Here is a 230686-nt window from a genome sequence, read left to right on the forward strand (position 1 = left end):
CGCCCAACGCGGTAGGGCAGACCTATCCACACATCCCCGGCATCCACAGCCCTGCGCAGATCGCCGGCTGGCGCCGGGTCACCGATGCGGTGCGCGCAGCTGCCGGCGGCGGGATGTTCCTTCAGCTGCAGCACGGCGGTCGGGTCGGCCATCCCGACACGAGTGGTCACATCCCACTCGCCCCGTCCGCCGTGCAGTTCCCGGAGACGCTGCACACCCCGCGCGGGTTCCAGGACGGCGTCGCACCCCGGGAGATGACTGTCCAGGACATCCGGTCCACCATCACGGACTTCGCCGACGCCGCCCGCAACGCCGTCGAGGCCGGCTTCGACGGTGTGGAGGTGCACTCCGCCAACGGTCACCTGCTCAGCCAGTTCCTGGCGAAGAACACCAACCGCCGGACCGATGACTGGGGCGGGCCGGTGGAGGGGCGGATCCGGTTCACCGTCGAAGTGGTCAGGGCGGTCGTCGAAGCCGTCGGCCGGGAGCGGGTCGGGGTACGGATCTCGCCCGGACAGGGCATCAACAGCGTCGAGGAGGGCGACACCGAGGACATCTACCAGGCGCTCCTGCCGGCGCTCGCACGCATCGACCCGGTCTATCTGCACCTGATCTACGCCGACCCGGAGCAACCGCTCTTCGCGCAGATCCGCAAGAACTGGCCGGGCACCCTGATCGCCAATCCCGTGCTCTCGCGCGAGGACCTCCAGGCCGACGGCGGCAAGCGGCTGGGCGAACGGCTGCTGGAGGAAGGCGCCGACCTGATCGCGCTCGGCCGCGGATTCCTCGCCAACCCGGACTTCGTGGCGAGGCTGCGCACGGGCGCGCCGCTCAACGCGGTCCGCCCGGAGTTCCTGATGCATGTGCACGGGGCGCAGGGATACAACGACTACCCGACGCTCGAAGGGTCATGAACCACTCTGGCCGGTCGAACCGACCTGCAGGGAAGGCAGGTCGGCCGGACCCGGCACCACGCATCGGGGCGGGGCGGGCCGCACGCGGGGGAGCCACCGGCAGCGTCCCGTTCCCCTCGGGTCATCACTGTTCCTCGCCCGTGGGAGCGAGGGCCCGCGGCTCCGGGCCGCGGAAGGTGTTGCGGTAGGCCCGCGGCGGGACACCCAGCGCGGTCTGGAAGTGCTGACGCAAGGAAGCACCCGTACCGAAACCGGCCTCGACGGCGATCCGGTCGACTGCGAGGTCCGTCTCCTCCAACAACTGCATCGCCCGCTGAAGGCGCTGCCGGGCGAGCCACTGACCGGGTGTGGTCCCGCATTCCTGACGGAACCGCCGGTTGAAGGACCGCACACTCATCGAAGCCGTATCCGCCAGCTCACGCAGCGACAGGGGGCGCTTGAGGTGCTCGAGCGCGTACGTCCGGGCGGCAGCGGTCGAGGAGTCGCCTGGCCCCGCGACGGGGAGCTGGACGTACTGGGCCTGACCACCTTCGCGGTGCGGAGGTACGACGGTGGAGCGGGCGACCGCGTTGGCCACCGACGCGCCGTGATCGGTACGGATCATGTGCAGGCAGAGGTCGACGCCGGATGCCACTCCGGCCGAGGTGAGGACCCTGTAGTCATCGGTGTAGAGCACGTCCGGATCCAGGTCGACCTCCGGATAGAGCTCACGGAACTGGTCGCAGGACTTCCAGTGCGTGGTCGCGCGTCGCCCGGCGAGCAGTCCCGCAGCCGCCAGCACGAAGGACCCGGTGCAGATGGACGCGATCCGCGCGCCCGGAGGAATGCGGTCCAACGCCTCCCGCAGCCGCGGATCCAGGCCACCGCGGGTCTGCGGGCCGTAGTCCTCGTGCGCAGCGGGCACGACGACGGTGTCCGCCCGGTCCAGTGCGTCGGGGCCATGGGCCACGTTGATGCTGAAGTCCGTGTCGGTGGACACCTCGCCCGGCACCGGTGTGCACGTCACCACGTCGTACAGCGGCGCACCCGAACCCGACCTCGCCTGGCCGAACAGCCGGTGCACGATCCCGAGCTCCATCGGCAACAGACCCGGCCGCACGAGAACCACCACCCGATGGCGCCTCTCCTCATCACCCGTCATGGCCAGATCCTTGCACAGTGGGGCCAGATGGCCAGTGGTTCTGGCGCACCTCCCGATGCAGGATTTTCCGCATGAACCGATGTGACGCGGCTCCCCGAACCACCGCGACCCCCGCCGGCCTGCGGGCATGGTCCGTCGCTGCCGTCGCCTGTCTCGCCATTGTCGTGGCCGGTGCGTTCTCCACCATGCCGGGACTGCTGATCGACCCCCTGCGCGACGAATTCGCCTGGTCGCGGGGGTCCATCGGCTTCGCGACCTCGGTCAACATGGTCCTCTACGGTCTGACCGCGCCCTTCGCGGCCGCCCTCATGGACCGCTTCGGAATCCGCCGGGTCGTGGTGGCCGCTCTCGCCACCATTGCCTGCGGCGCACTGCTCACCACATTCATGACCGCTGCCTGGCAACTCACCCTGTACTGGGGCCTGCTCGTCGGGCTCGGAACCGGCTCGATGGCCATGGCCTTCGCCGCCACCGTCACCGACCGGTGGTTCGCCCGGCGAAAGGGGCTGGTCACCGGCGTCCTCGCGGCCGGCAGTGTCTTCGGCCAGATGGTGTTCCTCCCCGTCCTCTCCCGGATCATCGAGCGCTACCAGTGGCGCCCCTCACTCGTCACCTTGGCCCTCGCCGCCGTGGCAACCGCGCCTCTGATCTGGTGCGTCCTGCGTGACCACCCCGCAGACATCGGCCGCAGGCCGTACGGATCCGACACCTTCGTCCCCAAGCCCCGGCCGGTCCAGGGCGCCGCGGCCCGAAGCGTCCGCGTCCTCGGCGACAGTGCGAGAACCGGGCCGTTCTGGCTGCTCGCCGCCACGTTCGCCATCTGCGGAGCCTCTACCAACGGCATCATGTGGACCCACTTCACGCCCGCCGCCCACGACCACGGCATGCCCGTCACCACGGCATCCGGCCTGCTCGCCGTCATCGGCATCTTCAACGTCGCGGGCACCATCGCCTCGGGGTGGCTCACCGACCGCTGGGACGCGCGCCGGCTCCTCGCGGGCTACTTCGCCCTGCGCGGCGTCCTCCTGTTGTTCCTCCCCATGATGATGGCCTCGACCGTCCGGCCCTCGATGGTCGTCTTCGTCGTCGTCTTCGGGCTGCTCGACCTGGCGACCATCCCTCCGGTGCTCGCCCTGTGCCGTGAGTTCTACGGCGACGAGAGCGCCATCGTCTTCGGCTGGGTCAGCGCCGCCCACCAGGTCGGCGCGGCACTCATCGCGTTCCTCGGCGGCGTCGCCAGGGACGCCCTCGGCACCTACGACACGGTGTGGGTCGCCCTCGGAGCCCTCTGCGGGACGGCGGCCCTGCTCGCCCTCGTCATCCGCCGGAGGATTCCGGCGCCCCGTACGGGTTCGGACCGGGCCGACCGAGGACCGAGCGCGGTTGGCCAGGGGCGGCCGGGCAGATAGCGCCGGCCGTCCCGGGGTACGCCTCGATCGCCGCCGCGCAGGCCATCGACGCGGAACGGGCGGCAGGGCCGTCGTGCATCACCCCCGTAACAAGATGATCCATTTCCTTGTGCGGGCCGTGTCCACGCCCGTGAAGTGGGCTGATGCACTTTCCGACAGCAGGCGGTCCCCTCTTCCGCCACCTGCGCATGTGGCACGCCGTACCGGCCTCCCTCGTAGTGGCGGCGGTGGTGGCTTTCCTTGTCCTCCTCCCGTCCGACGGCGCGCGCTCTGTGCCCAACAGCCCCTGCCGGCCGGTCGATTCGGCACGCCGGCCCACGCCCGTCACCCCCGACCTCGACGGGGACGGCTTCGCCGATCTGGTGCACGAGATCTCCGGGACGGACGACTTCGACGTGATCGTGGTACCCGGCTCCGAGCACGGTCCGGCCCACGACCGCACGACCGTCCTCACCCACGAGGACCTCGGTGTGCCGGACGACGTCCAGACGGGCGACGACCCGTGGCAGCCCACGGTCGCCGACCTGGATGAGGACGGCCACGCCGACCTCGTCGTCAGCGGCGCCGCCCAGGTCCTGTGGGGTGGCCCCAACGGCCCGCAGGCGGGCGGAGCGCACGGGCGCGTCCCACTGCCGGGCAGCGGATACAGCACCGCGCCGGTCGCCGGCGACTTCGACGGGGACGGCCACACCGACCTCGCGGTCGTCAGGAACTCGAACGAGGATCCGGAACTGGTCGTCCTCCAAGGACCGTTCAAGCGCTCCGGCGCCCCCGCCCGGACCGTGGAGATCCCCAGCCCGGTCCACGAGGGCGCGTCACCCGCGCTGGTCGCCGGGGACGCGAACGACGACCGCGCCACGGATCTCGCGCTCTACGACTCTCCGTGGGATCCGCCCCTGCTGTTCACCGGCGGTGCCCGTACCGCCGGCGGCCTGAGCAAGGAGCCCGAGCGGCTCCCGGAGGGCGAGAACGTCGTCTTCGGCGACTTCGACGGAGACGGGCGCCAGGATGTCGCCGTCGGGCGGAGCTTCGTCGACAGCTACGACGAGGTCGACACACCCCACCGGCGCGGCCAGGTCGGCGTCCGTTACGGGAAGGAGCCGGGGAAGTGGGTCACCATGGATGGCGGCGACTTCAAGGAGGGCTTCGGCGCCAGGCTCGCCGCAGGCGACTTCAACGGCGACGGCTGCGACGACCTGGCCGTACAACTCACCAAGAAGAAGGAGGCGGGGGACGCGCGGATCGAGGTACTGCGAGGCGGCTCCGAGCACGGGCTCGGCTCGAAACCCTGGCGCGCCACCAAGCGCTTCGCGCCGGACGGGGACAACTCCGTGGGCGGCATGCTCTTCGCCGTCCACGACTGGGACGGCGACGGCCGCGCAGAGCTGGCCCTCCTCGGAGAGGACACCTGGTGGATCACCGACGGCACGGACCGCGACGAGGCATCCTTCCCGGTCGCCCCCAGCAAGGACCAAGGCGCGTAGACACATGCTTGTCGCCCCGGGCTCCGGCGGCGCTCGTCGACTTGCCGGGCAGCCGCCGGAGCCCGGCAGATCAACGGGAAGTCGCCGCCCGCCATTCGGCGGCGAACTCACCCACCGAACCGAACCGTTGGTCGGGGTTCGGTCGCGTGGCCCGTGTCACGACTGCCAGCTGCGCCGCACTGCCCCGCCACGCTTCTTCGGAGTCGCCTGCGTCCAGGAGGAGCCGCGCGGCGCGACCGAGTGTGAACACCGTCGTCCGCGCATCGACAACGGCCCCGGAGGTGAACTCCTCGGGCGCCATGAACCGCCTCGACCCCGGTAGCCGGTCAGCCTCGACCACGAAGGGGCCGGGGCGGTACTCGTCGAGATCGATCAGGCACAGCGAGCCGAGGGCGAAGTCGTACAGCATCGCGCCGTCGTAGAAGTCGACTGCGACATGGCCGACTGCCTCGACCGCCAGATGTGCGCTCACGACCTGCGCGATACAGGTCACCACGTCAGCCACCGGCAGTGCGCGGAAGCGCGCCATCGCGCTGGCCGGGCCGGTGCGATCTCGCGGCCCGTGGGCGGTGGGGTGGTACAGCACCTCGCCCTCCCGCCAGGGCAGTACCACCGCCGTGCTGTCACCCACCCGGAAACGGTGGACCTGCGGGACGATCACCGGATGCCTGACGGCCCGGTGGAATGCCCAGCCACGCTCAAGGGACTGCCGGGCCGCAGCCGTCACTGCCTCTTTGACGAACCACCGCTCCCCACCGGCCAGCCGCACGCCGTAGGACACGCAGCCCGAGTCCTGATCCCGAAAGGCGGTGAACAGCTGACCGATCCCACCGAGGTACGGCTCCAGTTCGGCCAACTCGGCAATTCCGAGCAGAGGATGGTGGTCCATGCGCCCCATCGTGCCATCGCCGCCGTCCGGACCGGGGTGCCGATGCCGTGGCCGGCACGTCCAGTGGTGCGTCATGTGCCTGCGCGACAGTCCGGAGGAGCGACGAGGAGTGCGGCAGATTTCGGAGTGGATATGTTCCGGACCATGAGCGTGGAGACCGAGGTCGTTCGCGAGGCGACCGATGAACTGGTGAACTGGTGGAGGCGGCGAACCGACTGTACGAGCGGGCGGGCTTCCGGCAGCGGGAGTCGAACGTCTATCGGTTCACCTTTCGCCCCCGGCACTCGCCGGGCTCCGGGGAGGAGCATCACCTCAGTGGCTTGAAGGGGTGAGCGACACGCAGGCGGAGCGGCGCCGTCCATGACCGTCGGTGCTTCGACCCGCCCTACCCGGGAGAGCCGAACCGGGCCCGTCGCAGGTCGCGGAGCAACGCGATCTCGGCCATGTGGTGGATGAATTCGAGATTGTTCCCCGCCAGCACGGCGATGTACGGGTCGTCGGGATCGGAGCCGTACGGGTACTGGGAGAAGCCGACCGTGTCGAGCTGTTCCTCCGTGACGGCGGCGACACTGTCGCGGCAGCGGTCGATCAGCGTCCAGAACCGCTTGAGCGCCAAGGAGGCGGAGGGGGTGAAGTCCACGAGCAGCTTCGGCTCCTGGCGCCGTTGCCCAAAGGTCCACTCCCATCGGCCCGCGAAGTTCGAGTGCAGATGGCCCAGCCGCCACGCGATGGTGGTGACCGGCGTGCTGTCGGGCTCCGGCGCGCCGGTGTGAGCGAGGACCTGCTCGACCCGCTCGACGCTCACGCTCCAGTCCTCGGCGATCTTGGTGACCGTCATGCCGCCTGCGGCCTGCCGGGCGATCTCGGCGTACTCGTTCGCCGGGATGTCCGGGGCGCCCTTGTCGAGCACCCACTCACCGGGTCCGTACGCCTTGGGCGTCACCGCCTCGCCCCGGCGCCGGATGGACCAGCAGTCGGCGACCGGCTCCCACAGGTACTCCTCGTCGCTCAGCCCCGTCAGCCGCACCTCGGCCATCTCCCTGGCCTGGTCGAACTGGTCGAGCAGCAAGCTCAATCGGCCGGTCCGCGCACCCTCGGTGTCCATGTCCGGCTCCCTTGTCGTCGCGTTCCGTACTCCATTGCGCTCAGACGGAAGTTAACGGTCCCCTTCACGGCGCGCGACCCATTTCCTCGGACGCGGAGAGGCGCGGTGGCACTCGCGGCACCGCACTCCTTCAGGCCGTTCTCCCCGTCACTCACCAGTCCCTTCCGTGGCCGGCGGGTTGGCGGCTCCCGGTGAAGCGCGACGGCGGCACACCGAACGTACGCGTGAAGGCGGCGGTGAACGCGGCGGGGGAGGCGTAGCCCAGACGGCCACCGACCGCGCTGACCGACGCCGTGCGCAGCAGCGGAACGGCCGCGAGGAGCCGGGCGCGGCCGCGCCACACGGCGGGGCTCTCGCCTGTCTCGGAGCGGAAACGCCGGGTGAAGGCCCGTTCGCTCATGGCCGTCCGTGCGGCCCATGCGGCGTTGGTGACGCCTGCGTCCGGCGAGGCCAGGTACTCGCGGCAGAGCTTCGCGAGGTCGGCCGACGCGGGAATCCCGACGTGGAACGGGAGCGGGGCGCGCTCGGCGATCTCGTGCAACAGGAGCTCGGCGATGATTCCCTCCCGACCGGACAGGCGATAGTCGATGTCGAAATCGACGGCGGCCAGGAGCAGTTCGCGCAACAGCGGGGAGACGTCCACGACTGTGCAGGTGGCGGGCCACCAGGGGACGGCGGCCGGCTCGATGTACAGGCTGAGGGTGCTCACCCCCAGCATGCGTACCCGGTGGCTGGTGGCGGCCGGAATCAGTACGGCGCGCTCGGTGGGAACGGTCCAGGTGCCGTCGGCGGTGTCGACGATCATGACCCCGGTGGCGCCGTAGAGGAACTGCGCACGCCGGTGCTCGTGCCAGTCCAGCACGTGGCCGAGCGGGTAGTCGGTGCCGATCGGCAGGACCGCGCGGTCGACGAGGTCGACCTCGGCCAGGGGGACGTTCTTCACGCCTCCACGCTACTGGCTGAGACGCGAAGGAATGCTGCTGACCTTCGGATGCGGGCCGCGCGGCCGGGCTGGTGGAGTGGAGCCCATGGACGTTGTGGCGTTGGTCGGGATCGGTCTCCTCACCGGGATGACGACGGTGTTGTTCGGGTTCGGAGGCGGGTTCGTCGCGGTACCGGTCGTGGTGTGGGCGGACGCCGCACTCGGCGGGGACGCGATGCGCGTGGCGACGGCCACGTCAGCCCTGGTGATGGTGGTGAACGCGGGATTCGCGACGGCCGTCACACCGCGGCGGGTCCTCCTCGCGCTCCGCGGCAGGGGCGCGCTCCTCCTCCTGCTGGCCGCCGGCGCCGTGGCCGGGGCGCTCGCCACGCGGCTCGCCCCGGCCGGTCCGGCCCGCTGGGCGTTCATCTCGTACGTCGCTCTCACCATCGCCGACCTGCTCCTGCGCCCCGGCTTCCTGCGCTCGACCAGGGGGTCGGGGTGCGGTGCCGGGCCACGCGAGCCCGGCATGATTCAAACGAGGGGCGCTAGCCGGGCCGAGGCGCCCTCCGACGCCCCGGGCCCGCTGCCGGCCGTCCTCGGTGCCCCGATCGGTGCGGTCGCCGCGTTCCTCGGTGTGGGAGGCAGCGTCATGACCGTCCCCGCGATGCGGCGGGCCGGGCACACGATGCGCGTGGCGACCACACTGGCCAACCCTCTCACCCTCGCCATCGCCCTCCCGGCCACCGCGGTGTCCCTGGGCGGCGCCACGGTCCCCGCCGCCGCGCACGCGCATGTGCAGCTGGCCGGTCTCATAGACGTCCGCGCCGCAGCCGCGTTGCTCCTCGGAGCCCTGCCGGTGATCGCGGTGCTGCGGCGGCGACCGCCGCGGATCCCCGACCGCGTCCACGCCTGGGCGTACATCGGGCTGCTCGCCACGGTCACGGTGGCGATGCTGTGCTCGGCCTAGGGTCTTTCGTTCCGATGATGCCGGGCTCAGCGCCTCCGATGGGGGCGGCGCCCGGCCGACGTAGCATGCCGAAATGCACACGGAACGCTCCCGGGACGCGCGCGCCCTCCTGGTCAACGGCACCGTCGGCGTGGGAAAGACCACCGTGGCCGGGGCGGTGGGCGATCGGCTCGCCGATGCCGGGGTCTCTCATGCCGTGCTCGATCTTGACTGGCTGAGGCAGTTGTGGCCGGCCCCGGTCGGTGACCGGTTCCACTTCGCCATGCTGCTGCGGAATCTGCGGAGCATCGCCGCCAACTACCTCGATGCGGGAGCGACGCGTCTGGTGCTCGCCGGCGTGATCGAGACGGATGAGCAGCGGAAGCAACTCGCGGATGCCGTGGGTGTCGGTCTCACGGTGGGCCGGCTACGGGCCGATCCCGCCGTCATCCAAAGGCGCCTGACCAGCCGTCACGAAGGCGAACCCGAAGCGCTGCGGTGGCATGTGGACCGGTGTGCTGAACTGGACGCGATCCTCGTCCGGGCCGGAGTCGACGACTTCACCGTTGATACGAGCACGGACTGCGTCACAGACGTCGCCGCGTCGGTGATCAGGGGTGCGGGCTGGCAGTGACCGCCGGAGTCCAGGCGGATCTCCGGCGGGGCCTACGCCACTGGCCGGGGGCAAGTACGTGACTCGTCCGCCCTGTTGGCGTACTGCGACCGGTCGTTCGCTGCTCAGCGCGGGGGACCGGGGTTCAGTCGGCGTCGCGGTGAGCCGCCTGCTGGGTGTCGGCGGCGGACAGCACGGCGTGGAGCAGTCCGGGGAAGCGTGCGTCGAGGTCCTCGCGGCGCAGGGAGAGCAGGTTCTCGCGGCCGTAGGGGCGCTGCCGGATGATTCCGCTGTCGCGGAGGACCTGCCAGTGCCGGGTCAGGGTCGACTTTGACACTCCGTCCAGGACGGTCCCGCAGGCGTGTTCACCCCCCGCGGAAAGGACTCGGACGATCTTGAGCCTGAGCGGATTGCTGAGGGCCGCCAGGACGTTCTCCAGCTGGATCTGACGGCGATCAGGGTGCTGAGCGAGCATGCCGCGATTGTACGCGTGGTGCGCAACAGGGGCCTGAGCACTAGTAATTGTTCACAGGTACGCGTACATTTACATCGTTGTCATGTCCACCCTGGTGTGCAAGGGGGAGGGAGTCATGCCACTACTCACCGTGCGGCCGGAAGGAACCTCGGCCGCCTCGCACCCCCCGCCGGGGTGGGCCCTGGCCTTGCCGGCCCTGACACAACTGACCTTCTCGCTCGACCTCGACATCGCGTGGACAGCACTGCATGGCCACGTTCGGGATCCTGCCGTACTTCCCGCACGACCACTGCCTTTCGCAGCGCCGCGGACACGGCAGTCCGGATGTCTCCACCTCACCCCGACCGAAAGGGCAGAGGCGCAATGAGGCCGTTGAACTCTTCACCAGCCCATCCGATCTTCAAGGGCGTCTTCGAGGGATGGCTGTCGAAGGCGGCCGTGCTGTCGGCGCAGCCCGACGCCCCGGTCGTCCCCGATCAGCCCGGACAGCGTTCGAGAGCCCACCGGCCGGCGAGGAGACCGGGCAGCCGGCAGCCGTCGCTCGCAACCTCCTCCGAGGAGCTATGACCAGAGTCTCCGAGAGCATCCAGACAGCGCCCGCCGTCGAATCCGCCTGTTTCCAGCCTCCGGCGCAGCTCCGCTCCGCGGGATCGAACGCTGCCACGGTGGAGATCGTGGTCCCGGTGTACAACGAGGAACGGGCCTTACCCGGCTGCCTCCGCACCCTGCACGCCCACTTGACCGACGGATTTCCGTTTCCCTGGCGGATCACCGTCGCCGACAACGCCAGTACGGACAGCACGTGGGAGACGGCACATGCGCTGTCGGAGGAGCTTTCGGGCGTCGGCGTCGTCCATCTCGACCGCAAGGGGCGAGGGTTGGCGCTGCGGACCGTGTGGGGTGCCAGCGGCGCCGACATCGTTGTCTACATGGATGTGGATCTCTCCACCGGCCTGGCCGGGCTGCTGCCGCTGGTCGCGCCCCTCGCCAGCGGCCACTCCGACCTGGCGATCGGCTCGCGGCTGGCACCCGGTGCGCGTGCCGTGCGCGGTCCCAGACGTGAGTTGATCTCGCGCTGCTACAACGCGTTGATCCGGCTGACCCACGGCGCCCGGTTCACCGACGCCCAGTGCGGCTTCAAAGCCGCCCGGAGCGAGGCTCTGCGGCCGCTGCTGGAAGCGACCCGCGACGACGCGTGGTTCTTCGACACCGAGCTGCTCCTGCTCGCGGAGCACAACAGGCTCCGCATCCACGAGGTCCCGGTGGACTGGGTGGAGGACGTGGACACCAGAGTGGACGTGGTCGGTACCGCATGGGACGACCTGCGCGGGCTGTGGCGCCTGGCCCGGCTGAAGGTCTCCGGGGCCGCGACGCTCCAAGTGCCCCGTCGGCCGGAGCCGAGAGCGGAACATCCGGCTGCGGTGCTGGCACCGGAGTCCGGCCGCTCGGTGTTCGTCTTCGAGCTGTGCTGCTTCCTGGCGATCGGTGTTGCGTCCACGGCGGGCCAGGCGCTGCTCTACCTGCTCCTGCGCGGATGGTGGACGCCAGCGGTGGCCAACCTGGTCTCGCTGGTGATTCTCACACTGCTCAACACCGAGGCCAATCGTCGGCTGACCTTCGGTCACACTGCCGCCGGCGTCCGCCGGGCCCATCTGGGCGCGGGGGGCCTGTTCGTCCTCGGCTACCTGGTCACCTCCGCAGCGGTGCTGCTGTTCCGGCGCACCGATCCGGGCGCGTCGGCGGGCGCCGAGGCGCTGGTGCTGTGCGCGGCCTCCGCACTGGTGACCGTGGTGCGGTTCCTCGTCCTGCGCCAGGCCGTGTTCCGCCGCCGCACCCGTTGAGCCCTTAGGAACCTTCATGACGAACGTCAAGCGCCCAGGAAGAAGCATCGGATCCCGCTAAGGAAGCACTCATGACGACGACCGTCCCCGACACCGCGGCAGGCGAACGGGCCATTGCCGACCGGCCTCACCGCCCACGGACTGCCCGGCCCGCATGGCTCCGACGTCTCGTACGCGGCCACGCGGAGGACCCGGCCTGGGCCCGCCCCGCCCTGCTCGCCCTGCTGGCTGCCACCACCGCGCTCTACCTCGTCGGCCTGGGCGCATCCGGCTGGGGGAACCAGTTCTACGCGGCGGCAGTGCAGGCCGGGACGGAGAACTGGGAGGCGTTCCTCTTCGGATCCTCCGACTCCGCGAACTTCATCACCGTGGACAAGCCCCGGCCGCGCTCTGGGTGATGGGCGCCGCCGCACGGATCTTCGGGGTCGACGCGTGGTCCGTCCTGGCCCCCAGGCACTGGTGGGCGTGGCAACCGTGGCAGCTCTGTATGCCACGGTCAGGCGCCGGTTCTCGGCCGGCGCCGGGCTGATCGCCGGCGCCGTCCTGGCGCTGACCCCGGTCGCGGCACTGGCGTTCCGCTTCAACAACCCGGATGCCCTGCTCGCGCTCCTGCTCACCCTCGCCGGGTACGCCGTGCTGCGAGCCCAGGAGGACGCCCGGACTCGTTGGCTGATACTGGCCGGCGCCTGCATGGGCTTCGCCTTCCTCACCAAGTCGCTGCAGGCCTTCCTCATCCTTCCCGCCCTGGGCGTCACCTACCTGGCGTTCGCACCCACCGGTGTCTGGCGGCGGATCAGGCAGTTGCTCCTTGCCCTGCTCACGATGGTGATCTGTGGTGGGTGGTGGGTGGCCCTGGTGGAACTGACGCCCGCGCGACACCGGCCGTACATCGGCGGCTCGCAGCACAACAGCTTCGTGGAGCTGGCCTTTGCCTACAACGGCGTCGGACGGCTCAACGGCTCGGAGCCCGGCAGCGTCGGCCAACCCGGTCTGGACTCCTGGGGCGGCGCCGCGGGGCTTCCGCGGTTGTTCCGGCCGGAGTTCGGCGGGGGAGTAGCCTGGCTGCTCCCTGCGGCGCTGTTGCTGCTGGTCGCCGGGGTGTGGCTGACGATCCGGGCCCCGCGGGTGGACCCGGCCCGTGCGGCGTTCGCGCTGTGGGGACTGGGCCTGCTCACCACGTTCCTGACCTTCAGTGAGATGAAGGGAATCTTCCACCCCTACTACGACGTGGCACTCGCGCCCTACATCGCCGCCGTGGTCGGCATGGGCACCGCACTGCTGTGGAACCGGCTGCGGAGCCGGGAGCGGGCTGCCGGCATCGCGCCGGCAGTGACCCTGCTGGCCACCGCCGTGTGCTCGTACGTGCTGCTGAACAGGACACCCGACTGGCTTCCATGGCTCCGGTACGCCGTGGCCGTGACGGGTGCGGTGGCGGCCCTGAGCCTGCTGGTCGGCGCGCGCATCCCGGCTCGGGCCACGCTTGCCTTCGGTGCGCTGGGCCTCGTATCGGCGCTGGCGGGGCCGACCGCGTACACGCTGGCGACGGCAGGGCAGCCACACACGGGCTCGCTGCCCGGCGCGGGACCCGCCGTCACGAGCACGTTGGGCGGTGGCATGGCCGGCGCCGACAGCAGCCTGATCACTCTGCTGAACGGCAGCGACCCCGGCCCCCGGATCACCGCACTGCTGGAACAGGACGCCTCGGACTACACCTGGGTCGCCGCCGCCATCGGCTCACAGAACTCGGCGGGATACCAACTCGCCACCGGCGAACCGGTGATGACGATCGGCGGCTTCAACCGCACCGACCGGGTCCCGACGCCGGCACAGTTCGAGCAGTACGCCGGTTCCGGGAAGATCCACTACTACATCGGCGGCCACACCGGAGCCGGCGACCTCCCGAGCACACGGATCGACGCCTGGGTCGCCGAGCACTACCCGGCGCACACCGTGGACGGGGTCGTCATCTACGACCTGACCGGAGCGAAGAAGTGACAGCGCCGCCCACTCACTTCCACCCTCGTTCCCCGGGCCTCGTCGGACCGGGCGGTGCTGTTGCTCAGGAACTCCCGGCGTCGACGCCCTTGCCGATCGGCAGGCCCGATCCCCTCACCCGCGCCCTGATCCCGTCCCGCTCCACCGTGATGTCCTCCAGCCGCAACTCGCGCAGCGAATTCGGCAGTTCGAACGAGAGCGACAGCTGCTCCGAAAGTTCCGGGGGCTTGAGCGCGAGCAGCGCGTCCAGGGCCGCCGGATTGATGCCGGCCTTGCGCAACAGCTCCGGATGGTCCAGGACCACATCGACGAGGTTCACCTTCATCAGGCGATCGGCGAACTTCGGAGCATGCGTCAGCCGGTGCAGCTCGTCCTCGCTGCGCAGCGCGCGTTGCACCTGTCCGTGGGACACGCCGAGCCGGTCCACCACCGCCGGAACCGACAGCATCGCCTTGATGCGCGCCGTTTCGCTGCTGATCCGACGCGCGGCCTCGGGCTGCAGCCGCAAGCCCGAGTGGGCGGGATCCTTGCCCGGCCGGTAGGTGGCCACGCCGGGGATGTCGAGCCGCATGTCGTCGAGCGTGGTCGTCAGCGCCCGGCCGTTGTCGCGCCGCACATGCGCTTTGGCGTGCACTCGCAGGTGCTGTCCAGCGACGGCCAGTTCACCGTTGACCCGGACCGCGTCGGCGCTGCTGCCGGTGAAGCGGAGCTGGGACGCCCCCAGCTCGCGGTTGAGGTCGTCGAAGGACAGAAGAACGTCACCGTCCAGTTCGCCGATCACCGCACCCTTGATCGACGTGGGGGCGTCGCCGATGACGCGTACGTCCTCCGCGGTGGCGTGCACCTCCGCCAGCGAGACCCGGTCGGCGGAAACGTCCGGCACCGTGACGTCGACCCGGTCGACCCGTTTGTCGGCGAGCTGGGTGAGGAAGGGGAAGCCGTGGATGTCGACGTCGGGCTTGGTGGCGAGATGGAGGGACTGCTGGATCTTGCCCGCCGCCTTGTCCTGGGCGTAGTACTCCGCCAACCGGTCGGCCAGCACCAGGCAGCCGACGCAGACGAGGCCGGCGAAGGTCACCTTCACGAGCGCAGGCAGCGCCCCGAAGCGGCTTCTGCCACGGTGATCGGGTGGAGTCCAGTCGTCGTCCTCCGGATCGGAGGTCAGGCCCAGCTCCAGGGCGTCACGCGGATGGTGCTGGGAATAATCAGGCTCCGGGTCGGCCAGTTGGGCCAGTTCGTCATACGGATTTCGGGAATGGGGGGATATGCGTAGTGGGGGTCGCATCGCCTCATCCCACCATGCCGCCCACCCTCGAACGCAAATTTCTCCATGGCTACATCATGATTTGGTCCGTATGTCGGATGCCTGTCGCAATTCCTGGAGAACGTGCGGACGGCCGGTGCCTCGCTGGTCACGCGGCGAGCCGTACCGGCTGGTGTTCCGGCGGGTTGTCCCCCTGCTGCCCCGCAGTCCGAATCGAGGCTCCGGGCCGCAAGCGCGTAGGGAACGGATCGAACTCGGCCGGCCGGCGCGGTTGGGGCGTGGGGGCCCGCGCGCCGGCCCGGCGGGCGGCAGGTGCCTCGGCACCCCCGCTCGGCGTGGGTGGCGCAGGCCGGTCAGGCTCCCTCGGACGCCGCACCATCGCCTGCGGCGCCGAGTCGCGACACCGTCTCCCACGTGAATCCGTCCGGGTCGGTGAAGGGCGCGCTGTCGCTGCCGATCGTGAGCCCGTGCGTTCCGCTGCCGTCGGGAGCGACGCCTGCGTCCTTGGCGAGGGCGCGGCGCCCGTACAGCGCAAGCTTGACAGGGCTGGACGGCGTCGCGAACTCGACGTACTTGCGGCCGAAACTCCTGCCCACGGTGAGGCCGTGGTCGACGTAGAACTTCTTGGTCGCCAGCACGTCGTCCACTCCCAGCAGGAGGACGAACTGGTCGATCTGCCGAGTGGCCGGACCCTTGTCCTTCTTTGCGGAGGTCGCGATCTTCCAGAGCGCTCCGTCGGGGGCCCGTACGACGCCGCCGTAGCCCCAGAACGACTTGGTGGCCGGTTTCACGGCCGTGGCGCCGGCGTCGAGGGCGGCGTCGATGAGGGCGTTGACGTTGCCCGGCTGGGAGACCGTGAGCGACAGCGTGAACCCGCGGAAGCCGGTCGTCGGCGCCTGTGACGCTCGCACGCGCAGCTCGGAGCCCAGGCCGAAGGCGTCGGTGTAGAAGCGGTTGGCGGCGGTGGGGTCGGCCGCGTCAAGGGTGAGGAATTCGATGGAGGTCATGTCAACGAAGGTATGGCGACGCCGTCGTGCGTGCTTCTCGATTCCTGACCGGTCCGGTCGCCGCTCCGGACTCTCTGGAACATCGGTCCGCCGCCGGTCCCGGGACGACAGCACTCGCACAAGATGATGTTCAAACGAACATTGCTGTGTTAGAAATGGGTCATGGGTGTCGCTAATCGTCTGGACCTGACCCTGCGACTGGTGCAGGGCTCCGACCGGGTTTCCGTGTCGGAGCTCTCCCAGCGTCTGGGAGTCTCCGAAATGACCGTGCGCAGGGACCTCGACGCATTGGAGCGTCAGGGGCTGGTGCGCAGGGTGCACGGAGGCGCCGTCGCCACACGCTCCCGCGAGGAGGAGGCGGGATTCTCGGCCCGCGAGCCGTGGCAGGCCGCCACCAAGGACCGGCTCGGGGCAGCCGTGGCCGCGATGGTGGAACCGGGGTCGAGGGTGTTGCTGGACGCGGGTACCACCACCGTGCACGTGGCGGAGCACCTGGCGGGACGCGCCCCGCTGACGGTGGCGGTCCTCAGCCTCCAGGCTGCGGTGTGCCTCGCGGACCGGCCCGGCATCGATCTGCTGGTCGTCGGCGGCCGGTCCCGCTCCGGCGAGCGGTCCCTCGTCGGCCCGTTGGCCCTGCGCACACTGGAGGCCCTGGCCTTCGACAGCTTCGTGCTGTCCATCGGCGGGGTGCACGCGCAGCACGGGTGGTCGGAGTTCTCGCTCGACGACGCGGCCGTCAAGCAGGCCGCGCTGGCCGGTGCCGCCCGGACGATCGCGGTGGCGGACGCGACCAAGCTCGGGGTGCGCGCGTTCAGCCAGGTCGCCCCTTTGGGCGCGGTGGACGACTTCGTCACCGACGCCGCGGCCGAGGACGCCGCCACCCATCCCAACGGTCCCCTGACCCTGACCGCCCTGCGCGAAGCGGGCGTCCACACAGTCCTGGCCTGAACCGGGCCGACCACGAGGAGCACATGTCATGACCACCCTCCAGCAGCCCCTGATGATTCTGGTCGCCGGCCCCTACCGGTCGGGGACCGGCGACGACCCGGCCAGACTCGGCGCCCATGTGCGGGCGATGAACCGGACGGCCCTGGCGCTCTTCCGCGCAGGCCACCTGCCGGTCACCGGCGAGGCCCTGGCCCTTCCCCTGATAGAGACCGCGGGAGGCGCTGCCCCTGGCGACCCCGTCTTCCAGGAGATCTTCCACCCCGTCGCCGAACGGCTGCTGGCGCGTTGTGACGCGGTGCTGCGCATCGGCGGCCCCTCGGAGGGCGCGGACCGGATGGTCGCGGTCGCCCGGGCCCAGGGACTGGACGTCTACACCGGCATCGACGACATCCCGGCCGCCCGGTGACCGCCGGCCCGGACACCCCGGACCGGAGCGGACGTCCCGGCATCGATCTCCCGGACCGGCGCGGACGTACCGGCCTGGACCAGCACGGCAGGGACCTGACCGGCAATCCGCGCGTGCACATCAAGGACGTGGAGGTGCTCTCCTGCGACTGGTACGTCCTGCGCAGGACCACCTTCGACTACCAGCACAGCGACGGGCACCGGAGCCAGGAGCAGCGCGAGACCTACGACCGGGGTGACGGCGCCACGATCCTGCTCCACCACACCGAACGTCGTACCGTGCTGCTGACCCGTCAGTTCCGTCTCCCCGCCTACGTCAACGGGCATCGCGACGGGATGCTGATCGAGACCGCCGCCGGGCTGCTCGACGGCGACGCCCCGGAGGAAGCCATCCGGAGGGAGGCGGCCGAGGAGACCGGGCACACCATCGGCACTCCCGAGCCCGTCTTCGCCGTCTACATGAGCCCGGGGTCGGTCACCGAACGGCTGTACTTCTTCGCCGCTCCCTACGACTCCGCCACTCCCACGGCCGACGGGTACGGCGTCGCGGCCGAGGGGGAGGACATCACCACCGTGGAACTTCCCTTCGACGAGGCGCTCGCGATGATCCGCAGCGGGGAGATCGCCGACGCCAAGACCATCATGCTGCTCCAGTGGGCGGCACTGGACGGGCCTTTCCGGCCGGCCCGCTCCTCGCCCCGGTCCCGCTGAGCCGCCGCTGTGGGTGCCGGCTCGTCGAGGGGCCGGTGTGCGTCCTGGGTGGACGGCCCACGCGCGATACGTAGCGAGTGCCCGTCGGGTGCCACGCCACGCCGCGCTCGCGGCCGTACGGCCCACGGGCTACGCCTTTCCGGTCGGTGAGCCCCGGCGCACGTCGTAGGCCCCTGGACCGGACGGTTTCACCGGTCCGTCGTCGGGCGCAGCGCGTCGATGACGAGGTCGAGCAGCCGGCCGGTCTGCTCGGGTGTGCCGCTTCCCGCCGTGGCGAGGAACACCCCGAGGAGCATGGTGGTGACGTCGTCGGGGTCGACGTCCGCACGAAGTGACCCGGCCTCCGCTCCGCCGGCCAGGATCATCCCGATCGCGGCAGTGATGCGTTCCCGCGTGGCCGGCGTGGCGATCCTTCCCGAGGTCCAGCCGGTGCGGAGCGTGTTGGCCATCCCGCGCTTCTTCGCGACGAAGCCCGCATAGCCGTCCATCCACCTCCGCAGGGCGACATCGGGCGGGAACTCGTCGAGGAGGGTGGGCGCGCTCGTGGTGATGTCGTCGAGCTCGGCGCCGTACACGGCCTCGACGAGTGCCTCCCGGGTGGGGAAGTGACGGTAGAGGGTGCCGATGCCGACTCCGGCATCGCGAGCGATGCCCTCCAGCGGAACGGTGTCGTCGGCAGCCGCGAAGGCCGCTCGGGCGACAGTGATCAGCTTCTCGCGGTTGCGGCGCGCGTGGGCGCGGACCGGGCGGTCGGTGCCGGTGTTCCGGTCGGCGGGGACGCCTGCGGGCGTCGACTCGGACGGACTCAAAGCGGAGGGACCTCCGTTAGTGTTATGGTCGATTAGCGGAGGCTCCTCCGCTTTCTCTATCATCGCACGAGGACGGGATTGCCATGACATCCAGCAGTAGTACTCCGCGCCCCGAGGTAACGGCCTCCGGTGCCGCTCGTCCGGGGGCCCTGGCCTGCTCGCCGGCCGCACGGTATCCCGCGTCGGGTACGGGCCATGCAACTCGAGCGTCTGCGTCAGGACCGCGGCGCCGCTCTTGCGCTCCTGCGTCGCGCGGTCGAACTCGGTGTAGACCACATCGACACCGCCCAGTTCTACGGCGACGGCTTCGTGAACGGGCTCATCCGGGAGGCGATCCACCCCGAGGACGGCGTCCTGGTCGCCAGCAAGGTCGGCGCCGACGCCGACCCCGGCGGCCCCATCCCGCTCCGGCTCGCCCAGCGTCCCGAACAGCTCCGGGCGAGCGTCGAGGACAATCTCGTCAGCCTCGGCGTCGACCGCATTCCCCTGGTGAACCTGCGCCGCACGGACGCCGGCCCCGGGCTCCGGGCCGAGGGCGACCAGGTGGTCGGTATCGATGACCAGCTCGCGGTGATGGTCGCGATGCGCGACGAGGGCAAGATCGGTGCGATCGGGCTGAGCAGCGTCACCTTTGACGTGTTGCGGCATGCCATCCCGGCGGGCATCGCCTGCGTCCAGAACGCCTACAGCCTGGTGGCCCGTGGCGACGAGGACATGCTTGAGCTCTGCGTGGCGGAGGGGGTCGCCTGGGTTCCGTACTTCCCGCTCGGCGGTGCGTTCCCCGGCCTTACCAAGGTGACCGACGAGCCGGCCGTCACCGCCGGGGCGCGAGCTCTGGGGATCACTCCGTCGCAGCTGGGCCTCGCCTGGCTCCTGCGCCACGCTCCGAACGTGCACCTCATCCCGGGCACCGCCGACGCCGCTCACCTCGAGGCGAACGTTGCTGCGGGCACGCTTGCACTCGACGACGCCACGATCGCCGCGCTCGACGCCGTCCCCTCGCGCTCCGTCGACATTCCGCTCAGCTGACCCGCGCCCCGGCGCCCCGGCTGCCGGATCAAGGACTTGAACAGCAGCCCCGTACGAATCAGTCCCTGCGGAGCGGGGCGGACAGGAAGGCTCCGATGTCGCTGAACACCGCCGAACGGCTTCGAACGAGTGCGGAACTCAAGAACAACCTCGCACTCTCGGGGCTGACCCTCCATGAAGTGGCGGAAGACCTGCGATTCACCCCGGAGCGGCTGCAGTCCACGCTTGAGGCCGGCACCACGGCCGATCCGGTCGACGTGTGGCAGCTGCGCGACTATTTGGACCAAGCCTTGCGGGATGCCGGCGGACAGCCCGCCTCGTGCTCGGCGCTGACCGGGCGCGCCCGCCTCAAGGCGCGGATGTGGTTCTCGCTGCGAGATGCTCCACGCCACGTGTCACGGCCTCCTGACCTTTGAGTGGCCCTGCCGCTGTCCTTGCCTGGGGCCTCTCGTTCGGATCAGGTGGGGCTTGAGTGCCCTGCCGCCGCACCGCACCGCACCACGCGGCATGGCCGTCGGTGGCCGTCGCTCCGCTTCGCCCCCTCCTGCGCCGGGCGAGGCGCGGAACCGGGCCCTGCTCGCTGACCGACCTGACCCGACCTGACCGGCCTGACGACCTGAACCGATCGAAAGACCCTGGACGACCAGCCGCCCCGACGGGCGGCTGGTCGTCCCTCGTATGCGCGCGTTTTCGTTCCCGCCCGTAGGTGGTGGCGGGGCGGGGGCGTTAAGGGCATAGCGCGCGCACGCCTATAGGGCGCGCTTGCATATTGCCCGCGTGTGCAAGTAATGTTTCGGAGGTAAGCGACCGCCACGCACTTTTTCGCAGGGCCTGCCTGCGTCCGGCCGGTCGCGCCGCATGAAGCGTGTTCCGCCTCGCTCCACGCGGCACAACCCCCCATCAGCACCTGATTGAGGTCACCACCATGAGCATCCGCTCCCTGCTGCCCGGCCGCATCGGCTTCGGCACCGCCCCCTGGGCAACATGTTCCGCGCCATCCCCGAGGACGAAGCCGCCGCCACCGTGCAGGCCGCGTGGGACCAGGGCATCCGCTACTTCGACACCGCGCCGCTGTACGGTGCGGGGCTCGCCGAGATCCGGCTGGGTGACGTCCTCGCTCAGCAGCCCCGCGACGAGTTCGTCCTGTCGACGAAGGTGGGACGGGTCATACTCGACGAGGCCGAGGACCCCGCGAGCCGTGAACTCGGCGAGAAGGGGGCGCTGTTCGAGCACGGACGTCCCAACCGGATCGTGAACGACTACAGCGCCGACGCCACCCTGCGCTCCATCGAGGACAGCCTCAAGCGCCTGAGGACGGACCGGCTCGACATCGTCTGGGTCCACGACGTCGCACAGGACTTCTACGGCGATGAATGGGTCAACGTCTACGAGAGCGCCCGCACCGGCGCCTTCCGGGCGCTGACCCGGCTGAGGGAGGAGGGCGTGATCAAGGCCTGGGGCCTCGGCGTCAACAAGGTCGAGCCGCTGGAAATGACGCTCGACCTGGACGAGCCGCACCCCGACGCGTTCCTGCTTGCCGGGCGCTACACGCTGCTCGACCACGGACGAGCCCTGCAGCGCCTGCTGCCCGCCGCGGCCGCGCAGGACGTCGACATCGTCGTGGGCGGCCCGTACAGCTCAGGCATCCTCGCGGGCGGCAACCACTTCGAGTACGCCGAGGCGCCCGCCGACATCATCGAGAAGGTCGGCCTCATCAAGGCGCTGGCGCAGCAGAACGGCATCGGCATCAAGGCCGCCGCCCTCCAGTTCGTACTGGCCCACCCCGCCGTCGCCGCGGTCATCCCCGGTGCCACCCGCCCCAGCCGGATCGCCGAGGACCTGGGCGCCCTCGCGCAGGACGTCCCCGACACCTTCTGGGCCGCGCTGCGCGAGCAGGCAGTCATCTCGCGCGACGCGCCCGTCCCCACCATCTGATCCCGCCCGCACCCGCCCTGAGGACGCACCATGAGTTCCGTCACCGTCACCCGCACCATGCCGCACCCCGCCGGACAGATCTGGGAGCTCGTCGGCGGCTTCGGCTCCCTGCCCGACTGGTTGCCCTACATCCGACAGTCCGAGCTCAGCCACGGTGGCCGGCTGCGCACGCTGACGAACGCCGATGGTGGCGTGATCGTCGAACGGCTCGAAGCCTTCGACGAGGCGGACCGCAGCTACCGCTACTCCATCGCACAGGCGCCGTTCCCCGTCACCGGCTACCTCTCCACCCTGCGGGTCATCGACCTGGGGCGGGAGGGCGCCCGGGTGGAATGGTCGGGCACGTTCACTCCGGAGGGCGTGAGCGAGAGTGAGGCGAAGGACCTCTTCGAAGGCATCTACCGCGATGGCCTCGCAGCCCTTGCGGAGACGCTCGACGCCTGACGGGCAGCCTTCTGGGCGCCTGGCGGGTCGGGGTCAACGCCGACGGTCGAGCGCCGCGCGTTGTCACGGGCGCCGCCGGAGCCCGACCGTACGATCGGCCCATGCAACCGTCCGTGTACGCAAGGTGCTCACTAGTGGCGTGCGTGGCTACGGCCGCCTTCATCGCGGGCCCAGGCACTCGTGCGGCCGCCACCCCGTCACCGGCCGCGCCGGCAGCGGGGGCGAGCCTGGGCGGGTACGCCCGACTCCACTCGCTCGCCGCTCTCTCGGCCCGGCGGCTCGACACGGCCCGTCCGGTCGCCGCCGCGAAGTGGGGGACGGGCGATCCCGTCGAGGACCCGTCACGTGAGCGGCAGGTGCTCGACACTGCGGCGCTGCAGGCGCGCGAAGCGGGAGCTGACCCCGGCGCGACGGTGCGGATCTTCCGGGACCAGATCGAGGCGAACAAGCAGGTGCAGCGCGCGTTGCACCGACGCTGGGATGCGGACCCCTCCGTCGCGCCCAAGCTCCGGCCGGACCTCACAGAGGTGCGCGAGGCGATCAATCGCGTCAACGTCGACCTGGTCCGTGCGATCGCAGACTCCGCCGCGGCACGCGCGGCTCCTTCCTGCGCCGGCACCCTGTCCGCCGCCGAGTCGCACGTACGACGCATCGGGCACCTCGATCGCCCCCGCACGGCAGCGCTGACCCGCGCACTGCGTTCCGTCTGCACGGCGGGGGCCCCTCGGCCCGGTGGGCCGCATTCCTGGTCCAGCGGATTGTCGGCGTGGGCAGCGCCGTTGACGATGTTCATCGTTCAGCAGCAGCAGGTGGGCGTCGGCGCCCTCTAGGTAGCGGTAGGGGGCTGACGGTGGGCCGCCGCGGCGGCCGTGGTGGTGGCGAGGTGGACGCCGAGGATCGCGTGGGCGCCGAGCGGGAGTTGGTGGCGGTGCCGTCGAGGGCGACCGGAGCGGCGCCGGGCGCACCCCACGGACGGCCCAAACGATCGTATAAAGTCCGGTGATTGACATCGGGCGTCTGGTGTCCGGTCACGCCGGGTGGTCGGTCGGGGCGGGCGCGGGGGGCGATTCACATGGGTGGGACACGCGGACGAAAGAGTGCTCCGGCGGGCGGGCGCTCGCGTAGGCGCGCGGGCGGGAAACCGGGCGGGCTGACGCGTCGGGGCCGGATCGTTGCCTGGACCGCCGGTATCGGCGCCGTGTGCGTCCTCGGCGCCGGCGGTGCCGGTGCGTGGATCTACAACGACCTCGACAGCAACATCCATGGCGCCCACCTCGACGGCAAGCTCGGCGAGGACCGCCCGGAGAACATCAGTCCCGGGTCGCGGAACATCCTGGTCGTGGGCTCCGACAGCAGGTCCGGGGCCAACGCCCGGTACGGCGGCATGGAGGGGGCACCATGCACTCCGACACGCTGATGGTCCTGCACATCCCCGCGAACCGGAAGTGGGCCGCGGTCGTCTCCTTACCCCGCGACTCCTGGGTGCGAATACCGGCCTGCGACAAGGGCAACGGTACGACCTCCGAGGTCCATCACTTCAAGATCAACGAGGCGTTCTCGCTCGGCGGCACAAGCGGCGAGGTGGCCGACGCCGCCGCTTGTACCATCAAGACCATCGAAGCCAACACCGGTCTGCGCATCGACAACTTCATGTCGGTCGAATTCCAGGGGTTCAAGGGCATGGTCAACGCCCTGGGCGGCATAGAGGTCTGTCCTGAGCAGGCCATCCACGACAAGAAGGCCCACCTCGATCTGGAGGCCGGCTGCCAGACGATCAGGGACGAGAAGGCGCTCGGCTACGTGCGTGCCCGCTACAGCGTGGGCGACGGCTCCGACACCGGACGCATCGGCCGCCAGCAGGAGTTCATGTCGGCGCTGGCCGAGAAGGCCAAGTCGAAGATCACCGACGCCGGTGCCCTCTACAAGTTGCTGCAGTCCCTCACCAAGTCCCTGACCACGGACGACGACCTGGCCGGGGTGAAGCCGCTCACCGGCCTCGCGTCCGAGCTGAAGGGCGTCCCGGAGGACCGGCTGACGTTCCTCACCGTTCCCAGCTATCCGCGCGAAGCCGACGTCCCGACGGACAAGGCCAACGTGGTGTGGCAGTACCCGCAGGCCGCCACCGTGTTCACTGCCCTGGCCAAGGACAGGGAGATCGACAAGAAGAGCCTGGAGGCGGACGCGAAGGATCCGCTGTACGCGTCCTCCGTGCACGTGCGTGTCCTCAACGGATCGGACACCGGGGGAAGGCCGCCGCGGTCGCCGAGAGACTGCGCGAGGCCGGGTTCACCGTTACGGGCACCGGCAACGCGCCGCACACCGGCCGCACCACGGTCACCTACCCCCGGGCCTCGCCGACCGGGCCGCGGTCCTCGCGTCCCAGGTACCCGGCGCGCACGCTGTCGAGGACGCCGCCGCCCCGGCCGGCGAGGTCACCCTGGTGGCCGGCACCGAACTGGACGTCGACGACCTGCGATAGGGCACCACATCAAGAGACCGAGCGAGCCGTGCTTCCGCGTCTGCGACAGGACGCGGGAGTACGGACTCCGCGTCCGTACCGGATGCCGTCGTGCTGCGGCGGAACCAACGGTGCTGCCGGCCGCGGATTCGCCCGCTGACGTCGACGCCGACAATCGAGCGCACGATCTCGTGGCTGTCCGGCTACCGCAGACTCAGCCCCCGCTACGAACGCAACCCCCGCAACTCCCTGGCTTTTCTCGGCCTTGCCGCTGCCCTGTGCTGCGACAGGCGACTCCTCAGACCCACCACACTGGACACCGTCAAGTGACCAGGTCACTCAAACTTCGATGACACCCGCTCGAACTTCGATGGCACAGGACAGTCGCGAGCGCACCGCCTGTCAGTCGCGCCATGACCCTTCATTCGGTGCTCGCCGAAGTCACCACCTTCACCTGACCACTCGTCCGGCAGGTGGTGACGTTTCCTCAGCAGGCGTTGGAATGCTTTCCGGGAAGCGGGCACCTGGACATCGCCAGCGAGACCCGATCCGCCGGGCGGCTCGGGAAGATGTACCTATTCGACGAGGAGTTGGCCTTGCTGCTTCCCACACCGGGTGACTTGCGTGCCGCGTTGTCCCGCTACGCCGACGCGGTGATCGAGGACGAGCGCCGTTCCACCCCGGACACTCTCCGGCGGCGTGAGGACACGGCGTACACCCTGTGCATCATGACGGGTGTCACCGACGTAAAGCAGGCCCTGGCCGCTGCCGACGCACTGCTACGGCCGACCGCGCCCGAGGCACGGGCCGCGGCAGCAACAGACGCGCCGGACAATGCGAGCCGTCCCGGCGGCGCTCAGCGCACTTGTTCCGTCACTCTTGCCGTGTGAGGCGGCGGGCCTGCGTCGTCGGGTGCCTGTTTCCAGTTCCTGACGACGTGTTCTGTCGGGGTGGCAAACTGAACAGGTGATCGACGATCTTCCTGTTGGGCTGCGGGCCCGGCACCCTGCCGAAGAGGACCACCCTCGCGTGCTCGCTGTACTGGACACGTGGTGGGCGGCCTGAAGGGGAAGGCGGGGGCGACGGAGCGTGCGTTGCTTCTGCCCCGGCTCTATTTCCAGCACTTCACCTCCACCAGTTTTCTGGTCGAACGCGGAGGCGGCGACGTTGCCGCTTTCCTGGTCGGCTTCCCGTCGCAGACCGAGCCCGAAACCGCCTATGTCCACTTCGTCGGCGTCGACCCTGTGCTGCATGGGCAGGGCCTCGGGCGTGTCCTCTACCGCACGTTCTTCGAGCTCGCCCGGTCACACGGGCGTCGCTATGTGCACTGCATCACGAGCCCGGAGAACGCGGCGTCACAGGCATTCCACACGCGGCTCGGCTTCGCCGCCTCACCCGTGAAGCCGGACTACGACGGTCCCGGGTTCGACCGGGTGGCGTTCACCATCGACCTTTCCGCGCAGTGATGCGGGTCCGATACGGGCAGCCGACTGGTATGACGTTGGCCGTTTCGTTTGGATCTAGACTCTGCAGCGCGCTGCCGTCACCGGCTCTGAAGGCGCTGGATGTCCTGGATCACTGGAGGGAGGATGGCGGTGCACATCGTGCCCTGGATACACGTCGTTCCGGAGCAAGGCGCCTTGCCAGTCGATCTACTGCTTCCCACGACCGGCAGGACGTACGTAGCCCGGCTCGACGGCCGGGAGATGCACGACACGGACTCCGTCTTCCAGCAGTTCTACGACAGACTGCAGCTGCCGGATTACTTCGGGTGGAACTGGGATGCCCTCTCCGACTGTCTGCGCGACCTGAAGTGGCTGCCCGCGGACCACTACGTACTCATCGTCGAGGCCGCGGACGAGGCACTGCCGGGCGATGCCGCCGGACGGCGGCTGCTCTTCAGGACGCTTCTACGGGCAGGACAGAGATGGTCCTCCGCACAGGGGCCCGAGGGCACTGACCTCAGCAGGCTCGTAGTCGTCATGTCCTGCGACGCGGCATCCGTTTCGGGACTGCAGGTGCAACTGCGCTTGTGCTGGGAAGAGACGACTTCGTCATAGAAACGGCTTCATCTCGCGGACCAGAGGAAGATGTCTGCGACATGTAGTCCGGCCGGCAGATGGTGGCGGTCCTCTCGTAGCGGGTGGCGATGCCGCGCCACTGCTTCAGGCGGTTGATGCTCTGCTCGACGGTGTTGCGCTGATGCTGGTCGTGGGCGGCTGTCTGTGTCGTAGATCGTCCGGTGGGGTGGTCGGCCGATGAGTTCGCCGCCCTTGAACGGTCTACCCATCGACAAGACCGTTCTCGACAGGAGTGCCATGTCCACCATCCAGCCAGTGATCGTGACTGCCGACCAGGACGTTCTGCTCGGCTTCTATACAGAATTGTTCGGCGCTGAGGAGATCTTCCGGGTGCCGGCGGAAGGCCCGGCCTTCTACCTCGGCTTGCGCATCGGCGACACGGACCTCGGGCTGGTGGCCAAGGAGGATCCCGGCACCGGGGCCGGGGCGCGGATCCTGCTCAGCATCGGTGTCGACGACGTCGACGAGACGCTCGGCCGGGTGGAGGCGCTGGGCGGCTCGGTCCGCCGAGGCCCCAAAGACATGCCGTGGGGACAGCGCGTCGCCCACATCCAGGACCCCGACGGCAACCCGGTGAACCTCACTCAGCCGATTCCGGGCCGGTGACACTGTTCCCGCATGCGCTGATCGGGGGCTGCCTGCGGGAGAGGTCAACTGCCGCTAGCGGCCCCGATGTTCGTCACCACGAGTACTGCGCGAAACAGGTGGGTGGCCTGGGCCGGGTCAGGACGGAGTCTGATGTCCTTCGACGTGGGTCTCTTCGCTCTGCAGCTTCATCCTTCGTCCGGCCTTTCGCCCTGCAGAGTGGCCTTTCGTCGAGGGCCCGGGGTAGTGGGTCGTGGCCGGTTGATCACGCGTTCAATCGGAGGGCGTGACCGGGGACCGCAGGCCGAGCCACTGCTCGGCGTCCCAGGCATGGAACACCTCTATCCCGGTGAACCCCAGCTTCTCCGCGAGACGCATCGAGCCAGCGTTGGCGGTCTGGGTGGCGAGCACCACCGGCTCCCCGGGCAGGACAGCGTCGAACCAGTCGAGTGCTGCCGCGCACGCCTCGGCGGCGTACCCGAATCCCCATGCTCGCGGCAGAAACAGGTAGCCGAGATCGACCTTCCCCACGGCAGCCGGGCGATGGTGCTCCGTCGCCCGGCTGAGCAGGATCTCACCGATCATCGCCCCGTCGAGATCGACGACGAAACACCCGGGCCGCTGCCCAGGAACCTCGGGCACCTCGCGCTCGAGCTCGTCACGCGGGCGGGGTCCGCCGAGGTAGGTGTGCACCTCGGGCGACGCCAGCAATTCGATGAAAGCCGCACGGTCCCGAGCCTCGGGCTCACGGAGCACGAGCCTTTCGGTCCTGATCGGGGCAGGTGGCCAGGCGACGGCTCCGAGATCAGTCATGCCGGCCACCTAATCAGCCGGCTCGGCAGCGATCAAGCCTCGCAGATCGATCGAGCTACCGGGTTCGTCACCAGGGTTGGCGTTGGGTAACCAGCTCAGCGGGCCATGAAGCGGTCCATCTCCCTTGCCCGTGCGGCCAGGGCGGTGACGACGTCGGCTGATGCGGTGCAGGAATTGCCGGAGGTCTGCACATCGTGAGGGACGCCATCAGGTACCGGTCCGGTTTCAGGTTCGGACCTCATCGCGGTCTCTCCGGCTCAGACACCTCGAAGCGGAGTGGAAGGGCTCCCTGAGATCCGGCCCGATCCAAAAGAATGACCTAGCGGCGCGCCAGGAGCACGCCACCGAGTCTGCGCGCGGCTGACGTGAGCGTGGGGTGGGTCTCGAGAGTGAAGCCGGCCTCGTCGAGCCAGGCAGCCACTTGACTCGGAGGGCGACGACGGACATAGGACTCCGGCCAACTCTCGCCGTCCTCCCGCGGTTTGGTCGGTGTGGGGTCGCCGACGTGGAAACCCAGCAGCAGCAGGCCGCCGGGCCGCAGCACCCGACGGAAGCCCGCAAGAACCGTGCCGATTGCTTCATCGGGGACGTGAATGATCGAGTACCAGGCGACAAGGGCAGCCAACGCGCCGTCAGTCAGGTCGAGTTGAGTCATCGACCCCACCTCGAAGCGCAGACCGGGATGTTCACTCCGCGCCACCTCGATCATCCGCGGTGACAGATCGATGCCGAAGGCGTCCACCCCGAGGTCCCTCAGGTGGGCGGTGATCCTCCCAGGCCCGCAACCCACGTCCGCGACGGTTCCGCCGCCGTGTGCCCTTACCAACTCGGCGAACAGCGCCATGACGTCCCGCTCGGGCGGTAGTTCGGCCAGGAGGTTTCGTACCTCGTCCGCGTAGCTGATGGCGTCGGCGTCGTAGGACGCCCGGGTGTCCGCCAGCCACTTCTCGGCCTCTGGGCCCTCCCGTCCGGTGCTCACACCCGCAGGTTAGCCCACAAACCGGTCGCAGCGACCAGCATCCGGGGCCGCCGCCCCTCCCCGCGCACAGAGACAGATCGGAAAGGGCCCAGGAGCGCGACTTCGGCCATGTACGCGACTGGCTTCACCGCCGCCGGATCGTGCCTTGTGTTGCGTCCGGGGCATCGCACCCTCCGCCCGCCCGTGCCCGGATCAACTGCCCAGGACGACAGGTCCTGCGAGCACGCCCACGATGTGAGGCCATGCCTTCGCACCGAGGTCGGCGTCGGCTTCGGCAGTGCCGCCGTAGCGGAACCGGTGGGAAGGGGCGGCCGGTCCCTCCCCTGGCAACCGCGGGCGATGTCCGGCGTCGGACGCACTGATGACTTTGGCAGTGCGGCCCGCCGACGCCCTGCGTGACGCCAACTCCTGCGCGAACACCAACGATGGCCACATCTCGTCGTCACCACCCGCCACGAGCAGAATCTCAGCGGCGGACTGCTCGATCGGGATCACGGCCTGCCTCGCCGCCTCGTCAAAGGTCTGCCGACTGTGCTCGTAGTGCGTTCGGCAGGCGGTGGGCTCCCCTTGTGCTTCCGCGGGAGCCCAACTGTCGTCGTAGGGAACGAACGGGACAGACTCCTCCTGCCAGGTCCACGACGAGCGATAGGGGTAGATCTTCCCGTCCGAACCGGGGCCGACGTTCGCCCAGACCACGGACGTGGGCGACAACGCGACCACCGCGTCAACACGCGGATCGTGGACGGCGAGGAGCAAGGCGGCTTCGGCACCCTTGGACAGCCCGAGCACACCTATCCTCTCCGCCCCCTTGGCCCGCAGCAGGTCGATCGCGGTACCGAAGTCTTCCAGTGGAATCTCGCAGATTCCCGCAGGCTGCCCGTCGCCGCCGAACCACCGGATCGACAGGGCTGTCATTCCGGTACGCGCGAACAGGCGGCAGCGGTCAGCTTCGATGCGGCCGCTCGAACCAGCCAGTACCAGCACGCCCACCTTGCTGCCGCCGACGGGCTCCACCATCACACCCTCGCACTGGGCATTGATCGTGTGCTCGATGATCTCCACTGGACCCCCTTGTGGTGGACTCGTATCGGAGATCTTTCCAGGGGTGACCAGTCCGGCCCTACATGGGCATCCCGGGGCTGCTGGTGACCCCGGCGGACGGGACGAAGTCGGTCACCCTCGGCGGCCGGGCGTCGACACACTGCCCGTCAGGAACGGGACCGGCTCCCCGGTGAGAGTTGGCCCGGTCGGGAATGCCGGTCAGGGCGACTGTCCGGCTGGCTGACCCGCACATCCCGAGCCCTGCCCGTCGGATCATGGGCACAGATGCATGTCTCACGACTGCTGTCTTCGCGGTGACGCGACGGCTGCCGTGTCGGGCGGGGCGCGGGTGCCGCTCGCGGCCTATTTCTCCGGTGCCAGGGTGCGTAGGACGTCGAACTCGTTGCCCTCGGGGTCGGCCATGACCACCCAGTTCCGGTCCGGGCCCTGGCCTACATCCGTCGTGGTGGCGCCGAGACCGAGCAGTCTGGTCACCTCGTCCTCGGTGCTGCAGTCGATCGGGCTGACGTCGAGGTGCAGTCGGTTCTTGACGGTCTTGCCCTCGGGCACCTGGATGAACTGCAGGGTGGGCGGCATCTGGCGGGCCCGAACGTCCTCTACGGTCGGTACCCAGGAGGCGATCTCGACCTTGCTCTCGCTCCGGTCGATCACCTTGAAGTCCAGGGCTGCGCACCAGAACGCCGCGAGCCTCTCCGGGTCTTGGCAGTCAACGGTCAACTCGGTGAACCTACTTGTCACGGCGCTCCCAGGTAGTGCGGACGGCGCTCAGAATAGGCCGTCCTTCCGAAGGATTCGAGATCCTTCTGACCGATACGTACCTGACCTGGCATCAGGTAGGCGTAAAGCCCCTGATAGGAGCAGGTCTGCAAGCAGATTCCGGGCACCAGGGGCGTTTCGCGCGTTGGCCCGAACCACCTTTACCGGGTATGGCCGATGTCGGCCGAGTCGCCGGTTGTTGAGGCTCGGCCCGGTGGGTTCGCTGTCATTGAGCTTCTTCGAGTTGGCCACCGATCGGGTGATTGTGACTGGGCGCTTCACTTGGCGAGTGAGCGCTTGAGTGGGTGGCTGCAGCGTCCGGTGCCGGCAGCTGGGTGAGCCGCGGGCAAGGCCGATGAGCGACGATCAAGCTGTTGTCAGTGGCTGACTCTAGGGTCGGCCCTATGACAGCAGACCTGGTCCATGCCTCATGGACTCGCATCGACGCGTGGCTGCGCGAGCACGTGCCCCGTACTTTCGCCACGCTTCGGCCGCCCGCCAGGAACGAGGAGATCGCGGCAGCGCAAGAGGAACTGGGAGTCACCTTTCCTCCGGACCTGGTCGCTTCACTCCTCCGACACAACGGGGCGCTGGAGGGAGCTGAGGCTTTCCGGTTCAGCACGGGCGACCGGCTGCTCGGAGTGAGCGGGATCCTCGGGGATACCGAGTTCATGCGTGGCTTTGACCAAGGCATCGACGGGGAGGTCGAGGGCCACTGGCTTCGCAGCTACGTAAAGTTCGGTTCCTATGACGTGACGTCGGACGGTCTCCTGGTGGATTGCCGTACTGGGCGGGAATCCTTCGGTGCGATCGGGCGGTTCTTCGACGAGACCGGCACCAGTTTCGGACAGGCCGACTCGTTGGGTGGGTATCTGGCCGAATTGGCCGGCAAGCTTGAGCGCGGCAAGGACGGTGGTGTCGTCACGTTCAACGGCCGGCTGTTCTGGGAGGGGCCTCTGGCTCCCAGGCAGGAGTGCAGTGCCGACGATTCCCTTCCCGCGCCGGATGAGAAGCTGCCGGAGCTGGACCTGTCCCACAGTCCCACCGACCTCTTGCACGCGAGCTACTTGGACGGGCTTGAGGAACTCGGTGCACTGATCGCGATCCTGCCGTGTGAGCAGGTGGTTGAGGCCGCGCGGAAGCAGTTGCGCAGACTGGCGGTCGAATCGGGTCTGAACAAGTACCCGGAGGTCAAGTCAGCCCTGGACGTGTGGGAGTGCGGTGTGGCTCCACCGCGGCCGGACCAGACCGGGCCGCTCGCTTTGCGACTCCGCGCGGTGCTCGTGCAGGCCGACACCGGCCGAGACGTCACTCTCAGGTGGGCCGCGGAGAAGATAGCCCTCGGGATCTGGGGGTCCCCCTACAGGTCCGTGTACGAGAGCGCGGAAATCCGCAGTCATTTCACTGTCGACTGGCGTGCGGATCTGCATGCGGACCTGGGCAAGCCTCCGCTGCCGCCGATACCTGACGAGCGCTTCTGGGGGCTCTGCGCAACCCCGCCATCGACTCCAGTTGGTACGCAGCTGAGTACACCCAAGATCAGGACTGACCCCGGGGATTTCGGCTCCGTGTGAGCAACGCGGTCGTCGATCTGCTCGCCGGTCAGGCGCCGGGCCTGCTGAAGGCGCTGCGCGAGCACGAACCGGACTTCGGAAGCTCATTGAGTCCTTGGAACTTCCAACAGAAGGCCTCGTCTGTAGCGCCGTTGGCCTTCGCTGCCCGATGTCGCGGTGCCATAGGGTCGCCGCATGCGACGAAGGACAGGACTGGCCATAGCTGGGGCTGCGGCCCTGGCCTGGGGCGAGTGGTTGAACTGGCGTTGGTCTCGAGCCCTCGTGGGGCGCAGCGGGGGTGCATCCGTAGCTGTGGTCGTGTTGGGCTTCCGGAATCCCCAACCGACGGCGAACTTCATCAACCGCTGGCGAGTCCGTGCCGGAGTCCGCTCCGTTGCCGCTGACAACGCGCCAGACACTCGCGTCATCTTCAGTGGTGGTGAGACCAGCAGCTGCGCTGCGGAAGCCCAGTTGATGGCTGACTACGCGAGGTCGGTATGGGAGTTCGACGGCGTCGTTCTCCTCGAAGACCGAAGTGCGACGACATGGGAGAACATCACGAACGTGATCCCCTTGCTTGAGGACGTCGATCGCATCAAGATCGCCTCCCAGCCGGCTCACGCGCTCAAGGCCCGCGCGTACTTGCGGCGGCAGCGCCCTGATCTGGCTGAGAAGCTCGTGCGCGCGGATGACTACCGGCCGGGCGAGTGGATGGTCGCCAAACCTCTGCTGGCTTTGTACGGTCTCTGGACGCTCCGCGGGCTCAAGGCCGACGAGCGGAAGATTTCGCAGTGAACAGCTGCTGTCGAGTCGGCCTCACACAAGGTAGTTCTTGAGTCGGCGCCAGCAGATGGCGCGCATTCGAGGGTGCGGGCGGCTTGGCGGATGTCGTCGCGGATCTCCCAGCGGATCCGCAGGCGGCGGACGGCGGAACGGTGCAGGTGGCCAGACGTACTCTCCACGATCCAGCGTTGAGTGCCGAGCCCCGGAGCCGTGTTCGGTGCCGCGGCGGGCGATCAGCCGCTGCACACCGAGAGTCCGGGCCGGGCGGCGGTATTTAGGAGCGTTGCTGGTTCGGGTCCGTAGCCTTGCCGTATGGAGAACGGGATCGACCGCGTGGAGGACGGCTGGGACGTCCGCTCCATGCGCGGAGTGGGCGTCGGCGAGGTGATGGTCGGCAACACGATGAGGCTGCACATCGGTTCGAACAAGATCGAGGTGTGGGGTCCTGCCGAGCTGACCGCAGCAGGTGAGACGGCTCCCGTGCACGCCGGCACTCGGATCAATCTGGGTCGGGTACCGAAGCTGCTTGATCAGGTGGTCGCTGAGGTTCACGCCGGAGATTCAGGCGTTCTGCGGGTGCGCTTTGCCAGTGGGTGGCGGTTGGACGTTCCGGTGGCCCGTAGCGGCCCTGGCTGGATCGTCGGTCTAGGTGGCCGCTGCTTCCTCAGCTCCGCAGTGGGCGGCGGTGTGAGGATCTCCACTCCGGGAAAGGCCTGAGCGTCATGTCTGGTGCATTGCACCCCTGTATTGCACCCCCGTGTATTGCTCCCTTGAACCGCCCTCGCGGCGTTACGAGCTCCTATAGCCCGGCGGGGGAGTCGGGCCCGGGCGTTCCGGTAGGGGCCCGTGGTCATTTCGCAGCCGAGATCCTGGAGTCGTTCCGGCGTCGACGAAATGGGTGGTCGGAGGTGCTGTGCTGGAGGTCATGGTTTCCGGCGCGGCGACACTGCCGGCCACATAGTGCTGCTACCCCGAATTCACGCACTCAGAGTCACGACAGTTTCCCTGTGGAAACTGTGTGGTTTGGGCGGGCGATGAGCGGTGAGTCGGGGGATGACACTGTTTTCGAGAACGACAGGGTGTGAGTGGTTGTGGCTGCGGACGAGAAGGCTCAGGCCAAGGGCGAGCAGGCCGAGGGCAAGGTCAAGAAGGTCGTCGGGGGCGCGGTGGGTAACGAGTCCCTGAAGGCGGAAGGGCGTGCCGAGGAGTCCAAGGGTGACCTGCGGCAGGCCAAGGAGAAGGCCAAGGACGCCGTCAAGCCCAAGTAGCACCGCACCCCACTGATCCCGGCAGCCGCTTCCCCTGGCTGCCGGGATCGGGGCTGTTTGCCGACGCTGTCTGCGGCAGGGCGTCGGGCCTTGGCTGTGGAGCTGTCGGTCGCGTCGACGGGCAGTCCCGGTCGGACCTGCACCGTCTCTTCGAACAGAGGTCCGGCCGCAGGTAGGGTGAGGCGGCGCAGCGGTCCGGCCCGGTCGTGTGTAGCGAATTCTCTAGGTGCAGAGGTATGGCGAGCGCATGAAGAGACCTGGACGGCTGTGGAAGATACCGGGGCCCGGAAACCGGCTGGCCGCATCGCTCGCCCTGGCGCGCCCCGCGCGCGGCGACTCCGCGACGCACCTGCTGCGCAGGGCTGCCGGGCACGACGCCGTGTGGCTGGCTGCGGCGACCGTGCTCGGGGCGTCGGGTGGCAGGAATGCCCGACGGGCCGCGTTGCGCGGCATCGGCTCCGTGGCGATCGTCGCGGTGATCAATCACACGCTGGCCAAACCGGCCGCCCGCAGTGCTCGTCCCGTCCTTGACGCGTTCCCCGCGCTGTTTCCCCGTCCGAACACCGCCTCCTTGCCCGCCAGCCCCATGGCATCTGCCGCCGCCTTTGCGACGGGAGTCGTCCTGGAGTCGCCCCGGTACGGGCTCGCCGTGGTGCCGTTCGCCGCAGGCCTCGCCTACGTCCGCGGCCGCGGGGGCCTCGACCACCGGGGGCGTGCGACGGCCGGGGTGATCGTGGGTGTCGGTGCGGCACTCCTCACCTGCCGCTGGTGGCCGGTGAAACCTGAGGCCGCCGCGGCCGCCGCCCCACCACGCAGGCCGGCCCCCGCGCTGCCCGACGGCAAAGGCCTCTACCTGGTGGTCAATCCGTCTTCCGGTATCTCCTGGACCAAGGACACCGCCGAGGCACTGCGCATCCTCCTTCCCGAGGCGACGATCACCGTCTTCGAGCCGGGCGACGATCTCGTGGCACTCCTCGACGAGGCAGCGCTGCGTGCAGTTGCCGACGGCGGGGCGCTGGGAGTGTGCGGTGGCGACGGAACCGTCAACGCGGGCAGTGCGACGGCTGCCCGCCACCGTGTCCCCCTTGCCGTCTTCCCCGGCGGTACCTTCAACCACTTCGCCGTGGACCTCGGCAATCAGACTCTGGAGGACGTCGCCCGAGCGATCCGGGCGGGCGACGCCGTCACAGCGGACGTGGGCCGGGCATCGTCGTTCGAAAGCCCCGGGATCCGCCCCGCTCAGGAGGCCCCCGGCCGCCTGGCCGACGCCTCCCCGGACGGCGGCAGGCAGCAGGTATTCCTCAACACGTTCAGCATCGGCGTCTACTCCGAACTCGTGCACGCCAGGGAGCGGCTGGAGAAGCGGATCGGCAAATGGCCCGCGCTGGCCGTGGGCCTGGCCAAGGTCCTGGCCACCGGCAGCCCCCTCTCGGTGATGATCAACGGCCGTCCCCGCACCATCTGGCTGCTCTTCGCGGGTAACGGCATCTACCACCCGGCCGGCTTCGCCCCGACCTACCGCACACAGCTCGACGACGGCCTGCTCGACGTCCGGGCCGTGGAGGCCGGCACCCCGCTGGCACGCACCCGGCTGCTCCTCGCCGTCCTGACCGGAACCCTGCACAACTCCAGGGTGCTGACGACCGCTCAGGTGCGCAGGCTGGAGCTGGAGGTCCTGCGGGGCGAACCGCACTTCGCCTACGACGGCGAGGTGACCGACGCCACGTACCAGCGCCTGGTGCTCGACAAGATTCCCAAGGCCGTCACGCTGTACCGCCCCGCCGACCAGGACCAGTGGCTGCGCTGACACCGAGTGGCGCACCGGGACCGTACGTGAGGACCGCAGGTCCCGGACGTCAGGTCTGGGTGTTCTCGATTGCCGGGATCAGGAGCCGGAGCAACTTCGTACCGATATCGCCCGGCTCGTAGCTTGGGTAGTCGCCGTCGCGCGCCGGAACCACGTGCAGGTAGTAGTAGGACCGGCTACCCGTGGTGAAGGCGAACCTCATGGGCTGGCTCTTGTCGGCCGGGTAGACGGCGAAGGAGTCTCCTGTGCCGATGTTCTGGGGCACCAGGCGCACTCCGGGAGCTTCGATCCCCGCTCGGTAGTCCTCGCGGCTCACCTGTTCGACGCTCGCGTAGGAGGTCTGGCTGCCCCACGTGCACCCCCAGGGACGCTTGCCGTCAACGGGATCGGGCCGCGTTCCGGCGAAGGTCTCCGGTGAATCGAAGGCCTGCCGGACATCGTCGGCATTCAGTAACGCGCACGTGCTCACCTTCTTGGGAGCAGCCCCCGCTCCCTCTTCGCTGTCGGTCGGCGGCCGGCTTGCCGAGCAGCCCCCCATGGCGAGAGCCCCTGCGAGGACCAGCACGCGAACGAAGCCGTGTCTGAGCCGTCGTATCGGCATGACCGTATCCACCGCATCCTCCTAGGCTTTTCGTTTGGATCATCTGATGGTTGAACGGTGCTGCCGATACTGGAGCGGCGAGCACGGTAGCGATTCCCTGCGTCATCGCTGACAGACCGGACCAACGTCCCACTGATCCAAGCGAACTGCCAAGGGTACCGCGCCAGTTAGGGGTGGCCTCGTGGGTGGGAAGACGGCCCATGAGGCCAATGGTGGCCAGCTGGGTCGTGGCGTCCGGTCAAGATCGGCGAGCAACGGCCCGCTGTGCCCGTGCGCCGAAACGGCCGCCCACGCGCTCGTGGTTGCCGGCTTCGGGCGACGGTCCGAGGCATGCTGGTCGCTGTGGCCGCGGTACCGGACAGGGTGGTACCGGACGCCGTGATTCGGACACGGTGGTACCGGACGCCGAGATACCGGACACAGTGGGTGCACGGCCGAGGGGCGCCGCCCGCGTCCAGTGACAGGTGAGGGGGAGCAGGTGGCGTACGACCGGCGAGCGGAGCTGCCGCCCGGCGTGGAGGCCGGTGTACTGGCGGACCGCCTGAAAGAGCGCATCTACGCGACCATCACGATGATCGCCGTGGTGGTGGGCCTGTCCTTCGGCGAAGTGGATTCCCTCGGTGCCTTCGCCACGGTCCTGACAACAGCTCTGGGCCTGTGGCTTGCGGCGTTCGTCGCCGACCAGCAGGCGCACCGCACCGTGCACGGCCACGTCGCCACCGGCCACGAGCTGCGGCGCATGCTGTACGTCAGCAGCCCGCTGTTGTCCTGCGCCGTGGGCCCGGCCGTGCTGATCGGCCTGGCGGCCCTGGACGTCCTGTCCCTGGATGCCGCGTTGCTGGCCGCGGCGGGCGTGGCCGTCGTCTCCCTCTTTCTGTGGGGCTGCCTGGGCGGGCTGCGCATGGGAGGCGGTGTCCTGGCGGGGGTGGTCGCGGGCCTCGCGGACGCGGTGATCGGTGTGGCTGTGGCCCTGGTGAAGGCGGCTGCCGGGCACTGACACGGCGCCGTTGCCCAAGCCTTCCGTGTTCGTGATGGCCCGGCAGGTGACCGCGTACCACCGGATCGCGTGCCGCCATACGCCCCGCACGCTCCGCCGAACGGTTGATGTCGCGTCAATTGTCTTGGTAGGGGTATCACTCCGATGGGTTAATGCAGGTGTCTGCATCGATGGGCGCTGATCCATCGAGCCGCCGCGGGCGAGCCTCCCTCCCGGGACTGAACTCATCCCGTCCGGACGGGCCTCCGTACACCCCCATCTGCCGGCGGCCGGACGTGTTGGCCTGGGCCTGTCCGGAACACCCGTGGATCGGACACCCAGTCGCTGCTCGGAGAAGGCTTCCGAGTGAGGAGGAACCCCTCATGCCCATCAGTCCCAACCAAGGCTCCACCAGCGGCGGAACAACCGTCACCATCACCGGCGTGAACCTGGCCGGTGCCACCGCCGTCCACTTCGGGTCCCGGACGGCCACGATCACCGCGAACACCCCGACCTCGATCACCGTCATCGACCCCGCGGGCTGCGGTGTCGTCGACGTCAGCGTGACGACCGCAGGAGGGACGAGCAACTCGCTCTCCTTCTTCTACATCAGCCCGCCGATCGCGGTGTCACTCGGCTCGGACTCCGGCCCGACCGCGGGCGGCAACACGGTCACCGTCAACGGTTACGGTCTCTCCACAGCCACCGCCGTGTCCTTCGGCTCCAACAGCGCGACCCCGACGGTCGTCTCGGACAGCCAGCTGTCGGTGGTCGTTCCGGCCGGCAGCTCCAGCGGCTCCGTCGACGTCACCGTCACCACCACCGGGGGCACGACCGCTCCGCTCACCTACGCCTACGTCGACGCGCCGACACTGGTCTCGCTCACACCCAGCTCGGGGCCGTCGTCCGGCGGCACGTCGGTGACCGTCAGCGGCACCGGCCTGGCGTCCACCACGGCCGTCACCTTCGGTGGCGCCGCCGCCTCCTTCGCAGTGCTGAACAGCAGCACGCTGGTGGCCATCACACCGCCCGGCACCACAGGTCCCGTCAACGTCGTCGTGACCACCGAGGGCGGCAGCGCCACCGCCGTTGACGGCTTCACCTACCTGTCCGGTCCCGGCATCTGACGGTGTCTCGGACACTTGGCCGTGCACGGCTCCGGTGAGCTCCGGTCAACCGGCCCGTGCCCAGCGGAAGCGGTGCGGGCGCGCATACGTCCGCCCGCACCGCTTTCGTGATCCCCTCGCGGCCCTGCCAGGCCGACCACACCCTTGGAGTCACCGTGGCCCCTCCCGTCCTCACCTCGGTCGTACCCAACACGGGCCCGGCGGCGGGCACCAATCCCGTGACCCTGACCGGAAGCCAGTTCACCGGGGCCACCGCCGTCACGTTCGGATCTGCGGCCGCCCTGTCGTACACGGTCAACACCCCGTCCACGATCACGGCGACCGTCCCGCCCGGAACCGGCACGGTCAACGTCACGGTGCGCACACCCGCTGGGCTCAGCAACACGATCGCCTACAGCTACGCGCCCACGCCGGCCCTCAGCGCGATCTCGCCGAACCAGGGCCCGACGTCCGGCGGGACCAGCGTGGTGCTCACCGGTGCCGGCCTCACCGGGGCCACCGCCGTCAGCTTCGGCGGCACCCCCGCGACCTCCTACACCGTCAACTCCGCAACCCAGGTCACCGCGGTCGCCCCGCCGGGCACCGGCTCCGTCGCGTGCACCGTCACCGGTCCCGGCGGCACCAGCAACTCCGTCATCTACACCTACCTGGCGGCGCCGGCGCTCACCGCGCTCTCGCCCGCGCAGGGGCCCACGGGCGCGGGCGCCGCCGTGACCCTGACGGGCACCGGGCTGACCACGACATTCGCTGTCCACTTCGGCGCCGCGCCGGCGGCCTTCACCGTGGTGTCGGACACGACCGCGATCGCGATCGCCCCGGCGGGCCCGGCAGGTTCGGTGCCGGTGAACGTCACGACGTCGGGTGGCAGCAGCAACTCGCTCACCTACCAGCGCGTCGCGCCTCCGGCGATCTAGTGCCGGACCAGGCAACGTTGCCCTGTTGCCCTCACACGGCAATAGCTGCAGCCCTGGACCGGCTGTTGCCCTGACACGGCAAGCGCTGCACCCCGGACCGGCTATGGGCGCCCGCGACTACGGCACGTTCCACCCGAGCACGACCGGCAGCTCGTGTTCGTAGCCCAGCGTGTTGATCGTCCCCGGATGCGGGTGCCCGAACTGTCGTCCGGCCGACGCGTCGAGCCCGAGCCAGCGCGCGGCCAGGACGCGTGACAGGTGGCCGTGCGCAACGACGGCCACGTCGCCCTGGTCCAGCAGCGGCCGGACCCGGCCGAGGAAGGCGTCGACCCGTACCGTCACCTGCGCGAGGGCCTCGCCGGCGTCGACGCCGTCGCGCCACAGTTCCCAGCCGGGCTTGAGCTCCTGGATCTGCTCGGCGGTCAGCCCCTCGTAGCGGCCGTAGTCCCACTCGATCAGGTCGGCTTCGGGCTCCGCGCCGCTCAGCCCCGCCAGTTCGGCGGTCCGTACGGCGCGAGTCAGCGGGCTGCTGTAGACGGCGGCGAACTCCCGTTCGGCCAGCCGAGGCGCGAGCGCACGCGCCGCGTCCTCTCCCACCTCGGTCAGCGGCAGGTCGGTGCGGCCGGCGTGCCGGCCGGTCCGGCTCCATGCGGTCTCGCCGTGCCTGATCAACACCATTCGGCCCATGGCTGGGGACCGTATCTCACATCGAACACAGTGCGAACGTTGCCTGATACGCACAGGCCAGTGGCACGGCATCGGCACTACCGGCCTGCTCCAGTCCATTCGAGCGAGCCGATGACTCAGGTGGGTCCGCCGGGACCCGCGCCTCCCGCACATGCCGGCAAAAGCGGCCTAGGGTCACGCTCCGAACCGTCACGGCGGATCCCCGCCTGACGATCAGTCCGAGGAGGCCCTTCAGTGAAAGTGTGTCGTGCAAGCAAAGCCGGACTCCTGGTCGCCGTAGCGGCGGCAGCCACTGTGCTGTCCCTCGCTCCGTCGGCGGCCGCCGCCGATCCGTCCTCGACCACGGTCCAGGCCACTCCCTCCTCGGCGACGACCGGGCAACTGGTGACCCTCGATGCGACGGTGACCTGCAGCTCGGACCCGAGCGGCGGCCTCGGCGTGTCCTTCTTCGACGGCCCGGACCTCCTCGCGACCGCACCCGTCTCCGCCGACGGACACTCCTCACTGACCACCGGTTTCACGGCCACCGGAACCCACACGATCACCGCCGCCTACAACGGCGACGACGGTTGCGGCGCTTCGAGCGACACCACCACCGTCACCGTGTCCCAAGCCCCGGCCCCTCCGGCCGACAATCCGGGCTGCCTGCTGTGCGGGCTGATCGACTTTCACGTCGGGGACATCAAGAACCAGGTCATCGTCAACAGCCACAATGTGACGAACATCGACAGGTAAGGCCGGCCTGCCGGCCGCTGGACGCGCGCGAGGGGTGCCACGGGCCCGTGGCACCCCTCGCGCGCGTCCAGCGAGAGGTCCTGGGGTCCGCCTTCGAGCGAAACCTGCCCAGATCAGGAATGACGCGAGACTGCCCGCTGCGCGAGCGGCCGTCTTCAGGAGCGGTAGCTGTGCAGCTCGGACGGGCGCTCCGGTTCATCACACACCAGCAACAAGGTATGAGAGTTGACTCTCACGCATTATGAGAGAACACTCTCACGCTATGGAGCGTGGGAATCGCCTGGGCGATATCGAGATCACTGAACCGAAGGCCATGCGAGCGCTGGCGCACCCGGTGCGGCTGGCGATCCTCGAACGCCTGCAACGGCACGGGGCCGCGACGGCGACGCAGTTGTCACCCGATGTCGGAGCCACCCCGTCCGTGACCAGTTGGCACCTGCGCCACCTGGCGGGCTTCGGGCTGGTCCGCGACGCCGAAGCCGGAGGGGATCGCCGGGAGCGGCGGTGGGAGGCGGTGGCGCGGGGTTTCCGGTTCGCGATGCCGGAGGACGATGAGGGCCGGTCCGCCGCGCGGGTGCTGTCCAGGGAGATGTTCGACCGTGCCGCCGGCCTGCCGCATCGGTGGGTTGCCGAGACCGAACCTGACCTCGATCAGGTGTGGCGCGGGCTCGCGGGGCTGGCGAACACCCGCGTAGTGGTGTCGCCCGAAGAACTCGCGGCCATCGAGGACGCGATCGAAGGCGTCCTCGCGCCCTACGTGACGCGCGACCCGGCGCAGCGGCCGAGCGGCAGCCGTGACGTCAGGCTGCTGCGCTACGTCCTGCCGGAGGCCGCCGAGGAGCAGAAGAGCGACGGGATATGAGGAGTCATCAGGAACGCGCATCCGACGCGTCCTTGTGGCGGAATCGTCGGTTCGTTCGCTTCTGGGCGGGGATGTCGGTCTCGCAGTTCGGCGACCGGATATCCGAACTGGCCTTACCCCTGATCGCCGTGGCGTCGCTGCACGCCTCGGCCGGTCAAGTCGCATGCCTGACCGCGCTTGCCTGGGCCCCGAATCTCCTCGCCGTCGTGCTGGGAGCCTGGGTCGACCACCACACGCACAAGCGCCGCCTGATGGTCCTCGCCGATCTGATACGTGCGGGCGCCCTGCTCATCCTGCCGGCCGCATACCTGTTGGGCGGCGTGACGCTTCTCGGGTTGTACGCCGTGGCACTGGTGACCGGCGCCGCGGCCGTGCTGTTCAACACCGCCTATCCGCCCTTCTTCGCCCACCTCGTGCCACGCTCGTCCTACGTCGACGCGAACAGCAAGCTCAGCGCCGGCCGGTCTGCCTCCCAGGTCGTCGGCCCCGCCGTCGGCGGTGCCCTCGTCCAGGCTCTGACAGCGCCCGTCGCCGTGATCGCCGACGCGCTGTCCTTCCTCGCCTCCGCCGCCCTGATCGGGCCGATCCGGGTCGACGAACCAGCCGTCGCCGCCGATGAGGCGGCAGGGCCTTCGCTGCTGCGGCGGGCCGGAGAGGGGCTGGTCTTCGTGGTACGTCACCCCGTACTGCGGGCGAGCCTCGGCTGCGCGACGACCCTCAACTTCTTCACCTTCATGTCGAGCACCGGTTTGACCGTCCTGTTCGCCGACCGGGTGCTCGGCCTTTCCGCAGGGGCCATCGGGCTGGCATTCGGAATCGGGTCAACCGGCGCTGTCGTGGGCGCGGTACTGGCCCCGAAGATCTCGCGACGGATCGGCGTGGGACGCAGCATCGCGGCAGGCGCCGTACTGTTCCCGACCCCCTCGCGATAGCCGCCACCGCGAGCGGCCCCACATGGGCCTGCGCAGGAGCTCTGGGCGCGGCGGAGTTCCTCGCCGGAATCGGCGTGATGCTGTTCGACGTCAACCTCAACTCCCTGCAAGCCGCGGTGATACCGGATGGCATGCGCAGTCGAGTGGCCGGTGCCTACAGCACGGTGAACTACGGCATACGCCCGGTCGGTGCGCTCGTGGGTGGCGCGCTCGCCGACCTCATCGGGCTCAGGACCACCCTGATCACGACCGCCGTCGGAGGAGCGCTGTCGCTGCTCTGGCTGCTCCCTTCACCCATACCGCGCATCCGCTCCCTGGCTCCGGACAATCCACCGCCCGCCGCCGAAGGCGCCGGGCAGGGAGCCGACAGGTACCTCAACGACACATAGGTGGGTCTCTCGGCCGCGAGTACCCCCAGGGCCTCAAGGGCCGCCGGCCGGGAGCGGTGCATGGGCCGGCCCCGGCCGGATGAGTCGCGGGCAGCCCGGCCCGGGGGTGGAACCAGTACGCCATCCCTCTTCACCCTGTCCTTGAACCCGGGCAGGCTCCAAGGGCTGTCCGGGCGACCAACTCCCGAGCGCCTCGATGGTAATTTGACCGGAATAGCGGGAGGGAGGGGGAACAGGTGGACGCTGCCCTGCGGTGTGCAGCTGTCGTGGCGCTGGGCGCGCTCGGGCGAAGCCAGGACTACCGTGACCGGGCGGCCGCCGGTCACAGCCTGGCGGGGTTCGCCGAGATGCCGGAGGCCGGCGGGCCGTTGCGGGAACTCGTACTCGACCGCGGCGACACCCTCGTCACCCGGCGGACCGCGGAGGCCTTGCTCCGGCGCAATGACAGGGCCGGGCTGACGATCGTCGCGTCCGCGCTGGCAGGCGCCGACGCGAATCACAGCGACTGGATCCACACCGCGGTCGATGACGTGTTCAGCGTCTTCTCCGAGGACCGGGACGTGGCGCTACGGCTCTGCGAGGAGATGTCGCGGGACACCGACGGCCGCGTGGCTCTGGGCGCACGTCAGCTGCACGAGGCCCTGGCGGAGATCGACCCTGTTCTTCGCCCCGCATAGCGCGGCCTCGACCGGGCTTTCCTGGCATACGGGCGTCATGGCGTCCTCAGGAGACGCCGGAGACCTCAGGTGACCGCTACCTCGTCCCCGCCCGGTACGGATGGCGTCGTGCCGGCCGCACGCACAGAGGAAACAGCTACCGCGCCGCCAGGTCCCTCCGTCGTGGGTGCGGTGAGCGATTCGACGTTCCGCATGTCGGGCACGGGCGTCTCGGCGGGCGTCAGCGGGGCGCGGCCCAGGCCGCGTATCGCCGGGATCGAGAGCATCACGGCGATGCACACGAGGCCCATGCCCGACGAGAAGAGCAGTACGTGGTCGGCGCCGACGATTTCCGCCGCCGGGCCGGACAGGGCCCGGCCCAGTGGGATGACCATGATCGACCCGGCGACGTCGTACGCGGAGACACGGCTGAGGACGGCCAGCGGGATGTGGGTCTGCACGCTGGTCGCCCACATCACGCCCCAGAAGGCGAAACCGCAGCCCGCGATCATCCCGGTGACCGCCGCTACGGGGAAGGACCAACCCAGTGCGGGGGCAAGCGGGTTGAGGGAGAAGAAGAACATCGCGCAGGCCCCCGCCACCAGTGGCCGCCGGGGCCGGACCCGCATACCGAGGAGGCCGCCGACGATGGTGCCGGCGCCGTCGGCGGACGCGATCCAGCCGAAGCCGCCCGCCCCGTGCTGCTCGGTCAGGAGCGCTGCGCCCAGGGGCAGGGACGGGCCGAAGACGAACAGGCCGTACACCGCCCACACCGCGATGACCCCCACAGCCAGGATCGGGAACGGAACTCCTGCCATCCGGTGGCCAGGCGCTGCCAGATCGGGTCGTTTCCCTCGTCCCGGGCCGTGCTGAGCTTCCGCAGGGGCAGGAGGCCCAGTGCGCTGAGGGCGTACGCGGCCGCGATCGCGAGGTAGGAGCCCGCCACGTCCCAGTAGGCGACCAGCAGTCCGGCGAGGCCGGGGCCGATCAATGTGCTGATCGCCTCGGAGACACGCAGCAGCGCGTTGGCGCGCTGGATGTCCTCGGCGACCTGGGGGATCATGCTCGCCAGTCCCGGCTGGAACATGGCGGTCGCCGCCCCACTCAGGGCCATCAGTGCCATGATCTGCCAGAGGCGAACGTCGGTGGTCACCAGGAGTGCGGCCAGGGCGAGCATCGCCACCATGCGTACGGCGTCGGCCCCGACCATCATCACCTGCGGGCTGAACTTGTCGGCGAGCACGCCGCCGAACAGGACCAGCAGGGCGATCGGCGCCATCCACGCGGCGAGCGCGTAACCCACGCCTCCGGCGCCGTAGCCGGCGCCGAGCACGGCGGTGGTGAGGGAGACCATCAGCATGCCGTCGGCCAGCAACGAGGTGCTGCGTGCCGTGAAGAAGAGCCGGAAGCGGTGGGAGCTCCACGGGCTCGGGAGGGCGTCCGGCTTCGGCTGTTCGGTGGAGTCGTCTTGGGTCATGTCACATCGTCCGGTCGCGACCGGTCCCTTCCATGAGAATGTTCCGGCTGAGCCACGCCGAGGTGAGGTCGGTCCGGGCCGGCGGGTCCTGGACGATCACGTACCGCTGCGGGGCCAGCCGCCCGGGGTTGCCGGAGAGCGTCCGCATCAGCGCGGAGTGGGCCTGCGCGGGTGTCAGCGGTGCGTCGCCGGATGCGATGAACGCCGTGAGTGTCCGGGAGTCCGGGTCGTGGGCGCTCGTATCGGTGCTGTCCGCAGCTTGCGCGGCTACGTGCACGGGCAGGCCGCCGAGCGCCGCCGCCAGGCCGTCCGCCACAGCTGACGGTGAGACCCAGCAGCCGTCCACCCGGTGCCAGCCGGCGGGACGGGTGGCAGGCCGCACGCCCGTGATCCCGGTGAGTGCGTCGAGCGGTACGTCCGCCTCGGCGGACGCCTCCAGGAGCTGTACGAGACCGGTCAGGAAGCCCTCGGCCTCCGCGCTCGGGAAGAGCTGTGCGTCCGTCCACAGGCTGAGGTGGAGCAGGGGAGCGATGGTGTGGACGAAGCTGAGGAGGCGGGTCGGCAGGACCTGCTCCGGTCCCCAGTCCAGTTCGAGATCGGGTGCCTGGGTCCTTTGGGCGACGACGGGCGCGAAGGTCGCGGACAGCGAGCTGATGTCGTTGAACACGACATCGCGCGCGAAGTGGCTGCCGCGCTCGGACGTGACGGACCCGATCATCTCCCACAGTGCCAGGGAGTCGAACTGGCTGTGCCGGTAGGCGTTCAGACCCGCGCCCCACGCCTTGCGGAGCAGCGCGTCGAACGAGGGGACCTGGACGTCGAGGAAGAGCAGGGCGTCCTGCGAGAGGGTGGTGACCGACCGGGCGAGACGGGTGGCGAACCGGTTCGATGTCGGTACGGCGGCCACACACGAGGTCTGGCCCGCCCGGTGGGCGACGAGCACGCACCACGCCGACAGCAGCACGGTGGACGGCAGCGCGCCGGTGCGCTCCGCAGTCCGGGCCAGCGCCCGGCCGCCTCTGAGCGAGCGGAGTGTGAGTCGGCGCTGCACGCTCTCGGATCCCACCGCACGCGGTTCGGCGAACATCGCCTGGGGTCCCGTGCGCAGGACCCGTTCCCAGTACCGCAGGGACTCCTCGGACTTGCGCCTGCCGGTCGGGGTGGCCTCCTCGGCGGCGAGACCCAGCGGGGTGAACGCCGAGACGGGAGGCAGGGGATCGCCCGCCAGCAGTGCCAGCCACTCCTCGCGCAGCACGGCGAGGGCGCTGCCGTCGGTCGCCGCATGACTGGCCGCCAGGGCGACGAAGCGCAGGGCGCCGTCGAAGCCGAGGAGGGTGATCCGCAGCGGGAAGTCGCGGTCGAGGTGGAACCGTTCGGCACGGGCGTCCTGCGCCACCTGCTCGGCGTACTGCGCCGGTTCGCCGGTGAAGTCCGTGTGGTCGGTGACGGTGACGGTGAACGAGCCTTCGGCGGCTACCTCCTGTTCCCGGTGCGTGGTGCCGGGGGAGCGGGGGAACGTCGTACGGAGAGCATCGTGGCGCACCGCCAGGCAGCGCAGTGCGTCGATTGCCGCGTCGACAGTGGTGCCGGGGGGCGCGGGCCACACGTCGTGGATGTTGATCTGCACCGGCTCGTCCCGCAGGATGCAGCGGATCATGTTGGCCTGGCCCATGGTGAGCGGACCGTGGCCCCTCTCGCCGCCCGCGTAGGCGACGGTCAGGGTGCGGGTGCTCGACGACGGCCGTACGGAGGAGGCGACCGCCGTCACCGGCGTGCCGTCCGAGCGGCCCGGCGCGTCCTGGGGGCGGTGGCCGGTGGGTGGTTCATGTGATGCCTTTCGCTCGCGGGGGCGGGTCAGAGGGACGCGGCCGGTGAGGCCGCTGTCGGCCCGGTGCGGCGGGCGGTGCGGGTCAGCGGCTCCCACGCGTCGATCAGCAGCGCGAAGTCGTCCATGTCCGCGCGGGCGCGGTCGATGAGGCTGCCGCGACGGGTCGCGAACAGGTCGGCTGCGGCGGTGTAGCGGCCGCCCAGCGAGCGGTAGCAGCGGTCCAGCACGTCCAGGCGCTCGGAGTTCACCGCCGGGTCCAGCGCGGTGGCCTCCCGGACGTGGTCGGCGACGGCCGGGGCGCGGACGTGTCCGTCGGCGTCGAGGAGCGTGTCACCTGCTGCGCGCATCCGGGTGTACACGGCGTCCAGGTAGGGCGTGGACAGCAGGAACTTCGCCAGCCGCAACTGGTAGGCGAGGAAGCCGCTCTCCGAACGCCGTTCTCCCGTGTGGTAGTTGATGATGTGCCGGTTGTGCAGGACACCGGGAAGCCTGGCGTTCTGCGCCAGGTGGATGAGGAAGTAGTCGCTGCCGATGGTGTCGAGGGCGGGCGGCAGCGGCACCCGGCGGTACACCTCGCGGTCGAAGGCGATGTTGCACATGTCCACCTGCGTCGCGGCGACGAGCGTCAGGGTGGTGAGGTCGGCGGTGTACGGGGTGGTCCCGGCGCCCCGGAACGAGCTCTCGACGAGGCTGCGGCGCCAGATCTCCGGCTGGCCGGAGGGTATCGAGAGGCCGATGACCTCGTGGTAGACGGCTGGATCGAGCCGGCGGATCTCCTCGACGTCCACGGACATCTCGCCGACGAACGAGCCGCCGACCAGGGACACCGGCCGGTGCGCGTACGCCGGGTCCAGCCGGCGCTTCGACACCAGGCCCGCCGCTTCGGACGCGGGCAGGCCCAGCGACTCCAGTTCGTGGTGCAGCGGGAAGACCGGGGCGCCGTCCGCCGACTGGTAGCGGCTGTCGGAGTCCCGCCGGTGGGTGGAGGAGCAGCCCAGGGCCTCCGCGATCAGGAACGCGCGGTTGGTGCAGGCTCCGTAGGACACGCCCTGCGGCAGCAGCAGGGCGAGCACCTTCTCCGGCCGGGCGACTCCGGAGCGGCTGATGACCTCCCGCAGCAGGGAACGCTGGGCGTCCTCGTCCATGTGGTGGACGCTCACGCCGGGCTCGGGGGTCAGCGCCTCGACCGCCTTGCGGTGCACGGCGCGCGCCGGGGCGTCGGCGGAGTCCAGGATCAGCAGCCGGACTTCGGCCCCGAAGGCACGGGCGCCGTGCGCCGCCTCTTCGGCGACGGCGGCGATCGTCGCCTCGCAGGCGCGGTCGGTGGGAAGGGTCAGGCAGATGCGGCGCACGAGGACGCTTCGCTCCGTTCACCGTCGGCCGCGGAGGAGTCCGCCGTGGTGCTGGCGCCGTCCACCGCGGTGCGGTCGTCCTCGGCGTCCTGCCACGAGGCCAGCCCGAGAAGACGGCTGCCCAGCGGGGTGAGTTCGGCGGTGGGGTACCGCTTGGACTCGTGCAGCACGGGATCGCCGACGAGGGTGCGGTTCCAGCGCGGGGTGCGCAGGTGCCGCCAGGACTCGACCCGGGACTGCCGCAGCCGGGAGTGCTCCTCCAGGGCGGGCATCATCGACAGGTACTGGACGGCCCGCACCCCGTCCGAGGAGATGTTGCGCGCCACGCCGTGGGCGAGGAGGCCGTTCCAGATGAGCAGGTCGCCGGGGTGCAGCTCGGGCCGGACGACCGGCAGTTCGGTCCGGTCGATGGCAGGGCGCAGCGGGTCGCGGTCGGCGCTCTGGCCGATCCGCCACTCCTCGAACTGCCTGAACAGTTCTGGACAGCACTGGAATCCGCCCGTCTCCGGCCGGGTGTCGTTCAGCGCGATGATGCCCTGCACGCGCTGCGGCGGGACGCCGAGCGTGGTGTCGATGTCCCAGTGCAGCTCGATGTCGAAGCCGCGGTCCGTGGGTTCGATCAGGGCACGGTCGCGGTTGCGGACGTTGGGCGGATTGAGGTTCAGCCGGTCCAGCGTCACCCACAGCTCCTCGCAGTCCCACACGTCGACGAAGGCGTCGTACACGCGCTGGGCCTGGCGGTTGTCCCAGAGCAGTTGGTGGTGGTACGCCTCGACGAAGCCGTAGACGTGCAGTTGCTGGTCGAGTTCGGAGCGGAAGGGCCGGTCCTCGTACCAGCTTTCGGGGCGGTCGGGGTCGAGCCCCTGGAACTCCCAGGTGAAGTCCATCAGTTGACGCGCTGTCGCCGGTGGGACCGCCTCGCGGACGATGACGTACCCGTACGTCTGCCAGTGTGCGAAGTCCTCCTCGGACAGCACCCGGAGCGGGCGGCTCTTCTTCAGCTCCCGCAGGGTGCTCTGCGCGAGGTAGGCCTCGCCGTCCGCGCTGAAGTACGGGACGTCCGTCGCCGCCCGGTGCAGACGGGGGCGTCGCCGAGGGCGGGGAACGGGGGGCGTCATGGGGTCCCTTCCAGCGGAAGTCGGTGGGCGCCACGGGAGGTGCGGCAGGTGTGCGGCCCGGCCGCGGGTGCGGACGACGGGCAGCACGGGGTGGCCCTCGGCGGAGCGACGGCGGCAGGCTGCGTGGACGGACGACGGCTGCGGGGCGGAGGAGGACGTCCACGTCGCTGAGCAGAATTGGTCCAGACCTGCCCCGCTGTCAAGTCGCGGCCTCGGTATGGGGGCAGATGCCGCACCGGGCTGCCAGGTGTACCTCGAAGCGCCGTAGGGGCAAGCGCCGTTGACGAACTTCTTTGGTCTAGACAACTCCTCGGCTGCTGGCCTAAGGTCCCACTGCGTGGCTGCGGCCCCCATCTGTTCGATCACCCCAGAGGGAGCGGTTTCCCATGAGCACAACCGGCATCACGGCCCTGCCGGACAGCGGCCTCAAGAGCCCGGGGCCCGGTCTGATCCCGCTGGATCCGGTGCACACGGCCCTCCTGAACGGTCTGGACGCACTCCTCACACGGCTCGCCGGACGCCTCGGCGCCCCCGAGGTGGTGGGTCCACCCCTGCTGCCCGCCGACGGTCTGGCCAAGCTCGACTACTTCCGCAACTTCCCCCAACTCGGCGTCTCGGCAGGGGGATTCGCCCCGGAGGCGCTGGAAACCCTCGCCGCGGGCGGACCGCCCGACGGCCTGCCGCTGCGGCCCACGGGCTACCTGCTGCCGTCGGCCACCTGCTACGGACTGCTGCTCTCCCTGGAAGGAAGCGATGTCGGGGACGAGGGCCTGCGCCTTTCCGCCTCCGGCCGGTGCTTCCGCAACGAGACCCACTACGACGCTCTGCGCCGGCTCTGGGGTTTCCACATGCGAGAGGTCCTCTACCTCGGCACCAAGGACGGCGCCGTCGAACACCTGGAGCGCGGGGCGGAGTTCGTCCAGGAGACGGCGGGACTGCTGGGCCTGGAGCTCACCCGCGCCGCTGCCGACGACCCGTTCTACGACAAGGGCGGCTCGCGGGCCCGGCTGATGGCGCTCGACCCGGTCAAGCACGAGTTCAGCGCCCCCGACGGGACGGCCATCGCGTCTGTCAACCGGCACCGCAACTTCTTCGGCGAGCGGCTGGACATCCGCGCCGGCTCCCACGGATCGGCGTACAGCGCGTGCGTCGCCTTCGGCGTCGAACGCTGGGTCCACGCCATGATCCTCGCCCACGGCAGCCCCGTGCGGGCGCTCGAAGTGCTGCGCGCCGCCGGCATCTGAACCGTTGGAGCCCGGGCCGTCGAACGGGACCGGCAACCAGCAGAACCCCGAAGAGCAAGGAGCAACCGCGCCCCATGGAACGTGTCATCGCATGGCTGCACGAGAAGAACCCCGGACTCGACGAGGTGATCGCCCCGGGCGAGGACCTCATCGAAGCGCGCCTCATCGACTCGATGGACTTCCTGGAGTTCATCGACCTCCTGGAGGAGATCTCCGGCAGGAGTATCGATCTCCAGGAAGTCACCATCGACGACTTCCGTACGCTCGACCGGGTGGGCGAGCGCTTCCTGGCCCCTTCCGTGCCGGCCGCAGGGTGAGCACCCGACCGTGACCGACGCCGTGGCGCCCGCGCCACAGGCGGCCGTGGTGGCGGTCGCGGCGACCCGGGAGGTCCTGGACCACCCGGAGCTGGACGAGAGCCTGCTCCGGCCGTGGGAGCTGCGGCGGCTGACCGCAATCCGTGTGCCGAGCCGTCGCGACGACGTCGTGGCGGCCCGGCTGCTGGTGCGGCTGTGCGCCGCGCGCTTCACCGGACGGGCGCCGTGCGACACCGTGCTGGACCAGCACTGCCCGGACTGCGGCGGGTTCGGGCACGGCCGGCCCTCGCTGCGTACGCATCCCGGCGTCGGCCTCTCCTACAGCCACGCCGACGGGCGCGTCGCGGCCGCCGCCGGACCGGGGCCGATCGGCGTCGACGTCGAACCCGCGGACCGCCGCCCCGGCCCGGTGCCGGTGCTGGCGCGGCTCCTCCCGGAGGCGGAGGTCCGTGCCGCCGCCGGCCTGGCCGACCCGGGCCCCGCGCTGCTGCGGCTGTGGGTCCGTCACGAGGCACTCCTCAAGGCCGGCGACGGCACGCTCCCGGTACGGGACTGGACGGACCCGCCATGCCGGGCCGTGGTGGCGGTGGCGGCCGCAGGACCGCTGCGGACCCTCACGACCGGGCCCGCCCGCCCCGCCGGAGAGCGGATCGGCGGAGGCGGACCAGGTCCGACAGCGGTCAGCGACCCGTGGTGACTTCACGCCACGAAGACGGCTGCCCGCTCACACCGGCGGATGGCTCACCAGCACATCGTCGAAGGTCGCCGCGAGCAGCCGCCCCGCGTACGAGGCCAGAGCCCTGACCGCCGGGAAAGGGCCGCCCAGGGCGAAGGGGACGTCGGCGGTGACGGGCGGACGCGTCAGCAGCCCGTCCGGACCGACGGCGTACAGACGGGCGTTGAGGACGGTCAGCGCGGCCGCCTTGCCCGCCGGCCCCAGCACGGCCCACGGCGCCTCGGGGTGCAGCGCCGGTCGATGGTGCAGGGTGTCGTCGTGCGGGGTCACGGCGAAGAGCGTGTTGTCGCACATCGCCAGAGCACTCGTCCCGGCGGGTACCCTTCCCGCCGGGGTCCAGGGAGCCGGCCCGGGCACCGGTGCGCGCGTGAGCAGTTGGTCGTCCGCTCCGACGGCGAGCAGGGCCAGCGGCACGGGGTTGCACGCCTCGCGCGGGGCGGCCAGGCACCGGATCTCCGGCGCCGGTCCGGGCGCAGGCGGACAGGCGGCCCACGGCATGTTCTGGTCGGACGGCTCGCGGTGGAGCAGGGTCCTGCCGTCCTCGGCGACGGCGAAGAGGAGCCCCTCGCAGGCGGCGAGCGCCCGCAGCCGTGGCGCCGGCCCGACGGTGTGCCAGGAGGGCCGGGGAGACGTACCGCCGAGACGGTCGAGGACGTTGCGGGTGATCCGGTCCACGACCGGATCGGGCAGTGCCCGGCCCCAGTTGATGGTGGCCGCGTTGAAGACGGTGCCGGCGCCCATGCGGAAGACGCCCATGGTGGCCCAGCCGCCCTGCCCGTACGCACGCCAGTGCCGCAGGTCCGCGGTGGCGAGGACGGCGAAGGAGCGCGGGGTGCCGTCACGGCCGGTGGCCCGGGGCACCCCGGCCGACCAGTCGAGTTCGGCGGCGTCCGTCTCGTAGCCGAGGGCGCCCCGGGCGAACCCGTCCCCGTCGCGGAGTCCGGTGCCTTCGAAGACCCAGTGGCCGGCGAACCGGACCGTGTAGGAATCGCGGCCGATCACGGCCATGCCCTCGCCCCACGCGCCGGCGCCGTTGCGGAAGCTGACCCCGGTCATGGAGTTCTCGGGGCGGTCGACGGGCGAGCTGGACCACTCGACGGTGGTGCGGCGCGGATCCACGGCGGAGACGGGGTCGGTGGAGGCGTCGCGGTGGCAGACCATCGTCCGGCCCCCGTCCTCCAGGCGGATCTGCCACCAGGCGGTGTTACCCGCGAAGACGGCGAGGTTGCCGCCCTTGCGGACGAAGGTCTCGACACTGTCACGCATCTCCGCGGACCAGTACTCGTCGTGCCCGTTGATCACCAGCAGCCGGTAGGAGGACAGGAGTTCGTCGCCGTCGTGCAGGTCGAGGCCGGAGCAGAACTCGACCGGGTACCCGGCCTCCGGGAGCCAGCGCAGCAGCGGCTCCTCCCAGCGCTCGGGCGGCGGACCGCCCCCGGGATCGGAGAGGGACACGCGTGCGGCGCGGCCCGGCTCCTCCGCGTAGTAGATGCTGCGGCCCGGCTGCCCCGCACGGTGATAGGCGCGCCAGGTGGTGAAGGGGATGGAGACGAGCACGGAGGAGGTGGCCGCGGGCCGGGCCGCGCGGACGACGAACCACACCTCGTGTTCGGCGTCCCGCTCCGGAGCCGGTGTCTCGGGGCGGTCGTCATGGAAACTGGCCACGTACAGGGAACTGGGCCAGTGGGGCGGCACGTCGAGGGTCCAGCCCGTCCCGTGAACGGGTACGCGGGTCATCGGGCGCTCGGTCACCACGTCGGTGACGACGACGTGACCGGTCAGCGGGCCGCCGTCGCCGGCGCTCACGCCGAATCGCATGCTCCCGCCCTGGACGCAGGACGTCGTCTCCGCACGGGCCAGCGGCCGCGCGACGCGGCTCGCGCTCATCGGCCGGAACCTTCCGTCGCGAGGAGTCCGGGCAGCGCCGCCAGCCGGGGCGGGGCTCCGGCCGACGAGGACACGATGACCTCCTCGATGGCACGGAGGTGGGCGTGGATGGCGGCAGGCGGCAGGAACGCGGTGTCGGCGGTGAGGGTGACGGTGAGCGCGCTGTCGTCTCCGCTCACGTGCAGGCAGTACCGGCAGGCGACGCGCTCCTGCGTCGCCGGGAAGTCGAGCACGCTCCGGCGGCGGAGCGCGGTGAGCTCGTCCGCGCGCGGCGGCGTACGGGAGGCGGTGGGGCGTTCCGCCAGCCGCATGTCGTTGAAGCAGCAGTACGGGTGCACCTCGCTGCCGCGCTCGTGCGCCGCCCGCTCCAACAGGGCGTCCCAGCCGGCGGGATCGTAGGCGGCGGCGCGGTACCCGGCCAGCGCGGCCGGCCAGGCACCCGCCAGCAGGTCGGTGAAGTCGGCTTCCGGACCCGGGACATCGTCCATGCGCAGCACGAACAGCGCGTCCTGGGACAGTGTGCTGACCAGGTTGCGGTGGCCCTGCGCCGCGCGATTGCCCGCGATCGGCATGACCGCCGCCACGGAGTGCCCCTGGTCGGCGGCGACCAGCGCGGCCGATGCGGTGAGGAGCACGGTCGAGCCGCTGACCCGGTGGGCGGCGGCCAGCGCCTCGACGGCCGGGGGGAGGGCGACGGAGAGCAGCCGGCCCGTCCAGAAGCGGGGGCTGCGTGGCGGCCCGGCCGGAGCGGGGAACATCGTCGCCGGGGCCTGCCGCAGACCGTTCTCCCAGTGGGCGAGCGCGGCCTCGCCGGAGCGGCGGCCCGCCGGGGAGGCCTGCCGGCGTGCGAGATCCAGCGGCGTCTCGGCGCAGGCGGGACCGGCCGACCCCCGCCGCACCAGCAGTCGCAGATCGCGGACCAGGATCTCGGCGCCGTGCCCGTCGGTGGCCAGATGGCACAGCGCCAGCACGACGTGCGTGACCCGGCCCTCGTGGCGGACCACGCCGATCCGTACCGGCCACTCGCGTGCGTAGTCGAAACGGCGGGCGGCCAGGGACGACAACAGGCTCTCGGCAGCGACCCCGGTGCCGGCCGGGTCGGGCTCGTCGTGGACGCGTACCTCCACCAGCCCCTCGGCGTGCAGGAGTTGGCGGGGCTCTTTGTCGGCACCGGCCACGATCATGGTGCGCAGCGCCTCGTGGCGGACGAGCAGCGCGGCGAGCGCGCCCGCCAGCCGGGGCAGGTCGACAGGCGCGCCCCGGTCGGCGAGGGGCAGGACGCGGCCGATGTTGAAGTAGTGGTCGTTGGGAGCGGTGCGGCCGATCGCGTGCCAGATCGCGCGCTGGCCCCAGGTGAGCGGGGCGTCGCCGGACCGTCCGCCCGTGAACCGGACCGTCGTCGTCGCTTCCACCGGGGCCCGGTCGGCGTCCGGTGCCTCCCGGTCCGCGCCCACCGTGCCGGCGACCGCGTCCGTCGCCGCCGCCGTCACGGGGTGCCCTCCGCGGCCAGACTCCGCACGCGGGCGGTGAGCCCGGCGAGACCTTCGGTGTACAGCGCCCGGTCACCCAGGTCGATGAGGACGCCGTACTCGGACTCCAGGCCGTCGGCCAGCCGCAGCAGGGAGAGCGAGCTGACGCCGAGTGCGGCGAGCGGCTCGGCGGAGTCGACGATCTCGGCGGCGGCGACCTGGCCGTCCGTGGCCCGTTCGACGAGCTGGGCAAGGCGCTGACGGGTCGGGGCGGGCGTGCTCACCGGGCACCACCGGACTGCCGGGCGGCCTCGTCGGCCAGCCGGCGGCGCAGGCTGAGCGGCCGGATGTCCGGCCACACCTGGTCGACGTGCGCGACGCACTCCTCCTCGGTGCCGCTGAAGCCCTCCGCCCGCCAGCCTGCGGGCAGCGGTGTGCCGTCCTGCCAGAGGGCGTGCTGCTCCTCGTCGTTGACGGCCACGAGATAGCGGGTCGGATCGCTCATGGGGTTACTCCTTGCGCAGTGCGGCGACGGCGGCGGTGACGCCGTGCACGGTAGGGGTGTCGAAGAAGACGTCCAGGGGCACGTCCACGCCGAGGTGGTGGTGGATGCGGGCGGCGATGGCGGTGATGGTCAGTGAATGGCCGCCGAGGTCGAAGAGGTCCTCGTCGGGCCCGAGGTCGTCCAGCTCCAGGACCTCGCGCCAGATGGTGAGCACCGCGTCGGTGGTGGGGTCGAGCCCGGCGTCCGCACCGGCGGCAGCGGGCCTGCTCCGGTCCGGGGCCGGCTCCGGCAGCGCTGCCCGGTCCAGCTTGCCGTTCGGCGTGAGCGGGAAGGAGTTCAGCACGGTGTACGTGCCGGGCACGGCGAAGGCGGGGAGCGTGGTGGACAGGTGGGCGTGCAGCTCCTGCGCGGTGGGCGCCGGGCCGGCCGGGACGACATAGGCGCTCAGCCTGCGGTCGCCGTCCGTGCCGTGCACCGTCGCGGCGGCCTGGGCCACCGAGGGGTGGGACGCCAGCCGCGTCTCGATCTCGCCCAGTTCGATCCGGTGACCGCGCAGTTTGACCTGGGTGTCGGAGCGGCCGAGGTAGACGAGACCGCCGCCGGGCAGCCGCCGGACCAGGTCGCCGGTGCGGTACATGCGTGATCCCGGCGGGCCGTACGGGTCGGGGAGGAAACGCGCGGCCGTCAGTCCCGGCCGGTGCCGGTAGCCGTGGGCCAGGCCCGCGCCGCCGAGGCAGAGCTCACCCGCCAGTCCGTACGGGACGGGGCGCAGCCGTTCGTCGAGGACGTAGGCGCGGGTGTTGGCGAGCGGTTCGCCGATGAGGACGTGTCCGTCGTCGGTCACTGCGGGTTCCGCCAGGGTGGACCAGATGGTCGTCTCGGTCGGACCGTAGACGTTGACGAGCCGCTTGCTCACGGCGATCAGGTCCGTGGCCAGGGACGGGGGGAGCGCCTCGCCGCCCGTGAGCGCGGTGAGCCCCGCCGCCTCGCCGGTGAGACCGGCGTCGAGGAGCAGTCGCCACCCGCTGGGAGTCGCCTGGACGTGGGTGACGCCCGCGCCGCGGATGAGGCCGAGGAGCGCGGGACCGTCGCGGTGGCCGCCCTCCGGTACGAGGACGACGCGCCCTCCGCTGATCAGGGGCAGGAGCAGTTCCACCGCGGAGATGTCGAAGGACAGCGAGGTGAGCCCCAGCCAGCGGTCCTCGGGGCCGGAGTCCAGATGGTCGCGCAGCGCGCCCAGGACGTTGGCGAGCGCCGCGTGGGGTACCTCCACCCCCTTGGGGCGCCCGGTGGAACCGGAGGTGTAGAGGACATACGCGGGATGGGCGGGCGTCGGGCCCGTGGGCAGCGCCGGGGCGTCCGTGCCGTCGGGCGCGAGATCGGCCGGTACGAGGTCGCCGGGGCCGTCGGGGTGCGCGGTGACACGGAGTGCGAGACGGGAGTCGGACCGGATGAAGGCCAGCCGCTCCGCCGGGTAGTCGGGATCGAGGGGCAGATAGGCGGCCCCGCAGGCCAGGGTGGCGAGGACGGCGACCAGCTGGTCGCGCCCGCGGGGCAGCCCGATGCCGATGAGGGTGCCCGGGCCCGCACCGCGGCGGCGCAGCGCGGCGGCCGCGTGTGCGACGAGCGCGGAGAGTTCGCGGTAGGTGAGGGCAGCCTCGCCGCGGACGACGGCGACCGCGTCGGGGTGGGCCGCCACCGCTCGGGCGAAGAGCGCGGGCACGGTGCACCGGGCGAGGTCGGGCCGTGGGTCCGGCGCGGCGAGCTGCTGCGACCGCTCCAGGGGCGCGAGCAGGGGCAGGTCGCCGACCGGTGTGCCGGGATCGGCGAGTACGCCGTCCAGGAGGGTCGTCCAGTGTCCGGTGATGCGCTGTACCGACTCGGCGCCGATGGCGTCGGCCCGGTACTGCAGGCTCACGTCGATCTCGGATCCGGAGTCGACGACCTGGAGGTGGAGGAGGTTGCGCGCGGTGCCGCAGAAGCCGGTCCAGCGCACGTCGGCGCGCACTCCGGCGCCGAAGTCGGGCAGCTCCGCGGCCGGGCGGCGCCGGTAGCTGAGGGAGAGGGGGGTGAGCGCGGTGCGTGGGGTCAGGCCGCGCACGGAGCGGCCGAGCGGGACGGCCCGGTGCCGGTAGAGGGCGCGCAGTTCGGCGCGGACGGTCTGGGCCCAGGCCGCGAACGGCGCGTCGGGGTCCGCCGCGCTGAAGAGGGGGAGCTCGTTGACGGCCAGCCCCAGGCCGACCGCCTCGCCTCGCGGGCGCAGCGACAGCTCGACGGCCGTGACCGGGGCCGGGTCGCCGTAACGGCCGAGCAGCGCGTGCCAGGAAGCGGTGAGGAGTTCGAAGCGGGTGAGGCCGAGCCGGTGCGCCGTCGTGTCCAGGAGAGCGGTCCGCCCGGCGCCGAGGCCCCACGACATCTCGGCGCCCGGTGCCGGAGAGGTGCCGGGGGTGGGGGAGGGGGCGAGCCCCGGCAGCGTGGGCGTGGCCGGCTCGCGCCAACGAGCGGCCCAGTAGGCCTGCGCGTCCGTCAGGGCATCCGGGGATGGCTCGGCCGCCGGTCGCGGGGTGACAGGAGTGAGCGGACCTCCGCGGTAGGCGGTGGCCAGGTCACCGACCAGCCGGTCCTTGGACTCGCCGTCGAAGACGAGGTGATGGGCGGTCAGGAGCAGGACGTGCCGCTCCGGCGTCAGCCGGAAGAGGACGAAGCGGTGCAGCGGCCCCCGGGTGAGGTCGAAGGGAAGTGCCCGCTCCCGGCCGAGGAGTGTGCCCAGTTCACCGGCGGTGCAGTCGACGACGCGCGGACGGGACGGCTCGGTGCCCGGCCGGGGTGTGCCGTCGGGGGTGAACACCGTGGTGAGGGCGGGGTGATGGGCGGCGACGGCGGAGCAGGCCCGGACCACGCCGTCGGCGTCGACGGGTCCGTCGAGGTCCACGGTCACCGTCAGGTGGTAGGCGGCAGCGGTGTCCAGAGTGCGCTCGGTGAGCCAGACGCCGTGCTGGGCGGGGCTGAGGGTCGCGTTCACAGGGTGGCCTCGGGGTGGTCGTGGGCGAGGAGCCGGCGCAGGTCGCGTTTGAGGACCTTGCCGCCCTCGTTGCGGGGCAGTGCGTCGCGGAACAGCACGGTGGCGGGCAGTTCGTGGACGGCCAGGTGATCGAGCAGGAAGATCCGCAGGGCGGCGGCGGTCAGACCGGCGTCGGCTACGACCACGGCGGTGACGACGCTCCCGAGCACGGGATGCGGGACTCCGACGACGGCGGCGTCGCGTACCTGCGGATGGGAGTGCAGCGCGTTCTCGACCTGGAGGGTGGAGACCTTGTGGGCACCCGACTTGACGACGTCGCGCTCCCGGTCGAGCAGGTGCAGGAAGCCTTCCTCGTCGACACGGCCGAGGTCGCCCATGCGTACCCAGCTTCCTTGGAACACCTCGCTGTCCGCCTCGCCCAGATACGCGCGCGGAGCCGCAGGAGCGCGCAGCCACAGCTCGCCCGCCCGGCCTGCCGGGACGGGGAGGCCTTCGGCGGTGGTCACGCGCAGATCGGCCAGGGAAGCGGGCCGGCCCAGGGAGGCGGGACGGGCCGGATCGAAGAGCAGGGTGATCTGTGCGGGCGCGGCCTCGGTGGACGTGTAGTAGTTGACGATCTGGGCCTTCGGGAAGGCCCGGCCGAGGGCGAGCGCGACCGGCTGGGGCAGGGCGGCGGCGGTGGAACCCACCAGGCGCACGGAGTCGCGCGCGCCCGAGGTCGTGGCGTCGGCGAGGGCAGGTGACGCCAGCAGTTCGATCGCCATGGCGGGGACGAGGAAGACGCTCCCGATGCCGTGTTCGGACAGGAGACGGAGGAACCGGGCCGGGGTGAACTGCGGAGCGGTGACACAAGTGGCGTGCGCGTTGAGCGCGTTGACCAGCATGGTCTGTCCGGCGTTCGTGCCGACCGGGAAGGCGTGCAGGAAGGCGGCGGAGTGGCGCAGCGGCCGGCGGCGCTCGTCCAGCGTGCAGCCGTGAGCCAGGTTGGCGTGGCGGGCGCCGACGGCCTTGGGCGTTCCGGTGGTGCCGGAGGTGTAGAGGATCTGGGCGAGATCACCTGGTGCGGGGTCGGGCAGGTCCGGCCGCGCGGGATGGCCGTCGGCGTCGGATTCGGTCAGCACGCTCGTCCCGGACGGGACCGCGGCCGGGAGGTCCGGTCCGCCGTGCAGCAGGAAGCGGGCCCCTGAGTCGGCGAAGACGTACTCGGTGGCGGCGGGCGCGGACCGGTCGGACAGCGGGACCGCCACCCCGCCGGCACGCAGCACCGCGAGGAACGCCACGGCGAACTCCGTCCACCGGCTCGTGCCGTGGTGCAGCACGACGCGGTCCCCGGCCGCAGTCCGGCGGAGCGCAGCGCGCAGGCGTAGGCACCCGAACGGGCCTGCCAGGAAGCGAAGTCGAGCCGTTCCCGGCCCGTGACGAGGGCCGTGCGGTCACCGTGCGCGGCGGCACGGTGGGCGAGCAGGGCGGGCAGGGTGGCGGCCGCGTGTGTCATGTCCGGCTCGCCTTCGCGCGGCGGGCGGCGGCGATCCGGGCACGCTCGCGCAGGCCGACCAGATCGTCGGGCTCGGCTTCGGGGACATCCCGGTCGAAGCGGGCCAGTACGGGAAGGCGCAGGCCGAGCGCGACCATGCCGAGCATGGCGCATCCGAACAGGACGTACATCAGGGCGATGCCGCGCCCCGGTCCGGTGCCGATCAGGGGGCCGAAGACGGGGGCGAGTGCCCCACCGGGCTCCATCAGCGGTCCCAGCAGTGCGGAGCCCAGCGGCGCGATGACCCCGTGGCCCAGCGGGAGAGTGGACCAGGCGACCAGGGTGTTCAGGGCGAAGACACGGCCGTGGAAGCGCTGGGGCACCTTGACCTGGACGATCGTGGAGTAGACGCCGTTGACGAGCGAGAGCGCGAACGACATGCCGAACGCTCCGGCGGCGATCACCCAGAGACTGGCGTGCAGCCCGGTGACGGCCCGGCCAGGGCCAGGAGCGCCGCGATGCCGAGCATGCCGCGCAGCCGGTGCCGGCGCGGGCCGCCCCAGAACCCCATGACGACCCCTCCCAGGATCGCTCCGGCGCCGCCCGCGACGGCGACCCGCGCCGCGCCCTGGAGGTCGTCGAAGGCGAGGACCAGCGGGGTGATGAGCAGGAAGAGGGGCGAGAGGAAGAGGTTGAGGCCCGCGAACCACAGGAGCATGGCCCGAAAACCCCGGTTGCGCCATGAATGGGTGAAGCCGTGCCGGATCTCGGAGACGAGGGACTCGCGCCGCGTCCACGGCAGGGTCCGGGGGAACTTCACCGCGAGCAGGATGCCGATGGCCAGGGCGTAACTGACCACGTCGATGACGAGGATGCCGCCGAGACCGATCGCCGCCATGAGCGCCACGGCGACCAGCGGGACGACGAACTGCGCTGTACCGAAGGCGAGTTGCACGATGCCGTTGGCGTGGCCCAGGTACTGCTTGGGCACGAGCTGCGGGACCGCCGAGGCGTAGGCGAGCCGTTGGAACGTCAGGGCGAGGGAGAGCACACCGAGCAGGACGTACACCTCCCAGGAGTGCAGGTTCCCGGTGAGGAGCAGGGCGAGGAGCCCGGCCTGCGTGGTGCAGGCGGCGAGGTCGCCTGCGAGCAGCACCGTACGCCGGTTCCACCGGTCGACGAGGGCTCCCGCGAGCGGGCCGACGAGGATGCCGGGGACCATCGCCACGACCGCGTACAGCGCGTACCGGGTGAGGGAGCCGGTGTTGAGGAGGATCCAGAGGGGGAGGGCGAACTCGGTCAGTGCCGAACCGGTGATGGAGACGAGCTGTCCGCCCGCGACCAGCAGAAACCGGCGCATGCTGGGTTCGGGCCCGGACTCCGCGCCCTCGCGCGGCTGTTCCGTGGCGGGCGGCCCGTCCGCCGGTTTACCGGTGGTCACCGGGAGGGGGCCGGTGTCCCCGTGGAACCACCACGAATGCAGCGGATCGGCGGCGGGGAGCTCGTCGGTCAGGCCGTCGCGGACGGCGAGGTGCACCGTGGTCACCGCCTCGGCGACCTCGGAGGCCCGGTACTTGAGGAAGAAGTGACCGCCCTGGTCGATGACGGCGACGGCGGAGCGTTCGGCCAGCAGGAGCCACTCGCGGTAGCGCTCCTGGTAGAAGTCGGCGGCCGGGTCCTGGTCGCCGATCAGAGAGATCAGCGGAGCGCGCAGCCGCGGCGCGCCGGCCGCGACCTCCGCCATGGCGCGCGTGAAGTAGTCCTCGGCGGCCTGGGAGTCACGGCGCATGTTGCCGATGATGAAGGCCGCCTGCTCCTTGTCCAGGTCGGAGGTGTTCACGCCGAGCCCGGTCAGCCAGTTCGCGTACACCCGGTCACCCAGCAGGGGTTCGAGGGAGGCGACGCGGCTGAGCGCGCTGAGCACCCGGCTGCGCGGCCGGGCGAAGGGGAACTGGGCGCCGGCGTAGACGGCCTCCAGCGGATGGCCGGTCGCCTCCAGCAGCCGGGACACGGCGATCGCCAGCGCTGTCCCGACGCCGCAGTGGCCGTAGACGACGACGGGTCCCTCCGTCCGCTCCCGCACCTCGCCCGCGATGCGCTCGGCGAGTTCGTCGAACGGCACGGACTCCTCGATGACGCCGACGTCGTGGCCCGGCACGGCGACGGCCCACAGCTCGACGTCGGAGGGCAGCGCGTCGGCGACGGGCTGGTAGACGACGGGGCTGCCGCCGCCGTAGGGGACGCAGACGAACGTACGGGTCCGGTGGGCGGCGGACACGGGCGGGGTGAGCCGGTGCAGCAGGGGCCTGGGGGAGTCGTCGCGCTCGTCCCTGGCGGCGACGGCGGCCAGGTCGCGGATGGTGCGGTGGGTGAAGAGGTCCATGACGCTGACGGGCTGCGCGCCCGCCTCGATGAGCCGGCCGCGGGCCCTGGCGACGACCTGGGTGGCGAGCAGTGAGTGGCCGCCGATGTCGAAGAAGTCCTCGTCCGTGCCGACCTCCGTCAGCCCCAGCACCTCGCTCCAGATATCGGCGAGCAGCCGCTCGGCCGTGGTCGTGGGCCGGGTGGCACCGGCTGCGCGGCGCAGCTGGGGCGCGGGCAGGGCACGGCGGTCGAGCTTCCCGTTGGGGGTCAGCGGCAGCGACGGGACGACGGCCACCACGGCGGGGACCTGGTGGTCGGGCAGCACCCTCTTGAGCGCCGTACGGAGCCGTGCGGGTTCGGGCTCGTCCGAACCCGCCGTAGCCACCACGTACCCGACGAGGCGCTTGTCGCCCGGCCGGTCCTCGCGCAGGACGACGGCGGCGTCGGCGACACCGGGCTGGGCGCGCAGCGCGGCCTCGGTCTCGCCGGGCTCGATCCGCAGTCCGCGCAGCTTGATCTGCTGGTCGACGCGGCCGAGGTGCTGGAGCGTGCCGTCCGGGCGGCGGCGGGCCAGGTCGCCCGTGCGGTAAAGGCGGGAGCCGGGCGGGCCGTACGGGTCGGGCACGAAACGGGTCGCGGTCAGGCCCGGCCGGCGGTGGTAGCCGAGGGCGACGGCGGTGCCGCCGATGTGGAGTTCGCCGGGGGCGCCGGGCGGCACCGGGCGCAGGGCCGCGTCCAGCACGTACAGCCTCGTGTTGTCGATCGGCAGCCCGATCGGCACCGTCTCCAACGGGCCGGTGCACTCCCATGAGGAGACATCGACGGCGGCCTCCGTGGGCCCGTACAGATTGGCGAGGGAGCAGTGCGGCAGCCGGCCGGTCAGCTCGCGGGCGGCGTCGGGCGGGAGTGCCTCTCCGCTGCTGACCACGCGGCGCAGCGTCGTACACCGCTCGATGCCCTCCTCGGCGAGGAAGACCGTCAGCATGGCGGGCACGAAATGGGCGACGGTGACGCCGGCGGAGGCGATGAGGTCGCGCAGGTAGCCGCTGTCCTTCTGGCCGCCCGGCTTGGCGAGGACGAGGCGCGCACCGGTGGCCAGCGGCCAGAAGAACTCCCACACCGACACGTCGAAGCCGACCGGGGTCTTCTGCAGGACGGCGTCGTCCGCTCCCAGGCGGTAGGCGTCCTGCATCCACTGGATGCGGTTGGCGATCGCCCTGTGGGTGTTGGGAACGCCCTTCGGCCGGCCGGTGGAGCCGGAGGTGTAGATGAGGTACGCGGTGTCGTCGGGGCTGGGTCCCACCGGCCCGCGGCGCGATCTGGGCGGCTCCACGGGATCGTCCAGCAGCATGACCTGTGCGGTGCAGCCGTGCGGAGTGGGCAGTCCGCGCTGGGTGAGCAGCACGGGCGCATCGCTGTCGGCGAGCAGGAAGGCGAGCCGTTCGGCCGGATAGCCCGGCTCCAGGGGGGCGTAGCCCGCGCCGGTGCGCAGGATGCCGAGCAGTCCGGCGACGAGTTCGGGCGAGCGCTCGGAGCAGATGGCCACCAGGCTGCCCGGGCCGACCCCCTCGGCCGCCAGGCGTGCGGCGATCCGGTCGGCCTGCGCGTCGAGCTGCCGGTAGGTGAGGGCAGCCCGGCCTTCGACGGCTACGGCGACCGCGTCGGGGGTGCGGGCGATCTGCTCGGCCACCAGCGCCGTGAGGGTGGTGGGCGCACGGTCCAGCGCGGTGTCGTTGAACCGGACCGTCTCGAAGTCGTGTTCGTCCGGGTGCGTCCGGCGAGGCCGGAAAGCGGGGTCTCGGGGGCGGCCGCCACGGCTTTCAGGAGTCTGCCGAGGTGGTCGGCGAGGCGCGCGATGTCGGACGCGTCGAAGAGATCGGTGTTGAAGTTGAAAGAGCCGTGCAGCCCGTCGGGCCACTCCTGGAGGAAGAGTTCGAGATCGAAACGGGTCCCGCTGGCCCGCACCCCGAAGGGTTCGGCCGTCAGGGCGGCGTCCGATCCGGCGTCCCGCTGGGTGGCGTAGTTCTGTACGGCCAGGACGGCCTGGAAGACGGGCGGCCGCGCCACGTCGCGGGGCACCTTCAGCTCGCTGACCAGCTGCGCGAACGGCAGCTCCTGGTGGGCGTAGGCGTCGAGGCAGGTCTCACGGGTGCGGCGCAGCAACTCGGCGAACGAGGGATCGCCCTCCAGCCGGGCCGGAAGGGGGAGGACGTTCACGAACATCCCGACCAGCGGCTCGAGTTCCGGCTCGGGCCGCCCGGCCACCGGGGAGCCCACGGCGAAGTCGCGCTGACCGCTGTAGCGGGCCAGGAGGATCTGGAACGCGGCCAGGAGAACCATGTGGACGGTCGCGTCGTGCCGGCGCCCCAGTGCCGCGAGCCGGTCGAGGAGGGTGCGGTCGACGGAGAACGCGTGCCCGGCGCCTTCGAAGGTCTGACGGGGCGGGCGGGGGTGGGAGAAGGCGAGCTCAAGCGGCTCGATCCCGGCGAGTTCGCGGGTCCAGTGCGCGACCTCGGCAGCGAGCCGCTCCCCGCTGAGCTGCTCGCGCTGCCACAGGGCGAAGTCGCCGTACTGCACGGCCAGTTCGGGAAGCGGGTCGGGATCGCGTGCGACGCGCGCGGCGTAGCCGCGCAGCACCTCACCGAGCAGGACCTCGCTGGACCAGCCGTCGCTGACGCTGTGATGGACCACCAGGAGCAGCACGTGGTCGTCGTCCGCGAGCCGGATCAGGAGCGCTCGCAGCAGCGGCCCTTCCTCCAGGTCGAAGGGCACGGCCGACGCCTCGTCGACGAGGCGTTCGGCCTCGGACAGGCCGCCGGCCTCGGCCTCGGTGAGGTCGGCCGGCCCGGGCGGGTCGATGACCAGCACAGGGCGCCCGTCGTCGGTGGCCGGGTACCGCGAGCGCAGCGTCTCGTGCCGGGCCACACTCGCGTCCAGAGCGGCGCGGAGAGCGCCGGCGTCCAGCGGGCCGCTCAGCCGGCGGACCACCGGGATGTTGTACGCGGCGGTGCCCGGCGCGAACTGCTCCATGAACCAGAGGCGTTCCTGGGCGAACGACAGCGGGACAGGGGTGCCGGGGTCCCGGCGGGGCACGGTGGTGCGGGCGGCGGCGCGTGAGGCCAGCCGACGGCGCAGCAGTTCCTTCTTGGCGGCCGAGAGGCGGGCTGCGGCGGGTTCGGCCGGGTTGGCGGTGGCGGCGCTCATGAGGCGGGCCGGCTTCCTTCCAGTGCGTCCTGCGCGGCGAGGAGTTCCTCGGCCGCCGTGTCCGACAGGGCGTCGATCTCGGCGGTCAGGGCGGCTTCCACGGCCTCGGCGAAGGCGGCGACGGTGCGGTGGGTGAACAGGGTGCGCAGGGGGACGGCGAGGTCGACGGCGGCGCGGATACGGGCGACGACCCGGGTGGCGAGGAGCGAGTGGCCGCCCAGGTCGAAGAAGTCGTCGTCGGCGCCGACGGGTCCGGTGCCGAGCACCTCCCGCCAGACGTCGGCCACGAGCTCCTCCGCCTCGGTCCGGGGCGGTACGTGCACGGGACGGACGGGCGAGGCGGCCCCGGGGTCGGCAGGGCCGCCCGCTCCACCTTGCCGTTGGGAGTGAGGGGCAGCCGGTCGAGCACGACCCAGGTGCTGGGGACGAGATGCGGCGGCAGTACGCCGGACAGGTCCGCGCGCAGCCGCGCCGGGTCCGGGGCGGGCGTTGCCGGCGCCGGAACCACGTGGGCGATCAGCCGGTCCTCGCGGGCGGACACCACGGCCTCGGCCACACCGGGAAGGGCGGTGAGGGCGGCCTCGACCTCACCGGGCTCGATCCGGAATCCGCGCACCTTCACCTGGCCGTCCAGACGGCCGAGGAACTCCAGCTGTCCGTCGGCGCGACGGCGTACCCGGTCGCCCGTGCGGTAGCGGCGGGCTCCGGGCGGCCCGTCCGGGTCGGGTACGAAGGCACGGGCGGTCGCGCCGGGACGCCCCAGATATCCGTCGCCGACACCGGCCCCGCCTGTCACCAGCTCCCCGGGCGTGCCGGGCGGCACGGGCGTGCCGTGGCGGTCCAGCACGGCGACGGTCGTCGCGCCGATGGGGCGGCCGATGGGCGGCCTGCGCAGCTCGTCGGCCGCGCCGAGGTCCGCGGTGGTGGCGATGACGGTGGTCTCCGTGGGGCCGTAGGAGTTCACCAGTCGCACGGTGTCGCCGAAACGGCCCCGCCAGCGGGCGACCGCCTCGGCGCGCGCCTGGTCGGCGCCCAGGATCAGCAGGCGCAGCGAGTCCGGCCACGGAGTCTCGTCCAGATCGGCGACGAGGTGGTGCCAGTACGGGGTCGGCAGGTCCAGGACGGTGACACCGGCGGCGTACGGTTCGGCGAGCTGGTCGGGGAGGGCGGCGCCGGGCCGGGCCGTGACGAGGACCGCGCCCGACGCGAGTGCCGGGAAGATCTCCTCGGCGCTGGTGTCGAAGGAGAGCGAGGCGCCGTGCAGGACGCGGTCCGCCTCGCCCAGGCCGTAGCCCTGGCGCATCCAGGCGACACGTGCCGCCAGCGCCCGGTGCGGTATGAGGACGCCCTTGGGCGTGCCGGTCGAGCCCGAGGTGTAGATGACGTACGCGGGGTCGTCCGGGCCCGCCTCGTGGTCGGGTCCAGGGAAAGGCCCGGTCGGATCCCCGGAGCCGGGCCGCGGCGCGACGGACAGGACGGGGAGGTCGACGCTGACGCCTGCGACGGGCCCGCCGTCCGCCGTCAGCAGGAGCGCGGCTCCGCTGTCCCGCAGCATGAAGTCGAGGCGTGCGGAGGGGTATTGCGGGTCCAGAGGGAGGTATCCGGCACCGATTCGCCAGGCGGCGAGCATCGCCACGACCGGCTGCGGACCACGGGGCAGGCAGAGCGCGACGAGGTCCCCGCGGCGGACGCCACGGGCCAGCAGCCTGGAGGCCAGGGCGCGGGAGGCGTCGGCGAGTTCACCGCGCGTGAGGCTCTCGTCGGGTCCGACGACGGCCAAGGCACCGGGGGCCGGCGCCGCCGCCCGGTCGATCGCGGCGAGGACCGTCGGGGGGTGTGCCGCAAGGGCCGGCCCCGAGGTCTCCTCGCGCTGCAGCGCAAGCTCGTCCTCGTCGAGCAGCGGCAGCAGGTGCACGGGTGTGTCGGGGGCTTCCAGGGCGGCGCCCAGGAGCACCTCGAAGCGGGCGGCGATCCGGGCGGTCCGCGTCGCGTCGAGGAGATCGGTGCGGTAGCCGAAGACGGCGTGCAGATCGTCTCCTTCCGGGCGCACGTCCAGGGTCAGTTCGAACTTGGCGGCGGTGTGGCCGCCGTCGCCCTCGGCGCACACGAGATCCGCGAAGCGGTGCTCGCCGAGAGCACCGCCGCTCTGCGTGTGCACGGTGAGGAGGGTCTGGAAGACAGGCGTGCGGCCGGTGTCGCGGTCCTGTCGCAGCTCCTCGGTGAGCCGTTCGAACGGCACGCGGCCGTGCGTCAGGGCACGGAGCCAGTCGCCGCGGATCCGCCGCAGGACGGCGTCGAAGGTCGGGGTTCCGGCGAAGTCCGCGCGCAGGACCAGGGTGGAGGAGAAGTAGCCCACGGTCCGCTCGCTGTCGACCGTGGTCCGTGCCGCGGTGGGCACCCCCACACAGAAGTCGTCCTGGCCGGTGCAGCGGTGCAGCAGAGCCTGATAGGCGGCGGCGATCACCATGAACGGGGTGAGGCGCCGCGCGCGGGCGAAGGACTCCACCGCGGCGCCCAGGCCGCGCAGCACCTGGGTGTGGTAGGCGCCGCCGCTGCCGGCCACGTCGGGGCGGGGGTCTTCGAGGGGCAGCGCCAACGGCGAGGAACCGCTGAGCAGTTCACGCCAGTGGTCGAGGGCCGCCGAGGCCTCGGGGCTGTCCAGCCATGCGCGCTCCGCGACCGCGTGAGCGAGATAGGACGGTGGCTCCGGCAGATCCACCGCCCCGCCCTCGCGGTGGGCACGGTAGTGCGCGGCGAGCTCGGAGCGCAGGAGACCGAGCGACCAGCCGTCGGCGACGATGTGGTGCACCACGAGACAGAACGTGTACGCGCTCTCCCCGGTACGCAGCAGTGCGGCGCGCAGCAACGGACCTTCGGCCAGATCGAAGGGGCGATTGGTGAACTCGCTGATGCACGAGGCGATGCCGGCGTCGGAACTGCCCCGCAGATCGCGGGTGTCGAGCGGAAGGGGGACGGCGGATCGACGACGACGTAGGGGCGTCCGTCAACGGCGGGGAATCGGCTGCGCAACGCCTCGTGCCGACCGGCCACCGCATCCAGGGCGGCGCCCAGTGCCTCCGGCGAGAGCGGCCCCGTGAACCGGAGAACCAGCGGAATGTTGTAGGCGGCGTCGCCCGGTTCGAACTGGTCCAGGAACCACAGACGCTCCTGCCCCACGGAGAGCGCGGCCGCGGCGTGAATCCCGGCCGGCCCCGTATCGCACGCCGGCGCGGAGTGAGGCTGCTGGTCGGATACGGGCATGACGCTCCTGGGGACCGGGCCATGGACGGTCGGCCCGAACTGGCTGAAAACGCATGCGTGTTCCGCATGCGAAGGGTGAAGCGCGGAGGGGGGACAGCTGCCCTGATGGGCTGTCTTGATGCCGCAGATGCTAGAGAGGGACCGAACGGCGGGTCAATGGTCTGGACCAAATTGTTAGCACCGGGTGGCGGCGGGGGCGCACATCGGCCCAGGACGATGGCCATGGCCGGACGCGGCCGCGGTGGGTCGTTGCGCAGGGCTGGCGGCCCCGCGCGTCTCGCTTTGCCGGGGGCGGTGAACGGTGGGGTGGTGGAGCGGAGCCGTCGCCGCGGCGGGTGTGTGGGAGTCCCGCTCCGGACGCGCCATGGTGCCGTACGCGGGGCAATCGGCCGAAACCCGTTCCCGGCCGCCAGGAGGCTGCGTGGGCGGCGCGGGCGGCTGCCAGGCGCCGACTGGGCCGGCTCGTCGTCTCGTGCAGCCAGATGTGCGCGGCGTTGTGTGCCCCGCCGGCAGGTGGAAGAGGTAACCGTCGGCAAGGTCCGGGTCCGGTCACGCTTGGGCGCCGTCGTTTGTCCCGCGCGAAGGCGCGCCACCTCCCTGCCCAGGGGGTGGCTCAGCGGGCTGCTGCCGCCGCCGGAGGTCCGGTGGCGGCAGCGGCGTCAGGCTCCGGGCCCGCCCGGCCGGTTGTGGGCCCGGGGTGCTGGTGTCCCGACGGGTGCGAGGCGACCGTCAGACGCGGACGAGAGCGTCGTACCGCATCCAGCCCACGCCGTCGGCCGCCGCATCGGTGCTGACACGCGCGTAGGTGTAGTTGTACGTCGCGTCGTTCCACCCGGCGTACTCGCAGCCGGGGCCGGGCGCACCGACGATGTCACCTGCCTGCTTGGTCTTCACGATGACGCTGTAGGGGCTCGGGTTCTCGTACACGCCGGCTGTCGGCCATACGACCTTGTAGTCGCAGCTGGACTGCGGCGCCGCGACGGCGCTCTGCGCGGTCGCGAGCACACCTGCGGCGGAGAGTGCGGTGGCAAGAGCCGCTGCGGTGAGAGTTCTTGAGCGCATGGGTGTTTGTTCTCCCAAGTTGATGGCGAGTCAGGGCGGGCACAGAATGACAGGTCCCTCGGCGCGGCTGCCCACCGGCCTCCCTCTCTCCGTCGCGGCGAGGCGATCCCCGCAAGAGCAACCCGGCCCTGTTGCGGTCGGGTGGGGTGCGGCGGTGCGGCGGTGCGGCTGTACGGGTGCGGGGTGGAGGCAGGGAGCGTGTCCCACCTATGATTTTCATCCTGTTTTCATACTTTCCTCGGTATGAGTCTGAGAGATTTCCGCGCCACGAGCACCAGAGCCAGGCGTACCGCGACCGGACGGTGGGCCGCGACCGGTCTCGGCGTCCTCGGGATGGTGGCCGCAGGCCTGGGCCTGCCGGGCCAGGCGGCCTCCGCACAGCCCGTGGGCGTGCCTCTTGTCGACGAGACGTTCACAGGGGCCGACGCGCAGGCGCAGTTCGAGGCGTTCGGGCCCGCATGTCTGACCGGCGCGCCGCAGGCACCGGCCCCCGGCCCGGGAACGCACCCCCTCACCGGGTGTCCGGCCGGTGCGACCGGGCCCGTTCCCCCGAACAACGGGGCGCCGAACGGATACCTGCGGCTGACCGACGCATCGAACGACCAGTCCGCCGCGGTCCTCTACAACCACGCACTGCCGGCTAACCAGGGCCTGGTCACCACGTTCGACCAGTGGCAGTACGGAGGAGCGACCAACCCGCCCGCCGACGGCATCTCGTTCTTCCTCATCGACGGTGCGGCCTCACTCACCTCACCGGGAGCCTTCGGCGGCAGCCTCGGCTACGCACAGAAGCTCCCCAACGACGACCCCGGCCAGACGTTCGTGCCAGGCGTCAACCGGGGCTACCTCGGCGTCGGCCTGGACGTCCTCGGCAACTACTTCGGCGACTGGGAGCACCGCGGCAACGGCTGCGCCAACCGCTCCCCGGCCGGTACGTCCTTCCGGATTCCCGCACCGGGCGCGAACATGGTGACCCTACGTGGCCCGGGCGACGGCATCGAGGGCTACTGCTTCCTCGACGCCACCACCAGCAACCTCTCGACGACCGGCCCCTGGCCCTCCACCCTGCCCGGCCAGCTGCACGGGCCCACGAACTCGATCCCGGTCGGCTCCACCCCGGCGGAGGCCGAGGCGCTGCTCGAGCCCTCGCGCCGCACCGTGACGGTGGAGATCTCGCCCTCTCCCGATCCGGTGGTCACGGTCGCGATCGACTTCCACGACGGCAACGGCACCCAGGAGGTGCTCTCGACGCCGGCGCCGCAGCCCGTGCCGGACACCTACAAGTTCGGCTTCGCCGCGTCGACCGGTCTGTTCACCGACGTCCATCTGATCCGGAACGTCACGGTCCACCCGGCTGCTGCGCTGCCCCAGCTCAACCTCGTCAAGCAGGCCTCCCAGGAGCACCCGCTGCCCTCACCGCTGGCACCGGGAATGCAGGTTCCGTTCGAGTACGTGGCGACCAACAGTGGCAACGTCCCGCTGACCGGCGTGACGGTGACCGACGACCGCGTCACCGGGGTCACCTGCCCGAAGACCGCACTCGCCGTGGGCGAGACGATGACCTGCACCGGTACGTACACGGTCACCGACGCCGACGGCACGGCCGGTTCGGTCACCAACACCGCCACGGCTCAGGGCCAGGCCGGTGACGCGCCCGTCGTGTCGCCGCCGGACACGGTCACCCTGCCCGTCCAGTCCGGACCGGGAGTGCGGCTGGAGAAGTCGGCCGACGACACCCAGGTGTACCGGGCCGGTGACGAAGTGACGTACACCTACACCGTCACCAACACCGGGCCCCTGGAACTGACCGGGGTCGGTGTCACCGACGACCACGTCACCGGTGTGGCCTGCGGTACGACCACGCTCGCGCCGGCCGGTCAGACCGGCGACAGCACCACCTGCACCGGCACCTACACGGTCACGGACCAGGACGCCGACCAGGGCTCCGTCACCAACGTCGCCACCGCGCGGGGACAGGCAGGCAGCACGTCCGTCGTCTCGCCACCCGACGACGTCACCCTGGTGGTCGGCTCCGAACTGAGCCTGCACCTGGTGAAGTCGGCCGACGACACCCGGGTCTACCGGGCCGGTGACGAGGTGACGTACACCTACACCGCCACCAACACCGGCGAGACACAGCTGACGGACGTCGCGGTCACCGATGACCTCGTCCCCGACGTCACCTGCCAGGCCACCACGCTCGCACCGGGAGCAACCACCACCTGCACCGGCACCTATACCGTCACTGAGGCGGACGCCGCCCGGGGCTCCGTCATCAACGTGGCAGCCGCCCGCGGCGAGGCCCGCGGAACCGAGGTCGTCTCGCCCCCCGCAGACGTCACCCTCCAGGTCGAAGCCAAGCGCCCCTGCCACGGCAAGCACTGTCACAAGCCGGAGCCGTGCCACGGCAAGCACTGCCACAAGCCGACTCCCAGCCCCACACCGACTCCCAGCCCCACGCACACTCCCCGCCCCACCCCGACGCATACGCCAAGTCCGGTGCCCAGCACGCAGCCGAGCCACTCCGGCCACCACGGTGGTGGTCACCTGGCGGACACGGGTTCAGGGACGACACTCCTGGCGACCGGCGCAGGCATGGCCGCTGCGGGAGTTCTGCTGAAGGCGGTGTTCGTCGTACGCTCCCGGCGCACCCGTACCCGCGGATGAGAAAGCTCCTGACGACACGCACACAGTCGTAGGAACGCGCACGGCAAGGGACAACGCATGAGTGTGGGCGGGCCATCGAGAGGGCCCGCCCACACTCATGAGCACCAAGAAGGGCGCCTGGCAGGTGAGATATCTGCTCCGGCGCCCTTCGGTGCTGTCCGGAAGGACCGAGCGCCTTCGCCGAGCAGTCGTCCTTCCTGCGGCCGCTGTGATGTACGGGGCTGCCGTCGTCACGCCACGAGAGCGGCCAGCATGTCCTTCAGCAGAAGTGCCGCGAGGGCGGCGAAGGTGACCCCGGCCACCAGGTTCACCGCCACGGCCGTACGGCGACCGGCCACCAGCCTCTGTCCCAGCCGGCCGGCGCACAGGAGATCGTGCTGTCCCAGGCGAGCCCAGGGACCAGGAGGATCATCCCGAGGGTGAGGAACTGGAGCCAGAGCGGCCCGTGTTCCGGACTGGTGAAGCGCGGCAGGAACGCGGTGAAGAACAGCACCATCTTGGGATTGAGCAGACTGGTGAGGACGGCCCGTCGCAGGACCTGACGCCGGGCCGGCTTGCCGGTGGCCGCGGCCGGCGCCTTCCTGGCGGAGCGGATCGTGGTCACCGCAAGCCACCCGGGGTAGAGCCCGCCGACCAGCTCCACGACCATGAGTGCCACAGGTGCGGAGCGCAGCAGAACGGCGAGACCGAGGGCGGCGGTATCTCGCCGACCACGGTTTCGCGCGCATCGGCACCTGTGCGGGGGAGCGTTGCGTCGACGTCTACATCGACCAGTCACCCGGCGGCCGGCGCCGCTTCTGCTCGGTGACCTGCCAGAACCGTACGCGCGTGGCCGCGTTCCGCAGCCGCAGGGCGGCTGCCTCGAGCTGACTGCCCGGCGGTGTGGGTCGGGGGTGGGTGCCATGGCGGCGGGGGCGTGGCAGGGATGGGCATACTTTTACCCATTTCTGATGGCATGGCCCGGTCAACTCTGCCAGGCTTCCGGCAGCCGTCGTCCTGACCCCAGGCCGACGGAGCGGAAATCTCACCAGCGACAGCGCAACCGATGCGCGCCCCATGGCTGTTCACCGGCGCACCCATGCCGGCCGGGCGGCCACCGAGCAGGCCGGAATCCCGGCCGCCTCAAAGGAGTTTCGTGTGAGACCGACCTCCCACAAGACCTTCGCCGCGTTTGTCGTCGCCGCGTTGGCCGCAGTACTCCTCCCCGTCGTTCCGGCGGCGGCGCAGTCCGCCGCCCCCTCGGCGGCCGCAGCCTGCACGCCGGCCCAGGTGGTCGCCAACGGCGGCTTCGAGAACGGCACTTCGCCCTGGACCCAGTCGTCCTCCGGTGTGATCACCAGCCGCACCGGCCAGACCGCCCACAGCGGCACCAGCTTCGCCTGGCTGGACGGCGTCGGCAGCACTCACACCGACACCCTCTCGCAGAGCGTCACCGTCCCGGCCGGGTGCAGCAGCGCCACCCTGACGTTCTGGCTGCACATCGACAGCGCCGAGACGACCTCGTCCACCGCGTACGACAAGCTGACGGCGAAGATCGGCAGCACGACGCCGGCGACCTACTCGAACCTCAACAAGGCCAACGGCTACGCGCAGAAGTCGTTCGACGTGTCGGCGTTCGCGGGCCAGACCGTCGTTGTCGCCTTCACCGGCACCGAGGACTCCAGCCTCCAGACGAGCTTCGTCGTCGACGACCTCGCCCTCAACGCCTCGGGCGACACCACTCCGCCGGCCGACTCCACCCGCACGCCGGCCGCGCCCTCGTACACCGTCAGTCTGAGCAGCAACGCCGCCGGCACCGTCTGGACCGGCCACGAGAGCACGACCTTCACCAATGCCGCGGCCACCCCGCTCACCGAGGTGTACCTGCGCCTGTGGGACAACTACCACGGCACCTGCTCGGCGATGCCGATCACGGTCAGCAACGTCACCGGCGGCACCGCGGGCGCCCTCTCGGTGGGCTGCACGGCGCTCCGGATCGCCCTGCCGACTCCGCTGGCACTGGGCCAGTCGACCACCATCGGCTTCGATCTCGGCATCACCGTGCCCAGCGGCGCCGACAGGTTCGGCCACGACGGAGCCTTCAGTATGATCGGCAACGCGTTGCCGGTCCTCGCGGTCAAGGACGGGACGGGCTGGCACCTGGACCCGTACACCAACAACGGCGAGGCGTTCTACTCGCTGGCCGCCGACTTCAAGGTGACCCTCGATCACCCGGCCGCCCTGCTCGTCCCGGCCACCGGCGCCTCGGTCGACACCGCTGGTTCCAGCGGGCGCACCATCACCACAGCCACCGCCTCCAAGGTCCGTGACTTCGCCTGGGCGGCGGGCCCGTTCGCCAAGATCTCCGGCACGTCCGCCGCCGGGACCCCGATCAACATCTACTCGGTCTCGGGCATCAGCTCCGCCAACGCCCAGTCGATGCTCACCACCGCCAAGTCCGCGGTGGACGCCCACGCGGGCCGCTTCGGCGCCTACCCCTACGGCGAGCTGGACGCGGTGATCGACAACAGCTTCTGGTTCGGCGGCATGGAGTATCCCGGGTTCGTCCTGGACCTGGTCAGCACCACGGCGCTCACCCATGAGATCGGCCACCAGTGGTTCTACGGGATCGTCGGCGACGACGAGTACAACAGCCCCTGGCTGGACGAGGCGTTCACCGACTACGCCACCGACCTCGCGCAGGGGCTGTCGGGCACCAACTGCTGGAACAGCGTCTCCTGGGCCTCGACGGCGGAGAAGATCACCAACTCGATGGCGTACTGGGACACCCACTCGTCCCGCTACTCCACCGTCGTCTACGGATACGGCAAATGCGCCCTGCACGACCTGCGGCGTCTGCTCGGTGACGCCGTGATGACCAAACTGCTGAAGGACTACGCGACGTCGCACTGGTACGGCGTCTCGACCACCGCCGAGTTCAAGGCGGCAGCCCAGGCAGCCACGACCACGAACCTCACCTCCTTCTGGACCACGCACCGCATCGACGGCTGACGTGTCACCGGTCCGCCGCGGTGAAAGCCGCGCGGCGCCCGCCGCGGCGGACCGGTTGCCGGCCTGGCCCGATACGTGCGGGAATGCGGGGCCTCCGGTCGCTGTTACACCACGCAGATGACATGCGCGAGTCAATGCGTGTGGTGCGGCGGAAGGAGACTTCATGGCAGGCAACCAGCAGCGTCTCGTCGTGATGCAGTCGTCGACGCCACGTACCGCCGTCATCTTGTGACCCGCAACCGGGCGCACAGCCGTAAGGAAGGAATCCCCATGAGGGCCCGTATCCACCCGGAATCCAGGCCGGTCGTCTTCCGTGACCGTTCGGCGGACGTGGCGTTCCTGACCCGTTCCACCGCGCGGTCGGCAAGGACGATCGAGTGGGAGGACGTCACCTATCCCGTGATCGACGTCGAGGTCTCGCCGGCGAGCCACCCCTTCTACACCGGAGCCTCACGTGTCGTGGACACCGCCGGCCGGGTGGAGCGCTTCGAGCGCCGTTACGGCCGCGGGCGGCAGTAGCTCGAGGCTGAACCGCGATCCCGCGAGCAGGAGGAGGAGAGCAGAGTCATGAAGGTACGCAATTCCTTGCGGTCGATGAAGTCCAAGCCCGGCGCCCAGGTGGTCCGCAGGCGCGGAGTGCTCTTCGTCGTGAACAAGAAGAACCCACGCTTCAAGGCGCGTCAGGGCTGAGCGCACACCAGCAGGCAGCACCCGGACGGCCCGGTCTCCGCACGGCTGGGGGACCGGGAGAAGCTTCGAACTCGTCGTTCGGTACTTCGCTGTACGGCGCTGTCCGCCCAGGCGCTATGCGTGTTTCAGCGTTGAGACGGCGGTCACGATCGCAGCGATCGTGTCCTCCAGGTCGGCCCGCCACTCCTGTTCCGGAACGTCGAAGGACAGGGGCAGCGGCCCCCACCAGTACTCGTCCTGCCGACCGTGGGGCGGGAAGGTGAGTCCGGCGAAGTCGATGGCGAGCCGCTTGTTCACCAGGTCCATGATCTTGAGGTAGGCCCGGTGGGCGTCGTCGAGCTGGTTCGCAGCCAGGCCCTTTTTGGAGACCACGAACTGAAGCGGCGTGGGGCAGGAGGGGCCCCAGTCGGCCGGCGAGAACCCGATCCGAAGAGTGACCTGACCCACTCGGGCAGCCAGGCTGTAGAAGGAGTTGCCCACCATCCGCCAGCCCAAGGACCCGGCGCCGTGCACCTCTTCATGGTTCTTGAGGGCATCCGCCGCTTCCTGAGCGGAGCGGTATCCCCTCTCGAAGGCCGCTCCGAACCCGTCCAGCCCCGGGTTTGCCAGCTGCGTCCGCGTCCAGTCCATGAGCTCCTCCTCGAATCTGACCGCCAACCCTCGCACCTGCCCAAGATCGCTGCGTGCGCCGGTGTCCTCCGAGGGGAGTTGTCCGGCGAGCCAGTCGAGCAGCGTGGCCCATCCCACGACCGCGAGCGCCCGGTCGGGGACCAACTGCTGCCAGCGAATGCCCCGTTCGTCGGTGGTGGGCAGTCCCACCGGCGCGAAGCCGCCCTTCTGTGCTCGACGGGTCAGTTCGTGAAGCAGGGTGCGTACCCGTCGGGCCGGACAGACGAAAAGCAGTGTTCCGCCGTCCGCCAGCCGCTCCAGGTAACTGACCGGCTGGTGGCCGGTCAGACCCGCGTCGAACTTGCCCTCGATCAGGACGAGCGTCACGTCGCCCGCCGCCCCCTCGATGTCCGGTCGCCCGTCTGCGAGTGCGGACACCGATTCCGCCTGGAATCTGACGCTGTCCAGCAGCTCAGGCGCGTGGGCGCCGTGTGCGGCCAGTGCTGCAAGGCTGCGCCGGATTCGCTCGTGCGACTGCGCCAGGTAGCACAGCGCCTGGGTCGTCAGCGGCTCCTTGCCCACCTTGAACCGGTGGGCAAGGAGCGACAGCACCCCGCCCTCTCTCATCGCGCCCCCGAAAATCGTCGTTCCATCAGGGCGACACAGCGTAGGGCGTGGTACCGACAACAGGCTCCTCACGGTCTTGTACTGGGTCAGGGCTCAAAGACCCCGGCTTCTTCGCCGAGTACGACACCAGGAGGTTCTTTTTCTGCTGCTGGTACAGGCGGTACCGCCCTCTGACCAGCAAGGGTGTCGGTCCGATGGGTTCAATGTGGGGAGTCGGCCCGCGTATGGTCCGGATCTTGGTGGTAGTGGTGCGTGTTGTACCGCGATGGTTTGGTTGGTAGCCGGGGACAGGCGGCGAGCGAGATGACGCGTGATTCCTCGGCGCGCATGGCCGTCTTGGACGGGCCGCAGGGGTGTTGGGGGCCGCTGACCCGGCGAAGCCTCGGGATGACTGCTGGGCGGGTGGCTGCGATGCGGTAGTCCTGGACGCAGGCGATCGTCGCGATGGCCGTCTGGAGGTTTTCTTGCCGGGCGATGCTCAGGCGTCGGTGATCGGTTGTCAGCTGGGGGCGGGTGTCGGGATCTATGGAGCGCTTTGTGGCCTCCCGCGGTCGGGGCGCAGTCTGGAAGGCCGACGGCGGTGGCCCACTGCTGATCGTGGACTGGACCACTCTGGGCGACGGCGCGATCCGGTCCCACATGGCACAGGTAGGCATAACCGTCTCAGGGCGTCCAGCCAGTCCAGTGCGAACACCTATGTCCAGTTCGGGACCCCCGGTGGGACGTTGTCCGTCGGGTTGGTGACTCGCGCGTGACATGAGGGGGTCCCGCTGGTGTTCCGGCGGAGAAAGGTCCTTTACCTCGCTCTCTCGAGAGAGTTGCCGACAACGCCTACTACGACCGGGGGGGCTGCGTCGGACGGCTCCGGAGGGAGCTGAGCCGGCGCGGCCAGGGTGGCTTCGAGTACGTCGCCCTTGCTCAGCCGCACTTCGAAGTCTCGGCCGACTTTCCTGACGTCGGCGGTGGCCCATCTCGGTGCACGCCCGTCGAAGTTGTCGCGGATGCGTACGAGGCCGTCCTTGCCGGCCACCACCTTGAACCACACGGTGGAGTTGTTCTTGCGCTTGGCCGACACTCGATGGCCACCCTCTGCCCGCAGGTCCCTGAAGCTCGCGTCGTGCCAGCGCCACGGGACGGCGGGGAACAGGCGGATGACCTCCGTGTCGCGCACTCCAGGAGTCGGACTCCAGCTTTGCAGAAGAAGTTCCTGGACGGCCTGCATAGCGGCGAAGTTGCCTTCGAGGGTGAAGGGTTGGTAGGTGAAGTTCGAGAATCCTTCGCCGGACTGGTCGCCATTGAGATGGAAGCCATTGCGTGAGACGAACGCGCGGGTGAACACATCGAGATGGCGCACGGCCTGCTCGGCGTCCCCGGTGCGCGCGCGCAGGCAGCTCATCCAGCCCCAGGTGTAGCCGCACCATTCGCCGGTTCCCAGCTCGTCCCATGCGGCGAGCGAGGCGCGGATGCGTTCTTGGTCCTGTGCGTCGCCGTCGATGGTGATCAGATTGAAGGGATAGATGCCGATCAGGTGCGAGAGGTGGCGGTGGCTCTCGCGAAGCAGCGTGCAGGCGTCCAGGAGAAGTTCGCCGTCGGCGGCGGCATGGAAATCACCCAGCTCCGCGGCTGCCCGCACCCAACTGCTCGCGTCGGATGTCAGGTTCTGCGCTTCGGCCATTTCGCTCAGCGACAGGAACAGCGTCCTCAGGCACATGAGGTCGTAGTTGCTGTTGGGCCTGAGCCAGGCGAGCGGGCCGTTGTCGAAGATCTCCGGCGAGGAGGATCTGGGGAGGACGAGGACACCCTCGGCATCAGGCTTGAGCAACTCTCGCAGACATCGGCCTACTTCGCTGCACCACGGATAGGCGCGGTCCGTCAGGAAGCTGTCGTCGCCGGTATAGCGCCAGTGCAGATAGAACAGGTGGGCGTTCCATGCACTCATCGTCGGGGACATCGAGTACTGGCCCCATCCGCCCAGAGGTTGTCCGGAGAGCGACATCACGCCGGGGGTCGCCAGACCGTCGGTACCGTAGAAGTCCCTGGCGAACCGGCGGAACGTGGGCGCCAGCTTCCAGAGGAATTCGAGGTAGCTGAGCCCCGACTCGAAGTTCCCGGCCTCCTGGTAGGCCATGTACGTCAACTGCGTGTTGAGGTCGTTGTGGTAGTCGCCCTTCCACGGCGGGAGGCCGCCGTTGTCGGCGGTCCAGACGCCTTGCAGAGGCATCGGCGGTGCGCCCTGGCGTGAGCCCGCTCCATAGAGGTAGCGGGCGAATCGGTGGGCACGCCGGATGTGCGGCTCAGGGACCTCGATGGACGATCGGTCCCAGAACTCACGCCACCAGGCAACATGGTCGGCAAATATCTCGGCGTAGCCCCGCCTCAGGGCATCGCGGCAGCGCGACTTGGCCAACGCCAGGAGGTCTTCACCCGGCGCGCAGTCATGGGTGGTAGTGATGGCCACTGCCAGCCAGGTCTCTCCGGCTGCCCGCTGGGTGGCGACGCACGCGCAGTAGCGGAATCCGTCCGCCGCCTCCTGCACGTACCACTGCATGTCATCCGTCTGCCCGAGGTCGGCAGGCGGGTGGCCGAGAGCGGCCACCGCACCTCCGCTTTGCGGACCGGTTTCGCCGCATTCCTCGGTTGTGCCGGCCGGGCGAAGCCGCACTGCCTGCGGCGGATTACCGGGAATTCGAAGCATGGCCACGGGTTCGTTCGCGCTGAAGAAGGCACGCGCTGCCGTGCCGTCGCTGAGCGTTGCCGTGCCCTCGGCCGCAGCCAGGCTCAGTTCGAAGGACCGGATCGTTTCGCCCTGGTCGAGTGTCAACTCCAGGAAACCGGCGGGAAGTTTGGTCGGCGTGGCGCCCTCGTAGTACTGGCTCCACGGATCCCCGTCGTCCTCCAGGCTCCGCCACGGGTGCTTCTGCCACCATGCGCTCTCGCCCGTGGTGCGTTCGTCCCAGAGGTCACCGCGGTCCAGGGAGAGACGCAGGGAGTTGTGTCCACCCCACAACAGGCCGCCCATCAGACCGTTGCCGAGCGGAATCGCGTCGTGCCACAAGTTGATGGGGGCGGTGAGGTACAGGTCGTCCTCGGTTGCCGGAGTGCGCGGAACCTCATGCCCGGTCGGATCGGTCTGCGCTCGCTTCATGGAGAACTTCGCTTTCGCTCGTTGTTCGACGGAAAACGGGTCTTGCGGATCGGTGTCGGACTGGCAGGTCTCGGATCTTGCTCCCGTGGAGCCTGTGATCCGGGCCATGGCAAGGAGCTGGCTCGGGTGCGGACCGTGCGCCGAAGTGGCGCAAGTGATCGCCGGGCCGCCGCAGATCAAGCCAACCCGTGCCCAGGCCCGGGCGGCCGGGTGGCATCCGGTCGGGGGCTGTCCCGCCAGGCGGGCGCGAGCGCCACCGGTTCTCGGCACCCGGGCACGCCGACGGGGCCGTGGTGGACGGCCTTGAGCGGGCGAGCTGTCCCAGCCCCGAATGGCGGGGTGAAGGTGCGCGGCGGTGGCAGGGCCCCACTGCTGAGTCAGGGATTGGCGAGTCGAGCGCTCTGCACATCCTCCAGCGGAGGTGTCTTTCAGGAGGGCAGGTACGCGCGTCGTTGTCGCGAGTCAGGCATCGGTCGCGAGTCCGGCATCGGCGGCCGGCGTACCGGTGGCCGGGCCGGTGCTTTCCCGCACGATCAGCGTGGGCCTCAGCATCTGGAGCGAGTTGGTGGGCGCCGCTCGCTCGGTGATTGAGCGCAGCAGCAGTTCGGTCGCCTGCCGGGCCATCTCCTGCTTGGGGAAGACGACTTCGGTGAGCGCCTTGCGCGCACGCCAACTCCCCTGCATGTCGTCGTGCCCGATCACCGACAAGTCGCCTGGGACCGAGAGTCCGGCCTGCGTCGCGGCCTCCAGTACGCCGTGGCTGAGGTGGGTTGCGAAGATCGCGGTCAGCGCGGGATCAGCGGCGAGTGCCGCGCGCGCGGCGGCGGCGCTACCGGCGAGCGTCGGCTCCGACAGGACGAACACCGAAGTGTCCGGAACGGTCAGTCCGTCGCGGGCGAAGGCGCGCCGAAAACCCTCCACCCGGGATGCGTGGGCGGGCAGACTGGCCAGGACGGCCACCCGCTCGTGTCCGAGCTCGCGCAGATGACGTCCGGCCAGGTAGCCGGCCTGCTCGTAGTCGATGGTGACCACCGGAAAGTCGCCCGGCGCCTCGCTCTCCCAGGCGCACAGCGCCACCGGGAAACGGGCGTCCGCCAGCAGTGGCAGGTGGTCGATCAGGTCGCTGTCGCCGGCGATAAGCAGCGCGTCGACGGAGCGGCTGGACAGACCCGCCAGATGTCGCCGGGCGCGCTCGCCGTCGAGCCGGGTGGTACACAGCAGCAGGTGATAACCGTGCTGCTCCAGGACGTCCTCGACCTCCTCTACGATCTCCGAGTAGAAGGGCTTGACCACGGTCGGGACGAACAGGCCGACCGTCTTCGTGGTGCCGGTCGCCAGGGAACGGGCCACCAGGTTCGGGGTGTAACCGAGTTCCTCGATGGCCGAGCGCACCCGCGCCGCCGTCTCCGGCCGTACCGGTACGCGACCGGTGACCACGTTTGAGACGGTCTGCTTGGTGACTCCGGCGAGCTCCGCCACCTCCCGCATCGTCGCCATCGGCTTCCTCGTCTTTTACCGATCAAATAGATTGAGCTGGAGACTAGCTCCGCGCTCGGGCTCCGTCAAGGCGGCTCCATGTCGGCTGGATCGCCCAGTCGCATGGAAGCGGCGACAGGTTCGGGTACCTGAGACTCAGTCATGAGTGAACGAAATCGGGCGGCTCTGGCAACCATGTCGTCGCACGACACCTCCGAGCTGGAGGTGACCGGCCACGACCGGGCGCGCCCCGGTAGGCCGGAGAGCGGCCCGTCGCCGTCCGACGTGATCGTCGACCCGATATATGACCGTCAGTCAGAACTGAACTTCGAGGGATCCTCTTGTTTTAGCGGTCAAATGCGCCGTACTGTTCCGACCCGACGAGCGCCCCCGAGCCCGAGGGTCCGCCGTCCACTTCGGCGTGTTGACGCCCCCTTGGAAGGAAACACCCATGCGCACCAGGAGGAAGAGAGTCACCCGGGTCGTCGAGGTGGCGACGGCAGCGGCACTCGTGCTGGGAATGAGCGCCTGTGCCGGGAGCTCAGGCGACAGCGCTGGGGCGAAGAGTGCGGGCAGTTTCACCTACTGGTCGATGTGGCAGTCCAGCGAGCCGCAGGCCAAGGTGCTCAAGGCTGCGATTGCGCGGTTCACCGCGCAGACCGGGATCAAGGTGAACGTCGACTGGGTGGGCCGGGGCATTTCGACGAAGATCGGCCCCTCGATCGCGGCCAATCAGGCCCCGGATCTGTGGGACGGGGCCGACTCCACGATTTACGGCACGGAGGCCTCGGCGGGCCAGGCCCTGGATCTGTCCCCGGTGCTGAAGATGCAGGTCCCCGGTGAGAACACGACGGTCGGCAGTGTCATCCCGGCGAAGTACTTCGCCATGGAGCCGAAGGACCCGGCCGGCTCGGACACTTATCTGATCCCCTACGAGGTCGCCTCCACCGGCATGTTCTACAACGCGGCCAACCCGGTCATCAAGGCCGCCATGCCGACCGTGCCGACCACCTGGACAGGTCTGCTCAGCGTGTGCGCCAAGCTCAAGGCCAAGGGGATGGCGTGTATCGCCTCCGAGGGCGCGGACTCCTGGACCAATGAGCTCTACTTCGACTATCTGCTGAACGCCCAGGGAGTCAACTTCAACACCCTGGCCTCGGACAAGACCGGTGCGTCGTGGGACAACCCGGCTGTGCTCAAGGCGGCCCAGGAGGTCGACCAGCTGGTCACCGACGGCTACGTGATCCCGGGCTACACCGCGACCAAGTACCCGGCGCAGGAGACCAACTGGGTCAACGGCAAGGCCGCGTTCTACATGGACGGCGACTATGTGACCTCCGAGGTGGCCAAGCAGGTCCCGGCGAGCTGGAAGATGGCCTCGATGCTGCCGCCGGGCGCGCAGGTGCCCGACGCCACGCTGTTCGGCTTCTCGATCCCGAAGCGAGCCAAGAACGCCTCCGCGGCGGAGAGGTTCATCGCCTTCTTCATGCAGAAGCGGGAGATGTCGGGCATAGCGACGACCGCGCTCAATATCACTCCGCGTGCCGACATCCCGGCCCCGCCGCAGTTGGCGACCTCGCAGCAGCAGCTGACCTCCCCGGCCGTGCGGCAGCCCTTCGACAGCCTCGCCGGGAACTGGTCGCCGAAGGTCCTGGACCAGAACTACCTGAACATGTGGCATGGACAGCTGACCCCGGCGCAGTTCGTGGCGAAGTGCAAGGCTGCGCAGATCTCCTACTGGAAGTCGCAGGGCTGAGCCGTGGCGACCATGATCGACTCCCCTTCCCGGACTCCTGGCGTCCGGGGAGCGGGCCCCCGTACCGGCAGGTCCCGCCCGGGGGCCTACGAGCGCCAGCGTCGTCGGATGTTCTGGCCGTTCACCCTGCCCGCGCTGATCGTCTACGCCGTCCTGTTCCTCGCCCCGGTCGGCTTCGCGTTCTGGACCAGCTTGTACAAGTGGGACGGGATGAGCCCGATGCAGTGGCGCGGCCTGCGCAACTACCAGCAGTTGTTCGAGGACCCGGTCTTCCGCACGTCGCTGATGAACACCCTCAAGCTGATGTTCATCGGGGGCTCGATCACCTTCGTGATCAGCTTCGCACTGACCCTGGTGCTGCGCGAGATGCGGGCCAAGCTCTTCGCCCGCTCCGTGCTCTTCTTCCCCTCCCTGATCAACGGCATGGTCTTCGGCATCGCCGCCGGATTCCTGTTCTCCCCCTCCGGTCCGGTCAACCAGGCACTGCGTTTCTTCGGAGTGGCCACCCCGCCGCAGTGGCTCTCATCCGACAACCTCATACCGATGATCATCGGCACCCTGGTGTGGACCGCCACCGGCTACTACACCTCGATCATCATGGCCGCGGTCGACCAGATCCCGCCCTACCTGTACGAGGCCGCCGAACTCGACGGCGCCAACGCCTTCCAGCGCTTCCGCCACATCACGCTGCCCTGCGCCTGGGACGTCATCTCGGTATGCGCGGTGCTGTGGACGGTCAGCTCTGTGAAGATCTTCGAACTCATCCTGCTGTTCGGTGGCAGCAGCGGCGGCGGGTACCCGCCCGCCCAGAGCTGGAACACCGCCCTGTACGTGTACGCCGAGGCATTCCCCCAGGCAACCATTCCCAGGCTGGGGTCCGCCACCGCCGCCGCGATCGTCAGCCTGCTGATGGTCACCGTAGTCACCCTCGTCCTACGACGGCTGATGCGCCGCGACCCGATCGAGTACTGACCCCGATCGAGCACAAGCACCGAGAAAGGCACGACACGTGCAAAGCAGACAACGATCGCCGGGTCCGGCGATGCGGATTGGCACAGCCCTGGTCTGGGTCGTCGTGGCCGCCGACCTGCTCCTGGTCCTCTGGATCTTCCTGACCTCCCTGCGTCCCGGCCCGGACGTGCTGAATCACCCGTTCGGACTGCCCATCCACCCCCACTTCGGGCAGTACAGCATCGCCCTGGAGCAGGGGGGTTCGGGCAGGCCGCGATCAACAGCGCGGTCGTCGCACTCTGCTCCTCGGCCGTCGCAGTCGCCCTCGCCGCCCCGTGCGCCTACGCACTGGCCCGCCGCCGCTCGAAGACCTCCTCCGCACTGACCATGACCTTCGCCATGGGCCTCGGCGTTCCCGGCCAGGTGCTGGTGGTGCCGCTCTTCGTCGGTCTGGCCCACGTCAACCTGACCAACAGCGACTTCGGCCTGGCCATGGTCTACGTCGGTCTGGCTATGCCCTTTACGGTGTTCCTTCTGACCGGCTTCTTCGCCGGCATCCCCGCAATCCTCGAAGAAGCCGCCGTCATCGACGGCGCGGGCCCCCTGCGCTCCTTCGTCTCGGTGGTGCTCCCGGTCGCCCGGGGCGGACTGATCACGGCGTTCCTGCTCCAGTTCATCAGCTCCTGGAACGAGACGCTGTTCGCCCTTGTCCTGACCAACAGTCAGGACAAGATCACGCTCTCGGTGGCGCTCCAGGAGTTCGCCGCCACCCAGCAGTTCAACGGCCTGGACTACGGCACCATGTTCGCCGGCGTTTGCATCATCCTCGCCCCGATGCTCGCCCTGTTTTCCTGGCTGGGGACGCGCATCATCCAGGGCATGACCGTAGGGATCGGCAAATGAGCTCGACGCTGCGCAACGAGAACCTTCGGATCGAAGGCACCCCGGACCCGGTCGGCGGCACGCTGCCGATCCTGCGCGGACTGTCCCCGCAGGCCGTCCAGGGCGTCGGCTTCGACGAGGAGATGCGGCGCAACCTGGCCTCCGGCACCCCGTACACACTGCTTCCCTACACCACGCAAGGCGAGTACGACCGGGTGCGCTCCGAGCGCGACCTGCCCGCCGTCGTCCTGGAGAACGAGACCCTCACCGCGACCTTCCTGCCCTCGCTCGGCGGACGGCTGTGGTCACTGGTCCACCGGCCCACCGGCCGCGAACTGCTGCACCGCAACCCGATCCTCCAGCCGGCCAACCTCGCCCTGCGCGACGCCTGGCTGGCGGGAGGGGTGGAATGGAACCTGGGCACCACCGGGCACTGGCCGCTGACCTGCGAGCCACTGCACGCGGCGCGGGTGACCGCGCCGGACGGCACGCCGGTGCTGCGGATGTACGCCTTCGAGCGACTGCGCCGACTCACACTGCGCCTGGACGCTTGGCTGCCGTCCGGCTCCCCGATGCTGTACGTCACCGTCACCGTGGACAACCCGGCGGATCAGGAGACCCCGGTCTACTGGTGGTCGAACATCGCCGTGCCTCAGGACGCGGACGTGCGTGTGATCGCCCCGGCCGACCACGCCTTCCACTGCGACTACATCAGTGACCTCACGCGCGTCGGGTTCCCACAGATCGACGGGGCGGACCGGAGCTACCCGGGCCGGGTCGCGCACGCGGCGGATTACTTCCTGGACCTGCCGGAGGGCGAACGCCGCTGGATCGCCGCCCTGGACGGCAGCGGCACCGGACTCGTCCAGACCTCCACCGACCGGCTGCGCGGCAGGAAGCTGTTCTGCTGGGGCAACTCGACCGGCGGCCGGCACTGGCAGGAGTGGCTCTCAGGCCCTGGTCACGCCTATCTGGAGATCCAGGCCGGGCTGGCCCGGACCCAGCTCGAACACTTGCCGATGCCAGGCCGCGCCAGCTGGACCTGGACCGAGGGCTATGGCCTGCTGACGGTTGATCCGAAGGCGGTGCACGGAAGTTGGGAACAGGCCAGGGACGGCGCGGCCGATGCGCTGGACCGGTTGCTGCCCGCCTCGGCGCTGGCCCGGGCCCAGGCCCTGGCTGCCGAGTTCGGCGCCCCCGAGGAGGCACTCGCCACCGGCTCCGGCTGGGCTGCGCTGGAGATCGAGGCCGGTTCGCTGCCCGACTCACCGCTGCTGCCCTTCGGTACTCCCGACGCCGAGCAGCAGCCCTGGCGGGACCTGCTCGCCACCGGCACCCTGCCGGCTTCCGATCCTCCGGCCGTCCCGGTCACCGGTGGGCGCTGGCGCGACCTGCTGGAGGCCGGTGCCCGTGACTGGCACGCGTTCTATCACCTCGGCCTGGTCCGGCTGGCCGACGGGGAGAAGGAAGCCGCCCGCGACGCGTGGAAATGCTCGCTCGAACAGCTGGCCACGCCCTGGGCCCTGCGTGCTCTGGCCTTCCTCACCGACGCGCCGGGCGACGCCGCCGACCTGCTGATCCAGGCGCACCTGCTCCGCCCGACCTTCGGGAACTGACGATCGAGGTGCTGGACGCGCTGCTGCGCGCCCACCGACCCGCCGAGGCCCTGCGGACCATCAGCGCCCTTCCCGCGGCTGACCGCGAGCACGGGCGAATCAGACTGGCCGAGGCGAGAGCAGCACACGCGACCGGCGCCGACAACCGGGTGAGAGAGCTGCTGGCGGAGGGGATCCACGTGGACAACATGCGCGAGGGAGAGGTATCCCTCGACGCCCTGTGGCTCGCCGTCCACCCCGAGCAGCCGGTCCCGCGAGCCTACGATTTCCGGATGTCGGAAGGCTGACACGCACGTCCCCACGCAAGAGCGCCACACCAGGCGCGTCACCGACACGGTCACCGCAAGAGCGGAGCCGGTGGCGTGCGGGGCCGACCTCAGGATCAAAGCTGATTGCCCAGTAGCGACAAACCCCACCGGCCCTGCCGGTCGTCACGGACCGGCCGCTGCCCGCACCGGCGGAACAGCACGCCCGACAGAAGGGACCCCCGTGTCACACTTCCGAAAGGCCCTCGCGGCCATAACCGCGACCGTCCCACTTCTTCTGGTCGGCGCGGTCGCGCCGACCACAGCGTCAGCGGCCCCCTCAGGCGCCGGCTACACCGTGTCCATCGGCTCGACCGGCACCTACGCCTACCCCGACGACACCCCGGCCAGCGGCTACATCGACAAGGACGGCACGTTCTACCTCCAGTCCGCCCACTCGCTGTACGGCGCGACCGACCCCCGGCAGTGGACCTTCTACACCGGGACCGACTCCGACACCGCCACCCCGGACAACACACTCAACAGCGCGGTCAACCCCGCCAACGCCGAAGACACCAACAACGACACGACCTGGCGCTGCAACAACAGCCCCACCGGCCTGGAGGCCACCACGGCGGCGGGCTCCGGCTACTCCCAGGCCAACTACTGCGACCTGACCGGCATGTGGGTGGACCCGGACACCGGCGACTGGTACGGCCTGATCCACAACGAGTTCACTCCGAAGCCCTTCGCCGACGGCCTGCACTACGACTCCATCGACTACGCCGTCTCCACCGACCAGGGCAAGGTGTGGACCATCGAGGGCCACGCGATCACCTCGCCCTACAGCACCACCCGCGACGACACCACGGCCTTCCCGAACCAGACCTACGACTACGGTGACGGCGACCCGCGGCTGTATGCCGACACCGCCTCGGGCTACTTCTACCTCTACTACGGTTCGCGGATCGTGCCCAAGGGCGGCGTCGGCGGCAGCACCGACGGCCTGGCCCATGTCGCCCGCGCACCCATCTCCGGCAAGATGGCGACCGGCACCTGGGACAAGTGGTACGACGGCTCCTGGTCGCAGCCCGGCGTGGGCGGCAAGGAAAGCAACATGGAGCCGGTCACCGCGGCCGACCCGACCGGCTACACCCCGGTGGCGCACGACTACAACCCGAAGAACACCGGGACCGTTGACCAGCAGGTGGCGGCCGGCGAACTGCCTTCCAAATCGCCACTGTTCATCATGAACATCACCTATGACGCCTACCTCGGCCTGTACATCGGCGAGCCCGAGGTGGTGAACGCCAGCACACCGCAGTCGCAGCAGTTCTACGCCACCTCGAACCTGGCCACCCAGAAGTGGAGCCTGATCGGCACCTCGGGCAGCCAGACGTCCGACTCCTGGTACCGCTGGTTCATCGACAGCGCCAACAAGACCAGCTCCACCATCGTCGGCAAGTCCTTCCGCTCATACTGCTCCATCGCCTGCTCGACCTCCGACGGCGAGTACTCCAACGTCACCATCAGCTCCTCCCGGCCCGCCGGCTCCCCGGTCGACCCGGCGAAGACCTACCGCATCAGCAGCGGCACCGGACGGGTACTCGCCCAGGTCTCGGGCAGTTCGACCACCACCTCTCAGACCGCCGGACACCGGTCCGAGTTGCAGGACTGGTCGTTCGTCAGCAACGGTGACGGCTCGTACCAGATCATCAACGCCGCTACCCGCCAGGCTCTGGGCGTCGGCACCAGCTCAACCTCCACCCGGGCCTGGGGCACCAAGCCCACCACCACGACGATCGGCAAGAGCGGTCCTACCGTCGGCCAGGAGTGGTTCGTCATCGCCGACACCAATGCTCGCACCGGCGCGCGGACCGGCAGCTACCGGCTGGTCAACCGCTACAGCCAACTGGTGCTGGGCATGTCCTCGCAGCCCGGTCAGCATGCCGAGACCACCCCGACCCGCAGTTGGACCAACCACACCGGCGCCACTGCCGGCGGCACGGGTTCCGCCGCCGCGCAAACCCTGACGCTGACCGAGGCCGGCCCGGTCCCGGGCCCGGAGACGGTCAGCGTCTACACCCCCGGCGCGCAGACCGCCACGGTCGGAACCGCCGTATCGGTCCAGGTCAACGCGACCGACTCGAGGGGTCGGAAGCTCAGCTACTCAGCGACCGGTCTCCCGGCCGGACTGGTGATCAGCGCCACCGGGCTGATCACCGGCACACCGACCACCGCTGGATCCTTGAACGTCGCAATCACAGCCACCTCGGGCAGGGCGAGCGGCTCGACCACCTTCAGCTGGGCCGTCGCCCCCAACCTCAATGGCACCACCCACACTCTGACCGCGAGTGGCATGGCGCTCAACAACCCTGGCGGCAGCACGTCGCCCGGGGTCCAGCTCAACACCTGGACGCCTTCGAGCAGCTCGAACGAGAAGTGGACGTTCGCGCAGCAGCCCGACGGCTCCTACGAGATCGTCAACGTCCTGTCCGGACTCTGTGTCGACGTCGAGGGCGGCGGATCGAACGCGGGCGCCGCGATCGATCAGTGGACCTGCGTCGGCAGCAGCAACCAGTTGTGGAACGTGACCCAGTTGGCGAGCGGTGCCTACTCGATCACGAACGAGCGCAGCGGGCTGGTGCTCACGACCGCCTCGACGTCCGCTGGGGCGCTGGTGACGCAGCAAGCGAACGCCGGTTCCGCGCTTCAGCAGTGGACGATCAACTGAGCGCCTCCGCGTGAGCGCGCGGATCTGAGAACGGGACCTGTCCCGACGGTTCTGAGGGAGCCGGCCGGGACGGGTCCGACCAGATAACGCAGTGCGCTACGTCCTCTTCCACCCGAGAGTATGAGTACGTGGCCGTAACGGGAAAATGGGTGGGATTGTTGACCTCGGGGCCCCTCGCAACCGCGAGGAGCCCCGGACCGGCCTTCACGACGTCAGGTCATTGCCTCATGGGTAGGCGACCACATTGCTGGGAGTGGTGTTCGAGGCGGTGGCCGCCCCCGTGTCGTTGATGACGTGGGTGATGGTGCCCACACCGCCGAGTGAGACGGTCAGAGCGTCGTGGAACTTCACGCCCGGGGTATTGGGCACCTCGAAGGCGTGGTAGCTGTTCACCGCCGGATTGACGTTGAAGTAGCAGTAGCTGCCGAGCCCCCACGCCTCGTGCGTGGTGACGCCCGCGCCCACCTTGTAGGCGGCGTACCCGTTGACCCCTGCCGCGCTCATCCACGCGCCCTGGTTGGGCACGTCGTACGGCATCTCGTTCTGGAAGAAGATCGTCTTGCCGTTCTGACCGTTCCAGACGACCTCGTGCTTCTGGTAGTGCTCGACGAAGAGACCGGTCGCCAGGACGCTGCTGCCGTTGACGATCACGCCGGTGTCCGCCGTGTTCGTCGTCCAGCCGACGGTGCCCGCGTTGCCGTGGTCGGCTCGCCAGGCCCAGATATGGTCGATGATCGTGTTGTTGCTGTTGACGATCAGGCTGGTCGTCGCCTTGCCGGCGATCTGGCCGCCGATCCGGAAGAACAGGTCCTGGATGGTCGTCGGGTTGCCCCCGTGGGTGGCGGACGATCCGGCCGGGCCGACGGTCAGCAGCGCCGCCGAGTTGGTGGTGCCGGCGTCGATCAGCAGGCCCTTGAGACGGACTCCGTCCACGTCGGCGACCTGGATCGCGTTGACGCCGTTGTCCGGGACGAAGGTCGGGTAGCCGATGCCGAGGACGACGGTGTCGGCCCGGGTGATGTTCAGCGTCTGGTTCAGGTGGTAGACGCCCGGGGTGACGAACAGGTTGCAGCCCTGGGAGAGCGCGTTGTTGATGGTCGCGGCGGTGTCGCCGGCCTTGACCACGTAGAACTGGCTCATCGGCTGCGAAGTGCCGGGAGTGCTGCCGTTCACCCAGCTCGCGCCGGAGGCGTTGGTCCGCAGCGACGGAAGGAACACACGGTATTTTCCGGCGCCGTCGATGTACAGGTACGGCACGTCACGGGAGACGGGGGTGGTGGCCAGGGTGGTCTCGGGCGGGTTGGGGAAGGTGTTCGCGGGAGCACCTGTGGTGCCGGAGAAGACCATGTTCCACACGCCTCCGGCCCAGCTGCCCAGGTCGCTGTCCCGGGTGTACCACTGCTGCTGCGAGATGGACGCCGCCTGGCCGCTGACCTTGGTGTCGGCGACGTAGCCGCCACTGGCCCAGCCGTAGCTGGCCGGGTAGAGCTGCAGATCGCCGTGAACGTCGATCCGGCGGAACGGGGCGGCCTGGGCCACGGCCCAACGGTTCCCACCGACCGGGTTGATGGCCAGGTTCTCGGCCGAGCGCCAGAAGTTCTGCGTCGCGTTGCCCGCGTCGGAGGCGTTGAAGGCGTCCACGGTGACGTGTCCGTTGATCGTCACGTCGTCCGGGTTCTGCCCGAGACCGGCCACCGAGGTGTAGAAGCCGACGTTGTCGTCGACGGCGTACGTACCCGGCTTGAAGAGCTGTGCCACCCGGTTCTCGCTGAACTGCGCGGTGGCTGTGTCCTTCATCTGGGCGAACTGTGCGTCGAGTTGGGCCTGGATGGTGGCACTGGACATGGTCGGGTCGTAGATGTGAACGTTCGGGCCGAAGTTCGGTATGTCCGACTGGGTGGGGCAGCCGGCCGATGTGCCGATCGTGTAGGTCGCGCTGGTGACGGCGGAGTTGGTGAGGCCGGATTTGATGGCGATGGCCTTGACGGTGGTGGTGGCCGTGACGCTGATCGGTGCGCTGTAAAGGGTGGATGTGTCGGAGGGGGTGGAGCCGTCACGGGTGTAGCGGATGGTCGCGCCCGCGGTCGTGTCGGCGAGCGTCACGCTCTGGGCCGATGTGTAGGTGCCCGCCGCCGGAGTGAAGGCCGGTGTGGCGACAGTGCCGGTGTTGCTACTGCCCTGGGTGTACGAGTAGTGGGGTGTGTCGTACTGCGGCCCGTTCTTCTCGTAGGTGAACCAGTACTCCAGGACCGTGCCGTTGGTGAGCGAGCCGACGGTCTGTGTCCAAGTGCCTGCGTTGTTGGTCATGCGGACGTTCTGTTGGTTGGCGCTGTTGACGAGGTAGTGCACATCGACGTAGATCGCGGCTGTGGTCGGTGTGAACGATATCTGCGCCTGCGTCGCGCTCAGTTGCGTGACGCTCTGGGTGTAGTCGGGCGCGGCTGCCGAGGCGGGAGCGGCGGTCTGGTTGAGGCCGAGCAGTCCGACGAGCGCGAGTACGAGTGCAGTCAATAAGGCGATGATGCGTTGGTTCGGACGTGGCGGGGGTCTCATGCGGCCGGGAAGGATGGTCGTGCGCATGGGCGGCAGTCCTTTCGCCTGGTTTCGTGAAGTGAACACCGGGTCAGCGCGGAAGGGTGAAGACGGTCTCGAAACTGCGATTTCGATCGTCTTCCCAGCTCTACAGGCCTTTGAATCGGCCTATTGAAAACGCTCTCAATCTGCGGATCAGCGAGGCATTGGATCTGTTAAGGCAGTGTTGAGTGGCAACAACGAGCCGTCAAGACGATGCGCATGCTTCAACTCTTGAACGCCAAATGTGCTAACTGCGCCAAATGTGCCGACTGCGCCAAGTCGCGCCCCTGTTCGACCAGCGAGTGGTTGGTTCACGAATTGTTGAACCTGGCCTCTGGCGCACCGGATGAGGTCCACATCGCCGACTCCGGAGGAGCCACGCAGGACGCGAGGGAGGGCGGCGACAGAATCACGCGCCTCATTCGGATCGGCGCGGGCTCCCGGGGTGTGGGCACCGTTCTTGCCCCCGACGTCTCCGGCCTCGACTCATCACCTCCGGCTGCGGCAATGCGCCGTGATCTTCCGGGTGGCGGCGACATCTTTTTGCATAGGGGAGCCCGGCTGCGTTGAACATGACCGAGGCGGAACCGAGTTCCACCGCCGTGCGCGCGAGACCGACCGATTCCGCGTGGTCGAGATGGACGGCCGCCGGGACGCTCGCAGCCTGCGCGATGGCCGGTGAGGCGAGGGCGATCGGTGCGGGGGAGCCGTGGCAGTGGGTGGTGTTCTCGGCTGCGCCGGTGTCCCGGCCCGCGGCGGTTCCTGCGCGAATAGCTTTCTTTATTGACATGCCCGGAACAGCGGAGGTATATACCAAGCACCCTCGTGAGAGCGCTCTCTGGAGGAAATCGGCGCTGAGCGAGGCATGCCAGGCACGTCAACGTCCGCAGGTTCCCCACCCTGTTCAGGAGACATCATGCCGAGCAAGCTCCTCGCGCCGGTTCACCTACGGCCCATGCGGTACCGGCACAGACCCATCCCCGTTCTCGCGCTCCTGGTCGCCTTGCTGGCGGCCCTCGTTCTCGCGGTCGATCAGCCCTCCGCCCATGCTGCCGACGCACTGCTGTCGCAGGGCAAACCGGCCACCGCCTCCTCGGTCGAGGCGGCGGGAACTCCCGCCTCGGCGGCCGTGGACGGCTCCACGACCACCAGATGGTCCAGCGCGTTCAGTGATCCGCAGTGGCTTCAGGTCGACCTCGGCGCCACGGCTCAGATCAGCCGCGTGGTGCTGAACTGGGAGGCCGCGTACGGGACCGCGTTCCGGATCGAGACCTCCGCCGATGGCACCAGCTGGACCTCGGTCTACTCCACCGCTGCCGGCCCCGGCGGAGTCCAGACGCTCAACGTAACCGGCTCCGGCCGGTACGTCCGGCTGTACGGCACCGCCCGGGCCACCCCGTACGGCTTCTCGCTCTGGGAATTCCAGGTCTACGGCACCGGTGGCACCACCCCGCCGCCCACTGGCGACTTCTGGGGTGACACCAGCAAGATCCCGCCAGCCAAGAACGCCGTGGAGGTCGCGATCCTCAACCGGACCAACGGTGCCTACCCGGACAGCCAGGTGTACTGGAGCTTCAACGGTCAGACGCACTCCATCGCGGAGCAGCCCTACCTGGACATGCCCGCCAACTCGGCTGGCCGGATGTACTTCTACGTCGGTTCACCGACCAGCCAGTACTACGACTTCATCGAATTCACCGTCGGCGGAGGTGTGTTCAACGGCAACACCACCCGCGTGGACGCCTACGGTCTGCCTCTCGCGATGCGTCTGCACTCCACGGACGGTTACGACGTCCAGGTCGGGGAGACCCAGGCTTTCTTCAGCAAGTCCCGCACCCAGGTCTTCCAGGACTTCATCAACGCCGTCCCGCAGGAGTTCAAGATTCTGGCGCAGAGTCAGGCCCCTTACCGGATCATCGCTCCGGGCAGTGACGCGAGCTTCCGGCCGGGCGGCGTGAACGCGAACTACTTCACCTCGTACGCCCAGTCGGTCGGAGTCAACGAGACCACCCAGTACATCTTCGGCTGCGCCGGGAGCATGGCCGGCAACCCCAACATGTGCGCGGCGCTCAACCGGCACGTCGCCACGCTGCCGTCCTCGGGCCAGTCGGACCCGAGCCGCTTCTACCAGTCCGCCCCCGCCAATTACTACGCCAAGTTCTGGCACGACAACGGCATCAACAACCTCGCCTACGGCTTCCCGTACGACGACGTGGCGGGCCAGTCCTCCTTCATCTCACATGCCAGCCCGCAGTGGCTGTCCGTGGCTGTCGGCTTCTGACCTTTGGGATGCACGATGCTGGGATTGAGTCTCCCGTGCTTGGATGGCGCTGGGATAACCCCTGCAGAACCCGCGTTTCCGCAGGTGGGAGCTCTGCGCCACGGATTCAGGTTCAACGTGTAGCCGATGAAACATCACCACGTCGCTGATCTTGCAAACGTGCAGGTCAGAGAGAGCCCGACTCTTCGGAGTCGGGCCCTTGGTTTTTCCGTGCTGGGACAGCTGACCCCTTGTCACCTGTCGTCACCCCTGCTCATCCCTGCCGTGCTGGGATCGTGCTGGGATGGGAGGGGAACGCCCGTGTTGGGTTTCGGGCAGTGCGCTGCCCGGTGCGACGGGTGAGCAGAGAGAAGCTCCATCCACACGCTTTCTTCACGGCTTCATGGCCCAGTGCGGAAACAAGACTGCACCCGCCCGACGTTTTCGATCTCCTAGCCGAGGAGGGGAAGGTGTCGGGCCTGAAGCCGTTCCACCCATCGGAAAGCGGCGTGACGGAGGTCACGCCGCGTCTTGCTGACGTCGAGGCGGACGTGCAGGGCCTTATCGAGGCACACATGTCCCCGGTGATCGTCGAGTTTACCGACCGCAGGTAGTCCTGCCCGTGATGTCCGTCCCGGACTGTGACCAGCACGTCCCTGGCTTGTTTACCGACCGTGTCTGGGACGTCTGTCATGCTCTGGAGTCGGTACGGAGGACGAGTGGCCTGGCATGTGGTGGTCGGGGACCTGAGGGTCCAGCAGATCGAGCGGAAGGACGGGCGGCGGTCGTGGACGATCGTGTGGCCGAGGGGACGGTCCATGCGGAGGCGGACCGGTTCCTGCGTCTGCATGATGGTTCGGGAACGCAGAGGATGCACGCGTATCTGCTGGTGGACCATCTGAGGTGGCTGGAGCGGGAGTGCCTGACCTTCACCTCGGTCCAACTGCGGGACCTGGAAGGCTACATGCGCATAGTCGGTGCCGAGGTCCGCATGCCGCTCGGCGAGCCGTGGTGGGTCGGCAAGCGTCCCTACGGCCGCTCCGCGTTGTCGATCGCGGCGGCTTGTTTGAAGGGCTTCTACCTGTACCAGTCCTCCCTCGGTATCAACGGCGAACTCGGCAAGAAGCTCGATGAGTCGCGGTTGCCGTCGCGGGTGGACCGGCGCCGTTCGTTCCTCGGGCATGTGAAGTCGTCGCTGCCCACCAACCCGCTGGCGCCGAAGGGGCCGCACCCGCCGGCATCCGAAGATGCTTCCGGACGGCGCCCGGGAGAAGCTGCTGGAGACGGTGAACGCCGCCCGGGACCGGCTGGTGGTCACCTGGCTCGCCGACGGCGGGCTGCGCATCGGTGAGCTCTGCGGACTTCACATGGTCGACCTGCACCTGCGCGAGAACGCGGCCTGCGGCGAGTGCCGTACCCCTCACCTGCACGTCTGCCACCGGCCCGGTAATCCGGACCGGGCCGAGGCCAAGAGCAAGCACCCCTGGCGGGTCGAGCACGGCATCGTGACCGGCGGTCTGTTCAGAGCGGGTCAGCCCTGCGATGGTGCACACCTACTTCGAGTACGTCACCGCCGAATACCCGCGCTGGGCTGGGCACGGCTTGCTCCTCATCCAGCTGCACGGCGCCGATTCCGGACAGCCATGGGCGCCGGTCGGGGCCCGGCGGATGCTCAGCCGGGCCGGGAAGCGCGCCGGGCTCGGGGTCGTGAAACCCCATGCCTTCCGGCACTCGTTCACATCCGCGGTTCTCGACGCCGCCGATGGTGCACGCCGGGCAGTGGCGGGAGGCGGAGGCGTGTGGGATGAGCCGGGCTCAGTTTCTGCGGACCGCGGAGCCGCTGCCCGCCACGGAGATACCGGAGGCGATGATGTGCCGGATCTGCCCGCAACGGCCAGCGTTCAGCCTGCAGATGGTGCTGTGTTACCGGCACCGCAACCGGTGGCTGAGCCACCTGAAGCGGCACCCCGGCGGGGACGAGACGGAGTTCGAACGGTGGCTGGCCGACCAGCCGTCGGTGCCGGGCTACGGTGAGTGCCGTGCGGACGTCTGTGACGAACTGGCTTCCTCGCTGCTGGGGTTGTGCGGCGCGCACGAGCGCGGCTACATCCGGACCGGCCGGCCTGGCGGGGCGAAGCTGCCGAAGAACTTCTTCGCCACCTACGAGCGCGGTGATCGCTCTGTCCCGGTGACCTACCAGGGCGAAGTTGCCTTCCGCGCCTGGTGCCGCGCGCAACTACCGGTTCACCGCACCGGAACCGTTAACCTGCGCCGGCTGCGGCCCTTGCTGCGGGCGGAGTTGCAGTGGGGCATGTGTGTCCACGGCATGCAGCCCGTCGCCGTGTGGCACATGACGTGGGTGCACTCGCTCGCGGACGAGTGCCAGCCCCGCGACGTGTACTCCCTGGCTGGCCTGGATGTGTCCGGCGATTTTGGTCCGCGACTGGTCCGGAAGAGGTGGTCAGGACTGGGATGCCTGTGGGAAGTACTGGGTGATAGCTCCCAAACCGAACTCGGTGTCTGCCAGACTGGAAGTAGGGTGCCTGCTGGGTTAAAGCCCAGGTCAGGCGCCGTCCTTTGTGCCCCTGGAGGAAGCCGCGCTTCTTCGGCGAGTACGACACCAGAAGATTCTTCGTCTGCTGGTGTCGTACGGCCTCATCTTCATTTGACCTGCAGGGACGGAATGAATCGCCTGTTGGTGATTGCGCGCCGAAGTCACGCCGGAGGCCCGGGAGCGAGGTCGGCGGGTGTGGCTCCGGGCGGACCGAGAATCAGGTCGCCCATCTCTGCCGCAACCGCGTTGAAGAGCTCCAGGTCGAGTTCGGTCGCCTCGGTGGCAAGGTGGAGTGGAGTCGCGGTGCGGGCGACGACTTCGGCGAACCCTGCGGGCGAAGAGATATTGAGGGCGCGGGCGCCTTCCGGGCCGGCCGCTATCGCGTGAGGAACGTTGAGGGGAATCGTGTAGAAGTCTCCCGAGCGCAAGGCCACCTTCTCGGCACCCGCCCACACGGTCAGCAGTCCCGAGGAGACCCAGAGCCGCTCCTCGTACCGGGTGTGGGCGTGCAGCGGCGTGGCCGCACCGGCGACCATGAACGAGTCCACCACGTCATGACGGCCGTCGGTCTCCCCCGCCGAGGTGAGAATGGAGACCCGTAGTTCCTGACCGAGCGCGTACTGGCGGTCAGGATGGTCCGGGTTGACGGATAAGGAGAAGAGGTTGCTCATGGGTCGTCCTTCGGTAGGGCCGTCTGTCCCGGCTCCGTGGACACCCGGACAGGCGAGCCAAGGGGCGGGAAGCAGGGGCGGGAAGCCTGCCGCAATCGGCAGAGAGACACTCTATGGAAAGGTGACACGGCCGGCCGCCACCTGGGTGGGCCCGCTATCGCGCAAGGGACACTTACGGCCGGTGTGCCCGGTGAAATCGAGGAGAGAAGGCAGGCGGATGGGCGAGGACACCAACGGGGAGACGACGGAAGCCCCCGTGCGACTGCTGCTCGTCGCGGACACCCATGTGCCGCTGCGCGCAAGGCGGCTCCCCGACGAACTGTTGCGCGAGACGGACCGGGCGGATGTCGTGGTCCACGCCGGGGACTGGGTCGATGTGGCCACTCTGGACCTGCTGGAGGGGCGCGCGCGACGGCTGGTCGGGGTGTACGGCAACAACGACGGCCCGGAACTGCGGGCCCGGTTGCCGGAGGTGGCCCGCGTCCGGCTGGGGGGCCTGCGGTTCGGCGTCGTCCACGAGACGGGTGCCTCCCGGGGCGGGAGGCGCGCTGCGCCGCACTCCACCCGGACCTGGACGTCTTGATCTTCGGCCACAGCCACATCCCCTGGGACACCGAGGCGCCGGGCGGGCTGCGCCTGCTGAACCCGGGGTCGCCGACGGACCGCAGACGGCAGCCGTACTGCACGTACATGACGTGCACGGTCGCGGACGGGGTGCTCGGCGAGGTCGTTCTGCACCGCCTGCCCAGGCGCTGATCGCTTCCGCTGGGGCCTAGGGTCTTTCGATTGGGTCAGGCCACGTTCACCCCCCTCAGGCCCCCCGGCGTGCGCGTGTTCACCCCGTGTGCTCGTGCTGCTGAGAGCAGCGCGGTTGATCATGCCCAGCAGTTGTCCCGACGCCGAGGCGCCCAGGGCCGAGGGGACCGGTGCGATCACAATGGGGGTGGTGGAGGAGCCATGGCCCAGCGAATTGCGGAGGTCAGAGCTCGCCCGGTCGGGGTCACGCAGGCTTGGGCCATGCCGGACAACTGGGGGAGCTCCAGCGACCTACGGGCCCATCGGGGGAGGGCAGCGACGGAGTTCGCGGCGAGGACCGCATAAGGGGCACGGGCAGCCCAGGGGAGGGGCGGGTGCAGCAGAATGAAGCGTGCTGCCTCGCGTGCTGCCTTTGTCGCACGCAGTTCACCCCGGTAGGCGCCGAGGCGGGCGAGGAGTTCCTTCCGATTGCACGGGGGATCCGTGACACCGAGTGCCTCCGCCACTCGCGCCATGTCAGCGATGTAGCCGTCGTACCCGGCCCCGTCGAGCGGTTCGGCTCCGTACCGCTGGTGGGCGAGCAGGAAACTCTCGACCTCGGCCACGTGCACCCAACCGAGAAGGTGCGGATCAGCGGCGCTGTAGGACTCTCCCCACGAAGTCGTTCCGCGTACCCGGCTGTGTACGGAACGCACTCGGTCGACCGCCTGCTGGGCATCGTCCGCTGTCCCGTACGTGGTTGTGGCGAGGAAGGTACTCGTGCGCTGAAGCCGTCCCCAGGGGTCGCCGCGGTAACCGGAATGGGCTTCCACGGCAGCCATTGCCAGCGGGTGCAACGACTGGAGCAGGAGCGCTCGAAGGCCACCGATGAACATGGACGCATCGCCATGCACGATACGAACCGGCCGGTCGGGACCGAACCAGCGCGGGCCGGGTCTTCCGTGGATGCGGGCACGGTGCTCCAGCCCCGAGGGCCCGGCGACCTGGCTGAATATCGCGCTGCCCAGCCGCTCCCGCAGACCGAATGCGGCGCGTACGGACGAGTCCATAAGCCCAGTATGCGCTCACGGTCACCCGCGGGCTGCTCAGTCCGACGCGCTGCTCTCCGCCTCGATCAGGCCCTCGCGGTAGGCGATGCCCACCGCCTCGGTGCGGCTCGCGGCGCCCAGCTTGGCGAGGATGTTCGAGACGTGGACGCTCGCCGTCTTGCCGCTGATGAACAACTCCTCGCCGATCTGGCGGTTGGTGCGCCCCCGCCCGAGCAGCCGCAGCACCTCGCTCTCCCGGGCGGTCAGGGCGGCAACGCGCCCCCCGGTGGCCCGTGAGTCGGTGAGGCGGGCCCGCCGGACCAGGGCGTCGAGCGCCTCGCGCAGCGGTACGGCGCCGAGCCGCTCGGCCGTGTCCCGGGCCGCATGTGCCTGCTCGGCGGCCTCCTCGCGGCGGCCGGCGGTGAGCAGGGCCTCCGCGAGCCGCCGGCGGCACCGGGCCTCTTCGTACGGATCGCCGTAGCCGAACGCCGTCACGGCCCGCTCCCAGGCGGCGACGTCCGGGCCGGTGGCGGCGCGCATCCCCTCCGCCTCGGCGCGGGCCGCCCAGGCCAGGCCCTCGGGTCCCTGTTCGGTTCCGTCGTCGCCGTGGGCCGCCGTGCTCCGGGCAAGCTCCACCAGCTCGGCAGCGGTCCCTGCCCAGCGCCCGGCGCCCGTCGCGTCGCCGGACAGGCGGGAGCCGTCCGCCGCGTCCGCGACCGCCGACAGGGCGAGCGAGGCGAGCCGGACGACGGCGTCGGGCCGGTCGGAAACCGAGGCCTCCGAGAGTCTCTCGACCGAGGCGTGCATCTGCCGTACGCAGTCCTCGGCGTCGCCCCGCAGCGCCGCGGCGTCGGTCAGCACGATGCTCGCGACGAGGGACGCCATCCAGTCCGGGGTACCGTCGAGCAGCGCGCGGGCGCCGACGACGGCCGCGTCGTACTCTCCGCGCGCCAGGGCGACGTACAACGCGGGTGCCGTCGCGAACCCGGACGCCGCCGTGAGGATCTCGACGTCGGCGGCGGCGGCTCGTGCGCACTCGTCCCACCGGCCCAGCGTGTACAGCAGCAGCGACTGCATATAGCGCAGCTCGACGGCGTACGGCGAGGAGAGCAGACCGGCGCGGCGGGCACGGTCGAGTCCGATGTCGATCCAGGTCAGGCAGGGGTCCAGCTCACCGTATTCGTAGCAACCGATCGCGAGGTTGTACAGCGCCCGCATCTCCACCGAGAGGTTCCCGGCGCTGCGCGCCAGTTCACGGGCCGCGAGGAGCCGCTCCCGCCCCTTCGGGGTCCGACGGTCGTGCACCTCCAGGCCGATCAGCGAGATCATCAAGTCGGCCTGGGCGTCCTTCAGCCGGAGCCGCTCGGCGACGCCCAGCGCCTGCCGGGCGACGCGTTCGGCGTCCTCGTCACGGCCCACGTACCGGGCCGCCATGACGTGGGTCGCGGCGGCCCACACCCAGGTGCGCGAGGGCGGCTCGGCCGGGATCAGCGCGAGCGCCTCGCTGCTGTAGGTGAACGCCGCCTCGAGATGGTCGATCCGCATCAGGTTGCCGGCGAGGGTGTAGCGCACCCGCGCGGCGAGTTCGGAGCCCGCGTCCGAGCCGGCCCGCGCGAGCGCGGAGCGGGTGAGCTGGACAGCGCGGTGGGGCTCGCCGGCGTGCGCGGCGGCGGCCGAGGCGCGAAGGGTGAGGGTGACCGGGTCGCTGTGCTCCGGGTGGGCGGACGGGTCCACCACGGCCCACAGTTCGAGCGCGGTCTCCAGGTGGCGCAGTTCCTCGGCGGGCGCGTGCACGAGCTGGGCGTGGTCGGCCGCTTCCAGGGAGGCCACCAGCGCGTCGGGAAGGTCGTGGCTCTCGCGCGAGTGGTGGGCGCGCTCCGCGGCGCTCTTGGCCGCACGGTCCTCGCCGGCGAGGAGCGCGGCGAACCGCCCGTGCAGCCGGACCCGCTCACCGGGCAGCAGATCCGCGTAGACGGCCTCGCGGGTGAGGGCGTGCCGGAAGGAGTACGTCGCGTCTTCGCCGGGCAGCAGCAGCTGGTGCCCGACCGCCTCGCGCAACGCCGACTCCAGTTCTTCCTCCGGCAGTTGTACGGCGCCCCGCAGCAGGTTGTGCCCGACCCGGCGCCCTGCCACGGCAGCCGTGCGCAGCACCTGCTGGGCGGTCTCGGTCAGTTGCTCGATCCGGATGAGCAGGACGTCGGCGAGGCCGCTGGGCATGGCGGCCGGGACGGCGCCCTCACCGTCGGGCAGTGCGGCGAGCAGCTCCTCGGCGTAGAAGGCGTTTCCCTCGGCGCGGTCGACGATGCGGCGGACCGTGCTGTCGGAGACCGCGCCGGTGCGTTGTGAGGAGACGAGCCTGGCCATGTCCGCGTCGGCCAGCGGGCGCAGTTCCAGCCGGTCGACGGCGGGCAGCCTGACCAACTCGGCGAGCAGGGGGCGCAGCGGGTGGCGGCGGTGCAGGTCGTCCGCGCGGTAGGAGGCGAAGACCGCGAGCCGGTGGGGCGGACTGCCGGGCGTGGGCCGCTGGAGGGCGCCCCGGCTGAGCAGAAAGCGGAGCAGGTCGCGGGAGGAGTGGTCCGCCCAGTGCAGGTCTTCGATGACCAGGAGGAGCGGGGCCAGAGCCGTCAGGTCGGCGAGGAGACCTGCGATGCCCTCGAAGAGCTGGAGCCGGCTGCCGGCGTCGGGCGCGGGGCCGGCCCCCGTGGCCGCGCCGATCAGGCGGCCCACCGCGGGGTACGCGGCGAAGGCGGGGGCGAGCCGTTCGTCGGCGGCCGCCGCGCCGAGGATCTCCGTGAACGGCAGGTACGGCAGGCCGACGTCCCCGAGGTCCACGCAGTGGCCGGTCAGGACGGTCATGCCGGTGGTGGCCGCGTGCGCCGCGGCCACCGTCAGCGTGCGGGTCTTGCCGACGCCGGCGTCCCCGGCCACAAGGACGGCGCGCGGGTCGCCTGCCACTGCCCGCTCCAGCACGCCGGTGAGCCGGGCGAGTTCGTCAGCCCGGCCGACGAACGGTGTATCGAATGTCTGTGCCACTGGCCCATCCAAGCACGCCCGGCCGTTACCGCACGTCAGCCGCTGTTCTCCCGCGCCCGCCTCCGTCCGGTCGGCCCCGAGCTCTCGACCCGGGTCCGCGACCTGAGTCCAGCCCACCCGGCCGGGGTCACGCAGCGGCGGCGTCCTGGGCGGCCGTGGGCGGGCCCTGGGCGAGGACCCTGGCCTCGGCGAACTCCTGGCGAGAGGCCTGCTCTGCCAGTTCCAGATAGCCGTACGCGTCATCGCCGACCGGGATCCGCAGGGGCGTGGGGCCGTCGGCGGCGACGATGTCGAGGACACGCGCGGCGAAGTCCTCGGGCCGGCCGGTCTCGGGATTGTCCACGAGACCACGGGTACCTTCGAGCATCTCCCGGTTGGTCCCGTCGTAGGCGGCGATCCGGTGGCCTGCTTCGGCCATGGACGTGCCGTAGCGGGTGGCGAACATACCCGGTTCGAGCACGGTGACGCGGATGTTGTGCGGAGCGGCCTCGACGGCCAGAGCCTGGCTCATGCCTTCGAGGGCGTGTTTCCCGGCGGTGTAGGCGGCCAGGCCCGGGAAGGCGATCCGGCCCACCACGGAGGAGACGTTGACGATGTGTCCGTGCCCCTGTGCCCGCATGAGCGGCAGGACGAGGCGGGTGAGCCGCCAGGGGCCCACGACCAGGGTCTCCAGTTGGTCCCGCAGTTCGGCGTCGGAGACTTCCTCGACCGCGCCGAACAGTCCGACGGCGGCATTGTTGACCAGGATGTCGATGCCGCCGAGCCTGTCGGCCGCAGCGCGGACGGCCTCCTCGCAGGAGGCGCCGTCACGCAGTTCGAGCGGGACCGGCGTGATGCGGCCCGGCCACGCGGCGGCGAGCCCCGCCAGGTCGGCGGTCCTGCGGGCAGTCACCACCAGTTCGTCCCCGGCCTGCGCGGCAGCGGCGGCGAGTGCGTTTCCAAGGCCGGAAGAGCACCCTGTGACCAGCCAGCGTCGTCCCATCGTTCCCCCATGGTGACCGATTTCTACGGATGATCGTGGTCCTGACGGTCACTGTCGCGTCGTCGTCGGAGTGATCAGGTGGTGAGCCGTCGTGCGGTCGTCACGGGTCGTCCACGACGGTGGCGCAGCCGCGAAACCCTCCGGGCCTGCGACGGTGGCACAGCCGCGAGGTCTTCTGGACCTGCACGGCCACGGCTCTTCAGCAGGTGACGGCAGTTCATGGTCGTGCGGCTACGGGCTCGCAGTCACCCCTTGTGTGAGGGCGCGCAGAGGCGCACCGGCGCACTGCCGGGCGCGCGGGTTCCGGCGAACCGGGAGACCTCGACGTGACGGCGACCCGATCCCACGCTGGGCCGCCACGCGGCCCGAATTCCTCACCTGGCTGGGGAATGCGGACACGATGTTCCGGATGACCTGGGCGATCGACTATCCCTCCGTCGACAACTTCCTCTATCCGCTGTTCCACTCGGCGTCGATCGGTGACGACAACTTCACCCGCTACAACAGCCCGGCCGTGGACGGTCTCATAGACAAGGCCCGTGCCACCGCCGACGACGACGAGCGCCGCGCTCTCTACGGCGAGGCGGAGGCCGTCACCTGCAGGGATCTTCCGCTCCTTCCGCTCTGGTTCGGTGTCCAGTACCACCTCGTGAATCTCGAGAAGTTCCAGATCGACGGAGCCGTGGTCGACATGTTCGGGGAACCCGTGCTGCGCATGTTCCGGCCGCGATCCTGAGATTCGGATTCAGGATCATCCACTGCACCTGCCGAACGGAGAAATCGTGTCTGAATCAATCGGCTCGGACAACGCATCGGACGACCGTGCCAGCCGCCTCGAAACCTACGAGTTGTGGCCCCGGCCCCTGCCCCCGTTCGCGGCAGGATCGAGCGTGGGTGGATGACAGGAATGCGACTGGCCCAGCGATACGGACCCGCTCGCACAGGGCCTCTGAGCGCGGCGGCCTCGCGATGAGTTGCCGGGCACAGTTCGCGGACCATGCGGTCGCCGGTATGCGCTCCCCCGACGGAGCACCGGCTCAGCAAGTGAAGCGCGTGCCCGGCACCGGCGAGAGGCAGGCACGCGATCCGGCAGGATGGCGGCATGCCCCACACCCCGATACGGCCCGCACAGCCCTTCGACGAGAAGTGGATCGCCCAGGCCCTCAACGGTTTCATCGAAGGTTCCGGATACTGGGGGCCGGGCACGCTCGCCGTGTTCACTCAGGTCGGCGGCTACTTGACCGGGAACGGCGAGGAGGCGCCCGCGCAGTACCCGGGCTGGAACTGGTACCGGTTCATCGGCCGGTGCGGCGCCGTGGCCCTGCGGGCGAGCTCCTTCCACGTGCAGGACCATCTGCGCGCGGTCCAGCTGGCGATGCTGGATGTATGGGCAGATACCCCCTTCGCCGACCCGGAGGTTCGCGTCCGGATGCGTACGGGCGTCCTCGAACTCGCCGACAGGGAAACGCGTGCCACTCGGACCCACGATGGCGCGGTGGTCGCTCTGCACGGGCTCGGCGCCGGCCGTGACGGGCAGCGCTTCGTCGAGTTGCGCACCGGCTCCGCCCAGCCGCCGGCACCGGGTCGGATCACGGCCACCGAGCCGGTACTCGCGGCCGGTTGGGACACACCTGACCGACTGCGCCGCCTCGTGCACCTCGTACGGCAGAAGGGCCCCGCGCCCTGGGACCGCGCGGCGGCCGCGGTGCTTGCCGAGCGGACCGGGCTGAGTCGGGCCGGTGCCGCGCTGCTCCTCGCCGGAATACCCGATGTGAAGTACGGGTACCGGGGACTCGATGCCGAGGCGCGCAAGGTGATGGGACTCACGCAGTCCGAATCCGGGGCCGGTGAGCGGGAGTTGCTGACCCTGCGGGTGGCCGAGCGCCTCGACCTGCTGGCCGACGTACTGCCCGCGGACCCCGGGCAGCTGTGGCTGGAGGGCGGGCAGCTGGCGCTCGCCGAGCGGATCGCCGAGGCCTGGCGCAGGGAACAGGGCGTACGCCCCGCCGTGCCGGAGTCGACGCTCGCCGTCGCCGCCGAACACAGCGATATACGGATGGCCCCGGCAGCCGTGTGCGCCGTGTTGGCCGATCCCGCGCGCGAGCCATGGCTGACCCGCGACCCGGACACCCGGCTGCGGGTGAATCGCATCAGCGGCGGCGGCTGGGAGGGCGACGAGGGTTTCCGTTTCAGAGAGCTGCTCGCCGTGGTCTGCGACGCCGTCGACTGGGTGTATGCCGAGCTTCCCGAAGGAGATCCCGTACGCCGGGGCGTCCCTGAGACCGTACGGCTGCTGCGGGAACGCCTGGCCCACCCGGGGCTGCTGCTCTCCGCCCGCGGACGCAGCCTGCGCGGCCGCACCGTGGCGGAACTGCTGCCGGGCTTCCCCGGCGCCCTGCCATACTTGGACGCCGCCGAGCCGCTTGCCCATCCCACGCTCGACGACGGCCTGGTCGTCGTGTCCGAGGCAGGGTTCGACCGGCGCGGTGAGCGCGAGGCGCCCGGCGTGTACTTCCGGCCCGGCCGCTATGGGGGCGACGAGCGCTCGCGGCGCCTGGAGGCTGTGGTCGACGTGGAGGACTCGCATCTGGCGCTGGTCCGCCGGCTGCGCGGTCCCGAGTTCGAGCGGATCGTGCAGCGCATAGCCGAGAGGTCGCTGCCGCCGGGCGGCTACGAGACCGATCCGCGGCTGTCGGCACCAAAGGTGGTCGAGGAGGCGGCCGCCACCACCGGTCTGGAGCCGGACGCCGCCACTTTGTATCTGCAGCTGCTCGCTCTGCCCGTGCCCACCGACCGCCGTATCCGCCGCTTCAACCGGTGGACGCCCAAGCACCACAAGGCCGTTGTGGCCGAACTCGTCGAGGTCGGTCTGGCGGTCGCCGACCGCAGGGCCCGGGCTGGGCGGGGGGTGTTCCTGCCCGGCGACTGGGCGGGCGGGGACAAGTTCTACCCTCCGATGGAGGCCTGGAAGGCCGAGCTGCTCGGGGTCCGGGTCATCGGGCGCAAGGTCTGCTCACGGCCCGTCGCCGGCCCCCTGCCCGAACTCTTCGCCCGGGCCTGGCGGACGCGTCCCCACTGAGCGTGGTGGCACGTTCCGCAGGTTGCGCCAGAACGCCGAGCATTTGGGCTTCCGGCAACCGCCCTACCCTACGAGTTGATAGATGCTCTTTCCCATCAGCCATAGGCCGAGCGCCAGTGAGAGGGAAACGATCGTCTGGTCTTGGTGACCGTCGATCCACGCGCGCAGTTTGGCGAGGGAACTCTGAGCGGCGACCGGCCGGAACGTTGCATAGATCTCCAGCACCAGCAGGCTCGACGTCGCGAGCAGGCAGTACCCCATCAGCGCGAGGTACGACGCCAGGGACGACACGTGCGCCTGCACCACGGTCGCAGCGCCCGCGGCGACCGCGCCCCAGGGCTGGAGGAGGACTCCGAGCCCGGCAGCCGTCCACAAGGAGAGACGATCCAGCCGTGCCATCCACTTCGGGGACTGATGTGGTCGGCTCCCTCGACGCCGCTTGCGCTCCCCGTAGAACACCATGCCCAAGCCGAGGGCCAGCTTGACCGCGAGTGCGGCGGTGGAGGGCGCGCTGCTGTGGATGGGCGGTCTGCCCCCGGTGAGCAGGACGACGGCTGCGATCAGCGCGACCAGACAGGCCAGCCAGGCCAGAACGAAGGCCAGTCCCTTCCGTACTCCTTTCGGCGAGGACAGGAGCAGGATGAAAGCCGTGTTGTGCAGTGGCCCCAGCGTGATGCCCACGCCGATAAGAATGAGGTCGAGTACCACGCGTGCCCTCCGATCGGGAGCCCACCCGATGCGCGTACCGGAGCGCCGGGCGCGGGCATACCCGGGGGTCGCGCAGACGTAAGGGGTCCAGGGGCTCATGGAGCTCCCCCCCCTGGACCCCAACTGTGTCGCACAACGGGAGCCACCTTGATGACGCCCACCAGGCAAAGGCGGCTGCCGGTCTCAATGGGTGCGGCCATCGTCACCGTCCGGCCCAGACGGACCTCGCCCCGCCGCCGCGACGATGCGCTCCGGCGTCATGGCGGCCGGGAGGCCCCGGGAGTTGCCCGCTGCCAGCTGCGCGACTCGCTGGTACAACAGCGTGAAGTCAGCTTTGTTCTGACGCTCTTGACGTTGCTGCCGGTGCTGTGCGGACATGGACATCGCTCCTGGGTGAGGCTGTCAGTCGCGCTGTCGGTCGAGGGCCTCGTCCAACGTGCTCGCCGCCATGATCAGAGACAGGTGGGTGAACGCTTGGGGGAAGTTGCCGAGTTGCTCACCGCTGGGGCCGACCTCCTCGGCGAACAGGCCGACGTGGTTGGCGTAGGTCTGCATCTTCTCGAAGGTGTAGCGAGCAGGCCGCAGTCGACCGGCCCGGGCGAGTGCGTCGACGTACAGGAAGGTGCAGAGGCTGAAGGTGCCCTCGGAGCCGCGCAGGCCGTCGGGCGAGGCAGCTGGGTCGTACCGGTACACGAGGCTGTCGGACACCAGGGTGCGGTCCATCGCGTCCAAGGTGGACAGCCAGGACGGATCCCGCGGGGCGACGAATCCGACCCGGGGCATCAGCAGGAGCGAGGCGTCCAGGACCGCGTCTCCGCCGTAGTGCTGGACGTACGCCTTGGCCTCGTCGTTCCAGCCGCGTTCCATGACCTGCAGCAGGATGGCGTCGCGTGCCTTCGTCCAGCGCTCGGTGTCGGCCGGCCGCCTGAAGTCGGCGGCCAGCCGCAGGCCGCGGTCGAAGGCGGCCCAGCACATGACCCGGCTGTAGGTGAAGTCCTGGCGACCACCGCGGGTCTCCCAGATGCCCTCGTCGGGCCGGTCCCAGGTGTCGGCCAGCCAGTCCAGCGTCCTGGAGAGTACCTTCCAGCCCTGGTAGCCGGCCTGGCTCGCGACTTCGTGGCCCTCGGACAGGGCATAGAGGGCTTCGCCGTAGATGTCGAGCTGCAGCTGGTCCGACGCGGCGTTGCCGAGGCGGACAGGCGCGGAGCCGCGGTAGCCCTCCAGGTGGCTGAGGATCTCTTCAGTTACGAGGGGTTGTCCATCGACCCGGTACATGATCTGCAGGGGCTCGCCGTCCTTGCCCGCCGACTCACGGAGCCGGTCTCCCAGCCAGTGGGTGAAGTCGGTCGCCTCCTCGACGAAGCCGAGGTCGAGCAGGGCGCGCACGGAGAGGGAGCCGTCGCGGACCCACGTATAGCGGTAGTCCCAGTTGCGCTCGCCGCCGACCTGCTCCGGCAGACCCATGGTGGCCGCGGCCACGGGTGCGCCTGTTGGCCGGTAGGTGAGCAGTTTGAGAGTGATCGCGGACCGGTTGACCATGTCCGGCCACCGTCCGCGGTAGTTGGAGCCGTGCACCCACTTCTGCCAGAAGTCGGCGGCATCCCAGAGTTCTTGGGTGATCGCGTCGACGGTGAGAGGGGGAGGCAGCTCTCCGTCAGCGTCGCAGACGGTCAGGACCACGGCTGCGGTCTCGCCGACCTCCAGTGTCACGGAGCCCCGAAGATCATCGCCGTCTCGCTCCAGGGGGAACGTGGCCTGCACGTATGCACAGATACCCGGCGCCCGAAGAACAGCGGCCTCGGGACGCAGGTCGAGGTCGTGGGTGGCTCTGCCGTAGTCGAACCGTGGACGGCACTCCATGTCGAAGCGCACGGTGCCGCGCACCGTGCGCACCACGCGCACCAGAGAGTGGCGGTCGGTCGGGACGCGGCTGGTGTTCGGCGGCATCCAGTCGATCACCTCGCCGACGCCGTCGGGGGACATGAAGCGCGTGACGAGGAGGGCCGTGTCCGGGTAGTACAGCTGTTTGCAACTGGCCTCGGGGTCTGTCGAGGCGATCCGGAAATAGCCGCCGCGGTCGTGGTCGAGCAGCGCGGCGAAGATGCTGGGGGAGTCGAAGCGGGGTGCGGCGAACCAGTCGACGACGCCGCGCGACGTCACCAGGGCGGCTGTCTGGAGGTCGCCTATGAGACCGTGCTCTGCGATGGGCGGGTAGCGGTCCATGAGTATCCCCAGGTCAGAGTGCTCTTACGGTTCACTATCCGCCAGAAATACGGGATGTGCCTGTTGTGGCAGATCGACCGCCGCCCCTGACTCCCCTCGAGTCCTCGAACGCCGCGAGGCGTTGCCGCGGCGGCCTGTGCGCGTGCGGAATCCTGCGCAGGGACGGCAAAAGCGCCGGAGGCACTGAAAGCTGGCGGAGGTAAACCGGACGGCGACGGGATTGTCTGCGACGTGGCGACCGGAGCCGCCAACGACGTCCTGCTCGCCCTGCGCGCCTTGCATTGGGACGACCGCGGCACCGTTGTCATCGAGCCGGTGGACATGGCTTTCGTCGGCGGCAGCGTCAAGGCGGCACGCGAGCTCGGGGCTCGTACCCACGCGCCGGTCTGGGAGCAGGTGGAGGCACGGATCCGGGCCGAGGGGACCTACGCGCCGAGCTTCTATCTCTACCTGGTCATCGCAGGGCTCATCGGTGCGGTCGGGATCGTCACCAACTCGCAGATCCTGATCGTCGCAGCCATGGTGGTCGGTCCCGAGTACGGGGCGATCGTCAGTGTCGCGCTGGGCATCGATCGGCACAACGGACCACGCATCCGTCAGGGGTCGTCTCGCTCACCGAGGCGAAGACGAGCGCGCTGCTCGGTGTGTTCATCTCTGTCACGACCATTCCGGCGGCAGCCGACATCGCGGTCTCTGGCGCCTTCGGCAGTGGCAGCGAGGCTTGGGGCTCCTTCGTGCAGCTGATGGTCAACATTGTCGTGCTGATCGTCGTCGGGACAGCCACGTTCCGCTGCCAGCGGGAGGTCTGGCGTCGGGTCGCTCTGCGCCGCGAACGCACCCGCCGACCGTGACGGCCGCGGCTGCGCCGGCATCCTGCCGATAGTCGTGGCCGGCCCGGCTTTGCCGCGGCCTCGGAGGGGGGCGGAAGGCTTGCGCGGGGTGAGTGTGCCCTCCGTGGCATACGGCATCACAATGGACGGGTACGAGGTTTTTTCCACCGGATCGGAGAGACATCCGTGAAGGATCTCGAATTCGAGCACAAACGGTCGCTGTCCCGCCTCGAAGCCGCCGACCAGCTCGCGGCACTGGCAGAGGCACTGCGCCATGGCGGCCGCGTCGAACTCCAGCTCGGCCCCGGCAAATTGAGCGTGTGCATTCCCGACCAGCTGATAAGCGAAGTCGAGGTGGAGGTGGGAGACGATCAGATCGAGCTGGAGATCGAACTCAAATGGTCCACAACACAGTCTGACGGAGCGAAGGGGTAAGAGGCGGCGCCATACCGGCTCTACCCGGCGAGTGAGGGTACGGGTTCTGCCGTGCGCACTCCGTCGCCTTCGCCGCCCCCGTCCGCCGCCTGCTTCGAGGCCCACCGCCTCGAACACGACCCCGGCGTGTGCCCGGCACGCGTGATCGTGTCGTTTGCCCGCAGCCACCACGTCCCGATCCTGCCCGTCTGCACCAACCACGTCCGCCCCGCCTGAGCCGGGGAGAAGAATCCGGCCGGGTGGGATGTCGCTGCCTTCGGCGGTGGGAGGGGAGGTGCAGAAGGTCAGGCCATGCCCTTACCCACCGTGCTCGGCTACAGGTTGCTGCTGCTGGTGGCAGTGCCAAGCTGGGATAAGGGGCGGGCGGAAGGGACTGCTGCTGTGAGCGGTGGAGAGCGTGGACTTCCCTGGCTGCTGACGGCGGCGGAAACTGCGGCACCCATCGACGCTGTCGACGTGGTCGCGGAGGACCTGCGGCGGCGGTTCGAGGCGACGGGGGTCTCCTTCCTCATCGTGGACCTGACAGGGAGGGCGGTGGCGCGGCTGTCCACCGCCGGAGCGTTGGAGGGCGGGCGGGAGGCGGAGCGGATCCCGATGTTCGGCAGCGTCTACGAGCAGGTGATCCGTACGCAGCGGCTGTATCAGGAGGCGACGGGCCGAGGCCAGCGGGTGATCGTGCCGGTCACCAACCGGGGGGATGCCATCGGGCTGCTGGAGCTGCTCCTGCCCGCCGCGCCCGGTGAGGACGTTCTGAAGGCGGTCGGTGAGGCCGCCCATGTTCTGGCGTATGTCGTGATCGCCAATGGGCGCTTCACCGATTTCTACACCTGGGGCAAACGCTCCAGGCCGCCCACCCTGGCAGCGGAGATCCAGTACCAGTTGCTGCCCCCGTCCCTGTCGTGCGAGGCCGCACAGTTCACCTTGTGCGGCAATCTGGAGCCGTCCGAGAACCTGAGTGGTGACACCTTCGACTACACGCTGGACCGGGACACCCTGCACGTCTCGGTGACCGACCCGATGGGCCACGACCTCCGCGCCGCTCTGGCCGCCACGGTCCTGGTGGGCGCCCTGCGCGGGGCCCGTCGCGCGGGAGCGGGCCTGGCCGAGCAGGCGCGCCTCGCCGACGAGGCCCTGGCCGCCCACGGCCACGGTCACGCCACGGGGCAACTGCTGCGCATCGACCTACGCACCGGTTGGGCCCGTCTGGTGAACGCGGGTCACCCCTGGCCGCTGCGCGTGCGCGCGGGGGTTGCGGAGGAGATGCCCTTCGAAGTGGACGTGCCCTTCGGAATCGGGCTGTCCGGTGATGAGCCCTACCCCTACCGCGTTCAGGATGTCGATCTGCGGCCAGGTGACCGTCTGATGATGCTGACGGACGGCATGTTCGAACATCTCGGCGCGGAGGTCGATCTGCTCGCCCTGCTGGAGGACACCCGCGACCTGCACCCACGGGAGGCCGTTCTGATACTGACGTCCGCGGTCCGTGAGTCGGCCGGTGGCCGGCTCGAGGACGACGCCACCGTGATGTGCCTGGACTGGCACGGCCCTCAGGAGACCCAGCGGCATGTCAGCTCCGGAGCGGACGTCCAGCAGGCCTCCGTAGAACGTCCGAGGCGGACCGCTGGCCGCCTGCACGCATCGGCGAGCGGGGAAGGCGGACGAGCCGATTCCGGTCCTGCCTTGCGAGCGGCGCGGACTGTCGATCGTCTCAGACGCCGGCTCGCAGCTCCCTGACGCGGGCCCGTGAGTGACCGCGCCCCGGAGTCATCGAAGTGGCTTCGACGAGACACCCTCGTGGTGGCCGATCCCGCTGTTCGCCGTAGCCGGACTGGTGGTGGCCCTGAGCATCCGCCACCTGCCGGGGGAGGGGGACACAAGCCGGCCGAGGGACTGGTGGCCAAGGGAGCGCCGCGGCCGCGGAACTTCCCGGGATCGCACTCGCGGCGGTGGCCTCCCTGGGCGAGGCAGGGAGCCTCGCCGCCGTCAGCACGCTGCTCGGCTCCCCCCTGCCCGGAGCGTTCCTCCTGATGCAGGCCGCCGGTATCGGGGGCGCGATGATGGGGATCGTCCTGGTGCCCGGACTGCTCGCCGCGGGGGTGGCCGCGTTGATTTCACCGGTCTGGGGTCCTGGACAGGTCTGGGACCCATGGCGAATCGTCTGGCCTGCGGTCAGACCTCAGATGCTGCGGCAGAGTCTGTTCTCAGAGCGGGGCGCCCAGGTCCTCGCCGGTCTCACTGAGGTGCGCCGCCATAGCTGCGACGGCCTCCTGCGGATCCCCCGCCGCGATGGCGTCCAGGATTCCGCGATGGGCGGTGATGGTCGCCTGCTGGCTGTCGCCGCGACGGGAGCGCCCCTCGTAACTCGCCAGCCGGTGCGCAGCGAGGACGTCCGAGAGCGACTCCAGCACCAGTTCCAGAATTCCGTTGTCCGCCATCCTGGCGATCTCGTGATGGAACGCGAGGTCGAGCGCCACGAACCGTTCACGGTCGGCGGTGGCTTGCGCCATGTCGTCCAACAGGGCGGCCGCGGCGTCCGTAGTGGCCTCGCCCATGCTCACCCGCACCGCGGCACGCGAGGCCAATGCCCCCTCGATCGCACCGCGGGCGTCCAGCACGTCGTCGAAGACCAGCGACTGCTGGCGCAGCCGGAACCCCAGGATCTGGCCGAAGACTCGAGCCGTCGGAACATTGACCCGGGCCGGCCGTCCCTGGCTGGAGACCAGGATCTCCCGAGCGGCCAGCGCCCGGATCGCCTCGCGCACCGCAAGCCGGTTGACCCCGAACCGGGCGGCGAGCTCGCCCTCCGGGGGTACGTCGTCGCCCGGCTTGAGTCCCCTCTCCTCGATCAGGGTGATGATCTCGCTCGCGACCTGATCGAACAGCGTGGTGCGGCGCACTGCCACGTCGGGACTCCTTCAAGGTAACTGCTAGGCACTCCAGCCTATCGCCGGGTGCATGGCCCGTTTCGGCTCGGTGTCCTCGCGCGCGGTCCTGGCTGATGTGAACGTAGGGAGGCGGCCGGTCAGCCGACCCTCTCGGACGGCAGGCGCGCATCGGCGACGGATTCCAGCAGGTCGCACACGGTTTCGGCACCGCCCGAAGCGAGGGCGCCACCCATGCCGACCGCGATCGCTCCGGCCGCGACCCACTCCGGCGCCGAGGCGGCGTCCACACCACCGGTGGGTACGATCGGGGCCTGCGGGAGCGCCTGGAGCAGATCGCGCAGCACACCTGGGGTGAACGCACGGGCCGGGAACAGTTTCACCGCGTCCGCCCCCGCCTCGAGGGCCGTCACGATCTCGGTGGCGCTCGCCACACCGGGAAGGACGGCGAGCCCGTAGCGGTGCCCGCAGGCGAGTACTGCGGGATGCAGCGAGGGGCACACCAGGAAGCGCGCACCGGCAAGCGCCGCCAGCCGGGCGGACGCCTCGTCCAGTACGGTGCCCGCTCCGATCACCGCATCTGGCCTGGCCGCCACCACCTGGGTGATCGCTGTCAGCGCACCGGGAGTGGTGAGTGAGATCTCGACGACATCGAGTCCGTTGTCCACCACCTGCAGTGCGGCCTTCTCCGCCGCCTGGGCGTTGCTGGCCCGTACGATGCCCATGACACCGCGCCGCGCCAACCGCTCCATCACTTGCCAGCGGTACATGTCCGCATCTCCTGTCGTTCCTTGGTGCCGTGACACCGGTGCCCCTGGTGATCGGCGCTCACGCGTCGCGCTCAACGGTCCGCATCGCCGAGCCCTGAGAGCTCGGCAAGGCGTGGCAGGCCCGGCAGGTCGCCGGGCGAGGCCACCACCATGGCGGCCACCCGGGCCGCCAGGCCCAGCGATTGCGGGACATCCAGCCCGCGCAGTCGGCCGGACAGGAACCCGGCGTCGAAGGCGTCCCCTGCGCCGACCGGGTCCACCGCGGTCACGGGCCACACGGGGATCTCCCAGTGCGATGTGCCGTCGGTGGCCGTCGCACCGAGGGCCCCGCGCTTGACCACGACCAGTTCCGCCCCTGCTCCAGGAACCAGTCGACCGCTGCCTCTTTGGTGCGCCCGCTGACGAGTTCGGCCTCGTCCTCACCGGTCAGCACCAGGTCGGCGGAGCCGGCCAAGGGCCGCAGCAGTTCGCACCAGCGCTCCGGACCGGCCAGCTTGAGCCGGATGTTGGGGTCGAAACTGACGGTCACTCCGGCAGCACGGGCGGCGTCCACCGCCCGGTGGGTTGCTTCGCGGGCCGAGTCGGACAGCGCGGGGGTGATGCCGGTGATGTGCAACAGCCGGGCGCCGGCCAGCCACGGGGTGTCCACGTCCGTGGGGTCCAGCCCGCTGCCGGCCGAGCCGGCCCGGTAGTACGCCACCGAGATGCGCCGGCTGCTGAGGCAGTCGCGTACGAGAAGTCCCGTCGGGGCCTTCGGATCCAGGGTGGCGCGTGAGACGTCCACGCCCTCGCCGCGCAGCGTGCGCAGAACGACATCGCCGAAGGCGTCGTCGCCGGTCCGGCCGAACCAGGCGGCCTCGTGGCCCAGTCGCGCGAGCCCCACCGCTACGTTGGCCTCCGCGCCCGCCACGCTCCGGGTGAACCCGGTCGCCTCGGCCAACGGCACGCCGGGGGGACCGTGGAGGACAACCATCGCTTCGCCGAAGGTGATTACTTCGGGCACGGCAGGTGCTCCTCGAACTCGGTCATGAAACGGTCCACCATGGCGCGCTCCTCGGCATCCAGCGTCCAGCCCGGTGCCCGGCAGTAGTCGGAGGCGAACCAGCCCCTGCGTACCGAGATCGCCTTCTCGGCGGCAATGATCAGCTCGACGTGCTGCATCCAGTACGAGAGGTAGGGGAGCAGCACCCCGTGCAGGGCGAGCGCGGACGGCTGGTCACCGGACGTCCATCGGCGCCAGACCTCCTGGTAGATCTCGGTGAACGAGCAACCGGGCTGTACACCGACCGCTCCGCGGCGTAGTGCGTCGGGCAGTTGGAGACCCGCGTAGCCGACCAGGGATGGGAGCTTCAGGGCGCTGATCAGCCGACCCGGCGGGGCGGACTCCACCTTGACGTGGCCGAGATTGGGATGTGCGGCGGCGAGCGTGTCGATCGCGGCGGCGTCCAGGCTGGTGCCGGTCTGGGCGGGGGCGTATTGCAGGACGACCGGGAGCGGCGCGACGGCGTCCAGGACGGCGGCCAGGTGTGCGAGAACGGCGTCCCGGGACGGGCCGAGCAGATAGGGCGGCAGCAGGTTGATCGCGCCCGCACCGCGTTCGGCCGCGCGACGTGCGGCCGCGACGGCGACGAGAGTGGCGTGGTCCGCTACCGAGACGATCGTGGTGAAGCCGGGCACACCGATGGTCGCGCCGAGTAGCCGGTCGGTGAGCTGATCTCGTTCGGCGGTGGTGAGTTTGTGGAACTCAGATGCGTACCCGGGGAACATCACCGAGGTGACACCGGTGCCGAGCACCGCGTCCACCACCCGGTCGAAGCCGGGCAGATCGAGCGATCCGTCGTCGTGGTAGGGGACTTCCAGGACCGGGATGACTCCGCTGATCATGTCAGAACGCCTTCCTGGGCACGGCGTCACCGCTGGAACCGGTCAGGAAGTCCAGGTCCACGCCCTGGTCCGCCTGGAGGACATGGTCGATGTGCAGTTTGGTCCAGCCACGTTCGGCGGCGGGTGCCGGGTGGGTCCAGGCAGCCCGTCGAGCCTCCAGTTCCTGCGGATCGACCAGCAGGTCGAGACGGCGCGCGGGTACGTCGAAGAGGATCCGGTCGCCGGTGCGTACCAGCGCGAGCGGGCCTCCGACGGCGGCCTCGGGGGCCACGTGCAGCACGCAGGCACCGTAAGCGGTGCCGCTCATCCGGGCGTCGCTGATCCGAACGAGGTCGGAGACACCGGCTTCGAGGAGCTTGCGGGGGAGCGGCAGGTTGCCCGACTCCGGCATCCCGGGATAACCGCGCGGCCCCATGCCACGGACCACCAGCACGGTGTCGGCGGTGACGTCGAGTTCGGGGTCGTCGATGACGGCCGTGTACTCCTCCAGGGAGTCGAATACCAACGCGGGGCCTTCGTGGACCAGCAGGTTGGGCGAGGCCGCGGACTGCTTCACCACCGCTCCGCCGGGAGCCAGGGTGCCGCGCAGTACCGCGATGCCGCTGCCGGCCTTCTGCACGGGGTCGGTGAGCGGACGGATGACCGCGTCGTCGTGCACCTCGGCGCCGGCGCATTCCTCGACAAGAGGCTTGCCGGAGACGGTGATCGGGGACGAGTGCAGCATTCCGGTGATACGGGTGACGAGGGCGGGTACACCGCCCGCGTAGGCGAACTCCTCCATCAGGAATCGTCCGCTGGGCATCAGGTCGACCAGGAGTGGCACATCCCGGGCCAGCAGGTCGAATTCGTCGAGGCCGAGCGGAACGCCGACCCGGCCCGCGATCGCGAGCAGGTGCAGCACGGCGTTGGTGGAGCCGCCGATCGCGGCGTTGACCACGACGGCGTTCTCGAAGGCCTCGCGGGTCATGATCTGCGAAGGGCGCAGCCCTGCCCGGGCCATCTCGACGGCGCGTGCCCCGGTCTCCTCGGCTAGCACGGTGCGACGTGCGTCGACGGCCGGCAGCGCGGCGCCGCCGGGCAGCATCATGCCGAGCGCTTCCGCGAGGCAGGCCATGGTGGAGGCGGTGCCCATGGTCATGCAGTGCCCGGCCGAGCGGTTCAGGCAGGACTCGAACTCGGTGAACTCCTCCTCCTCGATGCGTCCGGCCCGCAGTTCCTCGGTCATCCGCCAGATGTCGGTGCCCGAGCCGACGGCCTTGCCGCGGAAACGTCCGTTGAGCATGGGACCGCCGGTCAGAACGATCGACGGCAAGTCGGCGCTGGCAGCGCCCATCAGGGCCGCCGGCGTGGTCTTGTCGCAACCGGTCAGCAGGACGCAGGCGTCGAGCGGGTTGGCCCGCAACGCCTCCTCGACGTCGATGGCCATCAGATTGCGGTACATCATCGAGGACGGCCGCAAGAAGGGCTCTCCCGGGGAGAACACGGGAAATTCCAGCGGTACGCCACCCGCCCGGAGGATGCCTCGCCGGACCGCGTCAGCCACCCCGGTCAAATGCCGGTTGCACGGTGTGAGATCGGAGGCGGACTGGCAGATGCCGACGACGGGGCGTCCGTCGAAGGCCCACGAGCCGAGTCCGGTGGCTCGCAGGTGGTGTCGGGCGATGAAGCCGTTCTTGATGTCGCCGCCGAACCACTCACGGCTGCGCAGGTTCTCTTCGGTGTCCACGATCAGCAACTTAGCAGCTAGGCAGATAGCTGACCAGCGCCTACGGTGCGTCCAGGTCGTTGCTGTGGACGTTGGCAGTCGGGCGGGCGGAGAAATCCATACGGTCGGACCGCTGGCAACATAACTGCTTAACTGCTAAGTAGTGTCCATGCAAAGATTCTCACGAGCGGGTCTCTTCCTGGCGGCCGTGTTGACGGTGTCGCCTGCCGTCGCCACGCAGGCCACTGCAGCCACCGACTCCGCGAGCACGACGAACGCGACCGGAGCCTCACCCGTCATCGAGTCCAGCAGCCTGCGGGTGCGGACCGGTGCCCAATTCCCTTACATCGTCGACTACACGGACCGGGCCACCGGCGCCGTCCTCGACGGTCGTGCCGAGGCAATGGACTCGGTGGTTCTCAACGGAACGTCCTACCGGGCCGAAGGCGTGGCGACGGTCGACGGCTCGACCGTCCGCTATCGGCTCACGTTCCCCGGCCTGGACGGCCTGCGCATCGACGCGCACATCGCGGTGGACGGTTCCCAGGTCACCTTCCGGATCGACAAGATCACCGACACCGAGGCGTTCCGGGTCTCGACGATCAGCATTCCCGGCCACAATCTCCTGTCCGTACGCGGAGACCAGCCCGGCGCGCATGTCACGGCGGCCCGCGTCGATCCCGACAAGAACGGCAAGGGCGACACCTTCACCCGTGTCACGGGCGACACCCCCGCCGACGTGACGCCACAAGGGTCGGCGTACGCGATCGTCAACACGGACCGGCTGGCCGCCGCGATCGAGACCAACTCCGTGCAGGACGAGGCCTCCAGCGAGAACACCCGGGTGCAGCGTCAGGCTGTCAAGACTGCCGGAACCAGCGAGGTCGGCGTCTCCAGCGGCCAGTGGACCTACCGGGCCAAGGGGTCACCCTTCACCGAGGAGCTGCCTTGGGCGAAGATCGTCGTGACCGGCGACCGCAACACCGATGACAAGGTCGACTGGCAGGACGGCGCCATCGCCTTCCGCTCGATCGAAGTCAAGGCCAAGGGCTCCGACGAGACTCCGGACCGGGTCGTCACGCACATCCCGTTCAACTTCGCCAGCTACGCGAGCAACCCCTTCCTGAAGACCCTCGACAACGTCAAGCGGATCTCGCTCGCCACGGACGGCCTGGGTCAGCTCGCCATCCTCAAGGGATACGCGCAGGAGGGACACGACTCCGCCCACCCCGACTACGGCGGCAACTACAACACTCGCGCAGGCGGTCTCGCCGACCTCAACGTCCTGGCGAAGGAGGGCAAGAAGTGGGGGGCGTCCTTCGGCGTCCACGTCAACTCCACCGAGGCGTACCCGGAGGCCAAGGCCTTCAGCGACAAGCTGGTCGACCCGAAAGCCGAGGGCTGGGACTGGCTCGGTCAGTCCTACTACATAGACCAACGACGCGACCTCACCAGTGGTGACATCGCCAAGCGCTTTCAGCAACTGCGCGACGAGACCGACCCCAACCTCAAGTTCCTTTATATGGACGTCTATTACAGCCACGGCTGGAAGTCGGACCGACTTCAGACCGAGCTGCGCAAGCAGGGCTGGCAGCTCGGCACCGAGTGGGGCGACAAGATGGAGCGCTCCTCCCTCTGGTCGCACTGGGCGAATGAGCCGAGCTACGGCGGCGATGCCAACCGCGGCATCAACTCCAAGGTCATCCGCTTCATCCGCAACGGCGAGAAGGACGTCTGGATCGACAACCCGCTGCTCGGCTCCGCGAACATCAAGGAGTGGGAGGGCTGGGGCAACCAGAACGACTGGACGGCGTTCTACGCCAACATCTGGAACCGCAATCTCCCCGCCAAGTTCCTTCAGAAGCAGCAGATCACCGAGTGGACCGACCATGAGGTGAAGCTCACCGGAGGTGTTCGCGTCACCGACGCCTCCGGCACCCGCCAGGTCTTCGTCGGCAGCGACAAGGTGCAGGACGGCAGTGCGTATCTGCTCCCCTGGACCGGCAGCAAGGCCTACCACTGGAACCCGGCCGGCGGCACCAGCACCTGGCCGGTGCCCAAGCAGTGGAAGAACGAGGACTCGGTCACCCTGTACAAGCTGACCGACCAGGGCCGGGTCAAGGTTGGTGCGCTCCCCGTCCAGGACGGCAAGGTCACCATCGAGGCGGAGAAGGGGCAGCCCTACGTCCTCTACCGCAACGACACCAAGAAGCCCCAGCAGGCTGCCTTCGGCCAGGGCTCCCATGTCACCGACCCCGGCTTCAACTCCGGTACGCTCAAGGGCTGGCAGACTGACGGCCCCGCCTCCGTCAAGCGCAATGCGCTCGGCCAGTACGAGGCGGTCGTCCCTGGCTCCGGTACGGGGACCGGCCTGACCACGACGCTGCGCGACCTGACCCGGGGCAAGCGCTACGCCGCCTCGGTCTGGGCCCAGGTCCAGCCCGGCAGGACCCGCAAGGTCACGCTCGCCGCGGGCGGTGCCGAGAACTGGATCGACCGCTCCACGGCCAAGGACGCCGTCGGCATCGACGAGAAGGGCGGCACCTACTTCCAGCGGATCACCGTTCGCTTCACCGCCAAGGCTGAGACGGCGCAGCTGAAGGTTGCGGCTGACGCGGGTGACGCGGAGGTCAAGCTCGATGACGTGCGTGTCGTGGAGACCACCAAGTCCGAGAAGGCCGGCACCGTCGCGCACTGGGACTTCGAGGACAACGAACAGGGCTGGGGCCCGTTCGTGCAGACCGAGCCCGGGAACATCCGTACCGTGCGCTCCGAGAAGCACGCCCCGTACACCAATGCCGGCTGGAACGGCCAGCTCACCGACCAGACCATCGACGGCGACCACTCGCTGAAATCCCACGAGGAGGGCGCACAGCTCGTCTACCGGACGATCCCGCAGACCGTACGGTTCGAGCCGGGGCACCGCTACAAGGTCTCCTTCGACTACCAGAACGCGTTCGCGGGCCAGTACGCCCTGTCCACGGGCTACGACCAGCTAAACGCGACCGGTGCCAAGACCACGGAGACGGAACAGATCCTCTTCGGTCAGCAGCGCACCACCGCACGCTACGACCACGAGTTCACCGCCGGCGACTGCGGTGACTACTACGTCGGCATCCGCAAGGTCGGCTCGGCCCTCGACCAGTCCGACTTCATCATCGACGACTTCACCGTGACCGACCTGGGCGAGACCGACGAAGCCGCATCCTGTGCGACGCTCGCCGTTCAGCCGAAGTCGGGCAAGCTCACGCCGGGCACGCCCAACAAGGTGGATGTGGCCTTCACCAACGGCGAGCGAATCGCCGCCACCGGGGTGAAGACCGAACTGGCCGTCCCCGAGGGCTGGACCGCGCAGCCCGAGACCTCGGACACGCTCGCCTCCGTCGCACCCGGCGCCACCGGCAAGGTGACGTGGAACGTCACCCCGAAGCCCGGCATCCCCGCCGGAAGCTTCACCCTGAACGCCAAGGCGTCCTACACCGCGGGTGAGAAGAAGTCGTCGGCCGGGGCCGCCGTCCAGGTCGGCACCGTGCCGCCCAACTACGTACCGCAGGACCGGATCAAGGTCGTGGACGTCGACAGCCAGGAGACCGAGGGCGAGAACACCCCGGCCACCAACGCACTTGACGGGGACCCCGCCACCTGGTGGGGGACCGCGTGGTCGGCGTCGTCCCCGAACTACCCGCACCACATCACGCTCGACCTGGGCGACTCGTACACCCTCAAGGAGTTCAAGTACCTGCCTCGCCAGGACCAGACCAACGACCGGATCAAGGAGTACGAGGTCTACCTCTCGGCCGACGGCCAGAACTGGGGCCAGCCTGTCGCGAAGGGCGCCTGGCCCGACAGCGCCGACGAACAGACCGTCACGCTCGGCGGACGCACCGCCCAATTCATCAAGCTCGTCGCCCTCAGCTCGGTCAACGGCCAGCCGTGGGCAGGCGCGGCCGAACTGAACGTGCTCACGCAGGAGTAGCCGGCGTCGCACTTACCTGACGGAACGGGGCAAGGGCCGGCGCCGGATGACTCCGACGCCGGCCCTTGCCCGGGCGTTGCACGTGCTCTTACACGTCGCTGCTCAACACCACGTACTCCCACTGACCGAGCGGGCGCGAGAGCAGCGGCCGGCCGTGCGACCAGTCTGCGTCGAGGCGCTCTCCGCGGGCCGTCACCTGGATGACGGAGTCCGGCTCAGGCATGCCCTTGGGCAGCCTGACCCGGAAGCCGTCCGCCTCGTCCGGGGACGCGTTCCACACCACCACGCGCCAGTGCGCACCGTCGGTCAGCACTTGAGTGACCAGCCATGGGCAGCCCGTCGCGCGGGCGTGCGTACCGCCCGAGAGCCAGTCAAGTACGGAACCGAGCTGTGCCTCGCGCTGCGGGTTCATCAGTGTCCGGCCCGGAGTGTGGGCGGGCCACGGTGTGACGGCCACCCGGCCGCCCAGTTCGTTGTCGTACAGAACCAGACCGACTCCCGTCTCCCGGCCGAGCTGGTCATGGACCACGCTCGCCACCCGGGCGTCCGGCGCCGGCTCGGCGGCCAGTAGTGCCGCCTGGGAGTAGCTCTCCACATCGATCGAGATGCTGCAGCCCGGCCGCAGTGCGAATCCGGGGTCGGTACATATCTCACGTATGTACCCTTCGGGGCCGGAACGGGCCCCGGTCAGGCCGATGAGCGGGCCGTACCCGCGCTCGAAGAGGATCCGTGCGGCCACCGAGTCCAACAGCAGGCCACCGCTCAGCCAGCTGCGCAGTTCCGCGTCGTCGTAGGCCCAGGCAGACTCCCCGGACAGGGCGTTGACCGTAGCGCCACCACGTCCGGTGACGGCGTGGCCGGCAGCGTTGAGCAGACCGACCCAGGCGCCGTGCGGCACCACGAGGGACTGCCAGCCCGTGCGTGACGTGTGCACCCGTCGGCCGGTCCTCGGCGACCAGGGAAGGCCGATACCGACGGTGCGCAGGGTCTTGGGAAATGTCTCGGAGAGCCAGTCGAAGGTGTCCCGCCACTCGGCCAGGAAGGTGGCGCGGCGTGGTTCGTCGTCCGGGTGGTTGCCGAGGAAGTCGTACAGGCTGATGGCCAAGCCGTCACAGCCCAGGATGTGGGCCATGGACATCTGGGCGGCCGTCTGGCGGAAGGACTTGTTCCACTGGCCGTAGGGCCAGCATTCGATCTCCGGAAGGCTGATGGCCGACGCGGACTGTACGGTGCGCTGCATATCGAGTTGCAGAGCGGCATGCGGCAGGTCGGCCCCGCTTACGTCGGAGTATCCCCAGAAATGCGGCCGGTGCAGCCCTGGCAGGTCGAGCCATGCCGACCAGTCGCGGCCCTCGGCGGCGTGCTGGTCGGTGCGCGAGGACATCAAGCCGAGCCGGTTGCCGAGGATCTCCCCCAGGAGGCGAGCAGCTCGCGCTGGGTCGTGTCCCAGAAGTCCAGCCACCGTTCGCGCCAGGGGTGCGGCTCGCCCGGAGCCGTGCATGCCGCGACCAACTGCTCCCGGTCGGTCTCGATACCGGTGCGGCGGGTGAACTCGGCGAGGTGCAGGGCGCAGAAGCAGCCTCCCCAGTCGAGCGGCTGATGGTTGTGCAGCCGTATATCGTCCTCGATCCACACCGCGTCGACGTCCTCCGCGGCGTAGCGGCACAGGGTCTCGGCGTAGTACTCGCGCCAGCCGGGATCCAGCGGGCACACCTGGACGGCCGCGGCCGTCCCGTGCTGGTCCGTCATCGGCTGCCAGGGCTGATCGGCCTTGGGTGAGCGCGCCCAGTCGCTGTGGCCCACGGTGTGACCGGGGTTGAGGCTGACCGCGATCCCCTCGGCGCGCAGTCGACTCCGCCACGGGCGGGTGGCGGTCAGCCAGTGGTCGATCCGGTCGAGGCTGTCATGTCCGTCGTTGAACTCCATGCCGAAGAGGAAGACGCAGATCTCTTCGGCGCGTGCGGTACGGGCCATGGCCAGCAGCCGGTCACCGACCGCCTGCGGGTCGTCGGCGGGATCCACCTGGAGGCGGAGCACATAACGTGAGGTCAACGGTTCGCACCTTTGGCTCTTGGGGTCTCTGCCTGCTGCTGCGCGAGGCGACGGCAGCAGCAGCGTGCCTATATAGCAGCTAAGCTGTCAAGCGTTCGCGGTTCGGTGCCTCATGGCGACTGGGCCGCACGGCTGCGGGCGCAGCCTCGACCATGGAGGAGCGGGTATGGGCCGGTTGACGGATCGAGTGGTCCTGGTGACGGGAGGGTCTCGCGGCATCGGCCGGGCCATTGTGGAGACCGCCGTACGCGAAGGTGCGGCCGTGGCGTTCTTCGACCTGGAGGAGAAGGCCGGGATCGCCCTCCGGGAGGAACTCACGGCGAACGGCGGGCGCGTGGTGTTCGCCCAGGTGGATGTCACCGACGGGCAGGCGCTGTCGACGGCGGTGGCCGATGTCCTCGCCGCGTACGGATGCGTCGATGTCCTGGTCAACAACGCGGGACGCAATGTGTACGCGGACCCTGTGTCGATGACCGAGGCGGAATGGGACCAGGTCTTCGACGTCGATCTGAAGGCGGCTTTCCTCTGTGCCAAACACACCCTGCCGTCCATGATCGAGCGCGGGGGCGGCTCGATCGTCAACATCGCCTCCCTGCATGCGAAGCTCACCTGCGACGGCATGTACCCGTATGCGGCGGCGAAGTCCGGACTCGTGGGTCTGACCCGGTCGATGGCCCTGAACGTGGCGAAGCACGGAGTACGTGTGAACGCGGTCAGTCCCGGCTACATCAGGACAGCGCTCGTCGACGAGTACTTCGCCCAGCACCCCGACCGCGACGTCGAGCGGAAAGCGCTCGAGGTGCACCCGCTGGGCCGCATCGGCACCGCCGAGGAGGTGGCCGAGGTGGTGTGCTTCCTGGCTTCCGACGCGGCATCCTTCGTCACCGGTGCGGACTGGGCCGTGGACGGCGGACTCGGAGTCCGCTTCGCCTGACAACTCCCTGACGGCAGCGAACGGTGCACGGCGGCGTACCGCCGTGCACCGTCGGCGTGCTGTCACCCCATGAAGATGCCGCTGACCCCCGCATTGGCGCCGGCCACCTTCTTGAGGGCGATGGTGACCCGGCCCTTCACCGACCACGAGACCCAGAAGCCCTGATCGAACCTGCCGGTGCGGAAGGTGTCGTAGACCCTGCCCGTCGCGTCCGAGACCGTGACGTCCTCGTCGCGCGGGTAGCCGCCCGCAACGCCGTCCCCGTCGACGAGATAGAGCGCGACGCGTCGGGCCGTGGCTCCGGTGTCGACCGTGAACGTGACGGTGTCGCCGAACCAGGACGGCAGGATGCGCCGCGTCGCCTCTGTCGGATGCTGCAGGGCGCGTGCCTCCGTGCTGTTGCCGTCCCAGGTCCAGGTGTCGCCCGCCTGTGAGGTGTCCAGCACCACGCCCTTCGGGCTCGTGCGCCCGAACCCCGGGATCTCCCAACCGTCGGCGCCGTACTGTCCCTTCCAGTCGCCGCGCGTGGTGTCGTCCCGCACGCGCGTTCCGACTTCCGGAGCGTCGAAGACGAGCAGCTCTCGCCTCGCGGACACCTGCCAGTCGTCCGTACGGGCGGTGGCACTGATGGTGTCCGTGCCCTGCCGGTCCCTGGGCGCGGTGAGCTCGAACTCCGCAGAGGCCGACTCGCCCGGCTTCAGGCGCGGGGTTCTCACCGCCGCGGGAGCAACCGTCCATTCGGCCGGCGCCGCGAGCGTCAGCCGTGTGCTGGACAGCGTCTTGGAGCCGATGGCTCGCAGGGTGGCCGTTGCTGTGGCCGTCCCGCCGGGCTTGACGTTCCCCGGCAACTCAAGGGTCATGCCGGCCTGAGCCACGATCCGGTACTGCTGGCCCGCCCGGGTCCGTAGCGTCAGCACGCCATTGTTCACGGCGTGGCCGGCGGGTCTCCCGTCGGACTGCTCGACACGGAACTTTCCGGCGAAGAGAGGATTGCTCAGCTTCGCCGTGACGCCGCTGCCGGACGCGATCCGGATTTCCGTCGTCGCGCCCTGGCGCCAGGTCGCACCCAGCGTGAAGTCACCCCGGGCGCGGAGCCCGTCGTAGGAACCCTTCGCTGCCCAGCGCGACGGGAGCGCGGGCAACACCTCCACGACGCTGTGACGGCTGTGGCTTTGCAGCAGCATCTCCGCGATGCCGGCCGTGGCGCCGAAGTTGCCGTCGACCTGGAACGGGGGGTGGGTGTCCCAGAGGTTGGGCAGCGTGCTGGACTTCAGTTGCTCGGAAAGCATCTTCGCGGCGTGGTCGCCGTCTCCCAGCCGCGCCCAGAAGTTTATCTTCCACGCCTTGGACCAGCCGGTGCCTCCGTCGCCGCGCGCGGTGAGTGAGACCCGGGCCGCGTCCGCGTACGCCGAACCGGCCTCGATCTGGCGACCGGGGTGCAGTGCGAAGAGATGCGAGACGTGCCGGTGGGTGTTGTCCGGATCGTCGAGGTCGGCCTTCCACTCCTGGAGCTGGCCCCATGAGCCGATCCGTAGTCCCGGGTCCATGCCGTCAAGCGTCTTCTTGACCGCTTGGCGGAACTCCCGGTCGATGCCCAGGACATCGGCCGCCTCAACGGTGTTGGTGAGCAGGTCGTACACGATCTGCTGGGAGATCGACGCGCCCGCCGTGAACTGCCCCTGCTCGGGGGAGTAGCTGGGCGACACCACCAGTTTGCCGTCGCGCGGATCGGTGTGCAGGTTGGCCAGCCAGAACTGGGACGCCTCCTTCATCGCGGGATAGGCCTTCGTCCGCAGGAAGTCCGTATCCCGGTTGAACAGATAGCGCTCGTAAAGCTGTTGGACCAGCCAGCCGTTGGCCTCCGGCATCCAGAAGGAAGTGGCCCAGTCATGGACGCCGGTGTAGCCGAAGGAATTGGTGTTCTGGTGGACGACCCATCCCTCGGTGCCGAACATCGACTCAGCTGTCCTGCGGCCGGGTTCCCGCAGTTTCTCGATGAAGCGCTGGTACGGCTCCGCGGTTTCCGCGAGATTCGTCTGCTCTGCCGGCCAGTAGTTCATCTGGACGTTGATGTTGGTGTGGTAATCCGCAGACCAGGGAGGGGTGTTGGAGTTGTTCCATACTCCCTGGAGATTCGCGGGCAGTGATCCCGGCCGTGAGGAGGCTATGAGGAGATAGCGGCCATAGGCGAAGAAGAGGGATTCCAGCGCGCGGTCGGCGGGGGAGTCGCCGCCGGTGTACGCGCTGAGCAGCTTGTCCGTGGGCAGGTCCGGCATCTGCTGGCCGATGTCCAGCCTCGTCCGGTCGAACAGACCTCGGTGGTCATCGACATGGGCCGCCCGCAACGTCTCGTACGGCTGGGCCGCGGCCCTGTCGACGGTGGCCGTCACCCGGGCGTGCGGGTCGGTTCCCCGGTAGCCCGGATCGGTGTCGGCGTAGTCCGTTCCGGCGGAGAAGACGAACGTGGCGCTGTCCGCGCCGGTCACCGTGATCAGGCCGTTGCCGTCGGTCCGGGTCCCGCCGTGGCTGACGACCTGGACCTGGCCCTCGTACTTCAGGCCATTGTCGGCGAGCGTACCCGTGATGAGCAGCCGCCCGTCCGTCGCCGTCACCGATGTCCCGGCCTGAGCGGTGGTGAAGCGCAGCGTGAAGGAGACCATGCCGGGCTGGTCCGCGGATATCCGCCCCGCGATGACTTGGCCAGGGTGACTGGCGAAGTACTCGCGTGTGAACCGGGTTTCGCCGTCGCTGTACGAGACCGAGGCCAGCGCCTCGGAAATGTCGAGGCCGCGCCGGTAGGATGTGGGCGAGGCGGGCGCGCCGGGCACTTCGAGCGTGAGTTCCCCGAAATTCTGGTAGTTGCCGAAGCCGGGGACCTTGCCCACGGTCCCGTACGTCGGATTGCCCAGCCGTCTGGACACCTCGTCGGGGTCCATCACCCCCTTCTCGTCGATGATCCTCTGCACGTCGGAGATCGCGTTTGGACGGGGCTCGGGCCAGTCTCCGTGGTCGTATCCCTCCTTGCTCCCGGGCCCGCCGGTCCACAGCGACTTCTCATTGAGCTGGAGCCGGTCGCGTGCCACCCCGCCGAAGACCTTGGCGCCCAGGGCGCCGTTGCCGATGGGCAGCGCTTCGCGTTCCCAGTCGGTCGCGGGGCTCTCGTACCAGAGGAGCTGCCCGGTCCGGGACTTCGCGGCCGCGGTGGACCCGAGAGGTGTGGCGGCCGCAGCCGTGGAGCCGCCGGCGATCACAGGGAAGGCAGCTACCGCGCCCGCTGCCGCAGCGAGCACAGACCTTCGGGTGTACTTGATTGACATGAACCGCCCCTAGCCTTCTCATCGTTGATCCACGACACACCCGACCAGAGGTCGGATGACTCACCAGCCGGACCCTAGGGGTTGACGGGGTACTGCGGCAATCAGGTGGGAAGCATCGTTTTCCCTCTGAGGAAACATCGGATTGATGAAACGGTGCGCCGTCCCGATCGCCTGACGGGCGGTCGAGCGTAGCCCGCCGTAGGCGAGTCGTAGTCGATGCCGAGTCCGCCCCCGAAATGCCCTTCGCCAGCCACTTGACTGCTTAGCTTCTAAGTCTAGTATCTGTCCTGACACCGGGTGGGTCGTCTCGGCACCCGAGGACTGACAGGCGGGCGACAGGGCTGGATCACCTGGCCGGCGGGAGTTCGTGGTGCTCTGCGCCGACACAGACCGACGCCCCTGATGAACCGCATATCGCCCGCGCCTTCGAGGCGCCAGGAAGGAACCACTGTGAGATCTGCTTGGGTGCGCGGAGCCGGAGCTCTGCTGGCCACCGCCGCGCTGGTCGTGACCAGCGCATGCTCCGCCGACTCGGGGTCGGACAAGACCGCGGCCGAGTCCGGCGGCAAGGCGAATCTGACCTTCTGGGGCTGGGCCCCCGGCTACGACAAGTCGGTGGCCGCGTTCAACGCTGCCCACCCGAACATCAAGGTCACCTTCCAGAAGACCGCATCGGGCTCGGCGGGCGGATACAGCAAGATGCTCAATGCCGTGAAGGCGGGCAACGCCCCGTGCCTGGCGCAGGTCGGGTACGAGTCCCTGCCCAGCTTCGCCGCCGCGGGCGCACTGGAGAACGTGGCGAAGTACGCCGACGCCGTCAAGGGCAAGTACGTCGGCTGGACCTGGAAGGCAGTCAGCGTCCAGGACCAGGTGTACGGGATACCGCTGGACACCGGCCCGGAGGCGATGTTCTACCGCGCCGACGTGCTCAAGAAGTTCAAGCAGCCGGTGCCCACCACCTGGAAGCAGTTCGCGGAGGTCGGCAAGGCCATCCACAAAGCCGACCCCGACGTCCATCTCGCCACCCCGCCCAGCGACGGGTACGACTTCGCGGGCCTCACCTGGCAGGCCGGCGGCCGGTGGTTCGGCACCGAGGGCGACTCATGGCAGGTGAGCATCGACAACCCGCAGAGCCGCAAGGTCGCCGCGTACTGGCAGGACCTGCACGACGCCAAGGTCCTCAAGAACACGCCCGCGCTGGACACTGCGTGGATCGCGGACGCAGACAAGGGCAACATCGTCTCGTACGTCGGTGCAGTCTGGGCGAACGCGCTGCTCTCCCAGAACCTGAAGGCCTCGGCGGGCAAATGGGCCGTCGCGCCCATGCCGCAGTGGGAAGAAGGCGGCAAGGCCGCCGGCAACAACGGCGGCTCGTCGACCGCCGTCCTCAAGGGCTGCAAGAACCCCAAGGAAGCAGTCGAGTTCGCCGACTGGTTCAGCAGCAACACCCAGAGCGCCGAGAACCTCATCAAGAACACCGGCATCTATCCGGCGGCCACTGACGCCCTGTCACTTCCGGCCGTCAACCAGTCCTCCGAGTTCTTCGGCGGCCAGAACATCTACGACGTGTTCAAGGAAGCCGCCGCCAACACCGACACCAACTGGCAGTGGGGCCCGACCATGACGCAGGTCGAGGCGGACTTCACCGACGGGATGAAGAAGGCCAACTCCGGCGGCGGGTCCTTCGCCGATGCGCTGACCGGCACACAGTCCAAGACTCTCTCCGCGATGAAGGCCCAGGGCCTGACGGCCTCGGGCAGCTGACAGCGTCGCGGGCCGCCGCCCACCCCTCGGCGGCCCGCGGCCCGTACGACGGGAATCCACCGTGACCACCACAACCACCGTGAGCCGGACGCCGGCCCGGGCGGCCGCGCAGCCCGCGGCCCCTCCGACCGGAGCTGCTCGCCGCCGCACCCGCAGCGCGGTGCTGTTCCTGACACCGTTCTGCGGACTGTTCCTCGGCACCTTCATCGCTCCCATCTGCTACGCGCTCTACCAGAGCCTGTTCACCCTGCACCGCGACGGGCTCGGGCTCACCGCACCCACCACCCGCTTCGCGGGCGCGGACAACTACACGCGGGTGCTGCACGACGGCCAGTTCCTCGAATCGATCCTGAGGGTCGTCGGGCTGGGCCTGGTGCAGGTGCCCGTGATGCTCGGACTGGCGCTGCTGCTGGCGCTGCTGCTGGACTCCGTCTCCGCACGGTGGCCGGGCGTCTTCCGGACGCTGTTCTTCCTGCCGTACACACTGCCTGGAGTGATCGCGGCCATCATGTGGTCGTTCCTCTACCAGCCCGATGTGAGCCCGATCGCGTCAGTTGCCTCGCATCTCGGCCTGCACCTCGACTTCCTTTCGTCAGGGACCGTCCTGCTGTCCATCGGCAACATGGTCACCTGGGGCTGGACCGGCTACAACATGCTGATCATCTACGCCGCGCTGAAGGCGATCCCCGCCGAGCTCTTCGAGGCGGCCGCGCTCGACGGCTGCTCGGGCTGGCGGGTGGCCTGGCACATCAAGATCCCCATGGTGCGCGGGGCGCTGATCCTGACCACCGTCTTCTCGATCATCGGCACCCTGCAGCTGTACAGCGAGCCGGCGATCCTCCACCAGATCGCCGACTCGGTCACCTCCGAGTACACGCCGATCCTGGCCGCCCAGAAGTCCGCCGACTCCGGCAACTACCAGTACGCCGCCGCCGAGTCGGTCGTGCTGGCGCTGCTGACGCTGGTGCTGTCCTTCGGGTTCCTCAAATTCACCCAGCGCAAGGGGGCCGGGGCATGAGCGCGCCGCAGTCCGTAGTCCGTCGTTCCGCGGGTCCGTTCACCGGCCGCGTGGCCGTCACATCGGTCATGGTGCTGTTCGCCGTGTACTCGGTGCTGCCCGTGTGGTGGCTACTGGTGACGGCGACCAAGAACAAGGGATATCTCTTCACCACCAACGGCTTCTGGTTCTCGCACTTCGACCTGTGGGCCAATGTGCGCGACGTCTTCACCATGGACGGCGGGATCTTCGCCCGGTGGATGCTCAACAGCGTGCTCTACAGCACGGTGGGCGCCGCCATCGGAACCCTGCTGTCGGCGGCCGCCGGCTACGCGCTCGCGAAGTACCGGTTCCGTGGCCGGGAAGCAGTGTTCAACACCGTGCTCGCGGCGGTTTTGGTCCCCGCGACGCTCTTCGCGCTGCCGCTGTATCTGATGTTCTCCGAGATCCATCTCGTGAACACCTACTGGGCGGTGCTGATCCCCAGCGTGGTCAGCCCGTTCGGCGTGTATCTGTCCCGGGTGTACGCCGCCGACTCCATGCCGGACGAGCTCATCGAGGCCGGGCGCGTCGACGGGGCCGGGGAGGTGCGGATCTTCTTCACCATCGCGCTGCGGGTGATGTCACCCGCTCTCGTCACCGTCTTCCTGTTCCAGTTCGTCGGAATCTGGAACAACTACCTGCTGCCCGTGCTGATGCTCGCCGACGACCGGCTGCAGCCGGTGACCGTCGGTCTTGCCGGCTGGCGGGAACAGCTCAACAACGGCACCCCCTACAACGTCACTGTCACAGGCGCATTCCTGTCCGTGCTGCCGCTCCTAGTGGCGTTCCTGTGTCTCCAGCGGTTCTGGCGCTCCGGCCTGACCGCGGGAAGCGTCAAGTGAACGAACTGTCCCCCTTACCGCACCGCGACCTCAGATTGCAGAGGCATGCCATGCCATCCGTGCGCGTATCGAGACTCCTTGTGCGACGGCCGTTGCCGTCACGGCGGGCGCCTGCCTCACGGCACCGCACGCCGTGGCCGACGCGGGCCCGGCGGTGACCATCAGCTCCGCCGATCTCGCCGTCGATGTGTCGACGGCTTTCCCCGGTGTCCTCGCCTACACCTGGGCCGACCGTGGCGCGGTGCTCCACGGCGACGTGGGCAGCATTCCGGTGCTTGCCGTGAACGGCACGACGTACATCCCGGGCGTCGAGACGAGCGCGGAGAGTGATCACACCGACGAGAGCAGGACGGTCGAGTCGGTGACCCTGCCCAACGACCCGGCGCCGCACATCTTCGGCCTCGCCGCCAAGTCAATGGTGGGCGGCGCCCCCCAGCATCACCCAACCGCTTCACCCGCGCCACGTCACCACCGACGGCCCCGAGGACGTGCTCCTCGAGGTGGACACTCACAAGGACTTCCACGCGGCTGCCGTGGTCACCACGGTTGGGGCCACCCTGGATGGCCGGTCCTTCACCGCTACCGCGGACGGCTACCGTCAACTGCGGGCCTGGGCTCGTTCCTTCGGAACACTGCGGCGGGCAGGGGTCGAATGCACCGGTTCCTACGCGGCCGCGCTGACCCGCTATCTGCGAGGCGCCGGTATAGAGGTGACTGAGGTCAACCAGCCGGACAAGGCCGCCCGGCGCCGACACGGCAAAACCGACGCGGTCGACGCCGAGGCCGCCGCCCGAGCAGTCCTGTCCGGACGCGCCACCGCGACAGCCAAGGCGGCAGACGGACCGGTGGAGGCACTACGGCTGTTCAGGATGGCCAAAGGGTCGGCCACCAAGTCCCGCACTCAAGCGATCAACCAACTCAAGTCCGTCCTGATCCCGACGGCCCCGGCACTCCGGGAATCGCTGGCCGGCCTGAGCAATGTGAAGCTGATCCGCAGCTGCGCGGAGCTGGACGTCGCAGCAGGCAACGACTCAGCAGCGGCAGCCCGCCACACCCTGCGCCTACTGGCCCGCCGCATCCAGAGCCTGACGGAGGAAATCAACGACCTCAACCAGCGGATGACCGACGCGGTCTTGATCGCTGCCCCAGGTCTCCTGGACCACCGTGGTGTCGGTCCGGACACCCGCCGCAGCCCTGCTCATAGCCGCCGGCGACAACCCGGACCGGCTGGGCAGCGAGGCATCCTTCGCCGCACTGTGCGGCACCAGTCCTGTTGAGGCTTCCTCGGGCAAGACCCAGCGCCGCAGGCTGAACCGCGGAGGCGATCGCCAGGCCAACTCCGCGCTCTACACGATCGTTCTCAGCCGATTGCGCTGGGATCCGCGCACACGCGACTAGAAGAACCCGAGCTTCTTCGCCGAGTACGACACGAGAAGATTCTTCGTCTGCTGGTAGTGCTCCAGCATCATCTTGTGGTTCTCCCGGCCGATCCCGGACTGCTTGTACCCGCCGAAAGCCGCGTGGGCCGGGTACGCGTGATAACAGTTCGTCCAGACCCGGCCGGCCTGGATGGCGCGGCCGGCGCGGTACGCCGTGTTGGCGTCGCGGGTCCAGACGCCCGCGCCGAGCCCGTACAGGGTGTCGTTCGCGGTGCGGATCGCGTCGTCGAAGTCCGAGAAGGACGTGACCGCGACGACGGGGCCGAAGATCTCTTCCTGGAAGACGCGCATCCGGTTGTCGCCCTCGAAGATCGTCGGCTGCACGTAGTAGCCGCCCGCCAGCTCCCCGTCGTACTCGATCTGCCGGCCGCCCGTGAGGATCTTCGCGCCCTCCTGCTGGCCGATGTCCAGGTACGAGAGGATCTTCTGGAGCTGGTCGTTGGAGGCCTGGGCGCCGATCATCGTGTCCGTGTCCAGCGGGTGGCCCGGGACGATCTGTTCGGTGCGGGCGATGCCCGCCTCCAGGAACTCGCTGTAGTGGCCGCGCTGGATGAGGGCGCGGGAGGGGCAGGTGCAGACCTCGCCCTGGTTGAGGGCGAACATCGTGAAGCCTTCGAGGGCCTTGTCGCGGAAGTCGTCGTCGGCCGACCAGACGTCGTCGAAGAAGATGTTCGGCGACTTGCCGCCCAGCTCCAGGGTCACCGGCTTGATGTTCTCGGAGGCGTACTGCATGATCAGCCGCCCCGTCGTGGTCTCACCGGTGAACGCGATCTTCGCGACGCGCGGGCTGGAGGCCAGCGGTTTGCCGGCCTCCGCGCCGAATCCGTTGACGATGTTGACGACACCCGGCGGGAGCAGGTCGGCCACCAGGCTCAGCCACACATGGATGGAGGCCGGGGTCTGTTCGGCCGGCTTGAGGACCACGGCGTTGCCCGCCGCGAGGGCCGGGGCCAGCTTCCACGTGGCCATCAGGATGGGGAAGTTCCACGGAATGATCTGGGCGACGACTCCGAGCGGCTCGTGGAAGTGGTACGCGACGGTGTCCTCGTCGACCTGGCTCAGCGAGCCCTCCTGGGCACGCAGCGCCCCGGCGAAGTAGCGGAAGTGGTCGACGGCCAGCGGGATGTCGGCCGCGAGGGTCTCCCGCACCGGCTTGCCGTTCTCCCAGCTCTCGGCAACCGCGAGCTCCTCCAGATGCGCCTCCATCCGGTCCGCGATCCGGTTCAGGACCGAGGCGCGGTCGCCCGCTGACGTGGCGCCCCAGGCGGGCGCCGCGGCGTGCGCGGCGTCCAGGGCGAGCTCGACGTCCTCGGCGGTTCCGCGGGCGACCTCGGTGAACGGGCGGCCGTTGACGGGGCTCGGGTTCTCGAAGTACTGGCCACGGGCCGGCGGTACGTACGCGCCACCGATCCAGTGGTCGTAGCGCGACTCGTACGAGACGATCGCGCCCTCGGTGCCCGGCGCAGCGTAACGGGTCATCTCTGTGGCCTCCCGGATCCGGTGCCGCCCGCCGTTGGACGGCCCTCGGCGTGAGGCTAGGCAGCGTGACGTTGCAACCCCGTTGCGAAGCGCCGGGCAGGTCCTACCGCTGTTCCGCGTCCAGGGTCCTGGCCCGGGCGAGCAGGGCGGGCCGCTGCGCCGCGGGTGCGGCCGCGGCCAGCGCCCGCCATGCCGGGAGATCGTCCTCGCCCCACGGGCTGGACGCCCAGTCCGCCAGCAGTCCCGGATCGCCGCGTGCGATCAGGGCGGCCCGCAGTGAGTCGTCGAGCCGGCGCCGCAGCCGTACGACCGAGGGGGCCTGCGAACCGGGCAGCAGGGGCCCCGCGTAGGCGCTCAGGGCCGCGGCCACCGCGCCGGAGGCCAGCCGGCGCGCGACCGTGTCGAAGTCGGCGTCGACGGGGGAGGCGAGGCGGTAGGGACGGGACAACAGCAGATCAGGGCCGAGCAGTCGGCGCAGCCGGGAGAGTTCGGCCCGCAGCGTCACGGGGGTGACCGACTCGTCCTCGTACAGTTCGACCAGGAGCTCGTCGCCGCCGATGCCCTCCGGGCGCCGGGCCAGTGCCACCAGGATCTCGCTGTGCCGCCGGCTGAGGCGCAGCCCCCGCCCGCCCACGATCAGCAGCGCCTCGTCCCTGCCGAGTGCGCTCAGACGCACGGAACCGGCAGCCGGCGACGGGGCGAGCAGGGCCAGCTGGGACTCCGCGGCGCGCGCCACGGCCTGGACGAACGCCAGGCTGTGCGGATGCGCGAGCCGGTCCCCTCCCGTGATGTCGACCGCGCCCAGCACGCGTCCGGTGTGCGGGTCGTGCAGCGGCGCGGCCGCGCACGTCCACTGCTGTACCGGGCGCAGGAAGTGCTCGGCCGCGAACACCTGGACCGGCCGGTCCACGGCGATGGCCGTCCCCGGTGCGTTGGTGCCGGCCACGGACTCAGCCCAGCGGGCACCCTCGACGAAGTTCATCCGCCCGGCACGCCGCCTGGTCACCGCGTGCCCCTCGACCCACAGCAGCCTGCCGTGCGCGTCGCACACCGCCAGGAGGTGTTCCCCGTCCGTCGCGTAGGCGCTCATCAGCTCACGGATCACCGGCATGGCACGGGCGAGCGGATGGGACTCCCGGTACGGTCCGACCTCTTCGGCGTCCAGATCGACCAGGGCCGCGCCGTCGGGGCAGACGCGGGCACGCACCGAGCGCCGCCAGGACTCGCCGACCACCGGCCGGACGGGCCGCTCCAGGCGGCCGGCCGCGGTGAACACCTCGTGTGCGTGCCGCAGTTCGCCGCGTCGCTCGCGGGGATCCGCGCCGGCTGCCAGGGCCAACCAGGGGTCCGTCAACTCACCCTCCCGTCCAGGGGCGTCGTACACCCCCATCGTCGTCGCAGCCGTCGTCTGCGACAACCTTGGTGCGGAGAGTAATCGGCCGGGCCGGAGCCGGCCGCGGGTCAGCCCGTGCCGAGGAGGTTGACGAGGCGGATGTAGCGGACCCAGTCCCAGTTCGGGCCCGGATCGGTGTGGTCGGTGCCCGGCACCTGGACGTGGCCGAGGATGTGCGCACGGTCCTTGGGTATGCCGTAGCGGTCGCAGACCGAGGCGGTCAGCAGCGCCGACTTCTCGTACATGGCGTCGGTGAAGTATGCGGGCTGGTCGACATAGCCCTCGTGCTCGATGCCGATGCTCCGGGTGTTGTAGTCCCAGTTGCCCGCGTGCCAGGCGATGTTCTTCTCCCTGACGCACTGGTCGATGTAACCGTCCACCGAGCGGACCACGTAGTGGGCGGAGACCTTCTTCGCCGGATTCTGGAAGATCGCGACCGCGTCCGAGAACGTCTCCTGGGTGACATGGATGATCACGTACTGCACGGGATACGCCGAAGGGCGGCTGGAGACCGTGTAGTTGGACGTGGAGGCCGGCACCCAGTGGGCCGACGGGTAGTCCGTGCTGCCTGCTGTCGCTGCGGCGGCCCGGGCGGAGGCGGGGAGCAGGGCGGTCGCAGCCGTCGCAGCGGCGCCCTGGAGGATCCTTCTCCGGTGCATGTGAACTCCAGCTGTATGCGGGGGAGGAGCGGGTGGCGGGGGAGGGCCCCGGCTGTCTCAGGGGGTCGGCTCCGGGGTCTGCCCCGGAGCGTCCTGCGGAGGCGTTCGTCCGTTCGCGCCGGCCGGGCCGGATGCCTGTGGGCCTGGAGATGGCGCGGCCCGTCCGCATGGCGCGGGGGTCCGGCGGTGGATTCCCCACGGCATCCTGCGACTCCCTCTTGTCCGTTGACGGGAATGCGTTGTCCGATGTGCGGCCGAGCGATCGGCGGCCCCTACCGTACGGGCGTCGCGCGGGTGGCGGAAGTCGGCTGAGGCTCGAAAGCCCTCTGGAGTATGGGCTGTTGGGATGCTCACGAATCCGGAGGAGCCGGCGCGGCGGCGGAATTCCGGGCTCCCGCCGGCCGGCTGTCGTGACCGCCGTCGGTCTCCGCCCTGGCCTGCGACGGCCGGTGGCATCGAGTGAACCGCGCGGCAGGACGCGACGGCGGGCAGGGGCGACGCGCTCGCCCCTGCCCGCCGTCGCGCTGCGGTCAGGCGTCCGTCCGGCCAGCATCCGCCAGGGCGGCTGCCGGATCGTCGTCGCAGGGGCCGGCAGGAGTCCAGCGCCCGCTCTCCTTGCGGTACGGATACCAGCGCCCGTCCCGCCCGTAGCGGAGCTGGACGGTGCCGTCCACCGAGGTCCAGCGGTTGTGCTCGGCCCGCAGCCCGGGTGCGTCGTCCTCCTCCCAGGCCTCGGCGAGCTGCGTCCTGGCGCGGGCCAGGGACGCGGCGTCCGGCGTCCACTCCTCGTCGAGCACGGCGAGCGCGGCCGCACCGCCGTACTGCCAGGCACGCACCGCGGCCTGCAACCCGGCCGGTCTGCGCGCCGACCCGGCCGCCAGCCGGTTGGCGATCCATGGTTCGGGACGCGCGTCCGCGGCCAGCCGCACCGCGTCCTGCTCGGGTGTCAGACCGGCCGGGACCGGCTGCAGCCCGTGGCCGGGGGACAGGGCTTCCGCGAGCATCCGGTGGGCCCGCGCCGCGCTGTCCGTCGCCAGCATCTCCAGCGCCGTCGGGTCCACGCCCGGCTCCGGGTCGGTCTCCGTGTCCAGCGAGGGCGACACCCCGGCCTCGGCGGGAAGCGAGGGGGGCGCGGGCAGCGGTGGGAGAGCGTCCCCCGCCGCATGGACCTCGGCCGCCGGAACCCCGCGCACGCCCCGGTCCCCGGGCACCACCGCGGAGACGTCGACCGCCGCGGACGGCTCGTGCCCGGCGGCCCGGACGGTGATCCGCACCTGGAGCTCGTCCAGCAGCCGACGTTCGCCGCGCCCCCGCATGAGCAGCAGGACGAACGGGTCCTGGTCCAGCAGCCGCGCCACCTGATAGCAGAGCGCCGCGGTGTGCGGGCAGTGGTCCCAGGCCTCGCAGGTGCACTCCGGGTCGAGGTCACCGATGGCCGGAAGCAGATCCACGCCCGCCGCGGCGGCGTCCTCGACCAGATCCGGCGGCATCTCACGGTCGAGCAGCGCCGCTATGTGGCCGGCCCGTTCGACCGCCATGTCCAGGAACCGGTCCCACTTCTCCTCGCTCAGCTCCTGGAGCAGCACATCGCTGCGGTACGCGTTCGCATCGTGGTCCTGGACCACCGAGGTGATCCGGCCGGGCCGCACGGAGACCGCACCGACCCGGCCCTCCCGGGCGAACCGGCGTCCCCTCTTGAGCTGTTGGCCGTCCAGCGCGGTGTCCTCCAGCGCCTTCAGCCATGCCCGGCCCCACCACGACTCCGCGAAGCCGCGGCCGCTCGCGGGCGGCAGCGGGGCGAAGGTGCGCTCCTGCTCGGGTGCCGAGGGCGCGGTGTCGTCCTGCTCGTCGCTGTCGTACCGGTCGGCGTACTCGTCGCGTCCGTATCCGTCGCTCATCGTGCGCCCCCTCGCAATTCCACCAGATCGGCCAGTTCCGCATCGCTGAGCTCGGTCAGGGCGCTCTCGCCGGAACCGAGCACCGCGTCCGCCAGGCCCTGCTTGCGGGCCAGCATGTCGGCGATCCGGTCCTCGATCGTGCCCTCGGCGATCAGCCGGTGGACCTGGACCGGCTGGGTCTGCCCGATGCGGTACGCCCGGTCGGTCGCCTGCGCCTCGACCGCGGGGTTCCACCAGCGGTCGAAGTGCACCACATGACCCGCCCTGGTGAGGTTGAGCCCGGTTCCGGCCGCCTTGAGCGACAGCAGGAAGACCGGCGCCTCGCCCGCCTGGAAGCGGTTCACCATCGTCTCCCGCGCGGCGACCGGCGTGCCGCCGTGCAGGAACTGGGTGCGGACCCCGCGCGCCGCCAGATGCCGTTCGAGCAGCCGGGCCATCTGCACGTACTGGGTGAACACGAGGACGGCCGCGCCCTCCGCGAGAATGGTGTCCAGCAGTTCGTCGAGCAGTTCCACCTTCCCCGAACGACCGGTGATCCGCGGTTCCTCCTCCTTGAGGTACTGCGCCGGGTGGTTGCAGATCTGTTTGAGCGCGGTCAGCAGTTTCACCACCAGACCGCGCCGGGCGATGCCGTCGGCGTCGGAGATCGCCGCCAGGGTCTCGCGTACCACTGCCTCGTACAGACCCGTCTGCTCGGCTGTCAGGGAGACCGCACGGTCCGTCTCGGTCTTCGGCGGCAGCTCCGGGGCGATGCCCGGATCGGACTTGCGCCGGCGCAGCAGGAACGGCCGTACCAGCGCGCCGAGCCGCTCGGCCGCAGCCGGGTCGCTGCCGCCCTCCGCGGCGCGCGCGTACCGGGTACGGAAGGTGCCGAGCCGGCCGAGCAGGCCGGGCGTCGTCCAGTCCAGGATCGCCCACAGTTCCGAGAGGTTGTTCTCCACGGGGGTGCCGGTCAGGGCCACCCGCGCCTGCGCGCCGATCGTGCGGAGCTGCTTGGCCGTTGCCGAGTACGGGTTCTTCACGTGCTGCGCCTCGTCCGCGACGACCATGCCCCACCGGGTGGCCGCGAGCTTCGGCGCGTCCAGCCGCATGGTTCCGTACGTGGTGAGCACGAACTCGCCGTCCGCCAGGTCCTCCAGACTGCGCGATCCGCCGTGGAACCGGCGCACCGCGGTGCCCGGCGCGAACTTCTCGATCTCCCGCTGCCAGTTGCCCATCAGGGAGGTCGGGCAGACCACCAGGGTGGGGCCCGCGGCCGATTCGAGGGTCTGCCGGTGCAGATGCAGCGCGATCAGGGTGATGGTCTTGCCGAGCCCCATGTCATCGGCGAGGCAGCCGCCGAGTCCGAGCGAGGTCATCGTGTGCAGCCAGTTCAGGCCGCGCAGCTGGTAGTCGCGCAACGTCGCGTCGAGCGCCGCCGGCTGACCGAGCGCCGGCTCCTCGCCCTGCGCCTGCCGGGACTCCGGATCGGCGACCTGCTGCCGCAGCGTCTCAAGCCACCCGGTAGCCCGCACCTCCACCCGGCGGCCGCCGACCTCGGTGGAACCGGTCAGCACCGCCCCGAGTGCGTCGATCGGCGTCACCTTGCGGTCCTGGGTCTCCCGGGCGCGACGCGCTTCGTCGGGGTCGATCAGCACCCACTGGTCACGCAGCCGCACCAGTGGCCTGCCCGCCTCGGCCAGCCGGTCGACCTCGGCGCGGCTGAGCTTCTGGTCACCGAGCGCGAACCACCAGTTGAACGTGAGCAGGGCGTCCGCGGACAGGAGCGGTGCGGTGTCCGACGCGGTACGTCCCGGGGAACCGCCGTCCTCGTCCTCGTCGCCGGCCGGGCCGATCACCGCGCGCGCCGTGAGCTTGCGGGCCAGCGCGCGCGGCCAGTGCACCTGGACGCCCGTCGCGGCCAGGGCCCGTGAGGCGGGGCCGAGCAGTTCGACGATCTCCTCGTCGGCCGGGTCCACGGCGTCGGGCACGGCCGCCGACAGCAGCGGGGTCAGAGGCGGCCAGGCGCGGGCTGCCCGGCGCAGCATCAGCAGCGCGTCCATCCGGGCCCTCGGCCCGAAGGCCGCGGCGGTCGGCCCGCTGCCGGCCCAGATCTCGGCGGCGTCGGTGACCAGGGCCGGATCGTTGACGCTGTGGATCTGCGGCACCACCCGGAACGCGGGCCCTGCGGACGGATCGTCGGCCCGGTCGAGGCCGGAGACCTCCACCCGCAGCGAGAGCCGGACGCCCGCGTCGTGCCCGGCGGCGACATCGGCGACCCAGGCGCGCTGATCCGGCAGATGCTGCGGCGCGTCCGCGGCGAAGGCCGGGCCGCCGGTGGCGAAGGCGGCGCCCGGCGTGCGCGGCAGGCCGTCGGCGACCGCGTCGAGGAACGCCCGCACCAGCCACTCCGGTTCGGGCAGCAGCAGGGGCTCCGCCGCAGCATCCAGCGGCACCGCATGGGCACTTGGCGGCATGGAGGCGGCAAGAATACGGATCCGGGTCTGATCGTCCGCGGTGAGCGGACCGGCCCGCCACGTGTCGTGGTCCGTCGCGCTCAGTCCCGGCAACAGCAGTCCACGGGCGGTGAACTGCAGGGCCAGCAGGGCTGCCGCACCCCAGAAGGCGGCCGAAGGCGAGGCGGGTGCCAGGACCCGTGCCCGAGTCAGTACGGGCAGGGCGTCGCGGACGGGGAGCAGTCGCGCCGTCACCCCGTACGGCTGGGCCCCGGTGCCGGTCACGGTCAGTTCCTCGACGGTCCCGGGGGCGTCGGGCGGGCTGTTACCTTCGGGGTGCCAGAAGGCGACGCGTCCGGCGCGGTAGGGATCCGCGGGCAGGAAAACCACGGAGCAGCCGGCGAGCACGGAGATCTCGGAGGGCGTTGCTGCGGGGAGACTGTGCACAGCGATGTCAGATTCCTCAAATTTGACTAGTGGGCCGGGGTCGCCGAGGGTACTCCATCACATCCGCCGACGGGGCCGACTTCCGAGTGATCCACCTCACTCGCCGATGCCCGGTATGTCGGCAGGTGTAGCCAGCCCCCCTCCGGAATGAGGGGGTTGGCACCAGCAGATATCGGGTGGTGGCTCCATGGCTGCTATACATCTGCGACCCGTACGTTTCATCAGGTCAGCGCACCCCTAAGACCGGAGACATCATGCCTCAGGCCGCAACCACCGTCGCGGAACGAACCCGCGACGGTGCCGCAAGTGCCGGAAGTACAGGAAGTGACTTCGCGCCACTGCTGCGGGCCGTCAAGGGGCAGGGACTCCTCGAGCGGCGCACCGGCTGGTACGCGGCAGGCATTGCCGCCAATCTGCTCGCTCTGGGCGCCGTGCTCACCGGCATGGTCCTCCTCGGCGACACATGGTGGACCCTCCTGCTCGCACTGCCCCTCGCCGTCATCTGGTCCCGTACCGCGTTCGTCGGCCACGACGCCGGGCATGCCCAGATAACCGGCGACCGGCGGGCGAGCCGGGCCATCGGCCTGGTGCACGCCAATCTGCTCCTCGGCATGAACGAGGCGTGGTGGAACGACAAGCACGTACGCCACCACGCCAACCCCAACCACGTGGACAAGGACCCGGACGTCGGCGTCGGGGCGCTCGTCTGGACCCAGAAACAAGCCGCGCAGCGCGAAGGATTCGCCCGCTGGCTCACCCGCAACCAGGCCCTGCTGTTCTTCCCGATGCTGCTCCTCGAAGGCATCGCCCTGAAGATCTCCGGCTTCCAGTACCTGCGGCAGCAGCCCGCCCGGGAGCGCACCCTGTCGGCCCTGCTGCTGGTCGCCCACCTCGGGCTCTACGCCGCGCTGCTGCTCACCGTCATGTCGCCGGGGAAGGCCGTCGTCTTCGCGCTCGTGCACCACGCGCTCTTCGGCCTTCACCTCGGCATGGCGTTCGCCCCGAACCACAAGGGCATGGAGATGCCCGACCCCGACGGTGACCGCTGGGGCCACCTGCAGCGTCAGGTCCTCACCTCGCGCAACGTGCGGGGCGCCGTCCTCACCGACTGGTTCCTCGGCGGACTCAACTACCAGATCGAGCACCACCTCTTCCCGAGCATGCCCCGCCCGCACCTGCGGCTGGCGCAGCCGCTGGTCAAGGCCCACTGCGAGGCGCTCGGCATGCCGTACGCGGAGACCGGACTCGTCGAGTCCTACCGCCAGGCGCTGGAGCACATGCACGAGGTCGGCGCGCCGCTCAGGTGACCCGTCGCGGCCGGGTCCGCGACAGGCTGGAACCGATGAGAGCACACAGGCGTTCTCACAGCAGGAGCGGCCACTGGCCGCGAAGGAGGCGTGGACGATGTCGAACAGCGCAAAGATCGCCATCGGGGGAGTTGTCGTCGCAGTCGTCCTGATGCCGTTCATCGGGTTCTGGCTGTCACTGCTGGTGCTCATCGGAGTTCCCGCGATCGCCTATCTGGCCCTGGATCCCAGCCAGCGGCGCAGGCTCCGAAGGATCACCCGGAAGGAAATCGGCCGCTGAGAGGGTGCCGCCCGCAGCGAGCGGGGCACTCACCGCCGTGAACAGGAACGGCACGTCTGCAGGGGAGTGACGGGCGGGTGCCGGCAGCCGGCACCCGCCTCACCCCGTGGTGCGGGGGCCCGGGACTCCCGGGCCCCCGCACCACGCGTGCGCGAGGGGCGTCACCCGAACGGCAGGAGAGGGGCGATGCGGTCCTCCCCGAGCCGGGCCCGACGCTCCGGATCGGTGACCCCGAGCCCCGGCTTCGGCGCCAGTGCCAGCACCCCGACCTTGCCCGTGTGCTGGTTGCGCTGGACCAGGCGAGCGGCCTCCGGGGCCTCGTCCAGGGCGTACGTCGTGGAGAGGGCGGGCCGGATGTGGCCCAGATCGAGCAGTCTCCCGACCGCCGCCTGCTCCTGCAGATTGGCTCCGTGGCTCCCGATCACCCGCTTGAGCCGCATCCACAGGTACCTGTTGTCGAACTCGTGCCGGTAGCCGGTGCTCGACCCGCAGGTGACCACCGTCCCGCCCCGCCGGAGCACGAACACCGATACGCCGAACGTCGCCCGTCCGACATGTTCGAAGACGATGTGCGGGTCCTCGCCCACCGCGGCCCGGATCAGCCGGCCGAGCTTCTTGCCGGCCACCGAGGGGTCCGCGGGCGGCTCACTGCCGGTCAGGCCGATCTCCGACCGGTCGATGACCGCATGACAGCCCAGCGCCAACGCCTGCCGTGCCTTCTCCTCGCTGCTGACGATCCCCACGGCGATGCCCCCGCCGTTACGGACGAACTGCGTCGCGTAGGCGCCCAGCCCACCCGCCGCGCCCCAGATCAGCACCACATCGCCCTGCGTCATCCGGGCTCCGCGCTCACTGACGAGCATCCGGTATGCGGTGCCCGCGCAGAGCGGGTTGCAGGCGGCCTCCTCCCACGTGAGGTGGGCCGGTTTGGGCAGGAGCTGACTCGTGTGCACGACGCCGTAGTGCGCCAGACCGCCGAAATTGGTCTCGAAGCCCCAGGCCAGCTGGGACTCCCCGAGCATTCCGTCGGCATGGGTGGCCGGCTCCTCGGGGTCCACGTACACGGGGCTGACCACCACCTCGTCGCCCACGTGCCAGCGCCGCACCCCCGCCCCGGCGCGGACGATCACGCCCGCCGCGTCCGAGCCGACCACGTGGAACGGCCGGTCGTGACGGGTGGCCCAGCCGCCCCGCCGGCCCAGCGCCTGCAGGAAGGCGAAGGTCGGCACCGGCTCGAACATGGCCGACCACACGGTGTTGTAGTTGATGCCACTGGCCATCACAGCCACCAGTACTTCGTCCGGGGCGAGTTCGGGCATCGGCACCCGCCCCACGGTTAAGGACCTGCGGACGTCGTGGTCCGCCGACCCGGCGAACATGCCGACGTCCTCGGCGCGCAGATGCGCGGCCGTGTACTCCGCCGGGACCGGCAGCCTTTCCAGCTCCTGTGCGGCGGCTCCGGCCAGCACTGCTTCGGCGAGCGCGTCCATGAGGTTCCTTCCGATCGCGGCAACGGCCGAACCGCGGCCCGGCCGGGCCGCAGCGGTCCAAAGGTGCGGGTGCGCCGTGTGTGCCCACAAGGGAGGCGGACCCAATTCACGGGGATTGCGTACCGGCACCCGGTGCCGTTGTCACATCCCGACAGCTCGGGCCGCCGGTTCGGGAGCTCTGTCAGCCAGGTGAGGACACCCCGCTCCCGAACCGCGCGTCCGGTGAGTGGAGCCCCGGCGGTACCCGTCAGTAGCGTCCGGGGCAGCCGCACTGATCCACGAAAGGTGAAGACCGCCATGGCGCAGTCGCACACGGCATCGGGTCCCCACGACATCCCGCTCGAAGGCATGAGTACCGCAGACCGGGCCGTTGTCGGGGTCTTCGTCGGCGTACCGTTCGTCGCCGTGATCGCCTCGGTGGTCGTCCTGTGGGGCTGGGGCGTCACCTGGCACGACCTGGTGATCGGCGCGGTGATGTACGCGGTGGCGGTGCACGGCATCACGATCGGCTACCACCGGCTCTTCACCCACAAGGCGTTCAAGGCCGCCCGCCCGCTGAAGATAGCCCTGGCCGTCGCCGGCACCCTGGCCGTCGAGGGCGACGTCATCACCTGGTGCGCCGACCACCGCCGCCACCACCGTTTCGCGGACCGGCCCGGTGACCCGCACTCACCGTGGCGGTTCGGCACCTCGGTCCGGGCGCTGCTCAAGGGCATGGTCTGGGCCCACATCGGCTGGACGTTCAACAACAGCAAGACGGACCGCCGCAAGTACGTTCCCGATCTGCTCGCCGACCGGGACCTGGTCAGGGTCGGTCACTGGCAGCCGCTGATCGTGCTCTTCTCCTTCGGCGCACCCGCCGTGGCGGGCGGGCTGTGGGGCGACGGGAGCTGGGACAGCACCGCCGCGTGGTCGGCCTTCTTCTGGGCGGGGCTCGTGCGCATCGGGCTGCTCCACCACGTCACCTGGTCGATCAACTCCATCTGTCACATCAGCGGTGCCCGGCCGTTCCGCTCCCACGACCGGTCGGGGAACGTCTGGTGGCTGGCCCCGGTCTCCGGCGGCGAGTCGTGGCACAACCTGCACCATGCCGATCCCACTTCGGCCCGGCATGGTGTACTGCGCGGCCAGGTCGACAGCAGCGCCCGGCTGATCCGCTGGTTCGAGCAGCTGTCCTGGGCCAGGGACGTCCGCTGGCCGGACGCGCGCAGGCTCGCCGCCCGAGCGGCGCACACCGAAGGCCCGCGGGCCCGCTGAGAGCGGGCCCGCGGGCCTCCGGGCCGCGCGGCTGCCGGGAGCGGTCAGCCGGTCAGGCCCAGCCCGGCGGCCAGGGTGGGCCAGGACGCCTTGAACTCACGCTGCCAGGAGGACCAGGCATGCGATCCGCCGGTGTAGAAGTGGACCTCGGCCGGAATCCCGAGGCCCGAGAGGCGGTTCGCGAAGCCGTGCGCCTGCACCCACAGCGTGCCCTCGAGGACGGCGCCCTCCAGATTGCCGAAGTCGATGCTCGGTATCCCGCTGCCCTGTGAGAGGTACAGACGGGTGCCGGAGAGCTGTTCGGCCTGCGCCGCGGGGTTGTGTGCGTTCCAGATGCTCCGGTTGAGGATGGGGCTGCCCCAGAGCAGCGACGGCAGTTGAAGCTCGCGGGCGACGATGGCGTTCAGCACCGTCGGCATGCCCAGCGCAGTCGTGTCCAGGATGCCGCTGTACGAGGCCGCGGCGCCGAATGCCCCCGGGTGCCGGGCCGCGAAGGCGAGCGCGCCGTAACCCCCGGTGGACACTCCGGCGACGGCGCGCGCCGTCCCCGCCCGGTAGTTGTTCCGGAGCAGCTCCATCACCTCGTCGACCTGGAACGTCTCGTAGTCGGGGGACGAGGAACTCCCGTAGTTCCACCAGGCGGTGGGGATTCCGGTGGGCCCGGACGACGGCATGACCGTGATGACGTCCTTGTCCGCGAGGAAGTCCTCGACATCGGTCTCCCGGGTCCAGGACGTGTAGTCGTCGTGCGCGCCCTGCAGGAGGTACAGCACCGGCCAGGTGCGGTCCGGCTGCGCGTCGAATCCGGCCGGCAGCAGGACCCGTACCGGCAGCGTCTTTCCGGCCGCCGGCGACTCGACGGTCAGATCGACGGTGCGGGCGTCGATCCTGGTCTCGGTGACGATGCGTGCACCGTCATCGGCGGTGGCGGCGGGCTGCACGGCGGCCGGCGAACCGTACGCCGTCGACGCGCCTACGGTGCCCGCTGTCGCGAGCAGCACGGTCGCGACGGCGAGCGCGGCGTACTTCGCGCGGGCGCGGCGCGCCGGGCGGACCTGCGGGGATCGGGGCATGGTGGGACCTCGTTTCGTCCGGATGATGCGTCGGGTGGGCAGGCAGGAAGGCAAGGGGTCCAGGGTCTTTCGTTCGGGTCAGGCCGCGAGGTGCGGTGCCAGGGCACGCGAGCCCGGCCTGACCCGACCTAGGTGCGGGGCAGGTCTCGGGCGAGCAGGTCCGCGAGGACATCGACGACCGGTGGGTCGAGCAGCGACAGGTGGTGGCCCGGCAGCGGCGCGACGGTCAGGTCCGTGCAGTACGCGTCCCATCCCAGTGCTTCGTCGTCCCGCTCGTAACGGGCGTCCCGCACCGTGTGCGGAGCGGGATCCGCCGCCCGGTAGAGCAGCGTCCGCCCGTCGTAGCGCCGGGGTGTGTGGCGCTCACCGCTGCGCAGGTCGAGATACGACGTCCGCTGGTGCTCCAGCACCGCCGGCGGCAGCTCCACCACCTGCTCCAGGAGCTTGATGACCAGGGCGACCTGGCCCGCGTCGTCGCACCGGGCCAGCTCCCCGTACGGAAGGCGCAGCGGCTGCCCGTACGTGCGCTCGACGAACTCGGCGAAGCCCTCGAACCGGCGCCGCACCTCCCGGTCCGGCGTCGCGGCGCCCGGCGGCACCGGCAGCGGGAGCACGGAGTCGAGCAGGACGAGGGCGGCGACCGTGCCGTGGGCGGAGAGCAGCCGTGCGGTCTCCTGGGCGAGCAGCCCGCCGTAGGACCACCCGCCGACCAGCCACGGGCCGTCCGGCCGCACCTCGCGGATGCGCCGGGCGAATTCGGCCGCCCGGCCCGGCACGTCATCGGGATCGGGCAGCCGGTCGAGGCCGAGCACCGGGCGGCTGCCGTCCAGGCGCGCGGCCAGCCGCCCGTACACGTCGCTGGAGCCGCCCGCGGCATGCGCGAGGAAGAGCGGGGCCAGCGGTCCGGCGCCCGGGAAGGTGCGCAGCCGGCCCGGCGTACCCGACACGGTCCCCGCCGCATCGGTGTCGGGAGCCCCGTCCCGCAGCCGCGGCCCGTCCGGCGCCTTCGCCAGCAGGGCGGCGACGCCCCGCAGCGTCCCCTGGCGCAACAGCACACCCGGCTCGACCACGACGTCGAACTCCCGCTCCACCACGGTGCGTACCCGCACCGCCGTCAGCGAGTCGAGGCCGAGTTCGGTCAGCGGGGTGTCGGGGTCGATGCGGTCCGGACCGTACCCCATCACCGCGGCGACGCAGTGCCGCAGCCGGTCGATGACACCCGTGCCCGGCCCCGGCCTCACCGGGTGCACCGGTGCGGCCCCCGGGCCGGCGGACTCACCAGCCCAGAAGCGGCGGTGGCGCCACCGCGGGACGGGCACATCGACGATCCGGCCGCCCGGGTTGAGTCCTTCGCGGGCGCCTGTCACCGCAACGCCGTGCACCAGGAGCGTGGCGAGGGACGAGCGGAAGGTGAGCGCGTCGTCGGTGTCCCGGCGGAGCGTCGGCACGACGAGGAAGTCCTCGTGCGCTGCTCCGGAGCCGTCCGAGCTCGCGGTGCCGGCGCCGCCCAGTGCGTGCGTCAGGGTGTCGCTGAGCGGATGCAGCTGCGTCGGGTGCGGCGAGACCTCGACGAACACCCGGTGACCGTCCTCGGCCGCCGCTCGCACCGCCTGTTCGAAGCGGACCGGCTGCCGGAGGTTGGCCACCCAGTAGCCGGCGTCGCAGTCGGCCGCCGACCGCGGGTCGTCCCGGACAGTGGAGTAGCGGGTGCAGCGCGGCGGGGAGTGGGGCACGGTGCCCAGCTCCCGGGCGAACTCGTCGAGCAGCGGCTCGACGGCGGAGGAGTGGCCGGCCGCGGTGACGCCCAGCGAACGCGCGAAGCCGCCCTCGGCGTTGACCTGGGCCACCAGCCCGGCCACATCGGCGGCCGACCCCGTGACGACGCTCTGCACGGGCGACGCGTGCACCGCGACCCGCCCCGAGGCAAACCGCCGGGCCAGGCCGGCGATCTCGCCGCCGGACCGGTCCACCACGGCCATCGCACCGCCTGACAGCCGGGACAGCAGGCGGGACCGTACGGCGATGACACGGGCGCCGGTCGCCTCGTCCAGGGCGCCGGACACGACGGCCGCGGCCACCTCGCCCATCGAGTGACCGATGACGGCGGCGGGCTCGGCGCCGTAGGAGCGCCACAGCTCGGCGAGGGCGATCTGCACGGCGTAGAGGACCGGCATCACGGTGTCCGGCGCGGACAGCTCGGCGTCCGGCAGCAGCAGATCGTGCAGCGACAGCCCGCAGTGCTCGCGCAACAGCCCCGCCATGCGATCGACGGTGGCCGCGAACACCGGCTCCGTGGACAGGAGTTCGCGGCCCATGGCGGGCCACTGAGACCCGTAGCCCGAGAAGACCCACACCGGCCCGCGACGACCGTCGCGGCGGTGCGCCGTGCCGGTGACCAGTGCCGGGTCGCTCCCGCCCGTCGCGTACCGCTCCAGAGTCGTGACGATGTCCCCCCTGCCGCGGGCGACCACCGCCGTCCGGTGCCGGCCACGGCCGGTGCGGCCGGCCAGGGTGCGGGCGAGATCGGCCGGGCGCACGGGCCTGCTCGCCGGAGTGCCGAGCCACTCGGCCAGCTCGCCCGCGTAGGCACGCACCCGGTCCTCGGACGGCCCGTCCATGAGCAGCAGCACCGGGCGGGCACTCTCGGGCGCCGCCGCGGCGGCTGCCGGGGCCGGGGTCGGCGGCGGCCGGTACTCCGCCAGTGCGACATGCGCGTTGGTGCCGCCGAAACCGAACGCGGACACACCGGCCGTGGCGGTCCCCGAATAGCGCGGCCAGGGCTCGGGCTGGGTCACGACCCGCAGTCCGAGCCCGTCCAGATCGGCATGCGGGCCCGGCTCGTCGAAGTGGAGCTGCGGCGGGATCTCGCCGTGGTGCAGGGCCAGCACGGTCTTGATCAGACCGGTGATCCCGGCCGCTGCCTCCAGATGCCCGAGGTTCGTCTTGACGGAGCCGATGAGCAGCGGACGGTCCGCCGCACGCCCCCGGCCCGCGCCGAGCGCCGCGCCGAGCGCGCCCGCCTCGATCGGATCACCGAGCGCGGTGCCGGTGCCGTGCGCCTCGACGTAGTCGACGGTGACGGGCTCGGTGTGGGTCTGCGCCAGCAGGGTGTGCTGGGCGTCGGCCCGGGGGGCCGTCAGCCCGTTGGAACGGCCGTCGGAGTTGACCCCGGTGGATTTGATCACGGCCAGCACCCGGTCACCGTCGCGCTCCGCGTCCGCCAGCCGCTTCAGCACGACGACCCCGCACCCCTCGCTGCGTACGATCCCGTCGGCCGCGGCGTCGAACGCCTTGCAGCGCCCGTCCGCCGCCAGCGCCCCGGCACGCTGGAAGCCGATCGTGACCGCGGGGGAGAGCAGCAGGTTCACGCCCGCGGCGAGTGCGGTGTCGCTCTCACCGGAGATCAGACTCCGCACCGCGTGGTGCACCGCGACGAGCGAGGAGGAGCACGCGGTGTCCAGGGACAGGCTCGGACCCCGCAGATCGAGTGCGTACGAGAGCCGGCCGGAGGCCACACTCATCGACGAGCCCGGAGCCGTCCAGGCGTCCACCGCCGTCGGATCCGCGGTGGTGAGATGGGCGTACTCGTTGCCGCTGATGCCCACGAACACGCCCGTACGGGTCCCGGCGAGCGACGTCGCCGGGAGCGCGGCATGGTCGAGTGCCTCGCGGGTCACCTCCAGGAGGATGCGCTGCTGCGGGTCCATCGCGGTGGCCTCGTGCGCGCCGATCCCGAAGAACTCCGCGTCGAACCCGGCGATCGCGTCGACACCGGCGTGCGTCCGGGCCCGATCCGTCGCCTGCGCGGGCGGGGCGGTCCGCATGCCCGTGGCCGTCTGTACGGCGGGCGCCGTCCGGACCTCCGCGGCCGCCTGCGTGCGCGGAGTGGAGAGGAAGCCGCCGTGCCTGTTCATGTCGTCCGGCAGCCCGTCCGCCGCGGACCGGAGAAAGGGCGTCCAGCGACCCTCGGGGACCGTCCCCACCGCGTCCCCGCCCTCGCGGAGCAGCTCCCAGAAGCCCGCGGGCGAGGTCACACCGCCGGGCAGCCGGCAGCCGGCCCCGACCACCGCAACCGCCGTGTCCCCGTCAGGCGCGTGAAGTCCGGCCGCCGGGCTCGGGACTTGAGCATCCTCAACGGGCACACCGTGGACCAGCCGGGCCAGCAGCGAGCCGAGCGTCGGCGACTCCCAGAGCAGGGTGACCGGGAGCCGGGCGCCCGTCAGCTCACCGAGCGCCGCCGTCATCGCCACGGCGTCGCGCGAGGTCAGGCCGAGTTCGGCGAGCGGCCGGTCGTCGGTGACGTCCACCGGCTCCAGGCCGTACCAGGTGCACAGGCGCCCGACGACGGCCGCCCGCAGATCCGCCTCCCTCATCGCTCACCGCCCGCGAGCCGGCCGGCCGACGGCCCGAAGCCGCCGTCGAGCAGCCGGGCCCGGGTGGCGGCCCGCGCCACCTTCCCGCTGGTCGTCCTCGGCACGGCGCCCGGTTCCACGAGCAACAGCCGCCCCAGCCGCAGTCCATGGCGGGCGGACACGGCCGCGCGCGCCGTGCGCAACGCCTCACTCGCCGACGACTCGCTCGGCTCGGTGCCCCTGCGGTACTCCGCGACCACCACGAGCTCCTCACCCCCGCCGTCCGGCCGGGGCACGCCGAAAGCGGCCAGCCGGTCTCTGCGCACCACCTCGACCGCGCCCTGCACCGACTCCTCGATGTCCTGCGGATAGTGATTGCGCCCGTCGACCACGATCAGGTCCTTGAGCCGCCCCGTCACGAGCAGCCGCCCCTCGTGCAGCGCCCCCAGGTCACCGGTGCGCAGCCAGCCACCGCGCCCGTCCGCCGCCCCCGGCGGCACGAGGCCGAACACCTCCGAGGAGAGCCCGGCCCGTTTCCAGTAGCCGAGCCCGACGTTGGGTCCGCGCAGCAGGATCTCGCCGACCCGGCCGGGGCCGAGCGGCGCCCCGGTGACCGGATCGGCCACGCACAGCTCCTGCCCGGCCGGTGCGCCGCAGGCGACGAGCGCGGCGGCCACCCGGCCGGGACCGGCGGCCTCGATCCGCCCGGTTGCCAGGGCGTCGGCGTCGCAGCTGACGGTGGCGGGTGCCTCGGCATACGTATCCGTGGTCACGAACACCGTCGCCTCCGCCAGCCCGTAGGCCGGGCAGTGCGCGCCGGGGGCGAGACCCGTGGGCGCGAAGGCCTGCTCGAAGCGCCGCACGGTCGCGGGGCGTACCGGTTCGCTGCCGTTGATGAGCACCTTCACCCGGTCCAGCCGCAGCGTGTCCCGTTGTGCTTCGTCCGTGCGCGCGACGCAGTAGTCGTACGCGAAGTTGGGGGCGGCGCTGATCGTGCCGGGGTACGAACCGAGCAGCCGCAGCCAGCGGACCGGGTCCTCCAGGAAGGCCACCGGGTCCATCAGGACGGAGGGGAAGCCTCCCACCACGGGCGCGGCGACGCTGAGCACGAGGCCCATGTCGTGGAAGAGCGGCAGCCAGCCGACCGTCGTGTTGTTCGCGGCATCGGCACCGAAGGCGGCGATGGCCTGCCGCGCGTTGGCCACCACATTGGCATGGGTGATCATGACCCCGGCCGGGTCGCGGGTGGAGCCCGACGTGTACTGCAGATACGCGATGTCGTCGGGCGCGGGCCGGATCCGGGGCGCGGCGTCCGCCGGCGCCGGATCGCCCGGCCGGTCCACGCACAGCAACGGCAGCGGGGGCAGCCTCTGATCCAGGGTGAACGCCGCCACGACCGGGGCGGTGGCCGTATCGGTGATCGCGCAGGCCGGCTCGCAGTCCGCCAGCACGGAAGCCAGCCGGCCCTCGTGGCCGGGGAGCCCGGGGCTGAACAGCGGGACGGCGATGACGCCGGCATAGAGGCAGCCGAGGAAGGCCGCGGCGTAGTCGATGCCCTGCGGGAGCAGGAGCGCGGCCCGCTCTCCCGGGGCGGCCAGCGCGGCAAGCCGGTCCGCCACGGTCCGGGCCCGGGAGTCCAGCGCCCGCCAGCCGAGCGTGCTGTGCAGCCCGCGGACGAGGGGTCCGGGAAGTCCACGTAGGTGAAGGCGCGTTGATGCGCACGCCGGGTGGCCCAGTGCCGGAGGTGATCGGTGAGCAAAGGGCCGGTGGGGGGCTCGACGGAGGTCATGGCGGCTCCAACTGATCAGGTCGGGTCGTCGAAGGACCGGGACGGTCACTCCGGTGGTGCACGGCCGTGGCGGGACCGCTCGGGGCACCGGGAGCGTGGCGGGCGGGGCCCCGGGACGATGCACCAGGGTCTTCCGCGAAATGACCCACGAGTAAGACGGGTTGCTGACAGACCGTCCGGTGCCGTCTGTCACTTGGGTGACAAGAACCCGTTTCCGACTCGGCCGGGGAGTGCCCGCCGGCACGCGTCTGCCGCCCCGGCCCCTTGTGGCGCCGCGACAAAAGCCGCGCGCCGGACAGTGGTTCCGCTGACTATCGAGGCCGTGTTACTTCTCCGTAACTTCACGGCTGCCGGAGGAGAGACCTCCCGACACCGAGGAGCACGCCTTGCGTAGTTCACGATCGAACCGGAAGAAGAGTCTCGTCCTGGTGGTGGCGGCCGCCCTGGCAGGTGCGGGGCTCGGCCTGCCGACGACGACCGCCGGCGCCGCGGAGCGGGCGGCGGCGGCCACCGCCTGCGACGCCCCGGACAGCCGGATCTACCAGGTGCCCGCCGCGGTGCCCGACCGGCCGGGCAGCGTCATCGCCTGCCGGCAGACCAGCTGCCGCAGGTTCCCGGCAACATTCCCCAGCAGGCGTGGAAGGTCCAGTACAGCACCACGGACAACGCGGGCAGACCGGCCGCCGTCTCCGGCACGGTGGTGGTGCCGAAGGAAGCGTGGAAGGGGGCCGGCAGCCGCCCGGTCGTCGCATTCAACCCCGGCACCCTGGGACTGGGTTCGCAGTGCGCCTTCTCCAAGCAGCTGGCCGGGGTATTCCAGGACGAGTACGAGGGGGAGAACATCGCGGCGCTGCTGAAGGCGGGGTACGCGGTCGCGGCGACCGACGGCCCGGGCTACCTGGACGGGCAGACCCACCCCTACGTCTCCGGGGCCGATGCGGGCCACGCGCTGCTCGACATCGTCCGGTCCGCCCCCGCACTGCCCGGAAGCGGCCTCGACGCGCGGACGAAGGTCGGCCTCTGGGGGTACTCCGAAGGCGGTGCGGCCAGCCTGTGGGCCGCGCAGCTCGCCGCCTCCTACGCCCCCGAGCTGAACGTCGTCGGCGACGCGTCCGGCGGGGTGCCGGGCGACCTGAAGGTGGTCGCCAAGGGCCTCAACGGAGGCGCGTTCGCGGGCTTCCTCGTCGACGCGGTGGTCGGACTCGCCGCCTCGCACCCCGCGATGCCCTTCGAGGAACTGCTGAACGACCAGGGCAGGGACACCGTCAAGAAGGCCAAGTCCCTCTGCCTGGTGGGCACCGTCACCGCCCTCGCCCTGCAGAAACTGGAGAACAACACCACCGGCGGGCTCGGCCTGGAGCAGATCTACGCACTCAAAGGCTCGGACGGCCGGACGTGGGGCCAGGTGATCGACGAGCAGAAGCTCGGGGCGGGCGTCGGCCGCAAGGGGGCGGGTGCCCGGTACGAGATCGGCTTCCCCGTCCTGCAGTACCGCGGCCTCGCCGAGGAGGTGATTCCGACCGCGACGCAGGACGCGACCCGCAAGTCCTACTGCGCTTCCGGCATCAGCACACGATGGAAGCTCTATCCCGGCGAGCACCTGACCACCGATCAACTGGCCGTGAGCGACACCGTCGGCTGGCTCGGCGACCGTTTCGCAGGCAGGCCCGAGCTCGGCAACTGCTTGCTGCCGTAGCCGTAGCCGTAGCCGTAGCCGTAGCCGTAGCCGTAGCTGGATGCGGGCCGGAACGGCTTGATGCGCCCCGCACCGGCTGGCCGAAACCGACCGCGGATCAACATGATCGGCGTGCCTGACCGAGCGAACTCTGTCGTCGCTTGTCACCTGAGTGACAAGCGACGACAGCACGTCTGTCCGCCCCCGAGGGGCCACCGGACCGTCCGGGCGGTATCTTCACCGAGCCCTTTGTCCCCACGCGCAGAGGATGCACCTCATGGTGAACGGCTCCCCACCCACCACAGGCATCGTCGCGGAAAGCGGCAGGGACGACGAGACACAGGCCGCGTTCCGGGCGTTCCCCGCCGGGCTGCACGACCATCTCAGGCCCTACTTCTCGGACATCACCGAAGAGGTCGTGCGGGCCATCAAGACGGAGATCCACGAGTACGACCGCCCCCGCGACGACACGTACACACACGTCGTGCACCGGGGCGTCGAACAGGCCCTCGGTGGCTTCCTGGCGCGGATGGCCGAGCAGGACACCGACTGGGAGGCAGTCAAGGCGACCTACCAGCGCATCGGCCGGGGCGAGGCCGACGAGGGACGCAGTCTCGACGCCTTCCAGGCCGCGCTCCGTCTCGGGGCCCGCGTCACCTGGCGCAAGGTCAACGCCCTCGTCGACGCGGAGCGACTGCCCAGGCATGTACTGGCAGCCTTCGGCGAGGCACTCTTCCTGCACCTCGACGAAATGGCCGCCGCGACCACCATCGGCTACACCGAGGCACGGCTGCACGCGGCCGGCGAACTGCAGGTGCGCCGCACCAGGCTCATCGATCTACTGACCGCCGATCCGGCGGCCTCCACCGACGCCATCACGGATCTCGCCCACATCGCCCAGTGGCCCGTCCCGCGGGAGCTGGCGGTCGTCGTCGTCGATCACGCCCGGGTACCGGAAGCCGCGCGCCCCATCGTCCCGCCGGAGTTCCTGGCCTGTTTCGATGCCCAGCCCGGCGTCATGGTCGTTCCCGATCCGGAGGGGCCCGGCCGCGGCCGGGCCATCGCGGGGGCCGTGAGCGGACTGCGTGCCGCGGTCGGCCCCACCGTCGCCCTGGACGAAGGTGCCCGCTCGCTGCGCTGGGCACTGGACGCCCTGGAACTCTCCCGGCGCGGCGTCCTGCCCGGCAGCGGGGTGGTGCGGTGCGCCGACCACCTGGCCACGCTGCTGCTCTTCCGGGACGAGGCACTGGTGGACGCGATAGCCCGGCGCCATCTGCGCCCGCTCGAAGCGATTCGCGCCCCGCAGCGCGAACGCCTCGCCGAGACACTCCTGTGCTGGCTGCAGTGCGGCCACAACGCCAGCGAGGTCGCGGGCCGGCTCGCCGTCCACCCGCAGACGGTCCGCTACCGGCTCCGCCAGCTGGACGAGGTGTTCGGCGACCGGCTCCACGACCCCGCCGCGCAGTTCGAGATGCAGCTGGCGCTGCGCGCCCTCAGCCTGCGCCCCGACGGGCCCTGAGGGCGGATCGCCCGGCCCCGGGCCGGAACGCGCGGGCTCAGGAGGGCCGTACGGCCAGTCCGTCCAGGGCCTTGAGCAGCCCGGGCAGTTCCGTGCCGCGTCCGACCGGCAGGATCTCGCCCGGCACCTCGTCCAGCAGCAGGAAGGCGATGTCGTCGGTCCTGGCCACCATGGACCAGCCGGGGCCGTCGGCACGGATCGTGCGGGCGTCCCCGGAGGCGAAGGAGGAACGGACCCGACCGGGCGGCGGAGGGGCGTCGACGTAGGCGCGGGCCTCGGCGAGGGCCCGCCGTACACCGGGATGCGTCCCGGAGGTGGCACCGTCCTCCGGGCTTCGCGCGCCGGAGGTGGCATCGTCCGCGCCCGGATCCGTCTCCGTGCCGGCGGCGTCGTCCGCGCCGGAAGCCGCGCCGGTGTCGGGGGCGCCACCCGTTGCGCCGGCCGCGTCCGTTCGGGCGCCGGCCTCCGTACCGGAACCGGTGTCAGCACCCGCCCCGGAACCCGCAGCCTCGTCGGAACCGGCATCCGCCGCGCTTCCGTCCGCACTGCCGCCACTGCCCGCCGGCACGAACGCGGTCTCGTCGTCGATCTGTTCCCGCCAGGCAGCCCACTGCATCGCTATGGCGTCCGCGCCGAGACGACGCTGGGCAGGCCCCCACTCATTGGTGTCGGGCGGAGTCAGCGGCGATATGTCCTCACCGTCCGCCTCCGGGTCCGGTGCCGGGTCGTGCGGGGCGGCCACGCCCGGAGCGGCGACCGCCACGGCGAGGGGCCAGCCGGGGAGCGCGCAGACCACCGAGCGGTCGTCGGGCGACAGGTCGTACTCCATGCCGCAGTCCCAGGACGCGATCGCCACGGCCACCAGCGACACGTCGTCGACCGCGACGGTCCACCTGGCCCCGTCGCCGTCCTGGCCCAGGACCAGGCCGTACCCGTCCGCGTACGGTTCGAGGCCGAGCGCCGCGCATGCCGCGGGGTAGTCGTCGCCGAGCACGCTCGGGAACTGGGCAGGGGTCAGCAGGACCGCAGTCAGCACATACAGTGCGTCGTCGTCGGCGACTGTGTTGTCCGTCCCGGCCACTGCACTCTCCTCATCCGTCACGGTTGTCGTCGGCGCACCTTAACCAGTGGGTAACCCGCTCGTCGAGGCCCTGACAAGGCAGGATGTCAGTTTCTGGCGTTCCCGGCGACGGCCGTCGTCAGCCGTCGGCCAGGCCGAGCAGCGAGCGGGCCACCGCGTCGGGAGTCTCGTCGCGCTCGCGGGCGAGTGCGATCACCGCCCGGCAGGCCAGCTCACCGACGCCGAAGGAGAGCGCCTCCGGCGACACCCAGCCGCTGGCCTCGTCCATCCGCTCCTGGTCGTCCTCCACCGACGCCGCGACGAACGTGGCCGCCGCGTCGAACAGGTTGTGCTGCCGGCGCTCCGGCCTGGTGGGAGCGTCGGCCCGGCCTCCCTTGCGGCCGGGGGTCACGGCTCTGCGTAATATGCCGAACATGTCGGTCATGGGGACCACCTCTCCTGGATGCGTGTGTGCGGGACGAACGTGGCAGGCACCGTGAGGGGTACGTGCCGCGGGTGCGTGCCGTCCCGGTCCTTCGTGCGTACTCACGGGTCATGCCCGCAGACACAGGGCCGGACACTCGACCTGCACAAGAGGGGGCGGCGAGATGAAGCGCTACGACCGGCTCAAGGGAGATCCAACGCCGCCACCCGGAGCGGGACATCCGCCGCATCAACCAGATGCACCGCAGCTACGACATCGCCGACGACAGCTATGGCCCGTCGGCTCTCCGACCACGAACTGCGTGCCTGCGCCGCCTGCCGGACGAAGCGCAGTTCCTTCGGTGCGTGTGCCGCCGGGGACCTCAGTGCGTCCGTTCGGCCACGGCGAGAAAGCGGGTCTCCTCGTCCGTGTAGCTGGCCAGTCGCCAGCCCGAACGGGCCAGCAGCGGACGGAGGTTGGGCTCCGCCCGCAGATCTCCGTCCGTGAGCGTCCGGCCGTGCCGTGCGGCCAGTGCCGCCCTGCCGATCGGATGGAAGAGCGCCAGCAGCCCGCCCGGCCGCACCACCCGGGCCAGCTCCGCCAGGCCCGGCCCGGGCTGTGGCAGGTGCGAGATCAGTCCGGCCGCGAACACCGCGTCGAGCGCCCGCGCCCGCAGCGGCAGCCGGGCGGCGTCGGCCTGCAGCAGCACCCCGCTGCGGCCGCGGCCGGCACGCGCGGCTGACTCCAGCATGGCCGCCGTGAGGTCGGCGCCCACGACCGTGCCCCGGGGGCCGACTGCCGCCCGCAGAGCGGGCAGCGCCCGTCCCGTACCGCATCCCGCGTCGAGCACCGTGTCGCCCGCGCGCAGTCCGAGGGCGGAGACCGCCAGGGCGAAGGCCGGGCCGTCGTCGGGAAAGCGGGTGTCCCACGCCGCGGCGCGGGCGGTGAAGAAATCCTGGACGTGTGTGTGGTCATCGGCCATACGGACATGATCGCGTAATGACCGCCCGAACGAAACGGCACGTATCGGTGTACATGTTCGACCACGACGCGATCGTTCGGGAACATCTCTCTGTCATATTCCAGCAGCTTTCGAACTGCGCCCAGGTTGTGCGCCCCCAACACGACTAGCGTCCCCGAGTCATGGGACACCTGGACCACGCCACCTTCGGCTGGCTGACACCGCTGCTGTCGTACGCGATGGCCTGCATCGGCGCCGCACTCGGACTGAGCTGCACCGTGCGCGCGCTCGACACGACCGGGCGCTCGCGCCGCAACTGGCTGATCACGGCCGCGTCGGCCATCGGGTCGGGCATCTGGACCATGCACTTCGTCGCGATGCTCGGCTTCGGCGTGTACGGGACGGACATCCGCTACGACGTACCGCTGACCCTCCTCAGCCTGCTCGGCGCGATGGTGGTGGTCGGCGGCGGCGTCTTCGCCGTCGGATACAGCGGCGACCGTACCCGGGCACTGCTGCTGGGAGGCTTCGCCACCGGGCTCGGCGTCGCCAGCATGCACTACCTCGGCATGACGGCGCTCCGGCTGCACGGCGCCGTCCACTACGACCCCGTGCGGGTCGTCCTGTCCGTCGTCATCGCGGTGATCGCGGCAACGGCGGCGCTGTGGGCGGCCCTCAACATCAAGTCCCCGCGTGCCGTCGCCCTCGCCTCGCTCGTCATGGGCGCCGCGGTCAGCAGCATGCACTACACCGGAATGATGGCCGTGACGGTGCGGGTGACGCCCTCGGGGAGCGAGCTCCCGGGGGCCACGGCCATGCAGTTCATCTTCCCGCTAGCCGTCGGTCTCGGCTCCTACCTCTTCCTGACCTCGGCATTCGTGGCCCTCTCGCCGACGGCCCGGGAACGCGCCGCCTACGTGTCCGCCGAGAGCGCCGGGGCACCCGCCGACGCGGAACCCGCGGCCACGGGCGGACCCGCCCGCCGAGGACCGGACCTCCGTGCCGGGCGCGCGGCCCGCAGCCCCGACGCCGCACCCGCAGGAACCCCCTGACACCCGGTCCGGCCCGCCCGACAGCACACCCCGCTCACACCCGGAACGAGGAGGCCATGCGCCCACCCCGCACGACCCCGGGCCCCGGTGCCCCCGCCCGGCCCGGCACCCCGCCGGCGCCGCCGGTCCGAGGGCGCCGCGCGCACGCCGGGCCACCGGCCGACGAGAGCGCGGAGCACGCAGGACCGCTGCCCGCCAACGGCACCGCCGCGCCGCGCGGGCCCTGGACACTGCGCCCCAGGACGGTCCGCGCGAAGATCATCTCGCTGCTCATGGTGCCGGTCGTCTCCCTGCTCGCCCTCTGGGGCTTCGCCACGGTCTCCACGGCCCAGGACGTGGCCCGACTGCGCCAGCTGCAGCGGGTCGACGAGGAGGTCAGGGCGCCGGTGGCGACCGCGGTCGCCGCGCTGCAGGGCGAACGCAGAGCGGCCATGCTCCAGGCGGTGGACCCCAGCAGCACGCACACCACCGCCCTGGCGAAGCGGATCCGGGCCACCGACACGGCACTCGCCGCCCTGCGGCTGGACGACGGCCACACCATCGCCGACACAGGCAACCTCCCCGGAGGTGTGGCCGGCAGGCTCGACCGATTCCTGGGCCTCGCCAAGGAGCTTCGCGCCGACGGCACGGGCAGCAGCAGCGACGAAGGCGCTGCGTACGACCGGTACACCGAGACCGTCACCGCCGCCTTCGCCGTCTCTGGCGCCCTCACCGGAATCCAGGACGACGCCCTGGGCTCCGACGCCCGGGTCCTGCTCGAACTCGCCCGCGCCGACGAGATGCTGGCCCGCGAGGACGCACTGCTGGCCTCGGCCGCACGCACGGGCACCCTGAAGGACCGACCGCTGCGGCTGTTCACCGGAGCGGCGGCCACCCGGCGCAGCCTCACCGAGACCGCGGGCGTCGACCTGCCAGCAGGTGAACGCACCGCCTGGAAGGCATTCGCCGCCCGCCCCGCCTACCATGCGATCCAGTCGGCCGAGGACGCGGTGCTCGCCGCCGCACCCGGTCGGGACGCGGCCCTGGCGGTGCCCGCCGCCGACTGGCAGCAGGCCGCGGCCGACGTGCGGGGCGAGCTGCACAGCATCGGCACCGGCGCCGGAGAGCGCGCCGCCGACCGCGCCGACCCGCTCACCCATGGGCTGTTCAGCCCTTCCGGGGCCGCCGTGATCTTCGGCTGCGTCGCTGTCGCCGCCTCCCTCGTGATCTCCGTCCGCATCGGCCGGGCGCTCGTCGTGGAGCTGGTCAGCCTCCGCAACAGCGCGCTGGAGATCGCCCGGCGCAAACTGCCCCTGGCGATGCGGCGGCTGCGCGCCGGCGAGGAGCTCGACATCCTGGCCGAGGCCCCGCCGGGGATCGCCTCGCAGGACGAGATCGGTCAGGTCGGCGAGGCCCTCGGCACCGTCCACCGGGCAGCGCTCGGCGCCGCCGTCGAACGTGCCGAACTCGCCGACGGGATCTCCGGTGTGTTCGTCAACCTCGCCCGTCGCAGCCAGGTGCTGGTCCACCGTCAGCTCAACCTCCTGGACAGCATGGAACGCCGCGCCGACGACCCCGACGAGCTGAGCGACCTCTTCCGGCTCGACCACCTCACCACCCGGATGCGCAGGCACGCCGAGAGCCTGATCATCCTGTCCGGCGCCGCCCCCGGACGGGCCTGGCGCATGCCCGTGTCCCTCACCAACGTCGTCCGGGCCGCGGTCTCCGAGATCGAGGACTACGCGAGGGTGGAGGTCCGCCGGCTGCCCGACGCCGCCGTGAAGGGCACGGCGGTCGCCGACCTCACCCACCTGCTCGCCGAACTCGTCGAGAACGCCGCACAGTTCTCGCCCCCGCACACCAAGGTGAGCATCACCGGAGAGCCCGTGGGCAACGGCTACGCGCTGGAGATCGAGGACCGAGGTCTCGGCATGGGCCCCGAACTCCTCGGCGAGGCCAACCGGCGCATCGAGCAGGCCGAGGCGCTCGACCTCTTCGACAGCGACCGGCTCGGCCTGTTCGTCGTCAGCCGGCTCGCCGTGCGCCACCGGATCAAGGTCCAGCTGCGCATCTCCCCGTACGGCGGCACGACAGCCGTGGTCCTGCTCCCGACCGCCCTGCTGCAGGGCGCGCTGCCGCCCCCCGGGGAGCAGCCCGCACCGCGGAAGGCCACGGCCGAACGCGCGGACGAGCACGAAGCGACCTCCGTCGGCTCCGGCCCGGGGCCCCGGGCGGCACGAGCCAGGACCACGGCCTTTCCCGCGCCCGTGGCCGTCCCCGCGCTGGAGACCCGTACGGAGTCGGCGGCCCAGGTGACAGCGCTGCGCAGGCCGTCCCGCCCGGCGGACGACAAGGAGACGACGGCCCGGACGGAGCACCGGCCGCCAGGCACGGACCAGGGCGACGACGACGCGCTGCCCCGCCGGGTACGGCAGGCCAGTCTCGTACCCCAGCTCCGTGCCGGACCGGGGCCCGAGGCGCCGCCTGCCGGCGACCGGGCCGAGGGCGCGGCCGCCGGGCGTACGCCCGAGCAGGCCCGCGACCGTATGACCGCCTACCGGGCCGGCTGGGTGCGCGGCGGCGGCTCAGCCCCGGGCACCACCGAACCCAGCCTGCCCACCGAAGGAGACCCCGCATGATCGCGAACGAGAGGACCGGGGCGCACAGCCGTTCCGGCGAGCTCGACTGGCTGCTGGACGAACTGGTGACCCGGGTCGGTGAGGTACGGCACGCGGTCGTGCTGTCCGGTGACGGACTTGCGGTGGGCGCGTCCAGCGCGCTGAGCCGCGAGGACGCCGAGCACCTGGCCGCGGTCGCCTCCGGATTCCACAGCCTCGCGAAGGGAGCCGGACGCCACTTCCGGGCGGGCGACGTACGCCAGACGATGGTCGAGATGGACGACGGATTCCTGTTCGTCGCCGCCGCGGGGGAGGGGTCCTGCCTCGCCGTGCTCAGCACGGCGTTCGCCGATATCGGCCTGGTCGCCTACGAGATGGCCCGCCTGGTCAAGCGGGTCGGCGAGCATCTGCGTACCCCGGCGCGATTCGCCGGGCACCCGTCGGCAGCCGGCTGAAGGGGGCTGGGACGGCTTGTCCAGCACCGACGGGAGCGCGGGAGACTTCCCGGGCGCCCCCGACCCGCACGCACTGCCCGGCAGCCAGTGGTACGACGCCGAAGCGGGCCCGCTCGTCCGTCCGTACGCCATGACCGGTGGCCGGACCGAACCGGGCCCGGGTGGTGCGCACTTCGACCTGATCGCGCTCGTCACCTTCGAGGACAGCGTGGCCGGGAGCGCCGAGGACGCGCTGCTCGGGCCGGAACACCGGACCCTGCTGACGCTCTGCCGGACCGAGACCCAGTCGGTCGCCGAGCTCTCCGCCGACGCCGACCTGCCGGTCGGCGTGGTCCGCGTACTCCTCGGCGATCTGCTCGAATCCGGGTACGTACGGGTCAGCCGCCCCGTGCCGCCCGCCCAGCTGCCCGACGAACGCATCCTCCGCGAGGTGATCACCGGCCTGCGCGCGCTCTGAGTTCTGCCCGCGGCGTGGGCGCCTCGCTCAGGTCTGCGGCCGAGTCCTGCGCAGCTGGGCCAGCTCGTCGTTCATGGCATCCAGGAAGCGGACCACGACCGCCAGTTCGGCCTCGTCGAACTGGCGCCTGGCCGTGTCCGTGCTGTCCGCCAACGGCATGAAGAAGTCGCGGGCCACCGCCTTCGCCGCGGCGGCGTAGTGCAGATGCACCACCCGGCGGTCGCTGTTGTCCCGGACCCGGCGGATGTGCCCTGCGCGCTCCAGCCGGTCCAGGCAAGCCGTCACCGCGCCCGAGGTGAGGTCCAGCTGTTCGCGCAGCCTCCCCGGCGTCATGGCCGATCCCGTACCGCCGCGCTCGGCGTCGAGGATCGCGATGAGCGCCTGTACATCCGTCGGGTGCAGCCCCTGGGACTGTGCGAACTCATGGGCGATGCGATTGAACTCGCTGTTCATACGGCGCAGCAGCACAGCGAACGACTGGAGCCCGGTGGGTCCGTCGTCCATGCCTCTGTCCGGGCTTCCGTCTGCGGTGCGCATACCTCTAGACTAATATCTCTCAATCGTTGAGATAATTAATGATCGAGAGACATTGACCGTGCGTCGACCTCTGGGGAAGCAATGAAGCCCGCAACGCGGCACCGCGTCGTCCGCTGGCTGGTGCCGGTGGCCCTGCTCGTCGTCTGGCTCGGCATCGGCGGGACACTGGGGCCCTACGCCGGGAAGCTCGGCGAGGTATCCACGAACGACCAGGCCGCCTTCCTGCCGCGCAGCGCGGAGGCGACGAAGGTGTCCGAGGCCCAGAAGGCCTTCCAGCAGTCCGGAACCGTGCCCGCGATCGTCGTCTGGACCTCCGGGCAGGGTCCGCTCCCGGCCGGTGCGCAGGCCGCGGCCGGCCGGGCGCTCGCGTCCCTCACCGGAGTGCCGGGAATCGTCGGTAAGCCGTCGCCCGCGCTGCCCGCCAAGGACGGCGAGGCGCTCTCCGGCGTCGTGCAACTGCGCTCCGACCTGGGTGACGCACTGCCCGGCACGCTCGACCGGGTGCGCGAAGCGGCCCGGTCGGTGGAGGGTACGACAGTCGGGATCGCCGGGCCCGCAGCCAGCCAGGCCGACCTGAAGGACGCCTTCGCGGGAATCGACGGACTGCTGCTGGGCGTCGCACTCGCCGCCGTGCTGGTGATTCTGCTCCTCGTCTACCGAAGTCTGCTGCTGCCGTTCCTGATCATCATCAGCTCCGTCCTCGCTCTCGGACTCGCCTGCGCGGTCGTCTACGCTCTCGCGGACCACGACATCGTGCGCGTGGACGGTCAGGTACAGGGCATTCTGTCCATTCTGGTGATCGGCGCCGCCACCGACTACGCGCTGCTGCTCACCGCACGCTTCCGCGAGGAACTCGCCGGGCACGGAGACCGTGCGGCCGCCGCAATCGCCGCGCTGCGCCGCTCGTTCGGCGCGATCACCGCCAGCGCGGCAACCGTCGCTCTCGGCCTGCTCGCCCTGCTGCTCAGCGATCTGACGAACAACCGGGCCCTCGGCCCGGTCGGGGCCATCGGGATAGTCTGCGCGGTGCTGAGCACCCTGACCTTCCTGCCGGCGGTGCTGGTCCTGTGCGGCCGGGCCGCCTACTGGCCGGCGAAGCCGCGCCGGGCGGACGAGGCGGCCGGAGGGCACGGCATCTGGTGCCGCGTCGCCGCCGGCGTCGACCGGGCCCCGCGCAAGGTCTGGGTCTCCACCCTGCTGGTGCTCGTCGCCTGCGCGGCTTTCGCTCCCACACTGAAGTCGCAGGGCGTGCCGCTGGACGAGATCTTCGTGAACGACGCCCCGTCCGTGTCCGCGCAGGCGGCCCTGGGGAAGCACTTCCCGGGCGGATCGGGCAACCCCGCCGTCGTCGTCGCGGACGCCGGACGCGCGGTCGAAGTGACCGCCGCGGCCGAGCGGACGCCCGGAGTGGCCTCCGCGGCACCCGTGACGGCGGCCGGTCGGCCGGGCGGCGGGCCGCCCGTCGTGGTGGACGGCCGGGTGCGAATCGACGCGACGCTGACGGACGCCGCCGACAGCGATGCGGCCAAGGCGACGATTCAGCGCCTGCGTGCCGCGGTCCACCCGATTCCGGGCGCCGGGGCCCTCGTCGGCGGCTACACGGCGCAGAGTTACGACACCCAGCGGACGGCGGAGCGGGACCGCGGCATCATCGTGCCGGTCGTCCTCGTGATCATTCTGCTGATCCTGATGGGGCTGCTGCGATCCGTGCTCATCCCGGTCCTGCTGGTGGCCACCGTGGGTCTCAACTTCCTGGCGACCCTGGGAGTTTCGGCACTGGTCTTCACGCATGTCCTCGGGTTCAGCGGTACGGACGCCTCCGTTCCGCTGTACGGATTCGTCTTTCTGGTGGCCCTCGGCGTCGACTACAACATCTTCCTGATGTCACGTGTCCGGGAGGAGGCGCTGGTGCACGGGGCCAGGCAGGGCGTGCTGCGCGGTCTGGTCAGTACCGGCGGCGTCATCACGTCGGCCGGGGTGGTGCTTGCCGCCACGTTTGCCGCCCTGCTCGTCATTCCGCTGGCGTTCCTCGCCCAGATCGCCTTCATCGTGGCGTTCGGAGTGCTCCTGGACACCCTGGTGGTGCGTTCCCTGCTGGCCCCCGCGCTGGTCGTGGACATCGGCCCGAGGGCGTGGTGGCCCGGTGCGGTCGGCCGCCGCGACGCGAAGTCGCGGGAGGCCACCGGCGTGCGGTGAAACGGCGGGTCCCGGTGCGGGCTCCGTGGGACGGAGCGCGCACCGGGGCCGGGCAGGCTCGGTTCACCGTGCCGGGAGAGGTCAGACGTTGACGCCGTAGTCGGACGCGATGCCTGCCAGGCCGGAGGCGTAACCCTGGCCGACCGCGCGGAACTTCCACTCCGCACCGTGCCGGTACAGCTCGCCGAACACCATGGCGGTCTCCGTCGACGCGTCCTCGCTCAGGTCGTAGCGCGCGAGCTCCACCCCGTTGGCCCGGTTCACCACGCGGATGAACGCGTTGCGCACCTGGCCGAAGCTCTGCCCCCGGCTCTGCGCGTCGTGGATGGAGACCGGGAAGACTATCTTCGCCACATCCGCCGGGACGCCCGCCAGGTCCACGTTGATGGACTCGTCGTCGCCCTCGCCCTCACCGGTCAGGTTGTCACCGGTGTGCTGGACGGACCCGTCCGGGCTGTTGAGGTTGTTGTAGAAGACGAAGTGCTGGTCGGAGAGAACCTTTCCGGAGTCCGCGCACAGGAGTGCGCTGGCGTCGAGGTCGTGATCGGCGCCCGTCGTCGTCCGTACGTCCCAGCCCAGGCCGACCGTCACCGCGGTCAGGCCGGGCGCCTCCTTCGACAGGGAGACGTTGCCGCCCTTGGCCAGGGTCACACCCATGAACTTCCTCCTATGATGCGGTGATCCGTCGATCAGACTTCTTCGGCCGCCATCGCGCGGGACGACGGCCCTTCCCCTGTAGTTCCCGATTGCGCAAGCGGCGAAGTGACGGAACGGTGCCCGAGCCGCGGCCGCGCGGCTCGGTGCGGCGTCTGCGCCTTCATCGCCTTTGCCTCACTCTTCAGGATCCGCGCGGATTTGCCCAGGGCGCGGACGGTGTCCGGCGGCTTCTTCGAGCCGAACAGCATCAGTACGACGACAGCCACGATCAGCAGGTGCCACGGTTCGAGGCCGTTGGGCAGCATGCGCTTCACGCCCCGTTTTGAGGCGTCTTCCGGTCAATGTTTCCGGCAGGCATTTGCGGACAGGGGATCGGACCGACGATGGAAACGTCCGGTGATCCACCCGGACACCCACACTTGCTACATTGCGCAACTGTACAACCATGCGCGGACGGTGCGATTCCGACGCCGTGGAAGCCGGACGAACGGGGTGGCCATGACAGGCAGTCGCAAGGGGGCAGCGTCCGGGGGCAGGGCGGACCGGCTGCGGCGGACAGCCGTGTTCGGGCTGTCCTTCCTCGTACTGCTGGTCGCGGGTGTCGGCTGGGGATACCTCAAACTGACCGGCAGCATCGACACGTTCAGCGCCGACGGAGTTTCCGGGGACCGGCCGCCCGACACGTCGAAGGGGCAGAACGTCCTCGTCATCGGGTCGGACACCCGCGCGGGCGCAAACCGGGGGCTCGGCGGTGGAACGGGCGAAGTCGGGCGCTCCGACACCGCGTTCCTGCTCCATGTCTACGCCGACCACGAGCACGCCGTCGCCGTATCCATCCCCCGCGACACCCTGGTCGACATCCCGGCCTGCAAGAAGCCCGGCGGCAGCTGGACTGTCCCGCAGCACCATGTCATCTTCAACGGGGCGTTCTCGGTGGGCGAGACGGCCGAGGGCAACCCCGCCTGCACCCAGAACACCGTCGAGCACCTCACCGGCCTGCGCGTCGACCACACGGTCGTGGTGGACTTCGCCGGTTTCTCCGCACTGACCTCGGCCGTCGGCGGAGTGCCGGTCTGCCTGCCGCAGGACATCTACCAGCGCGATCTGAACCCCAAGCGCGCCACCCGGGGCGACCTGGTCTTCGGCAAGGGCACGCAGTCGGTGTCCGGGCAGCGGGCGCTCGACTACGTACGGATCCGCCACGGCATCGGCGACAGCTCCGACATAGGGCGGATCAAGCGGCAGCAGGCGTTCGTCGGCTCCCTCGTGAAGAAGGTCAAGTCGCGCGGCCTGAACCCCACCACCCTGCTGCCGCTTGCCAACGCCGCGACCGACGCGATGACCGTCGACCCGGGACTCGGCTCGGCCGACCGGCTGCTTTCGTTCGCCATGTCGATGAAGAACATCGACCTGCACAACACGAAGTTCCTCACCGTTCCCTGGCGCTACGAGGGCGCCCGCGTCGCGATCGTGGAACCGGACGCCGACGCGCTGTGGGCGTCACTGAAGGCGGACCGCACACTCGACGGCCAGAACGCCGCCGGCAACAACAAGGGCGCCCGGCCCGGCGGCGCATCGGCCTCCCCGACCGCCCCCGTCTCCGGCTCGGGCATCGACGTCGCCGTCTACAACGGCACCACGGTGACCGGACTCGCGGCCAGGGCGGCCGAGCTCCTGCGCGGACACGGCTTCACGGTCACCGGCACGGCCACGGCAGACGCGCAGGACCGGTCCCGGACGCTCGTGACCTACGGTCCCGGCCTGCGGGACGAGGCCGGGACCACGGCCCGGCTCTTCGCCGGAGCGCGGATCACGGAGTCCGACCAAGCCGGGATCCAGGTGATCGTAGGCAGCGACTACGCAGACAACCCCTCGGCCGCTCCCGCGACACCGACGCCCGAAGCCGTACCCTCCGCCGTCGCCGACCACGCCCGTTCGGCGGACGACGATCCGTGCAGCGACCTCTCGTACGGCTGAACCGGCCGCGGGCGGCTCAGGAGGACCGGCTTGCCGTCCTCAGCTGCAGCGACGGGTGCCGGGGCGGTGCGAACCCGAACGACTCGTAGAGCCCGGCCCCCTCCCCGGTGGCGTTGAGACCGACCACCGTCGCGCGCGTCTCCTGCCGGAACCAGATGAGCAGCGCGTCCAGGCAGGCCCGGGCATGGCCGAGCCTGCGCCGCCGCGGATCGGTACTCACGTTGGAGACGTGTCCGTGCAGCCCGCTCGGGTTGGCCGGACTCGGCGCGTGTGCGTCGCATGCGCCGACCGCGCACGCCACCACGCCCAGTTCGGGATCGTCGACGAGGAACGCGGCGAACTCCTCGGACCGGGGCACCCGGTCGGCGAACCACTGCGCCGAGGCGGCCCGCCAGGGAGCGCGGTCGTCGCCGACGTCCATCCCCATGTCGGTGAGCATCAGCGCGCGCATCCGCACCAGTGCCGGCACATCGGCGAGGGTGGCTCGGCGTACCCGTACAGGCCGGCCGGGCGTGTTTCCGGCGCCGCTGCCCGTACTGGTTGTGCCCGCCTCGGTCATGAGAGCCTCCGGTTCCGTTCGCAGCGCTGCGCACCGCTGTTAGGCCGTATGCGTACAACGCGAGAACGCCGGCGGGCAACAGGTAACAGAGGGGCGACAGTGCGCTCATGCCCAGCGGAGGGCCGAGCGGGATGAGAGGCCGCAGGACGCGGATGCCTGCCGGGGCCGGCCGCGGCCACTCGCAGTGGGCCGCCCGTGCGGCCCTCGGTGCTCCGGCGGCCGGTGCGCGGGAGCAGTGTCACGCCACCGCGTCCAGGACCACCGGCCGGGGCAGCGTCGTCAGGCGCCGAGCCCGTGAAGCCGTGCAGGATGCGCGGGAGGGTGCCCGGCCCGTTCAGCGAGCTGGCCGACCATCAGCCGGACCACCGTCACCACATCGGGATCGTCGACCAGATACACCTGCCGACGGCCTTCGCGCCGGGAGCGGACCAGGCCGGCCAGCTTCAGCTTCGTCAGGTGCTGGCTCACCGACGGGAGGGCGCCGCCCACTCGTTCCGCGAGGCCGGTCACATCGCTCTCGCCCTGGGCCAGCGCCCAGACGATGTGCAGCCGAGCGGGCGCCGCCAGCAGACCGAAGACGGCGGCCGTCTCGGCGAGCACCTCGGCGGGCGGATCCGGGAAACCGCCGCCGCCACCTGTCGACACTCTTGTCACTCCCGTCCGAGTGGGCCGGCTCCTCGCACCCGAGATGACCAGTGTAGGCGCCGGACCTAGAGATTCCGGGGTCGAGCAGTCGCCCGTCGGGAACCGCCGCAGAGCTGACAATCGCACCAGAATGTGAGCTGTTCCGGGCATCGAGCGGCCTGAAACAGTCACATCCTCAAGAATGCGATCCCACCCCACGGGCCGGGTCCTTGTTTGCCATGCTGTCGCCGTACGCCTGCCGATGATTCACTGAATCCGAGACCCCGCAAGATGGCTCCGACCTGCGCATCCGACATCTTGGGACTCACTGGTGAGAGAAGTGATCGATGCCATCCGAGCACGCTGACAGAACCCATGAAGAGCCCGGCGGGGCGGAGCCCCGGACCGAAGCCATGGCCCTGAAGATCCTGGTCGCCGGCGGGTTCGGGGTCGGAAAGACGACGCTGGTGGGGGCGGTGAGCGAGATCCGGCCGCTGCGGACGGAGGAACTCCTCAGCGAGGCGGGGCAGTCGGTCGACGACACCGACGGCGTTGCCCAGAAGACCACGACGACCGTCGCCATGGACTTCGGACGGATCACCATCAGGTCCGGACTCTCGCTGTACCTGTTCGGCACGCCGGGGCAGGACCGGTTCTGGTTCCTCTGGGACGAGTTGTCCCAAGGAGCCCTCGGGGCGGTGGTCCTGGCCGACACCCGGCGGCTGGAGGACTGCTTCCCGGCCGTCGACTACTTCGAGCACCGGCGGATCCCCTTCGTCGTCGCCGTCAACTGCTTCGCGGGCGCACGCGCCTACGACGAACGGGAGGTGTCCCGCGCCCTCGATCTCGACCCCGGAACGCCCGTGGTGCTGTGCGACGCACGCGACCGTGATTCCGGCAAGGAGGTCCTGATCCGCATGGTCGAGTACGCGGGCCGGATGCACACGGCCCGGCTCCTCGACTCGGTGAGCTGAGCGGCCGTGTCCTGAACGGGCCCCCGCCGGATGCCGCCCCGGCCGTTCCGAGAGCAGGAGCTTGCCCCTGCGTGACCGGTGCGCGAGGCTTACGGGCAAGTGGGGCACGGGGAACGCGTGAACGGGGAGGAACAGAATGGCGTTGGACAGGGGACTCGACTGGCTCCTTGACGATCTCACCAGCCGGGTGGAGCACATACGGCACGCCCTGGTGCTGTCGAACGACGGCCTGGTGACGGGAGCGAGCACAGGTCTGGCGCGCGAGGACGCGGAGCACCTGGCTGCCGTCTCGTCCGGGCTGCACAGCCTCGCTCGCGGATCGGGACGGCATTTCCGCGCCGGGAAGGCCCGGCAGACCATGGTGGAGTTCGACGAGGCACTGCTCTTTGTGACGGCGGCCGGAGACGGCAGCTGTCTGTGCGTGCTGAGTGAGGCCGAGGCCGATGTGGGTCAGGTGGCGTACGAGATGACGCTGCTGGTCAACAAGGTCGGGGAGCACCTCGGAGTGTCGGCGCGCCAGGACGGAAGCGGCGGAGTCAACCGGATCTGACAGATCTCGACCAGCGCTGCCGCCCGGCCCCGGAGTTATCCACAGGCCGGGCGGCAGTCGTTCTTCCCGGGCTACGGTGATCACAGAGAGTATCCGAATCTCACGGGGGAGAATCGTCATGCCGGTGAAGGATGAGGTACGCGCGGCCCACATGGACGGCGCCCTGGACGCCCACACGTTGGCCGCGAGCCGTGCGGCTACGGAACTCGGCCTCAAGCGAGGAGAGTTCGAGTTGGCGGTGCACCTGGGCATTGTCCGGGTGGAAGCGCAGCCCAACGGCGGTCGGCCCAGGGTGCGGCGGGTGGAGATCGACCGGCTCCGGTCGGAGGACGGCTTTCCGGCCGCGCTCCGGGAGCGGGTGCGGACGGTGGGGACGGCAGAGGGTGCCCGGCTGATGGGGATCAGTCCGGTCCGCTTCACCCGGCTCGCCCGCGCGGGGTGTGTCACGCCGGTGGCGTTCTATCTCAACCGCTACCGAGCGGTGGTGTGGCTCTATCTCGCCCAGGAGCTGGGCAGGCTGGCCGCCCGCTCGCCCGAGCTGCTGGTGGGCAGGAGCCCGGCCTGGATGCGCAGCCGGCTGGACGCCGGCACGGACTGCCGTCCGCGCAATTGGCGCTCGCGCCGGATCGAACGGCTGCTGACCCTCAATGACGACCCCTGGGCGCGAGCGGCTGTGGCCGCGGAGGCACTGGACCCGGTCCAGCTGGCGGAGGTGGTCGACGACCCTTACGAGCGCGCCTACTTCGTCAGGGTCAGGCCCGAACCGGTCTTCGGCCATCGCGGGTCGCAGGCGACACGAGAGGCGATGGGGCGACTGATGCTCGCTGATGAACCCGACGAGATTCTCTGGCGGCGGGTCAACCTCATCATGGAGCTGGACAGCGCGCGTGAGCTTCGCCAGGCGCCACGCCCGGGGGAGGAGCAGCGACCGGCACCGGCATCCCTGGGCCGGCAGGCCGAACCCGACGAGCCGACCGAACCAGCAGCGCTCGCCATGCCGATGCCGCCCGAACCGGGAGCGCTGCCCGTGCCAGTGCTGCCCGAACCGGCGGTGCTGGCCGAGTCGTCCGAACCGGCCACGCAGGGAACGTCCACCGGTCTGCTGACCCGCCTCCGGCTGCGCAGGGGGCGCGGCAAGCGGCGGCCTCACGAGCGGCCCGCCCAGGGTGCCGCTCCCTCGACCGGAAGCCGCCCTCCGGCAGGAACCGCAGGCTCCCCGGGCCGTCCGGGGATGCGAGGCGGGAGGACTTCGAGGGCCGGACATAAGGGTTCGCGATCGGCTTCCGGAAGGGGCAGTCTTTGCGCCATGTTGATCAGGGAAGCAACCACCGAGGACTGGCCGGCAATCTGGCCGTTCTTCCACGAAATCGTCGCCGCGGGTGAGACCTTCACCTATCCCTCGACCTGGAGGAGGGTGACGCCGCTGGCTGGTGGCTCCTGCAGCCGCCGAACCGTACGGTCGTCGCGGTTGCCGACGACGGGACCGTCCTGGGCACGGCGAAGATGAACAACAACCACATGGGTAATGGCTCGCACATCGCGAGCGCCAGCTACATGGTCGATCCCCGGCACTCCGGGCGCGGCGTGGGGCGGGCCCTGTGCGAGTACACGATCGACTGGGCGCGTACGGCGGGGTTCCGCGCCATGCAGTTCAACGCTGTGGTGGAGACGAATGCCGCCGCGGTCGGGCTCTACCGCTCGCTCGGCTTCGAAGTCCTGGGGACACTGCCCGAGGGCTTCGACCACCCGACGAAGGGATTCGTGGGGGTGCACATCATGCACCGGCCGCTCTGACGGCTTCGACGGCTCCGGCAGCCCCGACGTCCGGCGCCTGCCCGCCAGTCGGCGGGTCGGCCGGTTGACGGGCGGCCGGCAGGCGGGTCCGCCGGTCGGCTGGGCAGGGCGGATCCCGGCCGATCCCGGCTCGATCGGTACGGTACGGCACCGTACGCTCACTTCACGCCACCACAGGGGCTCCCGCTGTCCGGCGGAGGGTGTCCGGCATGTCCCAACCAGCGATGATGTGCCGCGAGTTGTGACGTCGAATGATATGTGGGGCGGGTGCACACGCAGGGGACGAGGGCAGTACTGTGCGCTCCACCGCCATTCGGGCGATGAAACATTTGCGGAGGACGAATCCATGACCATACCCAGGAGATCGTGGCGTGCTGCGGGAACCCTCGCTGCAGCCGCGGTTGTCGGCCTGACCGGTGCGGTCCTCACCGCCGGCCCGGCCGCAGCTCACACCCCCACCTGGGCCGTGACCTGTACCGAAGTGAGCCTGCACCTGACCGCGTACAACGATGACGTCACCAACCAGGTGACCGTCACTGTCGACGGTAAGGACCTGCTGCCCACTGAGAGCTTCGGCAAGGGGCTCGACAAGACGATCGCCCTTCCCGACCACGACAAGGCTCTGACGGTCCGCCTTATCGTCAAGGCCGGTGACGGCGACCAGTACTCGAAGGACGACACCAAGACGGCGCCGGTGTGCGAGGGTCACACCTCGACACCCACGCCTACGCCGTCCGAGACGAAGCCGTCCGAGACGCCCACCACGGCGACGCCCACCCCGACCGACAAGCCCAGCGAGTCGGCTTCGTCGTCTGCGCCCGCCGCAGCCACGCCGAGCCCCAGCTCGCCGGACCTGGCCGAGACCGGTTCGTCGTCCGCCACCCCGATCATCGGTGGTGCGGCTGCCGCCGTGCTGCTGGCCGGTGGCGGCATCATGTGGTCCGTGCGCAAGCGTCGTACCGCTCAGCACTGATGTAGTCCGGCGGTCCTGGCGCGTACAGCGCCAGGGAGTCCGGGCCCGAGGGGTGTGCCGCTCCGCGTCCTGTCGTGGCGGCACACCCCTCAATGCTCCCCTTCCGCCTCGGCGGCACCCGTCGGCGGATTCTCGGGCTCGGCAGTTTCCCTGTGCACCGGAGCGGACGTGGGCGGCGCGGCCGGGCCGATCTCGCACCAGACCGCCTTCCCCTCGCCGCGTGGCTCGATGCCCCACCGCGTGGCTACGGCGTCCAGGAGCAGCAGGCCCCGTCCCGAGGTGGCTGTCTCACCGGGTGTGCGACGCCTGGGCCATACGCTGGAGCGGTCCTGCACCGACAGCCGGACCCGCCGCACGGGTTCCGGCAGCACCTCCAGCGTGAGCACCGCTCCGCCCTCCGTGTGCAGCAGCACGTTCACCAGCAGTTCCCCGGTCACCAGCTCGGCGTCGTCGGCGAGTTCGGCCATGTCCCAGTCGGTGAGGGCCTGCCGCACGATCGTCCGGGCGTCGGAGAGGCCCTCCGGGTCGGCTTGGTGGATGTACTGGTGCAGCCGCGGCGCCCGGGGTGAGCCGGGGTCCGGACTTCGCCGCAGCACCAGCAGGGCGACGTCGTCGCCGGACCCCCAGCGCTCCCACAGCCGGTCCGACAGATGATCGGCCAGCGCCTCGGCGCCCGCCGGACCCGCGCTCATCTCGTGCACGAGGGTGCGCACCCCCGCGTCGATGTCCGCACCCGGCTCCTCGACGAGCCCGTCGGTGTACAGGACAAGCGTTTCGCCGGGCACTAGGTCGAGGCGGGTCTCGGGGAACTCCTCGTTCCCGAAGTCGGTCGAGATACCCAGCGGCATGCCTCCGCGCACCTGGGGGCTGCCGACCCGGCCGTCCGTGTGCCGGATCAGCGGACCGAAGTGACCGGCCCGCACCACCCGCACGGTTCCGGTGGCGAGGTCGACCTGGGCGTAAGTGCAGGTGGCGAACCGGTCCGTGTCCAGTTCGGCGAGGAACCGGGACGCCCGGGCCAGCACCGTCGACGGCGGATGCCCCTCGCCCGCGTACGCACGCAGCGCGATCCTCAGCTGTCCCATGATCGCGGCCGCATGCGTGTCATGGCCCTGTACGTCGCCCACCACGATGCCGAACCGGCCCTTCGGGAGCGCGATCACGTCGTACCAGTCCCCGCCGACCTGACGGCCGCTCCACGCCGCGTGGTACCGGACGGCGATCTCGCCGCCCTCGATGTCGAGGATCCGCCGGGGCAGCATCGCCGACTGCAGCCCGGTGGCGAATTCGCGTTCCTCGTCGAAGAGCGTGGCCCGCTGGAGGGACTGGGCGACGATGGCGGCCAGTCCCAGACAGAGATTGCGCTCATCGGCGTTGAAGGTCGTGCGCTCGCGGTAGAAGAGCGCCAGCGCGCCCAGGGAACGAGCCTGCGCGACCAGCGGCAGGTAGGCCGCGGCCTGGAACTTCAGCCTGCCCACATGCGCTGCCAGCACCGGATAGCGCCGGGTGAGCGCGCTGATCGAGCTCACGAAGCGCGGCCGGCCACTGAGAATGGTGTCGGCGAGCGGGAAGTCCCGGTCGAGGCGGCCCTGCCCCAGCTCGTCGATGACTTCCAGTGAGTCGCCGCTCAGGGCGATGACGTTCAAGCTGGCGTTGTCCAGCAGCCCGAGGGCGAGCCCGTCGGCGCCCAGTCGTGCCAGCCCGCCGGGTCCTGTCAGCGCAGCCGTGACATCGTCCACGGTCACCGCCCGCGACAGAGCGCTCGTCGTGCGTTCAACTATGTCGGTCTGGCGCTGCCGGCGTTTTTCCAGTTCCAGCACGAAGGCCGAATGGGTGACTTCCGCCGTCGCGTCCCGCACCACCCCGATCACCCGGCGTGCCCGCCCGTCCGCGCTCCGCAGGATGCGCGCCTGGATGTGCGTCCACTGGTCGCCGCCCTCGGCGAGCGGGACTCTGAAATGGACGCTGTACGAGCTGCTCCCGCTCTTGATGGCCTCGTCGATCGCCACATCGAGGCGGATCCGCTCCGAGGGCTCCAGCCGCTCCACCAGGGACTCCGGCCGGGAGTCGAACATCGGGGGATCCAAGCCGAAGACCAGCAGCCCGGCCTCGTCGATGTCCAGCGTCCTGGCATCGAGATCCCACTCGAAACTGCCGGTGCGGTTCATGGCAAGCCGCTCCGCCGTCCCGGTCTCCGCGTGGTGTGCCTTCTCGACCAGCAGGCGGGGCGGAACGGGGACGCTCGGGGGCCGGTCGTGATCGGTCATTCGTGCTCCGAAGATCGTCCGGCGGGGCTGCCGTACGGCGTGAGTCAATTGTCTGGCCGGTTCGGTGCGGCTGCCACACAGGCGGCCTCGTCGCACGGTGTTCCGGTCGTGCCTGCCACGGCCCGGACACCCCTCATGCCCCGGCCCCGCGCCCGCCGCGCACAATGGCAGCGAAAGGCCGTCCGTGACCGGCGGACGGCATGGCACAGGGGCTGACCGGAGCGCACGCATGAACCACGAGGATCCCGTCCTGCTGCACACCGAGGGACGCGTCCGCCACATCACGCTGAACCGGCCGAGGGCCCTGAACGCGCTGAACCACACGATGGTGCTGCGCATGGGAGAAGCGCTCGAAGCGGCGGAACGGGACGACTCGGTCGTTGCCGTACTGCTCACGGGGGCGGGGGAGCGCGGTCTCTGCGCAGGCGGCGACATCCGCTCCATCCGCGACGACGCGCTGGCCGGCGGCCGCGCCTCACTGGACTTCTGGCGTGACGAGTACCGGCTCAACGCCCGTATCGCCCGGTTCCCCAAGCCGTACGTCGCGATCATGGACGGCATCGTGATGGGCGGCGGTGTCGGGGTGTCGGCCCACGGCTCGCTGCGGATCGTCACGGAACGGTCGCGCATCGCGATGCCCGAGACCGGTATCGGGTTCGTCCCCGACGTAGGCGGCACCTATCTGCTGGGCAGGGCCCCCGGCGAGCTCGGCGTTCACCTGGCGCTCACCGGCGACGCGGTCGGCGCGGCCGATGCGCTGCTGTGCGGGCTCGCCGACCACTACGTGCCGTCGCAGGAGCTTCCCGGCCTGGTCGCCGCCCTGGACGTCTGCACCACACCCGCGGCCGTGATCGAGACGGTGCGGCGCCACGCCGGCACAGCCCCCGGTGGCGAGCTGGCCGCGCACCGCGACTGGATCGATTCCTGCTACGCGGCCGAAAGCGTCGAGGAGATCATCGAGCGGCTCACCGACCGCGGGGTGCCCGCCGCCAAACAGGCCGCGGCGACGATCCTGGCGAAGTCACCGACCTCGCTCAAGGTGACGGCCGAGGCCGTCCGCAGGGCCCGCCGCCTCGGCGGCCTGGAGGCGGTGCTCGACCAGGAGTACCGGGTCTCCTCGGCCGCCTTCACGAGGCCCGACCTGGTCGAGGGCGTGCGTGCCCAGATCGTCGACAAGGACCGCAATCCGCGCTGGAACCCGGCCGAGCTCGCCGAGGTCACCGAGGCGGACGTGGCGCGCTTCTTCGCCCCGCCGGCCGACGGCGAACTCGGTCTCGGGCCCGGCACGGCGGCGACCCGCTGAGCCGGCGCGTCCGTCAGAGGACGTTGGGCCCGGTCACGGTACGGAAGGGGACACCCAGCAGGTCCGCCGCGGCCCGGAGGTCCTTGGCGCGATGTCCGGTGCACAGCGTCCAGTGGTGGCCGATGCCCGTGGCGGACCAGGCGTCGGTCCACTCACCGGGATCGAATCCGAAGTCGACCCGCGAAGTGGTGTTGCCGATCTCCAGCAGAGGACCGGGTACGACTTCACCCTCGGACGCGATCAGCACGAACGAGCCGTCCGCCTCCTGACCGATGCCGAACGTGGTGACCGGCCCGTGGGTGACGTCGAATTCCACGCTGACGCCCCAGCCACGTTTGCCGTGGTAGACGCCCAGACCCCGCAGCAGCGGATCCTTCGCGCTGATGGCCAGATGCGCCGGGCCGTCGTGCCCCATCTCCACCACCCGGTCGCGGAAGTTGAGCGCCTGCAGCTCGGTGAACGAACCACCCGCCCCCATGGTGTCGGCGATGAGCATGGCCAGGCTGGTGCGCAACTCGTACTCACCGGCCATCGGTATGCCGCGGGCGGTGAGCAGCGAGGCGCCCAGGATCATGCCGGCGCCCAGCCGCTCGTGGATCTCGCCCGCCAGCCCCCGGTGGTAATAGGCCAGGCTGTCGAGCCCGAAGTCCGCGACGAGCCGGTCGAGACCCACCGAGACACGGGCCGCCCAGGCGAGGTCGTCCTCGTCGACGGAACCGTCCATGGTGAAGACCTCACGTGCCAGCGCGACACGTCCGGCGGTTTCCTCGTCCGTGACGGCCGCGACCCTGACCCGCAGGTCGTCGAACTCCAGGACCTCGACGTGGCCGCCGAACTGGGTGGAGACCAGCGTCATGTCGGTGGAGACGTCGAGCATGCCGGGATAGAGGTGCCCCATCAGTCCGTGACGGCCGTGCCGCAGGGCGCCGCGCACTCCGGCGGCCGAGATCCAGCGGCGGATCCTGTTCCAGGCGTTCTCGTCGTGCAGATGGCCCGACACGGAACGGAACGGGATGCCGCTGCGCCGGAACACGTTGGCGACCTCGGGCAGCGGGCACTGCCCGCAGTAGGCCAGCCACTCGCCCGTGCCGGTGTTCGAGTGGTCCATGGCCTCGGTCGGCTGCAGGTCGATCACCAGCACCGGTGTATGGGTGCGCTGGGCGATCGGCAGCACCATGGAGGCGGTGAGATACGTCGTCAGGAAGGTTACGACCAGATCGCAGTCGGCCTTGCGCAACTGCTCCGCGGCCCTGGCCGCCTCCTGCGGATCGGAGATGAAACCCGCATCGACCACCTCGCAGCCCATCTCCTCGAACCGCGCGGTGACAAAGCGGGCCGACTCCCGCAGTTGCTCCAGAAGCCCGGGGAACTGCGGCCAGTACGCACCGAGTCCACCCGAGACCAGACCGACCCGGGTACGGCGCCGTACGGTCCGGACAAGCGGACCGCCGACTTCGGCGGCGCGGTCATCAGTCATCAGGAATTCCTCTCCTCGTAAACGATTTCCCGGACCGGACCGGCAGGGCTGCCGGACCGGCAGGGCTGGACTCCACTCCCCGTCCGGGCCGGGACCCGGCCCGATGGCCCGCGCGGTCCGGGTCCGGTCAGAGATCCGCCAGGACCTGACCCGAACCGAGCCGCGCCTCCGCGCGGTCCCACTCCCGACGGCCGCCCCGGGGCTCGTAGTGCCGCAGCTCCTGCGTACGGGCCACCAGGCGCCGCAGGCCGGCAAGGTCGCCCACCAGACCGTGGGCGCGTGCCTGCAGCAGGATGTTGCCGAGCGCCGTCGCCTCCGCGGGCCCCGCCGTCACGGGCAGGCCGCTCGCATCGGCCGTCCACTGGCACAGCAGCTCGTTGCGCGAGCCGCCGCCCACCAGATGGATCCGCGTCGGCTCGCGGCCCGCCAGCTCAGCAGCCCGCCGCAACGTCCTGCGGTGCGCCAGCGCGAGGCTCTCCAGCACACACCGCACGTACCCTCCTGGCGCCGGCGGGGGCGTCTGCCCCGTCCGCAGCAGGTACGCGTCGATCCGGGCCGGCATGTCGCCCGGTGCGAGGAAGGACTCGTCATCCGGGTCGATCACCGCGGCGAACGGCTCCGCGGCGGCCGCGTCCGCCAGCAGCCCGGACAGCCCGAGCGACCGGCCCTCGCGGTCCCACACCCGGCGGCACTCCTCCAGCAGCCACATGCCCATGATGTTGCGGAGGTAGCGGACGGTCCCGTCGACCCCGCGCTCATTGGTGAAGTTCGCCGCCCGGGACTCCTCGGACAGCACCGGGGCGTCCAGCTCCAGCCCGGCCAGCGACCAGGTGCCGCACGAGACGTACGCGAAGTCCGGCTCCGTTGCCGGCACCGCCGCGACGGCTGACGCGGTGTCGTGCGAAGCCACCGTCGTCACCGGGGTCCCGAGCGGCAGGCCGGTGGCCTCGGCGACGTGCGCCAGCAGCGTCCCCGCCGGATCGCCCGGCTCGCGCAGCGGCGGGAAGAGCGAACGCGCCAGCCCGAGCCGCCCGATGAGCGCATCCGACCAGTCGCCGCTGCGCGCGTCGAACAGGCCGGTCGTCGAGGCGTTCGTGATCTCCGCACCCACCGTCCCCGTGAGCCAGTGCACCAGCAGATCGGGCATCAGCAACAGCGTCCGGGCCGCTTCCCACTGGGCCGTGTCGCGGTGCGCGAGCAACTGGAAGACGGTGTTGAACGGCAGATGCTGCAATCCGCTGACGGCGTACAGCTCCCGCGCACCGCAGCCGTCCGGCATCCGCTGCGACACTCCGGTGTTGCGCTCGTCCCGGTAGTGGAACGGCACCCCCAGCAGCGCCCCGTCGGCATCCAGCAGACCGTAGTCCACCGCCCAGGTGTCGATGCCGATCGAGGTGACCGGACCACCGCGTCCGGCCGCACGCAGCCCGTCCAGCATCCCCTGATACAGGGCCAGCACGTCCCAGCGCAGCCCGTCCGGAAGCCGCACCGGTGTGTTGGCGAACCGGTGGGCCTCGGTCAGTACGAGCGTGCCGGGCCCGACGTGGCCGGTGATCACCCGGCCACTGGTCGCGCCGAGGTCCACGGCGGCGAAGACGGCGTCGCCGGCCGGATTGTCGATTGAGTTCACAGCCATGGGGATCGCGTCCGGGTCATCGCAGGAAGGCCGCTGCCACACCGGCGTCGACAGGAATGTGCAGACCGGTGGTGTGTGTGAGGTCGCCTCCGGTCAGCGCGAACACGGCGTTGGCGACGTGCTCGGGCAGCACCTCGCGCTTGAGCAGGGTCCGCTGGGCGTAGAACTCGCCGAGCTTCTCCTCCTCGATGCCGTACGTGGCCGCCCGCTGGGCGCCCCAGCCGGCCGCGAAGATCCCTGAACCGCGCACCACGCCGTCCGGGTTGACGCCGTTGACCCGGATACCGTGCTCGCCGAGCTCCGCCGCCAGCAGCCGCACCTGATGGGCCTGATCGGCCTTGGTCGCCGAGTAGGCGATGTTGTTCGGACCCGCGAACACGGCGTTCTTGGAGGCGATGTAGATGATGTCTCCGCCGAGGTGCTGCGCCTGCATGACGCGGGCGGCCTCCCGCGAGACGAGGAACGAACCGCGCGCCATGATGTCGTGCTGCAGGTCCCAGTCGCGCGCGGTGGTCTCCAGCAGCGGCTTGGAGATGGAGATACCCGCGTTGTTGACGACGAGGTCCACACCGCCGAAGGCGAGCACGGCCGCCCGGAACGCCTCGGCGATCTGCTCCTCGCTGGTGACGTCCACCGTCACAGCGACGGCCCGGTCCGCACCGCCGAGGTCCTGCGCGACAGCGGCCGCGTTCTCGGCGTCGAGGTCCGCGACGACGACACACGCGCCCTCGGCGGCCAGCCGGTGGGCGATGGCCTTCCCGATACCCGAGCCCGCACCTGTCACCAGCGCCACCCGGGTGGCCAGCGGCTTCGGCTTCGGCATCCGGCGCAGCTTGGCCTCCTCCAGCTCCCAGTACTCGATCCGGAACTTCTCGGACTCCTCGATCGGCGCGTATGAGGAGACCGCCTCGGCGCCGCGCATCACGTTGATGGCGTTGAGGTAGAACTCCCCGGCGACGCGGGCTGTCTGCTTGTCCTTCCCGAAGGAGAACATGCCCACCCCCGGCACCAGCACGATCGCCGGATCCGCGCCGCGCATGGCGGGGGAGCCGGGGACCGCGTGCCGGTCGTAGTACGCGCGGTACGACTCGCGGTACTCGCCGTGCAGCTCCTTCAGCCGGGCCTCGGCCTCGGCCACCGGCGTGTCCGAGGGAAGGTCGAGAACCAGCGGGCTGACCTTCGTACGGAGGAAGTGGTCCGGGCACGAGGTGCCCAGTGCGGCGAGACGCGGGTGCTCTGTGCGGGACAGGAAGTCCAGCACCGGCTCGGCGTCGGTGAAGTGACCGACCTGGGGGCGGTCGGTGGAGGCCAGACCGCGGATCAACGGGGCGAGGGCAGCGGCCCGTTCCCGGCGGGCCTCGGCGGGCAGGGCCGTCCGGTCCGGGAGCACGGGACCGAAGGGCTCGGCCTTGCCCTGCTCCTGGAGGAAGGTCTCGGCGGTACGGATCATCCACAGGGCGTTCCGCTCGCACTCTTCGGAGGTCTCGCCCCAGGCGGTGATCCCGTGCCCGCCCAGCACGACTCCGACCGCTTGCGGATTGGCCTCCTTGACGGCGGCGATGTCCAGACCGAGCTGGAACCCGGGCCGGCGCCAGCCTACCCATGCCACCTTGTCGCCGAAGCACTCGGCGGTCAGCTTCTCGCCGTCGGCCGCACACGCCAGGGCGATGCCCGAATCAGGGTGCAGATGATCGACGTGCGCGGCCTCGACCAGGGCGTGCATCGCGGTGTCGATGGACGGTGCGGCACCGCCCTTGCCGTGCAGGCAGTAGTCGAAGGCCGCCACCATCTCGTCCTCGCGCTCGACGCCGGGGTACACCTCCTTGAGGGCGCGGACCCGGTCCAGACGGAGTACCGCGAGGCCGCTCTCCTCCAATGTGCCGAGGTCACCTCCGGAACCCTTCACCCAGAGCAGTTCGGCCCCGCCACCGGTGACCGGGTCTGCGCCGACAGCCTTCACCGAGGTGTTGCCACCGGCGTAGTTGGTGTTGCGGGGGTCGGATCCGAGCCGGTGAGCGCGCTCCAGGAGCGCAGCGACTTCGGCGTGGGTCGCGGACGTCATGAGGGTTCCTTCGGGGTGAGAAGTACGTGGAACAGCAGGTGGAAGGCGTGCAGGAGGGTCAGGCGCCCCAGCCGGCCTGCGTGCCGCCCACCCGGGCGGCGGCGATGCGCTCCTGGTTTCCGGAGGCGAGGTAGGCGGCGAAGGGGTCACGGGCCAGCCCCTGCTCCTCACGCACCTCAGCGAGCAGCGGGCGCACATCGGTGTTGTAGGCATCCATCAGGACCGCGTTCGAGGCGAGCACGTCGCCCGACTGCTGCGCGGCGCCGAGCGCGTCCATGTCGACGAGCAGCGCCTTGGCGGTCGCCTCCTGGACATTGGCCACCGACCGGATCACCGCGGGGATCTTCGCCTCGATGTTGTGGCACTGGTCGAGCATGAAGTTGACGTTGGTCTCCGCCCGGAGACCGCCGTTCTTGACCACCTCGTGCATGATCCGGAACAGCTGGAAGGGATCGGCGGCCCCGACCATCAGATCGTCGTCGGCGTAGAAGCGGGAGTTGAAGTCGAACGCGCCGAGCCTGCCCTCGCGCAGCAGGAGGGCGACGATGAACTCGATGTTGGTGCCCGGCGCGTGGTGACCGGTGTCCACGACCACTTGGGCCTTCGGGCCGAGCTTCAGGCAGTGCGCGTACGCCGTGCCCCAGTCCGGCACATCGGTGGTGTAGAAGGCCGGCTCGAAGAGCTTGTACTCCAGCAGTATCCGCTGGTCGTCGCCCAGCCGCTCGTACACCTCGGCCAGCGCCTCGGACAGCCTGTCCTGGCGGGCAACGATGTCGTCCTGGCCGGGGTAGTTCGTGCCGTCGGAGAACCACAGCTTCAGGTCGGGCGAGCCGGTCTCGTCCATGACGTCGACGCACTCCAGCAGGTGGTCGGTCGCCTTGCGCCGCACCGCCGCTTCGGGGTGGGTGACCGATCCGAGCTTGTAGTCGTCGTCCTGGAACACGTTGGAGTTGATGGCGCCGATCCGCAGCCCGAGGCCCTCGGCGTGCCGGGTCAGTGCGGCGTAGTCCGCGACCTTGTCCCAGGGAATGTGCAGCGACACCTTCGGTGCGACCCCGGTGAACGCGTGGACCTGCGCCGCGTCCTCCATCTTCTCGAACGGGTCGCGCGGCACGCCCGGCTGTGCGAACACCTTGAAACGCGTCCCGGAATTGCCGTAACCCCACGAAGGAGTCTCGATCACCTGAGACTTCAGGGCTGCTTTGACGGCCGACACATCAGACATGAACACCTCGTAACAGAGTCATCCGGCGACCGCAGCCGTCAGGACGATGTGAATCGTTTCATCCGGAACGTACGCTAGGTTTGACGCCGACCACTAGTCAAGCAGTTGACCAGTCTTCTTCCTGGTTTGAATCAATTCACCACGGATCGGGGCGACCCGGCCGAAGACGGACCCGGCCTGCCCGAGGGACGTTCTCGGGCAGGCCGGGTCAGGTCGGGCGGACGGAGCGGATCCGCCGACGCCGTTCGTCAGGCGCGGGCCTCCGCGCGCGGTTCCTAAGAGCTGTCCCGTAATCCCTGGCGGGCGCCCGACGACAGCTACGGCACCTCGCCGCGTTGTCGGAACGCCCGAATACATCCAGTATGCGGACGTCCCTCCGCCTTGCGATGCACCGCATCTGACGCCGCGCACTGATCCACCAGGGATTACGGGACAGCCCTTAGAAGAGCGTGCGGTCCTCACTGCGTGCGTCCTCGACGAGGTGTCCGTCGTAGAGGCCGGCGCGCGCCTTGCGCCGCCACGGCCGGGCCAGGGCGCCGGCGGGATCCTGCGGGCCGACGTCGGCAACGGTCAGCGAGGGTGTCCCGTCCCGTTCGCACCGGGCGGCCCATTCACCGTCGGGGCCGATGATTCCGGCCGGCGTGACGTCGCTGTGCTGCGCGGGTACGGCGAAGCCGGCCCAGTACCGGTTGGTCGCCGCGTGTGCCCGCATCTCCGTGGCGAAGGCCGTACCGCCGCCGACCACGGGCCCTCCCGTGGTCGAGAACAACACGCAGTCCACGTCGAGCCGTTCGTACTCGCCGAAGAGCTCCGGGAAGTGCGCCTCCATCCCGAGCGTGCAGCCGAACCGCACGCCGTCGACCTCGAAGGTGACCGGCGTCGAACCCGGTGCGTACATGTAGGAGATCTTCGTGTGCGACAGCATGCGCTCGTCGTAGCGGGTGGCGACCTCGCCACGGTCGGAGATCACGTACAGGCTGTTGTGCGGACGGTTGGGCGCGGTGAGCCGGTGGACCGAACCGAGCACGGTCCACAGCCGCAGCTCCCGGGCCAGCCGCGCGGTCACGGCCAGTTCCTCCTGGAGCACGTCCCAGCGCAACCGGCTCCAGTCCGACGGACCGACCTCGTCAGGGCCGTCGACGGACAGCAGGCCCTTGTGCGGGAAGCAGGTCGCGCCCTCGGGGAACTGCACGACCCTCGCACCGGCCGCACGGGCCTTGTGCATCAGGCTTCGTACCTCGGCCCCGCTGTCCTTGAGCTCCTTGCTGCTGCGGGGGTTCTCGCGGACCGTGGTCTGGGCCACGGCCAATCGCACGTACTTGTCTTCCGGCATGACGTCTCCTCGGGGAGCCGAACGGAAATGCCGGAGGGCAGTCGAATAGGACTGGCCGGTCTTGGCTGCGCGGGCACGCACCCGGCGCTTGAGATTCCTGTGGGCTGTCATCTGGCCTTCCACGCCACGGGCGCGAGCCCCCCAGCGACCACACCCGAGACGATCGGACCACGACAGCGACCTGAGACAAGAAGTCCCTTTGCCTCCGTGGCAGACCGAGCTGGGGACGGTCGGGGGAGGTGAGGCGTAGGCCACGCCGTGGACATCCTGCCTTCGAGAGCCGAATCGCGTCAAGACCCTGCCGCCCGGCGCGCTCCGGTGGCCGGAACGCGTTGCGGCTCAGCGCCCGCTGTCCGACATGCTCGGCTGGAGAGACCGCACGAGGTCGAAGAACCGGGGCTCGTTTCCCGAGAGCCCGGCACGTCTCAGCGCACCGTCCGCCTCCTCGATCGGCGCGGCGAGCAGTGGCATGTAGAGCGGGGCGTCGTCCGGGTCGGAGAGGGCGGCGCGGGTGGCCTCCAGTAAACGGACGTACGCCTGAGCCGCGGCGAGTTCGTCATTGCGCATCGGAGCATCTCCAGGTCAGAGGTGTCGGACCCACAAGCCTCCCTCATGGGTCTGACAACACCCCTCGGCCACGGCCCGCCGGCCGCAGCTTTGACACTTCCCTCTACCGGCTGTCCGGCCGGAGCGCACCGGTCGGCGGTTCCACCTCCAGGAATCTGCGCCGGCGCGGCCCGCGGTAGAGCAGCGCCGTCCAGCCCAACTCCCGCAGTACGCAAGCGCACCGGGTCAGTTCCCCCTCCTCCTCGTGCGCCGCCCCGCTGCCGGGAGGCCCGAGCCACTCGACCCGTACGGTGCCCGGCTGCGTGCCCGCCTCCACCCGGTACCCCGTCGCTGTACGCCGCCCCGACGCGTCAACAGCCGATGCGGCCGGCCCGGATGCCTCCAGGGCCAGGGCCACCGCCCGTACCGGCCGGTGCAGTTCCCACGCCGCCGGCACGGTCTCCGGGGCGGCCTGCCCGGTGTTGGCCAGCCGCCGGATCTGCAGCATTCCGGCGAACGCGGTGCGCACCGCGGCGGCACGCCGCTCCGGCGGACCGGGGGGTGACGGGCCGTCCCCCGTGTCCGGTTCGAAGCCGGTTCCCTCCTCGGCGTTCATCCGCGTCCCCCTGTCACTCGTACCCGCTGGTTGTCAGTGTGCGCCGTCCCACCGACAACCGGGCCCACAGGAGGGACGAGGAGGTCAGACGCCGCCCCGAGCACCTTGCCCGGGTTCAGGATGCCGTGCGGATCGAGTGCGGCCTTCACCGCGTGATGCATGCCGAGCACCGCGGGCCCCAGCTCCTTGTTCATGCCGCGCATCTTCAGCAGCCCGACCCCGTGCTCGCCGGTGACCGTGCCGCCCAGCGCGATCGCGTCGTCCAGAATGTCCTCGAAGGCCAACTCGGCGCGGGCGCGTGCCGCCTCGTCACCCGGCGGAGTGATGATCAGGGGATGCAGATTGCCGTCGCCGGCATGCGCGATGTTGGCCACCAGGATGTCGTGCCGGGCCGCTGTCCGCTCGATCCGGGCCAGCATCTCCGGCACCGCGGTCCGTGGCACACAGACGTCCTCGGTCAGGACCGGGCCGAGCCGCTCCAGCGCCGGATAGGCCAGCCGCCTGGCCTGGAACAGGGCATCGGCCTCCTGCTGGTCCGTGGAGACCGCGGCCCAGGTCGCGCCGGCCCGCTCGAAGCAGTCCCGGATCAGTCCGGCCTCGGCGTCGCCTTCGGCCCCCGGGGTGTCGACCCGGCCGAGCAGCACCACGTCGGCGTCCGCGGACAGTCCCATCTTCTTCCAGGCGTCGACGGCGGCGAGACAGTGACGGTCGACCAGTTCGAGCGCGGAGGGGATGACGCCGGACGAGGTCACGGCACTCACCGCCTCGCCGGCCGCGACCACGGACGAGAAGTAGCCCGCCACCGTCCGCTCCTGAAGCCGCGCCGGACGCAGCCGCACCGTGATCTCGGTGATCACCCCGAGTGTGCCCTCGGAGCCGACCATCAGCCCGGCCAGGTCGTATCCCGCCACACCCTTCGCCGTGCGGCGGCCCAGCGAGACGACTTCGCCGAGCCCGTTGACCACTTCGAGGCCCAGCACGTAGTCGCGCGTCACGCCGTACTTGACGCAGCACATCCCGCCGGCGTTGGTCGCGACGTTCCCGCCGATGGTGGACCACGGGGAACTCGCCGGATCCGGCGGGTACCACAGCCCGTGTTCCGCACAGGCCGCCCGCAGGTCGTCGTTGACCACACCTGGCTGGACCACGGCCAGCCGCTCGGCGCGGTCGATGTCGACGATCCGGTTCATGTCCTCGAACGACATGACGATCGCCCCGTCGACGGCGTTCGCGCCACCGGACAGACCGGTTCCCGCACCCCGGGGCACCAGCGGAATACGGTGCGCGAGACAGTGGCGCACCACATCCCGTACCTCGTCGGTGTTCTGCGGGCGCACCACGGCCAGCGGCATTCCGTACGGAGCCCACTCGGCCTCGTCGTGCTGGTAGCGGGCCAGGCCCGCCGGATCGGTCAGCACGCGCCGGGCGGGGATGCTGTCGACTGGTGCGTTCGCCACGATGGTGGCCACCTCCCATAAAGATGTATTGACCACCATCATCGCGCGAGGCGCCGCCGGCCGTGGGGAGGCCCCCCTCCGTCGGAGCTCCGCGCTTCGGGCCGGCGTCCCCGAGTGGCCGGGCAGGGGGTGGAACTCGGTAGGCTCGACCGCTCAAGAACCCGCACCCCCGGAGGATCCACCCCCGTGCCCGAGAACGACCGAGCCCCCGGCGCCGACGGTGCGGACAGCACCGACCGCACCGCCCTGCGCGCCGACTGCGGGAACTGCTTCGGGCTGTGCTGTGTGGCCCTCACCCTCACCCGGTCCGCGGACTTCGCCGTCAACAAGGACGCCGGCACTCCCTGCCGCAACCTGCAGGACGACTTCCGCTGCGGTATCCACACCCGGCTGCGCACCGAGGGCTTTCCCGGTTGCACCGTGTACGACTGCTTCGGCGCCGGCCAGAAGGTCTCCGGGGAGACCTTCGGCGGACAGGACTGGCGCAGCGCCCCACAGAGCGCCAAGCAGATGTTCCAGGTCTTCCCGGTCGTGCGACAGCTCCACGAACTGCTCTGGTATCTCACGGAGGCGGCCGCTCTGGAGCCGGCCCGCCCCCTCCGGGGTGAGATCCGGCGAACCCTCGACGCGACCGAAGGCCTCACCCGCCTCGACGCGGACGCGCTCGCGGACCTGGACGTGTCGGCGCACCGGGACGGGGTCGCCGCCTTGCTGGCGCGCACCAGCGAACTCGTACGCGCCACGGCTCCCCGCAGGAAGAAGCGCAACCACCGCGGTGCCGACCTCATCGGCGCCCGCCTCAAGGGCACGGACCTGCGGGGCGCAGACCTGCGCGGCGCCTACCTCATCGCGGCGGACCTCACGGGCGCCGATCTGCGGCTCGCCGACCTCATCGGCGCGGACTTCCGCGACGCCGAACTGTCGGGCGCCGACCTGACCGGCGCGCTCTTCCTGACGCAGTCCCAGGTGAACGCCGCCCGCGGCAACGGCGCCACCCGGCTGCCTCCGACGCTCAGCCGCCCCACGCACTGGGAGCGGTAGGCCGGCGCGGGTCAGGCCCGCAGCGCGTCCCCGTCCAGCGGAGTCTCCAGAGCCGCCTTCAGCCGCTCCAGGGTGGTGCGGATGTTGCCGCGCTGGAACACCGCGAAGGTGTGACCCCGGGTGGCCGCCCGGTCGAACGCGTTGGCCACGAAATCCGGCCAGGCGCGGCGGTCGTCGGTCCAGGTCTCGGTGACCCTGGTGCCACCGTCCACGGCCTCGAACCGGTACTCCCACGTGGCGATCGCGCCCGGCAGCAGCGGGCGCCGGGCGCCGATCGCGTGGACCCGGAAGGCGAACCGCTCGCCCGGATCGGCGGCGGTGACCGTGCACCGCGTCGTCCATCGCATCTTCCCGCGCTTGTTGCGGCCCTCGAAGACCATGCCGACGTACGCGCCCCGCTTCTCCCCGAGCACCTTCGCGCCCCGGTTCTCCGGACTCCAGCGCCCCATCGCCGTCGGGTCGCTGAGCTGCGCGTACACGGCCGACGGTTCGGCCAGAACCACGATGCTGTCCGACACGGACATGGTGCGGGGCATGAAGCACTTCCGATCCGCGGCCGGCTCCGGAGTCAACCGGGCGTCGGGCCGACCGCACGGCCGACGGGCTCCCGGGCCCCACACCCTACTCACCGGTCACATAGGTCCCCGCGGTGGGCACCCGCGGACCGGACCTGGCGCCCGCACATCCGGCCCCGGCATCGAGAACGCTTCGCGTCCCTGGTTCGTTGCACAGGGTGGCGTATCCGGAACACCGTCGACAACCGGACCGAGGAGCCCCGCACATGCCAAGCCGTACAGACCCCGGCCGTACCGAACCCGGCAGCACCGGCACAAGCCGCACCCACCTGGTGGAACGGCTCATGGAGCAGTTCCCGCACGTGCCGCGGGAGGCCGTCATCAAGGAGGACCTGCTGCGCGGCGGCCTGGCCTTCGACGAGTCCGCGCTGAGCGACAACGAGGGTGGTGACGTCAAGCCGAAGTCGTACTTCATCTTCTCCTTCGACCACGGCACCCTGCCCGAGCTGGGGGCAGCCGCGCTGCGCCGGCCGCCGGAGGAGATCGTCCTCACCGGCGGTCCGTACGAGCTGCGGCGCACCGTCGTCTCCGTGCGGGTGAACCCGGCGTCTCCCTACCGGGTCGCGGCCGACCAGGACGGCGTGCTCGGCCTCTACCTCGACGGCAGGCGGATCTCCGACGTCGGACTCCCGCCGATGCCGGACTACTACCGCCACGCCCTGGAGAACGGCAAGTCCGTGATGGAGGTCGCACCCACCATCCAGTGGGGCTACCTCGTCTATCTGACGGTGTTCCGCGTCTGCCAGTACTTCGGCGCCAAGGAGGAGTGCCAGTACTGCGACATCAACCACAACTGGCGCCAGCACAAGGCCGCCGGGCGCCCGTACACGGGAGTGAAGCCGGTCGAGGAGGTCCTTGAGGCGCTGGCCATCATCGACCGGTACGACACCGCGAAGACCTCCACGGCCTACACCCTCACCGGCGGCGCCATCACCTCCCACATCGGAGGCAGGGACGAGGCCGACTTCTACGGCCAGTACGCGAAGGCCATCGAGGAGCGCTTCCCCGGCCGCTGGATCGGCAAGGTCGTCGCCCAGGCCCTGCCCAAGGCCGACGTGCAGCGGTTCCACGACTACGGCGTGCAGATCTACCACCCCAACTACGAGGTGTGGGACCCGCGGCTGTTCGAGCTGTACTGCCCGGGCAAGGAGCGTTACGTCGGCCGTGCCGAATGGCACCGCCGCATCCTGGACTCCGCCGAGGTCTTCGGTGCCCGCAACGTCATTCCCAACTTCGTCGCGGGGGTGGAGATGGCCGAGCCCTTCGGCTTCACCACGGTGAAGGAAGCCATCGAATCCACCACCGAGGGACTGCGGTTCTTCATGTCTCACGGCATCACCCCCCGCTTCACCACCTGGTGTCCCGAGCCCACGACCCCGCTGGGAAAGACGAACCCGGACGGAGCGCCGCTGGAGTACCACATCCGGCTGCTGGAGGCCTACCGCTCGACGATGGAGGAGTACGGGCTGAGCTCGCCCCCGGGGTACGGCCCGCCGGGACCAGGGCGCGCGGTGTTCTCCGTCAGCTCCTTCATGGACAGCCTTCCGGCCCGGCCCGGGGACGGCACGTAGGAGTCCGCCCCGCGATGTTCGTCGCGCCGAACGGCCCGGACCCCGGTCGCCCCGGGGCCCGATGAGCCCTCGCTGCGTCGGGTCGTGCGTCAGCCGGCCCGGTAGCGGGTGGCGAGCTCGGGGCTCTGGCCTCCGAAGGCCGCCAGATCGGCAGCGAAGATGTTGTCGAGGAGGGCGGCGTCCTCGACGCCGGGGGCGCACACCACCTCGCCGAGCTCCAGACCGCGCAGCGCGCCGGTGACCAGGTCGTCGGCGCTCATGCGGGGCACGACGCTCATGTCGAGGCCCTGGCGCTCGTGGAACTCCGTGGCCACGATGCCGGGGCAGACGACCTGGACCTTCACACCGGTGCCTTCGAGCTCGGCGCTGAGGGCCTGGGACATGGCGACGAGGTGGGCGAGGGTGCCTGCGTAGACGGCGCGGCGGGGCATCTGGGAGTGCGGGGCGGGACCGCTGAAGGCGATCATGCCGGCGACGTTCACGAGGGCGCCCCGGCCGCGTTCCTGCATGCCTGCCACGGCGGCACGGGTGATCAGGGTCGGGGCGAGGACCTTGACGTTGACCAGCTCCCGGGCCTTGTCCGCGGGCAGGTCGGCCAGCGGCATGTAGTGGGACACGCCCGCGTTGTTCACCAACAGCGTCAGCGGCTCCGTCGCGGCGATCCGCGCGACGGTGTCGATGCCTTCATCGCTTGACAGGTCGGCCACCACGGGGCGGACCCCGACCTCGGGTGGGCGGCGGCGAACTCCTCCAGGCGCTCCTGCCGGCGGCCGACGATCACCAGGTCGTAGCCGTCGGCGGCGAGGCGCTCGGCGAATGCCTTGCCGATGCCGGAGGTGGCACCGGTGACGAGTGCGAGATTGCTCATGAGCTCAGTTCCTTGTCGGTCGTACGGGGGCGGCTGGGGGTGCGGCTCGCGCGGAGCCCGAAGGGGGTGCGGGTGTCAGGAGGCGAGGTGCTCCAGGAGTTCGGGCAGCCGGTGGGCGCCGGTCAGCCCCCGCGCGGTGACGGCGCAGGAGTCGGTGCCCGCCCCGCGCAATGGCCTCGACCCCGGACGCAGCCCCGCCGGCAACTGCTCGGCCAGGCGCAGCACGTCGTCATCGGTGCCGACGCACACTGCGACGATGTCGCTCGCGAGGGGGAGATCCCCGATGTGGTCGTGGCGGACGTGCGGCACGCCGTTCAGCCCGTCCAGCGATATGGGCCGTCGGGCCCAGGCGTGCAGAGGGAAACCGGCTTCTGCGACGGCCCTCGCCATCGGCAGACCCTGGTAGCCCAGATGCCCAGACCGATCCAGCCCACTGCGGGGGTGAGGGATTCCTGCTGCTGCCATGCCTCCACAATGGACACAAAACGTAGGAACAGGTAGTAGACGCCCCTTCCTAGGACTATCAATACCAGGCACGCGTTCCTGCTCATAAGCCACACTGTCCGGCATGGCAACCACAGAACTCGGGGCCGCCCTGCGGCGTCGGCGCGACCAGGTCCCACCCGAGGCGGCGGGGCTTCCGGCAGGCGGCCATCGGCGCGCGCCGGGCCTGCGGCGCGAGGAGCTTGCGCAGCTCGCCGGAATCTCCGTCGACTACGTCACCCGCCTCGAACAGGGCCGGGCCGCCAACCCCTCCGCACAGGTCGTCGAAGCCCTCGCCCGCGCGCTGCGCCTCACCAGCAACGGACGCGCCGACCTCTTCCAGCTCGCCGGGCTGGTCCCCCCGGGCCCTGAGACGATCCCGGCGTACGTCACCCCTGGTGTCCAGCGGATGCTCGACCGGCTCACCGGCACACCCGTGGCGGTCTTCGACGCCGCGTGGACCCAACTGCTGGCGAACCCCCTGTACGCAGCGCTGATGGGGGAATGGCACGGCGACGACCTCAACGCCGTCTGGCGCAATTTCCTCGGGACCGCCCCGCGCGTACGCCACACCCCCGAATCGCGGGACGCACTGCGCGCCGCCCAGGTCGCCGACCTGCGCAGAACGGCCGGCCGCTATCCGGCAGATCAGCGACTGCAGCATCTCATCTCCCAACTACGCTCCAAGAGCGCCGAGTTCGAAGAACTCTGGGAAGCCGGTGGCGCCGGCCGCCATCAGTCCGCACGCAAGACCATCGACCACCCTCGTGTCGGCGCACTCACCCTGGACTGCGACGTACTCAGCGTCGCGGGCAGTGACCTGCGCATCATGATCTACACAGCCGAACCCGACAGTCAGGACGCCGAACGCCTCGCGCTCCTGGCCGTCATAGGAACGCAGGAACTCACCGGCTGCTGAACGTGAATTCGTGGCGTGGGGATGGCGAAGTGCGCCGCGTCCGGGGCTGCTTGGGCAGATCCGGCCGGATTATGTGAATCGACAGGACGGTCCAGCAACCGTGAGACTGGACAGATGACGAGACGAACTCCCGCTTCCGCTGATGTCCAGGCCGTTCTCTTCGACTCCGGTGGCGTGTTGATGCGTCCGATCGGAGGCCGGTGGAACCCGCGCGCGGACTTCGAGGAGACCGTCCTCGCTCACGATCCGTCGATCACGGAAGACCGGTTCGCCGAGGCGATCGCCGCTGGAGACCAGTTCTTCGCCGCCTTGTCCTCGACCCCCGACTACGACGACTACCACCGTGTGGTGTTACGCAACCTCGGGACGGAGGCCACCTCGCAGCTGCTGGCCGAGCTGCGTCGTGAAGTCCCCGTGGAGAGAGTGCTGGAACTGTACCCGGACGTGCTGAAGACCCTGGAGGAGCTGAGCCGGCGGCAGGTGCGGATGGCCGTGGTCTCCGACGCCTGGCCCGACCTGCCCGGCCTGCACGCGGCACTGGGCATCCACCACTACTTCGAGGCGTACGCAATCTCCGCCGAGCTGGGCTGCAACAAGCCGGATCCGCGCATGTACCACCACGCGAGCACGGCGCTTGGCCTGCCCCCGAGCAATGCCTGTTCATCGACGACGATCCCGACCTGGTTCAAGCGGCCATCGACCTCGGTTATGCGGGGCGTGCGATCCACCGGGACCCCCTGCTCCCGGACGCTGCTCCCGTCCCGTCCATCGCGACATTGACGGAACTGCTGGAGCTTTTCTGACCAGGTCTCCCTCACCATCGGGCCGTGGCCCCGAGGTACGACAAGCTTGCCGTCCGCTATCACGGAAGAGTGCTGGTCGCGGCCTTCAACGAGTGGCCGTGACCAGCTGCCCGGACCGTCAGCGTGTGAGTCTCAGGAAGACATCGCCGCGCGGTCGGTCTCGCTGAGGAGAACACAGAATTCATTGCCCTCAGGGTCCGCAAGGACGGCCCAGCCGGCACCGTCGGGTTCCCGGCGGTCGGCGACGAGGGTGGCTCCGAGGTTCAGCAGCCGCTCGACCTCCTCCTCGCGCGAGGTCTCGGGGCGCAGGCAAAGGTGGAGCCGGCTCTTGACCGTCTTCGGTTCCGGCACCTGGTTGAAGTGCAGCCGCGGGCCCTCCGGCAGCATCACCTCAGTCTCCAGCTCACCCGGTCCGTCCTCCGGATGCAGCGGACAGCCGAGCACCTCGCTCCAGAATCGAGCCAGCTGATAGGCGTCCACACAGTCGATCGCCACGTTCTGCACTACCGAAACCATGGACCGGATCCTGCCTGGAGCTCCGCCGGCTCCGCAAATTGCGGGACGGGGTCATCCCGCCAACGGCGCGATTGCGGCGGCGAGTTCCCGTACCACGCCGACGAAGCCCCGCACCAGCGCCGTGTCCCGGCCGTCCGCCCAGGCGAGTACCACCCGCAGCGGCTCCACATCGGTCAGCGGGACCCAGCAGAGGTCGGGGCGCGCGTAGTACCTGGCCATGCTCAGGGGAGCGAAGCAGATGGCGGATCCCCCGGCCACCTGCTCCAGCATCTCCTCGACGTTGTCGTTGGTCGGCCCCCACTTCGGACTCGAACCGTCCGGCCTGGGGTTGACCGCCCACCAGTCCACCCACTCCCGCCGTGCCCGCCGCGTCCACAACAGCGGCTCGTCGCCCACCTCCAGCACCGCGATGCCGGAGCGCGCCGCCAGTGCGTGGCCGGTGGGCAGGCCCACGACACGCGGCTCGGTGTGCACCAGCTCGCTGTGCAGCCCGGTCAGATCGTTGGGCAGCCATACGAAGGCGACATCGGCCTGGCCGTCCCGCAGTGCGTCGGCCTCCTGGCCCCAGTCGTAACGCTTGGGTGCCACCTGTACGTCGGGGTGGCGTCGGGCGAACTCCGCACGTGCCCGCGTGGTCAGCTCGCCGGCGCCGCTCGCCTCGAAACCCACCCGCAGCACGCCTGTCCGGCCGAGGGCGTGCCGCTCGGCCGCGGCTCTCACGCGTTCGGACTGACGGACCGTGAGCAGGGCTTCGGCGATCACGTCACGCCCCGCCGCGGTCGCCGACACACCACCGGAATGCCGGTCGAAGAGCCGCACCCCGAGCTCGCCCTCAAGGCTCTTGAGGGCGTACGACAGGGCGGGCTGGCTGACGTACAGCCGCCGGGCGGCCCGCCCGAGGTTCTCCTCTTCGGCTATCACGGTGAGGTAGTGCAGCTGGCGCAGCTCCATGCAGGCATCATAAGCCTCCTTTATCGATCAAGTGATCTTATGTCTTGGACCGCCGGGAGAGTCGGATGGCAAAACTGAGTCATCGCAACAAGCCACTGAGGAGCAGGAGTTACGCATGAACGCCGAAGACAGCGCAGCCACCAGGGGCGACGCGAAGGGCCGTGTCTGGCTGATCACCGGAGCCTCGTCCGGATTCGGCCGCGCCATCGCCTCGGCCGCCCTGGCCGCCGGGGACACCGTCGTCGCCACGGCCCGCAGACCGGAGGCGCTCGACGACCTGGTCGCCGCGTATCCCGACCGTGCCGTCGCCCTTCAGCTCGACGTCACCGACACGGCGCGCACGGCGGCCGTCGTCGCGGACGCCGTGCTCTGGTACGGGCGGATCGACGTGCTGGTCAACAACGCCGGGATGGGGCTGGTCGGCGCAGTGGAGGAGACCAGCGACCGCGAACTGCGCGACCTGATGGACCTGCACTTCTTCGGACCCGCCGCGCTGGTGCGTGCCGTTCTGCCGCACATGCGCCGCAACGGATCCGGTGCCGTCGTCCAGATGAGCAGCATGGGCGGCCGGTTCACCTTCCCCGGCGTGGGTGCCTACTCGGCGACGAAGTTCGCGCTGGAGGGCCTGTCCGAGGCGCTCGCCGGGGAGGTGGCCCCGCACGGGATCAAGGTGCTGATCGTCGAGCCCGGGTCGTTCCGGACAGGCTTCGCCGGGGCGGCGCCCTGCGGCAGTCCACGGCGATTCCGGCCTACGAGGAGACCGTGGGCCCGGTCCGAAGCACCCTCTCCGGTTCGGACGGCAAGCAGGAGGGCGACCCGGACAAGGCAGCCGCGGCCATCCTGACCGCGCTGGCCGCCGAGGACACCCCGCTTCGGCTGCCGCTCGGCAACGACGCGACGGACGCGGTCCTGGCCAGCCTCGACGCTTCCCGGAGCGAGGTGCTGACCTGGGAGAAGGTCAGCCGCAGCACGGGCTTCGAGGACTGACACGCCGGGCGGGGAGGCGCGCGGGTCCGGCGGGCGGCGCCTCCAGGGCGCGCCTGCTGGTCCGGCGGGCGGCGCGTTGCACGGCACGCCTCATGGAGCGGCGGGCACCATTTCCAGCAGTGTGCCCGCCACTGTGCTCATCCGGTGGTGGCGGAGGTCCAGGACAGGTGTCGGGTTCGAGAGGCCGTGGGAAGCCAGCAGATTCATCAGGGACCAGATGACGTCCGGGCTTCCGGACAGGGGGAGCTCCCGGCCGTCGGGAGCGATGACCCTGGCTGTGGTGGTGCCGGCGAGCAGGCTGGTGCGGGCCCAGTCGATGACGAACGACTCCCCGTCGGGGTGGGCTTGGAGCACCACGTCCTTGGTTCGGTGCAGGAGGGCCAGGTAGTCCAACGGCACCGTCAGCCGCCTCGCGGCTTCGAAGGGGGGTGTGCCGTCCGCGGGATGGATGCGCAGGACGGTGTCCAGGACCGGGCCGTGGTCCTGGAAGGTGTGCGTCGCGCGCATCTCCAGGAACCGGGCGCGCACCAGCACGCCACCGCGGCGCGACCACCGTCGGCCGACGGAGCCGAATGCGGCCGGCTCACCGGGGAGCTGGTCCACGATCCACCGGGCCTCCTCGCCGGGTTCGGTCACCGGCGCCGTGCCCTCGGGGAGACGCGGTCCTGCTCGGCCGCGGCGGCGTACCGCGAGGCCGTGTGTGCGTCCAGGCGCCGGAGGTCGATCGTGTCGCCGGCCATCTCGATGCCTCCTGCCGCCCGCGAGATCCGCATCTGTCGCAGCAGCCGCCCGGAGCGGCGGGTCACATCGGTCAGCCGGCCTTCGAGGTCGACCACCCGGCAGGTCCTCGTGCCCGCAAGCAGGGCGCTGCTCGGCCAGAGCGGGGTGACCACCGGGTGATCGCGCCGGCCGGCCTGTCCGGCAGGGCCGGCCGGGCGCGCCGGTCCGACGAGGACGGCCAGGCGGCCTGCTGTGACCGCCGACAGACACAGGGACGGCACCCGCCACTCGCCCGTGGTCTCGAACTCCGCGAAGCCGGCCGCCGCTTCGGTCTCCTCGGCAGCGTGCACCCGCAGCCTCAGCCGGACCAGCGGCGTGAACTCGTCGGGGGTGAAGTCGCCTCCGTAGGTCGTCCAGGCAGCCTCGCCCTCGGGGCTGTACCGCACGAGGGACGCCTCCAGGACGTCCGCCCGCACCAACTGCGCCTGAGCATGGCCTTTCGGACTGCGCGGAGCCCACGCCACGAAGGTCCTCTCCCCGTACGGGACGCCCTCGTCGTTCACACGGTCCCTGCGGGTGATCCGGGGAAACCGGGCCCGCGCCAGCCTCAAGGCCATGACAGGGATCAGGGCCGAGCCGGCCAGCCCGACGGTGAGGGGGATCCAGGCCCAATCCTCACCCTCGCTCCAGGCCAGGTACGCCAGCAGGAAGGCCACGGGGACCGGAAAACAGCAGATCGTGGCGAAGACGAGCTGTCCGAACACCACGCCGGCATAGCTACGCATGGCCCCGCCCCTGCTCGTTCCGTCACCCCGGGGCACGGATCGCGGCCCGGGGGCTACGCCCTCCGCCCCATGTTCCCGTGGCCTCGGGCCCCGGCACCACCCTCCTGGCCGAACAGATCGTCGGCGTGGTGGTGGGACGGCTGCGACGGCCCACCAGCCGGCTGTCACTCCCGGCCCTGGCCCTCACCGCGCCCGACGCCCCCCGGCCGGCCTGCCCGCTGGGGAGAGGGCCGGCCGGAGCACCGGGGGCGGCCGGCTGAGGCGCCCGCGGCCGCAGGACAGGCGGTCCGGCTCACGCGTGGGGGAGGCCCGCGCCTCCCTCACGCGTGAGCGCCGGCCGCTCTCAGGCCCGCCACTCGGCGGTCCGCTCGGCGGAAGCCGAGTCCAGGGCCTTCTCGATGGCCGCGACATCACCCCGGTTGCCGTACACCGGCGTGCCCGGCTGCTGGCGCCACGACGTGTCGAGTCCGCCCGCGTCCACGGTGTCGAAGCCCAGCTCGTCGATCAGGTCGCGGACCGTCTGCTTGGCGGCCGCGTCGTCACCGGCCACCGGCAGCGCCTGGCGGTCCGCGGTGCCCGCGGGCGTGCCGTTGGAGAGGATGTCCTGCGCGTACGTCCCGTTGAAGGCCTTGATGACGGGGTGGCCGATCTGGCCCTCCGTCCAGCGGCTCTCCGGCAGCCCGTCCTCGATGGCGGCGATACGGCCGTCACGCTGCTGCGGGTAGTAGTTGCCGGTGTCGATGACCACGGCCCCCTCCGCGGCGCCGTCCAGGAATCCGGCGGCCAGTGCCGGAACGGCCTTCAGCGGAACGGTGACGACCACGACCTGGGCGCCGCGCGCCGCATCCGCCGCGGTGACCGCGTGGGCGCCGGTCTCCTCCGCCAGTGCGGAGAGCGTTTCGGGACCGCGTGAGTTGGCGACGGACACGTCATGGCCGAGCGCGGTGAGGCGCCTGGTGAGATTGCCGCCGATGTTCCCTGCCCCGATGATGCCGATCTTCATGGATCCGACCTTCCGATCGTGCCTGTGGTGCGAGTAGTGGGTCTCGCCGGTTCACCAACTCACTCCCGGCAGTCGCTATTCCGGGTGGCGGCAAAACGATTCCCCTGCCACCCGGACGGATGAGACCCCCGGCTCGCGGGCATCTGACAGACGAGGAACCGGAATCACGCAGACCACTTGAAGGCGGTCCCATGCTGCACGGTGTCGATGTCAGCTCGTACCAGTCGTCCTTCGACACGGACGGACTGGACTTCGTCCTCATCAAGGCCACCGAGGGCCGCTCGTACGTCAACCCGCATCTGGCCGCGCAGACGAAGCGCGCACGGGACGCGGACTGTGTGGTCGGCTACTACCACTTCCTGTGGCCGGGGAACATCACGGCCCAGGCGGAGTACTTCCTGAGCAAGGCGCCGGAGAAGGCGGGGGAGCTGCTCGCCGTCGACTGGGAACAGAACGGCGAGGGAACCCGCGCGAGCAACGCCGAAAAGGACCGCTTCATCCGCGAGGTCAAACGGCTGCGCCCGCACCACCGGGTCCTGCTGTACTGCAACCGCTATTTCTGGCTGAACCACGACACCACCTCGTACGCCGGCGACGGTCTGTGGATCGCCGACTACGTCACCGCCGGCAAGCCCCGCATCAAGGCCTCGTGGCGCATCCATCAGTACACCGACAGCCCTCTCGACAAGGATGTCGCGGACTTCTCCTCGCGGGCCGCGATGCACACCTGGGCAGGGGGGTAGCGGCCGGTACGCCGCGAGGTGCGGTGACGGCGTGCTCCGAACGAGAGGCCTTGGTCCACTGCGACCGCGTGCCGGACGGGGAGCCGCGCAGGACGGCCACCGCCCCGTCGCCCGGACGTCGCGCTCCGGTCAGTAGGACTGCAATTCGATCAGATGACCCTCGGGGTCCCGCACATGGGCGGTGCGGAGCCCGGGACCCCACTCCGGGCGGTCGCACACTCCGGCGACCGGAACAGCGCCGTGAGCCAGGCAGTGCGCCAGCCCGGCATCCACGTCCGCGACCCGGCAGACGAACATCGACCGGTCCTGCGAGGGCGCGGCCCCGGCGGGGAGCTGTGCCGTCCCGGCAACCGCGGCCATGGCACCGCGGTCGAACAGCACCAGTACGCCCTGGCCTTCGACGTCCCAGTGGGCGTAGGGCCCGGACTCGCTCCCGCTCGCCCGTACTGCTCCGATCAGCGCGGGCAGCACGGCATCGTAGAAGCGGAAGCATTCGGTGAACCCGCTGACGAGCAGGCGGGTGTGGAGCGCGTCCATCACATCTCCATTAGTAGGTGTGCACCTATCATTGGTGACCCCCTACGATATACGTGATGAACGAGACCCCGCCCAGCCTCCTGGGCTTCACGACCTATCTGATGTCCAGGACCGGCAAGGTCGCGCGGAGCCGGCTGGCGGAGCGGCTGACCGAGCGCGGTCTGCGCCTGTGGCACATGGCCGTGCTGGCGGCGCTGGTCGACTTCGGCCCCCATGTGCAACGGGAGTTGGCGGCCCGGCTCGCGGTCGACCGCAGCGACATCGTGAAGATCGTGGACGACCTGGCCGTCGCCGGCCTCGTGGAGCGGGCGCGGGACACCACCGACCGGCGTCGCGTCACGGTGACCGTCAGCCCGGCGGGCCGTGCGCTGCTCGACCGGCTCCACGCCGAGGCGCTGGCAGTCCAGGAGGACCTCCTCGACCCCCTGACCGGCGCGGAACGCACCCAGTTGGCGGCCCTGTTGAGGCGCGTGTACGACCACATCCAGGACGACGCGGGGGTGCCGCGGTCAGGTCGCTGACCGATTCGGCGGACCCGGTGCGGCAGACTTCTGCGGTGACCACAGCCGCGGCTCAGCCGCCTCGTGACCGTGCGCTCGGGCGCGGTATCTCCACCCTCATCCCGCAGGCCGCGACTGCGACACCGGCCGAACAGGCCGCGGCCGTGCTGACGGCCATGCAGAGCGTGCCGGTGCGTGTCGGGGTGCTCCAGGCGGCCGTCGTGCTGCTGGAGGAGCGGGTGCGTGCCACGAGCGACGAGGCGGAACGCGCGGCGGCGGCGACCACCGTGGCGATGCTCCGCACCGCGATCAGCCAGGCCCGCTGAGGCGCCGCGCCGGAGCCGCGTCGACCGCCTCGCTCCGGCCACGACGCGTCGGGATCGTACGGCCGGAAATGGCCGCCCGCCAGATGCTGCGGCGACCGTGCCTGCGCGAACCATTGACACCCTCCCCGGCCTCTCACTACGGTCACGCCAGCATTTCGAACGAGTGACGAAATATCGAACGCCTCGCGGGCAGTCCTTCCGTGCCCCGTTAACCGAACTACGTCCGAAATACCGAACAATCGATGAGGGGCATCCCGGCCCGCCCAGCCGTTGCCCTCGCACCCGGAGGATCGACCATGCGCACCTCACGTACCGTCCAGCGCGCCGCACGGACCGCAACGGTCCTCACCGCCCTCACCCTCTCCGTCACCCTCGCCGCCTGCGGACAGAGCGGCGAAGGCGGCAGCAAGGAGAAGAAGGCGGGCGGCAAGGGTTCCACCATCGGCATCGCGATGCCGACCAAGTCGTCCGAACGCTGGATAGCCGACGGCAGGAACATGGCCGCCGAGTTCAAGAAGCTCGGCTACAAGACGAACCTCCAGTACGGCGAGGACGACGTCGACCAGCAGGTCTCCCAGATCGAGAACATGATCACCAAGGGCGTGGACGTGCTCGTCGTCGCGGCCATCGACGGCCGTGCCCTCAGCGACGTACTGCGTCAGGCGGGGGAGCAGGGCATCAGGGTCATCTCCTACGACCGCCTCATCCTCGGCAGCCCGGACGTCGACTACTACGCCTCCTTCGACAACGAGAAGGTCGGCGAACTCCAGGCCGGATACATCCTCGACAAGCTCGGACTGAAGAGCGGGGCCGAGAAGGGGCCGTTCAACATCGAGCTGTTCGCCGGATCACCGGACGACAACAACACGCGCTACTTCTTCCAAGGCGCCTGGAAAACACTCAAGCCGTACATCGACAAGAAGCAGCTCGTCGTCCGCAGCAAGCAGACGAAGCTCGACCAGATCACCACGTTGCGCTGGGACGGCGGTACCGCCCAGAAGCGCATGGACGACCTGCTGACCAGCGCCTATTCCTCCGCCGAGGTCGACGCGGTGCTCTCCCCGTACGACGGCATCTCCATCGGCGTCATCTCGTCCCTGAAATCGGACGGGTACGGCACCGGCTCCAAGCCGTATCCCGTCGTCACCGGCCAGGACGCCGAGGTCGCCTCCGTGAAGTCGATCATCGCGGGGCAGCAGACCCAGACCGTCTACAAGGACACCCGCGCCCTGGCCAAGCAGGCGGTCCAGATGGCGGACGCCGTACTCAAGGGCAAGAAGCCCGAGGTCAACGACACCAAGACTTACGACAACGAGAAGAAGGTCGTGCCGTCCTTCCTGCTCGACCCGGTGAGCGTCGACAAGAGCAACTACCGCGCCCAGCTGGTCGATTCCGGCTACATCAAGGAGAGCGACCTCCGATGACAGCGCCGGCGAAGGACCCGGTGACCGTGCCGGCGCCGATCCTGGAGATGCGGTCCATCGTCAAGACGTTCCCCGGCGTCAAAGCACTCTCCGACGTCTCCCTGACCGTCGCCCAGGGTGAGGTGCACGCCATCTGCGGGGAGAACGGCGCCGGGAAGTCGACTCTGATGAAGGTCCTCAGCGGAGTGCATCCGCACGGCAGTTACGAGGGCGAGATCCGGTTCCGGGGCGAGAACTGCGCCTTCAAGGACATCCGGGCCAGCGAGTCCCACGGCATCGTGATCATCCACCAGGAACTCGCCCTGGTGCCGTACCTCTCCATCGCGGAGAACATCTTCCTCGGCAACGAGCACGCCCCCCGCGGTTTCATCAGCTGGAACGAGACCCTGCGGCACGCCGCGGCCCTCCTCGACCGCGTCGGTCTGCGGGAGAACCCGCAGACCAGGATCGCGGACATCGGGGTCGGCAAGCAGCAGCTCGTCGAAATAGCCAAGGCGCTGTCCAAGAAGGTCGAGCTCCTGATCCTCGACGAACCGACCGCCGCCCTCAACGACGAGGACAGCGCCCAGCTCATCGCGCTCATCAGGGAACTGAAGAGTCAGGGCATCTCGTCGATCATCATCTCGCACAAGCTCGGCGAGATCGCCGCGGTCGCCGACTCGGTCACCGTCCTGCGCGACGGCCGAACCGTCGAAACCCTCGATGTGCACGCCGAATCGACCACCGAGTCCCGCATCATCCGCGGCATGGTCGGCCGCGACCTGGACAGCCGCTTCCCCGAACGCACCCCGTACCAGGGGGAGCCGGGAGCACATCCCGCACTGGAGATCCGCGACTGGACCGTCCACCATCCCATCGACCAGCACCGCAAGGTCGTGGACCGCGTCTCCGTCCGGGCCGCGCGCGGCGAGATCGTCGGAATCGCCGGACTGATGGGCGCCGGCCGTACCGAACTCGCCATGAGCGTCTTCGGCCGCAGCTACGGGCGCAACATCAGCGGCACCGTCCTCAAGGACGGCAAGGAGATCCGGACCCGCACCGTCTCCGAGGCGGTCCGCCACAAGATCGCCTACGTCACCGAGGACCGCAAGCGGTACGGCCTCAACCTCATCGACACCATCGGCCGCAACGTAACCCTCGGCGCCCTGGGCAAGGTGTCGCGGCGCGGGATCGTCGACGAGCACGAGGAGACCCGGGTCGCCGAGTCGTACCGCACCTCCATGAACATCAAGGCCCCCACCGTCTTCGAGCAGGTCGGCCGGCTCTCCGGCGGCAACCAGCAGAAGGTCGTCCTCAGTAAATGGATCTTCGCGGGTCCGGACGTCCTCATCCTCGACGAACCCACCCGGGGGATTGACGTCGGCGCGAAGTACGAGATCTACACCGTCATCGACCGGCTCGCCGCCCAGGGCAAGGCCGTCGTGCTCATCTCCTCCGAACTCCCCGAACTCCTCGGCATGTGCGACCGCATCTACACCATGTCGGCCGGCCGGCTCACCGGCGAAGTCCCGCGCGCACAGGCCACCCAGGAGGTCCTCATGCGCCATATGACCAGCGACAAGAGGTAGCAGGAAATGCCCCAGGCCACCACCGACACCCCGCAGCGCGCCGCCAAGGCGGCCCCCGCCGCGCCCTTGACCACCGGCGCACTCCTGCTGGACGCGGCCCGCCGCAACATGCGCCAGTACGGAATGCTCATCGCCCTCGGGCTGATCGTCGTCCTCTTCGGGATATGGACCGACGGCGTCCTGCTCAAGCCGAACAACGTCACCAACCTCGTCCTGCAGAACAGCTACATCCTGGTCCTCGCCATCGGAATGATGATCGTCATCATCGCCGGGCACATCGACCTGTCGGTGGGCTCGCTGGCCGCCTTCGTCTCCGCCGCCTGCGCCGTCATGATGGTCGAGCACGACGTCCCCTGGGTGCTCGCCCTCGTTCTCGGCCTGCTCCTGGGAGCGGTCGCGGGTGCCTGGCAGGGCTTCTGGATCGCGTACGTCGGCATCCCCTCGTTCATCGTGACACTGGCCGGAATGCTCCTGTTCCGCGGCGGTACGCAGATACTCCTGGGCAGCCGCTCGCTCGGCCCGATCCCCGACGGCTTCCAGAAGATCTCCACCGGATACCTACCTGAGGTCGGACCGCCGACCAACTACCACAACCTCACCCTGCTGCTGGGCCTCGCGCTGCTGGTCTTCGCCCTGCTCCAGGAGGTCCGCGACCGGCGCCGCCAGCAGAGGTACGAACTCGACGTGCTGCCCCGGAACCTCTTCCTCGCCAAGTGCCTGGCCATGGCCGCGGCAGTACTCGCGTTCACCATGACCCTGGCCAGCTACCGCGGTGTCCCCGTCGTGCTCCTGCTGCTCGCCGCACTGCTGATCGGCTTCGGCTACGTGATGCGCAACGCCGTTGTCGGCCGCCATGTGTACGCGCTCGGCGGCAACCGCGACGCCGCGAAGCTCTCCGGCGTCAAGGACCAGCGCGTCACGTTCTTCGTCTTCGTGAACATGGGCGTACTCGCCGCGCTCGCCGGCGCCGTCTACGCGGCCCGCCTCGGTGCCGGGGTACCTCAGGCCGGCACCAACTTCGAACTGGAGGCCATCGCCGCCGCGTTCATCGGCGGCGCCTCCATGAGCGGCGGCGTCGGCACGGTCTTCGGCGCCGTCATCGGCGGGCTCGTGCTCGGCGTACTCAACAACGGCATGTCGCTCGTGGGCATCGGCACCGACTTCCAGCAGGTCATCAAGGGCTTCGTGCTGCTCGCCGCCGTCGGCTTCGACGTCTACAACAAGCGCAAGGTCGGCTCGTAACTCCCCCGTCCCTCCAAGGAGTCACCCATGCCCAGCACCACCAGACGCACCGTCCTGACCGCCGCGGCCGCCGCCGGTGTCACCGCCGCCGCAGCCGGCACCGCCCACGCATCCGCCCACGGACACGGCGCATCCGGCAGCAGGCCCGTCAAGGAGCCCTTCGGCCGGCTGGCCGACGGCACCCGGGTGCACCGCTGGACCGTCTCCAACGGAGGGACCACCCTCAAGGTTCTCTCGTACGGCGGCGTCATCCACTCCCTGGAGACGGCCGACCGGCACGGCAGGCCGGCCAATGTCGCCCTGGGCTTCGACAACCTCGACGACTACGTCGCCAAGTCGCCCTACTTCGGCGGGCTCATCGGCCGCTACGGCAACCGCATCGCGAACGGACGGTTCACTCTCGACGGCACCACCCACCAACTGCCCGTCAACGACGGCCCCAACAGCCTGCACGGCGGCGACCGCGGCTTCGACAAACGGATCTGGGACGTCGAGCCGTTCACCCGAGGCGCCGCCACCGGCCTGATCCTCAGCCGCACCAGTCCCGACGGCGAGGCCGGCTACCCGGGAAACCTGGCCGTCCGTGTCACCTACACCCTGACCCCGCGCGGCGAATGGCGCATCGACTACGAAGCCACCACGGACCGGGCCACCGTCATCAACCTCACCAGCCACACCTACTTCAACCTGGCGGGGGAGGGGAGCGGCAGCATCGACGGCCATCTCCTGGAGCTGGCCGCGGCTCGGTACACCCCGGTCGGCCCCACACTCATCCCGACCGGTGAACTGGCCGCAGTGGCCCGCACGCCGTTCGACTTCCGCCGCGCCAGGACCATCGGCGCGCCGGCCCGGACCGCGCACGAGCAGGTCGGGTTCGCGAAGGGCATCGACCACAACTACGTCCTCGACAAAGGCCTCACGGCCCGGCCCGGGTACGCGCTCACCGTCACCCACCCGGAATCCGGGCGGGTGATGAAGATGTACACCACCGAACCCGGCATGCAGTTCTACACCGGCAACTTCCTCGACGGCACGCTCACCGGCACCACCGGCCGGCTCTACCGGCAGGGCGACGCCCTCTGCCTGGAGGCCCAGCACTTCCCCGACTCACCCAACCAGCCGGCCTTCCCCTCCACCGTGCTCCGGCCCGGTGAGACCTACCGGTCCACGACCCTGCACGCCTTCTCGACGCGCTGACCCACCCACTTGCGTGCGTGATCATTTCGCTCGCGCCACGGCTGTGCGCTCTGTCATCCTGATCAGCGTGCCCGGCCGGGGCGGCGAGTGAAGGGCGGCAGAGAAGCGTTGACGAGTGTCTTCGATACGACATGCGGGCAGGTGCGCGGACGCGGTGCGGCCCGGGGCGTCGTCGCCGTCCTCGGCATCCCCTATGCCGAGCCGCCGTTCGGTGTGAACCGGTTCCGGGCGCCGCGCCCCCGCGGCTCCTGGACGGGCGTTCGCGACTGCGTGGACTTCGGGCCCGTGCCGCCGCAGTCGGCCGAGCTGCCGGGCGCGCCGTGCTGGTCACCCGGCGACGAGGACGTCCTCAGCCTCAACGTCTGGACCCCGCAAGGCGGAAACGGCGCCACCGGCCGCGCGCTGCCGGTGCTCGTCTGGATCCACGGCGGTGCCTACACCTTCGGCTCCGGCGCCCAGCCGGACTTCGACGGCTCCGCCCTGGCCCGCGCCGGCCTGGTCGTGGTCACCCTCAACTACCGCCTCGGGTTCGAGGGCTTCGGCCACGTACCGGCCGACGGCGAGGACCCGTACCCGCCCAACCGCGGGCTGCTCGACCAGGTCGCCGCCCTGGAATGGGTACGTGAGAACATCGCCGCCTTCGGCGGCGACCCGGACAATGTCACTGTGGCCGGGCAGTCCTCCGGAGCGACATCGGTGGCCTGCCTGATGACCATGGACGGCGCACACGGGCTGTTCCGGCGCGCGATGGCGCACAGCGCGGTCGGGCCCTGCTACTCGCCCGAACTCGCGGCGCACCTCATGGCGAAGGTGGCCGCGGCGGCCGCGGTCCCCGCGACCCCCGCCGGACTGGCATCCGCGTCGCCGCAGACCCTCGTGCGAGCGTCCGACGCCGTGGTGGACGGATACCGGCAGGACCCCGATTCCGGACGCCACCACTGGGACCCGGTCCTCTACGGCCCGGTCGTCGACGGCGGCGTCCTGCGCGCCGACCCGCTCGTCGCGCTCGCCGCCGGCACGGATCTGCTCGTCTGCCACACCACTCAGGAGTACTGGCTGCTGGATGCTGTCGGCAGCAGTGCGAAGGTCACCGGCGAGGAACAACTCAGCCGTTTCGCCGAGGACTTCGGGCTCCCGGACATGGTGACGAAGGGATACCGCGGGCTGATGCCCGACGCCCCCGTGGGCGACGTCCACCTCGCCGTGTACGGGGACCTGATGTTCGGCGAGTACAGCAGCCGGCTCGCCGAAGCCCATGCGGGGGCCGGCGGACGCACGTACCTGTCGCGCTTCGCCAGGCAGCGGGGCGGACCGGACCCGGTGACCTACGCCTGGCACTGCGCGGACGTCCCCTTCGCCTTCGGAAACCTCGACGAGGAGAGCATCCACTTCCTGATCGGCGGCCCGCCGACGGCCGCGGACCGTCATCTCTCGGCCCGGATGACCGCCGCCTGGGCCGGATTCGCGGCCACCGGCGACCCGGGCTGGGAGCCGCTCGGTCCTGCCGGAGGCCCGGTCCGGACCTGGGAGACGTCGGACACCACCAGGGCCCCGGGCCCCGCTCTCTGGGCGGACAGCGCCGCGCTCCGCACCCTGTGGCGGGATTTCGGATACCGGCCCCTGCGGCCCTGACGCGACGCGCCCGCCGGACGGGCCGAGGGCGGAAGCCTCACAGGGGCGGCAGCCGCAGCGGTCCCCGGCCCTCCCGCACCTTGCCGACCGGCCGCGCCTTGCCCACCGGATCGCCCCGCACGTCTGTCGTCACCACCACCGCCCGGTCACCCAGGCACCGCTTGTCCCCGTCCGGCCGCTCGCAGTACAGGACGTACCCGGTGAGCCGGTCGACCGTGCCCGGTTCCAGCGTCCACACCCCCTGGTACTCGCTCACCTGCACGTCCGGGTGCGAGGTGCGGAGCTGCGCCCGCACGGCGCGCCGGACGGTCGCCCCGAACTTCTGCCCTGCTTCGAAGGGCCGCACGATCCGGGCGCTGCCCGTCGGGTCGATGCGCCCCTGCGGTGCGGAGTAGCTCGCGACGTAATAGGGATGCGACTGCAGGGCGGCCAGGAGGGGTGTCCGGCTCAGACGCATCGCCGTTGGCTGCGACCTGCTGCCAGCCGGCAGGCGTCGGGTGACCGCGGGGGAGGCCAGGTTCACCGAAGCTCCGCCCGCCTGCGCGGGGCGGCCGGTCCGCCCGTCCGCCTCCACCCAGCGCCGGACGCATGAGCCGATGTCCGCGAGTACGCGGGTCACGGTCACGTTGGTGGGTGACGCCACGATCCATGGGGCGCCGGACGAAGGCTCGACCCCGATCACCTCGTAGCCGCAGCTCTTGAACGTCCCGGTGAGGATGCGCAGGCGGGCCGCCTCCGACCGCCCCTTCGCGACCGCGTCGTCGAGAACCTTGTGGCAGGCATGCGTGTTGCACGTACCGGCTTCGGCGTCGACGCGGATCCGGACCACGGCGTCAGGGTCGTCGGCAACCGAGAAGGTGATCTCCGAGCCGCCCGCCTGCGGGAAGAGCTTGTGCGCCTCGATCACCTCAAGCACTCCGGGATAGTGCTCCTCGGCCAGCTTCTCGGCGAACCTGTGGTCCTCCTTCGTGCTCAGTGTCCCGCAGCCACTGAGCAGGAGCGCGACCGAGCACACCAGCGCACCGGCCAGCCCGGCTCCGCCTCTGCGCGTTCCCGAAGTTCTGTTCATGTGCGCTCTCCTGGGGCTTCTCGTCCGGATCATGCCGAGCTCGCGTGCCCTGGCGCCGCACCCGTCCATCTGGTCTGACGGTAGAGCGAGTTCGGGCGCACCGGATGAGTAGGCCTACTCATCCGGTGAACTGTCCGAGCACCCATGCATTGGCATGGACCTGCAAACAACTCTGGGCTACAGTCCGGAACGGCACACTCTGAGAGCGCTCTCAGGCGAGACGTCTCCCGGACGCCTGCTGTTCCTCCCCCACGCTGCCGGAACAACAGAAGGGCCAATGCCTTGAGACGCATCACAGCTCTGAGAACCGCTTTGTCCGCCGTACTCCTCGTGGGAGCCTGGGCGGGTGCGGGCTTCCCCGCCGCCTCCGCCGCCGACGCTCCCGCCACCGCTTCCGGCTCCGCTTCCCGAGCCCCGCAGGCATCCGCCGGACTGCTGGCCGCCATGCAGAAGGACTTCGGGCTGACGGAAAGTCAGGCCAGGGCCAGACTCTCCGCGGAGAAGACAGCGACCGCGATACAGGGAAAGGCGAAACGCGCCGCCGGAGCGGCATACGGAGGCGCCTGGTTCGACGCGTCGACGGGCGGCCTCACGGTCGCCGTCACCAGCGAGAAGCAGGCAGCCGCCGTACGGGCGACCGGCGCCGCCGTCCGCCTGGTGAGCCACACGGCGCGACGGCTCGACGCAGTCAAGGAACGCATCGACACGTTCGACGCACCCGCCGGGGTCAGCAGCTGGCACGTCGACCCCGAGGCCAACAAGGTCGTCGTGAACGTGGTCTCGTCGGCGCGGACTGACAACGATGTCCGCAAGTTCGTCGAGCGGGCCCGCGCGGCCGGCCCCGTCGTCGTCGAGCAGACCGGCCAGGCACCGCAGACCTTCGCCGCCGGGACCGTGGGCGGCGACCCGTACTACACGGGGAACGTGCGGTGCTCCATCGGCTTCTCCGTGAACGGCGGCTTCGTCACCGCCGGGCACTGCGGCCAGGCGGGCGCGTCCGTCAGCGGGTGGGACGGCTCCGCCATCGGCAGCTTCCAGGGGTCGTCCTTCCCCGGCGACGACTACGCCTGGGTCAGCGTGGGCAACGGATGGTGGACCGTTCCCGTGGTCCTCGGCTGGGGCACCGTCTCCGACCAGCTGGTACGCGGCTCCGCCGAAGCCCCCGTCGGCGCCTCGATCTGCCGCTCCGGCTCCACCTCCCACTGGCACTGCGGCAACGTGCTGGCCACCAATGAGACGGTGAACTACAGCCAGGGCGCGGTCTACCAGATGACCAAGACGAGCGTGTGCGCCGAGCCGGGCGACTCGGGCGGTTCGTTCATCAGTGGCGACCAGGCACAGGGAGTCACCTCGGGCGGCTGGGGCAACTGCAGCACGGGTGGCGAGACCTGGCACCAGCCGATCAACGAAATCCTGAACCGGTTCGGACTGACGCTCCACACGGCCTGACCATCCCCGACCGGCTACGAGGGCCTGTCGCGGCGGAGCACACCGCTTCCGCGCGACAGGCCCTTCGCATGCCACCCGCCGCTCCGGCCGGCCCCGCGCGGCCGGGCACGCCCCACTCGCGCCCCCACCAGGACCACCCCCCGCTCCCGGCCGCGACGACGACCGGGATCAGGCACGGTCCGTGGGACGTACACTCCAACCATGGGTCACACAGATGCGGTGAGGGAGTGCCTGGGACGGGCGCCTCACCTGCTGGGCCCCGCCGCCCCTCAGGCGCGCTGCCGCGCCCTGCACGGTCACGGCTGACCAGGACCCACCACACCCGGCCACGCCGCGACGTATCCGCGATCCCGGCCGCGCTCTCCCGCTCCGCCACCGGAGCTCTTCCACCGCTTTCGCTGCGCACTCCGCAGCACCCCACACCATGCGCAGCTCCCGCGGCGCGCCGTCGGCAACCCCACGGCGCCCGACGGGGGCCGAGCCGCATTCTCGAGAGGACCCTGCATGAAACTGAGGGAGTTGCTGGCCGGGCACGATCACGAGGTCCTCCTCGGTGATCCGGAGACCCCGATCACCGCCGGAGCGTGCTTCGACGCCCACCGCGTGACACCGGGTTCGCTCTACATCGCCGTACCCGGTCACCGTGAAGGCGGCCCCGAGGCCGTCATCCCGGCACTGGCACGCGGCGCCGTGGCCGTACTCGTGGACAGCGAGGTACCGGACCTCCTGGCGGAGATGCAGGCTTCGGCCGCCGGCGCGTGCGTGGTGCGGGTGGCGGACACCCGCACAGCAGCCGCGGTCGTCACCTCCCGCTACTACGGAGAGCCCGGCCGGAACATGGACATGGTGGCCGTCACCGGCACCAACGGGAAGACCTCCGTCTCCTACATGGTGGAATCCGTGCTGCGGATCGCCGAGGGCGCGAGAGTCGGAGTGATCGGCACCGCCGGCAGCAGGATCGGTGACGAACTCATTCCGATGCCCCGCTCCGTTCTGACCACGCCGGAGTCCCCGGATTTCCAGTACCTCCTGGCACACATGCGCGACCACGAGGTCGGCACGGTCGTCCTCGAAGCCACCTCGATGGGGCTGTTGCACCACAGGGTGGACCGCGCCTTCCTCGACGTGGGCATCTTCACCAACCTCACGCAGGACCACCTGGACGACCACGGCACCATGGAGAACTACCGCGACGCCAAGCTCCGCCTCTTCCAGGGGCTGTGCCGCAACGCCGTGGTCAACGCGGACGACCCGGTCGGCGCCGCCATCGCCCCCACGATGCCTGGCATGGTCACCACGTACGGCATCGACGCCGAAGCCGACTACCGTGCCACGGACCTGAGCATGAACGCCTTCGGTACCCGCTTCACCCTCCACCACGAGGGCAGCAAGTACCCCGCGGCGATCCCGGTACCCGGCCGGTTCTCCGTGTCCAACGCCCTGGCCTCCGTGGCGGCCTGCCACCTCCTGGGCCACGACCTCGCCGGGCTGGTGGCCGCACTCGACCGGATGCCTCCCGTCCCCGGCCGGCTCGAACGCTTCGAGACCCCGCGCGGCACCGCGGTGATCGTGGACTACGCCCACTCCCCGGACTCCCTGGACAAGGTGCTCAGCGCCGTCCGGGACTTCTCGAAGGGCCGGGTCATCACCGTCTTCGGCTGCGGGGGAGACCGGGACGTCACGAAGCGGGCCCAGATGGGCGAGATCGCCGGGACCCGCTCCGACCTGTGCGTCCTGACCTCGGACAACCCCAGGAACGAGGACCCCGAAGCGATCATGGACCAGATCGCGCCCGGTCTCCAGGGCACGGGAACCCCGTTCGAACGCCACGCGGACCGGCGCTCGGCGATCGCCTTCGCCCTGTCGGCCGCGGGACCCGACGACATCGTGCTGGTGGCGGGCAAGGGCAGCGAGCCGTACCAGATCGTCGGCGAACAGCTCATCCCGTTCAGCGACATGGCGACGGTGCGCGAACTCGCGGCACTGCAGGACTGACGGCCGGCGCTCTGCGCCCGCCGCAGAGCGCCGCCTCCAGCGGGGGAGCCCCCTCCGGCCTTCTCGGACCCTCTACCGCCCCCGCGCCCGGAAGAGGGCGGTCCACAGGAAGGGCTCGCCGAAGAGCGGTGACTCGGCCGGTTCGTCCCGCATGCGGCGCAGCTCGATCTCGGCGAGGTCGGAGAAGATCCAGCGCAACGACTCCGGCGTGTAGGCGAGTCCCCCGTGGAGGCGGGACTGCTCGTAGAAGTCGGCGTCGTTCAGCTCCGAGCCCATCGCGCCGGTCGCGAAGCAGGTGAGGGCGAGGTGGCCGCCCGGTGCGAGGGCCCGGTCGAGCAGCGAGCGATAGCTGACGCGTCGGTGCGGCGGCAGATGGTGGAAGCAGCCGGAGTCGTAGATCAGGTCGTACGGGCGGTCCGGCTCGCCGGTGGGGAGGTCGAAGGCATCGCCGCAACGGAACCGGACCTCGACACCCGCGTCCGTGGCCCGGTCCTCGGCCCAACTGATCGCTGTCGGCGACAGATCGACGGCGTCCACCTCGAACCCCATGGACGCCAAGTAGATCGCGTTGCGGCCGGGACCACAGCCCAGGTCGAGTGCACGGCCCGGCTTGATCAGCCCCCGGTCGACCAACGAGGCGAGGTTCTCGTCGGGCTTCGACACGAAGAACGGCACGGGCCTCGAACGGTCCGCGTAGAAGCCGTCCCACCAGGAGGCCCCGTCCGCCGTCCAGCGGTCGGCACCCGGTGCGAACAGGCCGTCGAGGAGCTTCATCACGTCGTCCACGGTTCGTATGTTCCGGTCCATCCGGACCCCCTTTCCCGATACGGGAACGATAGGTCCGAACCGGATGAAAGGCCAGGTCAGCGGGGTTTTGAGGAATGCCTGACGGGTGCGTGGGAGCGACCGCGCAAGGTCAGGCGTACAGCGCCGCACCCGCCGGGCGAACGAACCCCCACGGGCCCGCCGCACGGCGGCGCGGGCCCGTTTCCGCAGTCGCTACGCCCCTGATTCCGGGCGGTCTGCCGGGGCGGGTTCGACCCCCATGTCCGCGCTGCCATTCCGTGGTGACCCGTCAATCAGCTGTCGAGAAAACCGACTTCGAACCCGATGAGGCGATCCGGGTCGGCGACCACATCGATGTCGGTGACCAGACCGTCCACGATCGTGAAACCGAGAACGAGGCGCAGCCGCCCCAAAGGCGCCATCGCGAGCGCAACGGCTCCGTCCACCAGGGCGACCCCGGTGAAGAGCGCCCGGCCGGTGGCCGCCATCGCACCCCTCGCCACGGTGTGGGCACCACGGACCACGACGGGTTCGGGAGTGGGTACGACCGAGCGGTCGGCGTGCAGCACCACGTCCGGATGGAGAAGCGCGACCAGTGCATCGAAGTCCCCGCCCCGGGACGCAGCCAGGAAGGCTTCAACGACCCGTCGTCGCCGCGCCAGATCCGCATCGGGCAGGACGGTGCGCCCCTTGACCCGGCGGCGAGCACGGCTCGCGAGCTGCCGGGCGGCGGTCGGGGAACGGTCGAGCATGGGGCCGATCTCGTCGAACGGTACGGCGAACATGTCGTGCAGCACGAAGGCGAGACGCTCCGCCGGCGCCAGCGAGTCGAGCACCACCAGCAGAGCCAGCCCGACGGAGTCGGCGAGCAGGGCCTCCTGTTCGGGATCGTCCCCCTCACCGGTGCCGCGCGCCCGCACGTCATACGCGTCGAGCGGATCCTCACGCCGAGTGCGACGGGTGCGGAGGATGTTCAGACAGACCCGTCCCACCACCGTTGTCAGCCACCCGGTGAGGTTCTCCACGCCGCTGGTGTCGGCCTGGGCGGCCCGCAGCCAGGACTCCTGAAGGGCGTCCTCGGCCTCGCTCGCCGAACCCAGCATCCGGTACGCCACCGCCTTCAGATGACCCCGGTCCTCCTCGAAGCGTTCGGCCAGCGATGTGCGGTCGTCCATCGGTCACAGTCCTCCGTCGGCGGCGTCGTGATGCTGACCCCGAGAACCTACTGGTGCGGCCGCGGACGGGCTCGACCGGTACGCCTCCGAGCCGCGCCCGCGCACCTGCGTCGCCGACGACTTGCTCGGCCACTGGCGACGGGCTGCCGTGACCGACTGGCTACGACACCGGCTCAGACCCCCGCCGCTCGTGCGGCCTCGTACACCTCGGTCGCCACGTCGATCAGTTCGGTGGCGTCGCGCGTGGTGCCCTGGAGATCCAGCATGATCTCAGGAACCCCCGTGCCGGAGTGTGCCACCAGATCCTCGACGATCTGTGCGACATTGCCGTGGAACGGCTGCCGTTGCTGACCCTCGACGGGCTTGGCGGTGTACCGCGCGTTGGCCCGGGCACAGGCGTCGACCGGCCGGGTACGCCCGCGCTCGGCGGCGAGCTCCTGCACCCGCTGCCACTGCTCGGACAGCTGCGCCGCGCCCATGGCGACGGGCATCCAGCCGTCGGCCCGGTCGACCAGACGGCGCGTGGCCCGGGGGCTGCTCGCCGGCAGGAACACGGGGATGGGACGAGCGGGCTTGGGCCCCACTTCGGACGGCGCGATCGTCGTCAGATCCCCTGGTACGAGACGGGGTCCGGCCCCCAGACGGCCGCGCACACGTCCAGCAGCTCGTCCAGGACCGCGCCGCGCTTCTCGAAGGGAGCGACGGAAGCGGCTGCGTACTCGTCCAGGGACCAGCCGGTTCCCAGACCCGCGACCACCCGGCCACCGCTGGCGGCGTCGAGCGAGGCGAGCGAACGGGCCAGCTGGAAGGGAACGTGCAGGGGCGCGATCAGCACACTGGTGCCGAGCCGGGCGCGCTCGGTGGCCGCGGCGGCCAGTGTCAGCGTGATCAACGGGTCGGCGACGCTCCGGTACTGCTCGGGCCAGGCGCGTCCCGGGACTCCGTACAGCCCCTGGGTGGCGGGTTCGGGGAACAGGACCCGCTCGAACACCCACAGGCTCGCGTACCCGACTGCTTCCGCAGCTCGCGCCACGTCGGCCACGTCGCGGCCGATGTCGTACTGCTTCATCTGCGGAAGGCCAAGTCCGAGTGGGATCGGCATACGGATGTGCTCCCTCTGCGCGGTGTACGGGGCAATTACCTTACGACAGAGGCCTCGTGACGGGGCGTCCCTCACGCGCCGTGGCGACGGACCGGGCGGGGCGCGGACCATCATGCGGAGCACGCCACGGCCCGGTGCGGGGGCCGGCTCACCGGCCCCCGCCAGGCGCCGACCGCGTGAGCGCGCCGGCTGGTGCCCGCGGGTCCACTACACGGTGAAGCGGTGATTCCCGGAGCCGACCCGGTACACCGTGCAGCCGTCCTCCTCGCGCAGGAACGTCGCGTGGGTGTGGGTGACCGCGTCCGGCGTGTCCGCGGGGACCCACACCTCGGCGGTCGTGTTGGGAGGCACCGTGCACCGCAGGTCGATGCCGCCGGCCCGCTGCTGCCACTGGGTGGAGACGGGCCCGTAGACCGAGGCGAACGTGGCACGGCTGGACGTGACCTCGCCGCCCGGGCGAGGACGGATGACGATCTCACGGAAGCCGGGGCGGCCCGCCGAGATGCCGGCGATGTTGGTGTACATCCACTCGCCGACCGAGCCGTACGCGTAGTGGTTGAAGGAGTTCATGTCCGGGGTCTGGAAGCTGCCGTCCGGCCGGATGGAGTCCCAGCGTTCCCACATCGTGGTGGAGCCCTTGTCGATCTGGTATCCCCAGCTGGGGAAGGAGCGCTGCCCGAGCAGACGGTAGGCGGTGTCGGTGTGCCCGGTCGCGGTGAGGACGGGCAACAGCCTGGGCGTCCCGAGGAAACCCGTCGACAGGTGCCAGTCCTTGGCCTCGATCAGTGCGACGAGCCGGTCGGCGGCCGCCTTGCGCAGCGCATCCGGCAGCAGGTCCATCGACAGGGACAGGACGTACGCGGTCTGGGTGTCACCCTTCACCCTTCCCTCGGCGGTGACATAGGCGTCCTGGAAGGCCTTGCGTATGCGCGCGAAGAGGTCGAGGTGGGGTGCTGGATCCTCGCCGAGCGCCGTGGCTGTCCGGGCGGCGAGGTCGGCGCTGTGGGCGAAGTACGCGGTGGCGATGACGTCCTTCGGTGTCTCGTCGGAGACGTTCAGCCAGTCGCCGTACCCGTCGGCCGGCCGCAGCAGGCCGTCACTGTTCATCTCCAGGAACTTCAGCCATGCCTGGATGGACGGCCAGGCATCCTGCAGCACCTGCCGGTCCCCGTACGCCTGGTACAGCGACCAGGGGACCGTGACACCCGCGTCGCCCCAGCCGGCCGCGCCGTTGCCGATGTTGCCGACGACGGGAGCCACGTCCGTGAAGGCGCCCTCGGCGGTCTGGCTGTCCCGCAGGTCCACGAGCCACTTGGTGAGGAAGCGCGCCGACTCCATCGTGTACGCGGCCGTCGGCGCGAAGACGTTGATGTCACCCGTCCACCCGAGGCGCTCGTCGCGCGCGGGTGTGTCCGTAGGGATGGAGAGGAAGTTGCTCCGCTGCCCCCAAGTAATGTTGCTGTGCAGCTTGTTGAGCATGGGCGCGTCGGTCTCGAACTCGAAGGTGAACGGCGCGGACGTATGCATGACGCGACCTGTCACGGCATTGGCCGGGGGAGCGGAGGGGAGGCCGGTCACCTCGACGTAGCGGAAGCCGTGGAAGGTGAAGCGCGGCTCGTACGTCTCCGCGCCGCCGCCCTTGAGGATGTAGGTATCGGTTGCCGCAGCGGTGCGCAGATTCGCGGTGTAGAGGGTGCCGTCCGGATTGAGGACCTCGGCGTGCCTCAGCCGCACGGTCGTTCCGGCGTCACCCGCGACGCGCAACCGCACCGAGCCCACCATGTTCTGGCCCAGATCGAAGACGAAGACTCCCGGCGCGGGTTCGGTCACCTTCTTGACCGGAAGTTCCTTGGCCACGCGAACCGGGCCGTCCACCTGCGCGACGATCCGGCCGGGAGCGGCGTCGCCCGCCTCGCGGACCTCGGCCCAGGCCCGGTCGTCGAAGCCGGGTGAGGTCCAGCCGCCGGTCTCCTTGCGGGCGTCGTACGTCTCTCCGCTGAGCAGATCGGCGACGACGACCGGCCCGGCGGCGGCACGCCAGTCCCTGCCCGACACGATGCGCTCGGTCGTCCCGTCGGTGTAGTCGATCTCCAACTGGGTCAGCAGCGCGGGGCGTTCGCCGTACTGATGAGGCCCGAACATGCCGACGTTGCCCGCGTACCAGCCCGGTGCCACGTACGCCCCGATGGCATTCGTACCGGGGCGGACGAGCGAGGTGACGTCGTACGTCTGGTACTGGACGCGCTCGCGGTAGTCGGTCCAGCCGGGAGCGAGCTGATCGCGGCCCACGCGGCTGCCGTTGAGGTGGGCTTCGTACAGGCCGAGAGCCGTGGCGTAGAGGCGCGCCCGCGCCACCTTCTTGCGGGGCAGCTTGAACTCGTGCCGCAGCTGGTTGGCGGCGAAGGCCGCCGGAACGACCTTGCCCCATGGTGCGGCGCCCCAGGCGGCAGCCTCCTTCGCCGCGGGCCAGCCGCTGTCGTCGAAGTCCGGACCACGCCAGTTGCCGGCGGGCTCCTTGTCCGCCGACTTCCAGGACGAGTCGGTGACAACGGTCTGTTCGCCGGACGCTGTACGGACGGTGAGAGCGGCGATCAGGCCGGCCGCACCCTCGGAGGCGTTGACCGCCGACACTGCGAGCACGTTCTTTCCGGAACGCAGCTGTGCGAGCACGTCGACGACCGCCGGGTGGCGCCAGCCCTCGTTGTCCGTCGCCAGGTCCGTACGGGCGACCTCGGTGCCGTTCACGGAGATGGCGTACACGTTGTCCGCACTGATGGCGAGGGTCGCCGCAGTGAGCCCGTCCGCGACATCGACGGTGCGACGGAACCATCGGGTGCCCGCCGGGGCGCTGCCGGCCGGGTCGCCCTCGGGGAACCAGATCCAGGCGCTGCCCTGGAGTGACGGCGCGTCGGTGAGGGCCGGGGGAGCGGAGATCCAATCCGCGGCCCACTGGGCGGGGTCCATGAGGCCGGTTTCCCACCACGACGGGGCGCTCCACCCGGACTCGCCACCGGCGGTGTCCCACACCCGCACGGACCAGAAGTAGCGTGTTCGCGGATTGAGTTGCGGGCCCGCATAGGGAACGAGGACGGAGTCCCCCGACGTGACCTTCCCGCTGTCCCAGACATCCGGGCTCGACAGGCCTGACGCACTGGAGGCGACACGGATCTGGTAGGCGCTCTGCTGCACGTTCGGCTCGTTGGAAACCATCGGCCAGCTCAGCCGGGGATGCTGCGCGTCGAGGCCCAGCGGGTGCTGGACGTACTCCACGGTCGGCGCGGTGACACGCGGCGCGGCACGTTGCGTGGGTGACTGGGCGGGTTTCGGCGCCGGTGCGGCCGTGGCCGGTCCGACTCCGGCTGCCACGGCGCCCACCGTGGCAGCGGCGCTCGTCAGGATGTTCCTCCTGCTGATCACTGCGGCCCCTCACATACGTATGGTGAATCGATTCATAACGAATGGACGTAGCCGAACGTAAGGGGGAGCCGAATGAGGGTCAATGAGCGTGCAGGGGGTTTCTTGACGGGCCGTCGAGGAGACGGGCCCGCGAAGCGCTCACCAATGGCTCGAATTGGCGGGGTGGTTGAACGCTTTCAATCCGGCCCAGGTCGTGGGCGGACGATCGCTGTCGCTGCCCCGGAGGCGATGGGGAGCGGGTTCCGCGCGCCGGGGGTGATCCGGTCATGTGAGGGATGGCAGCGTCCTGGGCCGGTGTCGATGCGCTGCGTGTTCACCGAGCGAGCGAGGGAGGGCCGGGGAGCAACACGATCCCGTCGTGGAGGGCGTGTTCACCGACGAGTCCGCCCACGTCACTCGTTGGTCGACGTGTGAGGCCGCGCACCGGCTGGTCCGCTCCCCGCACCGTACTCCTGTGCGACAGAGGAGCGGACGGGCGTCAGCTCCCGCTCGATCGCCTGGGCCTCCGCGCTGCTCATCGTGGCGATCGGATCCCTGTCGAGAAGCTTCTGGACGAACAGAATCCGCAGGTAGGTGGGCGGACCGTGGCGGCTGGGCGCATCTCCGCGGAGCCGGGAGGGGACGCAGCCGCCGCGCTCGCTCGGAGTCAGGCACGGATGCGAGGTAAGCGCGCAGCTTCCCCCAGATGATGCCGCCACCCCCGGACAAGCGATGGAGCGCGGAGAGCGCGGTCTCCCGCAGGAGCAGGGCCTTCAGCAGCCCTTCCATCGCGGGCGCGGACGCGACCCGGGCGGCGGCCTTGTCCGACCGGTACGACAGGTCACCGGAATGATCGCCCAACCTGCTCAGCAGTCTGTGCAGCAGGTGCGCGCCCTGGGCAAGCGTGCCCAGGAGAGGGCGCGCGATCATTTCCCCCGCGTGGGCGATATTGCTGGGCTGCGACCTGCCGATGGGAACGAACGCGCCGCCGTGCACCTGACTCCTTCGCTCGGGAGTGGGGCTGAGGACGTCGTCCCAGCCGGCGAGGGAGTCCAGTGCCATCTGTATCCAGCGCGCGCTCCGACGTCTTCCCATGGCGGCCTTGCTGAGTTCGCAGGCGAGGAGCGCAAGCCGTTGATCTGTTGTCACCGTCTCCCAGAGCGGTAACCCCAGTACGAGTACGCGGCGTCGGCGCATTCCGGCGGTCACGGTCACGCTGCGGGAGCCGTAGCGCGAGTCGAAGGCGATCAGGTCGACCGGCTCGGTGCCGAGTTCGGCGCTGATCCGCCGCGTCACTTCGTGGAGCATGGGGGCGGAGGTGCGGTCAAGGGTGTGCTCGGGCAGCTTTCCCGGGCGCGGGCGCAGCACCGACGCGGTCAGGAGTTCGACGGCGCCGAGGATCCGCTCCGGCCAGGTTCCGACGAGCAGCAGCCATGCTCCTGTGCCGACCAGTGCCAGGGTCAGGAAATTGACTGCACTGGCGAGCGCGAGCGCACCGTACAGGGCGACATTCGGCGAGGCCGCGGCAGGACCGAACGCGGATATGCGATCGAACGCCCTCACGTGACGGGCGAGTTCCCGGGTTCTGCCAGGGGAGAGATCGATGCCGCCGACCGGATCGAGGTTCCAGTCGCACTCCTGGCACCAAGCGCTGAACCGGTCGTCCGAGGCCGCTATCGCTTCATGGCACTGAGGGCAGACCGCATCCGAGTCGTGATTCACAAGGCCGAATCATGCGACGGCGCGCCCTCCGTCAACAGGCCATAACTCCAGTCCTTACGTGACCTTGACCCAACGATCAGCCACCGTGCCCTTCCGGCCATCGGTGCCCCATGAGCGCCGCAGGTCACCGGAAGATCAGCGACTCCGTACCGACGGCGGCGAGCAGTTGGAGCGGAAACTCGGGATCGGCCTGGCCGATGGTCAGCGCGAGCCAACGGCTGGACTGTGGCAGCTGCCACACCTGCATACTGCCGGCGAGACCACTCATGAAGGCCAGCGGTTCCGTCGCGACGAAGTCGGGGATGTGGTGGTCGAGCCCGAGGTACGGCGACAGATCGACGGTCTGCGGATGACCCCAACGGCCGGCCAGAGCAGCCGCCAGTGCGTCGAGATCGTCCTCCAGTTCCTGCTCAGCTGCGGCGACGATCTCTTCGTCACGGTCCTCCCAGAAATCCTGGCTCTCCCGGAGCACAGCCAGGTGGTAACCGGGCCCGCCCCAACTGCTTCCCTGTCCAGCGCGTTGCTTCTCCTCAGGAAACGGCAGCGCGGTCAAGCTGTCGATGATCGACAGTTGACTATCTGTGGGAGGCGTCGAAGGTTGATGTCCAGGCATGGGTGGAGCCTAAGGGCTGTTGCGGCGCCCAGCTTCCCGAACGAACGTGGGCCCAGCCCGATGAACGGGGCCCGCCGGTACGGCTCATACGCGGCGACCACACCAGCCACATCAAGATCATCTGAAGCCGTGGCCAGAGGGCGCCTCAGATCCGGACGCTCAGCCGCAGGCCGAGTAGACGGCGTAGACGAGCAGAGGCGCCACGACGCGTTCCGAGCCGCCTCACCTCATCCACCTCGAGCTCCAGCCGGTCGGCGAGAGCGAGTACGGCAGCGTAGGGCCGCTCGCCCTCATCGAGTCTCGCTGCAACGGCTTCGAGAACAGCTCGAAGCACGACAGGACTCGCACTGGGATGTTCTGCGAGCAGACGAAGAAGCCTGTTGTCGTTCCAGTCGCTGTCGCGGGCCGCGCTCAGTTCCTGGAGGGCTTCAGGTGGCGTGTGGGGGTTGATGGCCAGGGCTTGCCAGACGAACGGGTACGGACATTTTGCGAGACGCTGCAGGACCAAGCTGTCTTTCTCGGCACGTGCCAGTGCGAGGTAATCGGCGGGCGTGGGCACGAGGATGGCCTCTCAGAATGGTCGAAGCCGCCATCCTGTCACTGGACCTTCGCCGCAACGGCGTCCGGGCCGGTCATGACCAACCTGCCTCGAACAGTACTCACAGGACTGCACGGGCAACCCTGCGCGCCACCTCAAGTACGCGGTGGCAGGGGACACTTCACCCTGCACGCGTCGTCCCATCCGTGGTACCACAGGGTGGGTTGTCGAGCCGAGTGCCGAACGGGGTGTTGTGGTGGCTGTGGGCTATCTGGTGACCGTGGTGTTGGCCTTGCTGATCGTGCTGTTCTGCCTGGTTCGCATACGTGGGCCGAAGCCGCTCTTCTACTTCAGCTACCGGCTCGGCCTGGTCTTCAACGAGATCCCGCACGTCGCTCTCTACGCGCTGGTGGCATCGACGGCGCTGGCCTTTTCGGAGGGCGACATCGCCACGACCGCCGACCGGGTGAACGTCGGTGTGGCAGCGGTCGGGGCTGCCGGGCTTGTAGTGGTCACCCTGCGCGGGGTGCGGGCGGCGTCCGTAGTGCGGGTCGCCCTGGACGAAGCGCTGGGCGCAGGTACGGGGACGCACCGCCGGCCGCCGCTGGCACGCATCCTGTTCAGGCCCGTCTTTCGCCGCCGCCGTGACGTCAAGCGGGTGGCCAACCTCAGCTACGGGGACGGAGGCCGCCGCAACCTCCTCGACGTCTACCACCACCGCTCGCGCCCCGAGGGCGGCTCCGTAATGATCCACTTCCACGGTGGCCACTACGACCAGGGCCGGAAGAACACTCAGTCGCTGCCCCTGCTCTACCGGCTCGCCAGCCAGGGCTGGGTCTGCATCAGCGCCAACTACCGGCTGCGCCCCGACTTCCCGCATCCCGCGCATCTGATCGACGCGAAGAAGGTCATCGCCTGGGCGCGCGAACACGCGGCGGAGTACGGCGCAGCGTCCGCGGCTCCCGTGTTCGTGGCGGGGAGCTCTGCAGGTGGGCACATGGCGGCTCAGGCAGCACTCACCCCCAATGAACCGGCCTACCAGCCCGGGTTCGAGGAGGCGGACACCTCTGTGACCGCCGCCGTCGTACTCAACGGCTTTCTCGCGGAGTACTTCGACGGCGACCCGGCGACCTCGCCGGTGAACCTCGTCCGGACGGATGCACCACCGTTCCTCATCGCGCACGGGGACCTGGACGAGCTGGTGGACACCGAGAACCCCAGGGCCCTTGTCACCGCTCTCCGCTCCGTCTCCACCTCGCCAGTCGTGTACGTCGAACTGCCAGGCGCGCACCATGCCTTCGACCTCTTCCACTCCTTCCGCTTCGAGGCGCTCATCGACGGCATCGAGGACTTCGCCGCGTGGGTGGCAGCCCGGAAGGGGCCGGCCTGAGGGCTTGCCACGCGATCTTGCTGGAACGCGCTGGTAGGCCGTGACGGGTGTGACTCGGCCGTTCGTGAGGTGTGGGTACTCGACCGTGGATCGTGGACGGTGAGCTGTGGGCGCTGTTCGAGCTGTTGCATCTTGCTCGTCCGCTACAGATACATAGCCCGGCAACTTCTGCCTCTTGAGCTGAGATTTGGTTCGGCAAGAGCGATCCGCCGATGGCACCGACCACGATCCGCCGGACCGTGCCGAGGGCCTGTCCCGGCGGATCGCGGGCCCTGCCACGAGCCGCCGGACTGATCTACGCAGATTCCATCAGCTCCCGGAGCCGGTTCAGGTCGCCGGCGACCGTGTCGGCGTCGCGCTCGAAATCGGCGTCGCTCATCCGGGGCTGTCGGCGAAGGGTGAATACGACCTCACTTCCCGTGCCGTCGCTGATCACACGGACCGGGTTGTAGGCGGTTTCCCCGGAGGGCAGCGTGACTTCGTGGTCGAGAACACCCAGCTCATTGCGCGGCACGAAGGTCACCACGACCCTTCCCATAGGAGAGGATTCCGCGACCCATTGGTCGTCGACTCTCTTGATGGAGCCGCCCAGACCTCTGGCCCACGCGGGCAAGTTCAGCGGGTCCGACGCATAGGCGTAGACGTCGTCGACCGTGCGGGCGATATGGACGCTGAGGTGGCGAGATTGGTTGTCGGCGCTGTTCATGGCTTCGAGGGTAGTGGGCCGGCGTCGCCGCTTTCTTGAACGGATCGGACGTACTTGATCTGTAAGGCGGGCCCTGGGCCCTTTCCTGCGACTCGTGGGAGTGGTCAAAGGATGAGGTGTGCTGCCCGCTGCCCGCTGCTCGCTCCCGAGGTGATGTGGAACGCTTGGGTGATGTCGCAGACCAGCAGTGGGGATGGGCAGTCCATTCGGCGTGAAGCCGAGCGGGTCGTCAACGAGGTCGCCCAACAGCTCCGCACGCTGGAAGACGGGACAACCTGGTTCTCCGCCCTCTCCCGAGCAGAACAGAGGACGGTACTGCAAGAAGTTGCTGGTTACGCCATGCAAGCGCACATCACGACGGCGGACGGGCGCGAGGGAGTGGCCCGGTCCGGAGGCGGGAATCAGCAGTGGCGGGGAGCCGACGCTGGTAGTAGTCGGGCATGACAAGTGATCTCTTGACGCCCGTCCTGTCGATGGTCGGTGTAGCTGTAGGAGGTGCGTTGACCTACCTGACCCAACGCACGGCACAGCGGGCAGCCGACCGGGCCGAGCAGCAGAGAAGGGCCGCAGCACTGACGGAGGAACGACGTGCCGAGCAGATCAGGACCGTGCTGGAGTTCATTCGGTTCGCGCTGGAGGCCGAGGGGGTTGCTCATGCGCGGCCGCCCCGATGGGAGGTGGATGATGACTGGTACCGCACGGCCAGGCCGGCGGTGGACGGCCTGCGCATAGCCGAGCACGGCGTCCAGTTGCTGTGCGCTCCTGGCCTGCACGTACCGGTGACGGCCTACGCTCGCGCCCTGAACCAGGTGGTCTGGCAGGAGCACAGCGAAGCGAGCGTTTCCGAGTACCTGGAACCGGTCAAGGCGGAGTTCCTCGCTGTCGCGCGTCTCAGTCTGACCTGAGCGCCGTGCGTCATGGCCACTCGCTGGTGGCGGCCGGTAAGACAGCAGTCTCATTGCGAATCCGGCACAGGGGCCGGAACTCGGCCGGAAACGTCCCGCCAGGGGACTCCGGCGTGGACCCGGAAACGTATGCCGTCGATCAACCGGCGCCGCGACCGCACCTGAGGCCGGCCGGGCTAGCGGCTCCTCGGGAGGAGGGATCCGGCACCGACCGCTGCTCGTGCCGCTCTCCGCGATGACGCCGTGCGGTTTCGCGGCAGCGGCCAGCTCTTCTTGAATCCCGCCTCGAAGGCGATACGCTCCGCGGCCACCACGCGTTGCGGAACCGTGCGTTCTGCCATGATCGCGTCCCCCTCCACCGTCACGAAGACGCTATCCGCAGGCGGGGGCGTCCGCGCGGGGCTCCGTAAGTCCGGATCCGGCGAACCGTTGAGAGCTACGTCCTGTGTCCTCCGCGGCCTTCTCTGCGGGTCGTTCGACAGCTGGGCCTGACGAGGGCCCCTTGTACCTAGGATCGGGCCATGAGCAGGAACGACCGCGCCAGCCGGGTGATCGCGGCACCACCGACGACTGTCTACGGCGCCCTCCTCGACCGGGAGTCGCTCGAGGCCTGGCTGCCGCCGGAGGGCATGCGCGGGCGGATCGAGCGATGGGATCCCCGGCCCGGTGGCGGATTCCGGATGATCCTCACCTACCTCGACCCCGCCGGCGGCCCCGGCAAGACCTCGGATGCGACTGATGTCGTCGACGTCGGGTTCGCCGACCTGGTGCCACCGGAGCGCGTGGTGCAACAGGCGGTGTTCGAGGCCGATGACCCGTCGTACGCCGGCACCATGACGATGACCTGGGACCTCGCTGCCGCCGGGGACGGGACCGAGGTGACCGTGACGGCCACGGACGTGCCTCCTGGCATCGATCAGGAGGCCCACGAGGCCGGGATCGCCTCCTCGCTGGCCAACCTGGCGTCGTACGTCGAAGCGGTCGAAGACGTCGAAGAGTCCGGTTGATGCAAGTGCTCCGCGCAGGCGCTCTGTTGACGGTCGAAGCCTGCTGCCGAGGAGCCGCAACCAGGCGGGTTGGCGTCACGTCTCAATGGCATGACCGCCACCGACGCCAACCTGGACGTCCCCCACTGGCCGCACTGTCGGTACGGAGCCACTTCGGACGACTCCGGGTGCTGGGGCCGCCTCGTCGAGCCCTACACCGCTTGCCTGGCACACCTCTGTGACGCCGACCGCTCCGGCTACCTGACCGGCCTGCAACCGGGCGCGCACCTCGACCACCGCGGCACGCCGATTTCGGAAGAGCTCCTGAGAGACCTGCTCGGAGCCGTCACCAGTCCGGAATCATCCGGCGCTCGTATCGGTCAGGCCCGTTTCGAACGAGCCAGGTTCAGCGGAAACGCCGACTTCGGAGGGGCCGACATAGCCGAGGGGTCCCTGCGGGTGGTGATCAACTCGGTGGTCTTCCGTTCCTCCGGCCAGGACCTGACGACCGCCGGTACCTACACCGAGATGGCTTCCCTCCTGGTCGAACCCGCCCTGCTCGGCCTCGCCGTACTCGCCGTCCGCGGCCGGGTGAAGCGTTAGGGCACGCGAGCCCGGCATGATCCAAACGAGAGGCCCCAGGTGTATTGCCCTGTGAGGTTGGGGACCGCGGCTGGCGGGTGGTTTGCGTGCGAGCGCGGTGTGTCCGCGGTGGTGATGGCAGGAGTGCAGCCAGAAAAGGGACGCGTCGCGCTGAGCGGGCAGGCAGGGAGCCGTATGGAGCAACGCCGCGCGCACCAACCGGACGGGAGGCCGAGGCTGGACCTCCAAACGTGCTCACTTCCCAGGAGTCTCGCCGTGCTGCTGTTCCGCTCCGCACAGATCCGCCTGCCCGCCGTCGCCCTGCTGGCCGCCGCCTCCTTGGCAGGACTGGTGTACGCCCCCGCGCGCGCGGCGGAAGCCCCCGCCGATCACGACCGCACACTGACCCGGCAACTGGAGGAGCTGACCAAAGCGCCCGGCGGACCGCCCGGAGCCATCGCGGTGCTCAAGCGCGGAACCCGCACCGATGTCTACCGGGCCGGGGTCGCCAGGATCGGCAAGCCCCGCCCGATCGCGGTCACCGACCACATGCGGATCGCCAGCACCGCCAAGGCGTTCAGCGGCGCGGTCTCCCTCCAGCTCGTGGACCGGGGGAAGCTGCGGACGGACGACACGATCGGCAAGGTGCTTCCCCGGCTGCCACGTGCCTGGCACCGGGTCACCCTGCGGCAGCTCCTGAACCACACGAGCGGGCTGCCGGACTACACGATGGACCCGGAGTTCCTGGACCTGGTGACCGCGGACCCGCGTCGTCACTTCAACTCCCGCCGGCTGCTGGACTTCGTCGCCGACGAGCCGCTGGGGTTCCGCCCGGGTTCCCGGTACAACTACTCCAACTCCGACAACATCGCCGTGGCGCTGATGGCGGAGGCGGTGACCGGCCGCCGCTACGAGGAACTGCTCGCCCAGCTCGTGTACCGCCCGCTGAACCTGCGCAGCACCAGCCTGCCGCAGGGCTACCGGATGCCCGAACCGTACATGCGCGGCTACGACGTGACCCCGCCGAACCCGCCGGAGGACATCAGTGAGGCCCTGAGCGCGTCGGGCGTGTGGGCATCGGGCGGGATCGTCTCGACGCCGAAGGACATGACGTCCTTCATCCGCGCCTACGCCGGCGGAAAGCTGATCTCCGACCGGACCCGCCGCCAGCAGCTGAACCTGGTGAACGGCGCCTCCGAACCGGCGGGCCCGGGCAAGAACAAGGCCGGTCTGGCCATCTTCAGGTACACCACCCGGTGCGGTGTGGTGTACGGCCACACGGGCAACTTCCCCGGCTACACGCAGTTGATCGCAGCCACCCCGGACGGCAAACGATCGCTGACCGTCTCCCTGACCACGCAGGTCAACAAGACGAACAAGCCGGAGCTGCTGGAGCGGCTGCGGACCGTTGAGGAGAACTTCGTCTGCGCCCTGCTGCGCAAGTAGCATCCTGAGAGCGCCCTGAGGACGTGGTGCCGGTTCCGGACGGACCACAGTTCGAGGACGGGGACGTAGCACTGCTCCTGCGTGTCGGCTCGTTCGCGGTCGCGTCGGCGATCAGCCGGCCGCATCCGGGCTCTGTACAGGTCACCCACCGCGGGCTTCAGGTGGCCGGACCGTCGCGGAGCTGTGAGGTCGCGACGACCTCTCCGTTCGATGAACGATCCGGCCCGAGAAGTCTGCAGGAGAGCCCGTGTGACGTAATCCGTCCTCGCGGGTCCACCCGTGCCCACGACTCGTCCGAGGCCCGAGGCCCGAGGCCCGAGGCCCGAGGCCCGAGGGTACGGGCGACGACAGGCCTGCGGCCCAACGGCCTGTAATGCGTCCGCCCCGTATTGCAGCAATGTTGCCGCAGGTGAGGGCAGCGGACACTTCTTGACAGGCTTTTCCGTGCCGCTCTAGCGTCCCTGCCATGAGCGAGCCGATGACGACCCCCGGTGAGGGCTTTCACCCCCACCTTCCTGACGCCCCGGCCAACCCGGCCGCGCCACTGCGCAACCGCGTGCACCACGTCCGTGCTGATGCCCTGGACGGTGACACGGCGCAGACCGGCGGGATGCGGAGGTTCGCCGCGGTGAGCGGGAAGACCGTCGGCTCCGAGAAGCTGTGGATGGGCCAGACCCATGTGGCCCCTGCGACCGCCTCCTCCGACCACCACCACGGTGAGTCCGAGACCGCCATTCATGTGGTCAGCGGACACCCGGAGTTCGTCTTCCTGGACGACTCGGGCGATGAGCCGGAGGAAGTACGGCTGCGCACCTCACCCGGTGACTACATCTTCGTCCCGCCCTTCGTGCCGC

At 70.2% G+C, this 230686-nt stretch carries 181 protein-coding genes and 21 pseudogenes (2 of these 202 only partly in view); 108 read left to right on the plus strand and 94 right to left on the minus strand.

Annotation, left to right across the window (positions count from 1 at the left end; translation table 11 throughout):
* Nucleotides 1-914: the 3' portion of an alkene reductase gene (locus tag LNW71_RS32280; RefSeq protein WP_250971413.1), read on the plus strand. It extends 199 nt beyond the left edge of the window; only the last 914 of its 1113 coding nucleotides appear in the window; its start codon lies off the left edge, out of view; it ends in the stop codon at nucleotides 912-914.
* A 124-nt stretch (nucleotides 915-1038) separates the two neighbouring features.
* On the opposite strand, the gene LNW71_RS32285 is transcribed toward LNW71_RS32280, so the two are convergent.
* Nucleotides 1039-2055: a GlxA family transcriptional regulator gene (locus tag LNW71_RS32285; protein ID WP_250971414.1), complete on the minus strand. Its 1017-nt coding sequence runs from the start codon at nucleotides 2053-2055 to the stop codon at nucleotides 1039-1041.
* 71 nt (nucleotides 2056-2126) lie between these two features.
* Between LNW71_RS32285 and LNW71_RS32290 the strand changes: the two genes are divergently transcribed.
* Nucleotides 2127-3464, plus strand: a complete 1338-nt coding sequence (locus LNW71_RS32290; protein WP_250971415.1) for an MFS transporter — start codon at nucleotides 2127-2129, stop codon at nucleotides 3462-3464.
* Nucleotides 3465-3607: 143 nt separating this feature from the next.
* Nucleotides 3608-4948: a VCBS repeat-containing protein gene (locus tag LNW71_RS32295; protein WP_250971416.1), complete on the plus strand. Its 1341-nt coding sequence runs from the start codon at nucleotides 3608-3610 to the stop codon at nucleotides 4946-4948.
* 70 nt (nucleotides 4949-5018) lie between these two features.
* Here the strand turns inward: LNW71_RS32295 and LNW71_RS32300 are convergent, their stop codons facing one another.
* From LNW71_RS32300 to LNW71_RS32310, 3 genes are all read right to left on the minus strand, one after another.
* Entirely contained in the window at nucleotides 5019-5837 is an 819-nt protein-coding gene (locus LNW71_RS32300) for a serine/threonine protein kinase (RefSeq protein WP_250971417.1), read from the minus strand.
* A 385-nt stretch (nucleotides 5838-6222) separates the two neighbouring features.
* Nucleotides 6223-6942, minus strand: coding sequence for a DinB family protein (locus LNW71_RS32305; RefSeq protein WP_250971418.1), 720 nt, complete (start codon nucleotides 6940-6942; stop codon nucleotides 6223-6225).
* Between the two features lie 151 nt (nucleotides 6943-7093).
* The gene (locus tag LNW71_RS32310) at nucleotides 7094-7885 is read right to left on the minus strand and encodes a helix-turn-helix domain-containing protein (RefSeq protein WP_250971419.1); all 792 of its coding nucleotides are present in this window, start codon (nucleotides 7883-7885) and stop codon (nucleotides 7094-7096) included.
* An 85-nt stretch (nucleotides 7886-7970) separates the two neighbouring features.
* On the opposite strand from LNW71_RS32310, the gene LNW71_RS32315 reads away from it, so the two are divergent.
* Complete coding sequence (locus tag LNW71_RS32315; protein WP_250971420.1) at nucleotides 7971-8834, plus strand: sulfite exporter TauE/SafE family protein; 864 nt, start codon at nucleotides 7971-7973, stop codon at nucleotides 8832-8834.
* 73 nt (nucleotides 8835-8907) lie between these two features.
* Nucleotides 8908-9447 carry an AAA family ATPase gene (locus LNW71_RS32320; RefSeq protein WP_250971421.1) on the plus strand — a complete coding sequence of 180 codons (540 nt, stop codon included), beginning with the start codon at nucleotides 8908-8910 and terminating at the stop codon, nucleotides 9445-9447.
* Nucleotides 9448-9571: 124 nt separating this feature from the next.
* On the opposite strand, the gene LNW71_RS32325 is transcribed toward LNW71_RS32320, so the two are convergent.
* Complete coding sequence (locus tag LNW71_RS32325; RefSeq protein WP_250971422.1) at nucleotides 9572-9901, minus strand: helix-turn-helix domain-containing protein; 330 nt, start codon at nucleotides 9899-9901, stop codon at nucleotides 9572-9574.
* Between the two features lie 563 nt (nucleotides 9902-10464).
* Here LNW71_RS32325 and LNW71_RS32330 point away from each other — a divergent pair.
* The 3 genes from LNW71_RS32330 to LNW71_RS32335 all read left to right on the plus strand — a co-directional run bounded on the left by LNW71_RS32330 (nucleotide 10465) and on the right by LNW71_RS32335 (nucleotide 13737).
* Nucleotides 10465-11742, plus strand: a complete 1278-nt coding sequence (locus LNW71_RS32330) for a bifunctional glycosyltransferase family 2/GtrA family protein (RefSeq protein ID WP_250971423.1) — start codon at nucleotides 10465-10467, stop codon at nucleotides 11740-11742.
* Between the two features lie 71 nt (nucleotides 11743-11813).
* Nucleotides 11814-12140 carry a hypothetical protein gene (locus tag LNW71_RS36605; RefSeq protein WP_308294539.1) on the plus strand — a complete coding sequence of 109 codons (327 nt, stop codon included), beginning with the start codon at nucleotides 11814-11816 and terminating at the stop codon, nucleotides 12138-12140.
* 76 nt (nucleotides 12141-12216) lie between these two features.
* The gene (locus LNW71_RS32335) at nucleotides 12217-13737 is read left to right on the plus strand and encodes a glycosyltransferase family 39 protein (RefSeq protein WP_308294540.1); all 1521 of its coding nucleotides are present in this window, start codon (nucleotides 12217-12219) and stop codon (nucleotides 13735-13737) included.
* 64 nt (nucleotides 13738-13801) lie between these two features.
* Here LNW71_RS32335 and LNW71_RS32340 read toward each other — a convergent pair whose 3' ends face one another.
* Both LNW71_RS32340 and LNW71_RS32345 read right to left on the minus strand, forming a co-directional pair.
* Nucleotides 13802-15022, minus strand: coding sequence for a DUF2993 domain-containing protein (locus LNW71_RS32340; protein WP_250971424.1), 1221 nt, complete (start codon nucleotides 15020-15022; stop codon nucleotides 13802-13804).
* Nucleotides 15023-15354: 332 nt separating this feature from the next.
* Nucleotides 15355-16008, minus strand: coding sequence for a glyoxalase (locus tag LNW71_RS32345; RefSeq protein ID WP_250971425.1), 654 nt, complete (start codon nucleotides 16006-16008; stop codon nucleotides 15355-15357).
* A 162-nt stretch (nucleotides 16009-16170) separates the two neighbouring features.
* Here LNW71_RS32345 and LNW71_RS32350 point away from each other — a divergent pair, with 162 nt between their 5' ends.
* The 3 genes from LNW71_RS32350 to LNW71_RS32360 are packed head-to-tail and all read left to right on the plus strand — an operon-like array spanning nucleotide 16171 to nucleotide 18072.
* Entirely contained in the window at nucleotides 16171-16956 is a 786-nt protein-coding gene (locus LNW71_RS32350; RefSeq protein WP_250971426.1) for a DeoR/GlpR family DNA-binding transcription regulator, read from the plus strand.
* 28 nt (nucleotides 16957-16984) lie between these two features.
* On the plus strand, nucleotides 16985-17362 hold the full coding sequence (locus LNW71_RS32355; RefSeq protein WP_250971427.1) for a DUF4406 domain-containing protein: 378 nt from the start codon (nucleotides 16985-16987) through the stop codon (nucleotides 17360-17362).
* Entirely contained in the window at nucleotides 17359-18072 is a 714-nt protein-coding gene (locus LNW71_RS32360; protein WP_250971428.1) for an NUDIX domain-containing protein, read from the plus strand. The genes LNW71_RS32355 and LNW71_RS32360 overlap by 4 nt, the downstream gene beginning before the upstream one ends.
* A gap of 188 nt (nucleotides 18073-18260) precedes the next feature.
* Here the strand turns inward: LNW71_RS32360 and LNW71_RS32365 are convergent, their stop codons facing one another.
* Entirely contained in the window at nucleotides 18261-18881 is a 621-nt protein-coding gene (locus tag LNW71_RS32365; protein ID WP_250971429.1) for a TetR/AcrR family transcriptional regulator, read from the minus strand.
* Between the two features lie 83 nt (nucleotides 18882-18964).
* Between LNW71_RS32365 and LNW71_RS32370 the strand changes: the two are divergent.
* From LNW71_RS32370 to LNW71_RS32420, 11 genes and pseudogenes are all read left to right on the plus strand, one after another.
* Nucleotides 18965-19910: pseudogene (locus tag LNW71_RS32370) on the plus strand (aldo/keto reductase).
* A gap of 95 nt (nucleotides 19911-20005) precedes the next feature.
* Nucleotides 20006-20326 carry a DUF2316 family protein gene (locus LNW71_RS32375; protein WP_250971430.1) on the plus strand — a complete coding sequence of 107 codons (321 nt, stop codon included), beginning with the start codon at nucleotides 20006-20008 and terminating at the stop codon, nucleotides 20324-20326.
* Nucleotides 20327-20835: 509 nt separating this feature from the next.
* Nucleotides 20836-21845: pseudogene (locus LNW71_RS32380) on the plus strand (aldo/keto reductase).
* A gap of 30 nt (nucleotides 21846-21875) precedes the next feature.
* Nucleotides 21876-22289: an SRPBCC family protein gene (locus LNW71_RS32385; RefSeq protein WP_250971431.1), complete on the plus strand. Its 414-nt coding sequence runs from the start codon at nucleotides 21876-21878 to the stop codon at nucleotides 22287-22289.
* Nucleotides 22290-22432: 143 nt separating this feature from the next.
* The gene (aroQ, locus tag LNW71_RS32390; protein ID WP_250971432.1) at nucleotides 22433-23119 is read left to right on the plus strand and encodes a gamma subclass chorismate mutase AroQ; all 687 of its coding nucleotides are present in this window, start codon (nucleotides 22433-22435) and stop codon (nucleotides 23117-23119) included.
* Nucleotides 23120-23478: 359 nt separating this feature from the next.
* Nucleotides 23479-24768, plus strand: a pseudogene (locus LNW71_RS32395) (LCP family protein).
* A 153-nt stretch (nucleotides 24769-24921) separates the two neighbouring features.
* Nucleotides 24922-25077, plus strand: a pseudogene (locus tag LNW71_RS32400) (IS5/IS1182 family transposase); the annotation flags it as partial.
* Between the two features lie 146 nt (nucleotides 25078-25223).
* Nucleotides 25224-25637, plus strand: coding sequence for a DUF5133 domain-containing protein (locus LNW71_RS32405; RefSeq protein ID WP_250971433.1), 414 nt, complete (start codon nucleotides 25224-25226; stop codon nucleotides 25635-25637).
* Nucleotides 25638-25796: 159 nt separating this feature from the next.
* Nucleotides 25797-26213 carry a GNAT family N-acetyltransferase gene (locus LNW71_RS32410; RefSeq protein ID WP_250971434.1) on the plus strand — a complete coding sequence of 139 codons (417 nt, stop codon included), beginning with the start codon at nucleotides 25797-25799 and terminating at the stop codon, nucleotides 26211-26213.
* Between the two features lie 174 nt (nucleotides 26214-26387).
* The gene (locus tag LNW71_RS32415; RefSeq protein WP_250971435.1) at nucleotides 26388-26807 is read left to right on the plus strand and encodes a barstar family protein; all 420 of its coding nucleotides are present in this window, start codon (nucleotides 26388-26390) and stop codon (nucleotides 26805-26807) included.
* A 258-nt stretch (nucleotides 26808-27065) separates the two neighbouring features.
* Nucleotides 27066-27434 (plus strand): VOC family protein, encoded by a 369-nt coding sequence (locus LNW71_RS32420; RefSeq protein ID WP_250972229.1) that lies wholly within the window; start codon nucleotides 27066-27068, stop codon nucleotides 27432-27434.
* A 252-nt stretch (nucleotides 27435-27686) separates the two neighbouring features.
* On the opposite strand, the gene LNW71_RS32425 is transcribed toward LNW71_RS32420, so the two are convergent.
* The 4 genes from LNW71_RS32425 to LNW71_RS32445 form a co-directional block, all read right to left on the minus strand.
* Nucleotides 27687-28226: a GNAT family N-acetyltransferase gene (locus LNW71_RS32425; RefSeq protein WP_250971436.1), complete on the minus strand. Its 540-nt coding sequence runs from the start codon at nucleotides 28224-28226 to the stop codon at nucleotides 27687-27689.
* A gap of 319 nt (nucleotides 28227-28545) precedes the next feature.
* Nucleotides 28546-29205, minus strand: coding sequence for a class I SAM-dependent methyltransferase (locus LNW71_RS32430; RefSeq protein ID WP_250971437.1), 660 nt, complete (start codon nucleotides 29203-29205; stop codon nucleotides 28546-28548).
* 192 nt (nucleotides 29206-29397) lie between these two features.
* Nucleotides 29398-30267: an acyl-CoA thioester hydrolase/BAAT C-terminal domain-containing protein gene (locus tag LNW71_RS32435; RefSeq protein ID WP_250971438.1), complete on the minus strand. Its 870-nt coding sequence runs from the start codon at nucleotides 30265-30267 to the stop codon at nucleotides 29398-29400.
* Nucleotides 30268-30609: 342 nt separating this feature from the next.
* Nucleotides 30610-31005 carry a VOC family protein gene (locus LNW71_RS32445; RefSeq protein ID WP_250971439.1) on the minus strand — a complete coding sequence of 132 codons (396 nt, stop codon included), beginning with the start codon at nucleotides 31003-31005 and terminating at the stop codon, nucleotides 30610-30612.
* 422 nt (nucleotides 31006-31427) lie between these two features.
* On the opposite strand from LNW71_RS32445, the gene LNW71_RS32450 reads away from it, so the two are divergent.
* The 6 genes and pseudogenes from LNW71_RS32450 to LNW71_RS32475 all read left to right on the plus strand — a co-directional run bounded on the left by LNW71_RS32450 (nucleotide 31428) and on the right by LNW71_RS32475 (nucleotide 36434).
* A complete protein-coding gene (locus LNW71_RS32450; RefSeq protein WP_250971440.1) occupies nucleotides 31428-32597 on the plus strand; it encodes an SMI1/KNR4 family protein in 1170 nt (389 codons plus the stop codon).
* Nucleotides 32597-32674: pseudogene (locus LNW71_RS37090) on the plus strand (IS5/IS1182 family transposase); the annotation flags it as partial. The gene LNW71_RS32450 and the pseudogene LNW71_RS37090, both read left to right, overlap by 1 nt.
* A 97-nt stretch (nucleotides 32675-32771) precedes the next feature.
* Nucleotides 32772-33371: a YdcF family protein gene (locus LNW71_RS32455; RefSeq protein WP_250971441.1), complete on the plus strand. Its 600-nt coding sequence runs from the start codon at nucleotides 32772-32774 to the stop codon at nucleotides 33369-33371.
* 300 nt (nucleotides 33372-33671) lie between these two features.
* Entirely contained in the window at nucleotides 33672-34076 is a 405-nt protein-coding gene (locus LNW71_RS32465) for a DUF6188 family protein (RefSeq protein WP_250971442.1), read from the plus strand.
* A 374-nt stretch (nucleotides 34077-34450) separates the two neighbouring features.
* Nucleotides 34451-34627 (plus strand): CsbD family protein, encoded by a 177-nt coding sequence (locus tag LNW71_RS32470; protein WP_250971443.1) that lies wholly within the window; start codon nucleotides 34451-34453, stop codon nucleotides 34625-34627.
* A 247-nt stretch (nucleotides 34628-34874) separates the two neighbouring features.
* Nucleotides 34875-36434 carry a diacylglycerol kinase family protein gene (locus tag LNW71_RS32475; protein WP_250971444.1) on the plus strand — a complete coding sequence of 520 codons (1560 nt, stop codon included), beginning with the start codon at nucleotides 34875-34877 and terminating at the stop codon, nucleotides 36432-36434.
* Nucleotides 36435-36483: 49 nt separating this feature from the next.
* Here LNW71_RS32475 and LNW71_RS32480 read toward each other — a convergent pair whose 3' ends face one another.
* On the minus strand, nucleotides 36484-37047 hold the full coding sequence (locus LNW71_RS32480; RefSeq protein ID WP_250971445.1) for a hypothetical protein: 564 nt from the start codon (nucleotides 37045-37047) through the stop codon (nucleotides 36484-36486).
* Between the two features lie 466 nt (nucleotides 37048-37513).
* On the opposite strand from LNW71_RS32480, the gene LNW71_RS32485 reads away from it, so the two are divergent.
* From LNW71_RS32485 to LNW71_RS36610, 3 genes are all read left to right on the plus strand, one after another.
* A complete protein-coding gene (locus LNW71_RS32485; protein WP_374119482.1) occupies nucleotides 37514-38032 on the plus strand; it encodes a hypothetical protein in 519 nt (172 codons plus the stop codon).
* 362 nt (nucleotides 38033-38394) lie between these two features.
* Nucleotides 38395-39138 (plus strand): IPT/TIG domain-containing protein, encoded by a 744-nt coding sequence (locus tag LNW71_RS32490; RefSeq protein ID WP_250971446.1) that lies wholly within the window; start codon nucleotides 38395-38397, stop codon nucleotides 39136-39138.
* Nucleotides 39139-39293: 155 nt separating this feature from the next.
* Nucleotides 39294-40052, plus strand: a complete 759-nt coding sequence (locus LNW71_RS36610; RefSeq protein WP_250971447.1) for an IPT/TIG domain-containing protein — start codon at nucleotides 39294-39296, stop codon at nucleotides 40050-40052.
* 117 nt (nucleotides 40053-40169) lie between these two features.
* Here LNW71_RS36610 and LNW71_RS32500 read toward each other — a convergent pair whose 3' ends face one another.
* Nucleotides 40170-40739, minus strand: a complete 570-nt coding sequence (locus LNW71_RS32500) for a histidine phosphatase family protein (protein WP_250971448.1) — start codon at nucleotides 40737-40739, stop codon at nucleotides 40170-40172.
* 234 nt (nucleotides 40740-40973) lie between these two features.
* On the opposite strand from LNW71_RS32500, the gene LNW71_RS32505 reads away from it, so the two are divergent.
* The 5 genes from LNW71_RS32505 to LNW71_RS32525 all read left to right on the plus strand — a co-directional run bounded on the left by LNW71_RS32505 (nucleotide 40974) and on the right by LNW71_RS32525 (nucleotide 44334).
* Nucleotides 40974-41474, plus strand: a complete 501-nt coding sequence (locus LNW71_RS32505) for an Ig-like domain-containing protein (protein WP_250971449.1) — start codon at nucleotides 40974-40976, stop codon at nucleotides 41472-41474.
* A gap of 262 nt (nucleotides 41475-41736) precedes the next feature.
* Nucleotides 41737-42336: a helix-turn-helix transcriptional regulator gene (locus tag LNW71_RS32510; RefSeq protein WP_250971450.1), complete on the plus strand. Its 600-nt coding sequence runs from the start codon at nucleotides 41737-41739 to the stop codon at nucleotides 42334-42336.
* A 71-nt stretch (nucleotides 42337-42407) separates the two neighbouring features.
* Nucleotides 42408-43268 carry an MFS transporter gene (locus LNW71_RS32515; protein WP_250971451.1) on the plus strand — a complete coding sequence of 287 codons (861 nt, stop codon included), beginning with the start codon at nucleotides 42408-42410 and terminating at the stop codon, nucleotides 43266-43268.
* A 74-nt stretch (nucleotides 43269-43342) separates the two neighbouring features.
* Complete coding sequence (locus tag LNW71_RS32520; RefSeq protein WP_250971452.1) at nucleotides 43343-43657, plus strand: hypothetical protein; 315 nt, start codon at nucleotides 43343-43345, stop codon at nucleotides 43655-43657.
* Between the two features lie 236 nt (nucleotides 43658-43893).
* Nucleotides 43894-44334 (plus strand): hypothetical protein, encoded by a 441-nt coding sequence (locus tag LNW71_RS32525; RefSeq protein ID WP_250971453.1) that lies wholly within the window; start codon nucleotides 43894-43896, stop codon nucleotides 44332-44334.
* Nucleotides 44335-44558: 224 nt separating this feature from the next.
* On the opposite strand, the pseudogene LNW71_RS32530 reads toward LNW71_RS32525, so the two are convergent.
* The 4 genes and pseudogenes from LNW71_RS32530 to LNW71_RS32545 form a co-directional block, all read right to left on the minus strand.
* Nucleotides 44559-45790 (minus strand): annotated as a pseudogene (locus LNW71_RS32530) (MFS transporter); the annotation flags it as partial.
* Nucleotide 45791: 1 nt separating this feature from the next.
* Entirely contained in the window at nucleotides 45792-47558 is a 1767-nt protein-coding gene (locus LNW71_RS32535) for a condensation domain-containing protein (RefSeq protein WP_250971454.1), read from the minus strand.
* Nucleotides 47559-47644: 86 nt separating this feature from the next.
* The gene (locus LNW71_RS32540; protein WP_250971455.1) at nucleotides 47645-48970 is read right to left on the minus strand and encodes a DUF6271 family protein; all 1326 of its coding nucleotides are present in this window, start codon (nucleotides 48968-48970) and stop codon (nucleotides 47645-47647) included.
* The gene (locus LNW71_RS32545; RefSeq protein ID WP_250971456.1) at nucleotides 48952-50088 is read right to left on the minus strand and encodes a phytanoyl-CoA dioxygenase family protein; all 1137 of its coding nucleotides are present in this window, start codon (nucleotides 50086-50088) and stop codon (nucleotides 48952-48954) included. Before LNW71_RS32545 ends, LNW71_RS32540 begins: the two co-directional genes overlap by 19 nt.
* 386 nt (nucleotides 50089-50474) lie before the next feature.
* On the opposite strand from LNW71_RS32545, the gene LNW71_RS32550 reads away from it, so the two are divergent.
* From LNW71_RS32550 to LNW71_RS32560, 3 genes are all read left to right on the plus strand, one after another.
* Nucleotides 50475-51332, plus strand: a complete 858-nt coding sequence (locus LNW71_RS32550; RefSeq protein WP_250971457.1) for a hypothetical protein — start codon at nucleotides 50475-50477, stop codon at nucleotides 51330-51332.
* Between the two features lie 74 nt (nucleotides 51333-51406).
* Nucleotides 51407-51649 carry an acyl carrier protein gene (locus tag LNW71_RS32555; RefSeq protein ID WP_250971458.1) on the plus strand — a complete coding sequence of 81 codons (243 nt, stop codon included), beginning with the start codon at nucleotides 51407-51409 and terminating at the stop codon, nucleotides 51647-51649.
* Between the two features lie 10 nt (nucleotides 51650-51659).
* Nucleotides 51660-52346: a 4'-phosphopantetheinyl transferase superfamily protein gene (locus tag LNW71_RS32560; protein WP_250971459.1), complete on the plus strand. Its 687-nt coding sequence runs from the start codon at nucleotides 51660-51662 to the stop codon at nucleotides 52344-52346.
* A gap of 27 nt (nucleotides 52347-52373) precedes the next feature.
* On the opposite strand, the gene LNW71_RS32565 is transcribed toward LNW71_RS32560, so the two are convergent.
* From LNW71_RS32565 to LNW71_RS32615, 9 genes and pseudogenes are all read right to left on the minus strand, one after another.
* Nucleotides 52374-54203, minus strand: coding sequence for a GldG family protein (locus tag LNW71_RS32565; RefSeq protein WP_250972231.1), 1830 nt, complete (start codon nucleotides 54201-54203; stop codon nucleotides 52374-52376).
* Between the two features lie 65 nt (nucleotides 54204-54268).
* On the minus strand, nucleotides 54269-55684 hold the full coding sequence (locus tag LNW71_RS32570; RefSeq protein WP_250972232.1) for a condensation domain-containing protein: 1416 nt from the start codon (nucleotides 55682-55684) through the stop codon (nucleotides 54269-54271).
* Nucleotides 55685-55758: 74 nt separating this feature from the next.
* Nucleotides 55759-56025, minus strand: a complete 267-nt coding sequence (locus tag LNW71_RS32575) for an acyl carrier protein (protein ID WP_250971460.1) — start codon at nucleotides 56023-56025, stop codon at nucleotides 55759-55761.
* Nucleotides 56022-56246, minus strand: coding sequence for an MbtH family NRPS accessory protein (locus LNW71_RS32580; RefSeq protein ID WP_250971461.1), 225 nt, complete (start codon nucleotides 56244-56246; stop codon nucleotides 56022-56024). The genes LNW71_RS32575 and LNW71_RS32580 overlap by 4 nt, the downstream gene beginning before the upstream one ends.
* Nucleotides 56247-56250: 4 nt before the next feature.
* A complete protein-coding gene (locus LNW71_RS36615; protein ID WP_250971462.1) occupies nucleotides 56251-59268 on the minus strand; it encodes an amino acid adenylation domain-containing protein in 3018 nt (1005 codons plus the stop codon).
* Nucleotides 59265-60763: pseudogene (locus LNW71_RS32590) on the minus strand (AMP-binding protein). Before LNW71_RS32590 ends, LNW71_RS36615 begins: the two are co-directional and overlap by 4 nt.
* Nucleotides 60760-66310, minus strand: a pseudogene (locus LNW71_RS32595) (amino acid adenylation domain-containing protein). Before LNW71_RS32595 ends, LNW71_RS32590 begins: the two co-directional pseudogenes overlap by 4 nt.
* Nucleotides 66307-69571, minus strand: a pseudogene (locus LNW71_RS32605) (amino acid adenylation domain-containing protein). The pseudogenes LNW71_RS32595 and LNW71_RS32605 overlap by 4 nt, the downstream one beginning before the upstream one ends.
* Nucleotides 69572-70300: 729 nt before the next feature.
* Nucleotides 70301-70633, minus strand: coding sequence for a glycosyltransferase (locus LNW71_RS32615; RefSeq protein WP_250971464.1), 333 nt, complete (start codon nucleotides 70631-70633; stop codon nucleotides 70301-70303).
* Between the two features lie 243 nt (nucleotides 70634-70876).
* Between LNW71_RS32615 and LNW71_RS32620 the strand changes: the two genes are divergently transcribed.
* A complete protein-coding gene (locus LNW71_RS32620) occupies nucleotides 70877-73300 on the plus strand; it encodes a hypothetical protein (RefSeq protein ID WP_250971465.1) in 2424 nt (807 codons plus the stop codon).
* Nucleotides 73301-73607: 307 nt separating this feature from the next.
* Here the strand turns inward: LNW71_RS32620 and LNW71_RS36265 are convergent, their stop codons facing one another.
* Nucleotides 73608-74078: a LysE family translocator gene (locus LNW71_RS36265; RefSeq protein WP_374119483.1), complete on the minus strand. Its 471-nt coding sequence runs from the start codon at nucleotides 74076-74078 to the stop codon at nucleotides 73608-73610.
* Here LNW71_RS36265 and LNW71_RS37095 point away from each other — a divergent pair.
* From LNW71_RS37095 to ykgO, 4 genes are all read left to right on the plus strand, one after another.
* Complete coding sequence (locus LNW71_RS37095; RefSeq protein WP_374119541.1) at nucleotides 74027-74170, plus strand: CGNR zinc finger domain-containing protein; 144 nt, start codon at nucleotides 74027-74029, stop codon at nucleotides 74168-74170. The genes LNW71_RS36265 and LNW71_RS37095 overlap by 52 nt on opposite strands.
* A gap of 267 nt (nucleotides 74171-74437) precedes the next feature.
* Nucleotides 74438-76291 carry a M1 family aminopeptidase gene (locus tag LNW71_RS32630; protein WP_250971466.1) on the plus strand — a complete coding sequence of 618 codons (1854 nt, stop codon included), beginning with the start codon at nucleotides 74438-74440 and terminating at the stop codon, nucleotides 76289-76291.
* Between the two features lie 270 nt (nucleotides 76292-76561).
* Complete coding sequence (locus LNW71_RS32635; protein WP_250971467.1) at nucleotides 76562-76810, plus strand: type B 50S ribosomal protein L31; 249 nt, start codon at nucleotides 76562-76564, stop codon at nucleotides 76808-76810.
* A gap of 48 nt (nucleotides 76811-76858) precedes the next feature.
* Nucleotides 76859-76981, plus strand: a complete 123-nt coding sequence (gene ykgO, locus LNW71_RS32640; RefSeq protein ID WP_250971468.1) for a type B 50S ribosomal protein L36 — start codon at nucleotides 76859-76861, stop codon at nucleotides 76979-76981.
* A 114-nt stretch (nucleotides 76982-77095) separates the two neighbouring features.
* Here ykgO and LNW71_RS32645 read toward each other — a convergent pair whose 3' ends face one another.
* From LNW71_RS32645 to LNW71_RS32655, 3 genes are all read right to left on the minus strand, one after another.
* Nucleotides 77096-78202, minus strand: coding sequence for a hypothetical protein (locus tag LNW71_RS32645; protein WP_250971469.1), 1107 nt, complete (start codon nucleotides 78200-78202; stop codon nucleotides 77096-77098).
* Between the two features lie 811 nt (nucleotides 78203-79013).
* Nucleotides 79014-81470 (minus strand): hypothetical protein, encoded by a 2457-nt coding sequence (locus tag LNW71_RS32650; protein WP_250971470.1) that lies wholly within the window; start codon nucleotides 81468-81470, stop codon nucleotides 79014-79016.
* 354 nt (nucleotides 81471-81824) lie between these two features.
* Nucleotides 81825-82859, minus strand: coding sequence for a LacI family DNA-binding transcriptional regulator (locus tag LNW71_RS32655; RefSeq protein ID WP_250971471.1), 1035 nt, complete (start codon nucleotides 82857-82859; stop codon nucleotides 81825-81827).
* Nucleotides 82860-83289: 430 nt separating this feature from the next.
* Between LNW71_RS32655 and LNW71_RS32660 the strand changes: the two genes are divergently transcribed.
* From LNW71_RS32660 to LNW71_RS32685, 6 genes are all read left to right on the plus strand, one after another.
* Entirely contained in the window at nucleotides 83290-84594 is a 1305-nt protein-coding gene (locus LNW71_RS32660; RefSeq protein WP_250971472.1) for an extracellular solute-binding protein, read from the plus strand.
* Between the two features lie 108 nt (nucleotides 84595-84702).
* Nucleotides 84703-85566, plus strand: coding sequence for a carbohydrate ABC transporter permease (locus LNW71_RS32665; protein ID WP_250971473.1), 864 nt, complete (start codon nucleotides 84703-84705; stop codon nucleotides 85564-85566).
* A 255-nt stretch (nucleotides 85567-85821) separates the two neighbouring features.
* A complete protein-coding gene (locus LNW71_RS32670; protein ID WP_374119542.1) occupies nucleotides 85822-86448 on the plus strand; it encodes a carbohydrate ABC transporter permease in 627 nt (208 codons plus the stop codon).
* A complete protein-coding gene (locus LNW71_RS32675; RefSeq protein WP_250971475.1) occupies nucleotides 86445-88043 on the plus strand; it encodes a DUF5107 domain-containing protein in 1599 nt (532 codons plus the stop codon). The genes LNW71_RS32670 and LNW71_RS32675 overlap by 4 nt, the downstream gene beginning before the upstream one ends.
* 8 nt (nucleotides 88044-88051) lie before the next feature.
* Complete coding sequence (locus LNW71_RS32680; RefSeq protein WP_250971476.1) at nucleotides 88052-88330, plus strand: hypothetical protein; 279 nt, start codon at nucleotides 88052-88054, stop codon at nucleotides 88328-88330.
* A 316-nt stretch (nucleotides 88331-88646) separates the two neighbouring features.
* Complete coding sequence (locus tag LNW71_RS32685; RefSeq protein WP_250971477.1) at nucleotides 88647-91022, plus strand: RICIN domain-containing protein; 2376 nt, start codon at nucleotides 88647-88649, stop codon at nucleotides 91020-91022.
* Nucleotides 91023-91247: 225 nt separating this feature from the next.
* Here the strand turns inward: LNW71_RS32685 and LNW71_RS32690 are convergent, their stop codons facing one another.
* The 3 genes and pseudogenes from LNW71_RS32690 to LNW71_RS32695 all read right to left on the minus strand — a co-directional run bounded on the left by LNW71_RS32690 (nucleotide 91248) and on the right by LNW71_RS32695 (nucleotide 94386).
* Nucleotides 91248-93125, minus strand: a complete 1878-nt coding sequence (locus tag LNW71_RS32690) for an FN3 associated domain-containing protein (RefSeq protein ID WP_374119543.1) — start codon at nucleotides 93123-93125, stop codon at nucleotides 91248-91250.
* Between the two features lie 108 nt (nucleotides 93126-93233).
* Nucleotides 93234-93602: pseudogene (locus tag LNW71_RS37100) on the minus strand (hypothetical protein); the annotation flags it as partial.
* 412 nt (nucleotides 93603-94014) lie between these two features.
* A complete protein-coding gene (locus LNW71_RS32695) occupies nucleotides 94015-94386 on the minus strand; it encodes a class II fructose-bisphosphate aldolase (protein WP_250972234.1) in 372 nt (123 codons plus the stop codon).
* A 165-nt stretch (nucleotides 94387-94551) separates the two neighbouring features.
* On the opposite strand from LNW71_RS32695, the gene LNW71_RS32700 reads away from it, so the two are divergent.
* From LNW71_RS32700 to LNW71_RS32710, 3 genes and pseudogenes are all read left to right on the plus strand, one after another.
* On the plus strand, nucleotides 94552-95877 hold the full coding sequence (locus tag LNW71_RS32700; RefSeq protein WP_250972235.1) for a beta-1,3-glucanase family protein: 1326 nt from the start codon (nucleotides 94552-94554) through the stop codon (nucleotides 95875-95877).
* Nucleotides 95878-96326: 449 nt separating this feature from the next.
* Nucleotides 96327-96446: pseudogene (locus LNW71_RS32705) on the plus strand (transporter); the annotation flags it as partial.
* Nucleotides 96447-96643: 197 nt separating this feature from the next.
* Complete coding sequence (locus LNW71_RS32710) at nucleotides 96644-97207, plus strand: hypothetical protein (protein ID WP_250971479.1); 564 nt, start codon at nucleotides 96644-96646, stop codon at nucleotides 97205-97207.
* A gap of 1364 nt (nucleotides 97208-98571) precedes the next feature.
* Here LNW71_RS32710 and LNW71_RS32715 read toward each other — a convergent pair.
* Complete coding sequence (locus LNW71_RS32715) at nucleotides 98572-99081, minus strand: cupin domain-containing protein (protein WP_250971480.1); 510 nt, start codon at nucleotides 99079-99081, stop codon at nucleotides 98572-98574.
* A gap of 256 nt (nucleotides 99082-99337) precedes the next feature.
* Between LNW71_RS32715 and LNW71_RS32720 the strand changes: the two are divergent.
* Nucleotides 99338-99837: pseudogene (locus tag LNW71_RS32720) on the plus strand (metallophosphoesterase).
* A 176-nt stretch (nucleotides 99838-100013) separates the two neighbouring features.
* On the opposite strand, the gene LNW71_RS32725 reads toward LNW71_RS32720, so the two are convergent.
* The 3 genes from LNW71_RS32725 to LNW71_RS32735 all read right to left on the minus strand — a co-directional run bounded on the left by LNW71_RS32725 (nucleotide 100014) and on the right by LNW71_RS32735 (nucleotide 104880).
* Nucleotides 100014-100886 (minus strand): oxygenase MpaB family protein, encoded by an 873-nt coding sequence (locus LNW71_RS32725; protein WP_250971481.1) that lies wholly within the window; start codon nucleotides 100884-100886, stop codon nucleotides 100014-100016.
* Nucleotides 100887-100922: 36 nt separating this feature from the next.
* Nucleotides 100923-103898 (minus strand): helix-turn-helix transcriptional regulator, encoded by a 2976-nt coding sequence (locus tag LNW71_RS32730; RefSeq protein WP_250971482.1) that lies wholly within the window; start codon nucleotides 103896-103898, stop codon nucleotides 100923-100925.
* A 127-nt stretch (nucleotides 103899-104025) separates the two neighbouring features.
* Complete coding sequence (locus LNW71_RS32735) at nucleotides 104026-104880, minus strand: SDR family oxidoreductase (protein WP_250971483.1); 855 nt, start codon at nucleotides 104878-104880, stop codon at nucleotides 104026-104028.
* 409 nt (nucleotides 104881-105289) lie between these two features.
* Here LNW71_RS32735 and LNW71_RS32740 point away from each other — a divergent pair, with 409 nt between their 5' ends.
* Nucleotides 105290-105616 carry a hypothetical protein gene (locus LNW71_RS32740; protein WP_250971484.1) on the plus strand — a complete coding sequence of 109 codons (327 nt, stop codon included), beginning with the start codon at nucleotides 105290-105292 and terminating at the stop codon, nucleotides 105614-105616.
* Between the two features lie 366 nt (nucleotides 105617-105982).
* The gene (locus tag LNW71_RS32745) at nucleotides 105983-107959 is read left to right on the plus strand and encodes a hypothetical protein (RefSeq protein ID WP_250971485.1); all 1977 of its coding nucleotides are present in this window, start codon (nucleotides 105983-105985) and stop codon (nucleotides 107957-107959) included.
* A gap of 63 nt (nucleotides 107960-108022) precedes the next feature.
* Here LNW71_RS32745 and LNW71_RS32750 read toward each other — a convergent pair whose 3' ends face one another.
* A complete protein-coding gene (locus LNW71_RS32750) occupies nucleotides 108023-108667 on the minus strand; it encodes a GAP family protein (RefSeq protein ID WP_250971486.1) in 645 nt (214 codons plus the stop codon).
* Between the two features lie 402 nt (nucleotides 108668-109069).
* On the minus strand, nucleotides 109070-110890 hold the full coding sequence (locus LNW71_RS32755) for a glycoside hydrolase family 15 protein (protein WP_250971487.1): 1821 nt from the start codon (nucleotides 110888-110890) through the stop codon (nucleotides 109070-109072).
* A 201-nt stretch (nucleotides 110891-111091) separates the two neighbouring features.
* Here LNW71_RS32755 and LNW71_RS32760 point away from each other — a divergent pair.
* The 4 genes and pseudogenes from LNW71_RS32760 to LNW71_RS32775 all read left to right on the plus strand — a co-directional run.
* A pseudogene (locus LNW71_RS32760) lies at nucleotides 111092-111741 on the plus strand (DUF389 domain-containing protein); the annotation flags it as partial.
* 165 nt (nucleotides 111742-111906) lie between these two features.
* Nucleotides 111907-112155 (plus strand): amphi-Trp domain-containing protein, encoded by a 249-nt coding sequence (locus LNW71_RS36625; protein ID WP_250971488.1) that lies wholly within the window; start codon nucleotides 111907-111909, stop codon nucleotides 112153-112155.
* Nucleotides 112156-112596: 441 nt separating this feature from the next.
* Nucleotides 112597-113889: a PP2C family protein-serine/threonine phosphatase gene (locus tag LNW71_RS32770; protein ID WP_250972236.1), complete on the plus strand. Its 1293-nt coding sequence runs from the start codon at nucleotides 112597-112599 to the stop codon at nucleotides 113887-113889.
* Nucleotides 113890-113929: 40 nt separating this feature from the next.
* A pseudogene (locus LNW71_RS32775) lies at nucleotides 113930-114298 on the plus strand (chloride channel protein); the annotation flags it as partial.
* Nucleotides 114299-114356: 58 nt separating this feature from the next.
* Here the strand turns inward: LNW71_RS32775 and LNW71_RS32780 are convergent.
* The 6 genes from LNW71_RS32780 to LNW71_RS32805 all read right to left on the minus strand — a co-directional run bounded on the left by LNW71_RS32780 (nucleotide 114357) and on the right by LNW71_RS32805 (nucleotide 119420).
* On the minus strand, nucleotides 114357-115058 hold the full coding sequence (locus LNW71_RS32780; protein WP_250971489.1) for an FCD domain-containing protein: 702 nt from the start codon (nucleotides 115056-115058) through the stop codon (nucleotides 114357-114359).
* A 119-nt stretch (nucleotides 115059-115177) separates the two neighbouring features.
* The gene (locus LNW71_RS32785; RefSeq protein WP_250971490.1) at nucleotides 115178-115807 is read right to left on the minus strand and encodes a bifunctional 4-hydroxy-2-oxoglutarate aldolase/2-dehydro-3-deoxy-phosphogluconate aldolase; all 630 of its coding nucleotides are present in this window, start codon (nucleotides 115805-115807) and stop codon (nucleotides 115178-115180) included.
* A 71-nt stretch (nucleotides 115808-115878) separates the two neighbouring features.
* Complete coding sequence (locus tag LNW71_RS32790; protein ID WP_250971491.1) at nucleotides 115879-116148, minus strand: PfkB family carbohydrate kinase; 270 nt, start codon at nucleotides 116146-116148, stop codon at nucleotides 115879-115881.
* Nucleotides 116073-116810, minus strand: coding sequence for a sugar kinase (locus LNW71_RS32795; protein ID WP_250971492.1), 738 nt, complete (start codon nucleotides 116808-116810; stop codon nucleotides 116073-116075). The genes LNW71_RS32790 and LNW71_RS32795 overlap by 76 nt, the downstream gene beginning before the upstream one ends.
* Complete coding sequence (locus LNW71_RS32800) at nucleotides 116798-117691, minus strand: dihydrodipicolinate synthase family protein (protein WP_250971493.1); 894 nt, start codon at nucleotides 117689-117691, stop codon at nucleotides 116798-116800. The genes LNW71_RS32795 and LNW71_RS32800 overlap by 13 nt, the downstream gene beginning before the upstream one ends.
* A gap of 1 nt (nucleotide 117692) precedes the next feature.
* Nucleotides 117693-119420 carry an IlvD/Edd family dehydratase gene (locus LNW71_RS32805; protein WP_374119544.1) on the minus strand — a complete coding sequence of 576 codons (1728 nt, stop codon included), beginning with the start codon at nucleotides 119418-119420 and terminating at the stop codon, nucleotides 117693-117695.
* A 145-nt stretch (nucleotides 119421-119565) separates the two neighbouring features.
* Here LNW71_RS32805 and LNW71_RS32810 point away from each other — a divergent pair, with 145 nt between their 5' ends.
* The gene (locus tag LNW71_RS32810; RefSeq protein ID WP_250971495.1) at nucleotides 119566-123372 is read left to right on the plus strand and encodes an endo-alpha-N-acetylgalactosaminidase family protein; all 3807 of its coding nucleotides are present in this window, start codon (nucleotides 119566-119568) and stop codon (nucleotides 123370-123372) included.
* A gap of 88 nt (nucleotides 123373-123460) precedes the next feature.
* On the opposite strand, the gene LNW71_RS32815 is transcribed toward LNW71_RS32810, so the two are convergent.
* Together LNW71_RS32815 and LNW71_RS32820 are read right to left on the minus strand one after the other, a co-directional pair.
* Complete coding sequence (locus tag LNW71_RS32815; RefSeq protein ID WP_250971496.1) at nucleotides 123461-124756, minus strand: hypothetical protein; 1296 nt, start codon at nucleotides 124754-124756, stop codon at nucleotides 123461-123463.
* Complete coding sequence (locus tag LNW71_RS32820; RefSeq protein WP_250971497.1) at nucleotides 124756-125424, minus strand: hypothetical protein; 669 nt, start codon at nucleotides 125422-125424, stop codon at nucleotides 124756-124758. Before LNW71_RS32820 ends, LNW71_RS32815 begins: the two co-directional genes overlap by 1 nt.
* Before the next feature lie 166 nt (nucleotides 125425-125590).
* On the opposite strand from LNW71_RS32820, the gene LNW71_RS32825 reads away from it, so the two are divergent.
* A complete protein-coding gene (locus LNW71_RS32825; RefSeq protein WP_250971498.1) occupies nucleotides 125591-126358 on the plus strand; it encodes a glucose 1-dehydrogenase in 768 nt (255 codons plus the stop codon).
* Between the two features lie 62 nt (nucleotides 126359-126420).
* Here the strand turns inward: LNW71_RS32825 and LNW71_RS32830 are convergent, their stop codons facing one another.
* The gene (locus tag LNW71_RS32830) at nucleotides 126421-127218 is read right to left on the minus strand and encodes an NEW3 domain-containing protein (protein WP_250972237.1); all 798 of its coding nucleotides are present in this window, start codon (nucleotides 127216-127218) and stop codon (nucleotides 126421-126423) included.
* Nucleotides 127219-127221: 3 nt separating this feature from the next.
* Nucleotides 127222-129675: pseudogene (locus LNW71_RS32835) on the minus strand (glycoside hydrolase N-terminal domain-containing protein); the annotation flags it as partial.
* Between the two features lie 450 nt (nucleotides 129676-130125).
* Here LNW71_RS32835 and LNW71_RS32840 point away from each other — a divergent pair.
* The 6 genes and pseudogenes from LNW71_RS32840 to LNW71_RS32860 all read left to right on the plus strand — a co-directional run bounded on the left by LNW71_RS32840 (nucleotide 130126) and on the right by LNW71_RS32860 (nucleotide 134718).
* Nucleotides 130126-131439 (plus strand): extracellular solute-binding protein, encoded by a 1314-nt coding sequence (locus LNW71_RS32840; protein WP_250971499.1) that lies wholly within the window; start codon nucleotides 130126-130128, stop codon nucleotides 131437-131439.
* Nucleotides 131440-131500: 61 nt separating this feature from the next.
* Complete coding sequence (locus tag LNW71_RS32845) at nucleotides 131501-132457, plus strand: carbohydrate ABC transporter permease (protein WP_250971500.1); 957 nt, start codon at nucleotides 131501-131503, stop codon at nucleotides 132455-132457.
* Nucleotides 132454-133320 (plus strand): carbohydrate ABC transporter permease, encoded by an 867-nt coding sequence (locus LNW71_RS32850; protein ID WP_250971501.1) that lies wholly within the window; start codon nucleotides 132454-132456, stop codon nucleotides 133318-133320. The genes LNW71_RS32845 and LNW71_RS32850 overlap by 4 nt, the downstream gene beginning before the upstream one ends.
* A 154-nt stretch (nucleotides 133321-133474) precedes the next feature.
* A pseudogene (locus LNW71_RS37105) lies at nucleotides 133475-133639 on the plus strand (hypothetical protein); the annotation flags it as partial.
* Nucleotides 133640-133808: 169 nt separating this feature from the next.
* The gene (locus LNW71_RS32855; protein ID WP_250971502.1) at nucleotides 133809-134597 is read left to right on the plus strand and encodes a transposase; all 789 of its coding nucleotides are present in this window, start codon (nucleotides 133809-133811) and stop codon (nucleotides 134595-134597) included.
* The gene (locus LNW71_RS32860) at nucleotides 134488-134718 is read left to right on the plus strand and encodes an IS110 family transposase (RefSeq protein ID WP_250971503.1); all 231 of its coding nucleotides are present in this window, start codon (nucleotides 134488-134490) and stop codon (nucleotides 134716-134718) included. The genes LNW71_RS32855 and LNW71_RS32860 overlap by 110 nt, the downstream gene beginning before the upstream one ends.
* Here the strand turns inward: LNW71_RS32860 and LNW71_RS32865 are convergent.
* From LNW71_RS32865 to LNW71_RS32885, 5 genes are all read right to left on the minus strand, one after another.
* Nucleotides 134715-136238 (minus strand): aldehyde dehydrogenase family protein, encoded by a 1524-nt coding sequence (locus LNW71_RS32865; protein WP_250971504.1) that lies wholly within the window; start codon nucleotides 136236-136238, stop codon nucleotides 134715-134717. The genes LNW71_RS32860 and LNW71_RS32865 overlap by 4 nt on opposite strands.
* Before the next feature lie 103 nt (nucleotides 136239-136341).
* The gene (locus LNW71_RS32870; protein ID WP_250971505.1) at nucleotides 136342-137592 is read right to left on the minus strand and encodes a GAF domain-containing protein; all 1251 of its coding nucleotides are present in this window, start codon (nucleotides 137590-137592) and stop codon (nucleotides 136342-136344) included.
* 107 nt (nucleotides 137593-137699) lie between these two features.
* On the minus strand, nucleotides 137700-138290 hold the full coding sequence (locus LNW71_RS32875) for a peptidoglycan recognition family protein (RefSeq protein WP_250971506.1): 591 nt from the start codon (nucleotides 138288-138290) through the stop codon (nucleotides 137700-137702).
* A gap of 530 nt (nucleotides 138291-138820) precedes the next feature.
* Nucleotides 138821-140188 (minus strand): SWF or SNF family helicase, encoded by a 1368-nt coding sequence (locus LNW71_RS32880; RefSeq protein ID WP_250971507.1) that lies wholly within the window; start codon nucleotides 140186-140188, stop codon nucleotides 138821-138823.
* Nucleotides 140185-143070, minus strand: a complete 2886-nt coding sequence (locus tag LNW71_RS32885; protein ID WP_250971508.1) for a DEAD/DEAH box helicase — start codon at nucleotides 143068-143070, stop codon at nucleotides 140185-140187. The genes LNW71_RS32880 and LNW71_RS32885 overlap by 4 nt, the downstream gene beginning before the upstream one ends.
* A gap of 254 nt (nucleotides 143071-143324) precedes the next feature.
* Here LNW71_RS32885 and LNW71_RS32890 point away from each other — a divergent pair, with 254 nt between their 5' ends.
* Entirely contained in the window at nucleotides 143325-144377 is a 1053-nt protein-coding gene (locus LNW71_RS32890; protein WP_250971509.1) for an acyl-CoA desaturase, read from the plus strand.
* A 97-nt stretch (nucleotides 144378-144474) separates the two neighbouring features.
* Nucleotides 144475-144657, plus strand: a complete 183-nt coding sequence (locus LNW71_RS32895; RefSeq protein ID WP_136325839.1) for a hypothetical protein — start codon at nucleotides 144475-144477, stop codon at nucleotides 144655-144657.
* Between the two features lie 161 nt (nucleotides 144658-144818).
* On the opposite strand, the gene ccrA is transcribed toward LNW71_RS32895, so the two are convergent.
* Complete coding sequence (ccrA, locus tag LNW71_RS32900; RefSeq protein WP_250971510.1) at nucleotides 144819-146147, minus strand: crotonyl-CoA carboxylase/reductase; 1329 nt, start codon at nucleotides 146145-146147, stop codon at nucleotides 144819-144821.
* A 297-nt stretch (nucleotides 146148-146444) separates the two neighbouring features.
* Between ccrA and LNW71_RS32905 the strand changes: the two genes are divergently transcribed.
* On the plus strand, nucleotides 146445-147404 hold the full coding sequence (locus LNW71_RS32905) for a fatty acid desaturase (protein WP_250971511.1): 960 nt from the start codon (nucleotides 146445-146447) through the stop codon (nucleotides 147402-147404).
* 44 nt (nucleotides 147405-147448) lie between these two features.
* Here LNW71_RS32905 and LNW71_RS32910 read toward each other — a convergent pair whose 3' ends face one another.
* The 3 genes from LNW71_RS32910 to LNW71_RS32920 form a co-directional block, all read right to left on the minus strand.
* Nucleotides 147449-148477 (minus strand): alpha/beta hydrolase family protein, encoded by a 1029-nt coding sequence (locus LNW71_RS32910; RefSeq protein WP_250971512.1) that lies wholly within the window; start codon nucleotides 148475-148477, stop codon nucleotides 147449-147451.
* A 128-nt stretch (nucleotides 148478-148605) separates the two neighbouring features.
* Nucleotides 148606-152850 (minus strand): type I polyketide synthase, encoded by a 4245-nt coding sequence (locus tag LNW71_RS32915; protein WP_250971513.1) that lies wholly within the window; start codon nucleotides 152848-152850, stop codon nucleotides 148606-148608.
* Nucleotides 152847-154448: a fatty acyl-AMP ligase gene (locus tag LNW71_RS32920; protein WP_308294541.1), complete on the minus strand. Its 1602-nt coding sequence runs from the start codon at nucleotides 154446-154448 to the stop codon at nucleotides 152847-152849. The genes LNW71_RS32915 and LNW71_RS32920 overlap by 4 nt, the downstream gene beginning before the upstream one ends.
* Nucleotides 154449-155321: 873 nt before the next feature.
* Between LNW71_RS32920 and LNW71_RS32925 the strand changes: the two genes are divergently transcribed.
* Nucleotides 155322-156314 carry a lipase family protein gene (locus tag LNW71_RS32925; RefSeq protein WP_250971514.1) on the plus strand — a complete coding sequence of 331 codons (993 nt, stop codon included), beginning with the start codon at nucleotides 155322-155324 and terminating at the stop codon, nucleotides 156312-156314.
* A gap of 256 nt (nucleotides 156315-156570) precedes the next feature.
* Nucleotides 156571-157812: a helix-turn-helix domain-containing protein gene (locus LNW71_RS32930; protein WP_250971515.1), complete on the plus strand. Its 1242-nt coding sequence runs from the start codon at nucleotides 156571-156573 to the stop codon at nucleotides 157810-157812.
* A 37-nt stretch (nucleotides 157813-157849) separates the two neighbouring features.
* Here the strand turns inward: LNW71_RS32930 and LNW71_RS32935 are convergent, their stop codons facing one another.
* The 3 genes from LNW71_RS32935 to LNW71_RS32945 all read right to left on the minus strand — a co-directional run bounded on the left by LNW71_RS32935 (nucleotide 157850) and on the right by LNW71_RS32945 (nucleotide 160278).
* On the minus strand, nucleotides 157850-158893 hold the full coding sequence (locus tag LNW71_RS32935; protein WP_250971516.1) for a hypothetical protein: 1044 nt from the start codon (nucleotides 158891-158893) through the stop codon (nucleotides 157850-157852).
* A gap of 118 nt (nucleotides 158894-159011) precedes the next feature.
* Nucleotides 159012-159317 (minus strand): hypothetical protein, encoded by a 306-nt coding sequence (locus tag LNW71_RS32940; protein ID WP_250971517.1) that lies wholly within the window; start codon nucleotides 159315-159317, stop codon nucleotides 159012-159014.
* Between the two features lie 361 nt (nucleotides 159318-159678).
* A complete protein-coding gene (locus tag LNW71_RS32945) occupies nucleotides 159679-160278 on the minus strand; it encodes a methyltransferase domain-containing protein (RefSeq protein ID WP_250971518.1) in 600 nt (199 codons plus the stop codon).
* 161 nt (nucleotides 160279-160439) lie between these two features.
* On the opposite strand from LNW71_RS32945, the gene LNW71_RS32950 reads away from it, so the two are divergent.
* The 4 genes from LNW71_RS32950 to LNW71_RS32965 are packed head-to-tail and all read left to right on the plus strand — an operon-like array spanning nucleotide 160440 to nucleotide 164818.
* A complete protein-coding gene (locus LNW71_RS32950) occupies nucleotides 160440-161309 on the plus strand; it encodes an MHYT domain-containing protein (protein ID WP_250971519.1) in 870 nt (289 codons plus the stop codon).
* Between the two features lie 56 nt (nucleotides 161310-161365).
* Nucleotides 161366-163927, plus strand: coding sequence for a nitrate- and nitrite sensing domain-containing protein (locus LNW71_RS32955; protein ID WP_250971520.1), 2562 nt, complete (start codon nucleotides 161366-161368; stop codon nucleotides 163925-163927).
* Entirely contained in the window at nucleotides 163924-164361 is a 438-nt protein-coding gene (locus tag LNW71_RS32960) for a roadblock/LC7 domain-containing protein (protein WP_250971521.1), read from the plus strand. Before LNW71_RS32955 ends, LNW71_RS32960 begins: the two co-directional genes overlap by 4 nt.
* 16 nt (nucleotides 164362-164377) lie before the next feature.
* Complete coding sequence (locus LNW71_RS32965; RefSeq protein ID WP_374119485.1) at nucleotides 164378-164818, plus strand: DUF742 domain-containing protein; 441 nt, start codon at nucleotides 164378-164380, stop codon at nucleotides 164816-164818.
* Nucleotides 164819-164845: 27 nt separating this feature from the next.
* On the opposite strand, the gene LNW71_RS32970 is transcribed toward LNW71_RS32965, so the two are convergent.
* Entirely contained in the window at nucleotides 164846-165355 is a 510-nt protein-coding gene (locus LNW71_RS32970) for a MarR family transcriptional regulator (RefSeq protein ID WP_250971522.1), read from the minus strand.
* Nucleotides 165356-165436: 81 nt separating this feature from the next.
* Between LNW71_RS32970 and LNW71_RS32975 the strand changes: the two genes are divergently transcribed.
* The gene (locus tag LNW71_RS32975; RefSeq protein WP_250971523.1) at nucleotides 165437-167551 is read left to right on the plus strand and encodes an MMPL family transporter; all 2115 of its coding nucleotides are present in this window, start codon (nucleotides 165437-165439) and stop codon (nucleotides 167549-167551) included.
* An 81-nt stretch (nucleotides 167552-167632) separates the two neighbouring features.
* Here the strand turns inward: LNW71_RS32975 and LNW71_RS32980 are convergent, their stop codons facing one another.
* Complete coding sequence (locus LNW71_RS32980; RefSeq protein ID WP_250971524.1) at nucleotides 167633-168208, minus strand: TerD family protein; 576 nt, start codon at nucleotides 168206-168208, stop codon at nucleotides 167633-167635.
* Nucleotides 168209-168240: 32 nt separating this feature from the next.
* Nucleotides 168241-168513, minus strand: a complete 273-nt coding sequence (gene tatA / locus LNW71_RS32985) for a Sec-independent protein translocase subunit TatA (protein ID WP_250972239.1) — start codon at nucleotides 168511-168513, stop codon at nucleotides 168241-168243.
* A gap of 193 nt (nucleotides 168514-168706) precedes the next feature.
* Between tatA and LNW71_RS32990 the strand changes: the two genes are divergently transcribed.
* Nucleotides 168707-170185, plus strand: a complete 1479-nt coding sequence (locus tag LNW71_RS32990; protein WP_250971525.1) for an LCP family protein — start codon at nucleotides 168707-168709, stop codon at nucleotides 170183-170185.
* Between the two features lie 16 nt (nucleotides 170186-170201).
* On the opposite strand, the gene LNW71_RS32995 is transcribed toward LNW71_RS32990, so the two are convergent.
* Complete coding sequence (locus LNW71_RS32995; RefSeq protein WP_250971526.1) at nucleotides 170202-170744, minus strand: GNAT family N-acetyltransferase; 543 nt, start codon at nucleotides 170742-170744, stop codon at nucleotides 170202-170204.
* Nucleotides 170745-171023: 279 nt separating this feature from the next.
* Nucleotides 171024-171389 carry a metalloregulator ArsR/SmtB family transcription factor gene (locus LNW71_RS33005; protein ID WP_250971527.1) on the minus strand — a complete coding sequence of 122 codons (366 nt, stop codon included), beginning with the start codon at nucleotides 171387-171389 and terminating at the stop codon, nucleotides 171024-171026.
* A 326-nt stretch (nucleotides 171390-171715) separates the two neighbouring features.
* Here LNW71_RS33005 and LNW71_RS33010 point away from each other — a divergent pair, with 326 nt between their 5' ends.
* From LNW71_RS33010 to LNW71_RS33030, 5 genes and pseudogenes are all read left to right on the plus strand, one after another.
* Complete coding sequence (locus LNW71_RS33010; protein ID WP_250971528.1) at nucleotides 171716-172342, plus strand: ATP/GTP-binding protein; 627 nt, start codon at nucleotides 171716-171718, stop codon at nucleotides 172340-172342.
* Between the two features lie 136 nt (nucleotides 172343-172478).
* Nucleotides 172479-172892, plus strand: a complete 414-nt coding sequence (locus LNW71_RS33015; RefSeq protein WP_250971529.1) for a roadblock/LC7 domain-containing protein — start codon at nucleotides 172479-172481, stop codon at nucleotides 172890-172892.
* Between the two features lie 118 nt (nucleotides 172893-173010).
* A pseudogene (locus LNW71_RS33020) lies at nucleotides 173011-173815 on the plus strand (DUF6397 family protein); the annotation flags it as partial.
* A 383-nt stretch (nucleotides 173816-174198) separates the two neighbouring features.
* A pseudogene (locus tag LNW71_RS33025) lies at nucleotides 174199-174686 on the plus strand (N-acetyltransferase family protein).
* A gap of 346 nt (nucleotides 174687-175032) precedes the next feature.
* The gene (locus LNW71_RS33030; RefSeq protein WP_250971530.1) at nucleotides 175033-175659 is read left to right on the plus strand and encodes an LAETG motif-containing sortase-dependent surface protein; all 627 of its coding nucleotides are present in this window, start codon (nucleotides 175033-175035) and stop codon (nucleotides 175657-175659) included.
* 89 nt (nucleotides 175660-175748) lie between these two features.
* Here the strand turns inward: LNW71_RS33030 and LNW71_RS33035 are convergent, their stop codons facing one another.
* A complete protein-coding gene (locus LNW71_RS33035; RefSeq protein WP_250971531.1) occupies nucleotides 175749-177926 on the minus strand; it encodes a SpoIIE family protein phosphatase in 2178 nt (725 codons plus the stop codon).
* Nucleotides 177927-178155: 229 nt separating this feature from the next.
* Between LNW71_RS33035 and LNW71_RS33040 the strand changes: the two genes are divergently transcribed.
* Entirely contained in the window at nucleotides 178156-179229 is a 1074-nt protein-coding gene (locus LNW71_RS33040; protein ID WP_250971532.1) for an enoyl-CoA hydratase/isomerase family protein, read from the plus strand.
* 13 nt (nucleotides 179230-179242) lie between these two features.
* On the opposite strand, the gene LNW71_RS33045 is transcribed toward LNW71_RS33040, so the two are convergent.
* The 8 genes from LNW71_RS33045 to LNW71_RS33080 all read right to left on the minus strand — a co-directional run bounded on the left by LNW71_RS33045 (nucleotide 179243) and on the right by LNW71_RS33080 (nucleotide 189581).
* Nucleotides 179243-180706, minus strand: coding sequence for an L-fucose/L-arabinose isomerase family protein (locus LNW71_RS33045; protein ID WP_250971533.1), 1464 nt, complete (start codon nucleotides 180704-180706; stop codon nucleotides 179243-179245).
* 127 nt (nucleotides 180707-180833) lie between these two features.
* Entirely contained in the window at nucleotides 180834-182342 is a 1509-nt protein-coding gene (locus LNW71_RS33050; protein WP_250971534.1) for a rhamnulokinase family protein, read from the minus strand.
* A gap of 16 nt (nucleotides 182343-182358) precedes the next feature.
* Entirely contained in the window at nucleotides 182359-184404 is a 2046-nt protein-coding gene (locus tag LNW71_RS33055) for a bifunctional aldolase/short-chain dehydrogenase (protein ID WP_250971535.1), read from the minus strand.
* 58 nt (nucleotides 184405-184462) lie between these two features.
* The gene (gene rhaI, locus LNW71_RS33060; RefSeq protein ID WP_250971536.1) at nucleotides 184463-185629 is read right to left on the minus strand and encodes an L-rhamnose isomerase; all 1167 of its coding nucleotides are present in this window, start codon (nucleotides 185627-185629) and stop codon (nucleotides 184463-184465) included.
* Between the two features lie 439 nt (nucleotides 185630-186068).
* Nucleotides 186069-186962, minus strand: a complete 894-nt coding sequence (locus tag LNW71_RS33065) for a carbon-nitrogen hydrolase family protein (RefSeq protein WP_250971537.1) — start codon at nucleotides 186960-186962, stop codon at nucleotides 186069-186071.
* Nucleotides 186963-187301: 339 nt separating this feature from the next.
* Nucleotides 187302-187529 carry a hypothetical protein gene (locus LNW71_RS33070; RefSeq protein ID WP_250971538.1) on the minus strand — a complete coding sequence of 76 codons (228 nt, stop codon included), beginning with the start codon at nucleotides 187527-187529 and terminating at the stop codon, nucleotides 187302-187304.
* A gap of 103 nt (nucleotides 187530-187632) precedes the next feature.
* Nucleotides 187633-188124, minus strand: coding sequence for a hypothetical protein (locus tag LNW71_RS33075; RefSeq protein ID WP_250971539.1), 492 nt, complete (start codon nucleotides 188122-188124; stop codon nucleotides 187633-187635).
* Entirely contained in the window at nucleotides 188121-189581 is a 1461-nt protein-coding gene (locus LNW71_RS33080) for an FAD-binding oxidoreductase (protein WP_250971540.1), read from the minus strand. Before LNW71_RS33080 ends, LNW71_RS33075 begins: the two co-directional genes overlap by 4 nt.
* Nucleotides 189582-189767: 186 nt before the next feature.
* Here LNW71_RS33080 and LNW71_RS33085 point away from each other — a divergent pair, with 186 nt between their 5' ends.
* The gene (locus LNW71_RS33085) at nucleotides 189768-190622 is read left to right on the plus strand and encodes a pentapeptide repeat-containing protein (protein ID WP_250971541.1); all 855 of its coding nucleotides are present in this window, start codon (nucleotides 189768-189770) and stop codon (nucleotides 190620-190622) included.
* An 11-nt stretch (nucleotides 190623-190633) separates the two neighbouring features.
* Here the strand turns inward: LNW71_RS33085 and LNW71_RS33090 are convergent, their stop codons facing one another.
* Nucleotides 190634-191158, minus strand: a complete 525-nt coding sequence (locus LNW71_RS33090) for an SRPBCC family protein (RefSeq protein ID WP_250971542.1) — start codon at nucleotides 191156-191158, stop codon at nucleotides 190634-190636.
* A gap of 245 nt (nucleotides 191159-191403) precedes the next feature.
* Here LNW71_RS33090 and LNW71_RS33095 point away from each other — a divergent pair, with 245 nt between their 5' ends.
* Complete coding sequence (locus LNW71_RS33095; RefSeq protein WP_250971543.1) at nucleotides 191404-192768, plus strand: radical SAM protein; 1365 nt, start codon at nucleotides 191404-191406, stop codon at nucleotides 192766-192768.
* Between the two features lie 89 nt (nucleotides 192769-192857).
* Here the strand turns inward: LNW71_RS33095 and LNW71_RS33100 are convergent, their stop codons facing one another.
* The 3 genes from LNW71_RS33100 to LNW71_RS33110 all read right to left on the minus strand — a co-directional run bounded on the left by LNW71_RS33100 (nucleotide 192858) and on the right by LNW71_RS33110 (nucleotide 194026).
* Nucleotides 192858-193475, minus strand: coding sequence for an SDR family oxidoreductase (locus tag LNW71_RS33100; protein ID WP_250971544.1), 618 nt, complete (start codon nucleotides 193473-193475; stop codon nucleotides 192858-192860).
* Nucleotides 193409-193636, minus strand: a complete 228-nt coding sequence (locus LNW71_RS33105; RefSeq protein WP_250971545.1) for an SDR family NAD(P)-dependent oxidoreductase — start codon at nucleotides 193634-193636, stop codon at nucleotides 193409-193411. Before LNW71_RS33105 ends, LNW71_RS33100 begins: the two co-directional genes overlap by 67 nt.
* A gap of 75 nt (nucleotides 193637-193711) precedes the next feature.
* Nucleotides 193712-194026: a hypothetical protein gene (locus LNW71_RS33110; protein ID WP_250971546.1), complete on the minus strand. Its 315-nt coding sequence runs from the start codon at nucleotides 194024-194026 to the stop codon at nucleotides 193712-193714.
* Nucleotides 194027-194204: 178 nt separating this feature from the next.
* On the opposite strand from LNW71_RS33110, the gene LNW71_RS33115 reads away from it, so the two are divergent.
* Complete coding sequence (locus LNW71_RS33115; protein WP_250971547.1) at nucleotides 194205-195038, plus strand: helix-turn-helix transcriptional regulator; 834 nt, start codon at nucleotides 194205-194207, stop codon at nucleotides 195036-195038.
* Between the two features lie 114 nt (nucleotides 195039-195152).
* On the plus strand, nucleotides 195153-195818 hold the full coding sequence (locus LNW71_RS33120; protein ID WP_250971548.1) for an HAD family hydrolase: 666 nt from the start codon (nucleotides 195153-195155) through the stop codon (nucleotides 195816-195818).
* 155 nt (nucleotides 195819-195973) lie between these two features.
* Here LNW71_RS33120 and LNW71_RS33125 read toward each other — a convergent pair whose 3' ends face one another.
* Nucleotides 195974-196357 carry a VOC family protein gene (locus LNW71_RS33125; RefSeq protein WP_250971549.1) on the minus strand — a complete coding sequence of 128 codons (384 nt, stop codon included), beginning with the start codon at nucleotides 196355-196357 and terminating at the stop codon, nucleotides 195974-195976.
* Between the two features lie 51 nt (nucleotides 196358-196408).
* The gene (locus LNW71_RS33130) at nucleotides 196409-197308 is read right to left on the minus strand and encodes a LysR family transcriptional regulator (protein WP_250971550.1); all 900 of its coding nucleotides are present in this window, start codon (nucleotides 197306-197308) and stop codon (nucleotides 196409-196411) included.
* A gap of 115 nt (nucleotides 197309-197423) precedes the next feature.
* Here LNW71_RS33130 and LNW71_RS33135 point away from each other — a divergent pair.
* Nucleotides 197424-198295, plus strand: a pseudogene (locus LNW71_RS33135) (oxidoreductase).
* Between the two features lie 90 nt (nucleotides 198296-198385).
* Here the strand turns inward: LNW71_RS33135 and LNW71_RS33140 are convergent.
* Nucleotides 198386-198931: a hypothetical protein gene (locus tag LNW71_RS33140; protein ID WP_250971551.1), complete on the minus strand. Its 546-nt coding sequence runs from the start codon at nucleotides 198929-198931 to the stop codon at nucleotides 198386-198388.
* Nucleotides 198928-199800, minus strand: coding sequence for a hypothetical protein (locus tag LNW71_RS33145; protein WP_250971552.1), 873 nt, complete (start codon nucleotides 199798-199800; stop codon nucleotides 198928-198930). The genes LNW71_RS33140 and LNW71_RS33145 overlap by 4 nt, the downstream gene beginning before the upstream one ends.
* Nucleotides 199801-199877: 77 nt before the next feature.
* Between LNW71_RS33145 and LNW71_RS33150 the strand changes: the two genes are divergently transcribed.
* Nucleotides 199878-200060 (plus strand): hypothetical protein, encoded by a 183-nt coding sequence (locus tag LNW71_RS33150; RefSeq protein WP_250971553.1) that lies wholly within the window; start codon nucleotides 199878-199880, stop codon nucleotides 200058-200060.
* An 83-nt stretch (nucleotides 200061-200143) separates the two neighbouring features.
* Here LNW71_RS33150 and LNW71_RS33155 read toward each other — a convergent pair.
* Nucleotides 200144-200821, minus strand: a pseudogene (locus LNW71_RS33155) (NADPH-dependent F420 reductase); the annotation flags it as partial.
* 173 nt (nucleotides 200822-200994) lie between these two features.
* Here LNW71_RS33155 and LNW71_RS33160 point away from each other — a divergent pair.
* Complete coding sequence (locus tag LNW71_RS33160) at nucleotides 200995-201546, plus strand: glycoside hydrolase family 25 protein (RefSeq protein ID WP_250971555.1); 552 nt, start codon at nucleotides 200995-200997, stop codon at nucleotides 201544-201546.
* A gap of 129 nt (nucleotides 201547-201675) precedes the next feature.
* Here the strand turns inward: LNW71_RS33160 and LNW71_RS33165 are convergent, their stop codons facing one another.
* Complete coding sequence (locus tag LNW71_RS33165) at nucleotides 201676-202083, minus strand: VOC family protein (RefSeq protein ID WP_250971556.1); 408 nt, start codon at nucleotides 202081-202083, stop codon at nucleotides 201676-201678.
* 56 nt (nucleotides 202084-202139) lie between these two features.
* Between LNW71_RS33165 and LNW71_RS33170 the strand changes: the two genes are divergently transcribed.
* From LNW71_RS33170 to LNW71_RS33200, 7 genes are all read left to right on the plus strand, one after another.
* Nucleotides 202140-202604 (plus strand): MarR family winged helix-turn-helix transcriptional regulator, encoded by a 465-nt coding sequence (locus LNW71_RS33170; protein WP_250971557.1) that lies wholly within the window; start codon nucleotides 202140-202142, stop codon nucleotides 202602-202604.
* 35 nt (nucleotides 202605-202639) lie between these two features.
* A complete protein-coding gene (locus LNW71_RS33175; protein ID WP_250971558.1) occupies nucleotides 202640-202909 on the plus strand; it encodes a hypothetical protein in 270 nt (89 codons plus the stop codon).
* 296 nt (nucleotides 202910-203205) lie between these two features.
* The gene (gene chvE, locus LNW71_RS33180) at nucleotides 203206-204333 is read left to right on the plus strand and encodes a multiple monosaccharide ABC transporter substrate-binding protein (protein WP_250971559.1); all 1128 of its coding nucleotides are present in this window, start codon (nucleotides 203206-203208) and stop codon (nucleotides 204331-204333) included.
* Nucleotides 204330-205901 (plus strand): multiple monosaccharide ABC transporter ATP-binding protein, encoded by a 1572-nt coding sequence (gene mmsA / locus LNW71_RS33185; protein WP_285802239.1) that lies wholly within the window; start codon nucleotides 204330-204332, stop codon nucleotides 205899-205901. The genes chvE and mmsA overlap by 4 nt, the downstream gene beginning before the upstream one ends.
* A gap of 6 nt (nucleotides 205902-205907) precedes the next feature.
* Nucleotides 205908-207143, plus strand: a complete 1236-nt coding sequence (gene mmsB / locus LNW71_RS33190) for a multiple monosaccharide ABC transporter permease (protein ID WP_250971560.1) — start codon at nucleotides 205908-205910, stop codon at nucleotides 207141-207143.
* A gap of 27 nt (nucleotides 207144-207170) precedes the next feature.
* The gene (locus tag LNW71_RS33195; RefSeq protein ID WP_250971561.1) at nucleotides 207171-208340 is read left to right on the plus strand and encodes an aldose epimerase family protein; all 1170 of its coding nucleotides are present in this window, start codon (nucleotides 207171-207173) and stop codon (nucleotides 208338-208340) included.
* A gap of 141 nt (nucleotides 208341-208481) precedes the next feature.
* Complete coding sequence (locus LNW71_RS33200) at nucleotides 208482-209972, plus strand: carboxylesterase family protein (RefSeq protein WP_250971562.1); 1491 nt, start codon at nucleotides 208482-208484, stop codon at nucleotides 209970-209972.
* Between the two features lie 37 nt (nucleotides 209973-210009).
* Here LNW71_RS33200 and LNW71_RS33205 read toward each other — a convergent pair whose 3' ends face one another.
* Nucleotides 210010-211041: an SCO7460 family lipoprotein gene (locus LNW71_RS33205; RefSeq protein WP_250971563.1), complete on the minus strand. Its 1032-nt coding sequence runs from the start codon at nucleotides 211039-211041 to the stop codon at nucleotides 210010-210012.
* Nucleotides 211042-211323: 282 nt separating this feature from the next.
* On the opposite strand from LNW71_RS33205, the gene LNW71_RS33210 reads away from it, so the two are divergent.
* Together LNW71_RS33210 and LNW71_RS33215 are read left to right on the plus strand one after the other, a co-directional pair.
* Nucleotides 211324-212490 carry a S1 family peptidase gene (locus LNW71_RS33210; RefSeq protein ID WP_250971564.1) on the plus strand — a complete coding sequence of 389 codons (1167 nt, stop codon included), beginning with the start codon at nucleotides 211324-211326 and terminating at the stop codon, nucleotides 212488-212490.
* A 504-nt stretch (nucleotides 212491-212994) separates the two neighbouring features.
* Nucleotides 212995-214485: a UDP-N-acetylmuramoyl-L-alanyl-D-glutamate--2,6-diaminopimelate ligase gene (locus LNW71_RS33215; protein ID WP_250971565.1), complete on the plus strand. Its 1491-nt coding sequence runs from the start codon at nucleotides 212995-212997 to the stop codon at nucleotides 214483-214485.
* Nucleotides 214486-214557: 72 nt separating this feature from the next.
* Here the strand turns inward: LNW71_RS33215 and LNW71_RS33220 are convergent, their stop codons facing one another.
* From LNW71_RS33220 to LNW71_RS33245, 6 genes and pseudogenes are all read right to left on the minus strand, one after another.
* Nucleotides 214558-215292, minus strand: a complete 735-nt coding sequence (locus LNW71_RS33220) for a class I SAM-dependent methyltransferase (RefSeq protein ID WP_250971566.1) — start codon at nucleotides 215290-215292, stop codon at nucleotides 214558-214560.
* A gap of 272 nt (nucleotides 215293-215564) precedes the next feature.
* Nucleotides 215565-216446, minus strand: a complete 882-nt coding sequence (locus LNW71_RS33225; protein ID WP_250971567.1) for a sigma-70 family RNA polymerase sigma factor — start codon at nucleotides 216444-216446, stop codon at nucleotides 215565-215567.
* 173 nt (nucleotides 216447-216619) lie between these two features.
* Nucleotides 216620-217548 (minus strand): annotated as a pseudogene (locus LNW71_RS33230) (LLM class F420-dependent oxidoreductase).
* A gap of 207 nt (nucleotides 217549-217755) precedes the next feature.
* The gene (locus LNW71_RS33235) at nucleotides 217756-220965 is read right to left on the minus strand and encodes an alpha-L-rhamnosidase (protein WP_250971568.1); all 3210 of its coding nucleotides are present in this window, start codon (nucleotides 220963-220965) and stop codon (nucleotides 217756-217758) included.
* Nucleotides 220966-222790: 1825 nt separating this feature from the next.
* A complete protein-coding gene (locus LNW71_RS33240; protein WP_250971569.1) occupies nucleotides 222791-223219 on the minus strand; it encodes a hypothetical protein in 429 nt (142 codons plus the stop codon).
* A gap of 205 nt (nucleotides 223220-223424) precedes the next feature.
* Nucleotides 223425-223838, minus strand: coding sequence for a hypothetical protein (locus LNW71_RS33245; protein WP_250971570.1), 414 nt, complete (start codon nucleotides 223836-223838; stop codon nucleotides 223425-223427).
* Between the two features lie 235 nt (nucleotides 223839-224073).
* On the opposite strand from LNW71_RS33245, the gene LNW71_RS33250 reads away from it, so the two are divergent.
* Nucleotides 224074-225207 carry an alpha/beta hydrolase gene (locus tag LNW71_RS33250; RefSeq protein ID WP_250971571.1) on the plus strand — a complete coding sequence of 378 codons (1134 nt, stop codon included), beginning with the start codon at nucleotides 224074-224076 and terminating at the stop codon, nucleotides 225205-225207.
* Between the two features lie 295 nt (nucleotides 225208-225502).
* Here LNW71_RS33250 and LNW71_RS33255 read toward each other — a convergent pair whose 3' ends face one another.
* Nucleotides 225503-225913 (minus strand): SRPBCC family protein, encoded by a 411-nt coding sequence (locus LNW71_RS33255; RefSeq protein WP_250971572.1) that lies wholly within the window; start codon nucleotides 225911-225913, stop codon nucleotides 225503-225505.
* 171 nt (nucleotides 225914-226084) lie between these two features.
* Between LNW71_RS33255 and LNW71_RS37110 the strand changes: the two genes are divergently transcribed.
* The 6 genes from LNW71_RS37110 to LNW71_RS33280 all read left to right on the plus strand — a co-directional run.
* Nucleotides 226085-226357, plus strand: coding sequence for a DUF5958 family protein (locus tag LNW71_RS37110; protein ID WP_374119486.1), 273 nt, complete (start codon nucleotides 226085-226087; stop codon nucleotides 226355-226357).
* 56 nt (nucleotides 226358-226413) lie between these two features.
* A complete protein-coding gene (locus tag LNW71_RS33260) occupies nucleotides 226414-226818 on the plus strand; it encodes a hypothetical protein (protein WP_250971573.1) in 405 nt (134 codons plus the stop codon).
* Nucleotides 226819-227339: 521 nt separating this feature from the next.
* On the plus strand, nucleotides 227340-227825 hold the full coding sequence (locus LNW71_RS33265; protein WP_250971574.1) for an SRPBCC family protein: 486 nt from the start codon (nucleotides 227340-227342) through the stop codon (nucleotides 227823-227825).
* Nucleotides 227826-227915: 90 nt separating this feature from the next.
* Nucleotides 227916-228407 carry a pentapeptide repeat-containing protein gene (locus LNW71_RS33270; RefSeq protein ID WP_250971575.1) on the plus strand — a complete coding sequence of 164 codons (492 nt, stop codon included), beginning with the start codon at nucleotides 227916-227918 and terminating at the stop codon, nucleotides 228405-228407.
* A 255-nt stretch (nucleotides 228408-228662) separates the two neighbouring features.
* Nucleotides 228663-229832, plus strand: a complete 1170-nt coding sequence (locus LNW71_RS33275) for a serine hydrolase domain-containing protein (RefSeq protein ID WP_250971576.1) — start codon at nucleotides 228663-228665, stop codon at nucleotides 229830-229832.
* 466 nt (nucleotides 229833-230298) lie between these two features.
* A protein-coding gene (locus tag LNW71_RS33280; protein ID WP_250971577.1) for a cupin domain-containing protein crosses the window boundary here: on the plus strand, nucleotides 230299-230686 show its 5' portion. The gene runs 119 nt beyond the window's last position; 388 of the gene's 507 nt are visible here — the first part of the coding sequence; it begins with the start codon at nucleotides 230299-230301; its stop codon lies off the right edge, out of view.

It is taken from the genome of Streptomyces sp. RKAG290 (assembly GCF_023701695.1).
GTDB lineage: Bacteria > Actinomycetota > Actinomycetes > Streptomycetales > Streptomycetaceae > Streptomyces.

Bases quoted from the DNA above. Each gene is read 5' to 3' on its own strand.
- LNW71_RS33145 (WP_250971552.1), bottom strand. From the start codon at position 199,800: ATGCGTAGCTATGCCGGCGTGGTGTTCGGACAGCTCGTCTTCGCCACG.
- LNW71_RS33055 (WP_250971535.1), bottom strand. From the start codon at position 184,404: ATGACGTCCGCGACCCACGCCGAAGTCGCTGCGCTCCTGGAGCGCGCT.
- LNW71_RS32930 (WP_250971515.1), top strand. From the start codon at position 156,571: ATGGTGAACGGCTCCCCACCCACCACAGGCATCGTCGCGGAAAGCGGC.
- LNW71_RS32700 (WP_250972235.1), top strand. From the start codon at position 94,552: ATGCGGTACCGGCACAGACCCATCCCCGTTCTCGCGCTCCTGGTCGCC.
- LNW71_RS32945 (WP_250971518.1), bottom strand. From the start codon at position 160,278: ATGGCCGATGACCACACACACGTCCAGGATTTCTTCACCGCCCGCGCC.
- LNW71_RS33095 (WP_250971543.1), top strand. From the start codon at position 191,404: ATGCCAAGCCGTACAGACCCCGGCCGTACCGAACCCGGCAGCACCGGC.
- LNW71_RS32465 (WP_250971442.1), top strand. From the start codon at position 33,672: ATGGAGAACGGGATCGACCGCGTGGAGGACGGCTGGGACGTCCGCTCC.
- LNW71_RS32735 (WP_250971483.1), bottom strand. From the start codon at position 104,880: ATGGGACGACGCTGGCTGGTCACAGGGTGCTCTTCCGGCCTTGGAAAC.
- LNW71_RS33225 (WP_250971567.1), bottom strand. From the start codon at position 216,446: ATGGACGACCGCACATCGCTGGCCGAACGCTTCGAGGAGGACCGGGGT.
- LNW71_RS33010 (WP_250971528.1), top strand. From the start codon at position 171,716: ATGCCATCCGAGCACGCTGACAGAACCCATGAAGAGCCCGGCGGGGCG.
- LNW71_RS32515 (WP_250971451.1), top strand. From the start codon at position 42,408: ATGTCGGTCTCGCAGTTCGGCGACCGGATATCCGAACTGGCCTTACCC.
- LNW71_RS32915 (WP_250971513.1), bottom strand. From the start codon at position 152,850: ATGAGGGAGGCGGATCTGCGGGCGGCCGTCGTCGGGCGCCTGTGCACC.
- LNW71_RS32545 (WP_250971456.1), bottom strand. From the start codon at position 50,088: ATGACGCCCCCCGTTCCCCGCCCTCGGCGACGCCCCCGTCTGCACCGG.
- mmsA (WP_285802239.1), top strand. From the start codon at position 204,330: ATGACAGCGCCGGCGAAGGACCCGGTGACCGTGCCGGCGCCGATCCTG.
- LNW71_RS32785 (WP_250971490.1), bottom strand. From the start codon at position 115,807: ATGTACCGCTGGCAAGTGATGGAGCGGTTGGCGCGGCGCGGTGTCATG.
- LNW71_RS32420 (WP_250972229.1), top strand. From the start codon at position 27,066: ATGTCCACCATCCAGCCAGTGATCGTGACTGCCGACCAGGACGTTCTG.
- LNW71_RS32355 (WP_250971427.1), top strand. From the start codon at position 16,985: ATGACCACCCTCCAGCAGCCCCTGATGATTCTGGTCGCCGGCCCCTAC.
- LNW71_RS32755 (WP_250971487.1), bottom strand. From the start codon at position 110,890: ATGGACCGCTACCCGCCCATCGCAGAGCACGGTCTCATAGGCGACCTC.
- LNW71_RS36605 (WP_308294539.1), top strand. From the start codon at position 11,814: ATGACGACGACCGTCCCCGACACCGCGGCAGGCGAACGGGCCATTGCC.
- ccrA (WP_250971510.1), bottom strand. From the start codon at position 146,147: ATGGACGCGCTCGCCGAAGCAGTGCTGGCCGGAGCCGCCGCACAGGAG.
- LNW71_RS32975 (WP_250971523.1), top strand. From the start codon at position 165,437: ATGAAGCCCGCAACGCGGCACCGCGTCGTCCGCTGGCTGGTGCCGGTG.
- LNW71_RS32615 (WP_250971464.1), bottom strand. From the start codon at position 70,633: ATGCGCTCAAGAACTCTCACCGCAGCGGCTCTTGCCACCGCACTCTCC.
- ykgO (WP_250971468.1), top strand. From the start codon at position 76,859: ATGAAGGTACGCAATTCCTTGCGGTCGATGAAGTCCAAGCCCGGCGCC.
- LNW71_RS33075 (WP_250971539.1), bottom strand. From the start codon at position 188,124: ATGAACGCCGAGGAGGGAACCGGCTTCGAACCGGACACGGGGGACGGC.
- LNW71_RS32740 (WP_250971484.1), top strand. From the start codon at position 105,290: ATGACCTGGGCGATCGACTATCCCTCCGTCGACAACTTCCTCTATCCG.
- LNW71_RS33195 (WP_250971561.1), top strand. From the start codon at position 207,171: ATGCCCAGCACCACCAGACGCACCGTCCTGACCGCCGCGGCCGCCGCC.
- LNW71_RS33160 (WP_250971555.1), top strand. From the start codon at position 200,995: ATGCTGCACGGTGTCGATGTCAGCTCGTACCAGTCGTCCTTCGACACG.
- LNW71_RS32300 (WP_250971417.1), bottom strand. From the start codon at position 5,837: ATGGACCACCATCCTCTGCTCGGAATTGCCGAGTTGGCCGAACTGGAG.
- LNW71_RS32960 (WP_250971521.1), top strand. From the start codon at position 163,924: ATGATCGCGAACGAGAGGACCGGGGCGCACAGCCGTTCCGGCGAGCTC.
- LNW71_RS32800 (WP_250971493.1), bottom strand. From the start codon at position 117,691: ATGATCAGCGGAGTCATCCCGGTCCTGGAAGTCCCCTACCACGACGAC.
- LNW71_RS33105 (WP_250971545.1), bottom strand. From the start codon at position 193,636: ATGAGCAATCTCGCACTCGTCACCGGTGCCACCTCCGGCATCGGCAAG.
- LNW71_RS32325 (WP_250971422.1), bottom strand. From the start codon at position 9,901: ATGCTCGCTCAGCACCCTGATCGCCGTCAGATCCAGCTGGAGAACGTC.
- LNW71_RS32425 (WP_250971436.1), bottom strand. From the start codon at position 28,226: ATGACTGATCTCGGAGCCGTCGCCTGGCCACCTGCCCCGATCAGGACC.
- LNW71_RS32450 (WP_250971440.1), top strand. From the start codon at position 31,428: ATGACAGCAGACCTGGTCCATGCCTCATGGACTCGCATCGACGCGTGG.
- LNW71_RS32285 (WP_250971414.1), bottom strand. From the start codon at position 2,055: ATGACGGGTGATGAGGAGAGGCGCCATCGGGTGGTGGTTCTCGTGCGG.
- LNW71_RS32905 (WP_250971511.1), top strand. From the start codon at position 146,445: ATGGCGCAGTCGCACACGGCATCGGGTCCCCACGACATCCCGCTCGAA.
- rhaI (WP_250971536.1), bottom strand. From the start codon at position 185,629: ATGTCTGATGTGTCGGCCGTCAAAGCAGCCCTGAAGTCTCAGGTGATC.
- LNW71_RS33035 (WP_250971531.1), bottom strand. From the start codon at position 177,926: ATGACCGATCACGACCGGCCCCCGAGCGTCCCCGTTCCGCCCCGCCTG.
- LNW71_RS33265 (WP_250971574.1), top strand. From the start codon at position 227,340: ATGAGCAGGAACGACCGCGCCAGCCGGGTGATCGCGGCACCACCGACG.
- LNW71_RS32290 (WP_250971415.1), top strand. From the start codon at position 2,127: ATGAACCGATGTGACGCGGCTCCCCGAACCACCGCGACCCCCGCCGGC.
- LNW71_RS33070 (WP_250971538.1), bottom strand. From the start codon at position 187,529: ATGCGCAATGACGAACTCGCCGCGGCTCAGGCGTACGTCCGTTTACTG.
- LNW71_RS33030 (WP_250971530.1), top strand. From the start codon at position 175,033: ATGACCATACCCAGGAGATCGTGGCGTGCTGCGGGAACCCTCGCTGCA.
- LNW71_RS32385 (WP_250971431.1), top strand. From the start codon at position 21,876: ATGAGTTCCGTCACCGTCACCCGCACCATGCCGCACCCCGCCGGACAG.
- LNW71_RS32910 (WP_250971512.1), bottom strand. From the start codon at position 148,477: ATGCCCCGATCCCCGCAGGTCCGCCCGGCGCGCCGCGCCCGCGCGAAG.
- LNW71_RS33215 (WP_250971565.1), top strand. From the start codon at position 212,995: ATGAAACTGAGGGAGTTGCTGGCCGGGCACGATCACGAGGTCCTCCTC.
- LNW71_RS32850 (WP_250971501.1), top strand. From the start codon at position 132,454: ATGAGCGCGCCGCAGTCCGTAGTCCGTCGTTCCGCGGGTCCGTTCACC.
- tatA (WP_250972239.1), bottom strand. From the start codon at position 168,513: ATGCTGCCCAACGGCCTCGAACCGTGGCACCTGCTGATCGTGGCTGTC.
- LNW71_RS33270 (WP_250971575.1), top strand. From the start codon at position 227,916: ATGACCGCCACCGACGCCAACCTGGACGTCCCCCACTGGCCGCACTGT.
- mmsB (WP_250971560.1), top strand. From the start codon at position 205,908: ATGCCCCAGGCCACCACCGACACCCCGCAGCGCGCCGCCAAGGCGGCC.
- LNW71_RS32550 (WP_250971457.1), top strand. From the start codon at position 50,475: ATGAGCACAACCGGCATCACGGCCCTGCCGGACAGCGGCCTCAAGAGC.
- LNW71_RS33090 (WP_250971542.1), bottom strand. From the start codon at position 191,158: ATGCCCCGCACCATGTCCGTGTCGGACAGCATCGTGGTTCTGGCCGAA.
- LNW71_RS32715 (WP_250971480.1), bottom strand. From the start codon at position 99,081: ATGAGCAACCTCTTCTCCTTATCCGTCAACCCGGACCATCCTGACCGC.
- LNW71_RS32995 (WP_250971526.1), bottom strand. From the start codon at position 170,744: ATGACCGAGGCGGGCACAACCAGTACGGGCAGCGGCGCCGGAAACACG.
- LNW71_RS33110 (WP_250971546.1), bottom strand. From the start codon at position 194,026: ATGGCGAGGGCCGTCGCAGAAGCCGGTTTCCCTCTGCACGCCTGGGCC.
- LNW71_RS33255 (WP_250971572.1), bottom strand. From the start codon at position 225,913: ATGAACAGCGCCGACAACCAATCTCGCCACCTCAGCGTCCATATCGCC.
- LNW71_RS32650 (WP_250971470.1), bottom strand. From the start codon at position 81,470: ATGGCCCGGATCACAGGCTCCACGGGAGCAAGATCCGAGACCTGCCAG.
- LNW71_RS32340 (WP_250971424.1), bottom strand. From the start codon at position 15,022: ATGCGACCCCCACTACGCATATCCCCCCATTCCCGAAATCCGTATGAC.
- LNW71_RS33115 (WP_250971547.1), top strand. From the start codon at position 194,205: ATGGCAACCACAGAACTCGGGGCCGCCCTGCGGCGTCGGCGCGACCAG.
- LNW71_RS32950 (WP_250971519.1), top strand. From the start codon at position 160,440: ATGGGACACCTGGACCACGCCACCTTCGGCTGGCTGACACCGCTGCTG.
- LNW71_RS33125 (WP_250971549.1), bottom strand. From the start codon at position 196,357: ATGGTTTCGGTAGTGCAGAACGTGGCGATCGACTGTGTGGACGCCTAT.
- LNW71_RS32745 (WP_250971485.1), top strand. From the start codon at position 105,983: ATGCCCCACACCCCGATACGGCCCGCACAGCCCTTCGACGAGAAGTGG.
- LNW71_RS32635 (WP_250971467.1), top strand. From the start codon at position 76,562: ATGAGGGCCCGTATCCACCCGGAATCCAGGCCGGTCGTCTTCCGTGAC.
- LNW71_RS32895 (WP_136325839.1), top strand. From the start codon at position 144,475: ATGTCGAACAGCGCAAAGATCGCCATCGGGGGAGTTGTCGTCGCAGTC.
- LNW71_RS33065 (WP_250971537.1), bottom strand. From the start codon at position 186,962: ATGCCGGAAGACAAGTACGTGCGATTGGCCGTGGCCCAGACCACGGTC.
- LNW71_RS32490 (WP_250971446.1), top strand. From the start codon at position 38,395: ATGCCCATCAGTCCCAACCAAGGCTCCACCAGCGGCGGAACAACCGTC.
- LNW71_RS32955 (WP_250971520.1), top strand. From the start codon at position 161,366: ATGCGCCCACCCCGCACGACCCCGGGCCCCGGTGCCCCCGCCCGGCCC.
- LNW71_RS33205 (WP_250971563.1), bottom strand. From the start codon at position 211,041: ATGAACAGAACTTCGGGAACGCGCAGAGGCGGAGCCGGGCTGGCCGGT.
- LNW71_RS32725 (WP_250971481.1), bottom strand. From the start codon at position 100,886: ATGGACTCGTCCGTACGCGCCGCATTCGGTCTGCGGGAGCGGCTGGGC.
- LNW71_RS32580 (WP_250971461.1), bottom strand. From the start codon at position 56,246: ATGAGCGATCCGACCCGCTATCTCGTGGCCGTCAACGACGAGGAGCAG.
- LNW71_RS32295 (WP_250971416.1), top strand. From the start codon at position 3,608: ATGCACTTTCCGACAGCAGGCGGTCCCCTCTTCCGCCACCTGCGCATG.
- LNW71_RS32330 (WP_250971423.1), top strand. From the start codon at position 10,465: ATGACCAGAGTCTCCGAGAGCATCCAGACAGCGCCCGCCGTCGAATCC.
- LNW71_RS32665 (WP_250971473.1), top strand. From the start codon at position 84,703: ATGTTCTGGCCGTTCACCCTGCCCGCGCTGATCGTCTACGCCGTCCTG.
- LNW71_RS32345 (WP_250971425.1), bottom strand. From the start codon at position 16,008: ATGACCTCCATCGAATTCCTCACCCTTGACGCGGCCGACCCCACCGCC.
- LNW71_RS32825 (WP_250971498.1), top strand. From the start codon at position 125,591: ATGGGCCGGTTGACGGATCGAGTGGTCCTGGTGACGGGAGGGTCTCGC.
- LNW71_RS32660 (WP_250971472.1), top strand. From the start codon at position 83,290: ATGCGCACCAGGAGGAAGAGAGTCACCCGGGTCGTCGAGGTGGCGACG.
- LNW71_RS32455 (WP_250971441.1), top strand. From the start codon at position 32,772: ATGCGACGAAGGACAGGACTGGCCATAGCTGGGGCTGCGGCCCTGGCC.
- LNW71_RS32375 (WP_250971430.1), top strand. From the start codon at position 20,006: ATGTCGCTGAACACCGCCGAACGGCTTCGAACGAGTGCGGAACTCAAG.
- LNW71_RS32990 (WP_250971525.1), top strand. From the start codon at position 168,707: ATGACAGGCAGTCGCAAGGGGGCAGCGTCCGGGGGCAGGGCGGACCGG.
- LNW71_RS33120 (WP_250971548.1), top strand. From the start codon at position 195,153: ATGACGAGACGAACTCCCGCTTCCGCTGATGTCCAGGCCGTTCTCTTC.
- LNW71_RS33170 (WP_250971557.1), top strand. From the start codon at position 202,140: ATGAACGAGACCCCGCCCAGCCTCCTGGGCTTCACGACCTATCTGATG.
- LNW71_RS32875 (WP_250971506.1), bottom strand. From the start codon at position 138,290: ATGCACCGGAGAAGGATCCTCCAGGGCGCCGCTGCGACGGCTGCGACC.
- LNW71_RS32810 (WP_250971495.1), top strand. From the start codon at position 119,566: ATGCAAAGATTCTCACGAGCGGGTCTCTTCCTGGCGGCCGTGTTGACG.
- LNW71_RS32565 (WP_250972231.1), bottom strand. From the start codon at position 54,203: ATGCGATTCGGCGTGAGCGCCGGCGACGGCGGCCCGCTGACCGGTCAC.
- LNW71_RS32500 (WP_250971448.1), bottom strand. From the start codon at position 40,739: ATGGGCCGAATGGTGTTGATCAGGCACGGCGAGACCGCATGGAGCCGG.
- LNW71_RS37110 (WP_374119486.1), top strand. From the start codon at position 226,085: ATGTCGCAGACCAGCAGTGGGGATGGGCAGTCCATTCGGCGTGAAGCC.
- LNW71_RS32980 (WP_250971524.1), bottom strand. From the start codon at position 168,208: ATGGGTGTGACCCTGGCCAAGGGCGGCAACGTCTCCCTGTCGAAGGAG.
- LNW71_RS32940 (WP_250971517.1), bottom strand. From the start codon at position 159,317: ATGACCGACATGTTCGGCATATTACGCAGAGCCGTGACCCCCGGCCGC.
- LNW71_RS32675 (WP_250971475.1), top strand. From the start codon at position 86,445: ATGAGCTCGACGCTGCGCAACGAGAACCTTCGGATCGAAGGCACCCCG.
- LNW71_RS32865 (WP_250971504.1), bottom strand. From the start codon at position 136,238: ATGACCCGTTACGCTGCGCCGGGCACCGAGGGCGCGATCGTCTCGTAC.
- LNW71_RS32475 (WP_250971444.1), top strand. From the start codon at position 34,875: ATGAAGAGACCTGGACGGCTGTGGAAGATACCGGGGCCCGGAAACCGG.
- LNW71_RS33165 (WP_250971556.1), bottom strand. From the start codon at position 202,083: ATGGACGCGCTCCACACCCGCCTGCTCGTCAGCGGGTTCACCGAATGC.
- LNW71_RS32890 (WP_250971509.1), top strand. From the start codon at position 143,325: ATGCCTCAGGCCGCAACCACCGTCGCGGAACGAACCCGCGACGGTGCC.
- LNW71_RS32830 (WP_250972237.1), bottom strand. From the start codon at position 127,218: ATGACCCTTGAGTTGCCGGGGAACGTCAAGCCCGGCGGGACGGCCACA.
- LNW71_RS32315 (WP_250971420.1), top strand. From the start codon at position 7,971: ATGGACGTTGTGGCGTTGGTCGGGATCGGTCTCCTCACCGGGATGACG.
- LNW71_RS32555 (WP_250971458.1), top strand. From the start codon at position 51,407: ATGGAACGTGTCATCGCATGGCTGCACGAGAAGAACCCCGGACTCGAC.
- LNW71_RS32510 (WP_250971450.1), top strand. From the start codon at position 41,737: ATGGAGCGTGGGAATCGCCTGGGCGATATCGAGATCACTGAACCGAAG.
- LNW71_RS33045 (WP_250971533.1), bottom strand. From the start codon at position 180,706: ATGACTGATGACCGCGCCGCCGAAGTCGGCGGTCCGCTTGTCCGGACC.
- LNW71_RS32970 (WP_250971522.1), bottom strand. From the start codon at position 165,355: ATGCGCACCGCAGACGGAAGCCCGGACAGAGGCATGGACGACGGACCC.
- LNW71_RS32350 (WP_250971426.1), top strand. From the start codon at position 16,171: ATGGGTGTCGCTAATCGTCTGGACCTGACCCTGCGACTGGTGCAGGGC.
- LNW71_RS32880 (WP_250971507.1), bottom strand. From the start codon at position 140,188: ATGAGCGACGGATACGGACGCGACGAGTACGCCGACCGGTACGACAGC.
- LNW71_RS33220 (WP_250971566.1), bottom strand. From the start codon at position 215,292: ATGGACCGGAACATACGAACCGTGGACGACGTGATGAAGCTCCTCGAC.
- LNW71_RS32655 (WP_250971471.1), bottom strand. From the start codon at position 82,859: ATGGCGACGATGCGGGAGGTGGCGGAGCTCGCCGGAGTCACCAAGCAG.
- LNW71_RS33015 (WP_250971529.1), top strand. From the start codon at position 172,479: ATGGCGTTGGACAGGGGACTCGACTGGCTCCTTGACGATCTCACCAGC.
- LNW71_RS32305 (WP_250971418.1), bottom strand. From the start codon at position 6,942: ATGGACACCGAGGGTGCGCGGACCGGCCGATTGAGCTTGCTGCTCGAC.
- LNW71_RS32320 (WP_250971421.1), top strand. From the start codon at position 8,908: ATGCACACGGAACGCTCCCGGGACGCGCGCGCCCTCCTGGTCAACGGC.
- chvE (WP_250971559.1), top strand. From the start codon at position 203,206: ATGCGCACCTCACGTACCGTCCAGCGCGCCGCACGGACCGCAACGGTC.
- LNW71_RS32620 (WP_250971465.1), top strand. From the start codon at position 70,877: ATGAGTCTGAGAGATTTCCGCGCCACGAGCACCAGAGCCAGGCGTACC.
- LNW71_RS33050 (WP_250971534.1), bottom strand. From the start codon at position 182,342: ATGGCTGTGAACTCAATCGACAATCCGGCCGGCGACGCCGTCTTCGCC.
- LNW71_RS33040 (WP_250971532.1), top strand. From the start codon at position 178,156: ATGAACCACGAGGATCCCGTCCTGCTGCACACCGAGGGACGCGTCCGC.
- LNW71_RS32815 (WP_250971496.1), bottom strand. From the start codon at position 124,756: ATGTCCTCGCGCACCGACCAGCACGCCGCCGAGGGCCGCGACTGGTCG.
- LNW71_RS32695 (WP_250972234.1), bottom strand. From the start codon at position 94,386: ATGTCAATAAAGAAAGCTATTCGCGCAGGAACCGCCGCGGGCCGGGAC.
- LNW71_RS33130 (WP_250971550.1), bottom strand. From the start codon at position 197,308: ATGGAGCTGCGCCAGCTGCACTACCTCACCGTGATAGCCGAAGAGGAG.